A 167,219-nucleotide genomic window follows, 5' to 3' on the forward strand; every position below is an offset into this window, starting at 1 on the left:
GTTTTGAAGCTGGCTTTAAAGAACACCAGCACTAATCAAATTATTTATATCGAAGAAAGCTTGCCTAGTGAAGTGGATCTTAACAAGGTAAAAAATACAGCAATTACAACAGCGAAATTGGATTCGAAAGTGATTGACAAGCTTATTCATTTAGAAAGTTGGTTTTTTGATTACACGGATAAAATTCAATTAAATAATTCTTTAAATAAAAATGAAACGCAAAACGCGGTAATTGCGTCATTAACATCTCCAGTACCAGGAGTACCTATTACCGCTTTCACTCTTGTTGGCACTAATCGATATAGCGATGATTCATATGGTTATTATCGGGAGACCATTGAGCATCCTGTCGGAACAGGTAATCGGTGGACAAAATTAGTGAAATGGTCATTGGTTAGCACAGCACCGGATACGATTATCTCCACTTCTACAGTAAAAACAGGGACAATTGATTTGAGGATCGTGACAGAAGCACAATACATGTATGTAGCGTCTACAAATGTTATCCAATTGCACAGTACCGGAGACGGATGGGATTTAAGGAATGTATCTGTAGAAGTAGGCCTTGCTGCAGGTAATTCGAACATAATAAGTCGGGTTGATCGTGATGCAACAGTTAATAGCGGATCAATAGCGGTTAATTGGGCCGCATTGGTTGGGGTTTTGCCTATTGGAACAGCCTTTCAATCCGCTGCTGCTATTTTTGGAGCCTTCACTTACAAATCGACGAGTTCAAGTGGAAATGTCATTAATTATCATACAAAGGTTTCTGACAACAATCTTGTATTCGGCAATTCTCTACGTGGATATAAGCTATCATTGAAAAGCGGCGATAAGCTGAATTCAGAAAATGACGGCATTAATTTTGATTTTGATGTGAGAGTACCGACCGATATAGCTAGATCGACCGGAACTAAAAAAATATTTTATAAATTTAAGTTCCAGATCACAAATGGTGAAATAATTAACACGGTTCTTAACGATTTTGAAAGATCGAATGAAAGAAGTTACACGGTCAGTTAGAAACTTTTCATATCAGGTCTCTTTGTCATAAAAATAAATGTGCCACGCTTAACCACAGTTGTTAAGCGTGGTTTCTTTTGTTTATTTTGCGATATCAATCATTAATCTAATCATTGTCCTTCTTTTTATTGGAGAAGTTAGTAACCGATTTTGCATCTTCTACGTTGTCGTTCACAAACGCCATGTCTTGGTTTTTGGCTTTCATGTTGGTCGTGCCTTTGTAGTTTCCTTTATGGTTTTGATTTTCCATTGCTGAGTTCACCTCCTTGCTTCGAATAGTATAGCCAGAGCGGACGCCGGCATTCGGGGGAGGGAAACGGTTGGCACTTTCAATGTGGGGGCGGCTGGGGTATAATGACGGGAGTTGTTTACTTTTCGGATAATAGGGAGTGTCTCATACATGGCTTTGAAAGCAGGGATCGTCGGTCTTCCAAACGTCGGCAAATCGACTTTGTTCAACGCAATTACGCAGGCTGGTGCTGAATCGGCAAACTATCCATTTTGTACAATCGATCCAAACGTAGGTGTCGTTGAGGTGCCGGACCAGCGTCTGGACAAGCTGGTAGAGCTTGTTGTGCCCAAAAGCATCGTTCCTACCGCATTTGAATTTGTAGATATTGCCGGACTTGTAGCGGGAGCGAGCAAAGGCGAAGGGCTTGGCAACAAGTTTTTGGCTCATATTCGCGAAGTGGATGCCATTGTACACGTGGTTCGTTGCTTCCAGGACGAGAATATTACTCATGTCGCGGGCAAAGTAGATCCGATCAGCGACATTACCGTTATTAATTTGGAGCTGATTTTGGCCGATCTGGATTCCGTTGAGAAGAAGATCGAGCGTTCGCGCAAAAACTTAAAGGGCGGCGACAAGAAGGTAGCTCAAGAGGTGGAAGTGCTTGAGCGTCTGAAAGAAGCTCTATACAATGATAAACCTGCCCGCAGCCTGGAGCTGACGGAAGACGAGAAGCTGCTTGTGCGCGACTTGCATTTGCTGACGATGAAGCCGGTTCTTTACGCTACGAATGTAAGCGAAGAGGAAGCTGCCAATTCCGATGCTAACGAATATGTTCAAATCGTCCGCAAGTTTGCGGCAGAGGAAGGCGCGGAAGTGGTTCCAATTAGCGCAAAAGTGGAGTCGGAGATTGCCGAGCTGGAAGGCGAGGATAAGGAAATGTTCCTGCAAGAGCTGGGCATGGCGGAATCCGGTCTTAACCGTTTGATTCGCGCGGCTTATAAGCTGCTTGGCCTCTACACGTATTTTACGGCTGGCGTACAGGAAGTTCGCGCTTGGACGATTCGCCAGGGCACGAAAGCGCCGCAAGCGGCAGGCGTTATCCATACCGACTTTGAACGTGGCTTCATTCGGGCGGAAGTTGTATCCTTTGACGATCTGGCTGCTGCCGGCTCGATGGGGGCTGCTCGCGAGAAGGGTCAACTGAGACTTGAGGGAAAAGATTACGTTGTGCGCGACGGCGATGTTATGCATTTCCGTTTTAACGTATAGAACACAAATGGAGCCCAAGTACGGGCTGTGGAAGAACGTTTGGGACGCTTCGCATAAGGCGGCTTCCGGCGTTCTTTTTACTTGGAAAAGTTTAGTGTGGACAAGATGTGCACAGCCTGTGTATAAAGTTGTGGATATTTTTGTGGCGATTTGTGGATAAAATATGAAGAGAAGTCATTGTTAAAAACCGATTGTCGATACACTTTAAACGTTGTGATATAATATTGTATATCTTAAAGGAATAAACAGAGGTGACTAAACGTGTTTGACCGATTACAAGCACTCGCCGACCGATATGAGAAACTAAGCGAGCTCCTTTGCGATCCGGACGTGGCCAGCGATCCGAAGCGGCTTAGAGACCTATCCAAGGAGCAGTCCGATTTACAAGAGGCATTTGACGCCTATACGGAATATAAGCAGGTTTCCGAGCAGCTGGATGACGCCAAGCTGATGCAGGGCGAGAAGCTGGACGATGAAATGCGCGAGATGGTAAAAGAAGAAATTGAGGAACTGTCCACTCGCAAAACGGAGCTGGAGGAGAAGATTCGTATTCTTCTTCTGCCGAAGGACCCTAACGATGACAAAAACGTGATCGTGGAAATTCGCGGCGCTGCAGGCGGGGACGAAGCGGCTTTGTTCGCTTACGAGTTGTACCGCATGTATACGAAGTTTGCGGATGCCCAAGGCTGGCGCGTAGAGCTGATGGATTACAGCGAAAGCGATCTCGGAGGCTTCAAAGAGGTTACGTTCATGATCAACGGCAAAGGCGCGTATAGCAAGCTCAAGTACGAAAGCGGTGCGCATCGCGTACAGCGTATTCCGGTTACGGAATCCGGCGGGCGCATTCATACGTCGACATCGACGGTTGCGGTTATGCCGGAGATTGAAGATTTGGAAGTTGAAATCTTGGACAAAGATATTCGGATCGATACGTTCTGCTCCAGCGGCGCGGGCGGTCAGTCCGTCAACACGACCAAATCGGCCGTACGGGTCCTTCATGTGCCAACCGGCATTATGGCGACTTGTCAGGACGGAAAATCCCAGAACGACAACAAGGCGAAGGCGCTTCAAGTGCTTCGTGCCCGGATCTATGATATTAAACGCCAAGAGGAAGAAGCGAAGTATGCCGGAGAGCGCAAGAGCAAAGTGGGAACGGGCGACCGCAGCGAGCGGATTCGCACGTACAACTTCCCGCAAAGCCGCGTAACGGATCATCGTATCAACTTGACGCTTCATCGTTTGGATTCCGTCATGAACGGGGACATCGCCGATATCATTTCTTCGCTCTCGATTGCAGAGCAAGCGGATTTGATGGAACGCGAAGGAATGGGAAGCTAATTTGTGAATAGGCCGGACTGCCGCGCGCTGCTAATAACAGCGGGGGCTGTCTGGCTTTTTTTATTGCAGCGGGTTCTATTTATTAGCAACAAAGGTGAAGGAGGAATACCGGGAATGAATGAAAACGATGCGCGTGCAAGGCATAGCTGGTTTGTTTTGCCAATGACAATGCGGCAGGTGCGGGACCGCGCCGGAGACTGGCTTACGGAGCAAGGGGTTGAAGACGGCCGCCATCATGCTGAGCGCTTGCTTATGCATGTGCTGGGGTTCGATCGCGCGGCCTTGCTGCTGGCGTGGCATGACCCTTTCCCGGAGGATAAAGGCGAGCAATGGGTGGAGCTTGTCAGCCGTCGATCGACTGGCGAGCCTCTGCAATATGTGATCGGCGAGGAATGGTTTTACGGGCGTCCCTTTGCCGTGACGCCTGCCGTACTGATCCCGCGGCCCGAAACGGAGCTGCTCGTAGAGGCGGTAATGGAGGAGGCCGATCGGTTATGGCCTGCGGGAGCGGAGACTCATTTTCTCGAAACGGCCGAAGGTTTGAGTGGAGAGAGCAAAGGGACCGAAGCGGGAATGGCAACCGAAGCGGGGAGTGGATCTGTCGAAGCGGCAATGGCAACCGAAGACGGAGTTGCCATCGCCGGGGGCGCTGCCGTGCCGACGGTACTCGACGTCGGCACCGGCAGCGGCGCCATCGCCGTGACGCTTGCTGCGCAGCGTCCACGCTGGCGCGTGTGCGCGTCCGACCTGTCGCCGGACGCGCTTGAGGTCGCCCGCGCGAATGCGGCCCGCCATGGAGCGGCGGGCCGCCTCGCATTCGCGCAGGGCGACCTGCTCGCGCCCCTCATTGCATCGGGGCGCGGCGGAACTGCCGTCGACGGCGGAACGCGCGTCGACGTTCTAGTGTCCAATCCGCCGTACATTCCGTCGGCGGATATGGAGGGGCTGCAGCGCGAGGTGCGGGACTATGAGCCGCATCTCGCGCTGGAAGGCGGGGCGGACGGGCTGGACCCGTACCGCCGCATGCTGGAGCAGCTGCCGCTGCTAGCTTCCATGCCGCGCATCGTGGCGTTCGAGCTTGGCATTGGGCAGCCGCGCATCGTGGCGGAGCTGATGCGGCAAATGGGCGTTTGGGATCAAATTCGGATCATAACCGACTATAGCGGGATTGAGCGGCATATCATTGCCGTGCGCTCTGGCTCTTGATCAAAAAAGAGTTGCCCGAAGACATGAACTGCGACCCGCATGGGGGCCGCAGTTCAAACGATCTTCCAAGGCAACTCTTTTTTTATTACGTTTTTACCGTTCCGCTTAGTCCGGCATCCGGCCGGTTGCAATCGCAATGCGGTTCCAGCCGTTAATCGTTACGATGGCCAGAATCAAATCTCCGAGCTCTTGCTCGCTAAAGTGGCGGGCTGCCTCGTTATACACCTCGTCTGGAACATGGTTATGAGAGATAAGCGTTACGGCCTCCGTTAGGGCAAGCGCCGCTTGTTCGCGTTCTGTGAAGTAAGGAGTATCCCTCCACGCGCTTAGAGCGTAAATACGTTTTTCCGATTCGCCATCCTTACGTGCCTCCACCGTATGCATATTGATGCAGAAGGCACAGCCGTTTATTTGGGAAGCTCGTATTTTTACCAGCTCATATAAGCTTTTTTCCAGGCTGGACGATCTTACGTACTTTTCAAGGCCGAGCATAGCCTCATATCCTTTTGGCAATTCCTGAAATAAGTTGATCCGTGTTTGTTTAGTGTTTTGCATAGTAAATCCTCTCCCGTCTTCTTTGTAATGCCGTCCTTGTTGGCGGCTATACTTTTAAGACAAAATAGGATTATCGTTTGTGACATGATTCAGCTTTTCGGGGTTGACTACGAAATAAATTTTTTCAATTTGCTCGCCCTTCGCATCCCATTCGAACGTCATCACTTTGATTGGCAGGCCCTCGTTCATCAGCAGCAGTCCGGATTGCCCGCTTACAATCGCAGGGACATAATGACTTCCAAGCGTACCTTTGCGAAATAAGCCTTGGAAAAAAGCCGTAATCCGGTCGCGTCCCCAAATAGGGAAAATCGCTGCTCGCACTTTGCCGCCTCCGTCGGACACCATTACAGCATCCTCCTTCAGCATACCGATCAACGATTCGGTATCTCCTGTATTTGCCGCCTGGATAAAGGCTTCGGCGAGCGCATCCGCTTTTGCATGACGGAATGGCGGAGTATCGGGAGCTGTACCGAGTTTTTCTTTGGCTCTGCTCGCCAGTTTGCGGCAATTGGCCTCCGATTTGTCCACAATAGAGGCAATGTCGGAGTAGTCGAAATGGAATGTTTCCCTCAAAATAAAAACGGCCCTCTCTATGGCGCTTAGTTGCTCCAGCATAACGAGCATCGCATAGGTGACGGATTCGTTTCTTTCCAAATGGGCTGCCGGGTCGCCTGAAATGGCTGCTCCATAAGCGACTGTAGGCTCCGGCAGCCAATTGCCGACGTAGGTTTCCCTTCGTTTACGCGCGGAACCGAGCGTGTTAAGACTACGATTGGTTACCATCCGGGCGAGATAAGCTTTTTCATGGGCGACGGACCCGTCCTCCAATTGAAAATAATCGGCGAACACATCCTGCACAATATCTTCGGCGTCGCTGAATGAGCCTAGCAGGCGGTAGGCCAGACTCAATAGAAAAGGTTTATAAGTTTCATAGATTGGCGTGGAAAACATAACAAGCCTCCTCTCGCAAAATGATTTTTTAAAATTAATAGCCTAATAGGTTTATAGAAAGCGCAAGGCGGACATAATGACGGATAGAGACGTTCCGGAACGCAAGCAGACGCATCGGCAGATGCGCGAGAGGAGCTTGTGTCATGTCCCGTACTTATTCCCAATTATATCCTATTCGTTCATCTTCGTTAACCTTTAAGCCCTATAGAATTCCATACCGCAAATCTTACGGTTTAATTATAATGGTTTTGTTTGTTTTGATTATGAGCTGGGAAGCGGGCAAAATGGACGCTGCCGTAGTGGAAGGCGGCATTCCTGAGGAGGCGATCCGCCTGCGCATTTTGGCCAATTCCGACAGTCCTTCCGATCAGTTGGTTAAACGTATTGTTCGCGATGAAATTGTCAAAGCGATGAATAGCTGGGCTACAGGGCCGCAGACGATTGAAGAAGCGCGGGCAACGATCCAGTCGAAGCTACCTGAAGTGGAGTCCATTGTTCAGGCTGTATTGTCCAGCAGGGGATTCGCCTATGATTCGTCCGCCAAGCTCGGCATGGTAGAGTTTCCGACCAAAATGTACGGAAGCAAAGTGTATCCGGCAGGCGAATATGAAGCTCTGCTCGTTACGATCGGCGAAGGAAAAGGGCAAAACTGGTGGTGTGTGCTGTTCCCTCCGCTGTGCTTCATCGATGCGACTACAGGAGAAGCGTCCGCTGCTTCCGCAGAGAAGGAAACGGCAGCCGCATCAGCGCAAGCCGACCAAGTGAACAATGCAGCCAAAGCCGAACCCGTTAAATCGGAAGCTAAAGCCGATTCGGCAGCGGGTCAACAAGGTGAAGCTCCAGAGGCGAAATTCTTTCTTGTGGAACTCATAGATTCTTTGATCAAATGGTTCAAATCTTTGTTCTAAAGAGTAGAGGCGCTAAGTTCCAACCGTTCATCGGGAGGGCGGCGCCTTTTTGACTAGTCAGGAACAAGGTCCTCCCCCGCTAGCAGCTTGGCTATAGCCCGGTTGGATTAGGCCCGTTATATGCTATAATAGCGAAGTATATGAGTAGGATACGAATAAATGCGATCTTAAACAAGGATTGAATAGACATGGCAAATACAACTTCAATATGGGAAGCAAAAGAATGGAATCATAACGAACATAACAAGCAGTCGGAGCCGTCCTTGCAAGCGGCGGCGGATGTGTTAAGAGAGGGCGGGCTTGTCGCTTTCCCTACGGAGACGGTATACGGACTTGGAGCGGATGCTAGAAACAGCGAAGCTGTTGCCGGCATTTTTGCGGCGAAGGGCAGGCCGTCCGACAATCCTCTGATCGTTCATATTGCAAACGTCCAGCAGTTGAACGAGCTGTTGCTGCCTTATCCGGATTTGGCGAAGCGGCTGATGGACCGCTTTTGGCCGGGCCCGCTGACGATCGTGCTGCCGGTTCGCTCAGGCGTGCTCTCCCCTTTAGTAACGGCAAATTTGTCTACTGTTGGGGTTCGAATGCCGGATCATCCCCTCGCCCTAGAGCTGATTAAGCTTGCAGGCTGTCCGGTAGCCGCTCCCAGCGCCAACCGTTCAGGCAGGCCGAGCCCTACGTTAGCAAGCCATGTGATCGAAGACCTGGATGGACGAATTGCGGGCATTATTGATGGCGGAGCAACCGGGGTCGGCTTGGAATCAACGGTGCTTGAACTGGAGGACGGAGCTGTTCGTATTTTGAGACCGGGCGGAGTGACGGAAGAGGATATCCGGCAAGCCTTCCCGGAGGTGGAGCTCATCGGTGCGGTCGATGCGGAAGAAGAGGCAGAGAAGCCCCGTTCGCCAGGAATGAAATATACCCACTATGCTCCAAAGGGCGAGCTTGCCATTGTCGATGGAGCGCCTGATGCCGTCGCCGCTTATATAGCGGGGCAAACCGAGGCCGCCCAAAGAAACGGCCAAACTTGCGGAGTTCTCGCTTTTAGTGAAAACCTCTCCCATTATAAAGCGGATTTAGTGCTCGACTTCGGGAGCTCCGTCAAGCTGGAGGAGGCGGCTCACCGGCTGTACGCCATGCTTCGGGCTTTTGACGAGGCCGGGATCGAACGAATTTGGGCGGAATCGGCCCCTTCGGGCGGAATCGGCGGAGCATTGATGAACCGATTGAAAAAGGCGGCCGGAGGCCGTTTCGTCAAAGTTTAAAAAACGAATGAAGCAGCCCCCTGCGTCCCGCTGCTCCTCTGACAAGTAGTCTGTTTGTCCTCCTGTCCGCATATGTTGGTTAAAGAGTGCGGGCGGACATGGGGGAGAGATTGGGTATGGATGCTAGTGCGTATGCTGGACAGTTTATAACGCTGCTCATTATTGCGATGGCGCTTGGCTTCGATGCCTTTTCGCTTGGGCTTGGGATTGGCCTAAAAGGAATAAGGCTGAAGGATATATTGAAGCTGGGATTGACCATCGGCGCATTCCACATCGTTATGCCGGTGGGAGGCATGCTGACGGGTCAACTGGTGAGCGGCTTATTGGGAAATGTAGCGACTACGGCCGCAGGCGTGCTGCTCGTTCTTCTCGGCGGGCATATGATCTACAGCTCGTTTAAAGGGGAAGACGCGGGAGCCTTCGATTACCGGTCTTCGATAGGCTTGTTTGTACTCGCTCTCAGCGTCAGCATAGACGCTTTTTCCGTTGGCGTGACGATGGGGATGTTTTCAGCCGATTTATGGCTTACAATATTGCTGTTCGGCTTTTTTGGCGGGGTGATGTCCATGCTTGGCCTACTGCTCGGCAGAAAGGTAAGCGGTAAGCTCGGGGAATACGGCGAGGCTTGCGGCGGAGCGATTTTGCTCGTCTTTGGCGTTGTGTTTATTTTTTGAATATCCTGCAAAAGAAAGGGCGTGCGCTATGAAGCGTATCTTATTCATTTGTACAGGCAACACTTGCCGATCACCGATGGCGGAAGCTCATCTTAAAAATATGGCCTCGCAAAGAGGCGTTACCGTAGCCGTCCGCTCGGCGGGCGTATCGACTATCGACGGACTGCCGGTATCCGCGAATTCGATTGCGGCGCTTCGGCAACGGGATATTCAACATTCGGGCGTTTCCAGAGCGCTTACGTCCGAAGCTGTTGACTGGGCCGATCTCATTCTTACGATGACATCGGGCCACAAGCGGGATTTGCTTCATTGGCATCCCGAAGCGGTAGAGAAAACATTTACCCTGAAAGAGTATGCCTATCAGGACCAAAAAGTTTTGGCAGACATACTGGAACTCGAGGGTCTATATACGGAGCTTCAAATGAAAGGAGCGCTTGGCCAGCAGCTGAGTGATCAGCAGAGGCAGCGCCTGCTGGAATTGGAGCGCCGAATTCCAAGTTTCGACATTGCCGATCCGTTCGGCGGTACCCAATCGGTCTATGACAGCTGCTCGCGCGAGATTGAGGAGTCGATCCGCAAGCTGCTGGACAAGCTGTCCAAAAGATAGCTTGGCGCGGCGTTTAATCATTGCTTTCTCGGTATAATTGAGCTATTATGAAGAAGACATATGAGGTTTCCGATGTAACTGGCGACGGAAGTGGGATAACCACGGTGGAGCATCGGAACATACGGCCGGTCGCCTGGGCAAAGAGCAACATGCTTAAAGAAGCATGTCTTGCTCTTTTTTTCGTCTTTTTTCGAGGAAAAAGGTATACTAGCACCATAGGGTTGTTTGCCGCTGGCGAAGGACTTTTTACTACAAGCTATGGAAGCGGGTGTTCATGTTGAAGATTGCCATTGGCGCCGATCACGGCGGCTATCGTTTGAAGGATGAACTTGTACCTATTATGAAATCGTTGGGTCATGAAATTGTTGATGTGGGTTGTAGCTGCGAGCAGTCCGTCGATTATCCCGACTATGCTCTGCCAGTATGCGAGAAAGTAGCAAGCGGCGAGGTGGATCGGGGCATTCTGATTTGCGGTACGGGCATCGGCATGTCCATCGCTGCAAACAAGTATCCGGGCATCCGCTGTGCTTTGGTTCAGGATATGTTTTCGGCCAAAGCGACAAGAGAGCATAACGATACAAACGTGCTGGCTATGGGCGAGAGAGTCATCGGACCTGGAGTTGCCGCAGAAATCGTTAAAATTTGGCTGGAGACTCCGTTTTCGGAGGCAGAACGCCATGTCGGGCGCGTCAATAAAGTGATGCAGCTCGAAAAACAATTTTCCTCCCGTCCCTAACTCTCCGGTTTATTTAAGAGAAGGAGGAGCAGAAATGAGTTTAGAGCATTTTGAGGCGCTCAAGCATGTTGCCGTTCAGGTTGAGACGGTTTTGCATGAGTTAGTTTTGGCGGGCAAGCTTGGCGGGGACCAGCTTCTGGTCGTTGGCGCCAGCACTAGCGAGGTGCTTGGGCAACGTATCGGCACGGCTGGCGCGCTTGAAGCAGCAGCCGCTATCTATGCGGGAATTGAGGCGGTGCAGAGGCAAATTCCGTTTGTTCCGGTGTTCCAATGCTGCGAGCATTTGAACCGGGCGCTTGTGATGGACGAGGCGACAGCCCTCCGATATAACCTGGAATTCGTTCAAGCAGTCCCCGTACCGAAAGCCGGAGGCTCTATGGCGGCTTATGCCTATGCCAAGCTGGAGCGGCCCTGTCTGGTGGAGAAAATAGAGGCGCATGCCGGAATCGATATCGGAGATACGTTTATCGGAATGCATTTGAAGCGGGTAGCCGTACCGGTTCGGCCTTCGATCAAGACGATTGGCAGCGCGCATGTGACGATGGCCGTCACAAGACCTAAGCTGATTGGCGGAGAAAGAGCCGTTTACCGCGAAGAGTTTCGTCTCGATTTGAATCAGTCCGCACACCTTTGCGAATAAAGTGATTGCGCGTTTACGAGCTTGCCGAAATTGGAAAATGAGGCGGTTCAGACGCTAATATACAAAGCCATTATTCTAAGGAGGAATTTAAAGTGGAAAACCTACGCAAGCAAGATCCGGATGTACTAAAAGCTTTAGGCCTTGAGCTTCAGCGCCAACGCGACAATATTGAATTGATCGCATCGGAAAATATCGTAAGCGAAGCTGTATTGGAAGCAATGGGTTCGGTATTGACGAACAAATATGCCGAAGGATATCCAAGCAAACGCTACTATGGCGGCTGCGAGCATGTCGACATCGTGGAAGACATCGCGCGCGACCGTGCGAAAGAGCTGTTTGGCGCGGAGCATGCGAACGTTCAGCCGCATTCCGGCGCACAGGCGAACATGGCCGTTTATTTGGCGGCTCTTAAGCCGGGAGATACCGTCCTTGGCATGAACCTCGCGCATGGCGGCCACTTGACGCACGGCAGCCCGGTCAACGCATCCGGCTTGCTGTACAACTTTGTGGCGTATGGCGTGCAAGAGGATTCTTTTACAATCGACTATGAAGAAGTTCGCAAGCTTGCGTTCAAGCATCGTCCACGCATGATCGTTGCGGGAGCGAGCGCTTATCCGCGCATTATCGATTTTGAAAAGCTGGGCCAAATCGCAAATGAAGTGGGAGCTTTGTTCTTCGTCGATATGGCGCATATCGCCGGTCTTGTTGCTGCCGGTTTGCATCCAAACCCAGTGCCGCATGCTCATTTTGTCACGACGACTACACATAAAACGCTTCGCGGACCTCGCGGCGGCATGATTCTTTGCAGAAAAGCATGGGCGCAGGCGATCGACAAAGCCGTATTCCCTGGAACTCAAGGCGGTCCGCTTATGCACATTATTGCGGCCAAAGCGGTTGCATTTGGCGAGGCGCTTGATCCTTCCTTTAAAGTGTACGCGCAAAAAGTGGTCAGCAACGCTAAAGTATTGTCCGAAGAATTGCTGGCCAAAGGAATCAATATCGTTTCCGGCGGTACGGACAATCATTTGATGCTGATCGATACGCGCAACCTGAACATTACAGGCAAAACGGCGGAGCATGTGCTTGACAGCGTAGGCATTACCGTCAACAAAAACGCAATCCCGTTTGACCCGACCAGTCCGTTTGTAACGAGCGGCATCCGTTTGGGTACGCCTGCGGCAACAGCTCGCGGCATGAACGAAGAAGCGATGAAAGTGATTGCTGAAGTGATCGCGCTTGTGCTCAAAAATCCGGAGGATTCTTCCGTTCTGGAGCAAGCCAAAGGTATGGTAAGCGATCTGACAGCTAAATTCCCTCTGTATCCTACAATGACTTACTAATTTATTTATTGTTAAACAGCACGGTAACAGCACCGTTTTGGCCGAATTGGCCGAAGCGGTGTTTTTTTATTTCATAAATATATTATTATATAATTGTGGAATAATATTACTTTTATGTAACCGAAATTAGGACAATAAACGACAAGAAAAGTGCAGATTCGCGTAAAAAATCGGTTTTCGGATAGTCGCTTAGGAGCGGAGGGAAGCCATTATTTTAAGCAAACCTGTCGAATTAATGCGAGTATGCATTAATGCTAAATTGTGATAATGCAACTAAGCATTAATACAAAAGCGCATTAATGCTTAATAGTGTTACCACAACTATGTGTTAATGCATATATGTATTAATGCAGTAAAGAGTACAGACTGCCACTGGAATAGGAAAATGACTCATAAAATTTGTGGAATAGGAGATAGTAAAATCGTCGGATGGAAACATTTGAGGTCATCCTCCTGTTGACAATTTGTCAAATGAAGATGTATATTGTTTATCGTCGAATAAATATATATTTCATGTTAATTTTAGTTACATCCCGATTTTTTATTAGTTTTACCTCTTGACTGTAGGTTTTAACAAAATTATATAGAAAGTGGGAGTTGATGTTGGTGAAAGGAAATTTCAAAAAGCCAGTGCACTTTATGCTTGTCCTTGTAATTGCTTTCAGCATGCTGCTGGCTGCCTGCACAGGCAACAGCAACAAACCGGCGGAAAACGGCGGCGCAAACAGTGGTGGAGAGACAAAAGCACCTCAAGAGTTCCGTTTTACGCTAGCAAGTGAACCGCCAAGCTTGGACCCTGCATTGATGACGGACGCTCAGTCCAGCATCGTAGCTGCAGGCTTGTATGAAGGTCTTACTCGTCTGAACACTAAAGGCGAGCCAGAAAACGCAATTGCAAAAGAAATTACAGCTTCCGAAGACGGCAAAACTTACACAATCAAACTTCGCGACGACGTGAAGTGGAGCAACGGAGATCCCGTTACTGCAAATGATTTCGAGTTTGCTTGGAAACGCAGCTTGAACCCTGAAACAGCTTCCGAATATGCATACATGTTGTTCTACATTGAGAACGGCGAGAAGTACAACGCCGGCGAAGCTACAGCTGACCAAGTAGGCGTTAAAGCTGTTGACGCTACGACGCTTGAAGTTAAGCTGTACACTGCGGCTCCTTACTTCCCAGCTCTTCTTTCCCACTACACGTACTTGCCTGTTCACCAGGCTACTGTAGAAAAAGCGGCTGACTGGGCAGCAGAAGCAGCTACGATTGTATCCAACGGTCCTTTCCTTCTGAAAGAGTGGGCACATTCCGACAAGCTGATTCTTGAAAAGAACCCAGACTACTACAACAAAGATTCCATCAACTTCGACAAAGTAACGATTTCCCTTGTTGAAGACGAAAATACGGTTTACCAAATGTTCGAAACAGGCAAGATCGACTGGATCGGTGCTCAAGCCGGTTCCGTACCGACTGACCAAACTAAAAAGTTGATCGAAGAGAAGAAAGCTGAAGTAACATCCGTTGCTTCGACTTACTACTACCTGTTCAACACAACAAAAGCACCTTTCAACAACGTAAAAGTGCGTAAAGCGTTCGCAATGGCAATGGACCGTCAATCCCTGATTGACAACGTTGCACAAGCAAACCAACAACCGGCATACGGTCTTGTACCGCCAAGCATCACCGGTCCTGAAGGCAAAACGTTCCGTGAAGTTTACCCAGACAACTTCTTCCAAGAAAACGCTGAAGAGGCGAAAAAACTTCTTGCTGAAGGTTTGGCTGAAAGCGGCTTGAAAGCATTCCCTGAAGTAACGCTTCTTTACAACACTTCCGAAGGCCACAAAAAATTGGCTGAAGCTGTAGTTGACATGTGGCGTAAAACGCTTGGCGTAGAAGTAAAACTGGCTAACCAAGAGTGGGGTACATTCCTGGAATCCAGAAAAGCGGGTCAATTTGATATCGCACGTTCCGGCTGGGGCGCTGATATCAACCACCCAATCAACTTCACGTACGACTTGATCCACCCGAAATCCGGCAACAACGACGGCAAGTACAACAACCCTAAAGTTGCAGAAATTCTTGACAACTCTCTGGTAGCTTCTTCTTCCGAAGAAACAATGAAACAACTTGCTGAAGCAGAAAAAATCGCTATCTCCGAAGATATGGCTGTATTGCCAACTTACTACTACACGACGGTAACGATGATTAAACCTGGCTTCGAAGGCGTATTCTCCGATTACGCTGGTCACCTTGACTGGGTAAACGGCAGCAAGAAATAGGTCACCTAACCTTGTTAAATGACTAACTTAGAGTAACTTTTCCAAAAGGGTATATATAGTCACTCTATATATACCCTTTTGAAATGCAAATAAAGATTGTGAGAGAGTGGGTGATCGTGTGCTCCGTTATATTACAGGCAAGTTTGTTTTTATGGTTATTTCTTTGTTTTTGCTTGTTACGGCAACGTTCTTGCTAATGAACGCTATCCCGGGCAGCCCGCTGCAATCGGAGAAAGCGACAAGCGAGGCCGTTCAGAAAAATTTGGAAGCGTATTACGGACTGGACAAGCCGTTGTACGTGCAGTACGGAAAGTACCTGCAAAACCTGCTTAAGGGCGACATGGGCATTTCCATGAAGAAAAAGTTTCAATCCGTTGACAAGATGATCAAACAATCTTTCGGACCGTCGCTTAGACTGGGTATTTCCGCGATTGTGACATCGGTTGTCGTAGGCTGCGTTTTAGGTATTTTGGCAGCGATGTATCATCGTAAGTTTATTGACAATTTGGCCATGATTATAGCGGTCATAGGTCTTGCTGTACCGAGTATCGTGTTAGCTCCTGTTATGCAATATTTTTTGGCAACAAAGTTAGGTTGGTTTGAAGTGGCCGGCTTGAACGGTCCGATGGATTACGTATTGCCTACAATTGCTTTGGCTGCTGGGCCGATTGCCTTTATTGCAAGACTTTTGAGATCGACCATGATTGAAGTTTTGAACGCTGATTTTATTAAAACTGCCAAATCCAAAGGTCTTTCCGGATACGTTATCGTTGCAAAGCACGCTCTGCGGAATTCAATGCTTCCTGTTGTAACATTCCTGGGTTACCTGACTGCCGGTATTATTACAGGTTCCGTTGTCGTTGAGAAAATCTTTGCTATCCCTGGTATCGGAAAGCACTTTGTTACGAGTGTCATAGATCGTGATTACCCGTTAATCATGGGCATTACCATTTTCTACGCCATCATTCTTATGGTGTGCCGTTTCTTTGCGGATATTGCTTATGTTCTGGTTGATCCGCGTATGCGCGCTGGCGGAAAGGTGGGGAAATAACAGATGTCTAACCTGAATGAAAAAGAACGTTCCGATTCCCTTACGCCGGATATGTTTGAAAAGCTGAAAAGAGAAGATGTTCGCGTCGATGCGGTTAGCCGCGCGAGCTTGACAGCTTGGCAGGATATCAAGATAAGGCTTCTTGACAATAAGCTTGCTATGACTGGCTTCTGGATGATCGTTGCGATGATTATTGCAGCTATCTTTATACCATTGATTTGGCCGTATGATCATTTCACGAACAATCTGGCCAATACGAACCAGCCTCCTAACGGTACGCATTGGTTCGGCACGGACGATCTTGGCCGAGACATTTTCGAAAGAATTTGGAAGGGTGCTCAAGTATCCTTGTTTGTCGGCGTCGTTGCCGCATTGATCGACCTTATTATCGGTATCATTTACGGCGGAATCATGGGTTACTTCGGCGGCAAAGTCGATGAGGTCATGAACCGTTTTTCCGAAATTTTGTACTCCATTCCGCATTTGCTAGTCGTTATTTTGCTGCTTGTCGTGATGGAGCCTAGTTTGACCACTATTATCGTGGCGATGTCCATTACGGGCTGGATCAATATGGCGTGGATTGTCCGCGGCCAAATTATGCAGCTCAAAAACCAAGAATACGCCTTGGCGTCGAAATCTTTGGGCGCAGGCGCAATGCGCATCATTTTCCGTCACTTGGTTCCTAACGCAATGGGACCGATCCTGGTTACGCTCACGCTGACGATTCCGAGCGCGATCTTTACAGAGGCGTTCCTGAGCTTCCTGGGCCTTGGCGTTCAGTCGCCTGTCGCTTCATGGGGCACGATGATTGACGACGGCGTAGGCGGCATTTTCAGCTACCCATGGCGTTTGTTCTTCCCGGCTCTATTCCTGAGCTTGACGATTTTTGCCTTTAACGTATTCGGAGACGGTCTGCGCGATGCATTCGATCCGAAGCTGAAAAAATAACAACATTGCTTAACCGAGAGGAGGTCATGGCCAATGAAGACTTTGTTGGAAGTCAAAAACCTAAGTGTTTCGTTCGACATATACGCCGGCGAAGTGCAAGCGATTCGCGATATTAGCTTCGATGTGAAGAAGGGTGAGGCTGTCGCGATCGTAGGCGAATCCGGTTCCGGTAAATCGGTAACGGCGCAATCCATTATGAGGCTGAACCCGTCGCCGCCAAGCCGTATCAAGAACGGGTCCGTGAAGTTTGAGGGCCAAGAGCTGCTGACATTGTCCGAGAAGGAAATGCAGACGGTTCGCGGCAACAAAATCGGCATGATATTCCAAGATCCAATGACATCGCTCAATCCGACGCTTACTGTAGGCTCCCAAATTATGGAGGGTCTGATCAAGCATCAAAACGTAAGCAAATCGCAAGCGACCGCCAGAGCGATTGAAATGCTTAACCTAGTTGGCATTCCTAATCCAGAGGCTCGGATCAAACAATACCCGCATCAGTTCTCCGGCGGTATGCGCCAGCGCGTCATGATCGCGATTGCACTGGCCTGCAATCCGTCCTTGCTGATCGCGGACGAGCCGACGACGGCTCTTGACGTTACGATTCAGGCGCAAATTATGCGCGTAATGAAAGATTTGCAGCAGAAGATGGGCACGTCCATCATTCTGATCACTCACGATCTTGGCGTCGTTGCCGACGTGTGCGACCGGGTCATCGTTATGTACGCTGGCCGTATCGTTGAAACAGGTACGAAGTGGGAAATTTTCTCCAATCCGCAGCATCCTTACACACGCGGATTGCTTCGTTCCTTGCCGCGCCTTGATCAGAAGAAAGAAGAGCCGCTTATTCCAATCCCGGGCACTCCGCCGGATTTGATCAAGCCGCCGACGGGCTGCAGCTTCTGCGCGCGTTGCGACGAGGCTATGAAAGTATGTGTGGACAACGATCCAAACTTGCATGCCATCAAGGGAAGCGAATCCCATGCGGCAGCTTGCTGGATGCTGCATCCTCATGCTAACCGGGAGGTGCCGGTATGAGTTCCCCATTAGTTCAGGTGAATGATTTGCGCAAGTTTTTCAACTTGGGCCAAGGAAATATTTTAAAAGCGGTGCATGATATCTCGTTTGATATCAAGCGCGGCGAAACAGTCGGCGTCGTAGGCGAGTCCGGCTGCGGTAAATCGACTGCAGGACGCACGATTTTGCGTCTGTACGAGCCGACAAAGGGCAGCGTGACATTTGACGGGAAAGACATTTACAAGCTTCGTGGCGGCGAACTGAAGGCTTTGCGCCGCAATATGCAAATGATCTTCCAAGATCCTTACGCTTCTTTGAACCCGCGGATGACGGTTTCCGACATCATCGGCGAGGCGCTTGACATCCACAAGCTGGTAAGCAGCAGAGCCGAGCGCAAGAAAAAGATCGAAAACCTGTTGGACCTGGTTAACCTGAATGCGGATCATGCGACTCGTTATCCGCATGAGTTTTCCGGCGGTCAGCGCCAGCGTATCGGTATTGCTCGTGCGCTTGCGGTAGATCCTCAGTTCATCATCGCCGATGAGCCGATCTCTGCGCTGGACGTATCCATCCAAGCTCAGGTCGTCAACCTGATGCAGGATTTGCAGCGTAAGATGGGTCTGACTTATCTGTTTATCGCTCATGACCTGTCCATGGTTAAGCATATCAGTGACCGCGTTGCGGTTATGTACTTGGGCAAAATTGTCGAGATGGCTGAAAGCAGCGAGTTGTATGCCAACCCGCGTCATCCGTATACGCGCGCATTGCTGTCTGCGATTCCGATTCCGGATCCAAAGGTAGAGGCGGAGCGCGAGCGTATCGTCTTGAAAGGCGATTTGCCAAGTCCGATCAACCCGCCGAAAGGCTGCCAGTTCCACACTCGCTGTCCAATTGCGACAGAGAAGTGCAAAACGGACGAGCCTAAGCTGGTGGACATCAGCCAAGGTCACTTCGCAGCTTGCCACTACGCTTAAATTCAAACCATAGAACGAAGCTGGACGATTTATCGTCCGCTTCGTTTTTTTTGACCCATAAAGGGTGAATATGAGGCTCCGAGTCAAAAAAATCCCGCGTATCAAACGGTTTTAATAGCCGTTTGATACACGGGATTTTTATTTTTCAACAAGCGTGTCTAAGCGATTATTTTACAGTTACCCGAATCGTAACGCTTTTGCCGCCAAACGTAGCTTTGATCGATGCAGAGCCTTTGCCAACGGCAGTAATTTTACCGTCTTCCACTTTGGCTACGCTCGTTTTGGAGGAAGTCCAGACGGCGCTGGCGGTCACATTAACGGGGCTGCCCGTATAATAATCCGCTTGAATGGAAAGGGTGGTAGTCGTTCCAACGGCCAGCTGTACCGACTTGGTCGAAGCGATCAGCGATTTCAGCTTAGGCGTGACAATAACAGGGATATCTACAGTATGGCCTTGATAGACGCCGGACACTTTTGTCGCGCCAACATTGATCGCTTTGACGGACGCCGTTCCGCTAACAGCCGCTACAGCTGTGTTGCTTGTTTCCCAGTTCATTTTGGAGCCTACAGAAACCTTTTTCCCGCTTTTGTAGTAGCCGGTTACTTTGATCGATTTGGATCGGCCCGGATTGAGCTCGATTTTGGTCGGTTCGGCTACGAGCTTGACGATTTCTTCTTCTACTTTGATTTTAACGGTAACCGTTTTGGTTAAATAAGTTCCGGTTAGGGTGAGGCTTGCTTCCTCCAGCCCTTTCATCGTCGTTTCCAAAAGAATGATGCTGTCCGAAGTCGTTTTCCATTCTATCGATTCGGAAATATCCGCTTCTTCTCCGTCCTCGTAGATGACGCTCACTTTAGGCAAAGAAGTCGGCTTGCCGATGACGATGCTTATATCCTTGTTGTCCGCTATCAGTTTGACCGGCTTCGTGTGCACGATCAGCTTGGCTTCGGCTTTCAAATCTTGTACAGCCACTGATAGGACGGTTTGTCCCAGTTTGTTCGCCGTCCATTTTCCATCCGCGATTTCCGCCACTGTGCTATCCGCAACGGTCCACTTCGCAAGCTTGGACACGTCAATGGTCGAGCCGTCGAATAGGGTAGCGGTCACCTTCGGCAAATCTCCGCTTATTCCTTTGAATCCGTCGATGACGGTTTTGTCGATTTTAAGTTTGAAAACGCTAGGATACACCGTTACATCTATGCTGCGGCTGATTCCTTTGTGCGTGACTGAAATTTTGGTTGTGCCTACCGCTTTAGGCGTAACTTTGCCTTTGTCTACCGTAGCGACGGACACATCGGAGGAGAACCATTCTCCTACTGCCGTAATGTCGTTCGTTTCGTTTGTATTTGTTTGCACTTCCGCTTTTATTTGCAGAGGCGCGTCTTGGATTTGCATATGGTATTCTTTTTCCGGCGAAAGCTTAATCGATTGATATGGCGTTCGAACGACAACGGTTATGGAATCCGTTACGCCGAGATGGGATACGGTTATCGTCGTTTTTCCAATGCCTACCGCCGTCAATACGCCTTTATCGACTGTAACGACTTTGGTGTTGCCGCTTGTCCATTTGGCCGTTTCGGTTACGATCTGAGTGCCGCCTGTTTTGGGCTCGACAGTCGCTTTAAGCGTTGTTGGATCGGTTCCCATTTCCAGCTCAAGCAAGTCGCCCGTCCCGTTGTGGCCGATAGAGATGGATTTGTACGGCGACGTTACGGTTAGCTTGATGGAGTCTGATTTGCCTTTGTACTTGGCCGTAATGGTGACGCTGCCTGCTCCTATGAGCGTCAATTTGCCTTCCGATACCGTTGCGACAGAAGTATTGGAGCTGGTCCATACCGCTCCTGCCGTAATGGTTTCGGTTGTGGAGCTGCCTTTCTTGCCTTCCAAGGAGAAAGTAAGACTATCGCCGAGCTTAACGTCGGTGATTTCCGCTGGAGCTGTTGCCCCATTTTGCAAAAGGGTCACTTCGTCATACTCAAATTCGGAGGTTGCTTTGATAGATGCGCTATATCCTTTATAAGTCGCGCTAATGGTTGCCGAACCGCCGCCGACTCCGCTAAGCACGCCTTTTTCGACTTTGACAATTGCACTGTTGGACGATTTCCACACAGCCTCCGATGTGACGTCTTTTTTGTTGGCTTGACCTGAAATCGTGGCATAAACGGTAAGGTTGACCTTGTCGTCCTCTACAACCATTTCAAGTGAAGACGTACCGGGGTTGTAGTCCGATGGCTGATAATAGAACTCGATGCCGGTAACCGTTTCTGTCGATGTTGCATGTGCGACTCCCGTCAGACTGGACATGACTAGAGCGATGGCGAGCGACGCGGCGAGCCACCTGCGGGCTGCCTTAAACGATATACTCCAACTTGATCTTAAATTCACTACATCCCTTTCCTTTCCTCTGTGGGTTTTTCTTCCTCTAGTAATTAACGGCAGATGGGCTGTAAAAATGAACAGCGGAGGACGGCAGTTGCTTCAAAAGGCGGAGAAAACGGCCCTTTGAGCACCCGCTTGGCTTGGAGGAATGGGGCCTTGGGACTACACGTTAATCTTCTTGAAAATAGCTGTAATTTAATATTTGTAATGAGCCTGAACGAGTTTCTTATGTAAATGATTAGGACATCCTCACACATTGTTAAGTGAAAATTATGGTTTGCTTACAAGCCTATTAACGAATGGCGGCTATTCTTAGAGGCAGGTAATGAGATTGGCCACAGTCGGGAGGCTTTTGATATGAAAACAAAATTGTATGTATTGTACGGAGGCAAGTCGGTCGAGCATGAGGTTTCGTTAAGAACGGCTTTTACGGTGCTTGGCTCGATTGACCGCGATAAGTTTGACGTTTATCCCATCTATATCACTCCAAACGGAATATGGAGCTGCGAGGGCATTCAAAACCATGCTCCGCAATCGAAAGAAGAGCTGCTTCAGCAGCCCGATGCCGCCGGAGAAGCCGAGTCGATAGGCTCCATTATGCTCCGCTATTTCAGCTTGCAGGGCAAGCGGGTCGCTTTGCCCTTGCTACATGGCTCAAACGGGGAGGACGGCACCGTACAGGGCTTTATGGAGCTTCTGGACGTGCCTTATGTCGGCAACGGGGTTCTTTCTTCCGCGCTGACGCTGGACAAGGCTGTGTCGAAGCAGCTTCTGGCGCAGGCGGATATCGCTCAGACCCCTTATTTAAGTCTTATGTTGGGAGAATGGCTGGAGGAGCGTGAAGTATGGCTGGGACGGGCTGAGGCAGAGCTGCGGTTCCCTTGTTATGTCAAGCCTGCGTCGCTTGGCTCCAGCATTGGAATAAGCAGATGCGAGAACCGGGATCAGCTTGCAGCGGGAATAGAAGAAGCTTTCCGCTTCGACCGCAAAATTGTGGTGGAACGGGAAGTGGCAGGCCGAGAAATACAAGTGGCGGTCATGGGTAACGAACGGTCTGTCGTATCGCTTCCGGGCGAGTTTATTCACGACAATCGCTTTTTTGATTTTGAATCCAAATATATGGACACCAATCTTAGAATGTCTATTCCGGCCGTGCTGCCGGAGGAGGTTACGGAGCGAATAAGGGAGCTCGCGGCTCGGGCTTATGAGGTTCTGTGCTGCTCGGGTCTTGCGCGCGTCGACTTTTTTTGGGATGGAGAAGGCGGGTTGTATTTGAACGAAGTGAATTCTTTCCCCGGTTTTACCGCGACGAGCATGTACCCCGTCATGTGGGAACGGACCGACGGCACGACTTATGCAGAGCTGGTAGAGAAGCTAATCGATTACGCATGGATGCGCCATGCCGACAGGGCTGCACTCGTGTATGCAAGGTGAGGCTTTGATACAACGAGCTACGTATCGGGCGACAAGGGCTGAGGTGAGTCTTGGGACGATACGGGACAATGTGGGGAAGATCAGGAAAGCTTTGCCGCAAGGCGTCAAGCTGATGGCTGTGGTCAAGGCGGATGGATACGGCCACGGGGGTGCGGAGACGGCCGCTGCTGCCGAAGGGGCGGGGGCGGATTTTTTGGCGGTCGCCTATTTGGATGAAGCGCTTGAGTTAAGGGAAAGGGGGATTACGCTCCCCATTCTAATATTGACGCCGATTCACCCGGCGGAAGTTCCGCTGGCGGTCGACGCCGATTTGAGGGTAACCGTCATAAGCGCCGACTGGTTCCGTGAAGCGGAGCGCTATATGGGCTCGTCTCTCGGTGCCCGGCTTAGGGTGCATGTGAAAGCGGACACGGGCCTTGGGCGCATTGGTCTCCGCACGAAGGAGGAGTGGGACCAGCTTGCGCCTTGGCTCCACAGAACGGATGTGGAGGTTGATGGCTTTTATACGCATTTTGCTACGGCGGGGAGAGAAGATACAGCCTTTTTGCAGCGGCAGTTGAATCTGTTTCTTGAAATGAAACAGTGGGCCGAAGCAGCGGGTATAGAAGCAGTCCATTATCATTGCGCCGGCAGCGCGGCAGCGCTCCGCTTTCCCGAACTTGCGATGGATATGGTTCGTATTGGCGCGGCCATGTTCGGCTTTTATCCGGAGAGGCTGGTAGAAAGCGGTGCAGCTCTGCTCCCGGCCTTAAGCCTAAGGAGCTCGCTCATTCAGGTCAAGCGGCTTCGGAAGGGCGAATGTATCGGCTACGACAACTCCTATGTGGCGCAAGGGGAGGAGTGGATCGGCACGGTTCCAATCGGTTATGCGGACGGATGGTCGCAGAGCATGCGCCATACCGAGATGCTCGTAGGCGGACGCAGAGTTCCTGTAGTGGGCAAAATTTGCATGGACCAGCTGATGATCCGCCTGCCCGAACCGTATAAGCCCGGTACCGAGGTGGTGCTGGTCGGCGACCAAGGCGGGGAGCGGATTACGTTTTCGGAGCTTGCCGGACTGCTCGGAACGGTGCCTCAAGAAATTTCGACCGCTCTGTCCGGCAGGGTGGAGCGGGTTTATATCGCATAGGAGGTGGCAGGAGATATGGGAGAGGCATTTTACAAGCAGTCATTTTACGGAGTACAAAACGTTGGGCTAACAGATAGCACACCGCAAGACGGCAAGCAAAGGAGCGGGCCTGCGTTTTTACTGTCGTTGAAGAGAGAAGATGTTCACAGGGGACATTTGCTGCTCGTCAATGCGAGCTATCCGGTAGTGCAAGAGTTGGACGAGCTGAGATCCGTCCTCTTGATTGAAGGGGCACGCACGCTAGGGAACGCTGATATTGAGCTCGAAGAGACTTGTATGGAGCGCCTGACCGCGCTGCTTCAAGCATCAGAGTCCTTGCAGAAAGTCGTTCTCGTAAGCGGGTATCGGACGGAGGAGGAGCAGTCCGCTATTTATGAACAGTCTATGAGGGAAAACGGGCCGGAGTATACGGCCAAATACGTCGCTCTGCCGGGGAGGAGCGAGCATCAGACCGGACTTGCCATCGACGTGGGCGAGCTGGCGTCCAGGGAGCTCGATTTTATTGCGCCTTCCTTCCCGGACGAGGGTGAGTGCGGCGTTATTAAGAAGCTGGCCGCCGCCTACGGATTTATCCAACGGTACAAAGAGGGCAAAGAAGCGATTACCGGAATTGCTTGCGAGCCTTGGCATTTTCGCTATGTTGGCTTCCCCCATTCCGAATGGATGGAGAGAGAAGGCATGTGCCTTGAGGAGTATATCCGCCATGTAAAACGGTATTCCTTTGAAGGGGAGAGGCTGCGGTTTGAGGCTGAACATGTCGTTTATGAAACTTACTATGCGAAAGCTGAGGCACAAGGAGCTGTAACGATCCCCATTCCTTCATGCCATGGCTATACTGTCTCAGGCAACAATGTGGACGGATTTATCGTAACCGCTTATAGGAGTAAGGGGCATGCGGCATTACGAGAGTCTTGATCTCGTTAAGCTGGCAGCCGCTTTTTTGGTCGTTGCGATTCATACCGGGCCGCTGCTGTCTTTAAGTCCTTATGCGGATTTCTTGCTTACCGGGATTTTTGCGAGGCTGGCGGTCCCGTTTTTTTTCATGGCGTCGGGTTATTTGCTGTTCCGCAAACTGACGGGAGACGCTAGGATGGACGGCTTGAAGGTGCAGCGGTATATGTACAAAGTGACGGCTCTATATGCGGTTGCGATCATTATTTATTTGCCGCTTAATCTCTATAAGGGAGATTTCGGATTGGACTGGTCGCTCCCTTCTGCCGCCGCCGATCTCGTCTGGAACGGAACCTTCTATCATTTATGGTACCTTCCAGCTTTGATGATGGGAGCAGGGATCGTCTATTTTATGCAAAAATATTTCTCTCTCGCCGCAACGCTTGTTGCAACGATTTTATTCTATGTTGTAGGACTGCTGGGAGACAGTTATTACGGATTTGCTATCCGTTCAGACGGGCTGAAGGCTCTATACGAAGCTATGTTTGGATGGTTTGACTATACTCGCAACGGATTGTTTTTTGCGCCGGTTTTTGTGGCGCTTGGCATGCTGGCGGCGCGGCAAACGGCACAGCAAAATTATGAAGCGAGCGGTCGACCGCTTCTCTGGACTATTTTATTTTCGCTCAGTCTGACGGGGCTGTTCGCGGAAGGAATGTTTGTAAGAGCGGCAGAGTTTCCGCGGCACGACAGTATGTACTTGATGCTGCTGCCAGCGGTCTACTGCTTGTTTAGGCTGGCGCTTGGACTAAACGCACGTTCCTTTTATTGGGCAAGGCCGCTGAGCCTGTGGATTTATATTTTTCACCCCGCGGCAATCGTTTTGGTTCATGGAATTGCGGATGTGGTTCGTATGGATGGATTGTTTATCGAAAACAAATTGATGCATTATGTGGCGGTTTGTCTCGTCTCGGCTGGCATGTCCTTTATTATCGTAGCGGCAAGAAAAAAGTGGTTCAAGAGAAGCCCTCGCACAAAGGTGCGGCCTCATACCCCATCGCCTGCTCGGTCTCGTATTCGCTCCAAGCTTTTGCCATAGCCCCTTCTATACTCACCCCTTTACATGGATGTAAAAAGAATAGTCGGTGCAAAAAACCATCAAAAAAGCGCATTTCTCGAAGTTGCACCAACCTTGATAAATGCGCTTTTTGTAAGGAGCAGGGGGGCGCTCCTTCAGATACTTAGGGTTCTGGGCACAGCTTGCAAACGGGCTCAGTAGCAATTAGTTGTGTCAAAAACCACTAAACCGCCAAATGAGCGCCAATCGGAGTATTTAGTTGTGTCAAAAACCACTAAACCGCCAAATGAGAACCGATCGGAGTATTTAGTTGTGCCAAAAACCACTAAACCGCCAAATGAGCGCTGATCGGAGTATTTAGTTGTGTCAAAAACCACTAAACCGCCAAATGAGCACCGATCGGAGTATTTAGTTGTGTCAAAAACCACTAAACCGCCAAATGAGCGCCGATCAGAGTATTTAGTTGTGTCAAAAACCACTAAACCGCCCAATGAGCGCTGATCGGAGTATTTAGTTGCGGCGGCTGAGGGGAATGTTATTTCCGATGACTTCTTCCCGGCATTTATCCCGCCGGACTAAACGCAATTTGCTAGAATACATAAAAAGCCGTCTCTCCGCAGCAACCCACTGCATTTGAGACAGCTTATTCTTTAAGCAAATATGATTCGACATAGGCGGCTCTACAACAGCCGCTACCTCGCTTCTCTGATTTCTTCCTCTATTTTGCCCCGCAGGATGACTGTTCCGTGCTTGGCTTTCGTAAGCGCCGGCTTCTTCGAATGCTTCACCTTGCGAATTACTTTCACGGGCATTTTTTTGAAGGTGCCTCCGAAGAGCCGTTCGACCAAGTTCAACATCTCTAGTAGCCTCCTTTAGTTATAGTTTACGACAAATCTTACCAGCTTGTCTATGTGGCCGAGCATGGTGAAAGGCTTGACGATTTCTTCCCATTCGCGAAGATGCGGCTCAACCTGAACCGGCCCCGCGATGGCGATTAAGCAGCCCAGCTCCAGCTTGCCGCTGTTGCGGAAAAAGAGGAGCGTGTCGGAATCGGTATGGTCAAAATGCTTTTTAACTTCTTGCCAAATCGGGTATGTAACTTCTGTCTCCAAAAATTTGTCGATAGCTTTCGAGTCCATCCGCTCCTGATCGGGCGAGCAAGAGCGTCCCCACCGCCAACCGGTCAGCCTGTGCCTGCCGCGGCTTGTATTGACGACCAGAACTGCCCGGACATCCGTCCGCTGCACCTGAAACAAATTGCACACATCGTCGATCAGGGCGTCGAACAGGCGGTCGATCTTGTCCGCTTTCAGTTCTTTGGGCACTTGTCTGTTTTTGACCGTTTCTTTCACTTCGGCAATCAGTTTTTCGTAGTTGTTTCGGGAATGATAGAGTTCGGCTCCTTGGGGGGCGGGGGATCTGCGGGAAATGAAGAAGGAACCTGCTAGGGCGACGGGAGATACGTACAGTAGAAATAAGACGGCGAATTTGATTCTGCCTTGTAAAGCGCCGTCTGCCTGCCAGTCTGACAACAGTTTAAAAGGGGCAGAAAGCAAATCGTTTAAGCCATAAAGCTCTTCGACGATGGCCGGCAGCATGACTAAGGCGATCGCCCAAAAAACCAGTTTCCCGATCAAGGTGCCGAAAACGGCCTGTCCGAGTTTTTTCATGCGCATCCGATTCCTCCTCCTTGCAACTTTACAATAAAATGTAAAATCTAAGCAAGAAATGAAATCAATCCACACCTGTAAATGTTCTCTGAAAAAAACCTTACTGCTTTCCGCGCAATCGAATCGTGCCATGCGAGGCTGGCGGAATCGGCTTATCCCGCTCAATCGCAAAACGGACGAGCTCGCGGCCCGATGCAGCGCGCACCGTAACCCTGCGTGGAAAATCAACAAACAAGAGCTTGCTTTGCAACCATTTTCCGAACATGGGTATCCCTCCATCTTTTCAGCATGGTCAAACGGCCTCTTTCCTATAACAGTTTACTCTTATTTACACCAAAAGGCTGTGAGCAAACTATCAGGTGCGGTGCGGCGGGCAAATAACCGTAGCCGGAGGGCGCGCCCTTGCCAAGCGGGAGGTCATTGCAGGTATACGATGACTATTGTATGCAGGGTGGCCGCCATAGTTTCATGTTATTTTACCGGGCTTAGCCAGAGGCGGGGTCAAGCGGAAAGCTAGGCCATGAGCTGGGCAGAAGCTATGTGAAAGTTAAGCAAGAGCCGCTTAAGAGTAAGCAAAGTTAAGCAAGAACCAAGCAAGGGTTAAGTAAAAGCCAAGCAAGAACTGCTCAAGAGCTAATCAAAATCCATGCAAAATCCAAACTAAAAAGCTAAACAGCAGTTAAGCAAAATCCATAAAAAACCATAAAAAGCAAAGCAACAGCCAGAGAAAGCCGCGAAAAAGCAGGGGAAAAATCGCCGGGCGAGGCGGCTTTTTACAATTGCCATTATTTTTTTCCGGCCGCAGATGCAACGCTCAATTGACAGTGCTATAATATATGGGATTGTGACCATGCTATAGGCATGGCATTCGAAAAGGAAATTTGGGAGGAATTACGCTCCATGAGCAAACTGGTTATTTGCGACCATCCCTTGATTCAGCACAAACTGACGTACATTCGGAACAAAGAAACGAATACGAAAGATTTCCGCGAGCTGGTGGATGAAGTTGCGACGTTGATGGCTTACGAGATTACGCGGGAAATTCCGCTGGACACGATTAAGGTAGAAACTCCCGTCGCTGTGACGGATGCGAAAATAGTTTCGGGAAGGATGCTTGGGCTCGTGCCGATTCTCAGGGCGGGACTTGGCATGGTGGACGGCATCCTGAAGCTGATCCCTTCCGCGAAGGTTGGACATATCGGCCTCATGCGCGATCATGAGACGCTCCAGCCGAAAGAATATTATATTAACTTGCCGACCGACGCTCCGAACCGGCTGCTGATCGTAATCGATCCGATGCTGGCGACCGGAGGATCGGCCATTGCCGCGATTTCTTCCTTGAAGGCGCGCAATTGCGATCAAATCAAGCTGATGTGCCTGATTGCCGCTCCCGAGGGGGTAGCCGCCGTTCAGGAAGCGCATCCGGATATCGAGATTTATATCGCTGCGCTGGATGAGAAGCTGAATGAAAAAGGATATATCGTACCGGGTCTTGGAGATGCGGGAGACCGCATGTTCGGCACCAACTAACATTTCAGCGAACTATTGAGGTAGGAGTGGAATCTTTTGTCTAAACTTAAGGTAATGACGATATTCGGCACGCGGCCCGAGGCGGTCAAGATGGCGCCGCTCGTTCTGGAATTGCAGAAGCGCGAAGACGAAATACAGTCTATTGTATGCGTAACTGCTCAGCATCGCCAAATTTTGGATCAGGTGCTGGACTTTTTCGAGATTAAGCCTAATTACGATTTGAACGTAATGAAGGACCGCCAGACGCTTACGGAGACGACGGTCCGCGTACTGGAAGGACTTGAGCCGGTGCTTGCGGAAGCAAAGCCGGATATCGTGCTTGTGCATGGCGACACGCAGACGACTTTTCTTGCGAGCTATGCCGCATTTTTGAAACAAATCAAAATTGGACATGTAGAAGCCGGTCTTCGCACTTGGAACAAAATGTCCCCGTACCCGGAAGAAATGAACCGTCAGCTGGCGGGGGTGCTTTCCGACGTGCACTTTGCCCCGACGAATTGGTCGGCTAACAATTTGCGCAAGGAGAACAAATCGGAGGAGTCCATTTATATTACGGGCAATACGGCTACGGACGTGTTCCAGTATACGGTGGACGAGTCGTTCGCTCATCCCGTTCTGGAGTGGGCTAAGGGCAAACGGATGATTTTGATGACTGCGCACCGCAGAGAGTCGCTTGGCGAGCCGCATCGCAATATTTTCCGCGCGGTGAAACGAATTGCGGATGAGCACGAAGACGTCGTCATCGTCTATGCGGTACATCCTAATCCGGCCGTGCGGGAGCCTGCCAACGAAATTTTGGGCGACCATCCGCGCATCCGGTTGATCGAGCCGCTAGACGTATTTGAAATTCATAACTTCTTCCCTCATGCCTATATGATTATGACGGATTCTGGCGGCTTGCAAGAAGAGGCGCCATCGTTCGGCCTCCCTACGCTTGTGCTTCGCGATACGACGGAGCGTCCGGAGGGTATCGAAGCCGGCACGCTTGAACTCGTCGGCACCGACGAGGAAAAGGTATACGCCAGAGCGAAGGCGCTGCTGAACGACACCGCGCTCTATTGCAGGATGAGCCAAGCGGCTAACCCATATGGCGACGGCAGAGCGTCCGAGCGGATTGTTGACGCAATCCTTCATCATTTTGGAAGATTAAAGCATCGTCCTGACTCGTTCACACAACGTTCATAGTTTAATCCGCTCGATCGGCGTAAGGGCCGAATGTACAGCATACAGTAGCACTGTACGGTTTTGAAAGCTCCAAATTCCTTGTATGGCAAGGGTTTTCCCTCTTTCTTTCATGGAAAATTTGCTGTGATTTCAATTGACAAACCTTGCGCCGCTTCGATAAAATAAATGAGGATTGACAGGGGTTGAGAGCAATATGAATGGGAAAAGCAGAGAAGACAATCCTTGGAAGGCGGCGGCTCTTGTCGGCGCGCTGGGGATTGATGTCGGGATTTGTGTTTTCTTAGGCTATTGGCTCGGCTCGAAGGCTGGGGAAAGCTTCGGCGATCCGAAGGCTTGGACGGTCGGCGGACTGTTTGTCGGTCTGGCCGTCGGCATACTTTCAGCCATTCTGATTGTCAGAAAGGTGTTGAAGGATTCCGATGGATAACATTTTTAAATTGGCGATGCGCGGGGCGCTTTTTTTTGCGGCTGTCTGCCTGCTGCTTTGGGGCTTGTTCCCGGGGTGGAAGAGCGTATTCGCTGGCCTTTTGCTGGGCGCTTCAGCAAGTTTTTTGAATGCGCTTATGCTAAGGCGCAGAGTGGAAATTGTAGGACAAGCACTCGCAAATCGCGGCATGCGCAGAATGGGTCTCGGAATGGGGAGCCGGCTGGCGATGGTGCTGCTGGTAGCGATGGTGGCCTACAAATATCCCGAAACGTTCAATCTGCCGGCTACGCTGGCGGCAAGTATGGTGATGCCGTTTATTATGTTGGTAACCGCTTTTATTCACCATAATCGAGACAGCAGCGGAAAGGGGTGAGAAATTAACATGCATGAATTTCCGGTATGGCATGTAGGTGGCTTTAGAATTGATTTTTCAACCTGGGGTACGATTATCGTCACGATGCTGATTACGTTCCTGCTCGCGCGTCTTGCGGTCCGCAATCTGTCGGTTGAGAATCCTACCAAAATGCAAAACTTTATGGAGTGGATCATTGAGTTTGTCCACAGCACAATTGCAAGTACGCTTCCGCTTGAGAAAGTAAAGCGCTATCTGTCGCTTGGACTTACGCTCATTTTGTTCATTTTCGTCTCCAACTTGCTAGGTTTGCCGCTTGGTGTCGTCTTCCAATTTTCCGAAGTCAACCCTTGGCTGGGCATTACCCCTGAATTATTGGAAAAGTACCACGGACACGTTCATATTGCTTTCTGGAAGTCGCCGACCGCTGACCTTTCAGTTACAGCCGGCCTTGCGATTATCGTAATCGTATTGGTTCACTTCCTTGGTTTGAAAGAAAACCGCAAACACTACCTGAAGCACTATTTTGAACCATATCCAGTCTTCTTCCCGCTTAATGTCATCAAGGAAATCTCGAAGCCAGTCACGCTTGCTCTTCGTCTATACGCGAACATCTTTGCGGGCGAGGTTCTGATTTCAACGATTTTGATGCTTGGCGTATATGGACTTCCATTCCTCGCGGTATGGCAAGGGTTCAGTATTTTCGTAGGCGCGATTCAGGCTTTCTTGTTCACGATTCTGACGATGGTATACATCTCGCAAGCGACGATCCACCATCACGAGGAAGAACATCATTAATCCGGTTTAAACCCCTAACGGCAGCGGCATGACGCCCCTGTCCCGGGATTAGTTATAAACAAGCTATCACCTTAACAAAACCTATATTCGAGGAGGATTTTTAAATGGATTACGGAGTTTTGGCAGCAGCAATCGCAGTTGGTTTGGGCGCACTTGGCGCAGGTATCGGTAACGGTCTTATCGTAAGCAAAACAATCGAAGGTATCGCGCGTCAGCCTGAGCTTCAAAGCAAGCTGCAAACAACTATGTTTATCGGCGTCGGCGTAGTAGAAGTTGTGCCTATCATCGGCGTAGTTATCGGCTTCTTGGCATTCTTCGGCTAGTAATAAGTACAAGCATTTGGCGGGGAAGGCCTAGCCCTCTTCGCCTTCGTTTTGATTACAAGCATGTAAGGAAGGAGTTGCAGCTATGGATAAGTTTATTTGGGAATCGACGGTATTTGCGATTGTAGCCTTTCTGGCTCTCTTATGGCTGTTGAATAAATATGCTTTTGGCCCGTTGTTCACAGTAATGGAGAAGCGCAGACAGCTGATCCAAGAACAGATGAGCACGGCAGAAACAAGCCGCAAAGCGGCAGAAGCATCGATGGATGAGCAAAAAGCTGCGCTCGAGCAAGCGCGCAAGGAAGCTTACGCTATTATCGATCAAGCTAGAACAACAAGCACCAAGCAGGCGGACGAAATCGTTCAATCCGCAAAAAACGAGGCTGGCCGTCTGAAAGACGAAGCTCTCAAAGATATCGTAAGCGAAAAAAACAAAGCGATCGCGGCTCTTCGTTCGGAAGTGGGCGGTATTTCCGTGAAGATCGCATCCAAGATTATCGAGAAACAAGTGGACGAAAAGTCGCAAGAACAGCTTGTTGATCAATATCTGAAAGAAGTAGGAAGCAAATGAGCCGGGACACGGTCGTAGCGAAGCGCTACGCTAAAGCGTTGTTCGAGCTTGCTTCCGCCGCAAGCCAGGTTTCGGAAGTGGAAGCTCAGCTAAAGCTGGTCGCTGAAGCTTTGAAACAGGACGCGGAAATCGAAAAATTCCTTTCTTTGCCGAGCGTGGCTCCGGAGAACAAGATCGCTGCACTCAAAGCGGCTTTCGGAGGAAATGTATCCGAGCTTGTGCTGAACACGCTGCAAGTCATTGTGGCTCGCGGTCGTCAAGGAATCATCGGGGACGTATACGAAGCGTATACAAAAATTGCCGGAGAAGCATTGGGCCAAGCCCACGCGACGATTTATTCGGCAAAACTGCTTAACGATGAAGAGTTGGCGAACGTTGTGACACAGTTCGGCAGCATCACAGGCAAAAAAATTATTGCACAGCAAATGGTCGAACCAGCGCTGCTCGGGGGCATTCAAGTCCGCATCGGCGACCGTCTCTATGACGGCAGCTTGTCCGGCAAGCTGGATCGTTTACAAAAAACGTTAAATTCTAAAGCACTGTAGATAGGGGTGAACGAATTGAGTATCAGACCTGATGAAATCAGCACGCTGATTAAACAACAGATCGAACAATATAAATCCGAGATTCAAGTCGTAGACGTCGGCACGGTTATCAATGTCGGTGACGGTATCGCTCGCGTACACGGCCTTGAAAACGCGATGCAAGGCGAGTTGCTTGAATTTGCGAACGGTGTTATTGGCATGGCGCTCAACCTTGAGGAAAGCAACGTAGGTGTCGTTATCCTCGGTCCTTACACGGATATCCGCGAAGGCGACCAAGTAAAACGCACAGGCCGTATCATGGAAGTTCCGGTTGGCGACGAGCTGCTTGGACGCGTTGTAAACCCGCTGGGCTTGCCGCTTGACGGCAAAGGCCCGACGAACACGACTCAAACTCGTCCGATCGAATCCCCGGCTCCGGGCGTAATCGATCGTAAATCCGTTCATGAGCCAATGCAAACAGGCATCAAGGCGATTGACGCGATGGTTCCAGTCGGCCGCGGACAACGCGAGCTGATCATCGGTGACCGTCAAACAGGTAAAACGGCGATCGCGATCGACGCGATCATCAACCAAAAAGGCAACGGCGTTAAATGTATTTACGTCGCTATCGGCCAAAAACAATCCACAGTTGCAAACGTAGTGGAAACGCTTCGCCGTCACGGCGCGATGGACTACACCATCGTTGTAACAGCGAGCGCATCCGAGCCGGCTCCTCTCTTGTTCTTGGCTCCATACGCAGGCGTATCGATGGCTGAGTACTTCATGTACAAAGGCGAGCACGTCCTGATCGTATACGACGATTTGTCGAAGCAAGCTGCGGCATACCGCGAGCTTTCGTTGCTTCTTCGCCGTCCTCCGGGCCGCGAGGCTTATCCGGGCGACGTTTTCTACCTTCACTCCCGCTTGCTGGAGCGTGCGGCTAAGCTGAGCGACAAGCTCGGCGGCGGCTCCATCACAGCTTTGCCGTTCATCGAGACGCAAGCGTCCGACGTATCGGCTTATATCCCTACGAACGTAATTTCCATTACGGACGGCCAAATCTTCCTTGAATCCGATTTGTTTAACTCCGGACAACGTCCTGCGGTTAACGTCGGTATCTCCGTATCCCGCGTAGGCGGCTCTGCTCAGATCAAGGCGATGAAAAAGGTTGCCGGTACGCTCCGTCTTGACCTTGCGGCATACCGCGAGCTTCAAGCGTTCGCACAGTTCGGGTCCGACCTTGACAAGTCTACGCTTGCTCGTCTGAACCGTGGTGCACGTACAATGGAAATCCTTAAGCAAGGTGTAAACGTACCGATGCCGGTTGAGAAGCAAGTTATCTCGATCTACACAGCGGTTAAAGGTCACCTGGACGATGTTGCGATCGATAAGATTTCCCGTTTCGAGCAAGAATTCCTTGCGTTCCTGGAATCCAACCATCCGGGCATCGCCGTTTCGATCCGCGAAACGAAGGATCTTGTAGCCGACAACGAGAAGGCCCTTGTAGACGCAATCAACCAATTTAAGAAAAGCTTCGCCTAATAAGGCCGTGCCTGATAGGTCGGCTTAGATAGATTCCCCTACGCCCGTCCAATCTTGTCCGGGCGTAGGCCCTTACCAAGCCCCGGGAGTTTCCGGGGCACACGAAGGCGGGTGAAACCAAATGGCTAAAGGCATGCGCGATATTAAACGCGAGATTAAAAGCAAACAAAACACGAAGCAAATCACGAAAGCGATGGAGATGGTTGCCGCATCCAAGCTCAGAAGAGCACAGGAGTCTGCAACGTCTGCCCGTCCTTACGCAGATAAGCTGAAGGAGGTTGTGGCAAGCATCGCAGCCGGCACAAAGGATGTTAAACATCCTATGCTGGAGACGCGTCCGGTTAAGAAGACGGGATATCTCGTCATCACGTCGGACCGCGGTCTTGCGGGCGGCTACAATGCGAACATCTTGCGCAAAGTAACGCAAACGATTAGTGAAAACCATAAATCGTCGGACGAATACGTATTGTTCGTAATTGGACGGAAGGGTCGCGACTTCTTCCGCCGCCGCAACATGCCGATCGTGGAAGAAGTGATCGGCTTGCCGGATGCTCCGACTTTTGCGGATATTAAGTCCGTCGCTAACGCAGCCGTGAAAAACTTCGCGGACGGCGCTTACGATGAGCTGTATCTGTTCTACAACCAATTCGTCAATGCGATCACTCAGATCCCGACGGCGACCCGCTTGCTTCCTCTTGAGGAGATTGGCGGCGGAGCTTCGGTTTCCGCTTACGAATACGAGCCGTCGCCGGAAGGCGTATTGGAAGTTTTGCTGCCTAAGTATGCAGAGACGCTTATTTACAGCGCTGTGCTTGACGGCAAAGCGTCCGAGTTTGGCGCTCGTATGACGGCAATGGGAAGCGCAACGAAAAACGCAACGAAGATGATCAGCCAGTTGACGCTTACGTACAACCGGGCGCGTCAGGCTGCGATTACGCAAGAAATTTCCGAGATCGTTGCGGGAGCAAACGCACAATCTTAAGTTCATATAAGAAAGAAGCAGGAGGGAAAGCAATGAGAAAAGGACGCGTTGTATCCGTCATGGGTCCGGTCGTCGATCTTGAGTTCGAACGCGGCAACCTGCCGGAAATTTTGAACGCTGTCAAAATCGAGCACAAGGCTGGCCAAGGCGGAGTAGATATCAACCTTACCCTTGAAGTAGCCGTTCACCTCGGTGACAACATGGTTCGCGCAATTGCGATGAGCACAACGGACGGTTTGGTTCGTGGCTATGAAGCAGTAGACACAGGCGCACCAATCACAATTCCAGTTGGAGCTCCGACACTAGGCCGCGTATTTAACGTCCTTGGAGAGCCAATTGACGAAGCTGGCGACGTAACGTCGAAAGATAATCTTCCGATTCACCGTGCCGCACCTGCATTCGACGAATTGTCCACGCAAGCGGAAATTCTCGAAACGGGAATTAAAGTTATCGACTTGCTCGCACCTTACACTAAAGGCGGTAAAATCGGCCTGTTCGGCGGCGCCGGTGTAGGTAAGACGGTAACGATTCAAGAGCTGATCAACAACATCGCTCAAGAGCACGGCGGTATTTCCGTATTCGCCGGCGTAGGCGAGCGTACTCGTGAAGGCAACGACTTGTACCACGAGATGAAAGACTCCGGCGTTCTTTCGAAAACGGCGATGGTATTCGGTCAAATGAACGAGCCGCCAGGAGCGCGTGCGCGCGTAGCCTTGACGGGTCTGACAATGGCAGAATTTTTCCGTGACGAAGAAGGCAAGGACGTTCTTCTGTTTGTCGACAACATCTTCCGCTTCACACAAGCAGGTTCCGAGGTTTCGGCCCTTCTGGGACGTATGCCTTCCGCGGTAGGTTACCAGCCAACGCTGGCAACTGAGATGGGTCAACTTCAAGAGCGTATTACTTCCACGAAAAAAGGTTCCGTTACATCGATCCAGGCTATCTACGTTCCTGCCGATGACTATACGGATCCGGCTCCTGCTACGGCGTTTGCTCACCTTGACGCAACGACGAACCTTGAGCGTAAAATTTCCGAGATGGGTATTTTCCCAGCGGTTGATCCGCTTGCATCCTCTTCTCGTATCCTGTCGCCAGAAGTACTCGGCGCAGAGCACTACAACGTTGCTCAAAGCGTGAAGAAAATTCTTCAACGTTACAAAGAGCTTCAAGATATTATCGCGATTCTTGGTATGGACGAGCTGAGTGAGGAAGACAAGCTTACAGTTAGCCGCGCACGCCGCATTCAACTGTTCCTGTCCCAACCGTTCCACGTTGCAGAGCCGTTTACTGGCAACAAAGGCATCTATGTTCCAGTTAAAGAATCCGTTCGCAGCTTTAAAGAAATTCTCGAGGGCAAATATGACCACCTGCCGGAAGAAGCATTCCGTTATGTAGGTGTCATTGAAGACGCCGTGGAGAAAGCCAAAACGCTTTAATAGCGAAAGGCGGGAGGAATCCACATGAGTAGCTTTCTGGTAGAAATCGTAACGCCGGAGCGCAAGGTGTACGAAGAGACTGCGAATATGGTAAGTGTAACAGGCGTGGAAGGCGAGCTAGGCATTTTGCCTAACCATATTCCGCTAGTTACACCGCTTCGCATCGCTCCTGTAGTGATCAAGCGCGATGGCAAAGTCGATGTTGCAGCTGTGAACGGCGGTTTCATCGAAGTCCGCAAGGACAAAATCGTTATTCTTGCGGAAAGCGCCGAGCTTGCGCAGGATATTAGCATTGAGCGTGCCGAAGCTGCAAAGCAGCGTGCTCAGCAGCGTCTTGCCTCCAAGCAGGACGAAGTTGATTTCCGCAGAGCCGAGCTTGCGCTTCAACGCGCGATGAATCGTCTGAACGTAAAACAGCGTTAATGCAATCCATAAGAGCCGCATCCCAAGGTTGAAAAACCGGGGGATGCGGCTTTTTTTTACCCTAACGGCTTATCTCCATACATACTTTTTCCATGGGTATGACAACCTATAAAGTGATTTCACGCCAAAGAAGGGAGCATGCCGCTTGAACAAAATAAAGGGCAACGGTCTATTCCGCAAAAAGAATAACGAGCACCGCCGCTCCCCCCAAGCGGAAAATCACGAAAAGGAACAACTGAATACCTATGAGCAAATTCCAATCGCTCCTGAGCTTTCCGTTATGCTGGAGAGAATCAAAACGGAGATGGGGAACAGCGCCGATCTGGCCGTTCGTTCGATCCAGCCGAGCGGGGCTGACGACGAACGAATTGCCATTTTATATATGCAGGCCATGGTTGACGATATTCGACTCGATCAATTCGTCATTGGTCCGATTCAAAGCGGGGCGGGTGAATCGGAATTGTCCGAAGACAAGGAGAGCTTCGCCTTTCAACGGGTGCAGGAAGTGCTTCTCGCTGTTGGGATCGTGGAAGAGCTGAAGACGCTGAAGGATCTGTTTGAAAAGCTGCTCCTTGGTTATGCGGTTATTCTTATGGATGGGGAGTCCAAAGGGCTGTGTGCCCATGTGGTCGGCGGGATGAAGCGGGGTATCGAGGAACCTAAGACGGAGATGGCTATTCGCGGCCCGCGCGAAGGATTCACCGAATCGATTCGAATTAATTCCATGCTTGTCCGCCGAAAAATTAGAAGCCCCAAGCTATGGCTGGAGCAGCAAACTATTGGCGAATATACTCAAACCCCAGTAGCCATTATGTACATCAAAGGATTGGCGAATGAAAGCGTACTGACCGATTTGCGCGAACGGATGAAAGCTATCCAAATTGACGGCATTTTGGAGTCCAATTACATTGAGGAAATGATCGAGGATCAAAAGTGGTCGCCGTTTCCGACCATTATGAACAGCGAAAGGCCGGATGTAGTAGCGGCCTGTTTGCTGGAGGGCCGTATCGCCGTCATGGTGGACGGATCGCCATTTATGATCATTTTCCCCATTACGCTAAACACTTTTTTTCAAGCGGCGGAAGATTATTACTCCAGTTTTCATATGGCGACTTTTTTAAGAATGCTGCGGTTCGTTTCATTTGTGATTGCCCTGCTTATGCCCTCGGTTTACGTGGCGATCATCGGCTATCACCAAGAAATGATTCCGACACAGCTTTTGCTTACGCTGGCGGCGCAAAGGGAAGGGGTTCCTTTCCCCGCTTATTTGGAAGCGTTCATTATGGAGTTTGTGTTTGAAATTTTACGGGAAGCGGTGCTTCGAATGCCGAGTGCCGCAGGCAGCGCCATCTCGATTGTTGGCGGTCTCGTAATCGGGCAATCGGTGGTGGAGGCGGGGATCGTTTCTTCGGCCGTCGTCATTGTGGTTGCTTTTACCGCGATTGCAAGTTTTGTATCTCCTGTATACAGCTTGGGCATGGCGGCCCGCCTGCTCCGGTTTTTGCTGCTCATTGCGGCCTCAACCCTTGGTTTCTACGGCATCGCGCTTGTTGTTCTAATGCTGCTGCTCCATTTGAGCAATATCCGGTCGTTTGGCATACCGTATTTGAAACCTTTTGCGCCGTTCTATTGGAGAGATATGAAAGATTCCATGATGCGCGTTCCGATATGGATGATGAGGCGCAGACCGACCCGGGCGGCTAAAGGCAACAATGTTCGCCAAAGCACAAACATGTCCTCAAGGGAGGAGCCGTCCCAATGACGAGCACATGGCCTATTCGCTTGTTGCTTGCGGTTTGCGCGGTTAGCATGCTATTGCCGCTGGCGGGCTGTTGGGACATCCGCTATTTGGACAAGCTTGCCGTTGTGCTTGCCATTGGCGTAGATGATGATCCGAGCGGGAAATACCGCTATCGGTTGACCGTCCAGATCGTTTTGCCGCAGAACGCGACTTCCACGCAGAAAGGCCGAGAAGGCAGCCCTGTGATGACGATTTCGGATACGGGAGACACGATGTTTGAGGCGATTCGAAAAATGTCCTCGAAGACGTCGCGAAGGCTGTTTTTTTCCCATACGCAATTGCTCGTCATTAGTGAAAAAACGGCAAGAGAGGGCATTTACCCGTTAATGGATTTGATCGACCGGAATGCGGACATTCGAACGGATATCGCTGTCATGATTGCTAGAGACATGGAAGCGCAAGAACTGCTGGAAATCCGTACGCAAATGGAGTCGGTGCCAGCCAGTCAAATGAAAGAAATGGTGTCCACTAACGAAGTGGCTCAAGGCCAAGCCTATTCCGTGCTTGTACGCGATATAGCCCGCATGGCCGATTCCGGGCTTAAGCAGGTAGCACTGCCGGCCGTTGTCGCCGAGGGTCCGATAAAGGCCGGCAACAAAAACGAAAATGTCACCAACATTAAACCGGAGGTTATTCCGGAGGTGAGGAATATGGCCGTATTTAAGGATGGAAAACTGGTCCACTATTTGAACGCAAGGCAGTCGAGGGGGTTGGCTTGGTTGCAGGAGAAGCTGACCAGCACCGTCGTTAAGCTGGGATGCCCGGGGTCCGACGGTTTTTTGATGGCGGAGGTTATCTCCTCCACGACCGAAACAAAAGTGAAGAGGTCCGCCAGCGATTCTGAAACGCCCGTTATTGAATCTCAGATTCGGATAGAGGCAGCCATTCATGAAATGACTTGCGACTTCAAGCTGAACGGGGAGAGCGCTCTCCATGAGATCGAAAAGCTGCTGAACAAAACGGTGGAAGATGAAATGAGATCAACCGTTCAAATTTTGCAAAAGCTGAAGATTGACACAGTCGGCTGGGCGGAGGCGGTATATCGGGATCAGCCGGGGTTGTGGGAGCGGATTTCGCCCAGATGGAGCGTCATGTTCCCTGAGACGGAGGCCAAGCTGGAATGCATAAGCCATGTTCAATCGACGGGGACGCGGTCGAATTCCATTGTAAAGTGAGAGGGTTCCTATGATGAAAGTAGCAATGGTAGCCGTATGCGCGGCTCTGTTTTCATTTTTGATTTGGAAAAGAAACCGGCATGAGCATGGAGTCATGGAAGCGGTGTGGCCAATCGTTTTATTATGGGGAGCGGCCGCTTTAATGGTTCTCTTGTTGCTTCATGTGCCCATCTCCCCTCCAACGGATTGGATTACGGCTTTAATGTCTCCTTTGTATAAACCAGTGGTTGCATGGGTGAAGGGGGGTGCATCCTCATGAACAGGCTTAGCAGTTTCTCTAACAGTGAAATTACGTCGGGGCAACTCGCCAAGCTGCTCTATTTGTTTTGCATGGGGAGCGCGGCCCTCATTGTGCCTCCCGCCGTGGCTGCGATTGCGAATCAGGATTCCTGGTTTTCGATGCTGCTCATTATACCGGTCCATTGTTTGATCGTTTATTTGTACCTCGTTTTGCACAGCCGATTTCCAAGACTCACAATCGCTCAGTATACGGAGAAGATTGTTGGCATATGGATAGGAAAAGCCATTACGTTAACCTTTGTGTTTTTTTTCATGGTGCTCTCCTCTTTGGTGCTTAAAAATGTAGCCGACTTTCTGGGCAAAGCGGTACTGCCGCAGACGCCGGAATGGTTTATCAGCGCTACCTTTATGCTGGTCGTCGCTTATGGACTTTGCTTGGGCCTTGAGACTATTGCACGGACGGGTGAAATTCTGTTCGGCTGGACTTTGTTTGTAATCGTGATTATTACGTTTACACTCATTAACCAGATGGATTTGAAAAACCTTGAGCCCGTGTTTGCACATGGTTTGATCGTTCCGATTAAAGGTTTTTATCCCATTCTCGGATTTCCTTTGTCGGAATGCATTTTCCTGACGGCTGTGCTGCCTATGATCAGAGAGCAGGACCGGACCACTTTGAAAAAGAAGATGGGAAAATCCGTTATCGTGACCGGCATAGTGTCGGTTCTTATTATGATTCTTCTTGTATCGGTGCTTGGCGTTTCGGAAACAAAAAGGAGTCCTTTCGCGGTCTATGAAATGGCAAAAAGCATCAATATCGAAGAAGTGCTGGTGAGGGTCGAAATTTTGTTCGCGATGATTTGGATTGGCACGATTTTTATCAAGCTTGCTTTGTCTATGTATTCGCTCGTGGTTCTGCTGGCGCAGATGCTGGGGCTAAGAGCTTATCGGCCTCTCGTTTTCCCCTTGTGCGTGCTGATGGTTCCGCTGTCTCTCACTATGTACCGCAACAGCATTCACGCGACTATTTTTGCCATGGATGTGTGGACGGTGTACAGCGCTCTTCAAGGGTTAGCGATCCCGGCTGTATTGCTGGTTCTTGCGATGGCGATGGGCAAACGGAGCGATGCCGACGGACGTTTCCCCGAAAATCCGCCTCCGCCGTCAGAGAGAACTCCATCATAGACGGTTGTGGAAGCATTTGTTATAATTGTGAGGAAAAAATGACCATGAGAAGACAGCCTGCATCCCATCCTATCAAGGAGGCGATTGTGTGGAAAACGATGTCAACCACTACGTTGTTGTTGCCATTTTTGTTGTGCTCGGCATTTTGCTTCCGGTCGTCGCATTAACGGCGGGCAGACTGCTCCGGCCTCATAAGCCGACCGACCTGAAGCAGAGCACTTATGAAAGCGGCAACGAACCTGTAGGGGAAGGTCAAGTCCGTTTCAACATTCGGTATTATTTGTTTGCCCTTATGTTTGTTATCTTTGATGTCGAAACCGTTTTCTTATATCCGTGGGCCGTTGCGTACAATAAGCTCGGCCTTTTTGTGCTGGTCGAAATGGTGATTTTTGCGGGAATGCTGCTCATTGGACTTCTATATGCATGGAAGAAGAGGGTGCTGAAATGGAATTGAATTTAGAGTCGATTACATTGGAAGAGCGCAGAGAGCTGGAACGCAACGTATTTATGGGGACGCTGGAGCAGCTGAAAGCATGGGCGCGAAGCAACTCCTTATGGCCGCTTACTTTCGGCCTGGCCTGCTGTGCCATCGAGATGATGGGTACGGGCGCTTCCCATTATGATCTGGACCGGTTCGGCGTCATGTTCCGGACTTCGCCGCGCCAGTCGGATGTCATGATCGTATCGGGAACGGTAACGAAAAAGATGGGACCGCTGCTGCGCCGGCTGTACGACCAAATGCCGGAACCCAAATGGGTTATTGCGATGGGTTCCTGTGCGACGGCAGGCGGGCCCTACATAAAATCTTATTCCGTCATCAAAGGCGTGGATCAAATCGTCCCGGTAGACGTGTACATTCCGGGATGTCCGCCTAATCCGGCGGCGCTTATTTACGGAATCAACAAGCTTCAGGAGAAAATCCGCTATGAGGCCAAAACCGGGAAGCGGGTGACCGGGCGATGAGCGAGGAGGACAATAAGCCGGAGGGCGCGGAACCTAAAGCCGGTGTCGAGGGAGGCGAGGCGTCAGATGGAGCGGAGCTTTCGACGGTCGCGTCTGCCGAGGGCAAGCGAGAGGCTCCTGCGGCCGACCCGGAACGGGAAGCGAAGCTGAAGGCGGCGGCGGAGGCTAGAGCCGCTAGAGCGGCGGCAAAAGCGGCAGTGGAAACGTCGCCGGAGCCTGCCGAGGGCAAGCGAGAGGCTCCTGCGGCCGACCCGGAACGGGAAGCGAAGCTGAAGGCGGCGGCGGAGGCTAGAGCTGCCAGAGCGGCGGCAAAAGCGGCAGCGGAAGCGTCTGCCGAATCCCCCGAAGGCGGGGCCGAGCCGCCGCCTAAGGAGCCTTCACCCCGTCAGCCAGATTTGGATTTGACGGTCAGGTTGCTTACGGAAGCTTTGGGAGCCGAAGCGGTGCTGGAAGCAAGCTTGAATGAGCTGAACAGCGATATGCCGACGATTGTGCTGGAGAGCCGGTTTTGGCCGGAGGCGGCACGTTTGTTGAAGGAGCACAACGATTTAAACTTTCATTATTTGAGAAATGTTTCGGGTGTCGATTACGAAACACATCTGGAAGTCGTTTATTATTTGCTTAACTTGCAGAGCAAGAGGGACGCGGCTATTAAATTAAGGACGGATCGAGATACCCCTTCTATTCCGTCCGCTGCGCCAGTATGGTCGACCGCCAACTGGAATGAGAGGGAAATCTACGATTTGCTAGGCGTTGAATTCCCCGGACATCCCGATCTGCGCCGTATTATGATGCCGGACGACTGGGTGGGCCATCCGCTCCGCAAAGATTACGAACCGCTTGACTCGGAGGTGTAAGCAGCCGGTGATAAGAACGAAAGAACTGCTACTCAACGTAGGCCCTCAGCATCCCAGCACACACGGCGTATTTCGGATTATCGTCAAGCTGGATGGAGAAGTCATCACCGAAGCAACGCCTGTTATGGGCTATTTGCATCGAGGCACGGAAAAAATCGCGGAAAACTTAAATTTTACGCAAATTATTCCTTATACCGACCGGATGGATTATGTGTCGGCCATGACGAACAATTATGTACTCGTTCATGCGGTCGAAAAGATGATGGGGCTAGAAATTCCGCTGCGGGCGGAGTTTTTAAGACTTATCGTAATGGAGCTTCAACGGGTTGCGAGCCATTTGGTTTGGTGGGGCACTTATTTATTGGATATTGGGGCAATGAGCCCGTTTCTATATGCATTCCGCGATCGGGAAACGATTATTAATTTATTCAACGAGCTGTGCGGAGCGAGGCTTACTTATAACTACATGCGGGTAGGAGGCGTCAAGTGGGATGCACCGCCCGGTTGGATGGATAAAGTAAGAGATTTCATCCCGTATATGGAGAAGAAACTGCAAGAATATGACAAGCTCGTCACGGGCAACGAAATCTTTTTGGCGCGGATTAGAGGGGTAGGGCAATACGATGCGGCTACGGCAATTGACTACGGCTTGTCTGGCGCCAACCTCAGATGTACGGGAGTCAAATGGGATTTGCGCAAGGATGAGCCGTACAGCTTGTATGATCGGTTCGAATTTGACGTTCCCGTCGGTGTAAAAGGCGATTGCTACGATCGCTATCGAGTACGGCTGGAAGAGATTCGCCAAAGCCTGCGTATTTTAAAACAAGCCGTTGAACAGTTTCCAAACGAAGGAGAAACGATGGGCAAAGTGCCGCGCGCCATTCGTCCTCCAGCAGGTGAAGCTTATGTGCGGATTGAATCGCCTAGAGGCGAGATCGGCTGCCATATCGTCTCCAAAGGAAAAGCTGAGCCTTACCGGCTTAAGTTTCGCAGACCTTCTTTTGTGAACCTGCAAATATTGCCTAAGCTGCTGGTAGGAGAAACGATGACCAATCTCATTACCATTTTGGGCGGCATTGATATTGTGGTCGGAGAGGTGGATGCCTGATGGGAGCCTGGCTGGGCGAACCTTTGACATGGGGAAGCGCACTTGTTTTATTTTTGTGGGCGGTTGTTTTTCTGTTGATTGTGCTTGGCTTCGTTACGTATGCCATCTATTACGAACGCAAGGTCATTGGCTGGATGCAGCTTCGAATCGGACCGAACCGGGTAGGACCGTTCGGGCTTCTCCAGACGGTGGCGGATATTTTTAAGCTGCTGATTAAAGAAGATACCATTCCCCGCAAGGCGGACCGGCTTCTTTTTATAATCGCGCCTCCTCTTGCTTTTATTCCTGCATTCGCGGCACTCGCCGTCATTCCTTATACAGATAAGCTTTATTTTGCCGATTTAAACGTCGGCTTGCTCTATTACGTGGCGCTCTCCGGCATAACGACGGTGGCGATTGTACTTGGGGGCTGGGCCTCCAACAATAAATACGCGCTGCTTGGCGGGATGCGTTCTGCGGCACAAATGATCAGCTACGAGGTGCCGCTCGTTATCTCAATTGTCGGGGTCATTTTGCTCAGCGGCAGCTTGAATCTGAGAGAGATTGTCGCCGCGCAAGACGGCGGCTGGTTTTGGAATTGGAACCTGTTTCCGCAAATCATCGGCTTTATCGTCTTTTTTATCGCGGCCGTGTCGGAGCTGAATCGTACGCCTTTCGATTTGCCGGAAGCGGAGTCGGAGCTGGTGGCGGGATACCATGTAGAATACAGCGGCTTCCGGTTCGCCTTCTTTATGCTGGCGGAGTATGTTTACGTTTATGCGATTGCCGGACTGACGACGGTGCTGTTTCTAGGCGGATGGCATGCTCCCGCGCCGTTCCTCGACTTTGTGCCCGGTCTTGTCTGGTTTGTGCTTAAGTTTGTATGTATTGTCTTCTCATTGTTCTGGATTCGTGCCACCTTCCCTCGCGTTCGCGTAGATCAACTGATGAGCCTAGGCTGGAAGGTTTTGCTACCCGCTGCCCTGCTGAATGTATTTTTAACGGCGCTCTACCTGGAATTGTTCGTTAAATAAAGGATGAAAGGGAGAGAAGCGAATGAACGGACTGCTGCAAGGACTTGGCGTCACTTTAAAGTCGTTGACCGCTCCTAAAGTGACCACAAATTACCCCGACGAACCCATCCATATGCCCGACCGCTTTCGCGGCATCCAGCATTTTATACCGGAGCTGTGCATCGTATGCAATCAGTGCGCCCGGATTTGTCCGACCGATTGTATTACGCTTACGGGCAAGCCCAATCCCGATCCCGAGAAGCGGGGAAAAGTGATCGACACGTTCGATATCAATTTTGAAATTTGCATCTTGTGCGACCTCTGTACGGAGGTTTGTCCAACGGAAGCGATCGTCATGACTAACCAATTCGAACTGGCTTCCTACAGCCGAGATGAGCTTTACAAAGACGCACAGTGGCTTACCGACAACAACACGCTTGTCCGTCAGGACAACAACAATATCGGTGCGCCAAAAGGGGGCGCCAAATAATTGCCTAATTTCGATCTAACAGGACATTCTGTCGCTTTTTTCGTATTTGCGGCGATTATGATCGGCGGGGCGGTTTTGATGATCAGCCTGACGAAAGTGGTGCATATGGTCGTCTCCATGGCTGCCGTTTTTCTAGGATTTGCTGGCCTTTACGTACTTCTGGATGCGGAATTCGTTGCGTTCGTCCAAGTGCTTATTTACGCTGGTGCCGTCTCTATATTAATGATTTTCGGAATTATGATGACGAGCCATAACGATCAGGGAGCGGAAAAGCCAAGGAAGCTGCATGAGGCGCTTGTAGCGGTTGGCGCGTTAAGTTTGTTCGGCCTGTTGTATTATGCGATTAGGTCTACCGATTTTGTATCGGAGCGATCCCAATTTGCAGCCTCCATCCATTCCAGTGCCAGTACCGTTAAGCTGCCTGAACAAAATACGCTGGAAATCGGCAAGCTGTTGTTTACCGAATATTTGATCCCGTTTGAACTGCTTTCCATCTTGTTGACGGTGGCATTTATCGGTGCAATCGCTCTAGCCAAGAAGGAGGGAGATTAAATGCTGGCCTCCTATTTGACTTTAGCCGCCATATTGTTTTGTATCGGGCTTTATGGGGCGCTTGCCAAACGCAATGCGATTATCGTACTTCTTTCCTTGGAACTGATGCTCAATGCCGTGAACCTTAACCTGATTGCCTTCTCCAAATACGGAATGGTCCCTTCCTTGGCCGGTCAGGTTTTCTCTATCTTTACAATTGCGGTAGCCGCAGCGGAAGTGGCGGTAGCCGTTGCGATCATTATTGCGTTGTTCCGCGCCCGGGGCACGGTTCTAGTGGACGCGTTCAACAAAATGAGGAGGTGAGCGTACCCATGGACCCCTTTGCCAAAACCGCTTGGATCATTCCGTTGTTTCCGCTGCTCTCCTTTCTGATTATTACGGCGTTTGGGAAAAGCTTTCGCAAAACCGGCGTTTGGATCGGTTCTCTCGGCTCGCTGGCTGCCCTAGTTTCTTCTATTCTAATACTGATAGAGAGGCTAAAGCCGAATGCGGTCGACTACAGCTATGGCATCGACTGGATTTCGACGGGCCGCTTCACGCTCAGCGTCGGGTTCGAGGTGACTAACCTAACGGCGCTTATGCTGGTGGTGGTCACGCTGGTCGGCTTTCTCGTCAACGTGTATTCTGCCGGCTATATGAGCCGCGATGAAAGAATTACCGTCTTCTACGGCTATGTTTCGCTGTTCACCTTCTCCATGCTTGGCCTCGTTTTATCCGACAATTTATTGTCGCTCTATATTTTCTGGGAACTGGTGGGCGTATGCTCCTTTCTGCTGGTTGGCTTCTGGTATGCAAAACCTGCGGCAAAAGCAGCTGCAAAAAAAGCGTTTATCGTCACGCGTATTGGCGATGCCGGGCTATTAATCGGCATTCTGCTTCTATTCTGGTATATGCCGGATCACGCGCTTGGCTTTACGATGATCGAAAGCGTGTTTGAAGGACAGGGCGGCACGATTACCGACGGAGTGACAACGCTCATTGCGCTGCTCATTTTCCTCGGCGCGGTCGGCAAATCGGGGCAGTTCCCGCTCCATGTCTGGCTCCCTGACGCGATGGAGGGGCCTACGCCGATCAGTGCGCTCATCCACGCAGCAACAATGGTAGCCGCAGGCGTCTTTTTGATCGCCCGGACTTATCCGATCTTCATCGCCTCGGAAGCCGCTATGAATACGGTCGCTTATGTCGGAGCGTTTACCGCTATTTTTGCCGCTTCCATCGCTATTGTACAGACCGATATTAAACGAATATTAGCTTATTCTACCGTCAGTCAATTAGGGTATATGATGCTTGCGCTTGGTCTCGGTTCGCTCACGGGAGGCATCTTTCACTTATTTACTCATGCCTTCTTCAAAGCGCTATTATTTTTGGGAGCGGGAAGCGTCATCCATGCCGTACATACTCAAAACATAAGAGAAATGGGCGGTCTAGGCTCTCAAATGCGGATTACGTCATGGACGTTTGGCATCGGCACTCTTGCACTTGCAGGCATCCCTCCGCTGTCCGGATTTTGGTCCAAGGATGCCATTTTGGCGGTGGCGCTGGAGGAAAATCCGCTGTTGTTTGCGGTTGCGGTCGCAGGGGCGTTTTTGACGGCGCTCTATATGGCTAGATTGTTTATTCTAGTATTTTTGGGCCAGACCCGCAGCGGCGGAGACAACCGGCATAAGACGAATGAGGCGAAGACAGCAAAGGAGTCTCCGACCGTTATGACCATCCCTCTTATCGTACTGGCAGTATTCGCGATTGCGGCGGGTTTTGTGGAAACGCCTTGGAACGGCTGGCTCACTTCATGGTTGACGGGCGGAGAGGAAGCCCATCATGCCAGCGCGGCAGCCATTGCGGCTTCCGTTGCGGCAGGACTGCTTGGTATTTTGGCGGGGTGGCTGCTATATGGGAAAAGCAAAGCGGGTGATGCCAGCGTTTCCTTTGGGACCGAGAGGGCTCCTGCTCTCCTACGATTGCTAGAGAGGAAATATTTTATCGACGAGCTGTATGCCGTTATTTTTGTAAAACCTCTCAAAAGAATCGGGGATGCGCTCTCCGCCTTTGATCAATGGATTGTGGGCGGTGCGGTCAAAAGCATCGGGTGTGCGGCGAGCGGGGCGGGCAAGCTGTTCGTTAAGCTCCAGAACGGGCAGGTTCAAACTTACGGCGTCGTGTCGGTGCTTGGATTTGTCGTTATCGTGCTCGTTATTATCGGAAGGAGGATGCTGTCATGAGTTTGCTTCAGGACATTCCGATTCTTTCGATCATTTTGCTGTCGCCACTGTTAGGCCTTGCCCTTGTTTTATTGCTTCCTAAGCATAGAGCGGGCTCCCTTAAAACGTCGGCTATAGTGGCGTCGCTCGTTCCGCTCGCCTTGTCGTTTTGGCTGTTTGCAGACTATAACAAGTATGGCGGCGGAGAAGGCTATAAAGAATACACAGTTTGGATGGAATGGTTCATCCGGTTTCGAGAAAGCACTATTTTCCAATATTATCTGGATATAGACGGACTATCTTTGCCGCTGCTGTTGTTGACCGTGCTGGTAACCGCACTTGCCGCATTTGCGTCGGTTCATATAAAAAAGCGTTGGAAATCGTTTTATATTTGGTTTTTTGTATTGGAGTTTGGAATGATCGGCGTATTTATGGCGAGAGATTTGATCCTGTTTTTTGTCTTTTTCGAGATTACTCTAGTAGCTATGTATTACCTTATTGGTGTCTGGGGCTATTACAACAGGGAACGAGCAGCCAACCAGTTTCTGATTTATAACGGCATCGGTTCGGCCATTATGCTCATCGTTTTTGTCATTTTAATTTATACTGCCGGCTTAACTGTTGATTTGGAAGCTGAAAAAGCATTTTTTAGCGCCAGTTATGATGTTATAGCGGCCAATCTGGCCGACCCTGCGGCGTATGTCAATTTCTCTCCTTCTCAAGCTTCAATTGTTGATACATTCCATTTAGATAAAGGTGAGAAGTGGGCGCTATTTACGATGCTTCTCGTCGCCTTTGGAATCAAGCTCCCCATTATTCCTTTCCATACGTGGATGCTTAAAGTACATAAGGAGGCTCCTCCCGCTGTCGTCATGATTCACTCTGCGGTTCTGCTTAAAATGGGGGCATACGGATTAATCCGATTTGGCCTGTTTCTATTCCCGGAGCAGGCAAGAGAGTTTTCTGCTGCAATGGCGGGGTTAGGTGTTGCCAGCTTGCTGTACGGAGCGATATTGGCTTTTCGGCAGCAGGAGTTTAAGCTCGTTCTGGCTTACTCTTCCATCAGCCATATGGGTATCGTTTTAATCGGGCTAGCTTCGTTTAACGAACTGGGGTTTCAAGGAGCGGTGTTCCAACTCGTCTCTCATGGCCTTATATCGGCGCTTCTATTTTTAATTGTGGGCAGCCTTTACGAGAGAACGGGCACTACAGAGCTGCCGCAACTGGGGGGCCTTGCTAGGTCCATGCCTTTTTTGAGCGGCGTGCTGCTGACGGCGGGACTTGCTTCGCTCGGCCTGCCTGGACTGTCCGGTTTTGTTGGAGAGCTGTTGTCTTTGCTCGGCTTGTTTGAAACGGAGAAGTGGCTGGCGGCTGCAGCCGTGATCGGCATTATTCTAACAGCGGTTTATATGCTTAGAAGCGTAATGAAGATCACCTTTGGCCCTCAGAAGGAGAGCTTCGCAGCTTTGAGGGATACAAGATTTATCGAGGCTTTTCCGATGATTGTACTGCTGGCATTTATCGTGCTGCTTGGTTGTTATCCTTCCGTGCTGACGGATACAATCGAAATCAGTATGGCTGGAATAATGGAGCAATTACACGCCATAAGGCCGGAGGTTAAGCCATGACTGATGACAAGGTTTTAAATTTAACGGCATCCGATCTGCTGGTTATGGCTCCCGAGCTGGCGCTTGGCATATGGTTCGTGCTGCTTATTTTGCTCGATCTGTTCCTTCCCAAATCGGTTAGCCGGACATGGGTCGGCGGATTGACTCTAACCGCCTTAATTGGCGCATTTATTCTAGTCCTGCTGCGATTAATGAATATGAACGGCAGCGATCCGGTCGACACGATCTCCATTCTGAACGACAGTTATATGGTGGATGATTTTGCAAGCTTGCTTAAATTGCTATTTTTGGCGGCCACAGCGTTAATTGTTCTTGTAAGTATGGGATCGGTCGGACAGGATAAAGCCATTACGGACAAAGGCGAATATTTTTATTTACTTCTGCCTGCTGTAATAGGGGCGATGACGATGGCCTCTTCAGCTCATTTGATGACCTTGTATATCGGGCTGGAGCTGCTTAGTATCTCGACATACATACTGACGGGGCTGCGCAAAAAATCTTATTTATCTGCCGAAGCTGCTTTTAAATATGTTGTTGTCGGAAGCATTGCATCAGCCTTTATTTTGTTCGGGATGTCCTATCTTTACGGGGCAACGGGTACTTTGCAGTTATCCGCAGTTGATTTTGCGACCGCCATATCGAATCGGCATTTTCTCGCTGCGGTAGGTTTGGGATTTATTATTGTTGGCCTTGCCATAAAAATAGCGGCTGCTCCTTTCCATGTTTGGGCGCCGGATGTGTACCAAGGGGCGCCTACGCCAATCGTTTCTTTTTTGACGGTTGTGTCTAAAGGAGCGGCTGTGGCGACTATCTTTCGATTACTCTTTTATACTAGCTTTCCAGAGTTCTCTCAAGCATTGATGAGAATGGACTATCCTTTCTCTTATTTTGCTGATGATTTTTTATTTGGTTTGCAACTGATTGCAGCTTCATCTATGTTAATCGGTACGTTATCGGCACTGAGGCAAAAAAACACGAAGCGGCTTCTCGCGCTTTCCGGAGTGGCTAATGCCGGTTTTCTAGTGGTGTCGCTGACCGTCAATTTCGGTATCGGGGCCATGTCCAACATTTCGTTTTATTTACTCGTTTACTTGCTGATGACCATTGGAGCGTTTGCAGTTCATACCGCGGTAAGCAGAGCTTCCGGGCATGACGAGCTGAAATCTTATGGGGGCCTATATTATCGAGCGCCCTGGACTGCTGTGGCAATGACGATCTTCATTTTGTCGCTTGCAGGGTTGCCGATTTCGGCTGGATTTTTTGGCAAGGCGTATATTTTGCTTAACGTTGTAAGGTCAGAAGAGTATTGGCTGGCTATTGTGATGGTACTGAGCAGCGTCATTTCGTATTATTTCTACTTTGGCATTATTCGTCAAATGTATATGAGAATCGGCGCTGGAGGGACTGCCGAAATCTATAAGCGTGAGGCCGCAGGCGCTTCCGAGTTTGAATCGTATAAGCCCTTTGGCGAGGGTTTCTCAGAGCGATCGGCTGAAGATATCGGAGGCTATACGGAGGAAGCGGATTTGGAGGGCGGGATCGGCGATCCGGAAGGAAAAGTGGAGATGCCTTTGCCGATCGGGATTGTCGTATGGAGCTGTGCGCTCGCGACTCTGCTGCTCGGTTTGTTCCCGAATCTTTTTATAGACTTTGTTTATTTTGTATTTGAAACGGTCGAGCCAATAGGATAATGGCAAGTGATTTAGATGGCCATAATATTGGCTAGAAAGAAGCTCAAATATGCAAAGCCTGTATCGCTGGAGCACGATCAGGCTGCGCTAAGGGCTTCTTTTTTTGCGGTGTGTTTCATATAGGTGGAAAGGGGGTATTGAGAGAGGGAAGCGCAGCGGCTAATGCCCGGTCTGCGAGAGGGGATAAAGTTTTTATAGGAGAAGAGATACACAGGCAAAATGGTCTATCTATTTTATTTCCTACGGTCAGAAACGGCGTTTTGCCCCCGAATTCTATGATTGTGTGAAATTCGTCTGGGCGATGTCCTCTTTTCTGAAAATGAAAGAAGGGGAAACGTGTTCGTTAACCGAATAATTAATGAAATACGTTTTGAAGGCAGAAGACGATGAATATGATTCGAATGTTTCTCTTAAATAACAATCGCGAAAGCCGATGTCCGGCGAATCGCGATGGGAATACCGGCCGCGCCGCCAAGCCGCGCGGCCGACATGGCTACAGGCTCCCCGCCCGTGGCGGGGGAGCCCGCAGTTTCGCGCAATCAGCGCGCGGGCTAACGCTCCGCGCGCTGATTGCGCTGCTGCTCGGGAGCGCAGCGCTCGGGGGCATTGCCCCCGGAGCTCCCGCTCCCGCATATGCGCCTACGGCGCAAGCCGCCCCGCAAGGCTTGGCGGCGGCCGGCGCCGAAGGCGCCTTGGAGCAGCCGCAAAGCTGGCTGCTCAAATGGGCTTCCCCCGCGGACGCGCATAAGCTGCGCGGGGTCGAAGTGCTCCACCGCCAAAGTGAAGCGGCGGTGGAAGTGGTGCGTCCCGCCCAGGGTACGGGCGAGGACCTCGAAGCTTGGCTCGCCCGGCTGCGCGGCGAGCCTGGCGTCTCTTATGTGCATCCCAACGGAAAAATAAAAGTTCTTGGGATAACGGAAGCTTCTGGGGCGGCAAAGGCTCTTTCTTTGCAACCAGGGGAGCAGACGGAGGGGAAGGCCGAAGAGGAAGTTCAAGACGGCGAAGCCGGCCAAGCGGGCAAGGCAGCGGGTCAGCCCGCCAGCGCGCTTCAAGCTGTGCAGGAGGAGCATGTCGCGAACGATCCTGAATTAGCGAAGCAGCCTCATCTGGTTCAAACTGGCGCGATTAAGGCTTGGGAGACGGTAAGAGATCAGAAGGAGCTTATCATTGCCTTAGTGGATACGGGAGTCGATACCAATCATCCCGATTTAAAAGATAACTTGGTGCCGGGAACCAATCTGATCAGTCCCAAAAAGCCGCCCGAGGATGACAACGGCCACGGGACCAGCGTTGCTGGCGTCTTGGCGGCAAAGGGCAATAATGGCATCGGAGGCTCCGGCATTCTTTGGAATGCCAAGCTGATGCCGATTAAAGCGCTGGATCAGTGGGGGGATGGCACCGAGCAGCATTTGGGCGAAGGCATTCTTTACGCGGTGCGCAGCGGAGCCAAAATTGTAGTTATGTCTGTTGGCCTGTATCGATATTCACCTTACATGCAAGATATTGTGCAATACGCAGAAAATAAAGGAGTGCTTCTAGTAGCGGCAGCAGGCAATGACGGGGCGTCGCTAGGCAACAAAGCCGCCGTCAAATATCCGGCTGCTTATCCGACCGTACTTGCGGTAGGAGGCCTGCAAGCGGGCGGCAGCCCGCACCGCAGCTCCAATCCCGGTCCCGAGCTGGACCTGATGGCGCCTTGGAATGTGTATACGACCGCGCTCGGCGGCGGCTACAAGCAGGAGGAAGGCACGTCGATGTCCGCTCCTCAAGTCGCTGCGGCCGCCGCACTGGTTTTGGCTAGACATCCGGACTATAAACCTTACCAAGTGAGAGAATTGCTCAAGGGGACTGCCAAAGATGTTGGAGCGAAAGGTGCGGATAAGGCATCGGGATATGGCGCTCTCCGAATTGATCAAGCCGTATCCGCAGAGCCGGTTGCCGACATTCATGAACCTAACGAGACGATGGGCGAAGCGTCCGCTTTCCCTGTCCCGGGAGAGGTAATCGGGCAGCTAGAGGGCGTCAAAGACCGTGATTGGTTTGTCCTCGATGCACCGGATAACGGCAAGCTGAAGCTTCAATTTAAAGCGCTGATTGCACCTGGCAAAGCCGTTCCCGTCGTGCGGGTTACTCATGTTGCGGGAGGCAAAACGCAAAAAAGCGAAGATATAAAGCTTTCCACCAAAGAGATGGAGCTTAGCGTCCAAAAAGGCAAACAGCATATATACGTGCAGTTCGCCAGTCCTAACGCCAAAGAGCCGCTTTCCTTTTCTCTAACGTCGGCTTTTACAGTGCTGCCGGATAAATATGAACCGAATGACCAAACTTCGCATGCGTTTAAGCTGGAGCCAAAAACGGGATCTGTCAAAGGGAACTTTCATCAAACGGCCGATCGCGACTGGTTCTCCGTAACCTTTGCGCAGGACGGGAAGCTTCGGCTGACGCTCGATGCCGATACGGTGCGGATCGATTCCGGCTTATCGCTGCAGCGCGAAGGTGAGCAATTAACGCTCTACGACGAAAACGGAGAAGGAAAAAGCGAAGCGACGCCTCTTTTATCCGTAAAGCGGGGCCAATATTTGATACGGGTTCATAATGCGATTTCGCTTGAGGCGAGTCCCGTTGCCGGCTCCTATACGCTAAAGCTCGAGTATACGCCGGAGCTGATGGACCCGAATGAGCCGAACGACAAATCATACGAAGCGCTGCTGATTAAGCCTGGAACGGAATACCGCGGCGTCATTCACAAAGCCGACGATGCGGATTGGTTCCAGTTCCGGATTGTTAAAGAGAGCATCGTAAGCATTGGCGTCTCGGGAATCCCGGCTGCTGCGCCGCTTCAGCTTCAGGGGTATGACAAACGGCTCGTTTCGGTTACAACCGGAAGCTCCGGCTCCAAGGGCAGCCTGAAAACGGCAGAGCAAGTGCTGAAGCCGGGTCTTTATTACTTAAAGCTGACTTCAAGCAAACCTTTCAGCAGCCAATATTACCGGCTCAAGATGACGGCTGAGGAACTGGTCTCCGGCTTCAGAGACATTAAGAATCACTGGGCCAAAGAGGACATCGCCGAGCTTTCCACGCTGAATGTCGTCAAAGGCGGGGGAAGCTACCGTTTTTATCCCGACCGAAATATTACGCGGGCCGAAGCCGTCGCCATGATTGTGAATGCTTATAAGCCAATCGGAGGCTCTTTTTCAAAACCTCGGTTTAAGGATGTAAGCGGGTCCCATTGGGCAAAAGAATCGATTGATAAAGCGGTGGAAAAGGGCTGGGCGAGGGGTTACCCAGACGGCAGCTTTAAGCCGGACGATCCCATTACGCGGGCGGAGATGGCCGTTATGATCGGTTATGCCGATGGAGTAAAGGCCCGAATGCCGATTGCAAAGCCTTTTCGGGATGTGGCACTTGGCGAGTGGTATACGCCGATGGTCTTCGCCATGAAAGCCGAAGGAGGGCTGCAAGGCGTAAAGGACAATTCGTTTTTGCCGGAAGGGATGGCCAGCCGGGGTGAGTTTGCCTCGCTGCTTCTCCGTTATTATCAAGGCTAATGGAACTCGTTAAAGACTAAGTGGCAAGCAGAAGGAGCCGTACATATGAGCGACGATCTCATGAACAATATGGTTGCGATGACAGGCTGGACGGGATTGTTCTCAATCGTTATCGAACTTGTGAGCATTTTTTTGGTTTGGACTTTGCTTAGAGAAGTGAAGTGGGACGCTGTATTCCATTTTCCCCGCAGCTCCAAGGCGCGCTTGCTGCAATTGCTGATTGCCGTTGGCTTAGGTCATTTGTTTGCCCAGTTTATATTGCAATATTGGAACTACACGGCTATGCTCAAGGGATTTGTCGAATAACAACGGCGAAACATGTTAACAATGGGTAATAGAACGCTTCAATTTTTGTCCGATTCCGTCGATAAGATGGAGGATGGACTGTTGCCAGCAGAAAGGCCGATTAGGCCATAAGCTCTCAGAAGGCGGCTCCACAGCGCCGCAAGGGTACTTTTTTAGCTTTTCCCTTATCAAAAGAAAAAAATGGTAATAAAATTTCCCTTGTCGATTAATGTAGCCTGATGGTAAGATGAAGGTTAGTTATGCGCTCGAAATTTGTCAGTTTATATCCATTTTCCACCCTATTGCGATGCGGCAGTGGAGTCGTAAAGACGAAGCGGCGATCCGCATGCGCAAATGTATTTTGCAACCGAAATTGCTATTCGCGGAGGGAACACAAAGATGACTAAAATTATCGTCCGCGGAGGTCAGCGTCTAACGGGCACGGTCCGCGTAAGCGGGGCAAAAAATGCAGTGCTCCCCATTCTTGCTGCCTCATTATTAGCGACGGAAGGAGATAGCGTCATCTGTGACGTTCCCCTCCTCGACGACGTTATGACGATTCAAAGCGTGCTTGCTTCTTTAGGGGCGCAAATCACTTATAATAATGAAACGATGCGGGTATCCGCACCACTAATTACTTCTTATGAAGCTCCTTACGAGCTGATCCGCAAGATGAGGGCGTCTTTCCTCGTTATGGGTCCGCTGCTTGCCCGAATCGGCAAAGTGCGTATCTCCCTTCCAGGAGGCTGTGCGATTGGAACTCGTCCGATCGATCAGCATTTGAAGGGCTTTGAGGCGATGGGCGCTGAAATTACGCTCGGTCAAGGATTTATTGAGGCTTCAGTCAAATCGAGGTTAAAAGGCGCAAAAATTTATCTCGACGTTGCAAGTGTAGGCGCCACCGAAAACATTATGATGGCCGCCGCGCTTGCCGATGGAACGACTGTCATTGAAAATGCCGCCAAAGAGCCGGAAATCGTCGATTTGGCCAACTATATCAATGCAATGGGCGGAAAAGTGCGCGGAGCTGGCACCGGCCTCATTCGGATTGAGGGCGTTGAGCGGATGAAGGGCGCTAAGCACAATGTCATTCCCGACCGCGTGGAAGCGGGCACTTATATGATCGCATCCGCGATTACAGGCGGCGACGTATTTGTGGAAGGCGCGATCGCGGATCATCTGACGCCGGTTATTTCCAAGCTGCAGGAGATGGGCGTTGAAATTACGGAAAGCGACAACGGAATTCGTGTACGTTCCACCACGACGCTAAAAGCGGTAGACGTCAAGACGCTTCCGCATCCGGGCTTTCCTACCGACATGCAATCCCAGATGATGGCGTTGCTGCTCGTGTCTGAAGGAACTAGCGTGGTTACGGAAACCGTGTTTGAAAACCGGTTTATGCATGTGGAAGAGTTCCACAAGATGAACGCCAGCATTAAAGTCGACGGACGGACGGCTATCGTGACGGGCGGCGTGCCGCTGAGCGGAGCTAAAGTTTGCGCCACCGATCTTCGGGCCGGAGCCGCACTGATCTGCGCGGCGCTTCGTGCCGAAGGCGAAACGGAATTGACCGGTCTTCATCATGTGGACCGCGGATACGTGGACATTACGGGCAAGCTGGCGTCGCTTGGAGCTTTGATTCATCGCGTAGAATCGGATCCGGAACCGGCGATGGCCCAAGCAGCGGCAGCCAAAAGCGCCGGAGAATCCTCCTACAAAAGGGAGAAGGAAGTGGCCGTACTTAAAGTGCAGCCGACCTGGGCATAAAACAAAAACGAAGCGGGATATCGCTTGATTCCATAAAGCCGAAGAGGCTGTTGCGGAATCAAGCGAATATCCCGTTTTTTTGTTGTGCAATGGGGATTAGAGAATATTCATTTTGATTCTATCCTAGTAGACGGCCTCATAGAATGAACTATCCGGACAAGAGTTGAGAGATTGCGGGCACACATTGGAAGGGGGGCGGTTCATTCGAAATGAGAATGAAATTAGCTGCAAAAAGCGGAAGCGGAGCCGCTTGGTTAAGAGGCGGCATGACCGTATTTGGAGCCGGAATTCTACTTGGAGCTTTTCTGTTTGGCATGGAAGTCTTTTTAAAAGAGTCGTATCGTTCTAGCATCGTTCAGCCACAAGCGGTTTCAAACGAGCGATTGCAGCAATTGTGGGCGAGCGCCACAGAAGTTTCATTTGAGCCGGTCAAAGCGGAATTAAAAAAGGCGGAAAGCGTGGTGCGGGCAAGCGGAACTGTGGATGTGGACGGAGCTTCGGTATCGTCTAAGCCAGCCGTGAAGCCTATCCCTTCTCCCGCCGCTGAGAAGGCTCAGAAAGAAAGGAAGCCCGTTGCCGTGAGCGTCCCGCTGAAGACGGCGCTGGATGGCGAGAGGGTACGAGTTTATTTGACAGGACAAAAAATAGTGGAGTCGATTCCGCTTGAAACCTATGTGATGGGCGTCGTTGCCGCAGAAATGCCTATCGATTTTGAATTGGAAGCGTTGAAAGCGCAAGCTGTCGCCGCACGAACCTATATTGTGCGCAGATTGTCCGCTGGCGAGCGGGAGGGCAAGGCTGATGTGCTGGATACGGTACAGCATCAGGTTTATATGCCGAAGAATGAGCTGAAAAACAGATGGACGGAGGAGGCCAGAGGAGCGAATTTGTCCAAGCTGGAGCAAGCGATAGAAGAAACAAAGGGACTTATTTTGACTTACAACGGAAAGCCGATTGAAGCCGCCTTTTTTTCCACGAGCAATGGATATACCGAAAACTCGGAAGATTATTGGGAACAATCGCTGCCTTATTTGCGCAGTGTAGCGAGTCCTTGGGACAAAGGGCTGTCTCCTAAATATGAGGGAGAGGTAGAGGTGACCAAAGCGGGCTTCCTTCGTGCTATGGGTCTCCCGGCGAAGTCCAAGCTCTCTATTGGAGTGAAAGAGAGAACGGACGGTAAACGTATCAAGGAGATTGAGATTAATGGGAAAACGTTCACTGGACGAGAGGTGCGAGAACGAATGGGACTTGCTTCCTCTCATTTCGAATGGGAGATAGAAGGTGACACCGTTAAGCTCAAAACATACGGCCTTGGGCATGGTGTCGGCATGAGTCAATGGGGGGCAAACGGCATGGCGATAGAAGGGAAATCGGCGGCGGACATCCTCCTTCACTATTATACCGGAGCAAGCCTTGAACAAGCTTCGAAGCTTCCAGAGAGGACAGCCTCTTAAAAAATGATATTGCCTCACGTATAAACCTAGCACTTCTGGCAACAATGGCTAGTGAGGTGATAGAAAATGAATGATCAAAACAAACAAAAGCAAAGACCAGAGGAAACTCCCAAAAACTCACTGGGAGGAGCGTCTGCCGCGAATTCTAGCAGCGGACTGAAGAAACTATTCGCAAAGCGATGGGTTTCTCCAGCAATCTTCATGGCTGCGGCGGCAATTATCGTAACCTTAATGTGGATCTATCAGGGATCGGATCCGGCCAAGCCGACAACGGCGACGGAAGAATCTACTGAAGTTTCGCAAGGCGGCGAGCAAGTAGAAGGCGGCAACAAAGAAGAGACGTCAGAGGAAGTAACGGCAATCGCGGAAGACATGAAGTGGCCAGTAGCCAGCGCCAAAGAACTTCAAATCGAAACCAACTTCTATGACTCTAAAGCGAGCGCAACGGAAAGAGAAGCGGCTCTCGTTCAAGTAGGCAACACGTTTACGCCGCATACGGGAATTGACTTTGCTGACCCTAACAATGAAGCATTCGATGTTTTGGCTGCTCTGGACGGCAAGATTACTCTTATTGAAACGCATCCAACGAACGGCAACATTGTGGAGATCAGCCATGGGAACGGCCTCGTGACGGTATACCAAAGCTTGACTAACGTTCAAGTGGGCGAAGGCGACGAAGTAAAGCAAGGTACAATTATCGCGCAAGCGGGACGAAGCGATACCGAACGCGATCTGGGCGTACACTTGCACTTCGAAACGCGTCTCAACGGACAATCGATCAACCCGGGAACATACATAGCGGAATAATAACATCTAGAAAAACCGGTGCAAAAGAAAAGCGGGCGAAGGATATTTCCTTCGCCCGCTTTTCCTTTTTTTGAAAAATTATTCGCTTTCGGGCTTGTCACGCTTGGACATAACGAATATCTACCCACTCCACTCATATAATGTACCAAACTATCTCGAGTAGGGAGGCGGGAACGTGCACGATTACATCAAAGAGCGAACCATTAAAATAGGCCGTTGCATCGTGGAGACGAAGCATACGGTGCGAACGATCGCCAAAGAGTTCGGCGTGTCCAAAAGCACGGTGCACAAGGATTTGACCGAGCGGCTGCCGGAAATTAACCCCGATCTAGCCGATCAGGTCAAGCACATTCTCGAATACCATAAGTCGATCAGACATCTTAGAGGCGGTGAAGCGACCAAGATTAAGTACAAAAAAACGAGCGCAAAACGGCGCGAGGTGCTCGCTGCGGGCAAGGTGTAAAGAGGCTGCGGCAAATCCCGATTTATTTTTACAAGTTGTAGAGGATTTTTGTCCTTTTTGGCGAATAATGTTCGTTAGGGGTTTTTCCAGCTGTGGAAGAACTATTTTGAACGCTGACGTTAACATTACGTGTTGGGGGACTTAAGCCTTATGCTAAGCAAGGACATCGGGATTGATCTTGGGACGGCCAATGTATCCATTCATGTGAAAGGAAAAGGCGTCGTGCTTGACGAGCCTTCTGTAGTCGCCATTGAAAGCGACACAAAAAAGGTGCTGGCGGTCGGTGAAGACGCGCACCGGATGGTAGGAAGAACGCCGGGCAACATTATAGCGATTCGGCCCTTGCGGGACGGCGTTATTGCCGATTTCGAAATTACGGAAATTATGTTGAAATCGTTTATTGACCGTATAGACGGACGCAAATGGTTCAGCCGTCCGCGCATTCTCATCTGCGCGCCGACGAACATTACTTCCGTGGAGCAAAAAGCGATCCGCGAAGCGGCTGAACGCAGCGGCGCAAAAGAGGTTTATTTGGAAGAAGAGCCGAAGGCTGCCGCAATAGGGGCTGGAATGGACATATTCCAGCCCAGCGGCAATATGGTCGTGGATATTGGCGGCGGCACAACGGATGTGGCCGTTCTTTCCATGGGCGATATCGTAACGGCGTCCTCCATTAAAGTGGCGGGGGACAAGTTCGACGATGCCATTATGAAGTACATTAAAACGAAGTACAAGCTGCTCATCGGCGAGCGGACAAGCGAAGACATCAAAATCAAAATCGGTACGGTCTATGACGACGGACGCAAGGAAGAGATTGATATTCGCGGCCGCGACATGGTTTCGGGCTTGCCGCTCACCGTTACGATCCGCTCTGGGGAAGTAAGGGAAGCGCTGCGCGATCCGATCATGTCGATTGTAGCTGCGGCCAAATATGTGCTGGAACAGACGCCTCCGGAATTGTCTGCGGACATAATCGACCGCGGCGTTATTCTGACGGGCGGCGGAGCGCTGCTTGGCGGACTCGATTCGCTGCTGGCGGACGAGCTTAAAGTTCCGGTATTGATCGCGGAAGATCCTATGCACTGCGTCGTCAAAGGAACCGGCATCCTGCTGGACAATCTGGACAAATTGCGGAAATAAAAACAGCGCTGCGGAGGAGCTCTGCGGGTAGGGCGCCTTAGGGGGGCGCGCCGAGGCGGAAATGGTTCTAAGGTCGCAGCGTACCGCTATTCAGACGGCAATGGTGCAAGCCGATATAAAATATAGAATGTACTATCGGAAGCGGCGGCGAGCGCTCTTCACCTCATGATGCCTTGGCAAGCATGAGGTGAGCAGCGTTTGCGGCCGCATTTGCCAAGCAAACGTTTGAGGAGGATTGTCATGCTCAGAGGCCTTTACACTGCTGCATCAGGAATGATTGCCCAGCAGCGCCGCCATGATACGGTAACCAATAACATTTCCAATATCAATACGCCAGGCTATAAGCAAACCAATGCGGTAACGCGGTCTTTCCCGGAAATGCTTCTCGCTATGACGGGGGTGGACGGGGCGGACAGAGCGCCTATCGGACAGTGGACAAGCGGCGTGTTTGCGGAAGAAAGCCTGTCGATTCATTTACAAGGGGATCTGACGCAGACAAATCAATCCTCCGACTTTGCTCTCGTATCGAACCTGGAAGTAGAAGGACTTGCCTTCGACCAATCGGGCAAAACGATCGGACCTGACGGGGAGGCGGTGTTCCAGCCTCAAGCTTTCTTTACCGTGCAGGATGCGGCAGGGGAAATCAGATATACTAGAGGCGGCAAATTTACAGTGAACGGCGAAGGCTTCCTCATGACGAGCGACGGCTCAAATGTGCTTGGCACAGGCGGCACTCCAATTCAGCTACCTCCCGGAGTCGGGCTGGACAGCCTTATTTTGACGGAGGATCAGCGTTTTGTGGATAGCGACGGAGTGGAAATAGGGGCGCAACTGCTCATTACACGCATCGAAAATCCGAACGACCTCGTTCGCGAAGGAAACGGCAATTTCCGCTTTGTAGCGGATGAAGGAGTGGCCAGACCGATCGAAGCGGGTGAACGAATAGAAGTAAGGCAAGGATACGTAGAGCGTTCCAATGTGGATTCCGCCCAATCTGCGGTTGATTTGATGGCGGCGCTGCGCGCGTATGAAGCGAACCAGAAAGTGATTCAATTCTATGACCAAAGCTTGCAAAAGGCCGCTAACGAAATTGGCCGAGTGTAGGGCAGGCGCCATCACCGAGCAAATGAGCCTAAGGAGGAGTCCCGCCAAATGAACGCATCTATGATTAATGCAATGGTGTCGATGAACGCGCTGCAGCAAAAGCTGGATCTCATTTCGGACAACATTGCCAATTTGAATACGGTAGGTTACAAAAGAAAAGAAGCGACTTTTGAGGATCTGCTGAACAATGTAAAAGCACAGCCCGAATCTTTCAACCAGCCTGGCAGGAGAACGCCGCTTGACTTTAATCAAGGCTGGGGTACCCGGATGTCTATGATTCAGCCCAACTTGTCGCAGGGACCGCTTACGGGAACTGGGCTTGGGACGGATCTTGCTATTGAAGGAAATGCGCTTTTTGAAGTGGAAGTGGACGGTGCAGGCAACCGCGCCTATACACGAAACGGGGCGTTCCAGTTGACGATGGCTGCAAACGGTGATACGATTTTGGCAACGGAAGAAGGCTATCCTGTTGTCGCTGTCATCACGGATGCGAACGGCAATAGGACGGAGGGCAACATCGTTGTGCCGGAAGGCTACAGCTTGAAGGTGAATGCGGACGGAAGCGTTCTTGGCGTGTCTTCGGAGGGCACGATCAATTTGGGCAGCATCAAGCTGCTTCAAGCATCCCGCCCTGCGGCTCTGACCGCTGTTGCGGACAATTTGTTTACTATCGCGGACGGCATTAATGTCGATGATGTGGTACAGGAAATCACTCCCGATTTGGATAATCGGATCGCTTTGCGACAAGGCTATCTAGAACAGTCCAACGTTCAGATGACGGACGAGATGACGGAGCTTATTAATGTTCAGCGAGCTTATCAATTGGCGGCAAGGGCGTTGTCATCCAGTGAAACGATGATGGGCCTCGCCAATACGATGCGCGCGTAGGATGGAATGAAGGTGAGAGGCATGTCTGACGATCGAATCCATTCCGGTCGAAGAGACTTCGAAAGTCGGCCCCAGGATAATAGCAAAAGCGAAGGCTCTGCGGATAGGGGTTCTATAAACGGCGGGCTGGCCCGTTCACAAAGGCATAGAAGTTATTTGCAGTCGTCGCAATCGGAGTCTCCCGTTGCAAAACCGGCCAAACGACCGGCTGAACGCGACAAAGAAGAAGACGACTATGAACGTCCGGCATGGGCGAGGATCAGCTTGTGGATTGTCCGAAAAAGCATCGTGCCGATTATTATGATCATCATGCTGCTGGCGGGTCTTTATTTCGGCTTTGTTTTCTTGGGCAAGGGTCCTGAGGGAGACGTATTTGAGTGGGCGACTTGGCGCCATTTGTACGACTTGGTTTTTGCGGAATCATAAGGAAAACCCGTTTATAGATAAAGGGGCTGGTCAAGAGCCCTTGTGTAATAAAAAGCCTTCGAACCCACTGGGTTTGAAGGCTTTTTGGCTTTACATGTGTTACTGCGGGGCTGACTTGCTCGTCGATGTCCTTTTGGGACATGCTTGTTGGACATTGTTTTTTGGGGAAAAGCACAGCGATGACTGCAAAGCGAACGAAGTTGTGTGAGGAACCAATAGAGCGCTCGTGACGCTCCTGCGGACATTAGTTGTGCCGGAAACCACTAGAGTACTCGGGGGCTGCCTTGTGAACATCTAGTTGTGCCAGAAACCACTGGAGTGCTCGTGGAACCTCCATATGGATATTTAATTGTGTGAGAAACCACTAGAGGTCTCGCGAGGCCCCTTTTTGGATATTTAGTTGTTTGAGAAACCACTAGAGGCCTCGTTGAACCCTCTTTTAGACATTTAGTTGTGCCAGAAACCGCTAGAGGTCTCGCGAGGCCCCTTTTTGGATATTTAGTTGTTTGAGAAACCACTAGAGGTCTCGTTGAACCCTCTTTTGGACATTTAGTTGTGCCAGAAACCACTAAAGGTCTCGCGAGGCCCCTTTTTGGATATTTAGTTGTTTGAGAAACCACTAGAGGTCTCGTTGAACCCTCTTTTGGATATTTAGTTGTGCCAGAAACCACTAGGTCCCTCTAGAGGCTTTCAAGTGTACATTTTGCTGTAGAAGTAAGTCTTGAGGTCAGGTTAGATGGGGCTCCCACTCCCAAACATTCTGCTCCAGAAGAAAGCTCTAGACCAAAAACAGAAAACAGAAAGAGAAAACAGAAAAGAGAAATGGCGATGCGGGGATTCCTTGAACTGTAACCCGCAAGATGGTCAATCTTCAAAGTGTCCATCTTGCAGGTCATAGTTCTGAATTCCCTCAACATCGCCATTCCAATATTTTTGCGTTTTCTAATCATACGAGCGATTTCATCACGCAAGCATGCTTTTTTAATAAGACAGCCCCTTCTTGTTACGTGTTCGAATAGTCAGGGGCTAGATGTGCCATTGTTTATTCGGTTGGAGCTTTTGACCGCTTAATGAAGAAAGACATTAGAAGAGCAATGACCGCAAAGATCAGTCCAAGCTGGAATGCGCTTGTAACGCCTTCTCCAAGCGCCATTGCTCTTTCGGATACTGCTGTCGGATCGCTTGAAGATTTTAAATAACGTTCTGTCCCGGACGACATGACGCCAACGAAAAAGGCGATGCCGAGTGCGCCCGATACTTGCTGCAGCGTGTTCATAATCGCCGAACCGTGCGGATAGTAATGACGAGGCAATTGGTTAAGGCCGTTGGTTTGAGCCGGCATCATAATCATCGACATCGCTACGCTCATGGCGCAGTGCAGCAGGATGATCATGCTTTGGCTTGTATCCAACGTGATTTTGGTAAAGAAATACATGACAACTACCAGAATAGCTGCACCTGGAATAACAAGCGCACGCGGTCCAAACTTATCGAACAGTTTGCCGGTCACGGGGGACAGGAACCCGTTCAGGATGCCGCCCGGCAGCAGGACAAGTCCCGCAGCGAACGCTGTGAGTCCCATTCCTTGCTGCATAAGAATCGGCAGAAGCATCAAGGTTGAGAACAGAGACATCATTACAATGATGATCAGTACGGTGCCGTAGGAGAACATCGGTGATTTAAACGCTCTTAAGTCAAGAATCGGCTGCTTGGAAACGAGCTGTCTCCAAATAAAGAGCAGCAAAGCGATGGAACCTGCGATAACGGACAAGTAAACGCGCGGGCTGGACCAGCCCCCATGTCCTTCGCCAAGGCTGCTGAAGCCAAATACAATGCCGCCAAAAGCGACAGTTGAGAGCAGTATCGATAAAATATCCACTTTAGGTTTGGTGATGGTGGATACATTTTTCAAAAAGATGTAGGCGAATATGATGGAAAACACCGCAAAGGGAAGGACTAGATAAAACAGCCAGCGCCAGTGAAGCGTTTGAAGAATAAGTCCCGACAGAGTTGGGCCGATGGCTGGTGCAAACATAATGACTAGTCCCATCGTTCCCATAGCGGCGCCGCGCTTTTCAGGCGGGTAAAGCACGAGAATAGTATTCATCATGACTGGCAGCATAAGTCCTGTGCCGAGAGCTTGAATAACACGGCCGATTAGCAGCACGTAAAATTCGGGCGCAATCGCACAGACGAGCGTACCGGTTGCAAACAGGATCATAGCGCCAAGAAACATTTGTCTTGTTGTAAACCATTGCACGAGCAAAGCGGAAGCGGGAATGAGAATGCCGACTACAAGCATGTAGCTGGTGGACAGCCATTGAATGGTCGTATAAGGTACGCCGAAGTCTTTCTGAAGATCAACAAATGCAATGTTGAGCAGCGTTTCGTTTAAAATGGAAAAAAACGCTCCGATAATGAGCGAAATAAGAATAGGCATTCTTTTGATGTTGCTTAAATCCATTGGAGCCGCACCTGGAGCGGCCGCAGCGGTATTCATAAATGGTTCCTCCATATCCTGGTCCGATTTGATTTCGGTCTGTATTTTAGTTTTTTCTTAATGCCTCTCCGCAATACCCATCAAAATGGAATCGAGAGCCGTGCGGTACAATTTTTTGGCTTCATCCAGCTCCATGTTCTGCACAACTTCATTAATTCCGCAGAACAGACATTCCATCACGAGACTAAGCTGGTCGACGTTGCCTTGCTTGAATTCTCCGGCCGTTATTCCCTGTTCCAAAATGGTGCGGTAAATTTGCCGGCCCTCCTCATGCCTGAGCGCGATTTGTTCTTTAATATCAGGACTTTTTCCCTGAGCATCTTTAACAAATTCCCTTGCAGCCCTAGTTAAAGGATGCCGGAGTCCTCGCTCAACGCTTGTTTCCACCATGCCGTACAGCAATTCGGTCACAGTCGAAAACTTTGTTTTTTCCACTTCCCACATTTCGTTCCATTCCAGCCTAAATTGATCCATTAAATAGAGGAAAAGCCCCTCTTTGCTGTTAAAATGGTAATAAATATTGGCTTTGCTCACGCCCGTTGCGGCTGCGATGTCCTCAATAGATGCCGCATGAAAGCCTTTTTGACTGAAAAGGGCTGTCGCCGCTTCCGAAATGCGGGCTTTAGTTTCTTCTGTCTGCTTTTGCTTTTTGCTCAATGCGCTCCTCCTTCCCCTGAACACATACTGAACGTTCAGTCAGTATTCTAGCATAGAGTATAAAAAGCTGCAATACATTGCTTTCAAGGCTGGACCTGAGTTTGTTTCCATTTTCGGAGAGGTAGTTTATAATAGTTGGGAACCATGGTGGAACATTCCGGCTGAGTTTAAGGAGTGTGAGCGATTGAATTTGCCCAATCTATTGACGGCATTGAGATTTTTACTGATCCCCGTTTATATCGGAATATTCGCCAGCGGTCATATGATCCCGGCTTTTTTAGTCGTGGTTGCGGCCGGAGTGACCGATGTGCTGGACGGTTACATAGCCAGAAGATATGGGCAAGTGACGTCAGTCGGCGAGATGCTGGATCCCCTCGCGGATAAGCTGATGCTGATTACCGTCATCTTGTCGCTTGTTATAGCAGGCTATATTTCTTGGTGGGCGGCTGGAGCCATGTTTTTCCGCGATTTGAGTATGATAGCTGGAGGACTGCTGACCCATTTCCGCGGCAAAAAAAATGTGCCTGCCAACTGGATGGGAAAATTGACGACCGTTTTGTTCTACGCCGCCATTATGTTTATTTTTTTTGAGGCGCCTTTTGCCAGTACATACTTATGGGGGGTTATCGCGTTTTCTTTTGCAACTTCCTTCGTATATCTGGCCTCTTACCAATCGTTGAACAACGGATCGAAGACGCCGCCGGGACATGTTTAGAAGGCAGAAAGAGACTTGGCCGATGGACATTTCAAGACCGCCAGCCAAGCCCCCTTATCTTAACCCTCACTAACTGCAGTATCATGAAGGATAAGTATAGTTTTGCTAAGAGAGCGCCGTTTTATACTACTGAACATTTGGAAGGAGTTTTTAGTTATGCTCGATATTAATCAAATTCAGGAAATTATTCCTCACCGCCCTCCATTTTTGCTCGTGGACCGAATTTTGGAGGTTGAACCTGGCGTTCGCGCCGTCGGTCTCAAAAACGTAACGATGAATGAGCCGCATTTCGTCGGACATTTCCCAGGTTATCCCGTCATGCCGGGTGTTCTGATCGTAGAAGCGCTTGCTCAAGTCGGCAGCGTGGCTATGCTGATGGTGGAAGCCAATAAAGGCAAACTGGGCTTTTTCGCCGGGATCGACGGATTCCGCTTCCGCGACCAAGTGAAGCCGGGGGACACTTTAATTTTGGAAGTTCAAATTACGCGCTTGAAAGGGCCTATCGGCAAAGGACAAGCAACGGCGAAAGTAGGCGACAAAGTCGTAGCGGAAGGCGAATTGATGTTTGCACTTTCTGATCGTTCTTAATTCTTTTATATAGAAAGACTTGGGCTAATGCCGGGGTGGAGGAGAGTTTTCGAATGAGCCAGTTCACAAATGTTGACGTTCAGGCGCGATACGACGCCTGGCTGAATGATCCGCTTATTGACGAAGCGACGAAAGAGGAGCTTCGCGCCATAGGCGGTCAAGAGAAGGAAGTGACGGACCGTTTCTACCGCGATTTGGAATTCGGCACGGGCGGCTTGCGGGGCGTTATGGGAGCGGGAACGAACAGATTGAATGTCTACACGGTTGGGAAAGCGACCCAAGGACTTGCAAACTGGCTGCTGTTGCAAAACAACGCGGTGAGCCCGTCTGTTGTCATCGCTCACGATTCCCGCAATTACTCGCCCGAGTTCGCTTTGGACTCCGCTCTGGTGTTTGCCGGGAACGGCATTAAAACTTATTTGTTCAAAGGCTTGCGGCCTACGCCGCAACTATCGTTCGCCGTTCGCGCATTAGGCGCTTCCGGCGGCGTTGTTATTACGGCAAGCCATAATCCTCCGGAATACAACGGGTACAAGGCATATGGAGCGGACGGTTGTCAGCTTATACCTGAAGATGCGGAGCAAGTCATTCAAGCGATTGGCAGCATTTCTGACTTTGGCGACATCCGCCGTTTGTCGCGGGCGGAAGCGGAGGGGCAAGGACTGCTCGTTTGGCTTGGCGATGAGGCCGATTCGGATTATAACGAAGCCGTCATCGGCGAAAGCTTAAATCGAACATTGTTGGAGAGCGAAATCGGCAAACAGTTTGGCATTGTGTTCACTCCGCTGCACGGATCGGGCAATGAACCGGTACGTAAGGCGCTTGCCGGCGCCGGATTTCGCAACGTTCATGTCGTGGCCGAGCAGGAGAAGCCTGACGGCTATTTCAGTACCGTTAAATCTCCCAATCCCGAAGAGCGTGAGGCGTTCGAGCTGGCTGTGGAGCTGGCAACAAAGACGGATGCAGATATCATTATCGGTACAGATCCCGATGCGGACCGTATGGGCGCCGTTGTCAAAAACAACGACGGCCAATACGTTGTGCTTACAGGCAATCAATCCGGTGCGCTTATGGTGCATTACAAGCTGAGTTTGCTGCAAGAGCGCGGCGAGCTTCCAAGCAACGGGACGGTCATTAAAACGATCGTAACAAGCGAAATGGGCGCAGATATCGCTCATTTTTACGGGGTTTCCGTTGAAAATACGTTAACGGGCTTTAAGTATATCGGGGAAAAAATGTCACGCTATGAAGCGACGGGCGAGCGTTCTTTCCTTTTTGGCTATGAGGAGAGCTATGGCTACTTGTCGGGCACATATGCCAGAGACAAAGATGCTATCGCGGCTTCTTTGCTCATTTGCGAGGCGGCGGCTTATTACAGCAGCAAAGGCAAAACGTTGTATGATGTGCTTCAAGAGCTGTACGACAAGTTCGGCTTTTATTTGGAAGGGCTGGAGTCCCGCACGCTTAAGGGATTGGACGGCGTTCAGAAAATCGGAGCAATTATGAGCGAATGGCGGAATCATCCGCCAACCGAGATTGGCGGAGTATCCGTTGCGGAAGTGCTGGATTACAGCGCGGGGCTTGACGGCTTGCGTCCCGAAAATGTTCTGAAATACAAGCTGCAGGACGGATCGTGGTTCTGCCTGCGGCCTTCCGGTACGGAACCGAAAATCAAAATTTATTTCGCCGTAAAAAGCGATTCGCCAGAAGCGGCATCAGCTTCGCTTATGAAGATGCGTACGGCGGTTATGTCCCGTGTGGATCATGCGGTATAGTAGAATAGACAGACAGAAGAGCGAAACGGGGGATTACGGGTGCTAATGCGTTGGCAGCGTTGGAATCGGCAAGCAAAAATTTGGTTATGGGTCATCACCCTGATCGGCGTTGTGGCGGCATTGCCGCTAGGCGCTCAGCGCATGGCGATGGAGCGGTCTTCGAAAGCCGTTGAATACGTATTTGATTATAGGGATCTAATTGAAGTGTCGGAGCTGCAGGCTCGCCCGGAGCAGTTTTTGGACGAAAAGCTTCAGCTTCTGAAAGAAGCCGGCATTACCACTATGGCCGTTTACGAAAGCTCTCTGAGGGAGCTTGTTCAAGCGGGAAGATTAACCTATTTCAATGAGAAGGAAGTTGCGCTTCTTCAAGGGAAACTCCCGAATGAGCGCGTGAACCATACGTACGTTTTGTTTAAAGGTGAGGAAGAAGAGGAGAAAATCGGTCCTGTTCTCCGCGCTGCATACGACAGAATAGGCATCGGGTATCGCGAATGGACGTTTGAAGGACGCAATGGCCTTATTTTGGAAGAAGCATCGTCGGCCGCCTTGCTGAAAACGCTCGATTTCGATCCAATGAGCTTAGAGCAGCTGAAGGACGCAGGATTTAGAATCTTGCCGCGAATGTCCGACCGTGTTACTCCTTATGATTCCGTTGCCGTTTCCGCTCAACTGGAGCGCCTCAAAGCATTTGGCGTAAACCGTCTTCTGTTTGACGGAGACAAAACAAAAGGCGCTTCGAATCAATCGGAGACGCATAGCCTTGACAGCTTTGCCGAGCTTTTGAATCAGCATGAATTCGGTCTTGTTGCCATCGAAAATTTAAAAAAGCCGCAACAAGGTTTTCATAAACTTGCTTATTTGACAGATTATAATGTGGTAAGGCTCTACTCTCAGTCGCCGAGCGACAGTGTTGGTATGGATCCGAATGCTATTGCCGACCGATTTTTGCTCGCGGCGAAAGACCGCAATATCCGGATGTTTTTCTTGAACACAGAAGTTCAGGGGGACTCCGATAAAGGCATGATTACCGATACGATTGACAAGCTGGCTGAAGCGATGAGAGGCGAAACCGGCATTGTTCACAAGTTAAATGAAGAAGGCTTCCCTGTGGGAGTAGCCAAGCCGTTTACGGTGGAGAAAGCCTCATGGGAAAAGCCGCTTCGCGCTGTAGTAGCGCTTGGAGCGATTGCCCTGATTACTCTGCTTGTTAGCGCGTTTATTTCTTTTATGGCGATCCCTGTCTTTGTCATTGGACTGATCGGCAGTGCAGGTTTGTTTGTTCTGAACAGCGCGCTTTTGGAACAAGCTCTTGCGCTTGGAGCGGCAGTGAGCGGTCCAACGCTGGCCATGATTTGGGTTATGAACCGCATTTATGCCAGAACGATCGGTGAGCGCCGCATGGTCGGCGGAGGAGACTGGAACGTCGGAGGCGCTTCTTCTTCGGAATCGGAAGGCCGGACGCAGTGGGTATTCCCAAGCTTGCCAATCGGCCGGCGCATCGGTATGGCGCTGAACTGGTTTCTTGTAGCGACTTTAATTACGTTGACGGCCGTTCCTCTTGTTTTCGGTCTGCTGAACAACATTACGTACAGCCTTGTTCTGCAGCAGTTCCGGGGAGTTAGCGTTCTTCACCTTGCGCCGATTGCGCTTGTAGCGGTTTACGTGTTCCTTTACCAAGGCAATGGCAACAGCCGCAGCGTCATCAATCGCGCTGTGGGGCTGCTCCGCGAACCGATTCGGGTGGCGTGGGTGGTCGTTGCGGTCGTGCTTGGAGCGGTTGGCTTTTATTATTTGTCGCGTACAGGCAACTCCGGCCAAGTCACTTGGGTGGAAATGATCGTTCGCAACTGGCTGGAATCGACGTTTGGCGTACGTCCAAGATTCAAAGAGTTTATGCTCGGCCATCCGCCGCTTCTTCTCGGGCTGTTCCTTGCGATTCGATATCGCGCGGCATGGGTACTGATTATTGTGGGAACGCTTGGCCAGCTAACGATGGTCAGCACGTTTACCCATATTCATACACCGTTGTACATTTCGATTATCCGCACTCTGCTCGGTTTGGGCGCGGGACTAGTCATTGGCGCTATTTTCATCGGCGCGTGGATTGTTTTGGAAGGGGTTTGGCGTAAATGGGCAGCACCAATCGTTCGCAAGTATACCGCGTAGCAATATCCGGATATTACGGTTTCCGCAACAGCGGCGACGAGGCCGTTCTGCGTTCTATCCTTCTAGCGCTTGAAGAAGAAGGAAAGGCGCAGGGAGTGACCGTGCAGCCAGTTGTGCTTAGCGTCGATCCCGAATGGACGACTTCGATGTACGGTGTGGAATCGGCACATCGGATGAGGCCGGGCGATCTGCTGCGGGTGCTGCGGAGCTGCGACGGCTTGATTAGCGGAGGGGGAAGCCTGCTTCAGGATGTCACCAGCGCAAAAACGATTCCGTATTACGTTGGAGTTATGAAACTGGCCCAGTGGCTCGGCAAACCGACCTTCGCATACGCGCAAGGGATTGGTCCGGTCAATCGCCGCTCCATGGATCCTTTGATTCGCAGCGCGATGAACGGGAGCAAGTATGTGTCCGTGAGGGATGCCGAATCCGCCGCTTTGCTTGGGCGGATCGGCGTGCCGCTTAACCGGATCGAGGTTGTCCCCGATCCGGTAATGGGGCTGCCGCTGCCGGAGGGCACGTCGGCAGCGGCGCTGCGCACGGCAGAGACGCCGCCGATTGTCGGCGTCTCGCTGCGCAGCTGGCGCGAGGACGGCGCCGATATGGCGCGCGCCGCCGAGGCGCTTGCTGCGCTGTCGAAGCGCAGGCCGGTTCGGCTGCGCTTCCTGCCGTTCCACACGCCTTCCGACCGGGTAACGTCGGAAGCAGTGATGGAACGGCTTAGCGGCCGGCTGGGCGAAGGAAGCTCCGCCGAGCTGGCCGCCCCCGGCGATGACCCCCAAGCTATGCTGTTGGAGGTCAGCCGCTGCGATGCGCTGCTGGGCATGCGCCTTCATGCGCTCATTTATGCGGCCAACCAGCAGGTTCCGCTTCTGGGGCTGTCGTACGATCCCAAAATCGATCAGTTCCTGAACCGGCTCGGCCTGACGGCTATCGGCTCTACGGAGTCGCTGGACGCAGAAGCGTTTGCGGACGCGGCTACCGCTCTCCTGGACGCTCCTGAAGAGTGGCGCTCCCGCTACGGTCCCGCTATCGCGGAGCTTAAACAGCAGGCTCAAAACCCCGCGCAACAAATCGTAAGATTGCTGCGTCAATATAAACCGAGGTGATTTCCTCATGACGAAACAACTAGCAACCGTGCCGATTTTCGGCATACCGTTCTCCAAACTAAGCATGGACGAGACGGTGGGATATTTAACAGATGAGATTGAGGAAGGCCGTCTGACACATGTCATTACAGCTAACCCCATTATGGTAATGGAAGCTTTGAACAATCCGAAGTTTGCGAATGTGATGAGCAAAGCCGATATGATTGTTCCAGACGGATCGGGTGTCGTATGGGCAGCCAAGGTCGGCGGAAGCCCCTTGAAGGAGCGCGTGACCGGCTTTGACCTGATGCACCGTCTTATGGAGCAAGGCGAGAAGCATAGATGGTCGGTTTATTTGCTTGGGACATCTCAGGAAATTATCGAAGCGGCTGCGGAGAAGCTTCAGCTCCAATATCCTCAAGCCAAAATTGTGGGATGCCGAAACGGATTTTTTGGCCCCGGCGATGATGAGGCCATTATAGAAGAAATCCGAAACAAGAAGCCCCATTTGCTGTTTGTGGCGAGAGGAATGGAGAAGGAAGACTGGAACGCGGAGTACAAAGAGCGTCTCGGTGTACCTTTTATTATGGGCGTCGGGGGCAGTTTTGACGTTATTTCAGGCAAGCTTAAGCGTGCTCCAATCGCTTTTCAAAAGCTGAAGCTGGAGTGGCTTTACAGGCTTCTTCAAGAGCCGTCCAGGTACAAAAGAATGCTTGCGCTGCCGAAATTCGTAGTGAAAGTGCTTCGCAACAAAGAAAACGTGACAAAACCTCGTCCAGAGGCGCAATAATGTCGTTTTTTTCATGAAAATTGGGTAAAAACGGAGTTGGTATTTCTTTTTCGATCGGAGTATAATTCACTTCGGAGCAAACGGAACGGCGAAGTGCGGGAGTTAGCCGCATAAGCGAACGTTTCCCGGTGAAATATAAGCAGAGTATGGCTCATGGGCTAAAGCTGCTTATGTTTTCAGAAAAGGAGAGTTGTACGTATGCCAGTTGGCTTTTTGTATACTTTGGGATTTATTATCGCTCTTGCACTTGCTCTTGTGATGACTCCGCTCGTAAAGAAATTTGCGTTTAAAATCGGAGCTATCGACAAGCCGAACCACCGGAAAGTACATACGCGCATCATGCCTCGTCTTGGCGGACTCGCTATTTACATTGCTTTTGTCGGTGCGTTTCTTGCCGTCTCGCCGTTCATTCCGGAAGGGCTGCTTCGCCCAAGGGATGTGAATATGATCAACGCGCTGCTTGTCGGCGGTACGATCATCATTATTCTTGGCGCTTTGGACGATCGCTTTGAACTATCGGCTAAAGTGAAGCTGCTTGGCCAGCTTGCTGCGGCGTGTGTCGTTGTTTTCGGATTTGATGTACGCATCGATCTTCTGAACATTCCGTTTGGCGATTCCATGCAGCCGATCGCGCAATGGATCGGCATCCCGCTGACAATCTTGTGGATTGTCGGTGTGACGAATGCGATCAATTTGATCGACGGGCTAGATGGACTTGCGGCCGGCGTATCCGGCATTGCGATCGCTACGATTGTCGTGATGGCTTCGCTGATGGGCTTCCAGCCGGTTATTTTGCTAAGTACGCTGCTGCTGGGCGGCATTGTCGGGTTTCTGGTGTTCAACTTCCATCCGGCCAAAATTTTTATGGGCGATTCAGGCTCGCTGTTTCTGGGCTTTAGCTTAGCAACGTTGTCGATGCTTGGATTCAAGCAAGTCACAATCGTATCGTTCGTAACTCCACTGTTAATTATCGGCGTTCCGCTTTCTGATACTTTCTTTGCTATCGTTCGCCGCTGGGTGAACAAAAAGCCGATTTTTGCACCGGATAGAGGCCATCTGCATCATCGCCTGCGCGACCTCGGCTTCAGCCATCGCCGCACCGTACTCATCATTTGGGGCGTTGCCGCTGTGTTCGGCATCTTGGCCATTGTTCAATCGGCCGTCGTACAATCGACCGCAGCCAACTGGATTACATTTGCGGTTATCTGTTTGCTGATGTTTTTACTCCAGATTGGAGCAGAGCTTACCGGCATTGTCGACAAGACACGCCGTCCACTCATTAACTTCCTAGCTCGGATTGGGCTGGTACGAGTGGCTAAGGTTGACACTCAGCAGACTCGCGGCAAATAACGGACTTATCTCAAATAACCCCGTATCCTTCATGGATGCGGGTTTTTTTATGCCGTTTCTAAACGAGTTCTCCCTGCTGCCGGGCAGCAGTCATTTTCGTCTAAATACGGGGGTAAATTGGCAGCTTGTCTAAACATCCGGCACTGCCCCGCCGATATTAGAAATACAGTACTATTCTTCGGTCAGTGCGTCCAATTAAGGAGTAAAAACCTGACTAAAGGGATAAGGGAGGAACGTTTATAAGCCACTTCATTTTCATCAACTGCTTTCGCGGCGAAAAAGCCCTTTCTCGAGAAGTCATTGCCAGTTTACCGAATTAAATGACGTACGCAGCTTAAGAACCTGATCTACATAAAGGAGGAACACTGTTTTGAAAAGAGCGTTAGCTTTATTACTGACCTTTGCGCTAATCATTGGCATACTGCCGAGCTACATGGCACCCCAAAAGGCGGATGCCGCAGGATCTTATTTTTTGTTCCCTAACGAACATGACACCATCGCTAGCGCAAGAATCGTTTCTACACCGACTATCGGTCTTCAAGGAACGATCAATGGGGTGAACGGTGCTTCAATCAGCTACAATGTCAAGCAAGTGACATCGTCTGGCGCGGTTCTCAACACTACGCAAGAGATTAGTACGGGAATCAGCACGACTAACGACAACAAAATTAACGTTAGCGGAATTATTTTATTCCCAGGCATCAATAAGATCACATTTAAGGGGATTGCGGGCACTTCTGAAGTGAGCGAGTCCATTTACGTGGAATACCGAAACAGCCCGATGCTTTACGATCTAAAAGTCAATTTTGAAAATAGGGAATATGACATGCAGGAGTCGGGTCCGACTATGCTCTATTCCACAAATACACAAGTACAAAACCAAGGCACTATTGTCATTACGGGTAAAGCTCCTAATGCAACGAAGGTAACGGTGCTCATTAACGGACGCAGTTATGACTTTAATGTATCTTCTTCCTCAAGCGACAGCAGATTCAGCACATCGCAGCTTACGATCGACAAAGGGATGAACAACATTACATTTAAGGTCTACAACAATGGACAAATCATCGAAACGACGCGCGAAGTGGCGTATTATAACGGTGAAGTAACGTTTTATAATCTAAACATTACGGATTCGGCTGCTTCGCCTAAATCGGCCAAGTTGGAAAACAACGTCGACTTTTTGACTGGAAGCAATGCAGCTGGCTACGTCAAACTAAAAGGATCGGCTATTGTGCCTCTCCCGATTCGGACATTGAATGATTCTAATACTAACAATCAGCAAACGATCGTACAGCCTAGCGACCCCGCTTTCCCTGGCACGCTTGCTGGACTGCTCTCTTTGGAAGCTCAAATAAACGGCGGTGCAGCTGTAACGATTCCTGTGAACAGCGGCAGCGTCACTTATTCCATTGACTCTTCCAACAAATTTGTTACGGTCAATTTTACTTATGATCTGCCGGCGTTTACGTTTGATGCCAGCAATCGTGTCCGTTTCAAAGCGCCAAACGATAAAGTGTTTGGCTTCTCGAACTGGTATTCTTTTACGATCCGCAACAGTAGTTTATCTTATATTTACGATATCAATTATCTTTCGGGATTTGACAATTCCATGGTTACCCCGAGCACAAACAGCTCTCAAGTTTTGGGTTTGCAAGGAATGGACATTCCAGCAGATGGGGTAAACGTCTACTCGATGCCGATGGCCGTTGAGGTTCTGATAGGGAACTATACGGCAATTACAGGCGGCAACAACGACTTGTTTAAGGTGAATGGCAAGGCTCAGGCTGATACGGGATCGAATTTCAGACAAGTTCAGGGACCGGGAACAGGAACTCAGCCTTCATTAACGGAAGTGGTCTACCTGACCATTAATAACGAGTCTGTGCCTTTCCTAAGAACGTTCATAGTATTAGACCAGCTTCCGCGTACAGGGACAAACGAAATTACGTTCCAATTAAACCGTGGAGGATCGGTTGCGTCGCAAGAGACGAAAAAAGCAATTGCGAAGCTTTTATACGGGCCGCATGCCAAGTTTGATTCTCTCGTAGACGGAATGAAGGTGGAGTTTGATACCGTAAGAGGGAACTCGGACAATTTGCTTTCCTCGCTTGGCAATTTGGCAGGCCAATTGCTAAACGTGACGAATACAAACGATATTCGCTACGAAAATACTACAGTCAGCGGATCTACGCTTAATCAATCAGTATTTTTATACTTAAATAATGTCGAGATTCCTTTGGAGCAGAATGGGACAATTACGAAGTTCAAGCCTAAAGATATCGACAGCACGAATGCTACGGATAAGGCGGCAGCAAGAAACCGCATCGTTAATGTATTGAACAAAGCTGGAGACAACACGATCAAAATCGTATTCCGTTCCGGTAACAACGTTTATGAGAACACAATGAAGTTCAGTATCGTTCCGACAAACCTCCCGGTTATTCCGGCACCGAATACGGATGGGGTATATCCTTATTCCAGCGGAGCAAACAAGCCGTTGCCGAACGATCCGAACTTTGTAAAACAAGGAACGATCTTTACGACTAAAGAAGCGTCCTACAATGTGTACGGCACTTTCGACTTTGTGGATTTAGGTACGGATACGAGTTTTACAGCAGGACATGGCTCTCTGCAAGATAAAAACAATTATATCGTTTCGATTTCTTCACCGAACTGGAAGACCTCTGTTAAGTGGGATCTGAGCAAGGAGTTTTGGCCGATGAAGGATGGAGCGCCGCTTGCGGGGTATGAGACAACTCCGTTTAACCGGCAATCCACTGGAAGCAATCCATCGACCCAGGACGCTACAGTTGTATTTCAATATGATGTAACGAATCAAAATTTCTCTTTCATTATCAAAAACCAATCCATGCCGATTGACGGAAGCTCGCAAGTATATGTCATTACTGTATTTAATGCAGGCGAGGCTGGACCGAGAGCAACTTACCGACTTGAAATCAATCCGGTTTCCATTCCTTATACGATCAAATCGCCGCTTGCGGAAGAGCGCATAATGAACCAAAACTTTGTTGAGGTCATCATTACTTCCCCAGGCGCTGACACAATCATTATTGGGAAGACACAAGCGGAGCCTGTCAAGTTCATTGAATATGTAGGCGGCATAGCTACGTATATCGACGCGTTTAAAGCGGTGGTCAAAGACTTGCGTGAAAATAGGGAAACCAAAATCCCATTCACGATAACGCGTGGCGAAGATACGATTAAGCAAGAGTTGACGGTTAAATATGTGCCTGCCACTATTCCGGGCGCGCAGAAGCTTGAGACGATGAAGTCTTCGCACAAAATGTACGACAACGTGCTGCAGCTCGATTTTGCAAGAGGCACGCAGCTTGTTCGTCCGAATTATAATTCGTCGAACAACCAGTCTACGCAAGTCTATAATGGAAATGATATTTTATTTGCTGTAGCCAATCCAAACGATGGCATTATCAACCGTCATATGTTTGAGAGCCAACCGCCGAACTATTCCGCAAACAGCCAGGCGGAAGGCAATCTGCATATAGGCTACCGATTCCAAGACCTAGCTAGACAATATATTAAAGCAAGTCCATTGTTCTGGATCGATGCGGGTCTCGCGGATAATCCGGATCCTTCATCGCCACAGTTTGATCCAATTAAATCAGGACTTGATCCATTCCCGTTCCCTAACGTGGCGGGCAAGTATTTGGATAGCTTTGCAAAACGCTGGAATCAGTTCGACCGTCAGCTCGTTCCGTCGAAACCGGGCGAATTGACACTGACTTATGATGCTAATGTAGCGGAAGCAGCAGGAACTACGATTACGGTGTTCCGCTTTGATCCGTACAACAGCACATGGGAAAACATCGGCGGCGTAGTTGACCAGAAGAAACGGACCATTACGGTTCCGTTTACTAAGTTCGGTTATTACGTAGCAGCCAAAATGACAAGAGGTTTCAACGATATTACCGATCATCCATATGCTCGCGAAGCGATGGAAGCTATCTATGCCAAAGGCGTTATGAATGCTGTAGATCCGGTAGGCGTATTTGGAGCAGACCGTTTCGTGACGCGCGGCGAATTTTCTCGCATGATCGTAAGGGCGTTGGATTTGCCATTAAACTATGGTGGAGACCTTCACTTTACGTATTACCCTGAGACGATTACAAATGCGAACAACGCAAACGCGATTTACGACTACCGTTATATTGAAACTGCGGCAAGAGCGGGTATAGTGCGAGGCACAAGACCGGGCTTCTTTGACGAAGACGTAGAGTTATCCCGTCAGGATGCATCGGTAATGCTGGCAAGAGCACTCGATCTCAAAATGGAAACAGACGGAGTAAAAGCGAAAAAGGCGCTGGACAAAATCTTTAAAGATTCCGGCAGCTTCGACCACTATTCCATCCCGGCTATATTAGCCATAGAGAAGAAAAAGTTTATTCAAGGTCAATTGATTAATCCAACCAATCCTAAAGAGGGCTCTGTCTTCCTGCCGAAGGCCAGACTGCTTCGCAGCGACGCCGCTATCATTATGGGAAGAGTTATGAATGACATGAAGAAGCTTCCGCCGATTTATAACTAAATTACGGGACAAGATAGGGGCCGCAAATTGCGGCCTCTTTTCTGTGCGAGATCGTTCTTTATATGACCCCGACAAAGGGGCTTAGAGAAGTGCAAGACTTACCAGTGTAACATTATCCATGGAAAAACTTTTGCATCGACGATTAGATGATAGACAAGCTATACTAACAGTGTACCTAGCCCGTAAAATAAATGAGAGAACCCTCAGAATTTTTTTCATACATAATCGCAACTTTTCTGCACGACCGGCGTTTATATACATGACGCTTTCGCAAGGAAGGCTGCAAATGGAATGAATTCTCAAGTTCCTCTTTACGGTAGCATTAGCCCATTGTATAATGTTATAGTGATGCAGCTAGTCTAGCATCTATTCTTTCATGGTTTACAAGTTTCTACGACATGAGATTACATAGGGTTGATCATGAACGTAGACATTATTTATACCAATTACTGCTCTACTCTGGGAAGGGGGTGAATCGGCTATGAGGGAAACGAGCAATTTATTATCCAAACAAAACTCTCAACAACCGAAGCAATTTAGAGGAGGAGAAAAAAAGGTTATGAAGAAAAGTTTATCCTTGTTGGTTGCGATCGCAATGGTATTCTCCATGTTCGCAACTGTTGTATCTGCCGCAGAACAAAAAACTGCTGGCCAAATTTTGAACGAGTTGGGTGTTATTAAAGGAAACGCTGACGGCGACCTTAAAGAAGACCAAACTTGGAAACGTCAAGACATCATCGTTCTTTTGTCCCGTCTTCTTGGTGAAGAGGCAGCTGCTAAAGCTACTGCTAAATCCCACAAGTTCACAGACGTAAAAGACAAAAACTACGATGGTTACATCTCTTGGGCTGTTGCTAAAGGCCTTACTACTGGCAAAAGCGCAACTAAATTCGGTTTCGGCGACGAGCTGAAAAACCAAGATTTCTACACTTTCGTTATCCGCGTATTCGACAAAGAAGTTAAGTACGAAGACGTTCCTGCAAAAGCTAAAGCTTTGAAGCTTGCAGACGACAAAACTGACTTCAACGCTATTCCTAAACGTGGCGACACGTACACTGCACTTGTAACTGCTCTTAACACTGAAGTTCCAGGTACTGGCAAAACTCTTGCTCAAGTTCTTGGTCTGATCAAAGTTGCTGACGGAGTTTCCTCTGCAGCTGCTGTTGGCGCTAAAAAAGTTGAAGTTAAATTCAACGGTCCAGTTGACACAGCTAAAGCTGTTTTCGCTCTGAAAAGAGGCAACGCTGTAGTTAACGTTAAAGCATCTTTCGACGCAGCTAAAACAGTTGCAACTCTTGAATCCACAATTGCTCTTCCAGCTGGCGATTACACTGTAACTGTTAGCGGCCTTGGCCTTGCGGCTGGCAAAGACGCAGCTAAATTCACTGTTGCTGCTGAGCGCATCGAGACTGTATCCATTGAAGACAATGGCTACCGTACAGGTGTTCTTGCAGCAACTAACACTGTAGAAGTGGCTTACAAGCTTCTTAACCAATATGGCGAAGAAGTTAGCAATGGCGTAGCTGGCAACATTAAAGCTACTACTTCTGTTGGTACTGTTGTTGAGCCTACAACAGGCGGTAAAGTAGTAATTAATCTTGTTCCTAACACTACTACTGCTTTGAACCTGACTGTAGTTGACCTTAAGTTTGCTAAATCTGCTTCGAAAGCTGTTACTGTTCAACTTGCTAAGCATGTTGGCGAAGTAACTTTGAGCGCTCCAGAAGTTGAAGCTGGCAAAACTCTTGAGGCTGGCAAAACAGCAATCAAACTTCCTTACGTAGCTAAAGACCAATACGGCAACGTTGTTGACCTTGCTGCTGCTGATCTTACTGGTTTGACTTTCATCAAGAGCGACGAAGTAACAAACATTGCTTTGACTTCTGACAAGAAGAAATTGCAATTCGACATCGCTGCATTCAGCGGCCCTAAAAAGCTTGCTATCCAAGTTATCGTGAACGCTACTGGTAAATCCAGCAAAGTTGAGTTCGACGTTAACGGTGGAAAAAGCATCAACGCTGTAACTTTGGTTGCTCCTGCTGACCAATTTGGTCTTGGCCAAGCAAACTTCAAAGTTGAGATCCAAGCTAACGATCAATACGGCAACGCTTTGACTGCTCAAGAAATCGTTGACAGACAAACTGAGCTAGTTATCACTTCCGGTAACACAGGCGTATTCAATGTTGGTACTATCGTTAGAGACGGCGACAAAGCTTACGTTCAAGTAACTAGCCCTGCTAACGGATCTAAGAGCACTGCACTTCTTCTTGTAACAATCAAAACAAACTCCAACAACTCCAGCATTTCGCTGACTGTTGTTGACGCGAAATACGCAGCTACTGTTAACGTTACTTCTGACGTAACTAAAGCTGTTAAAGACGCATCGATCACGCTGAAAGGTACTTTCACTGATCAATACGGCAATGCTTACAACGCTGGAGCTGACGCTGTTGTAGTTCTTGAAGTAGACAATGCTAACTTTGGTGCTGTAGTTGATTCCACTTACTCCATCACTGCAGTTAAAGACACAGGCATCGTATTGACTGCTGCTGATCATGACAAAGCAACTAAAGTTTCCTTCAAGTTGTTTGACACAGCTGCAAACGCTACTGCTTATGTAAACAACAACGCTGTAACTGCAGGTCTTCTTGACACTGCAACAATCGACTTGGCATCCGTTAAGTCTGACGCTGCTTTGACTTACGAGATCGAAGCTTTGGGTACTATCGCTGCTAAAGCTGCTGGTTTGACTTCTAGCGCTTATGCTAAAGAAATTAAAGTAGTAGGTAAAGATTCCAGCGGTGCAAAAGTAGCTCTTAAATCCAATGTGATTCAACAAGCTACTGCTGCTGACCCATCTATCCTAACTGTTAACAACTCCACTGGCGGTACGTGGAAAGTAGCAGCTGTAGCTGACAAAGAAGGCGCTACTAAAGTTAACGTATTCCTCGCTAAACAAAATGGCGATGTAATCGTACAAACTGCTGACCTTACAATTTCCAAAGCAGCTCCAGTTGTTGCATCTATCACTGCTAAGAAAACTGATGACGCGGTAACTAAAGTAACAGTTGCTCAAGGATCTGTAAATGTATTGACTAAAAACGGTACACTTTGGTTTGAAGTGAAAGACCAATATGGTGTTGTTGCTAACGCAACTGGCACACAAGGTCCTACAGTTGCAATCTTTGTAACTAACAAAGATGGCGTAGTATCTGTTGTTCCTCAAGGTACTGATGCAGTTAACTTCAACGCTGCTGGTACTTGGAAAGTGAACGTATCTTCCGGTTCGCAATCTACTGTAGTAGAAGTTACAGTTCAATAATAACTATTGAACTAACGAAAAACCCTTTGGCATAATGCCAAAGGGTTTTTTTTATTAGTGAAACTTTATAAGGGCAACTAGCGTCTTAATTATATCAATCTCTAAAAGGAGCGAAAAAAATGTTAAGACGTATTGCGGCTAGTGTAGTGATCGGTTCTTTTATTTTTACTTCAGTCGCCATTCCCGTTCAGAACGTGCATGCGGCACCAGCTGTACAATCTGCTCATTTTGTACCAACGAAGTTTAAAGCCTTATACCTAACAAGCCATACATATTTGAAATTAAAGAATGTCGATATTGTGGAAGGCGATAAGGGCAAAGCTTTTGTATTTACAGTAACCGTGTACAACGGTGACAATAAATCAATTAGTTTATTGGATTACTGGTACAAAGTGAAGAATAAAAATGGATCGACGTACAAAATGAAGGCTATGGACGCTAATGTCAAAGAACTAGTCCCGGCGAAAGCCAATCGTGACTTTACATATTACGCAGAAGTAGATAACGCAACAAAATTATCGGATATTTTAGTTGAAGTGGTGAAATGGGATTTTAGCAAACCTAACTATGAAAGAAAAATAGGGTCGGTTGCTATACCGGCAAACTATGCAAATATTACGCCCTACGGAAAAACACAGCAGTTTAGCTGGAATAACCAGCTGCTGACTACGAAGCTTACAAAGGCGCTGCTAGCAACGGAAAGTGATGCCCAGCATCTGACCATTACATGGGAAGTTGTCAACAATGGCAATATGTCCATCAAGATGAATGGTACGAAATTTCAAATTAGAACGAAAAACGGACTAGTTTACCCGGTTGAATTTGACGGCAGCACGGAAACGGTTGCGGCAAAAGGGAAAAAACAGGTGACTCTTGCAGTATCTGTACCGGCTAATGTATCGCTAAATGGCGCTGCTTTGGTATGGAGCAACCAGCCAGAGGGTTATGTATATGGAGTTCCGATCGTAAGCCATGAGATCAAGACGCAAACAGAAACGGTTCAAGTAGGGCAGACTTTGAAATTAAACTTTAATTCACAAGTCATTGAAACTAGCCCTAAAGAGATTACAGCAGCGTCCGTTACAAACACGCTTAATCGTCTGGACATTGCTTATCAATTGACTAACAAAGGGAAAAAGAGCATTCCATTGCCTTCTTTAGCCTTTGAGTATAAATCGGCAAGCGGTGCTGTATATCCAATGGATATTAAGGAAGCTACGTTTAAATCGATTAATCCAGGCATTAGCAAAGAACTCGATTTGTCTGTCGAAGTTCCTGCCGCGGAAACGCAAGGAAAAGGCACTTTATTTATTTATGAACTTATAAAGGTAAAAGAAAAAGATGTGAAAAGACTTCTAGGTAAACATAATGTGAGCGTATCTACACAAGTGAAGTCAGATACACCATTTGCAACAAAAGTGGACTATAAGAACACTCAAGGGGCTTACAAGGTGACTGTTGATAAAATTTACAGAAACCCTTGGAATAACGAAGACATTATACAAGCCGAAATTGAAGTGGCGAACGCTTCCAGCAGTTCTCAAAATATTCCGGTGCCTGAATTAATTGCAGGGGTGTACTTGGATGGCGTTAAGCTAAAAGGAAACGTTCAAGTCATCAAAACAAGCAATGCGGTCAGCATTGGAAAAGGACAGTCGACTAAATATTTGGTCACGACAAAAGTTCCTTACACCCAGCAGTTCTCCACCATTAAGGTTGAAGTGGGAGAAAAGATTGGAGAAAATACAATTGCTATCGGTTCTTTCTCGGGAATGAATGCCGTTAAGCAACCGGCAAAGTATCGTTTTGACCAAGTTATCAGCTCACAGCGCGTCGATAAAAAGTCGGATCTGACGGCTAAAAAGGTTAAAGTATACGAGGGTCGCAGCTCAAGCATGTTCCTTGTAGACCTGGAGTTGACGAACAAAGGAAATCGAGTAGATCAGCTCAGCAATTGGGTTGGCTATTTCCGCAATAAATCCGGCATGGTATTCCCGGCTATCATTAGCAATACGGAAGATTTAATTAACCCGTATGGCAAAGTAAGCACATCGGCATATGCGATTATCCCTAAAAATGTGGGCTATACCGACTTTGAGCTTATTATCGGAGAAGGGTTAGTTGAGGGCAACTTTGCAAAGCCGACAGAAACGCCGACTTCTTTTATCTATCCTTCTATTATTGAACTAGAGTACAAAGAAAGCCCAGCATCCAATGTGCTTGAAAATCTTGAATTGTATCCTTATACATTTGGCATGAAAAAGGTATTAGCTAGCATTTTGGATGAAGGAAGAATTAAATTCAGCTTCGATTACAGCTTGGAGCAGCTTGCGACAGCCGAGAAGCAATTAACGAAAAGAGATGTCATTGTTGAAATAGTTGACGATGGCGGCAAGCAATATGAAACTCTGTTTAAATTAGGCGAGGATTTAAAAGAAACAAGAAACACGAGAAAAGATATTATTATTGAAGATTCGAATCTATTTGTAAATATTCCACAGTTTAAAAACTATACTGTCAATGTTTATGATGTAGTAAGCAATCATAAGCGTCTAATTGCAACTAAAAAGATGGAATGGTTCACTACTTCCTCTTAGTACCTCTTAGTAGAAATAGGTAGCTAAATCTAGTATTCTAGTAGAAGGCTATGAGATGGAGAGGAGTTAACTGAAGTGAAGCAGAAGTTTGTGAAACTAATCGGCGCCGTTTTGTTAGTGTCGGCTGGAATTTGTGTAGGATTGGCGACTGCCAAACCGTCGGAGGCAAACTCGGCTATAACGCCAGGTTCCATCGAAGATCCCGTCGTAACGAAAAGTTATGTCGACGAACAATTGGCTAAATTGGGCGCTGGAGGATCGACAGGTGGCGGCAACGGCAATGGAAACAACAATGGGTCAGGAACCTCTGCCGCTCTTGAAGTTGTTGAAGTGCCGGTCGGCAAAACATTAATTGCTCTTGCTGGCGCTGAAGCCGTTGTACGGGTAGGAAAAGCAGTTGCTTACAGTTCCGATAGCAATGGTATTTCGGATTTGACGGACGGTACTGACATCAAAAGCGGTAAAGATGTACCCGCTAACCATTTAATATGGTTCCCTCGGGACGGTCGAGGCATTCAGGGTCACCCTGACGAGAAAAAGCCTTTAACTGTTCTTGTAAAAGGCGACTACACAATTAAATAAGGCGTTCTTCTTTAAAACAGGCTGCACGAATTCATTTCGTGACAGCTTGTTTTTATGTCGGTGACCTCTTATTAAGCTGCGGCCAAGTCGAAATAGTGATAAAACGGATTGAATGCTATATTTTTCACGTGTTCCCAACAGAATATACGCTTGCGATAATGACTTGCGAAGCACAATAAACATGTATTCTTAATTCTTTCGGAGGTGTTGCAGCTATGAGTCGTTCCAACAAAGTAATCGTTCCGCAAAGCAAAGCAGCGATAAACCAATTGAAATACGAAATTGCAGCCGAGTTTGGATTATTTACAGGCGGATATTCCGGGGCTGGGGAAGATACGGAATTTGCAGGCGAGTTGGGAGCTTCTTCAGGTGGTGGCGGAGGAGGACATGTGCATTGGTCCGCTCTATCTACACGTCAGGCTGGTTCCGTTGGCGGGGAAATTACACGTCGTCTTGTATCGCAGGCGGAGCAAGCGCTGGGGCCGGAATTTTCTCTATAATTGGAAGCAATCACGTCCATTGACACTAAGCGACATTTTATGTATCATGCTTTTTAGAAGAAGAGTTGTCTAACAGCCTTTTCCTTCGCGGAAAAGGTTCATTTTTTTGTGTAGAACAATCGATCTTATTCTATATTAAGGTAGTAGGAGGTTGATACGGATGTCGGTTAAAGGACGCCACTTATTCACATCTGAGTCAGTTACGGAAGGACACCCGGATAAGATTTGTGACCAAATCTCGGATGCCGTACTGGATGCATTTTTGGAAGCAGACCCAAATGCGCGCGTAGCGTGCGAAGTTTCGGTAGCAACAGGCCTAGTGCTTGTTATCGGCGAAATTAGCAGCCGTGCGGATTTTATCGATATCTCTTCGATCGCACGCCGCACGATTAAAGAAATCGGCTACACTCGTGCAAAATACGGTTTTGACTCCAGCACATGCGCAGTTCTTACATCGCTAAACGAGCAATCCGCGGATATCGCCCAAGGCGTAAACGCTGCTCTGGAAACACGCGAAGGCAAAGACATGAAGCAAGAAAACGAAGACATCGGCGCGGGCGACCAAGGCTTGATGTTCGGTTTCGCTACAAATGAAACGCCTGAGCTTATGCCGTTGCCAATCGCATTGTCCCACAGAATTGCTCGCCGCTTGTCGGAAGTACGTAAGGATGAAACTTTACCTTACCTCCGTCCAGACGGTAAAACGCAAGTAACGATTGAGTATGTGGATGGCAAGCCGGTCCGTGTTGACACGATCGTTGTTTCGACTCAGCATGCTGAAGAAGCTACTCTTGAGCAAATCCAGCAAGATATTATGGAACATGTCATTAAACCGGTTGTTCCAGTGGAGTGGCTGGATGAGCAAACCAAATACTTTATCAACCCTACAGGCCGTTTCGTTATCGGCGGACCTCAAGGCGATGCTGGTCTTACCGGCCGCAAAATTATCGTTGACACCTACGGCGGCTACGCGCGTCATGGCGGCGGCGCATTCTCCGGCAAGGATCCAACAAAAGTCGACCGTTCCGCAGCTTACGCGGCGCGTTACGTGGCTAAAAACATCGTAGCGGCTGGTCTTGCCGACAAATGTGAAATTCAGCTTGCTTATGCAATCGGCGTTGCACAGCCAGTATCCATCAATGTGGATACTTACGGCACAGGCAAAGTTTCGGAAGAGAAGCTGGTTGAGCTTATTACGAACAACTTTGATCTTCGTCCTGCCGGCATTATCAAAATGCTCGATCTTCGTCGTCCAATCTATGGTAAGACTGCTGCTTACGGTCACTTCGGCCGTACAGACATCGATCTTCCTTGGGAGAACGTTGACAAAGCCGAGCTTCTGAAAGCCGGAGCGGGTCTGTAATTCTAAATATTGGGGCGCAGCTAGCGTCATTTAAACACCGTTGTATTCGTTCTTTTAGAATGAATTCAACGGTGTTTTTTCATGCATAGGAGTGGATCAAAGCACAAAAAGGTCTATTACCCTAAAATTTTCATGCTCACTGACCGAAAAATAGGGTACGAGTGTATTTTTGAGGAGTGAACTACATGTATCGTATCCGAAAACTGTCTTTGATTTTGGCTATATTGATGATTGTTCAGGTCGGGTTTCCCTTTGGATCAAATACATTACCGGTGACGGCAGCCCCAGCGGGACCTGTTGCGCTTGGTTTTTATCCTGCCGACAATTTAACGAATGTGCCGCTTGGGGCGAATTTGAAAATAACGTTTGATGAAAACGTAAGATTAGGACATTCCAGTGCCAATATTGTCATCTATCGTTCGTCGGACAATCAGCCTATTGAAACCTTAAATATCGGCTCGGGCAGAGTCAGTGTTTCCTCAGATCAACGGGAAGTGATTATCGATCCAATTTTAAGCTCTACCGGATATAAGTTCGAGTTAAATACAGATTATTACGTGCTTGTTGATTCCGGGGCGATTTTGAACGTTTCCAATAATGCCCCTTATGGGGGTATTCAAAACGCTACATTCTGGAACTTTAGGACAGTTGCAACAGAAGATTCGACCAAACCAACCCATACAGGAAGGTCTCCTGAGGGCGGCACGCATCCTGTTACAAGCCAACTTTCCATTTCGTTCAGTGAGCCTGTTTATGCGGCGGGCGGACAAATCGTTTTAGCTTCTAATGACGATACTCGTTACATACCCGTAACATCAAGCGGCGTAAGAGGCAGCGGCACGCCGCAAATTACCGTCATTCCTGACGGTGCTTTATTGCCAAATACGACTTATACCGTTTCCATTGGATATGACAATTTTCAAGATGCTTCGGGGAATGCTTTCGACCCTATATCCTGGAGTTTTATTACAGCGTCGGCACCAGTCAATCTTTCAGGAAGCAATCCGTTTTATCCTGCGGACAACTCCACGTTAGTTCCGGTCGGGGATAATTTAGTGATTACATTTGATCAGCCGGTTCAAGCCAATTCCGGAAAAATGATTGAAATCCGACGTGTGTCGGATAATGTCATCGTGCAAACGATTGATGCAGCTTCCTCAGCGGTTCAACTATCGGGCCAGTCGGCGACGATAAACCCGCCTTCTGATTTGGCAGCCAATACGGCCTATTATGTTTTAATTCAAGCCGGTGCATTTTCAAAGCCAAATCCAAATTCAAGCCAATGGTTTTATGGAATTTCAGCTGCAACGATTTGGAATTTTACTACAGGTTACGGATACGATACGACGCCTCCTTCCGTATTGGAGTATGCTCCGGCACGTTATGGCGTAGCCCCAGGTACAAATACGAATCTTGTGCTGAAATTTAACGAAGAAGTTTTCCCTAGCAGTGGAAATATAGAAATTCGCCAATCGATTGGCGGCGCCTTGTTCCGATCTATTCCCATTACGTCTTCCAGAGTAGCGGGAGGCGGCACCAAGCAGTTGATCATTGATGCGACCAGCTATATTAATTCCGTGGATACCTCAAAGCCTTTTTTGAATAATACGAAGTATTATGTCACCATTGGCAATCGAGCGCTGCGCGACGGAGCCGGCAACTTCTTTGCAGGAATATCCGGCACTGGCGGTTGGGAATTTACCATCACTTCCGACGGGGCTCGTCCTACTCTTAGCGGACTGACTCCGCCAAACGGTTCTAACGCTGTCGATGTCAACGGAACGTTTACGGCAACCTTTAACAAGCCGATTGTAAAAGGAACAGATCCGTCCAAAGGCATTACTTTTTATCCGACCACCTCTGGTTCGGCGGCTATTCCCGCTCAATATTACGTGGATACAGCCAATAACAGCCGTATTCTCATTCAACCGGCTTCACCGCTTGCGGCAAATACGAACTACTATATCAACATTGCCGAAGGCGCAGTGACTGATCTAATCGGAAATGCCTTTATCGGGATTCTCAATCAATACCAATGGACTTTCTTGACGAAAGGCGGAGATACGGCAGCTCCTACAGTGTCCAAGTCCGAAGTGAGCGGTTCGATCATCAAGCTGATTTACAATGAGCCGCTTAATCCAGATCTTAAGCCTTCGCCGGCAAGCTACTATGTAACTGTAGCGGGAGCTCCTCGCAACGTTACGGATGTAAAAATCGAAGGAAATATGGTTCTTCTTACGTTGGCGAATTTTGTTAGCTACAATCAAAAGGTAGAGCTATCCTATACAAAGCCGGCTGTCGGATTAGTGCAAGACGTTTCGGGCAATCAAGCCGCCAGTTTATCAAAAGTAGACATTGCCAACGGGCTCTCCACTAAGGCTCCGGTCGTGACAAGCGGGACGGTGTATGGCAATACGGTTGTGCTTAATTTCAGCGAAGCATTAATGTCGCCTAGCCCTTACAGCTACACGCAATTTAATGTAAATGTCAGTGGAAGCAACTATAGCACTAGCGCCATTTGGCACAGCGGCAATGTTATTCAGCTCACGCTGAGCGGGTCGGTACCGAGCGGTGGGGTCGTTCTTGTTTCGTATTCATCTGGAACCTACCCTATTTACGGTGTGTCTGGAAATGCAGTGGCTTCATTCAGCAATTACAATCCGGCTACCGGGAGCGGCGGCGGCACAGGCGGACCGGATGTAACGGCTCCTTCTCTTCAATCCATTACCGCTGTCGGAACTTTAGTTACACTTAAATATAACGAGCTGTTGAACGCGTCCAGCGTTCCCGGATCGTTCCAATACAGCGTATTGGCAGACGGCCAAGTTCGGCCGGTAACAAATGTTGTGATCGCGGGAGATTCCATATTTTTGTCGGTTAGCGGCAGCTTTGCTGCGGGACAAACGATAACGGTATCCTATATCGGAGGCAATACGGTAAGAGACAATAGCGGAAACGCCGCTCTATCGTTTACCAATGTGACTGCTAATACCGGAGGAAACGGGGGCGGAACGGGAGGTACGGCCACTATGCAGGGCGCGATTTTGAAAGGGTCCAAGCTGACTATTAATTTCAGCGGGGCGCTGGATATGTCGTCCGTACCAGCTCCGAGTCTATTTTTGGTTCGAGTCAAAGAAACAGTAAGAGTGGTTTCCAGCGTACAAATTTCGGGATCGACGGTAGTGTTAACGCTGTCTGCACCGGCCAATACGGGGGAAAAGGCGGAAATCTCCTATTTTACAAACGCAAATGGCTTAAAGTCGGCTAACGGTCAAGCGGTGGCCACTTTCTCCAATATGAACGTAGCTAATCAGACGACGCTTCTGGATTCTTTGACGGGCGATTACGAAGCGGCGGACGGCGGCAATGGAGTCGCTATTAAAAGCTCGGGAGCGACCATGTCGTCCGATACGTCGCCCGCAGGAGTAAGCGCCAACCGCTATACGGTCATGAACGACCGCTTTATGACGGCGGTGACGACTTCACGGAACGCCGGTCTGACGAGCCCGAGGATCGTATTTAAAGTGCCGGATCATGAGCGCGCGGCTATTGTGGCGATTTCCGTCATTACGCTGGAGATGGCATCCAAGCAAGGCGGCGACGTTGTGTTTGCGGTTCAGCATGGCAATGCGACGTACGAGCTTCCGTTAAAAGCGCTCAATTTTGCCGAGCTGGCAAGCGCGGTTGGCGGCAACGGCATTTCCAATCAAGTGTTGATCGCGATCGACCAGGGAGCTTCGTCCAAAACATCTGCGCTTTCGGCAGCTTTAAACAACTCTAAAGCGGCGGTTATCGCAGGTCCAATTCATTACGAGGTTCAGGTTGTGAACGGTTCGGCTAAGCAGGAGCTGAACAACTTCGCGGGATACATTTCCCGTACGATAAAAACAGCAACGGCTTTGAATACAAGCCAAACCTCTGTTGTATGGCTCGATCCGGTGACCGGACTGCTCACTTACGTGCCTACGACTTTCAAGAACGAGGGCGGGTCTACTGTCGCCACTTTTAAACGCAAAGGCAACAGCGCGTATGCACTGGTTCGAAATACGTCTAGCTTTAATGATCTTGGAAAACATTGGGCTTCTGATACGGTTCACATGATGGCGCGTAAATTTATCGTAGAAGGACATACGGTGTCGAAGTTTGAGCCGAACAAGCCAATTACGAGAGGCGAATTTGCAACCTATATTGCAAAAGGGCTCGGCCTAACCGGAAACCGCGCTGCTGCAGCCAAGTTTAAAGATGTCAATTCGAACACGGCAATGGGCGCTTATATCGGGGCTGCGGCTTCGGCCGGTATCGTTAATGGCGTGGATGCCAGCAACTTTAAGCCAAACAGCTATATTACGCGCCAAGATATGGCGTCGATGATGATGCGTGCGGCGAAAACGGCTGGTATGACCGTAAACCTGCCTAATTCGGCCGATTCCTATTTGCAAAGCTTTTCCGACCGCAAAAAAGTAAGCTCCTATGCCAAAACGAGCGTAGCGCAAGCCATTCATTTGGGTATCATTACGGGCAAAACGACTACGACGCTTAGCCCGACAACAAACGCTACCCGGGCGGAAGGTACCGTCATGCTTATGCGTTTGCTGCAAAAAGCAAACTTTTTGACACCGTAGGCCGCATTCTCGTCCTAGGCGCTGCAAAATAACCTTTCTCCAGTCAAGAGCACTGGAGAAGGGTTATTTTTTTGTAAATAGCAATAATCTTTCACTCGGCAAATAGTGATAGCAGTCTTTTATGATCGGAACTTTTACCTCTCTCTTGTAGTCTATACTTAGTAGTTACATAGAGATGGGAGAGTTGCTAGAGGCATGCGCAGGATTACGGACAACATGGTGAAGCAGAAGAGAGGTATGGGGAGACGAGTCATTATTATTGCGATTAGCGGGGCTTTGTTTGTACAGCCTGCAGCGGCTTTGCTGCCGCAAAGCTGGCAGTCTTACGCTGTAACACAGGCATCAGCGGCGACTGCGCCGGTATTAAAGCTGCAAAAATCATCGATCATCACTGCCGGAGCAAAACGGCTTGATTATGTATGGCAAACGACACGCAATAATAAAGCCGTGCAAACAAACGTTCACGTCATTGAAGTGGATCTTAGAAATCCTTATGTGTCCTTAAACGCAATGAGCGGCAAAAACAACAGTGTTGGACAACGAAACAACATTTTGAATATGACCAAAGAAACCGGAGCGGTTGGCGGCATTAACGGAGATGTATTCGTTATGACGAATGAGGGCGCTCCGCTTGGCGCGCAAATTACGAGCAGTACGCTTGTATCGAGCCCCTCTCAACTGAAAGGAATGTACGCGTTTGCATTAACGGCCGACCGCAAGCCTGTCATCGACGCATATACTTTTACCGGCACGGTAACGGCAGAAAACGGACAAACCTTCGCTTTGGAAGGAGTAAACCAGTCCGCCTATTCGCCTGAAGTGGCGGGTGTCACTTACAGCCATGTAGACAAGATGTTTATTTATACGAGCGCATGGGGCGGTGCAGAGCGTCCTAAAAATTCGGCCACGAAACCGACGGAAGTGCTCGTTGCCGATGGTGTCGTTCAACAAATCTCGATTGACGCGCCAATTGCGGGCCCGATTCCCGGCAATGGCTACATTTTACGGGCACATGGGAAAGCTGCGGCATTTTTAAAAGAAAACGTGCAGGTCGGAGGGACGATTGCGTCGAATTATTCATTGGTATCCCAAACGACCAAACAATCCGTTGACCCGGCTTCGTTTCAAATGCTCGTTGGAGGACATACTTTGCTTGTCGATAATGGCGCAGCGTCAGCTTTTTCCAGAGACGTAACCGGCGTCAGCGGCTCTTCTTATACGTCCCGCTCGGCAATCGGATATTCCAAAGACGGAACAAAAGTGTATATGATCACAAGCGAGAAATCGGGTAGCAATACCGGTGTAAGCTTGAAGGAGCTGCAGCAAATTATGGTGCAGCTTGGCGTTCACAAAGGCGTAAATTTGGATGGCGGAGGCTCCACAACGATGACGGAGCGCCCGCTTGGCAGCACCAATGTGCAGCTAGCTCACCCTACCCAGGAGAGCTCGCAGCGCAGCGTCTCCAACGGAATCGGCGTCTACACGCTGGCCCCGCAAGGCACGCTTAAGGGAATGGTTGTCTCGGGAGCCAATGTTATGTTGCTCGGTCAAAGCGCCAGCTATACGGTGAATGGATACGATACATACTACAATCCGCTCGCGGTGGATCAGTCGACGATGAAGTGGAGCGCTTCTTCGAATGTCGGCAAATTTGAAGGCAATGTATTTACGGCCAACAAAATCGGAAAAACGAAAGTAGCCGCCGTATCGGGCGGTGTCAAAACGGAATACGATGTCGAGGTCATCGGTCAGGACCAAATCGCCTCTATGAAAATTAACGCTTCGCCAGGCATGTTGTCCAAGGGCTCTATGCTGCAGGTTCCCGTTACAGTGAAGCTGAAAAACGGAAAAACCTACAATTTAACCGGCGACTCGTTAACCTGGGAGTTTGTTGGTTTTGAAGGCTCCTATCAAAACGGCTCCTTGAAGGTGAATGGAGTTCAAGGCGACCGGACAACCGGCTATGCTATTGGGCGTTACGATGGCTACGGTGCCATGATTCCTTTTGCAAAGGGCGAGCAGGCCGTTACGGTTGAAGATTTCGAAGTGTCCCGCTATGCCATTACAACGCAGGTGACTCCTGCAGGCGTCACGAAGGGCGGAGTGAAGCTGGTTAGCGATTTGCCAGATCAAAAGAGCAGAGGATTGCAAATATCCTATGACTTCTCTGCGGGATCGGGAACAAGAGCGGTCTATGCTGTATTAGGTCCAGATGGACGGACATTGTCCGGCTCCCCTACGTCCTTAACGATGGATGTATACGGCGACTACAGCAACAACTGGGTACGTGCCGAAATTGTGGACGCAAAAGGAAAGGCTCATTTGCTCGATGTGGCTAAAGAGGTGAATTGGAACGGCTGGAAAAACGTGAAGATTGATTTGGCTTCCGCAGGAGTAGCTTTTCCGGCGAAGCTGAAGCGGGTATACGTGGTGACGATCGATGCAGGCAGCGACAAGAAAGTCGCTTCGGGAGCGATCGCCATCGATAATCTGGTTTTACGAACGGCTGCCGCAGTTCAAGTTCCGCCAAGAGCAAAAATTGCGATGCAAGTCGGAAACGCTAATGCCACAGTGAACGGAAAATCGATGAAGCTGGAGGCCGTTCCGCTCGTGCAGCAAGGGTCGACCTACGTTCCACTTCGGTTCGTTTCGGAAGCGATGGGCGCAGAGGTGCTGTACGACGACAAGACAAGAAGAGTGACGGTGCTCAGAGGCGGGCAAATGATTGAGATGACGATCGGCAAAAAAGAGTATACGCTAAACGGCGTCAGATACAGCACGGAGGTTGCTCCGTTTACCCGTAACGGCAGAACGCTTATACCTGTCCGTCTATTCTCCGAGAAGCTTGGCTTCAAGGTCGGATACGAGGAGAAATTCAAAAAGATTACCATAGAATAGCTAGACGGGATATGGATATGATGTGGTATGATAGACGGGAATATCCTTTGTTGAAGAGGAGTGCCAATCTGTAGTGGATCACCTTACAGTCGATATAAATAGAGTCATCGCCAACGCCATTCAGGTCATGGAAGACAGCAAATATCAGATTTATGAAATTTGCGAATCGGCGCGCACGGAGCTAGAGGCTCTGGAACTGGAACTGGAGCAGGTGCTTCAGGAAACCATCCGAACGATCGACAAAGTGGATCAGTTGGAGCAAGAATATCGGCATGCCCGTATGCGTTTGACCGAGGTCAGCCGTGATTTCGTCCGCTACAAAGAAGAGGATATCAAAACAGCATACGAAAAAGCGACGCAAATCCAGTTGGACCTTATGGTCTACCGGGAAAAAGAAAATTATCTTAAGTCTCGCCGCGACGATCTTCAGAAGCGGGTTAGAAACGTCGAAAAATCTATTGAACGCGCGGAGATGATCGGTTCTCAAATCAATGTCGTACTGGAATATTTATCCGGGGATTTGAACCAGGTAACTCGAATTATTGAGTCAGCAAAGACCAGACAACTACTGGGATTAAAAATTATATTGGCGCAAGAGGAAGAACGGAAGCGGATTGCGAGGGAGATTCACGACGGTCCCGCGCAATCGCTTGCAAATATCGTGTTGCGCACGGAAATTGCGGAACGGATGCTCATTAAAGGTCAGTTCGAGCTCGTTCAGGACGAGCTGGTCGATCTGAAGAGTCAGGTGCGTTCCGGGCTTGAAGAAATCCGGAAAATTATTTTTAACCTTCGTCCAATGGCGCTTGACGATTTGGGGCTGGTTCCGACTTTGCGGAAATTCGCTCAAGACTTTGAAGAAAAGGCCAAAGTCCATACGGTATTCGAGCTGACGGGCAAGGAAGTTCGCCTTCCTTCTGCTATGGAGGCCGCGATTTATCGGATGGTGCAGGAGGCATTTTCAAATGTATTGAAGCATGCGAACGCCTCTCACGTCTCGCTTGAAATCTGTTATACTCCACAAATTTTAACGCTTACAATTCAGGACAACGGCAACGGATTTTTGGTAAATTCGATCAATAAGCCGACCAGCCGAAATTCGCATTTTGGCCTGATAGGCATGAGGGAACGCGTGGAGTTAATTGAGGGAAGGATGGTTATAGACTCAAAACCCGGACAAGGAACGAAGATTGTGATAGATATTCCAACGACTTCCGAACAAAGAAAGGAGAATGAGAATAATGAACCAGATAGCGGCAAGCAGCTCGACTAAGATTAAAATTCTTTTGGCTGACGACCATCAGCTTTTCCGCGAAGGATTAAAGCGCATTCTAAATATGGAAAGCGACATAGAAGTCATTGGCGAATGCGGAGACGGCATTCAAGTACTGGAGTTTTGCAATCATACTATTCCAGAAATTGTATTGATGGATATCAATATGCCGATCGAGACGGGGGTAGTGACTACTGAACGTCTTAAAGGCATGTTTCCGGATGTAAAAGTCATTATTTTATCCATTCACGATGACGAGAGCTATGTATTTGAGACGCTTCGCAAAGGGGCGACAGGCTACCTGCTCAAAGATATGGAAGCGGAGTCACTAATCAACGCTATCCGTTCCGTTCATCAAGGTCATTCCTACATTCATCCTAAGGTGACGGGCAAGCTGATCAACCAGCTGCGCCGCATGACTTATTTGGATGAAATGGGTGTCGCTTCGGGCGCCGCTGCTGCCAAGGAGCCGGGCGTTAAATATATCGCGACGGAAGAGAGCCCGCTTACGCGGCGCGAAGCGGAAGTGCTTCGCCTCATGGCTGAAGGCAAGAGCAATAAGATGATTGGCGAATACTTGTTTATTAGCGAAAAAACGGTCAAAAACCATGTCAGCAGCATTTTGCAGAAGATGGAAGTGGACGATCGTACTCAAGCCGTTATTAACTCTATCAAGTTCGGTTGGGTTACTCTGTAGCCCTGAAAATGCAACCATCATTGTAAATGGTAACAAAGCCCTTGAAGCAAGCTATGCTTGCTCAAGGGCTTTGTTTATTTGGCCGCTCCTATTCTTTGCGGCGCTGTTTCTTCAGTGCAAGGAGGCCCGAAACGATAATAAACGATCCCAGTAAATAGTAGGGGACAGCGCTGCTCTGGCCTGTTTTCGGAAGCTTATCGACAGGAGGGGTGTTTTCTTCTGTGGAGCGATCGATAATTTCTTCACCATCGTCTTTGCCGTCGTCAATCGGCACCTCTTCCTCATCTATGATAATAATATTTTCGGATGGGGAAGGCTCAGGCGTCACAGATGGTATGGGCGGCGTAGGCGTTGGAGTAGAAGGTGTCTCCGTAGGAACGGTTGGAGTAGGTGTCGGAGGAGTCTCCGCTGGCAATGTCGGCGTAGGCGTCACAGGTGTTGGTGTTGGTGTCACAGGTGTTGGTGTAGGCGTCACAGGTGTTGGTGTTGGTGTCACAGGTGTTGGTGTAGGCGTCACAGGTGTTGGCGTAGGTGTCACTGGTGTAGGCGTCGGTGTAGGTGTAGGCTCAGTTGGTGTTGGGGTAGGAGTAGGTGTCACTGGTGTTGGTGTAGGCGTCGGCGTAGGTGTAGGCTCAGTTGGTGTTGGAGTAGGAGTAGGTGTCACAGGTGTTGGTGTAGGCGTCGGCGTAGGTGTAGGTGTAGGCTCAGTTGGTGTTGGTGTTGGTGTTGGTGTTGGTGTTGGTGTAGGCGTAGGCGTCACAGGAGTAGGTGTCGGTGTGGGAGTAGGAGTCGGACATGCCGCGCCTTTGAAGAGCAGGTAATTGACCAACGTTAAGTGATCATGTCCGTAGCCGGGATTAAGCTCATATTGGATGGGGCCTGCATATAGGTCGAGCTGAGCTAAGCCGCAAGCAGGCAAATCGATCTTGAGCTGGTGGCTGCCCGCTGTATCGTATTTGTTTGTGGCGCTTGCGAAGTGAAGTTGGTTTTCGTAAGGGGTCGGGTTTCCGACATAAGTATAAACGGAGAAGCTGACCTCGACACAATCTATGTTTGTTTTGAATTTGGCGGTTGCCGTGCCGTCGCCGTTAATATTTATTAATGGAGTTGCCTCATCTTGCTTCTCTACCTTGCCAAAATGTTTCGAATAAGTGGTACATGCGGCGGAAGTTGCTTGGTCGTTGGCCCTACTAAACGCCTGCTTCGCCTCGGTGGGCGGATTTTGGTTGTTATCTTCCCGGCCTTCTGCAAAAACGATAGAGCTTATCGTTAACGATAGAAACAGCAGAAACGCTAAAGCGATGGAAAGATGTTTTTTGGCTTTTTTCATCAATTCACACTCCTTGGCTATTAATGTAGGAATGCCCGCTTAGGGCGCTTTAGCGCTTCACCCTCTCGAAATGGAATGTTGGCCACCTTAATGACTATATGCAAGCCGATGTACAAAAATGATAACATATATTGTCAATTCGGCAAGGGTGTATTTTTGGTGAGAAGCTCGCTTTTTTGTCGATTAATATATGTAAAAGCACATTGTTCATTCTTGTCCCGATTGTCCGTAACCGATGGGCGGGAGGCGGCATATAGTGTGACAAAGAGGAGGTGCCGACATGTTGGAGCTTCTGCTTCTTATTATTGGATTTTATGTGATGGCGGCGGTGCTGGTGCATGTGGCCTTTTGGGTTCAGCGGGGACGACGGCGCGCCGGCAAACATTATGTACTTATAGCGGATCAGGGTCAAAAAAATATGGAATGGCATTTAAGGCGGCTATTTTCGTTTTCAAAATGGATGGGCAAGGATGTAAAGCTGACCGTGCTTAACCGCGGAGCAACGGAAGAAACGCTAGCTATTGTAGAAAGATGGCGGCGCAGCGGCAAAGAAGTCCACGTTCACGCTCATCCCGCAGGTTCTGCCCAGCATACCGGAACATCCCGCGGCAAACTATCTTTTCTGCAAGGGGACGCCACAGGGATGATGTGGCTGCTTCAAGCGGAGGGCATCGTCTCGGAAGCTGAGCACGCTGTGCTGGTGGATTTGCAAAATCCGGCAGACTTGTCTAAAATGCCTTTTTGACCTATACTTGGATCAGATCGGAATTTAATCGAACAAACGTTAAGTGAAGCACACTGGATGGCTTATGATAAGCCGCCCCGGTGTGCTTTTTTGCGTTTGGCGGACTAAGTAGAAGGGGAGTGAAGCTGCATTTGAAAGCAGACTTATATGTCGTGAAACGGTCGGGGAGATGGGCGGTTCATATGACGATCGCTCCGGAAATCGATTATTGGCATTGGTTTGTTCATAACGGCTCTGCAGAGGAGGGCTGGCTGTGGAAGGAAAGCTTGCCGCTGGGATGGGCGTGCAGAGCAGTCGAGCTTTGGAAGGCCCGGCATGGAGCAGAAGAAGATGGGGAAGCTGCGCTTGCGGGCCTTGCCATACTAGTGGAGGAGCTGAAGGCCGAGGATGAGGAGCATGGCGGCAGGGCGAGACGGAGTGAAACCGTGTCGTTTAACGGATGGCTAGGCAAAAAGAAAAGCGGCCTCGCGCGGGGACGGGAAGAGCTATGGCAATTGGCGAAGCGGTGGACGTATGGGCAGGAGGCGCAGAGCCTTGCTCAGCCAGAGGGAGCAAGGTTCGAGGTGGCGGCGGCGATGGCGAAGCTCGCCGCCGGCCTGTTGCAGGGACGCGCGCTGTTAGGCGGGGAAGCGCGCGCCCTGCTGGAGGGCGCCGTGCCCGGGGCCGCAGCAAGCTGGAGCGAAGCGATCCAGCTTGCCGCGCTGCTCGGGCATGTGCGCCTAGGCGGATCGGTCGCCGTCCCGTATGGGCGGGCGGACGCCGTTAGGCGAAGCCGCTGCCTGCGATGCGGCAGCGGCGAAACGCGGCTCTGCCGCACGGGCTGCGCGTCGTGCGGGCGGGTCTGTGCCTATTGCGAAGCCTGCCTGTCTATGGGGCGGAGCAGGGAATGCGAGCTGCTGGTGCTTGGCAGCGGCGGTGGTTTTGCTCCAGTGGTCGGCGCAGGAGGCGGGCGGCCGAGCGCTGGAGAAGCATCTCAGCCCATGGATGGGAATGGGCTGGCCAAATGGGGGCTTAGCCCCGCGCAGCGCGCGGCGACTTTGGATGCGCTTCGTTTTGTGGACGAGGGCTATTGGAAGGATGGGCTGGGCAAGGGGCGCTCCAATGGCAATGAAGTTTCGCCACTCCGTAAAAAAGGGCGATGGACCTCCCGTTTAGGCTTCACTTTCATTACAAGAGGAACGGCGAACAAACCAAGCCTATTAAAAAATAAAATACGCACAAGTGCAACGTCGCCACTTGTTGACGAATGGAGTCAGGTGGGCAAGGAACGCGTGGACATCCGGCATTTTCTATTTTGGGCGGTGACGGGCGCCGGGAAGACGGAGATGATTTTTCCGTTAGTAGATTTGGTGCTTTCTAGAGGGGGACGGGTGCTGATAGCTTCTCCTAGGAGGGATGTAGTGTTGGAGCTCGACCCGCGCATACGCCGGGCATTTCCAGACGCAAGCGTCGTTACCCTCTACGGAGGAAGCGAGCAGCGCTGGGAAAGAGGCCATATTACATTGTCGACCACGCATCAGCTGTTCCGGTTTCACGAGGCGTTTGAACTCGTTATTCTCGATGAGATCGATGCATACCCTTATCATGGCGATCCCATGCTTCGTTTTGCCGCCGACAAATGCTGCCGCATTGGCGCCCCCTGCATTTTGCTGTCGGCCACTCCTCCGCGCGAATTGCAGCAAGCTGCGACAAAGGGGAAGCTGGCGCATGCGCGAGTGCCGGTCCGTTATCACCGTCAGCCGCTTCCAGTTCCAAAGCTGCTCGTTTCAAGCACCATCAGAGCGATGCTGGAAAAAGGCAGGCTCCCCGCTACGCTGCGGAAGCATCTCAAAGACTCTTATAATAGGGGAGCGCAGCTGTTTGTGTTTGTGCAGAAGATTGCTCATACGGAGCCTTTGGCCGATCTCATAAGCACAAGTCTTGGCTGCGGCGGGGTAGCTGCCACCTCTTCGCAGGATACGGAAAGGGCGCGTAAGGTATCCCAGTTTCGAGCGGGCAACATTCGTATTTTGGTGACGACGACCATTTTGGAAAGGGGCGTTACCATTCCTCGCAGCGACGTCTTTGTGCTTGATGCTGACGGCGGGTTGTTTGACGAGGCCTCCCTTGTGCAGATGGCGGGCAGAGCGGGGAGGTCAGCGAGCGATCCTCACGGCAAGGTTTATTTTATAGGACGTGAGAGAAATCGTTCCCAGCTTCGCGCCGTTCGCCATATTCGACTGATGAACCGTGCCGCCCGCAAAAAGGGGTACCTGCTTTCAACTCCACATTCCATAGGAGAGAAGCTATGAGCCTTTATCAGCGGCTGAAAAATTTGCTGTCCGGAGCAAAAACATTAGGGGAGAGATCAGTAGAGCTGATGGCGCCCCAACTAGCCGGATGCATCATATGCGGAAAGGCTGTATCACAAGCGGTAAACATCAATTCAACGCGCGCACAAGGGTCTTTTTCTATTCTAAATCGTTCCCTCTGTGCAAAATGCCTCTACTCCATACCATGGCTCGATTCCATCGTTTGCCCCATTTGCGGGAGAGGAACGGAATGTCCGGATTGCAGCCGCATGTCCCGCAGATCGTTCCTGTACAATCGCAGCGCAGTCGCCTACGATTCCGTCATGCGCGAATGGCTGGCGCAGTATAAGTATCGGGGGAACGAGAGGCTTGCTCCTCTGCTCGCGGAAATGCTTTTGCCGGCTTTGGTGAAACTGGCTGGGGAGGCGAAGCGACGCCTAGAGGGGCCCTGTCATCCACTGCCGGGAAAATCGACTGTATCCGGTCAAACATTTTCCAAGCTGAGTCTGCTAAGAAACCATGAGAACGACAACCTGTGGCAAAGTTGGGATGCCATAACATATGTCCCTATCAGCGCCGAGAGGGCCGAGGAACGCGGATTCAATCAAGCCGAACAAATGGCGGTGCATCTTTCGTCCACACTCCGCATTCCGCTTTATGAACTGCTTATTCGTCCCAAGCACTCCGGAAAGATGAGTTTTAAATCACGAGCTGAACGAATAAGAGGATCACAATCGTTGTTTGAGGCAAATGCCATCGCCGTATGCAGCCTGCTAGGGACAAGCTCTATTGGCTCTCATGTCCATCAACCATCTCTGAAACAAGCCCCTCTAAACATAGTATTAGTGGATGACATTTATACAACGGGAAGCACGGCCCAAAGCTGCGCGTCAGCACTCAAGAATTCCATCGTTAGACCCATAAACGTTTACGTGTTGACTTGGGCCAGGTCTTAGCTTGGTGTCGAAGCAATTGCAAGGGCGGAGGTCATGAAAGGGATTGTTTTAGCGGGAGGTAGCGGTACACGTTTATACCCTTTGACTTTGGTCACGAGCAAGCAGTTATTTCCAAATACATGACAAGCTGATGATTTATTATCCATTATCAATAATAATCATAGAGCTAGATATCAGTTGTTTGCTAAAGAAAAGGTTGAGAGGGCCATTCATGTGGCCGCTGAAAGCCATGTCGATATAGATAACCTTAGCTGGCCGAAATAATCACAGTTCATTCAAATTAATTCTAATGAAAATATTCCAGTTTTCCGTTACACTAGATAACAATGAAACGTGTAGAAAAGGGGAACTGAAGTTATGAACTTGGACAACTGCCCTCGTTGCGGCAAGCTGTTTGCGAAAAATTTCAGAGACGTATGCCCAGTATGCATACGTGACATCGATAAAGAATACCAACTTTGCGCCGATTATTTGCGAGAGCATAAAGGGGCCATTATTAGCGAGCTGACTGACCAGACGGGAGTTACCATCAAGCAAATTACAAAATTTATTCGGGAAGGCCGCATTTCGATGACGAATGCCCCGAATATGTCGTACCCGTGCGAGTCGTGCGGAACGTTGATTCGCGAGAGTCATCTTTGTGAAAATTGCCGGACCCGTTTTGTTAAAGACGCCAGAAAGATGGCGCAATACGAAACGAAGAAATCGGAGCCCGAGAAGCAGCAAAACCTGAACGGGTCATATAGAGGCCTTAACCAGTATAAAGACAGATAAATATACAATACTATTAATTAATACTTGACTAGAGCCGATAATACTTGTAATAAGTGAATCGGCTTTTTTAGTTCCTGTAAACAATGAGGTGAAAATTTTGAAGATAAATGAAACCAATCGAATAGGCGGAGCGAACCCGTACCAAAAACAAGGGGAGTTCCGGGCGGAAACGGCCAAAAAGGCCCGCCAAAAGGATGAAGTGCAAATATCTGCTGAAGCTAAGGAATTGCTTACGACTAGCAAGCTGAACAATGCTGAACGTACCCAGCGAATCGACGAATTGAAAAATTCGGTCGCTTCTGGCACTTACCATGTGGAAGCGGGCAAAATTGCGGAAAAGCTGTTGCCTTATTTGAGAAATAATCGACCAGAGTAGGCGGGGATTCACGAAATGTCGATAGCGAAAATTACGGAGCTGTTGGAGAAACAGCTAGCCCTGTACGGTAAGCTTCTGGAATGTGAAGAAAGCAAAAAGGATTTAATTATTAAAAATGAGATTGTGCAGTTAAATGTCGTTACGCAAAAGGAAAAGCTGCTGACGGCGCAAGCCGAGGAACTGGAAACGAACCGCTTGCTCGCAACAGCAAGATATTTTAAAGATATCGGGTTTCGCACCCGTTCTGGCGTGCTGTCGGATTTGATCAAGTCCGTCAATAATCCCGAGGAGAAACAGCAGCTTACCCGGTTATACGATGAGTTGACGTCCTTGCTGAAGAAGCTGAAGCATATTAACGAAGCGAATCAGCAGTTGATTCAACAGTCTTTGGATTTTATTAACTTCTCCATTGATTTGATGATGGAGGACCCAAATGAAGACGTTGTGTACCAGCATCCGATGAATCAGTCTTATGGAAACAAGAGAAAGACTTGGTACGACTCAAGGGCCTGATAGGGAGATGAACATATGAGATCGACATTCCATTCGCTCGAGACAGCGAAGCGCAGTATTTTTACGCAACAAGCGGCCATCAACACGGTCGGCCACAACATATCCAATGCAAATACAGAAGGCTACTCCAGACAAAAAGTGAATATGGTTGCGGCGCGTCCGATCGAAGCTTATGGCATGAATCGATCCAACGCACCGGGACAACTAGGCACGGGTGTTGAATTTACATCCATTACCCGCATTAGAAACGCTTTTCTGGACAGTCAATACCGCGAGCAAAGCCATGGTGTAGGAAGTCTCTCCATTCAGACGGATACTTTAAACAAATTGGAAGGTTATATTAACGAACCTTCCGACACGGGTATTCGAGCCGTAATGGAAAAGTTTTGGAGCTCATGGTCGGATTTAACCAAAGATCCGGAAAATGTGACGGGCCGTGAAATTTTACAAGAAAATGCAGTGGCATTGGTCGAGACATTTAATGAACTTAATAGGCAATTAACCGATTTAGAAAATGATCTTACCTCAAATATCGAAGTTAAGGTAACCGAAGCTAATTCGCTCCTGTCTACGATATCTTCCCTTAATACGGAAATCAGAAGGATTGAGTCGCTTGGCGACGATGCCAATGATCTAAGAGATCAACGAGACTTAATGACGGACAAGCTGTCAAAAATCGCAAATATTCAAGTGTCCGAAACGGAATTGGGATACAATATTTCGATGGGGACGACAAACTTGCTCGATGGTCCGAATGTTACACCTCTTACATCGACTCAAGTTGAAGCAGCTTTTGCTAACGGAACGTTAATAGGCGGAGAAATGCACGGCATGATTGCTTCCAGAAACAATTATGTGGCAGGTTTCAAAGGGCAGTTGGATACACTGGCAAACACGCTTGCAAACGGCGAATTCCAAGTTACGATGCCGACAGGCTGGGTGAAGCCGGGGACGACAGTGCCTACTACCGCTCCTGAGGTTATTACGGTGAACGGTATTAATGGCCTTCATAAGCTAGGATATACATTAGCTGATCCCGCGACAGCAGGAGAAGATTTCTTTACGTTTAAAGCGGGAGCAACAGGCATTACAGCAGGAAGCATCCAGCTTAACCCTAACATTGCGTCGGATTCGAACAAAATCGCGACATCCCTTCGCACAACGACCGACGGTGCAGGCGTAACGACCGTTATCAAAGGAAACAACGGCCTCGCATTATTGATGTCCGAATTGAAAGACATCAAATTTGCGTTCGATGAAACGGCGAGCGGCGGCGGAGTAACATCGGCTACTGTAGGCGATTTCTACGGCGCAGTTGTCGGGGCAATTGGCGTACAAAGCCAGGAAGCCGACCGTCTGCACAAAAACTCGCAAACCCAACTTGATCAAGTTCAAGGAAGCCGTCTTTCCGTAAGCGGCGTGTCGCTGGATGAAGAGATGGCCGATCTGATCAAGTATCAGTATGGATATAGCGCATCGGCAAGGTTCATGACTACATTTGATCAGATGTTGGACAAGCTCATTAACGGTACTGGCATGGTGGGCAGATAAATTTAAGGAATGGGGAGGTAATCGGTTATGTCATTGCGTGTAACACAAAGTATGATGCATTTGCAATTATCCCGAAACTTGAACCGCAACTTGTCGCAAATGGAACAATTACAGCAACAAACGACAACAGGACGAAAAATAAACAAAGCTTCGGACGACCCGGTTGGCATCACTTATTCCTTGCGTTATCGCTCAGAGCTGTCCGCCACGGAACAGTATAAGGAAAATGTGGATGCTGCATTGTCGTGGTTAGATTTTAACGACACTGTTTTTTCACAAGCTGGCGATATTTTACAACGGGTTAAGGTACTAACGACGCAAGGGGCAAATGGGACAAATCCCGATTTGGCGCTTGATAATATTAAAAACGAAGTTGAGCAATTAAAACAGCAACTTATTGATATAGCCAATAGCAAGATTAATGGGAAGTATGTCTTTAATGGCGAGAAATTTAATGACATGCCATACGATACGACTAATCCGGCTATGGTGGCAAGAGGAGTCACAACGGATGCAGGCGTAGTAAAATACGCAGTAGGTGTTAATGCGCAATTGGATATTAGCTTTACGGGTAATCAAGTGTTTGGCCCGGCTGATCCGACAGGAACGGGCAATAATGTTTTTTCAGTTTTGGACCGTATAATCTCGGCGTTAGGGTCTGGCAATAGCGCAGCTGCAGCTACCGAAATACCGGGCATTGATGCTAGCATGGATCGGCTTCTAAATGTCCGTTCCGAAGTCGGTGCTCGTGTTAATCGCGTAGAGCTGATGGAAAATCGTCTGACTGATCTTGGTCTGAATCTAACCGACATGAAGTCAAAGGTAGAAGATGCAGACTTCGAAAAGCTGCTAATTAATACTCAGATTAATGAAAATATATATCAGGCTTCACTGTCTGTCGGTGCAAAGGTCATCAGCAAATCGTTAGTTGACTTTTTGAGATAACTTATGAGATTGCCGCAAATTCAAATTCATTCAACTCCTGCCCGGATAGGGATTGAAAGCAAGCTCGGTCATTATAAAATAGACCAGAAACAAGCCGACGTTCGAATGAAAAGCGTTGATGCGGTTGTGAATATAAATTCGGAGCCGGCAGTCGTTCTCATCGATCAGTCTAAAACATGGGAAGCTTTGACAGGCGGAAAGCCGCTCCCTTTTTGGAATCGAATTTACAATCAGTCGGGAAAATATGTGTTGGATGCGATTAATAAAACGGTTCAGGAGTATAACCAAATTGGCGACATATTGGCAGAAGGAACTATTGCAGCATTAGCAAAGCAAAGCTTAAGCGAAGAGAGGCCAAAACTTCAGGTTTTTGGACCTGCTTCTCCCAATAATGTAAGCTTTAAAGCGGTTTTATCTGATCCGGAAATTAACGTTACACGTGGATATGTAGATATAGAAGTGCGACCAAATCCTCCGCAAATTGAATATATGCGAGGACATGTCAAAACGTATATGGCACAGCGACCATCTGTTGAAGTTACAGCCCCTAAGTTTGATAAGCACTGGTAAACATGAGATAATTGCGAAGAGCTGTAGAATCGAACAACGATCTATAGCTCTTTATTTTGAAATGGAGTGTGAAGCGGATGGACTTTGTAGTAGATACTCTTAGTGGAAAGCATGAATATAAACCAGAGGACATCATTTCGTTTCAAAGCGGTATACCCGGCTTTAAAGATCAAAAGTCGTTTATTGTTGTTGAGATTGAGGAAAGCCCATTTAAATACTTGCAGTCTACGGATTTGGCCGAGCTTTCATTCGTGATTGTCTCCCCATTTGACTTTTTTCCGGAATATGAATTTGATTTATCCGATGACATGCGTGCTAATCTTCATATAGAAGACGAAGCCGATTTGCTTGTATTTAATATAGTAAGCATCCGAGATGAGCTTTCCAGTGCTACGGTAAACTTATCGGCACCCCTAATTATAAACACGAAAAACCGTTTGGGCGTACAATATATATTGGATAACGGAACCTATTCCATTCGGCAGCCGCTGTTTTCTTCGTTGCTAGAAGCAAGGAGGGGTTAAAATGTTGGTACTCAGCAGAAAAAAAGGGGAGTCCATTTTACTAGGGGATTCCATTGAACTTTCTATTCTTGAAGTATCGGGCGATACGATAAAAATTGGTATTTCTGCTCCTGCGGACATAAGGATATTGCGCCAAGAGCTTTATGCTTCGGTGGAGAATGTGAATATCGACGCTAAGAACGTCAAATGGAGTGCAGCTGACTTAAAAAATCAGTTTAATAAAATAAGAAAAAAGTAGAAATGGCTATAAAGTAATCAGACAATCTTCCGATATAAATAGTATAGCTGGTCTAGGGCGGCCGACCCAGGTTCAGCATTCCACACGGATGTGGAAATTATACTTTATTTCAGGGAGGAAATATCAATGCGTATTAATCACAACATCACTGCTTTGAACACTCACCGTAACATGGGTCTTAACAATGTTGCTGCTGGCAAGTCCATGGAGAAATTGTCTTCCGGTCTTCGTATCAACCGTGCGGCTGACGACGCTGCTGGCTTGGCAGTTTCCGAAAAAATGCGCGGTCAAATCCGCGGTCTTGAGCAAGCTCAAAAGAACGTTCAAGACGGTATCTCCTACGTACAAACAGCTGAGGGCGCAATGAACGAAGTTAGCGCAATGTTGACTCGTATGAAAGAGCTAAACGTTCAAAAAGCGACTGGAACTTACAGCTCGTCCGATAAAGACAACATCGACCTGGAGCTTACAGAACTGGGTACTCAAATCGATAAAATCATGACGGACACTAAATTTAACGGCATCGCAATTACATCCGGTGCTACAATCCAAGCGGATGACAGCGCTCAACAAATCACAATTTCCGGTATCAGCAGAACTGGCTTCAGCGGCTTGACTTCTTCTACAAGCCTTGGTGCTATTGAGACTGCGATTACAAATGTATCGACACAACGTGCTACTTTGGGTGCTAAACAAAACCGTTTGGAGTACACTTCCAACAACCTTGGTACTACAGTTGAGAACTTGACTGCTTCTGAGTCCCGTATCCGCGATACGGATATGGCTAGTGAAATGGTGAAATTGACGAAGAACAACATTCTTCTTCAAGCTTCCCAATCGATGCTGGCTCAAGCCAACTCGCAGCCGCAAGGCGTATTGTCCTTGCTGCAATAATACCTTTATTAAGAAAAGAGGTCTTGGATTTTCCAAGGCCTCTTTTTCTATAGAATATAACTTACCTGCTAATAAAGATCGAGAGAATATCCGATATAAATGGTAATATACAATAATTTTCGAGGTGGGGTTTTAAGATGAACATTTCATCGGTTGGAACCACGGCGGGATATACACCGGAAAGAAGTATGAACAGTGGACAGGAAAAAAGAAATGTAACAGAAGCGAAAGAAGTAAATGTGGCAAGCGCCAGCTCCCAAAATCTACAGCAAATTGGAGAAGAGCGTCAAAAGCATTTAAACAACAGTATTAAACGGGTCATTGAAGCGATTGAGAGTCATAATACGACGGTGGAGCGCTCTGTTCATGACGAAACAAATCAATTCGTATATAAGGTGAAAAATAAAGAGACCGGGGAAGTCATTAAACAGTTTCCAGAGGAAAAATTGTTGGAGTTGGCGACTAAGCTAATGGAATTATCCGGAATAGTCATAGACGAAAGAGTTTAAGGAGGAGGAACTATGAGGTTATCGGGATTTGCATCTGGTTTAGATATTGATGCTATGGTCAAAGAGCTAATGACTGCTCGAAGAACGACATATGACAATATGGTCAAGGATCGTACAAAGTTGGAATGGAAGCGTGAAGACTACCGTACTATCAGTTCTAAAATCATTGATTTCCGTAATAACAAATTGGCTTCTTTCAATTTATCCAACTCCATTAGTGCAAAAAAAACAGACGTAAGCGGAGCTGCCGATGCCATTGTTGTGAATACAACGACCGCTGCGGCGGCGGGCTCGCTAAATGTGAAAGTTGATCAAATTGCTACTTCTGAGAATCATGTTTACACATTTGGATCTGGTGATTTAGGAAGCTTAAATTTTACCGAGGATGCGGACAATACAAATAATGTAAAGGTAACGATTAACGGTCAATCCATTTCCTTGGCCAAAACGTCCTCCATATCCGATTTGGCAAATGTTATTAATGCTAAGTCGAGCACATTAAAGACTTCTGCACTTTACGATTCGAATACAGGAAGGCTATCTTTAACTGCTACTCAAACAGGCGAAAATAAACTCGTTTTAGCCGATGCTGTATTTGCGACAACCCCGTCTACAAAAACGTTAGGGAAAAATGCAGAGGTAACGATTAACGGTATCGCTTATGAGCAGGAGAGTAATAGGTTCGCGGTTAATGGCTTCGATTTTACTGTGAAGGCTACAACCGGGGCAGCAGTTTCGACTTTGACAGCGGTGCAGGATACGAATAAAATAATTGAGACTATAAAATCTTTTGTTATGGAATATAACACTCTAATTGGCTCCGTAAATACCGAACTTTCCGAAGCGAGTAACCGCAGCTACAAACCTTTGAGCAGTGCGGAGAAAAAGGAAATGACGGAGGATGAAGTTAAAAAGTGGGAGGAAAAAGCCCGAAGCGGTACATTGCGGAACGAAGCTAGCTTATCGCAAATGATGTCCGATTTCCGCATAGCGGCAACCTCGTTGATTGCGGGTATAACCGATTCAAACGGAAATAAAATGTCGATTGGGATAACGACAGGTTCGTATACTGAGAAGGGTAAATTAGTTTTGGACGAAGCGAAGCTTCGCAAGGCACTCGAGGAAAATGCAAGTGCCGTTACCGATCTTTTTACTAATTCCAGTACAGGCGCTTTTCAGCAAATGACGAAATCGTCAATGACTGCTCTCAAAGAATTAGCTGAAAAAGCGGGTACTTCATTAGCTAATACCGATTTGAATTATACGCTCAGTGAAGATTCAGTTCTCGGGCGCAGTCTTCGTGAGATGAACAACAGGGAAAGAGCCATGCTGGATCGTTTGAATCGGATAGAAACGCAATACTACAAGCGGTTTACAGCTATGGAATCTGCGATTAATAGATACAATAGCCAATCAAGCTCATTATCCAGTTTTATGAGTAAGTAAAAGGGGTGCTTCATTTGCTAAACTCGCCATACCAGATTTATCAACAATCATCCGTAAATACTGCAACAGGCGGCAAACTTCTAATTATGTTATATGAAGGAGCGATACGGTTTACAAAAGCCGGAATTGAGGGCATTCAACATAAAAAGTATGATGTTGCCAATACCAATTTTAAAAAAGCTCAGGCTATTATTCATGAGCTGATCGCTTCATTAAATTTTGATTATGAAATATCGAATGAATTAGTACGAATCTATGAGTATTTGCTGCATACATTGATTCAAGCTAATGTTAAAAAAGATATACAATCGGCGTTAGAGGTTCAGAAACACCTTCAAGATATGCTGGAGACATGGAAAGAAGCTTATAAAACGCCTGGGCGTACAACTTCCATGGAATCGGTGTAGTATGAATGATGAATTGCAAAAGCTTCATGAAATGACGCTTTCAATAGCTGGAAATATTCAAAAAGCTGATGTGGATGAATTGTTGGAGTTGGTCGAGTTTAGGGAAGTCGTTATTCATAAACTGAACTTGGAAGAGATTGTGCTATCTGATCGTGAAAAACAACTGATTGCTGAGATTTCAATTTATGATCATTTGCTAGTGAGTAAAATGACCTCTATTAAAGAAGAGGCATCAGCTTCCTTGAATAAATTAAATCAAGCAAACCTTCAGAAAAAAAGGTATGAACAGCAGTATTCTGCGAATAGTTATTTTGTTGATATAAAAGAATGATTGGGCCGCTAGGTATTATTTCCTAGCGGTCTTTTCTTATGTTTGTGTTGAAAAATACCGATAAATAAGAAAAGACTTGGTATAAAGGCGGATGTCAGTTTATGAATAAAGATACGCAGGCAATAAAAGAAATGGTAGACGAGGTAATACTTTTTTTACCAAGGCTAATTGACGCCGCTGAAACGGTTGCAAATCAATTTTATGGCACTTTAGACGACCAAGCATGGGTATTGTTCGGAGATGTAGTTACAGCTATAGATGATCTATATAAAACGTTTAGTTCCATTCACTCTCTTGCTGTAAACGGCACTAATAAACAATTTATTTTAAATGAAACAATTAAAAGATATAGTGAAGAAATTCAGGCGAAATTTAGTGATCTTAATCAGTGTATGGATAAGGATGACTTTATCTCCGCAGGAGATGTTTTAAGATATGAGTTTCTTGCTCTTTTTCATCAAATGCTGTCGGAGCTGCAGGCGTATGGCGGTTACGAGGAGCTGTTCGCAAGAAATATGAATTTTTTTGAAAGTCATTATCCTCATTTGAAAGAGCTAATAGAAAGATCGAATCGAAATGTGGCCGACTCCTTGACTGGGCCTCAGCTCGTCATATCTCTTGACGGAAAAGCCAACTTATTTATTAGGGAAGACGACAATGCGGTCTATTTGTATAGTCGTTACAATATAGAGAATGAACTGGCACAGTGGATCGCAAACATTGCAGAAGAAGAAAATAACTCAAGAATTGTCTTGCTGTTTGGTGTCGGGTTAGGTCATCATCTTTCAGCTTTTGCAGAAAATTATCCTCATGCCCGGGTATTTCTGTTTGAACCCGATGAACAACTATTTCTGGCTTCATTGTATGTAGTGGATTGGAGCAAACAGCTGAAGAACATGGTTGTCGATTCGTTTGCAGTTGGGTTTGATGACAACCGAATGGACTTGTTAATGGGGCGGTTTTGCCATCAATCTGGTGGAAGGCTGAACATACAAGACCTTCCTTACTACTCAAGGAACTATAAAGAGCAGAAGTTGAAGCTATTGACTGGGCTTAAATTACACGCAAATAAATATAGGATGACGGATAATACTTTAAAATATCGCTACATGACTCATGCAGAAAACATTTTTAAAAACATAGCAGCAAACTTGTCGACACCTTCTTTGAGAAATGTAAAGGGACTATTCTCTGGCATGACTGCAATTATAGTTGGTGCGGGACCTTCGCTTGAGGAAGACATCGAGCAATTGAAAAAAATAAAAGATTCAACCGTTATTATTGCAGCGGGAACAGCCATACAATCGTTGCTGCATTTCGGAATAAAGCCGCACCTTGTTGTTTCAATGGATGGTATGGAGGCGAATTACAATGCATTCAAACACCTTGATAGAACGGATATACCATTGCTTTATTTCCCGCAAATCGATGCGCGAATTGTAGACGGGGGATATAATGAGGCATGGCATGGCTTCTACGATATGGACCATATTTCAGAATACATAATGGGATATTCAGATTCTGACCCTGTTTTTTTACCGACTAATTCTGTTACCGGCTCTGCGGTTCAAGCGGCTATATTTATGGGGATGACAGAAATTATTTTTACAGGTCAAGATTTTTCGTATCCAAACGCTGGTTTTTATGCTCCAGGCGCGTTGCATGTCGATGAGGAGAGTCAGAAGAAAGCTGTTGCGCAGGCTGACGAATGGGTGATGAATAATGATGGAGGTTCAAACCCAACCTCAACAACGTTATTGCTCACTTTAAGAAATTTGGAAGACTTGATAGCCCAATTCCCTGAGATTACATTTATTAACTCGTCCCAAATGGGAGCCATTATCAAAAATGCACCATTTGTCCCTATGGAAGAATTGTTGCCTAAATTTGAATCTCAAGCAGGAGCTGACTTCAAGGTGAAAACCCTTCTAAGGGGTCACAGACACAGTTACAGCGGACAACGCAGACAACAAATCGAAGAAAGATTGTATCAATTGCCTGACTTGTTGAGAGAAGTGGAAGGCGAAGCCGCAATTATCTCTAAAAAGTTGAAGGGGCTGTCGGATCTCAGTCGCCTCAAACCAAATAAAGCTCTAAACACAATGGCCAAGATAGAGGATCATTGGGGAAATATTGTGAACAGTATTCCGTTTAAATATATATTTGAATATACGTCAAAAAGCGAAATTCATGATTTTGATCGGTATGTAAAACAACTTAGTGAAGAGCGAAACATCCAAAAGAAGGCGCAAATGTTTGAAGAGGTGCTTGGCAATATGATTAAAATCATTTTATCGCAATCACCACAAATCATAGGGTTTATAGACCATTCCATAGAGCGCGTAGATGGTTTAGAAGCAATTGAACAACAGTAAGGGGGATAGATGAGATGAGTTCTTCTACTGTAATAGAAGATTTAAGACATGATTTGAAAGCTTTCATTCCGGCATTAGTGAATAGCTGTACAGTACTATCCAATGTTATTGCAGCAGGGGAGACCGATTCATCCGTACTAAACCAACTGGAGGAGACCCTAAACGGGTGCAACCAGTTGTATATGGCAATGGATACTGTTATTGCGGATGCAGGACACGAAAACGACCCAGACTTGCGTTTGCTGGGGACATCGCTAAAAAAAGAAAAGGCCTTATTTGAAAAAGCATTCTATATATTCAATAAGAGTATGGACGACGAAGATTATTTACATGCCAGTGATATTTTAAGATATGAATTCATTCCTCTTTTCTATTCGATCTCTCTTGTTTTTGAAGAGGGGCCTTTTTCGCTTAAAGATAGATTCGCTGCAAACTTGGAATACTTAAAACAAAACTTCAAGGGAGTTTATGACGAGGTAATTGAAGTCGATCCAAACAACCCGCAATATTGTATCGAATATTCACGTAACAAGATGCCCAATTTAAAGGTGGATAACGACGGTTTTCCTGTCTTGTTTTACAGCACATATGACCCTAAATACGAGGCTGACCAATGGGTTCATTCCTTACAAATTGAAGGGGTAGAAAACTCCAGTATATTCATGTTTGGCTTTGGTTTTGGTTACCATGCGTTAAGCGTTTCGCAAAAACACAAAGATAAAAAATTGTATTTGTACGAGCCTGATCTCCATGTTTTTATAGAAGCTATGAAGGTCATTAATATACCTGATTTGTTCAATCGAATGAATGTGGCCGACTTAGTTGTAGGGACTCGAAAAGAGAGCAGAGACCAGCTATTTTATCGGATGTGCAGATATGCAGTTGGAGAGTCCGATTTTGTATCGCTCCCTGTATATAATCGTTTTCTCCATATCAATGCCAAAGAGATAATCGATGATGCCGGGATTTCCATTCTGAATTATAAAAGCGCAATATTGATGAACGAAGCTTACGGAATAGATTGGGCGCAAAATTGTTTGTTCAATCTGCCTACAACACTTACAACTCCTTCCGTTAAAGAGTTGAAAAATAAGTTAAGCGGAATGACGGCGATTATTGCGGGCGCCGGGCCGTCTCTCGAGGCGGACATGGAATGGATCGGCAAAATGCGGGAGCATGCTGTAATCATTGCGGCGGGAACCGCTTTTCAATCCTTGCTTCATTTTGGTGTGAAGCCGCACTTAATCGTTTCAATCGATGGAAGCGAAGCGAATCATGAAGCTTTTAAGCTACGCAATATTAACGATATTCCTTTACTATTTGCGCCTATGGTTCACCACACAGTAGTGGATGGTGGATACTCAACTAACCTTATCCATATGCATTTAAATAATGATTATATAACAAAATATTTTGCAGAGTTAAACGGCGATGAGCCCATTTTTAAGTCCAGTCTCTCTGTAACGGGAGCAGCTATTCAAGCTGCCATATATATGGGATGCTCTGATGTAGTTTTAGCCGGTCAGGATCTGTCCTATCCGACAAATAACGTGTATTCGGCTGGAGCAGCGCATATTACGGATGACTTTAGTCAGACAACAATTACGAATGCCGACTTAGTTGTTGAAAATGTAAATGGAACCATGAATCGGACAAATTTGATGATGAAACTGACGTTGCAGGATATCGAAGAATTGTTGGAGGCATTTCCAGAAACCACATTTTTAAACACTTCATCATTAGGAGCTAAAATTAAGCACACTGAATTTATTCAATTAAAGGAGCTTTATATTAAGTATAAACAAGCCACTGTCGACGGCGAGCTGTTCATCAATTTTTTGAATTCCTTTAAAACGGACCGCCTGCGCTTAAATCTAGCTATAAAGAAAATATCCGCTTTGCCTCAGGAAGTTCAGCTAGTTGAGCATAACCTACTTGAAATAAAAACGTTAATAGATGAACTGTCCGAAAGAGGGATATCCCATTCCAGAACCGCGAAAGGTTTTGAAAGCCTTCAATTGAATTGGAAGCATATTTTCCGAACAAGTCTCTTTAAAGGGCTGTTTTTGAAAATAAGCAGGAATGAAATCTATAATTTTGAGCGTGATTTGCCTCGGTTTATTCAAGAACATGATCGGGAAGAGAAAGTGCGTTTAATGAACGAGATTATGAGGCCGATATTAAATGATATGCTGCATAAAATTCCAAAAATTGAACAACTCATAACTGAGGCAATAGAAAGATTGAAAAAGGTATCGTATTCATAATCCACTTAGAAAGAGGCAGTGTCCATGACGTCCAAAAAAGTGTTAATAACTGGCGCTGACGGCTTTATCGGCTCTCATTTGACAGAAACGTTAGTTAAAGAGGGTTATGATGTAAAGGCTTTTGTTTACTATAATTCTTTTGGCTCCTGGGGATGGCTTGACGAATGCTCCCCGGAGGTACAAGGGCAGTTTGAGGTTTTTGCCGGTGATGTGAGAGACCCTAACGGCGTCAGGCAGGCGTTAAAAGGATGCGAGTCTGTCCTCCATCTTGCCGCACTAATTGCTATCCCGTATTCCTACCATTCTCCGGACATGTACATCGATACCAATATAAAAGGCACGTTGAATGTGCTTCAAGCTAGCAGAGAGCTGGAGCTGAAAAAGGTAGTTCACACCTCAACGAGCGAAGTTTATGGCACAGCCCGGTATGTACCGATTGACGAGCAGCACCCGCTGCAAGGGCAATCCCCTTATTCGGCTTCAAAAATTGGGGCTGATCAGTTGGCCTTATCCTTCTATCGTTCATTTAATACGCCTGTGTCCGTCATAAGGCCATTCAACACATATGGTCCACGTCAATCGGCAAGAGCGGTTATTCCAACCGTTATTTCACAGATTGCCTCGGGTATGAAGCAGATTAAACTGGGGGCACTACACCCTACAAGGGATTTTAATTATGTCCAGGATACGGTCAGCGGGTTTCAGGCTGTGCTTGAATCCGAAAACGGCATCGGCGAAGAGATTAACATTGGAAGCAATTATGAAGTTTCGATTGCCGATACAACTAGGTTGATTAGCGAAGTTATGGGCAAGGAAATAGAGATCGTTTCCGATGAAGACAGGCTCCGTCCCGCTTTGAGCGAAGTGGAGAGATTATGGGCCGACAACAGCAAAGCCAAAGACTTGCTCGGTTGGGAGCCTAAATTTGCCGGAGTGGACGGATTGCGACAAGGGCTTCAATTAACTGCTGATTGGTTTGTCGATCCTGCAAATTTGGCCAAATATAAAACGAATATCTACAATATATAATCGGGGGGAGCAGACAATGGACCATATGCAGCTTCCTGAAACCATTACAAATTTATTGAAAAAGGCGTTAATTGGGTCAAAAGAAACCATTCCGCTTCACGCGCCCAGTTTTCGCGGGAACGAGTGGAACTACGTTAAAGAATGTCTAGATACTGGATGGGTATCTTCTGTTGGGAAGTATGTAGACCAGTTCGAGCGGCAGTTGGCCGACTATACAGAATCGCAGTATGCGATAGCGGTTGTAAATGGCACTGCGGCACTTCATATTTCCTTGATTTTAGGGGGAGTCCAGCCTGATGATGAGGTGCTCATTCCATCCCTAACGTTTGTGGCAACGGCCAACGCGGTTTCGTATTGCGGTGCTGTTCCGCATTTTGTTGACGTTTCAATGGATACGCTAGGAATGGACCCATATAAGCTTGAGCAGTATTTAAAATCCGTGACCATCGTCCAATCAGACGGCTCTGTTATCAACAAGTATTCCAATAGAAAAATATCGGCGATTGTTCCGATGCATACTTTTGGTCATCCGGTAGACATGGATCCGCTTCTGGACATAAGCGAACGTTATGGGATAGCAGTTATAGAAGATGCTGCAGAATCGCTGGGCTCTTATTACAAGGGGAGACATACGGGCAATTTCGGGAAATTGGCCGCCTTAAGCTTCAATGGCAATAAGGTGATGACGACTGGCGGCGGAGGGGCGATATTGACCTCGGACAAGGGGTTGGCAGCTGCGGCGAAACATTTGACGACAACGGCCAAACAACAGCATCGCTGGGCTTTTCATCATGATACAGTCGGATATAACTATCGTATGCCCAACATAAATGCCGCTTTGGGCTGTGCGCAATTGGAAAGCCTACCAGACGCAATTAAGAGAAAAAGAGATTTGGCTGAACGATATTCACAGATTTTTAGCGGAGTGGAGGGAGTCAAGCTTTTCAAAGAAATGCCCTTCGCCAAAAGCAACTATTGGTTAAATGCGCTATTGCTGGATACTCCGGATGCGGCTTTAACCGAGCGAATCTTGGAGATGACTAATGAACAAGGAATTATGACCCGGCCCATTTGGACTCCAATGCACAAGCTTAGCATGTTCGCGAGTTGTCCTCGCATGGATTTGTCGGTTACGGAAGCTTTGGAGGCCTCTATTATTAATATCCCAAGCAGCCCCTCATTGCTTGATAGCATAGTTTAGAAGGCTGCTAAAAGCATGGACTACTGCCCCCAAGGAGGTCATACCATGACCAAACTATCTAACGTGTATATCATAGCTGAAGCAGGCGTCAATCATAACGGTTCACTAGCTATTGCCAAAAGGCTCGTTCAAGAAGCCGCAAAGGCTGGAGCGGATGCCGTCAAGTTTCAAACGTTTCGCGCAGCAGAATTGGTGAGTAAACACGCGCCAAAAGCCGAATATCAGAGGGATGCGACGAAGGGCGGCGACACTCAATTAGAAATGCTGCAAAAGCTGGAGCTAAGCGATAAAGACCATATCGAGCTAATGGAAGAATGCAAAAAGGCGGGAATTGCGTTTTTGTCTACTCCATTTGATTTTATTAGTTTGGAACTGCTGACGAACGAGTTTGGAATGGACGAATTAAAAATTTCTTCCGGTGATTTAACGAACCTCCCATTGCTGTATTTTGCAGCTCGATCGGGAGCGAAACTTATTATATCAAGCGGACTGTCCACTTTGGGAGATATAGAAGAAGCGCTGGGAGCAATAGCTTTTGGATATATCGGCGGGGAGGAGGCTCCGTCGTTAGAGCATTTCAGACTGGCGTACTTTTCGGAAGAAGGTCAATCCACATTGCGCAAGCGGGTATCCTTGCTGCATTGTACAACGGAATATCCTACTCCTATGGAGGATGTTCATTTAAATAAAATGGTTACGTTAAAGCAAGCTTTTGGACTTTGTACGGGCTATTCGGATCATACGATTGGTTCTGAGGCTGCTATCGCGGCAGTGACGCTCGGAGCGCGGATAATAGAGAAGCATTTTACGCTGGACAAGCTCATGGAAGGGCCGGATCATAAGGCATCGATGGAGCCGCAGGAGCTGACTGATATGATCAGGCAAATCCGAAATGTAGAAAAAGCGTTAGGCAGTGCAATTAAAATACCAGCGCAGTCTGAATGGAGAAACGCAGTGCCAGCAAGAAAAAGTATTGTAGCCGCTGAGCCTATTGCGGAAGGGGATCTACTTACGGAACAGATGCTGACGGTAAAAAGGCCAGGCAACGGCATTCCGCCTTCGCAGTTTTGGGAGTTGCTAGGTCAAAGGGCCAAACGAAGCTACAAAACAGATGAGTTAATTTAAACATTTTAATGGGCGCGATACGATTTTGTTGACAGATAGGAAAGGGGTATGGCTTTGAAAAACATAGAGCAATTACTGATTTCGCCTCATTCTACTATCTTGGAAGCCCTGAAGTTAATCGATATTGGCTCTGTTCAAATTGTTTTGATAGTCGATGAACAAAAACGTCTTATTGGAACCGTCACAGACGGAGATGTTAGGCGCGGAATACTCAAAGGCATATCTTTAGATAGTCCAGTATCTTCGGTTATGAATGAAAAGCCGTTTACTTGCCGCATAACCGAGAGCAGGCAAATGATTTTTGCCAAAATGAAGCGAAGTCATTTTCGTCAGGTGCCGGTGCTTGATGAGCTCGGTCGTGTGGTCAGGCTAGATTTATTAAATGAAATGATCGTGCAGGAGCGTTGCGACAACTGGGTCGTGTTAATGGCGGGCGGGCTCGGGACACGCTTAAGTCCTTTAACCAATAATTGTCCAAAGCCATTGCTCAAAATAGGCTCAAAGCCCATTCTGGAAGTTATATTGGAAAACTTTATAGCTAATGGATTCCATCGGTTTCTTATATCCGTAAATTATAGAGCCGATATGATTATGGGCTACTTTGGCGATGGGTCCAAATGGGGCATAGAGATTCAATATATTCATGAAACGAAACGTCTTGGAACGGCGGGAGCACTTAGCTTGTTGCCTTTTGTTCCGGAAGAGCCCCTGCTGGTCATGAACGGGGATCTGTTAACAAAAGTGAATTTCCGCCAGCTATTGGACTTTCATGTGGAAACCAAGGCTAAAGCAACGATGTGCGTGAGAGAATACGAATATCAGGTGCCTTACGGAGTCGTAAAAGTAAACAATCATCAGCTTGTAAGTATAGAAGAAAAGCCGCTGCAGCGTTATTTTATAAGCGGGGGCATTTATGTCATTCAACCCGAAGCTCTGTCGATTATTCCGGACGACACGTTTTATGATATGCCGACTTTGTTCAGCCAGCTAATTGAAAAAGAACAAAATACGGCGGTATTTCCTATCAGGGAATATTGGATTGATATCGGACGGATAGATGATTTTGAGCGGGCAAACGCCGAGTTTAAAGAAGGGGTATTATAATGATTAACGGCAAAAGGGTATTGGCTGTTATTCCCGCAAGAGGGGGCTCAAAGGGCGTTCCCGGAAAAAACATTCGTGAGCTGGCGGGAAAGCCGTTAATCGCATGGACAATAGAAGAAGCCCATAAATCGAAATACATTGACTACGTAGCGGTATCGTCCGATGATCAAGCCATAATGGATATATCTCGAAAGTGGGGCGCAGAGGTGCCGTTTACGCGTCCGTCTCATTTAGCTCAGGACGATACACCGGGGATTTCGCCTATTTTGCATGCCATTCATGAATTGCCAGGATATGATTATGTAGTGTGCTTGCAGCCAACATCACCAATGAGAATTACTGAAGACATAGACCGTTGTGTAGAGATGATGTTATCCTGTTCGGCGCCTTCGGCGGTTTCCGTAACGGAGCCGGATAAAAGCCCTTATTGGATGTTTACTATAGATAACGGCTTTAGGATGCAGCCTATAATGGGGACTACGGGTGCGACTAGAAGACAGGATTTACCCAATGTTTATGCCTTGAATGGAGCTGTATACGTGGCTGAGGTGAACGGATTGCTGCAGTCAGCAACTTTTTTAACGGAGGAAACGGCGGGATACATCATGCCGAAAGAAAGATCCCTAGATATTGATACGATGTTGGATTTTCAGATTTGCGAGTATTTGCTTGGTTTAAAGGCAAAAGTATCAGCTCCCAGAAAGGTGCAAATAGATGAATGAGAAACAACAGAAGGTATTAGCTTTAACAGGAATACGCTCTGAATATGATCTGCTGTTTCCGCTGTTGGAGGCATTGGACAACCATCCCGAATATGACCTTGGAGTTATAGTATCCGGAGCGCATCTCACTCCCCTTCATCATTATTCCGTGAAGCAGATTGAAAGAGACGGCTTTCGGATCGTGGAAAAAATAGAAAGCTTGCTATACTCGAATTCATTTTTGGGAAAAGCAAAATCCTCCGCTATTCTAATGAGTTCGCTGGCGCAAGTGCTGGCCCGGGAAAACCCGGACTTTCTTCTATTGCTGGGGGACAGGGAAGAGGCCATCGTAGGTTCATTAACAGCCTCCTTTATGAATATTCCTGTTATTCATCTAGCAGGAGGGGATAATACGGCTTCGGAAGGCGGAAATGTGGATGAACAGGTGCGGCATGCGTCTACTAAATTGAGCCATATTCATCTTACTATGATGGAGGAGCATTCTGAGCGTATACGCAAACTCGGCGAAGAAGAATGGCGTATTCATACGGTCGGAAGCGCTGGCGTTGATCGATTAAGAAAAGTTCCCCACCTTTCGAAACAGGAACTGGCGGCTATTTTGAAACAAGAGAGCATGGAAGATTATATAATATTAATTTATCATCCGCTGAGTTCAAATATAGAAGCGGCCGCGGCGGAAATGAGATTATGTATTGAAGAAAGCATCCTTACGGGTAAAAAGCTGTTTATCGGAATGCCGAACAGCGATCCCGGCTGGCAGACGGTTGCCGATGTCATAAACGAGTATACAAGCCATCCCTTAGTGCAGATCTACAGAAACTTAGAACGCAACAGCTTTGTCAATCTTTTGCGTCATGCAAAATGCTTAATTGGAAACTCTTCGTTAGCAATTCACGAAGGCGCTTATCTTAGTCTTCCAGCCATAAATGTTGGGGAGAGGCAAAGAGCCCGGATTGCGGGTTCCAATGTTCAGTTTGTGTCGGGCACTAGCGACGAGATCAGGAATGCTTTGCACAAAGCATTAAACGACCATGAATATCAAGCTTCTATAGAAAGAGATAAGTTTATTTACGGCGATGGATTTATGGTAGAAAAATCGTTGGACATTTTCAAATCATTACCTGGCAAGGAGCAACTGCTAGCCAAAAAAATAACGTACTAAACCTTGTTGTTTAGCCAATGTATTCGCTTACAACAAATTGTTTGACAATTCCATGATTTCGGTGTTATAGTCAGATTGTGGGCCAGAACCAAACGACGCCTCACAGTATTTGAAGATGAAGGGAATGTTTGCACATGCAAGGTAAAGTAAAATGGTTTAACGCAGAAAAAGGTTACGGATTCATCGAAACTGAGCAAGGCGGCGACGTATTTGTTCACTTTTCCGCAATCCAATCCGAAGGCTTCAAAACTCTCGAAGAAGGCCAAGCGGTTGAATTCGACATCGTAGAAGGCGCACGCGGTCCACAAGCTGCAAACGTAGTCAAACTGTAATCATCCGGCTATCATTAGCCACCGTATAGATGGTTCTATTGACAGTGCCAAACACACATTAAGCTCCGGGAAACCGGAGCTTTTTTCTGTATAGCGGCAGGCACGAAGACAGTCTTTTACCGTCAGGAGAGTTTCCCCTGCCGTTTATAGTATTTGGAAGGTTCACGAGTTCGACAATAATATTCTGAAAATTCTAAAAAGATAAAAAACTATTTTGATCTAGGCACTCGCATATGATATAATAAGAGCATGTAAAGGAGGAGTTCCCCATGATGTACAACATTCGAGGTCAACGCTTTCAGGTGACAGAAGCTTTGAGAGAATACGTCGAAAAGAAACTCAGCCGATTGGAAAGATACTTTGAAACGCCAATCGCCTCCGAAATTACAGTGACCCTGTCCGTAACGAAAGGGCAGCACATCGTAGAGGTCACGATTCCGCTAGTCGGCGTAATGCTCAGAGCCGAAGAGAAAAGCGAAGATATGTATGCTTCCATCGACCTTGTCGTTGATAAGCTGGAGCGTCAAATCCGCAAACACAAAACAAAAGTAAACCGTAAATTCAGACAAGGCAGCGGAGTGAGAGCCTTGTTCCGTGAAGAAGGCTCCGCAGTAAGCGTACTAGATGAGGAAGACGATTTGGAGCTGGTCCGGACGAAGCGGTTTACGCTGAAGCCAATGGACGTAGAAGAAGCGATTCTTCAAATGAACTTAATCGGACATAACTTTTTCGTATTCGCAAACGCCGACAGCAAAGAAGTCAACGTGGTGTACAAGCGAAGCGACGGAAAATACGGCCTAATTGAACAGAGCTGATACTTGCTGCAAGCCCACATAAAGAGAACCGGCCCCGTTCCTCTGGAGCGGGGTTTTTCTTTTGCCTGAACAGCTCACACATTGCGGCAGGGTCTACAAACTGTTACAATTTAAAACAAATAGACCTTACTACCGAAAGAGGGGAAAACCATGCTCGGACTGGTGAAGAAAATATTCGGAGACGCTAACGAACGCGAAGTCAAGCGTCTGCAACGTACAGTTGATGAGATTAACAGCATGGAGCCGAAATTTACGGCATTGTCAGATGAGCAACTCCGCGCGAAGACGGATGAATTTAAAGCACGCCTGGAAAAGGGCGAAGAATTGGATGCTATTTTGCCAGAGGCGTTCGCAACGGTTCGTGAAGCGTCGAAGCGTACTCTTGGGATGCGTCATTTTGACGTGCAGCTGATGGGCGGCATAGTGCTGCATGAAGGTAAAATTTCCGAAATGAAAACGGGCGAGGGCAAGACGCTTGTCGCCACGCTTCCTGTATATTTGAACGCATTGCTTGGCAAAGGCGTACATGTCGTTACCGTCAATAACTATTTGGCACAGCGCGACAGCGAAATTATGGGACAGCTTTATAATTTCCTTGGAATGACGGTGGGATGCAACCTGCATGGTCTGTCCCACGACGAGAAGCAAGAGGCGTATGCTTGCGATATCACTTACGGAACCAACAACGAATTTGGTTTCGACTATTTGCGCGACAACATGGTTCTTTACAAAGAACAAATGGTCCAGCGTCCGCTTTATTTCGCTATAATTGACGAAGTTGACTCCATCCTTGTGGATGAGGCGCGGACTCCGCTTATTATTTCCGGACAAGCTGCTAAATCGACGGAGCTGTACCATGCAGCGGATCGTTTTGTAGGTCGTTTGAAGTCGGAAGAAGACTTCACGATTGACGTTAAGCTTCGCAACGTTATGCTGACGGAGTCTGGCGTAGAGAAGGGCGAACGCGCCTTCGGAATCGAAAACCTGTTTGATCACGCCAATGTGCTGATCAACCATCATATTCAGCAAGCGCTGAAAGCCAACTTTATTATGCGCCGCGATGTCGACTACGTTGTCCAAGAGGATGAGGTCGTTATTGTCGACGAGTTTACGGGCCGTCTTATGTCTGGTCGCCGTTACAGTGATGGATTGCATCAGGCTATTGAGGCGAAGGAACAGCTTAAAGTTCAGAACGAAAGTATGACTTTGGCGACGATCACGTTCCAGAACTATTTCCGGATGTACCGCAAGCTGGCCGGCATGACCGGTACGGCGAAGACGGAGGAGGAAGAGTTCCGCCGCATTTACGGACTGGACGTTATCCAAGTTCCGACTAACCGTTCTATGATCCGTAAAGATTTGCCGGATGTCGTTTATAAATCCGAAAATGGCAAATTTAAAGCGGTCGTTGAAGAAATCGTAAAACGCCATGCGAACAAGCAGCCGGTCCTCGTCGGTACCATCTCCATTGAAAATTCGGAGAGACTGTCGGACATGCTAAAGCGCAGAGGCGTCCAACATAAAGTGCTTAATGCGAAATTCCATGCCGAAGAAGCGGAAATCATTTCGCGTGCGGGACAATCCAACTCGGTTACAATAGCTACAAACATGGCCGGCCGTGGTACGGACATTCTTCTTGAAGATACGGTACCTGAACTTGGGGGCCTGCATATTATTGGTACGGAACGGCATGAAAGCCGCCGGATCGACAACCAGCTGCGCGGACGTGCGGGACGTCAAGGCGATCCGGGCTCGTCGCAATTTTATTTATCTCTAGAAGACGAGCTGATGCGCCGTTTCGGAGCGGAAAACATTATGGCGATGATGGACCGTCTCGGACTCGACGAAGATCAGCCAATTGAAAGCCGCATGATTACGAGAGCGGTTGAATCTGCCCAGAAACGGGTAGAGGGCAGCAACTTCGACACCCGGAAAGTGGTTTTGCAATACGATGACGTTATGAACCAGCAGCGCGAAGTCATTTACAAGCAGCGCCGCGACATTTTGGAATCGGCGGACATCCGTGGCGAAGTTATGGAAATGATCAAGCCGGTTGTAGATCGTATTGTAGATGCTCATTGCTCCGAGGACATTCCGGAGGATTGGGATTTGCAAGCCGTCGTGGATTATGTCCACGCTAATCTGCTTGATGATGAAAGCCTCAAAAAAGAAGATATTTGGGGCAAAGAAAAGGAAGAAATTCAGTCCTTTATTTTGGACAAAGTGGTTGCGTACTACGACGAGCGTGAAGCGGCTCTTGGCCCGGAAACGATGCGTGAATTCGAGAAGGTTGTCGTGCTGCGTGCAGTAGACAGCAAGTGGATGGATCATATCGATGCGATGGATCAATTGCGTCAAGGCATTCATTTGCGCGCATATGGCGGTACCGACCCGCTCCGCGAATACCAGTTTGAAGGCTTTGAAATGTTTAAGGAAATGATCGAGACGATCCAAGAGGAAGTTTCGAAATATATTATGAAGGCACGCGTTGAGAGCAACCTGGAGCGTCAAGAGGTTGTAAAAGGTCAAACGACGTCGACAAGCGGCGGAGGCGAAGCGCAGGAGAAACGCCCGGCTAAACGCGAGGAGCGCGTTGGACGGAATGATCCTTGTCCTTGCGGAAGCGGCAAAAAGTATAAGCAGTGCCACGGTCAATAATTGATTTTGAGGTGAAGCGACAGCCATGTTGGATATTACGGTAAAGCAAGATTTGCGTGAAATGGCGAAGCGACTCCAAGAGCTTAGGGGGTCTCTTTGACTTAGACCTTAAGCAAGAGATGATCGCCAACTATGAAGAAAAAATGTCGATGCCCGATTTTTGGGATGACAATGAGCGCGCTCAAAGTGTCATTTCCGAGCTGAACGCGGTCAAGTCGGTCGTAGAGCAATATGAGCGGCTGAACAATGACCATGAAGAGCTCGCGATGATGCTTGAGCTTGCGGAAGAAGAAAATGATGAGTCGATGGAGCAGGAAGTGGCGGACGGCGTGGCCTCGCTGATGAGCCGAGTAAGCGACTTCGAACTTCAGCTTCTGTTGAACCAGCCTTACGACAAGCTGAACGCCATCGTGGAGCTTCATCCGGGAGCGGGGGGCACGGAGTCGCAAGACTGGGGCATGATGCTGTACCGGATGTATACGCGCTGGGCTGAGAAGCGAGGCTTCAAAGTGGAAGTGCTCGATTATCACGATGGCGACGAAGCGGGCATCAAAAGCGTCACGATGCTGGTGAAGGGCTATAACGCGTACGGCTACTTGAAGGCGGAGAAGGGCGTGCATCGTCTGGTCCGTATTTCACCTTTTGATTCGGCGGGTCGCCGTCATACGTCCTTCGCTTCATGCGACGTCATGCCGGAAATTGACGACAACATTGAAATTGAAGTCCGTACGGAAGATTTGAAAGTGGATACGTACCGGGCCAGCGGCGCGGGCGGCCAGCACGTCAACAAGACGGAATCCGCGATTCGGATTACGCATATTCCGACAGGCATCGTCGTAGCGTGCCAGCAGGAGCGTTCTCAAATTGCGAACCGCGATCGCGCGATGAAGATGTTGCGGTCCAAACTTTACGAGCGGAAGATCGAGGAACAAATGAAACAGCTGGCGGAAATTCGCGGCGTGCAATCGGATATCGCGTGGGGCAGCCAAATTCGTTCCTATGTATTCCATCCGTACAGCATGGTGAAGGATCACCGTACTTCGGTGGAGACCGGCAACGTCGGAGCCGTCATGGATGGCGATCTGGATGCGTTTATCGACGGATATTTGCGTCATCAGATTCGCCACGACTAGAGCGGGCTCTAGTCAAACCAGCTTCTAAGAACACATAATGCATATGCATAGCTTATAGGAAGAGTTCCAACACTGTTACAGTGTGGGGCTCTTTCTTTGCGAATAAGGGGATGAGACGATTGGAAGTGGGAAAGGTGAAACGCGGTAATCGAGTAAAGCGGATGAACCCGCAAGCGCAAGCCGTTTGGAACGTGCTGCAATTGTTATTTGGCTCTTTTGTTGTGGCGCTTAGCTTCAATATGTTTTTGGTGCCAAACGGCATCGCGTCGGGCGGGGTGTCCGGCATTTCGATTTTGGTAAAAGAATTGACGGGGTTTATGCCCGCTTTAACCCAATGGGCGGTTAACATTCCGCTGTTCCTCGGGGGATTGTGGCTGCTCGGGAAAAAGTTCGGCGCCAAAACGCTGCTCGGAACGGTCGTCCTACCGTTGTTTGTCCTGCTCACTGCCCAAATCCCGACGCCGACGGACAATCCGATTTTGGCCGCTATTTACGGGGGGATCGGCGTAGGCGTGGGACTTGGAATCGTGTTTCGGGGCGGCGGTTCGACGGGCGGCCTCGATTTGGCGGCGCAAATCTTGCATCGGCTGACAGGACTGCCGTACAGCCTTGCCATTGTTTTGTTCGACGGCTGCGTTATTGTGGCGGCAGGTTTCGTATTTTCGCCTGAGGTGTCCCTGTATGCGCTGATCGGACTGTTTGTGACGAGCAAAACGATCGATTTTGTACAAAACGGCCTTCAACTTTCCAAAGTGGCTTTTATTATTAGTGAGCAGACGGAGGAAATCGCAGAGGCGATTCTTCACGATCTGGACCGGGGATTGACGAGGCTGGACGGACATGGGGGCTATACGGGCACGGGCAAAACCGTGTTGATGGTCGTGGTGGGACAAAATGAAGTGTCCAAGCTGAAGCAGCTCGTTCGTTCCATCGACACTGGAGCGTTTGTCATCATAAGTAACACAGCGGAAGTGCTCGGGCAGGGCTTTAAGCTGGAGGCTTAGGGAAAAGAACACCTTGAACATGAGAACAACGAGCAAGTAAGGAGCGCAAGCCCAAAGATCAATCGGGGCGGATACGAAATGTTTAAGCCGGTAGAGCAAACGAAATGGTCAACGGATTGATCAAACTATACGGATAGATAAGCGGAAGTACTGTAAGCCAGTGAGAGCGAATGCTCTGCGGCTGCGGTAACTTCCGTTTCTTTTTCCAAAAAAAGAAGGCAAAACGGCATTGTATTAATATAAATGCGACTGTATAATAATACACTAAGAACTTATATTTCCATGTACTGCTTAATGATGTACAATAGGAAGTTGTATACAAAATTCAAGCTTTTCCGCATTCTTTATGGTGAATGAATATTCATTGAACAAGAGACGGGGAACGAGATACATAGAGCTGAATTGCCGCATGATCGGGCCGAAAAGGGTAATCCAAGTAAGGATGCCGCATATCGAATCGAACGGAATAATTTTGTTAAGGCGGCGGCTCGCGATAGGAGAGATGGAAGATGGGAAATAAGATTGGTGTAGCGATTGTCGGCTCGACCGGCTATGGCGGAGTGGAATTGATACGGCTGCTGGCTTCGCATCCTTTGGCGGAAGTGACGTCGGTCATTTCGTCTTCCAGCGCGGGAACGTCGATTGCGGAAGGATATCCTCATTTGATCGGCATTCGCGAGGAATTGCTCGACGATGTAGATACGGCAACGATTAAGTCGAAGGCGGATGTTGTCTTTTTGGCGACACCTGCCGGGGTAGCGAGTAAGCTTGTGCCGGAACTGCTGGAAGCGGGGCTGAAGGTGGTTGACTTGTCGGGAGATTTCAGGCTGAAATCGCCGGAGCTTTATGAGCAGTGGTACAAAAAGCCGGCCGCGGAGCAAAGCTATTTGGATCAAGCGGTATTCGGCCTGACGGAAATTTACGGCGAGCAAGTGCCGGGAGCGAGCTTTATCTCCAATCCGGGCTGTTATCCGACAGCTACTTTGCTCGGACTTGTACCAGCGGTTAAGGCGGGCTTTATTGATCCGTCTACGATTATTATCGATGCCAAGTCCGGCGTGTCGGGCGCTGGAAGAGGCGCTTCCTTGGGCACTCATTATTCGGAATTAAACGAAAATTTTAAAGCCTATAAAATAAATAAGCATCAGCACATTCCTGAGATCGAAATGGTATTGTCGGACACTGCGGGAGCGCCCGTTGTGACCACGTTCACTACGCATTTGGTCCCTATGACGCGCGGTATTATGTCCACCATGTATGCCAAAGTAGAAGGTCAGCGTACAGTAGGCGAATTTATAGATTTATATAAACAATTTTACGAGGGACGCTCGTTTGTCCGCATTCGTCCTGAAGGCCAGTGGCCTTCGACGAAGGAAGTATGGGGCTCCAACTATTGCGATATCGGCTTTGCGCTGGATGAGCGGACGAATCGGATTACGATCGTATCGGTCATCGACAACTTGGTGAAAGGCGCTGCCGGCCAGGCGGTGCAAAATTTAAATCTGATGATGGGCTGGGACGAGACGCTTGGATTGCAATTCGTTCCTGTTTATCCATAACGGTCTTTTATCTATTTGGTTGAAGGAGAAACGATAGACAATGGGACAGGGAATAGCTTCCTCGCAATTCAAGATCGTAGCTGACGGTTCGATCACTACACCGCAAGGGTTCCGCGCAGGCGGTCTTCATTGCGGCCTTAAGAAAACAACGCGCCACGATTTGGGCGCCATCGTTTGCGACGTCCCGGCTGCGGCTGCGGGCGTATATACGACAAACATCTTTCAAGCGGCTCCGCTCAAAGTAACAAGGGAGAGCATTGGTTCTGACGGCTTTTTGCGCGCCGTGCTTGTAAACAGCGGCAACGCGAATGCATGTACCGGGGAGCAGGGAGAAGCCGACGCTTATGAAATGCGCGCGAAGTTTGCGGATGCCATCGGCGTAAAAGCGGAGCATGTAGCCGTTGCTTCTACGGGAGTCATTGGCGAAACGCTGAAGATGGTTAAGGTGCGCAGCGGCATTGCAGGGCTTCCGGCTGAGCTCGGCGGCGATTTAGCAGGCGCTGAGGGCTTTTGCCAAGCTATTTTGACTACGGATTTGGTGCAAAAGATGGTTTGTGTCGAGCTGGAGCTGGATGGCAAGCGGGTATCGGTAGCTGGAGCGGCCAAAGGCTCCGGGATGATTCATCCTAACATGGCAACGATGCTTGGTTTTGTGACGACGGATGCCAATATTGGCAGCGATGCGCTGCAAACGCTGCTGCGCGGAGCGACAGACTTGACGTTCAATATGATTACGGTAGATGGAGATACAAGCACCAACGATATGCTGGTCGCTATGGCAAGCGGGCTGGCCGAAAACGTTGAGCTTACGCCTTCGCATGAAGGTTGGGGGGCATTTGCTGCGGCGCTTCGCTATGTATGCGAGGTGCTTGCAAAAGCCATTGCAAGAGACGGCGAAGGAGCGACGAAACTGGTAGAGGTGCAGGTGCGCGGTGCGGTCAGCGATGAATCGGCGCAGGCGATTGCAAAGACGGTTATCGGTTCCTCGCTCGTGAAGTCGGCCGTATTTGGCGCAGATGCCAACTGGGGACGCATTATCGCAGCGGTAGGCCGGGCCGGACAGCCTGTTAACCCTGATACGGTCGATATTAGGCTTGGTGATATTGTAACGTTGAGGCAATCCAGTCCGGCAGCGTTTGACGAGGAGCTGGCTTTGGAATATTTGAAGGGCGACACCGTTGTCATCGGCGTTGACCTGCATATGGCGGAAGGCGCTGCAACCGCGTGGGGCTGCGACCTGACCTATGATTACGTCCGCATTAATGCGGCATATCGGACTTAGGCGGCTTTGGGCCCACGGGTGGAGGATGAGACGGCAATGGAACAACGGTTTGTAATGAAATGCGGCGGAAGCACGCTTGCGGCGCTTCCGGATGAATTTTTTGGGGAGCTTCGCGAGCTGCAGCGTTCGGGCGTTAAGCCGGTCATCGTACATGGCGGCGGTCCGGCCATATCGGAGACGCTAACGAAGCTTGGCATTGAAACGGAATTTGTAAACGGCCTTCGCAAAACAAACGACGATGTGCTCGATGTTGTCGAAATGGTGCTTGCAGGACGTATCAATAAAGAAATCGTGCGGAAAATCGGGCTGAACGGCGCCGAGGCGCTTGGCCTCTCCGGGGTAGATGGCGGTCTCATTCAAGCCCGCCCTGTGGCGAACGCTGCGGATATCGGTTTTGTAGGCGATGTAACGGAAGTCAAAGCAGACATTATTGAAGGCATTATGGATATGAACTATATTCCCGTCATTGCGCCGATCGGGATCGACGCGAGCGGGCAGCGCTACAATATCAACGCGGATACGGCGGCCGGTGCGGTTGCCTCTCATTTGGGAGTCGAGCGGATGATTGTCGTGACGGATGTTCCGGGCATTTTGAAAACGGTGGACGGGGAGAAGCAAGTGTTGCCTTCCGTCTCGGTTGCAGAAATCGAAGAGATGATTGCCAGCGGCGAAATATACGGCGGCATGATTCCGAAGGTGCGCGCGGCCGTTCAATGTATTCAAGGACGCGTCCGCGAAGTCGTGATCGTAAGCGGGCAAGAGCCGGGCGTGCTCACGCGGGCGGTTCGCGAAGGCGGAGTCGGAACCAAAATTGTACAAAGCGTTGAAGGGCGGGTGCAATAAAGAATGAGTGATCAAGCGATCGTGTCGGCCGGTTCATCGTTGTTTCCAACCTATGCTCGCTATCCCATCACCCTTGTAAAAGGGGAAGGCAGCTGGCTCTGGGATGATGCGGGCAACCGATATTTGGATTTTATGAGCGGCATTGCCGTAACTAACTTGGGCCACGCCCCGCAGCGAATTAAAGAAGCTCTTGTGCAGCAGCTGGACCAGCTTTGGCATGTATCGAACCTGTTCCATATTCCGAATCAAGCGGAGGCTGCCAAGCTGCTTACAGACAACAGCGTGGGCGATGCGGTATTCTTTTGCAACTCCGGTGCGGAGGCGAACGAAGCGGCTATTAAGCTGGCTCGGCGCTATCAGCAGCTTGTTCAAAATAATGGGCGCTACGAGATCATTACGTTTGAGCAGTCTTTCCACGGACGGACGCTGGCGACACTAACAGCGACGGGTCAGGCAAAGGTGAAGGAAGGTTTTGCTCCGCTGCCGGAAGGGTTCCGCTATATCGCTCTTAACGATTTCGCCGCGCTTGAGGCGGCTGCGAGCGACAAAACGGCGGCGATTATGCTGGAGATGGTTCAGGCGGAAGGCGGCATTCATCCTGTCGATCAAACTTATATTAAGCAAGTGGCGGAGCTGTGCGAGCGCGAGGGCATTCTGCTAATCGTCGACGAGATTCAAACGGGAATGGGCCGGACGGGCAAGCTGTTCGCGTATGAGCATTTCGGCATTGAGCCGGATATTTTTACACTGGCAAAAGGGCTCGGAAGCGGCTTCCCAGTCGGCGCCATGGTGGCGAAGGAGAAGCTGCGCGAAGGTTTTACGGCGGGCAGCCACGGCTCTACCTTTGGCGGAACGCCAATTGCGACCGCAGTCGTGAAAGCCACGCTTGAAACGATCGTCGGCGACGATCTGTCAGCGAGAGCGGCGGAGCAAGGACGCTACTTGCAGGAGCAGCTCCGGGAAAAGCTCGCTGGCGCAAGCCTTGTGCAGGAAGTGCGCGGACTCGGCTTGCTTGTGGGCATTGAGTGCGCGGGACCGGTGTCCGATATTGTAGTAGCAGCGCAAAAGCGCGGATTGCTGGTCATTACGGCGGGGCCAAATGTCATTCGTCTATTGCCTAATTTGCTGGTGACAAACGAAGAAATCGATGAAGCGGTATCTCTGCTAGCCGAACTGGTGGAGGCCGCAAGCCAATAAAGTGAAAGGTTTGCTCCGCAAACCTTAAGATATTGCTTACGAAGTAGGTTTGCTTCGCAAACCTTGGAGGAGGAAAAAACATGCAAATAGTTAACGAGGAGATCGCGCAGAGCCTGAAAGGGCGCGACTTTTTGATGCTGGTCGATTTTAAGAAGGAAGAGCTTCAATATTTAATCGATCTGGCCATCGATCTAAAAAGAAAACAGAAGGCAGGCGAACAACATCACATTTTGAAAGGCAAAACGCTGGGCATGGTTTTTGAAAAATCGTCCACCCGCACGCGCGTGTCGTTCGAAGTGGGGATGTACCAGCTCGGCGGCCAAGGGCTGTTTCTGAGCAGCAACGATTTGCAGCTTGGGCGCGGAGAGACGATTTGGGACACAGCGCAGACGCTTTCCCGCTATTTGGACGGCATTATGATTCGTACTTTCGCTCACCGCAAAGTGGTTGAGCTGGCAAGAGGAGCGATGATTCCTGTCATTAACGGGCTAACGGATCTTTCCCATCCTTGCCAAGCGCTTGCCGATTTCCAGACGATTTATGAGAAAAAGGGCAATTTGGAAGGGCTAAAAATCGCTTATGTCGGCGACGGCAACAATATGGTTCATTCCCTTATGATGGGAGCGGCCAAGCTCGGTATGCATATGTCGATCGCTACACCGGAAGGGTACGAGCCGGATTCCGATATTATTCGCCAGACGAAAGAAAACGCGGCGGCGACGGGCTCCAATGTCGTCATTACCCACGATCCGAAGGAAGCGGTAGCGGACGCGGACATCATCTATACGGACGTATGGGCGAGCATGGGCCAAGAAGCGGAGCAGAAGGAGCGCGAGGTCGCTTTTGCCAACTATCAGGTTAATGACGAGCTTGTCAAATATGCAAAAAAGGATTTCCAATTCATGCATTGCCTGCCGGCGCATCGCGGCGAAGAAGTGAGCGAAAGCGTCATCGACGGCGCTCAATCCATTATTTTCGACCAGGCGGAAAATCGTCTTCATGCGCAGAAAGCAATTATGGCGGCAATTATGGCGTAATATAGATCGGCGGATTCAAAATTTACATTCAAAGGGGAGTAAGAGGAGACTATGGCAAAAGAAAAAATTGTGCTTGCCTATTCCGGCGGCTTGGATACATCGGTCATTTTGAAATGGTTGAAAGAAACGTACGACGCGGAAATTATTGCTTTTACGGCGGATATCGGACAAAAGGACGAGCTCGACGGGCTGGAAGCGAAAGCTTTGGCAACGGGCGCATCTAAAGTGTACATCGACGACTTGCGCGAAGAGTTTGCGAAGGACTTTATTTACCCGATGTTCCAGGCAGGCACCCTTTATGAAGGTCAATATTTGCTAGGCACTTCTATTGCGCGTCCCCTAATTGCGAAACGCATGGTCGATATCGCCCGTGCGGAAGGCGCCACAGCTATCGCGCACGGCGCGACTGGAAAAGGCAACGACCAAGTGCGGTTCGAGCTAACGGCGGCGGCGCTTGCGCCTGAAATCGGCGTTATTGCGCCTTGGAGATTGGAAGCGTTCCGCGAGCAGTTCCCGGGCCGCGCAGAAATGATCGCTTATGCGGAGAAACACGGCATCCCGGTTACCGCATCCGCGGCCAAACCGTATTCGACCGACCGCAACCTGCTTCATATCAGCTTCGAGAGCGGCATGCTGGAAGACCCTTGGTTCGATCCTAGCTCGGAAGAAAACGAAGACATGTACGTGCTGAGCGTATCGCCGGAGCGTGCTCCGGATCAAGCGGAATATGTGGAGCTGACGTTTGAAAAAGGCGACTGCGTCGCGATCAACGGCAAATCGCTGTCTCCTTTGGAAGTAATGGAGAGCCTCAACGAACTTGGCGGCAAACATGGAATCGGCCGTGTCGACATGGTCGAAAACCGTTTTGTCGGGATGAAAAGCCGTGGCGTATACGAGACGCCGGGCGGCACGATCCTGTTTACGGCGCACCGCAAAATGGAGTCGCTCACTATGGATCGTGAAGTGATGCATTTGCGCGATTCCTTGATCGCCAAGTACAGCCTGCTCGTTTACAACGGCTTCTGGTTTGCACCTGAGAGACTCGCTCTTCAGGCGCTTGTGGCCGAATCTCAAAAGAACGTAACGGGCGTTGTCCGTTTGAAGCTATATAAAGGAAATGTCATCGGAGCGGGCGTGCAAAGCCCGGTCAGCTTGTACAACCCGGACATCGCCACAATGGAGGCCGATCCGTCCAAAGCTTATGATCAAGGCGACGCAACGGGCTTTATCCGCTTGAATGCATTGCGTTTGAAAGTGTCTTCCGGCGTGGAGCAAAGCAAAAACTAATAAACCGGAATCGGGCGGAAGCTTGCGGGCAGAATCGGAATTGTCGGTTCTGGCCCCAAGCTTCCGTTCCCTTGCATCCGGAAGGGAGTGCGGATTACTGTGAGCAAACTATGGGGCGGTCGTTTTACTAAACAGACGGATCAGTTGGTGGAAGAGTATACGGCTTCGATTATGTTCGACAAAGAGCTGGCCGAAGAGGATATTCAAGGCAGCTTGGCACATGTGACGATGCTGGGCAAACAGGGCATTTTGCCCGCCGACGATGTGGAAAAAATTAAGGATGGCCTTCATCGCGTGTTGCAGCGTATCAAGCGCAACGATATTGAATTTTCGATTGGCGATGAAGATATCCATATGAATATCGAAAAAACGCTAATCGACGATGTCGGAACGGTCGGCGGCAAGCTGCATACAGGCCGCAGCCGCAACGACCAAGTGGCGACAGATATGCACTTATGGCTTCGCAAGCGCGTCGTTGAGTTCGTGGACATGCTTTATAAGCTGCAATCGGCTCTTGTGGAGCAGGCAAAAGCAAATACAGATACGATCGTGCCGGGCTATACGCATCTTCAGCGGGCGCAGCCGATTTTGTTCGCGCATCATCTGATGGCGTATGTGTCCATGTTCGGCCGCGATATCGAGCGTTTGCAAGACAGCTACAAACGTATTAACGTGCTGCCGCTTGGCGCCGGCGCTCTTGCCGGTACGACGTTCCCGATTGACCGTCATTTTGTGGCGAGTGAGCTGAAGTTTGACCGCGTCTATGAAAACAGTTTGGATGCGGTAAGCGATCGCGACTTTATTTTGGAGTTTTTGTCGCACGCTTCGATTATTATGATGCATCTTTCCCGTTTGAGCGAAGAGCTCATTCTGTGGTCCAGCACGGAATTCCGCTTTGTGGAATTGGACGATGCGTTCTGCACGGGAAGCAGCATTATGCCGCAGAAAAAAAATCCGGACGTGCCGGAACTTGTCCGCGGCAAAACGGGCCGCGTTTATGGCAATCTCGTAGGCTTGCTGACGGTGCTTAAGTCGCTTCCGCTTGCATACAACAAGGATATGCAGGAAGACAAGGAAGGGATGTTCGACACGGTGAAGACGCTGCAAGGCGCGCTTCAACTGTTCGCTCCGATGATCGCGACGATGAAGGTCAACAAAGACCGGATGCGCCAAGCGGTCAACCAAGATTTCTCGAACGCGACGGATATCGCCGACTTCCTGGTGGGCAAAGGCTTGCCGTTCCGCCAGGCGCACGAAGTAATCGGCAAAACGGTTCTGTACTGCATTCAGCAAAACAAATATTTGCTTGATCTGACAATCGATGAGTTCAAGCAGTTCTCCTCTTTGTTCGACGAGCGCATTTACGATGTGCTTCAGCCGGAGCAAGTTGTCAACGCCCGCGATGTTTACGGCGGCACAGCGAAAGTTCAGGTCGAAGGAGCAATCAGCCGTGCAGACGCGTCTTTGGCGGAAACAGCGGCATGGGTTGCGGAGTATTTAGAGCGCAGCAAATAAAGCCAGCGTGTCTCACGTTTGCGGGGCAAGTACAGATTTAACTTTGGGGTTAATAAGGCCTTTATATATGGCGACATTAGGATATTAAAAAAAAGAACGGGCTTTCCCGTTCTTTTTTATGTGGACAGAACTTATACAAACCAAACCTACAATCCGTCCTCCACAATGATATCATCCGGAGCGGGAGTCGCCGAAGGGACGGGAGTAGCGTCCAGCGAGGCTGGTCCAATCTCAATAAGGGTGGGCTGTGCCCGGTAAGTATCTTTAGAGACGCGTTCGCGCGACACAACGGCCCCATCCCTTACAAGGGTACGGTACGTTTCTACGACGTAACCTTTTTTCCCCTGCTCCACTACTTTTCTGGCTCCGACGGAAAGGGAAGGGTTTACCGTTTGTTTAACGGCTTGCGGAATCGTCTTTAGCGTTACAGACTCGATCTCGTATCTTTCGTTTTGGGGCATGGTGCCGAACAACTTAACCGTCAACCTGCGATCCCTCACCTCGGTTCGGATCAACATAGCTTTGCCGGTAGAATTGCGAAATTTGAAATCGATGGAATCCGTTGCATAGGTTGCGTCAAAGCCAAGGGGCAAATAGGAAACGGGCAAGGAGTGATTGCGCCTTTCGACGATATCAAGGCCTGCACGGAGCACCGTTTGGTAGAGGGTGCTGGATACTTGGCAAATGCCGCCGCCAATGCCGGGTACAAATTTCCCGTTAATAATAACGGGGGCTTCTTTGTACTGATGCTCTTTTTCCGCTTTGGCAATCAGCTCGCTGTAGGAGAACACTTCCCCGGGTTTCAAAAACCAATCGTGCAGCGACTCCGCTGTGACCGTAACGTTATGGGCTCTTCCACTGGCGCTTGTTGCAAAGTCTGTTGTAAAAGAGACAATCTTCCGCTCTATTCCTTCGCTTTTCAGCTTCTCCAGCGTAATCTTTGGCTGCACGACCCGGACGGGAAGCTGCGCTTTCCACAACAAGTCCTCTTTACGGAGGGCTGCTCCTGCCCTTTCCGGCTTCAAAATGACCCATTCCACTACCTTCGGCAGCAATGCTCCCGTATCGAGGCGGAAAGCGTTCGTGTGCGGCATATAGACGACTTCGTCCTGCTCGGTAATGGTTCGAACAGCGTCCGAGGACTCATTCTTTTCGATCCAGCCCCATTGCTTGTGCAGTGCTGCTTCAAGAGCATCCCCATTCCAGCTTTGCGCCAAAGAGAAGCTTTTGGGAAAACGGACGCGATACAGAGCTCGCCGAAGGACGCTCCCTTCCTGGAGCCGTTCTAAGCTGCTTTTGGCCTCTGCAAAAGAGGACTTATAGCCAAGCTCTTCGACGGTCCAGCTTTTACTGCCCCCGGATAAGCCGCCTGCTTCAATCGTAATGCTCCTCTCCCCAAGAGCTTGCTCATAGCCTTCTAGCCACGCAACCGCGTCGTCCACGGACAGTCCGCCGATGTCGGCGATTCCCGCGGTGACGCCGTCCGGCACTTCGTTTTGCTCCGCATAAGTCCACAGGAGCACCCAGCCGATAGCCAGCAGTAAAATAATGACCGAAAGCACAATCAACATCGTTTTACGCAGCTTATTCATGTTCAAAACACCCTTCCCGCATACATAAACAGTCCTACATCTATATGCGGTTTTGGCCTCTGCCATGACGCCGCGGACTTTTAACCATAATGGTGTTTTTAAGCCGATTTACCCCGCTTTTTCCCGGTGGCCGGTAGATTTTTCGACAAACGCTTTGATCATTAGAATTGTGAAAATGGCGGAAATGACGCCTTTGTTGAAGGAATTAGCCGCACGCTGTCGAAATAATAAAACTGACTATAAACAGGATGTGATAACGTGATCGAAATGCACGACATTTGGAAAACTTACGCCGATGGAACACATGCACTGCGCGGCGTTTCGGTTCGAATAGATCGAAATGAATTCGTATATATCGTTGGCCCTTCCGGGGCGGGCAAATCCACTTTTATGAAGCTGATTTATCGGGAAGAGGTTCCGACCAAAGGCCAGCTTTCGGTAAACGGCTTTAATATCGGCAAGCTTAAGCCTCGCAAAATTCCGTATGTCAGAAGGAACATTGGAGTTGTTTTTCAAGATTTCAGGCTGCTTCCCAAACTGACCGTTTATGAAAATGTTGCTTTTGCGATGGAAGCGATTGAGGCGCCGAAGCGGATCATTCGAAAAAGAACGATGGAAGTGCTTGAGCTCGTCGGCTTGAAGCATAAGCACAGCTCCTTGCCTTCCCAGCTATCGGGCGGCGAGCAGCAAAGAGTGTCGATTGCCCGGGCAATAGTGAACAATCCGTCGGTTATTGTAGCGGACGAGCCTACAGGCAACTTGGATCCCGAAACGTCTATGGGCATTATGAACTTGCTAGAGGAAATTAACTTTAGAGGTTCGACCATTGTAATGGCTACTCACAACAAAGATATCGTTAATAACATGCGTAAGCGGGTTATTGCCATTGAGAACGGCTTGATCGTGCGCGACGAGGCAAGAGGGGAGTACGGCTATGAAGCTTAGCACTCTGCTCCGTCATATGCGTGAAGGCGCCAAAAATATTATCCGCAACGGCTGGATGTCCTTTGCGTCCATGAGCTCGATTTTTGTCTCTTTGTTTATTTTGGGAGTTTTTGTTCTGCTGGCTATGAACGTCAATTCCATGGCGGATCAAATCGAAAGCAAAGTTCAAATCCGAGTCTACCTGCAAGATGAAATAGAAGATATAAAAGGCGAGAAAGTAACCGGTCTACAAAACAAAATCGGAAATATTCCGGAAGTAAGCAAAGTAACGATCGTCTCCAAAGCAGAAGGGCTTGAAATTTTGCGGAAGGCGATGGGCAAGGAAAACGGCGACTGGCTGGAAGGCTACGACAACGAAAACAATCCTTTGCCGATTTCTTATACGGTAGAGGTTTACGATCCGCAGAAGGTAGCGGACACCGCAGCTCAAATAGAAGCGATCAACAAGGCTGACGGCTCCAATCCAATTGAACGGATCAAGTATGGGCAGGGTACCGTCGAAACGTTGTTTAAAATAACAAACGCGGTACGCAATATCGGATTTGTGGTCATTATCGGGCTTGGAGTGACGGCGATGTTCCTCATCTCCAACACGATCAAAATGACCATTATTGCAAGGCGCCGCGAAATTGGCATTATGAAGCTGGTCGGGGCGACAAACGCTTTTATTAGATGGCCTTTCTTTGTGGAAGGAGCTTTAATCGGTTTAATTAGTTCCCTTCTGACGACAGCTGCTGTTCTAGCGGGCTACTCGCAAATTATTAAATTGACGCAAGTCGACTTATCGCTGATGCTGATTGTTTTGGTTCCAATGAAGGAAGCCGGAATGACGACAGGTTTGTTAATAGTAGGAATAGGCACGCTTATCGGGATTTGGGGCAGCACCATTTCGGTACGAAAGTATTTGAAAGTGTAGGTGACAATGAGAAGATGACAAAGGTTAAAAAAGTAGGTACGTTCATTGTGGCTACGGCAATGCTGGCAGTGTTTGCGCTCCAGCCGACAGGAGGGGGAGAAGCGGACGCCGCTTCCTTGTCCCAAATCGAAAAAGATATTAAAGCGGCCAATCAGCAAATGAGGGATGCGGAGCGCAAGCAAGCTAACGCAGCTCAACAAGCTCGTGCGGCAGAAACGAAAAAAACGGATCTATCGAACAAAAAAGAGGATCTCGAGAAAGAGATTACATCCTTAATAAAAGAAATTGAGACAGTAACGGCGCAGAAAAACAAGAAGCAAGAGGAAATGGAAAAAAAGCAGGCAGAATTGATCAAGACCGGGAAGGAACTTGAAAAAGCCGAAAAGCGTGTCATCGAAAGAACCGAGCTGCTGGAAAATCGGATGCGGACGATGTACACGAACGGTTTTGTTTCTTATATGGATGTTTTGCTTAGCGCGACAAGCTTTACCGACTTTTTGGACCGTTTCGACGCGCTGCAAACCATTTTGAGCTCCGACCGCGATATTTTGGAAACTCACAAAAAGGATAAAGAGCTGGTCGAGCAGAAAAAAGCCGACGTAGAGCTGCAATATGCCGGTCTGGAGACCATCTATCAAGAGCTGGAGCTTCAGCAAGCGGATTTGCGAAAAAAGGAATCGGATAAAGAAGTGCTTATCGCATCCTACAATGAGAATATCGGAGAGCTGAACGAAACGCTTGAATATTTGGGCTATGTAAGCGAAGAACAGCAGCAGTTGGTCGTGCAATTAGCGGCGAAGATTTCCAAGCTGCAAGCAGAAAAAAATCGGATTAAAAACCCTTATAGCGGTGGCAAGCTCGGCATGCCAATTAAAGATGGGTATCGCGTCTCCTCTAATTTTGGCTCCAGGGTTCATCCCATTACCGGAAAGAGGCATACGCATACGGGCATGGACTTTGCGGCCCCGCAAGGTACGGCGATTTATGCGGCTGAGGCCGGGGTAGTCATTACATCGCGTTCTACGAGCGGTTACGGAAATTGTATCATTATTGATCATGGCAATGGACTTTGGACTTTATACGCTCATATCCGTGTGGGCGGCTTGCTTGTAGAAGAAGGCGAGACAGTGAAAAAGGGACAAAAAATTGCCGAAGTTGGCAACACTGGCAACTCAACTGGACCGCATTTGCATTTTGAAGTGCGCAAAAACGAAGTTCCGGTCAACCCGAGCGGCTATCTGAAATAATAATCGAATATTGGCATAAACAAGAGGCAGCCCGTTAGCAGGGCTGCCCTTGCCCTTATTTACTGAGGAATTGGCTACTGGACGAGTAAATAATTTCCTGACGCTTGTCATATACTAGTACGGTGTTGAACGCTGGAAAATGATGAAGGTGGTGTACGAGGGTGTACTTCAAGGGACGTACTGTATTCGCATTTGTGCTGCTGTCGATTTTCGCCTCCGTACTTGTTACGCTTACGGTAGCGGATCGGATGATCGAACCAAGCGAAAAAAATCCATCCGCATCGGTAGCCGCAGCAGCGTCCTCTGACGACAAAGGGACAAAGCTGAAAGAGGATGAGCTTGCCAAGCTGAACGCGGTGCTGGAGCTGATAGAAACAAAATATTATGAGGACGTTGAGCGCAAAGAAGTGCTTGATGGCGCGGTGAGCGGAATGATGAGCGCGCTTGACGATCCTTATTCCGTTTATATGGAAGAGGAGACGGCCCATCATTTTGCGGAATCGATTGAAGGCTCGTTTACGGGAATCGGGGCGGAAGTGACGACTGAAAACGGCAATGTTGTTGTCGTTTCTCCGATTAAAGGCTCGCCTGCTGAACGTTCCGGCTTGCTGGCGAAGGACGTGCTGATTTCCGTCAACGGTGAAAGTCTGGACGGTCTAAGCCTTCGACAAGCGGTCGCCAAAATTCGCGGTCCAAAAGGAACAAAAGCGAAGCTCGTTGTCAGAAGAAGCGGATTTTCGGAGCCGGTACAGCTTGTGCTTATCCGGGACGATATCGATGTCGAAACGGTCTATAGCACGCTTCGCTCCGACGGGGTAGGCGTAATTGAAATCAGACAATTTTCGCTTAATACGGCGAAGAGGTTCAAGGAAGAGCTTGCCAAGCTGGAGGAGCAAGGAGTCAAAGGGCTTGTGCTGGATGTGCGCAACAACCCTGGCGGCGTATTGCCTGTGGTCATCGAAATCTCCCAGTTGATGATGAAAGAAGGCAGCGTCGTCGTCCAAGTCGAGGATCGAAATGGCAAGAGGGAAAAGACGCTCGCCAAAGGCGGCAAGCAAAAGGATTACCCGATTGCCGTATTGACCAACAAAGGCAGCGCAAGCGCCTCCGAAATTTTGGCCGGAGCGTTGCAGGAAGCGGCAGGCGCCAAGGTGATCGGAGAGCAGTCATTTGGCAAAGGAACAGTGCAAGTGAGCTACAACAAAGCGCTGGGCGACGGAAGCCTAGTCAAAATGACGATTGCGAAATGGCTGACGCCAAACGGGAACTGGATTCATAAAAAAGGAGTGGCGCCGAATTTGGCAGTAGCGCCTCCAGACCTGTATACCGTGGCGAGAATGAATTTGCAAGAGACATTAAAGCCGGACAGCTTGAGCGAGCAAGTTCGAAGCGCTCAAATTATGCTCCATGGCCTTGGCTATGAGCCGAAGCGGGAGGACGGTTATTATGGGCCGGAGACCACGGGGGCTGTAAAAGCTTTTCAAGGGGATCATGGGCTTGCTGTAACCGGAGAAATCGATAGTAAAACGGCCCAAAAGTTGGAGCAAGCTGTTGTAAAATGGATTCAAAATAAAGAAAATGACGCTCAGCTGCTGGAGGCGATCAAAGCGGTCGGCAGGAGATAAAGCGAGCGTGTCGAATATTAAATAGGGTTGGCTTCTGTTCAATGAAGCCGGCCCTTTTTATTTGACCAGGAACGAATAAGGGAGTGTTCGCATTGGAAACGGCGCAGGCCACACTGCAGCTGCTTGGTGAAGCGGCTTTGCAACTAATCGTACAGCCTTTTTATTATATAGCGATATTGTTTATTATTCTTCAGTACAGTAGACAGATCCGTATGGAACGCCAATTATTCGCCGTAAAGCTGCATAGCTGGATCAGATTGACGGTAAAAGCGGTGCTCGTCGGTTTTTTGATGGGACTTGCGGTCTCCGTTTGCGGCGCATTTATAGGAGCAGGCATTACCCCTGCTTCGGTGCTATGGTTATGGTCGATTGCTGCTATTCTTTTACTTTTCCGCGTACGCTACTTATGTTTCGCTTATAGCGCGGGCATTGTGGCATTGCTTCAATGGGTGATCGGGTTTACCCCTCTGGAGGAGCGGGGAGATTGGCTTGGGTCTCTGGCGTCTTCGCTTCAGTCGCTTGATGCGGCGGGTTTGCTCTTTCTTGTTGCGCTGCTTCATTTGGCGGAAGCGCTTCTTGTATCGGCTCAAGGCGATAAGCTGGCTACTCCGTTATTTTTGGAAGGAAAACGGGGCAAGCTGGTTGGCGGTTATTTACTTCAAGGCTTTTGGCCCGTACCGCTTTTGCTGCTCGTTCCAGCCGGAGACGGGGTCATGTCGTTTACGTTGCCCTGGACTCCTTTGTTTGCAGGAGGGGAGGCGCAGAACTGGAGCATTGCGGCGCTTCCGATGGTCATCGGGTTTACAGAGATGACGAGGTCTATGCTCCCACGTGACAAAGCGAAGCATGCGGCAAAAGGACTCTTGCTCTATAGCGTCATTTTAGGAGTGGTGGCGGTTGCTGCATGGTTTGTACCGGCTTTGCTTCCGCTGGCGGCTATTGCTTCGATTTTATTGCATGAAGCTATCATTTGGAGAAGCAAGCTGGCTGAGTCCAGACGAACCCCATTGTTTGTCCATGACGGTCGCGGCCTTCGCATATTGGGTATTGTCCCCGAAACTCCCGCCGAGGCGATGGGGCTGCATGCGGGCGAGATTATTTATAAAGCAAACGGCATTCGCGTAGCGTCAAAAGAAGAGCTGTATGATGCGCTCGCGGTCAATTCCGCATTTTGCAAGCTAGAGGTTTATAACAAAGAGGGCGAGCTGAAATTTGTCCAGCGCGCCAGATATGCCGGAGAGCATCATCAGTTGGGCGTTATTTTGGCTCCCGACGAACAAGCCAACTATTACGCCGCAAGCGGCCCGGCTTCGCTTATTGAGCTGCTGAGGGGCATGAGAGCCGAGAGCCGCAGAGGACGGGCGGAAGCGGCAAAGGAACGGATACAAGGTTAAATGTTTGGCCAAACAGAAAAGGTCTGATCTTCCCGGCATTTCGCCGAGTCGATCAGACCTTTTTGTATTAATGATTTTGGCAGGTTGGATTAGGACCGTTTTCTGCCCCGCGTCAGACGAAGCGCAATGCCGCCGACAATGAAAACAGCGCCTAGCAAGTACATTAGCGTATAGCTGCTTTGTCCCGTTTTTGGCAGTTTGTCAACGTCTGGCGACGTTTCGACGCCGCCCTCAGGAACAGGCTCTACTTCGATGTCGATCCAAATTTCCTCTTCATTGCCATCCTCGTCAGTTACTACAACGGAGAACTTATCTTTCCCTACAAAGTTCGGCTTAGGCTTATAAGTCCATTTACCGTTAGGGGTTACCGTAATCGATCCGTTTTTCGGAGGGGTGCCGATATCGGTTGTGCCGCCTTTAGGCACATCCACGTCTCCGACAACCGGCGTTTCTTCCTTCGTCGTTTCCGTCTTAGGAGTAGGTGTCGGCTTTGGCTTCTCCGACGGCACCGGCTTTTCGGAAGGTTTCGGTGTCGGTTTCGGAGTAGGCGTCGGCTTGCCGGACTCTATCGGTTCCTCGGTCGTTCCCGGATCCGGTGTTGGAACCGGAGTCGGAGTAGGCGTCGGTTTAGGTGTCGGCGTAATAACAGGGAACATCTGCTGAATGTTTTCCACTACTAATGTTTTGGTTTCACTTGGCTTAATTTCAATAGCCCATTCAGCTGTGCCAATCGTGAGATACCCCGTAGGAGGCTTCACTTCTTTTAATACGTAGTTGCCAAAAGGCAGATTGTTAATAGCAGCTTTACCGTAAGTGGCAGCATCGTTTTCATCCGTGCCGGTCGTCATTCTGCCGATTTCAACGGTTTTATTCTCGTTGTATAGGATGAATTCCGCACCTGGAAGCAGGATGGAATGATTCAACTGGTCCACTTTCGTAATAGCCAAGTTGCCTGTTTTCCGAATGTTTTTGACAGTGACCTCATGCTCGTCCGAGTTAATCGTAATCGCAATCGGTGCGGTCAACGGCTCATAACCTGGCGGAGGTGTAACTTCGTGAAGCAAGTATTTACCATAAGTTAAGTTCGTTACGACAATAGATCCGTTTGCATCCGTCACGAGATTGGATCGGCTAACATTGCCGTTCGGTCTGCGAAGCTCAAATACGGCTCCTGCCAGAGAGAGTCCCGGATACGCGTCATCGATCTTCTTAATGCTCAAATCGCCTTTAGGTCTGACGGCACTGCCGCCCGCTCCTTGAAGATAAATATTTCGTTGAGACCCCGAGTTCGTTTCTCCGGATAATGTTTCGCCCGTTTTTCCGTTTCCTTTAAATTCAATCTGATTGGAAACGTTGGCGTTGCCAGCTTGATCCTGATCGTCGATTAGAGTAGAGTACTCCAAAATATGAGCACGGTTGATTTCAGCGATTTTGACCTCGAATGAGCCATCCGCGTTGTAAACAACCGTGTAGTCGGTTGGGGCGACTAACGTTTTGCTCGCAGGATCGATTTGACCGTTTGCCAAAACCGACACTTTGTAAAGCTTAATGCTGTTTTTCAATAAGATTTGGTTCGCGCTTGGCTTGTCCACGATTGATACATCGAGCACGTTGGACTGACTAAGGTTCAGCGTTACGGTCCAATCCGCTTGATAATTATTGTTGACGAAATTGCCGGCTTTGCTGATGAATTTCCCTGCATTCGGTATTGTCACGGAACTATTCGTTTCTTTTGGCGCAAAGCCGTCCGCTGAAAAAATAGCTTTATTGGCGATCGTTGCTTCTCCGTCACCGATTAATTTGTTTTCCAAAGTCGTTTGGAATTGAATGAAGTAAGGTTTAGTAATGACATTTGTAAATTGAATTGTCAATTTCTTGTTTGCATAAGCAACGGTATAATCCGTATTTAGCGTCAGAGGCGTAGCCGCGAGCGGTCCTCTTGTTCCGTTGGCCAAAATGCTTGTCTCATAAATTTTGATTGAGGAGGCATCCAGTTCTTGAATCGACTGAAGGGTATCCTCCAGCTTGGCATTCGTCATCCGTTTGCTGTCGTAATTGACAAGTACGTTCCATGAAATCTTCTTGGTGGAAGCGTCATAAGATCCGTTCTTATATCCGTTGTTAAGGGTTTGCGTGTTAACTCCGATGCTGTTGTTGTTGTCCGTTTTATTGCCGTTGTCGTTATTCGGATCGGTCCATTTCAAGTTTCCGCTATTGTTGTATGTCGTTTTCAATGTGTCGTAAGAATCGACATCGTAATCGTAGCTAGTTTTGTATTTTACTTCGTAGTAGGTCGTTCCGGCCGGAAGCGCTAGCGTAAAGCCTGTCACAGTGCCGGGAACAGCTTCCTCATAAGTGACGATCGCAGCGTTTACCGGAGCTCCGTTCACGAGCAGCGAACCCGGAACAAGCCTTAATCCTGCGGCGAAATCATCCTTGTAGACGGTGTTGTGAATATTGTAGCCGACTTTGTTGATTTCCACTGTCCAGTCGATTGTACGAGCCGCATAGTTTAAGTTGCCGCTGTTTTTGTGGAAAAAGCGCTGCGGCACTCCTTGTGAAGAGGAGTCGTTTATGCCGCCGGAACTGACTTCGTTCACAATCGTTTTATAATCATAGATGTATACATTGCTTTTTAGCTTTGTTTGATATTCCACGACATAGGCCTTATCCGTTGACCCGTTGTTATAACTTAACAAAAACCCGTTTTTGCTGTTCGCAGGAACCAGGTTCGACGCTGTCCAATTTGCGGTGTCATCGATCAAGCCCGTATAGGAGGTGTTGTTCGTGACCGTACCTACTTCGTAGACTCTCAAACTCCCTGGCACCAGTTCATGAATATCGTTAAACTGGTCCGTTATTTCAGGACTGTTAACCGTCTCTAAGCCAAAGTTGTATTTAATTCTCCAAGAGATCGTTTCCGTAGTCTCGTTATAGCTCACGGTTTCTTTGTCGAGAAATTGTCCGCGAGTTACCGGTACAGTATCGGAAGCGGTTTTTGGCAAGTCGGGATGGCCTCCCGTAAATTCAGCCGAGTTTGTAAACGACGTTTTACTGTTGTCTACAACGGATGTCTGGTATCTAATGACAAAAGCGCTGCTGATGTCACCTAAAGAAACGGTAAGCGTGCTTCCGTTTACAGTTACTGTGTATGCGCCTGTCGGATTTGTCTCTTGGCCTTGCGCGTTTATTTCTTTTACGACGACGTCGCTTGAACTCAACGATAATCCAGTTGGAATTTCATCTGTCACAACCGCATTTGTAACGGCTGCTTTTTGGGAGTTGACGTTGATAGTCCAGTTGACGGCTGTTGGGTTGAAAGACTGTGCCGGCGTTCCATCCTTTGTAATGCCTGGCTTCGGGGCCGGTGTAGCCGTCGGAGTAGGCGTAGGCGTTGGTGTCGGAGTAGGAGTTGGCGTCGGTGCCGTCCCGCCCACTTTCACCTTGATCGGCGTTGTGCCCGGAATCAGAATAATTTCGGATTCGCCGTTGTTTACCTTCGCTTGGTCTATGTAAACCCAAAAAAACAGCTTGCCGATTGTCGGCACGCCAGTCCCGAGTTCCATTACATCATCGTTAAAATTCATGGTGACCGTGTTGGTTGTATGATTAACCTGGAATGTTCCATATTGGTTTAGATTACCGTTAGCAGGAGCATTCATTTTGAAACCGTCAGGGAATTGGAAGGTGAAGGGATGCCCTGTCTTAAAGGGATGCTCATCCAATAGTTCCCAATCATATTCCAGTACGAGTGCTTTGGTAGGATCGATGACGAAGTTTTGGTCCACTTGGGATTGACCGGACGCATTTACTTCTGCGACGATGGTCGGATTGTTCGTATCGGTTTTTAGTGTCACTTTTGTAAAATGGACTTGGTTTGGATCCGTTCCACCCGCGGCTTCCGCTTCTTTCAGCACATCCGTGTAATTGAAGTACTGGAAGATCAGCATTAGCGAGAGGGCTAGTGCTAGTATTCTTCTTTTCATGTTTCATGTTCCTCCGTTCGAATTGTTGCGTAAAAGCTTGTAATTCTATTGTGCATGAATGCTCATAGATGTAGTGTAGTCAAACCTTTCCGCTAGAATAGGTATTTTGGCCCCCACTTATTATAGAGTATAAAGGAGGTCCCTGTACATTTTCTGAACAAATTGTCGTAAAATGAAGAGAAAACATAGCAACTTTTAATAGATGAGGGTCGTTCTATTTAAAATTGAGAGATTCTTTTGATGCAGCATAGTAGAAACAAACGAGGTGCATCCCTATGAAAGTGATGATCGTAGATGACGAAAGGCTTGCGCTTGCTCATCTGGAGAGAGTGCTGCAATCGGTCATGGAGACGGAGTTGGCCCCGGGTGGGCTGGATATCACCGCTTTTCAGTCGGCGGAAGAAGCGCTGGACCAACTGGATAGAGTAAAGCCGGAAGCTGTTTTTTTAGACATTCATATGCCGGAAATATCGGGCTTGCAAGCGGCGAATCTGATTCAGGAGAAATATCCCGACACCGAAATTGTTTTTGTTACCGCATATGACGAATATGCTGTAAACGCGTTTGAGCTTAATGCGATGGACTATTTACTGAAGCCTTATACGGCGGAGCGTGTCGCCAAAACCGTCCGGCGCATAGGTGAGCGGAGGCGGCATTTGGCAGCGGTTGACAAGTCGGATTTGTCGCAGGATGAACAGCGCATATGCGGCTTTGGGACTATTCGTTTTCAGCGGGGGGGAGGGTCTTTGGACATCCCGAAATGGAGAACGGCGAAAGCGCAGGAACTGTTCGCTTATTTGCTTCATCGCAGGGGAGAGGTCGTCCTGAAATCGACCATTATGGAGATGCTTGCTCCGGGGCTTGAGTCAAAGCGCGCCATGACGCAGCTGTACACCGTCATTTATCAAGTCAGACAATGCATTCGGCAGTCGGGAATGGAGATCACGATACATAATGCGGGCATTCAAGAGGGCTACATCCTCCAGCTCGGCAACGTCAAATTTGACGCGGAGCAATGGGAAAGCGATCTTTTGACTTGGGGAAGACGTTATCCCGAAGGGGCGGCGGAGCTGGAGCGAGTGCTTGAATTATATGAAGGAGACTATTTTCAGGACTGCGATTATATTTGGGCGGAGCAGGAAAGAGAGCGGCTGCGTCAGCTATGGCTGCAGCATGGAAGGAAGTTGGCGGCGCGCTACTTGGAGCAGAACCGTCTCGGTCAAGCGCTAAGGATGTACGAGCGGATTCATCGGATGGATCCCTATCATGAAGAAGAGGGAGTCATTCTGCTTCAGCTGTACGATCAACTCGGCCATTCCGACAAAGTGGCTTCTCACTACGGCCAGCTGAGACATATTTTCGAAAAGGAGCTAGGGCTTTCCATTCCCGCAGAGACGGAAAAGTGGTATTGGAGCTGGCGCGGAACGGATGTCGGGCGCAAGTAAACACAGGCAGTCTAATAATTGGCGTAAAAAAGCGTTCCTAAATGGGGGCGCTTATTCCTTTTGGTAAATGGTGAAACGATTGCAACAAGATGGGGTTATCGGTATAATAGAAGGAATGGGAACACATATTCTTATTAAATGATTTGGATATCGCTTTATGAGCCTTGTTTTTGGCTTGAAAGCTAGAATAAGTCATTTTTGACCATACTGATTGATAGGGAACAGGGTAATTAAGAGGAGGAAAGACGGTGAGCGAAGTGCGGGCAGAGGGCAAGTCGGAAGGCGAAGGGTTGTTCAAGTTAACATCGGATTACAAGCCGCAAGGCGATCAGCCTGGGGCTATTAGGCAAATTGTCGAAGGCGTGCTACAGGGCAAGCGTCATCAGACGCTGCTGGGCGCGACGGGAACGGGCAAAACCTATACGATTGCGAATGCCATAGCCGAATTGAACCGGCCCACGCTCGTAATCGCGCACAATAAGACGCTGGCGGCTCAGCTGTGCAGCGAGTTCAAATCTTTTTTTCCAGATAATGCGGTTGAATACTTTGTCAGCTACTATGACTACTATCAGCCCGAAGCGTATATTCCGTCGACGGACACCTTTATCGAAAAGGACTCCAGCATCAACGACGAGATCGACAAGCTGCGCCATTCCGCGACCAGCGCGTTGTTCGACCGCCGCGACGTTATTATCGTAGCCAGCGTATCCTGCATTTACGGCCTGGGCTCGCCTATGGAATACGGCAGCCTCGTTTTGTCGCTGCGGGTAGGGATGGAGAAGCCGCGCGATGCCATCCTTCATAAGCTGGTCGATATTCAATATGCGAGAAACGACATTAGCTTTACCCGCGGAACGTTCCGCGTTCGCGGCGACATCGTGGAAATATTCCCGGTAGCCAATAATGAACGGGCGATTCGAGTAGAGCTGTTTGGCGACGAAATCGAGAGAATTTCGGAAATTGACGTACTCACCGGTGAAATTGTGGCGGAGAGAGACCATATTGCGATTTTCCCGGCATCCCACTTTGTCACGCAAGAAGAAACGATGAAGGTCGCTTTGGTAAACATAGAGCGAGAGCTGGAGGAGCGTCTTGCGGAGCTGCGCGAGGCGGGCAAGCTGCTGGAAGCCCAGCGGCTGGAGCAGCGGACGCGCTACGACCTTGAGATGATGGCGGAGATGGGGTTCTGCTCCGGCATTGAAAACTACTCCGGACCGCTTACGTTCCGCGAGCGCGGCGCAACGCCGTATACGCTTTTGGATTATTTCCCGGAAGACATGCTGGTCGTCATCGACGAGTCGCATGTTTCGCTTCCGCAGATCAGAGCGATGTTCAACGGTGACCGGGCCCGTAAGGAGATGCTGGTCAATCACGGCTTCCGCCTGCCTTCGGCTATGGACAACAGGCCGCTTCGATTCGAGGAATTCGAGGAAAAGACGAAGCAGCTCGTCTATGTATCCGCTACTCCGGGTCCGTATGAATTGGAGCATTGCCCGACAATGATCGAGCAGATCATTCGACCGACGGCATTGGTGGATCCCATCATTGATATTCGTCCGTCAAAAGGGCAGATCGACGATTTGCTGGATGAAATTAGAGATCGTATAGCTAAGGACGAGCGTGTGCTCGTTACTACGCTAACGAAAAAAATGGCCGAAGATTTAACCGATTATTTCAAAGAGGTCGGCATCAAAGTGAGGTACTTGCATTCCGACATTAAGACGCTGGAGCGGCTTGCTATTTTGCGGGACCTAAGGCTTGGCGTATTTCATGTGCTTGTAGGCATTAACTTGCTTAGAGAGGGACTCGACTTGCCGGAAGTATCGTTGGTAGCCATTTTGGACGCGGACAAAGAAGGATTCCTACGTTCCGACCGCTCCTTGATCCAGACGATTGGCCGCGCGGCCCGCAATAGCGAAGGAAGAGTTATTATGTATGCCGACAAGATTACGGATTCTATGGACCGGGCCATGAAGGAGACGGAGCGCCGCCGTGCTATTCAGCTTGCATATAATGAAGAGCATGGAGTTCAGCCGCAGACGATTCGCAAAAAGATTCACGATGTCATCGAAGCAACAAAGGTGGCGGAGCAGAAAGCGGATTATTTGACAGGCGCAGATACGGGGAAATTGTCCAAGAAGGAGCGCCAGTCTTTGATCGGGCGTCTGGAAAGCGAAATGAAAGATGCGGCGAAAAACTTGCAGTTTGAGCGCGCCGCCGAATTGCGTGATGCGTTGCTTGAACTGCGCGCAGAGTCGGGAATGTAGGGGGATCTTACGATGGCTAGTGATAAAATAGTAGTAAAGGGCGCCCGCGCCCATAACTTAAAAAATATCGACGTGACGATACCGCGCGACAAGTTTGTTGTGCTGACGGGGCTGAGTGGCTCCGGCAAATCGTCTTTGGCATTTGATACGATTTACGCGGAAGGCCAGCGGCGCTATGTCGAGTCTCTAAGCGCCTATGCCCGCCAATTTCTTGGGCAGATGGAGAAGCCGGATGTAGACTCTATCGATGGCCTGTCGCCTGCCATTTCCATCGACCAGAAAACAACAAGCCGAAATCCGCGCTCGACGGTTGGGACCGTTACGGAAATTTACGATTATTTGCGTCTTTTGTTTGCCCGCGTAGGCAAGCCGCATTGCCCTGAACACGGCATCGAAATTACATCTCAAACGGTTGAGCAGATGGTGGACCGGATTATGGAGTTGCCAGAGCGGACAAAGCTGCAAATTTTGGCCCCGCTTGTTTCGGGACGGAAAGGCGAGCATACCAAGCTGCTTGCCGATATTCAGAAACAAGGTTACGTACGGGTTCGCGTCAATGGCGAGCTTCGCGAGCTGAGCGAAGGAATCACCTTGGAAAAAAACAAAAAACATAACATTGAAGTGGTCATCGACCGAATTGTTATAAAAGAAGATATTCATGCCCGTCTTGCCGATTCTTTGGAGACGGCGCTTAAGCTGGCGGACGGACGAGTCATCGTAGACGTTATTGGCCAGGAAGAGCTGCTTTTCAGCTCCAATTTGGCTTGCCCGGAATGCGGCTTCAGCATCGAAGAGCTGGCTCCGAGAATGTTTTCGTTTAACAGCCCGTATGGAGCTTGCCCGGAATGCGACGGACTCGGCGCCAAAATGATCGTCGACCCGGAATTGCTAGTTCCGGACAATAGCAAAACAATTGAAGAAGGCGCGTTTTTGGCTTGGGCGGGCAGCACCTCTAATTATTACCCGCAATTTTTGAGCGCAGTCTGCGTTCATTACGGCATCCCGCAAAACGTTCCGCTATCGGAATTGAACGGGGAGCAAATGAAGAAGCTGCTTTACGGCACAGGCGGAGAGAAGGTGCGCTTCCTCTACGAAAACGATTTTGGCCATCGGAAAGAAGCTTTTGTACCGTTTGAAGGCATCGTCAACAATTTGGAGCGCAGATACCGGGATACTGCTTCCGACATGATGCGCGAGCACATTGAAAATTATATGAGCGCCAAGCCTTGCGGCAGCTGCAAAGGGCAGAGACTGCGCAAAGAAACGCTTGCCGTGACGATCGCCTCCCAAAACATTGCTCATGTGACGGGTTTGTCGATCGGCGATGCGCAGCAATATTTTGACGGGCTTGTTCTCACGGAGAAAGAGCGGACGATTGCGAACCTCATCTTGAAAGAAATCAACAGCCGTCTCGGTTTCCTCGTTAACGTCGGCTTGCAATATTTGAGTCTGAGCCGCGCGGCGGGTACCTTATCTGGCGGAGAAGCGCAGCGGATCCGGCTTGCTACGCAGATTGGCTCCAGCCTCATGGGCGTGCTTTATATTTTGGACGAGCCGAGCATTGGCTTGCATCAGCGGGACAACGACCGTCTGATCAGCACGCTGGAGCATATGCGCGATTTGGGCAATACGCTTATTGTCGTCGAGCATGACGAAGATACGATGATGGCGGCCGATTTTATTATCGATATCGGACCCGGCGCAGGTATACACGGCGGCAATATTATTGCTCAAGGCACGCCTGAAGAAGTGATGAAGGACGAAAACTCGCTTACAGGACAATATTTGAGCGGCCGCAAATTTATTGAAGTGCCGCTGGAGCGCCGCTCCACGGGAGACAAATGGATAGAGGTGCGCGGAGCGAAGGAAAACAACCTGCGCAACGTCAACGTCAAAATTCCGCTAGGCGTCTTCTCTGCCGTAACTGGCGTTTCGGGCTCGGGGAAATCGACTTTCGTCAACGAAATTTTATACAAGACGCTTGCCCGGGATTTGAACAAAGCAAAGGTACGCCCGGGTCAATATAAAGAAATGCGCGGACTGGAGCATTTAGAGAAGGTCATCGACATTGACCAGTCTCCTATCGGCCGGACACCGCGTTCCAATCCGGCGACCTATACGGGTGTTTTTGACGATATTCGCGATTTGTACTCGAACACCAATGAAGCGAAGGTACGCGGCTACAAAAAGGGCAGGTTCAGCTTCAACGTCAAAGGCGGCCGCTGCGAAGCTTGCCGAGGCGACGGCATCATTAAAATCGAGATGCATTTCCTGCCGGACGTGTATGTCCCTTGCGAAATTTGCAAAGGCAAACGCTACAACAGGGAAACGCTCGAAGTGAAATACAAAGGCAAAAACATTGCAGAAGTATTGGAAATGACGATTGAGGACGGCTGTCAATTTTTCGAAAACATCCCGCGCATACACCGCAAAGTTCAGACGCTGCTGGACGTGGGACTAGGCTATATGAAGCTTGGCCAGCCTGCAACGACACTTTCCGGGGGCGAGGCGCAGCGCGTTAAGCTGGCGGCCGAGCTATACCGCCGCAGTACGGGCAAGACGCTATATATTTTGGACGAGCCTACGACGGGCCTGCATGTGCATGACATCGACCGTTTGCTTACGGTCCTGCATCGTCTGGTAGATTCTGGTGAATCCGTTCTGGTTATCGAACATAATTTGGACGTAATCAAAACGGCCGATTATTTGATCGATTTGGGACCGGAGGGCGGCAACGGAGGCGGCATGATCGTCGCTACCGGAACGCCGGAGCAAGTGATCAAAGTGGAGCAATCGTATACCGGCCGTTATTTGAAACCAATTTTGGAGCGGGATCGCGTACGTACGGAAGAGCGCTACAAAAACAAGGAAAGTGTAGGCGCAGGCGCCTCGGAATAAACGGTGATAAGCCGTAAGTCCGCTTGGAGAAGGAACGGGAGGTTCGCTCCAAGCGGATTTTTTGCCGGGAAAAATGTGGAGCAGTAATAGAGATGGGAACAGTTGGACAATTTAAAGTTACGGAAAGTTTAGTTGTTCAATTCGATTGCAAGAGAGGCAAGTCAACACTAAAACGTGACAAACTTGTTACGATTGCGGATTGAGACTTGCATCGGCGGCATCTAGAAGCTAACATAGATAAATAATAGGTTACGTGTGTGATTAAAAGGAGGTCCCTTCATGTTTTTGGCGGAAGAAGCAACAGAAGTGGTTAAAGGGTACGAGCCGTTTGACTTTTTTATGCTGGTCATTACGATTATTATCGCGATCGGTTTTATTCGGCTTATTATGGCCCGCCCAAAAAAGAATCTTTTTGCTATCGCCTTTACAGCCGTTTCGCTCGGATTGTTCCTGTTTATCGATTACGTCATGATTTTTGAAATCGGTTTATTCCGCGTCAAGTAACAATTGGCCGGTTAAAACCGATGCAAAAAGCACCACCGGACTCATCCGGCGGTGCTTTTTGCTGTTTTGCATAAGGTCCTGGGTCAATTTAAACCCACCACATATCGCCTAGCGGCTCGCGAATGAGCACTTGCTGAAGGTTTTGAACCGCTTTTGTAAATCCTTCATCAACCGACATTAGTCCATCCTCATGCTCAATGCTGACGACATAGTCGTAGCCGACAAGGCGAAGCGCGCTAATAATGTCGGCCCATACCTTGAGATCGTGGCCAAAGCCGACGGTACGGAATTGCCAAGCGCGGTCAAGCATAAGCGAATAGGATTGCATGTCGGTTACGCCGTGACGATGAACGTTGACCGGATCTATCGTTGTATCTTTGGCATGGAAATGGTGAATGGCGCCGGCACGGCCCAAAATATGAACGGCCTGCACAGGATCGATGCCCTGCCACCACATATGGCTCGGATCCAGATTGGCTCCGATCGCATTGCCTGCCGCTTCGCGAAGACGAAGCAGTGTAGCCGGAGAGTGTACGGAAAATCCTCCATGCAGCTCAAGTCCGATTTTGACGCCGGATTGTTCTGCAAGTGAGCCGATTTCAGACCAATAGGGAATCACTTTTTGTTCCCATTGCCATTTCAAAATTTCTTGATATTCGTTCGGCCAAGGGGCGACCGGCCAGTTTGGATATTTCGCATCCTCATGATCGCCGGGACAACCGGAAAACGTATTGACGACCTCAACCTCCAAACGGTTTGCAAGTTCTATCGTTTTGCGAATAATGGAGTCATGCTCCGCTGCAAGCGGCTTTTGTGGATGTAGCGGGTTGGCATGGCAGCTGAGGGCGCTGATCATGAGCCCGCGCGATTCCACCGCTTGTTTGAAAGCTTTAAGTTTGCCCGCATCGGCAAGCAGCACGTCCGGATCGCAATGGGCGTTGCCCGGGTATCCGCCGGTGCCGATTTCAACGGCATCCAATCCTTTGGCCGCAATATAGTCCAATGCTTCCTCTAACGGCTTTTGTGCAAACAGTACACTGAACACGCCTAATTTCATAATGAATGACCTCCCGGTATTTAAAGTGGATGAACAATCAAAGTCAGCATTAGTATAGCATCTCCTATTGTGCAACAGATGTGTGCAACTTCATTTTGGCAAAATCGCATAATTATTCGACAAAAGTGGCTGAGGCCGGAAAACTGGCAGCAATGTGTGGTGGTGTGAAGCTCTTTCGTTTGATAAACTAATAGAAGCAAAATATTCAGCAAGTGAACGAAACATGACGCAAGGCGTACCTTAATCTTGCGATGAGAGGAATCGAATAGATGAAAACAACGGCTTTAACAAGATCGGATATAGAACTGCTGGCTCCGGCCGGCGATTGGGATTGCATGAGAGCGGCAGTAGCGAACGGTGCGGATGCGATTTTTTTTGGTGTGGAGAAATTTAATGCCCGGGCACGCGCAAACAACTTCCGCAGCGAGGAGCTGCCGGAAATTATGGCTTTTCTTCATTCGTATGGCGTAAAAGGGTTTTTAACTTTCAATATTCTAGTATTTGAGGACGAGCTGAGAGACGCGCAGAAACTGATCGAAATGTGTATCGATGCGGGAGTGGACGCGGTTATCGTGCAGGACCTCGGGCTGGTCAAGCTCATTCGGGAGCTGTCTCCAGATTTCCCGATTCACGGCTCGACGCAAATGACCATTACGTCGCCGGAAGCGGTGGAATTTACGAAACCGTTTGATATGGAAAGAGTCGTGCTCGGCCGCGAAAACAATTTGAAGCAAATTCGCAAAATCGGCGAGCAGGCCAAACTTCCAATGGAAGTGTTTGTTCACGGAGCGTTATGCGTCTCCTATTCGGGACAATGTTTGACATCGGAAATGTGGGGCGGCCGTTCGGCAAACCGCGGCGAATGCGCGCAAGCTTGCAGGCTTCCATACGAACTGATGGTGGACGGCGAGCATAAGCCGATGGGCGATGTCGCTTATCTGTTGTCGCCTAAAGATTTGGCGGCCATTGACCTGGTGCCTGAACTAATTGAAGCAGGCGTTACATCTTTTAAAATTGAGGGCAGGCTGAAGAGCCCTGAATATGTCGCGAACGTCGTGAGCAAATATCGGCGTGAAATCGATAAATATTTTGACGGAGACCGCTCCAAGCCTTCGAAAGAAGACGTACGGGAATTGCAGCAAAGCTTCTCGCGCGGATTTACGCACGGCTTTTTGGACGGAACAAACAATAAACAGCTTGTGGAAGGCACCTTTCCGAAAAGCCGCGGCGTGTATCTCGGCAAAGTCGAGCGTGTCATGCGCGATGCGGTGACGGTAAGGTTGGATGCTCCTGTCAAACGCGGTGACGGAATTGTATTTGACGCGGGCGATCCAACGAAAAAAGAAGAGGGCGGACGCATTTACGATTTGAGGCGCCAAGGGGTCAAGCTGGAGGGAGAAGCTCCTGAGGGCGCTTTGATTGAACTCGTAGCGGGACGAAATGACGTCGATCTCAGAAAAGTGCATGTGGGTGACCGCATTTGGAAAACGAGCGACCCTGCGCTGGACAGGCGGCTTCGGGCTACTTTCGAAACGGAAAAGCCCTATCGTGTCTTCCCTTTGCATGTACGGGTGACGGGAACGGTGGGAGAACCGCTTCGTACTTGGTGGACCGATGTGCAAAAAGGAACGACGGTTGAAGTGGTTTCCGAACTCCCGCTGGAATTGGCGCAAAAGCGTCCGATGGATGCGGCTCTATTGGAAGATCAGCTCGGCCGGCTTGGCGGTACCGTCTATCAGCTGGACAAGCTGGAGGTAGGACTGCAAGGCGATGTTATTTTGCCGATCCGCGAATTGAACAGGCTGCGTCGCGAAGCGGTGGAACAACTCGCTGGCGAGCGTCCTAAGCCGCCGAAGTATGTGAAGCGTGAAGTGGACACTTTTGCCAGTGCGCATAAGAACACGAGCGAGGAGCTAGTATCCCGCCGCAACGGCAAACAAGCGCAGCTAACGGCGCTGTGCCGCAGCTTGGAGCAGGTAGAAGCGGCCATTCAAGCTAATGTGTCGTATATTTACGCTGACTTTGAATTTATTAAGCAGTTTCCGGCAGCGGTGGAAGCGGCTCGCAAGGCGGGCACTCCTATCGCCCTTGCTACTCCGCGCATTCATATGCCAGGCGAAAACGGCTACCATGCCAACATTTTGAAGCTGGCGCCGGATGCTGTTCTGATCCGCAACACGGGTGCGCTGTATTACTATTTGCGCGAGCGTGCGGCGAATCCGGACAAGCCGTTTCCAAAGCTGATTGGCGACTTCTCGCTTAACGTGGCCAACCATAAGGCGGTTCAGCTGTTTGCCGAAGCGGGACTCGATACCATCACTCCATCTTATGATCTGAACATTCAGCAGATGGTGGATTTGCTGGAGCATGCGGATACGTCTCTGCTTGAAGTCGTAATTCATCAACATCTTCCAATGTTCCATACGGAGCATTGCGTTTATTGTACATTTATGAGCGAGGGCACAGACTTTACGAACTGCGGCCGTCCTTGCGAGGAACAACGCGCATCGCTTCAGGACCGAATCGGCATGTCGCATCCCGTGCGCGTCGATGAAGGCTGCCGCAATACGGTGTACAACGCCATCGAGCAATCAGGCGCGGAGTATATCCGCAATTTTGTCGAGCTAGGCGTAACGAACTTCCGCGTTGAGTTTTTGGAGGAGAGCGGCGATAAAGTCGTCGAAGTGCTGGCTCTGTACCGCGACGCTTTGGATGGACGCATTAGCGGAACGCAAGTGTGGAGAAGCCTGAAGGCAACGAACCAACTCGGCGTCACTCGCGGGCAATTGGTTAAGAAATAAGCTTATTCGTCAGGCAAGGATTGTCCCAAAAGCCGTCTGGTTTTAGGACAATCCTTTTGTTTATTAGCGGGGTTTGACACGCTGCCCCACCTCCCTTAGCATAGAGGAGGAGTAGGGATGCGGCATATGAAAGCTGCCGTACATGAACGGCTATTATTTGATCGTACAGTACAGAAGCGAGGCGTTGGCATAAATGAAGCAATATTGGTTTTCGCAATGGCGGCATGTGTTTAAGCTGGACCCCGACAAAGAAATTTCGGACGAGGCGCTGGATGCGCTTTGCATGTCCGGGACAGATGCGATATTAATTGGCGGGTCGAGCGGAGTAACTTTTGACAATACGGTAGACTTGATGTCGCGCGTTCGCAGGTATGAGCTGGATTGTGCGCTTGAAGTATCGACGCTTGATGGGGCCGTGCCGGGCTTTGACGGTTATTTTGTGCCGCTTGTCCTGAATACGGATAGGCCGGAATGGATTATCGGCAAGCAAATCGAAGGGCTGCGGGAATACGGCACATTCGTACCATGGGAAGAAACGGCTGCCCAAGGATATATCATTTTGAATGAAGAGGCGACGGCTGCCAAGCTGACCGGTGCAAGATGCGGCCTAGGCGAGGAAGAACTGATCGCCCATATCCGAATGGCGGACAGGCTGATGCGTCTTCCCGTCATCTATATCGAATACAGCGGAACATTTGGCGATATGGATCTTCTGAAAAGCGCAAGAGGAGCTGTAACCGAAGCGAGACTCTTTTACGGCGGAGGCATCGATTCGGCTGAAAAAGCGGCTCAGGCGGCTGCATCTGCACATACTATTGTAGTAGGCAATATTATTTATACCGATTTGGCGGCGGCGCTCTCCACGGTAGAAGCCGTGCAAAGCCGCAACTGAACTGAAGCGGGCAGTCCCATTTGGAAGCGGGGCATGTCCGCTTTTTCATTTTATATGCGATTGTTTCACTTTCCCAAATTGACACGCGGGCGGCTCGTTGACTAAACTGGGAATAGGCGAACAAATGCGAACAAAGGGGTTAAATTATGTTTAATCATATTGGAATCGACGAGGCGGTGCAGAAGCTCAATCCACCGCAGCGGGAAGCCGTTCAAGCAACGGATGGGCCTTTGCTTATTATGGCCGGGGCAGGCAGCGGCAAGACGCGCGTGCTTACCCACCGTATTGCCTATTTAATTGAGAAAAAGCGGGTGGCGCCTTGGAGCATCCTCGCGATTACTTTTACCAATAAAGCGTCAAGGGAGATGCAGGACCGCGTAAGCGCTCTGATCGGCCCTACCGGACGAGATATTTGGGTATCCACTTTCCATTCCATGTGTGTCAGAATTTTGCGCAGAGATATCGACCGGATCGGATACACTTCGAACTTTTCCATTCTTGATTCTTCAGACCAGCTTTCTGTCGTTCGAAACTGCATGAAGGATTTGAATATCGATACGAAAAAAATCGAGCCAAAGGCTGTTCAAGCCTCCATTAGCAGCGCCAAAAACGAGTTGATCACTCCTCAGCGTTACGAGGAGAAGGCTGGCAGCGATTATTACGAAGGCTTAGTCTCAAAAGTATTCACTATGTACCAGAAGCGGCTCAAAAGCAATAATTCGCTTGATTTTGACGATCTGATTATGAAGACGATCCAATTGTTCAAGGAAGTGCCGGAAGTTTTGGAGTTTTACCAAAACAAGTTCCGCTACATTCATGTGGACGAGTATCAGGATACAAACCGGGCGCAATATATGCTCTGCCGGATGCTTGCCGACAAGCATCATAATATTTGTGTAGTCGGCGACAGCGATCAGTCGATTTACCGGTGGCGCGGTGCGGATATCACCAACATTTTAAATTTTGAAAGCGACTATCCGGAAGCCAGCGCGATTATGCTGGAGCAAAACTATCGTTCGACGTCGAACATCCTGGACGCGGCTAATGCGGTCATCAAGCGCAACACCAGCCGCAAGCCGAAGAAGCTATGGACGGAGCAAGGAGCGGGCGACCTTATTCAGCTATATCAAGCGGATTCCGAGCATGACGAGGGTTATTTTGTAACGGGTGAAATCCGCAAAAACGTGAATAAGGGCCGTCGTTTCACCGATCATGCAATTCTTTACCGGACGAATGCACAGTCCCGCGTCATCGAGGAAATTTTGATCAAATCGGACATCCCTTATCAAATTGTAGGGGGCATTAAGTTCTACGACCGCAAAGAGATTAAAGATTTACTCGCTTATTTGCGGCTCATTTCCAATCCGGACGACGATATTAGCCTAACCCGAATTATTAACGTTCCAAAACGCGGAATTGGCGACACGACGGTTGGCAAGTTGGAAGAGGAAGCCGCACGCAGAGGGACGTCCATATTCCGTGTGCTGTCCGATCTTGGAGATGTAGAGGTCAACGGGAGAACTAGAGCTCTGCTTGGGGAGTTCTATGGCCTCATTTATAATTTGACGGCAATGGTTGATTATTTAACGGTTACGGAGCTGACCGAAAAGGTGCTTGAGCTGTCGCAATACCGAATGGAGCTGCAACGTGAAAATACGCTCGAATCGAAAGCCCGCATCGAAAATATAGACGAGTTTCTATCCGTCACGATGGATTTTGAGCAGCGCAACGAGGACAGATCGCTTGTGGCGTTTTTGACTGATTTAGCTCTTATTGCGGATATTGACTCGATGAACAAAGAGGAAGAAGCAACGGAGAAGGCAAACGACGCTGTTGTTCTCATGACGATGCACAGTGCGAAAGGCTTGGAGTTTCCTGTCGTGTTTATTATTGGCATGGAAGAATCGATTTTCCCTCACAGCAGAGCTTTGACTGACAACGAGGAGCTGGAGGAAGAGCGACGATTGGCTTACGTCGGCATTACCCGCGCGGAAGAGAAGCTTTATTTGACTTGCGCCCGTATGCGCACGTTGTTTGGCCGGACAGGCATGAATATGCCATCCCGTTTCCTTGAGGAAATTCCGGAAAATGTACGGGAAGGCGCCTCGTCTGGAGGCGGGGGCTATTCCAGGCCGGTCGGCCGCGGCTATAGCGGAGGAGGCGGTGCTGCAAGCTCGGCAACAAGGCCGGGCTTCGGTGCGGGCAGCGGGCGTGCGGCGGCTGCAAGCGGCGGCGGCGTCCGCGTGAGCAGTCCGCTTGATGCGGCACGCTCAACAAGCGCTGGCAAAGCGACAAGCACGGGGGGAGCTCAAGGCTCAGGTACGGGCTCTTATGCTCCCGGCGATCGTGTGGCCCATGGCAAGTGGGGAGAAGGCACCATCGTATCTGTCAAAGGTACAGGCAACGATATGGAACTGCAAATCGCATTCCCTGCTCCTGTTGGCATTAAGCGTCTGCTGGCAGGTTTTGCCCCAATTACAAAGCTGTAGAGGGTTGGCCCTAGAGGAATGAAGACCGATTGCGTTGAACATAATCGTTAAGAAGTTGAACTATAGTGAGGGAGGCGCCGTAACGTGAACGCAGGAATGGAACGGATGAGGGAGCTGGTAGCTCTTCTTACGGAGCATAATTACTACTATTACACCTTGGATGCGCCCAAAATAAATGATGCGGACTATGACAAGCTTTATGACGAGCTGGTCGCGCTGGAAGCCTCTGAAGCGATAACGCTTCCCGATTCTCCGACTTTGCGCGTTGGGGGAGAATTGTTGAAGGGTTTTGAGCCTCACCGGCACCGGGCTAGATTATGGAGTCTGGACAAGGCCCAGGATCAAGAAGATTTGCTGGCGTGGAATGGCCGTGTTCTTCGCGCCATTGCCGATTATAACGCCAAAAACCCCGATCAAGAGCCGCTGCCGGCTCCAAGTTATGTCATCGAGCTTAAATTCGACGGGCTCACGTTGAATTTGACTTATGAAAACGGCGAGCTTAAGCAAGCCTCTACCCGGGGCAACGGCACGGTCGGTGAGGGCATTTTGGCACAGGTTCGGACCATCCGTTCCGTTCCGCTTGCCATCCCATTTAAAAATGGCATTATTGAAGTGCAGGGAGAAGGCATTATGGGGCTCTCGACTTTGGCAAAATATAATGAGACAGCGGCCGAGCCGCTCAAAAATGCCCGCAATGCGGCTGCCGGAGCGCTGCGCAACTTGAACCCTCAGACGACGGCTGAACGGAAGCTCGATGCGTTTTTTTACAACATCGGCTTTTCGGAGGGCGTTTCGTTTCAGAAACACGAGGAAATGCAGCAGTTTTTAAAAGACAATCTATTTAAAGTTAATCCTTACGTGAAATACATGGATACCATTGAAGAGGTGCAAACCGAGCTTGCGGCGGTTGAGGCTCTGCGCCATGCCTTTGATTTTCTAATTGACGGTGCCGTAGTGAAGCTGACGGATATGAGAACTAGGGAAGCGTTAGGCTACACGGACAAGTTTCCTAGATGGGCTGTTGCGTTTAAGTTTGAGGCGGAGGAAGCGGCTACAGTGCTGGAGTCTGTTTCATGGGAAGTGGGCCGTACCGGCAAAATAACCCCTGTTGCGCGAGTCGAAGCGATCGATCTGGCAGGGGTAACCGTTCAAAACTGTACGCTCAACAATATTGGCGATATTGAAAGAAAAAATTTGAAGCATGCTTTAGGCACGCTTGTGTCCATTCGCCGCTCGAATGACGTTATCCCGGAAATTTTGGGCAAGGTGGACGAAGAGCCGGGCGGGGAAATCGTTTTTCCAACCGTTTGTCCGTCATGCGAGACGGAGCTGGAGCAGCGCGGAGCTCACTTGTTCTGCAACAATAAGCTGGGATGCCGTCCTCAAATCATCGGGCGTATTACTCATTTTGCGTCCCGCGATGCTATGGATATCGAATCTTTTAGCATTATGACTGCGGAGCAGCTTTATTCGGAATGCGAGGTGCGTGATCCAGCCGACCTATATGCGCTCCAATATGATGATTTAATCAAGCTTGACCGATTTGGCGACAAAAAAGCTCGTAAGCTGCTGGATGCATTGGAAAAATCCAAAGAGCGCGATCTCGCCGCATTTTTATTTGCGCTGGGCATTCCAAATACGGGCAAGGCGACTACCAAAATGCTTGCCGATCATTATAGAGGATTGGACGCCGTAATGAATGCAGGCGCAGAAGAGTTGGTCGGTCTTTCGGACATCGGCGGTATTGTGGCGGATAGCATTGTCGGGTATTTTGCCGATCCCATTATGGCGGCAAGCATTTCGCGAATGAGAGCATACGGGGTCAAAGCGGAAGCCGAACTCCCGGCTGTAGTTCGGGCAGATAGCGTATTTAGCGGGAAAACAGTTGTGCTTACCGGAACGCTGCCGACTATGACGCGTGACGACGCAGCCAAAAAGCTTGAAGCGCAAGGCGCCAAAATATCGGGAAGCGTCTCGAAAAAAACCGATTTCGTTATTGCGGGAGAAAGCGCCGGCAGCAAGCTGACCAAAGCTCGTGAGCTGGGCATTACCGTCATTGACAATGAAGCGGAATTGCTCCGGCTTCTTGGAGAATAAACTCACAATTTAAAAGCAGTGCTGGGAAGCTGTATAAATAGGATTGTTCGAAGCCCACATCAGGCATTAGAGCAGTCCTTTTATATTGGTGCTTTGTAATAAGAGAGTGTTTATTCTAAATGTAAAAAACTACAAGTTGTATTTTGGTTTTCAATGTGGTACATTATTTCTTGTCGCTTCTGAGACATTGTGGCTAAGCAAAATGCTTCACAAACAAATGTGAAATAAACGCTTGACACTTGAAACGGAAGCTGGTAACATAACATCTTGTCACGACAACATGTGACAAACTGCTACAATGAAAGTTGTAGCGGCAAGTTCTTTGAAAACTGAACAAATGGATCACGTCAAATCCAAACAAAAATTTGATGAACTGAACGGCGTTAAGCTGTGAAGAACATCATGCTAGTTAAGTAATGAGCTAACAAACACTTTTATGGAGAGTTTGATCCTGGCTCAGGACGAACGCTGGCGGCGTGCCTAATACATGCAAGTCGAGCGGACTTGAAGAGATGCTTGCAT

Annotated in this window: 136 protein-coding genes, 1 rRNA gene, 1 pseudogene and 1 riboswitch (1 of these 139 only partly in view); of the genes and pseudogenes, 125 read left to right on the plus strand and 13 right to left on the minus strand. The window is 49.1% G+C overall.

Annotated elements, in window-relative coordinates; translation table 11 throughout:
* Positions 1–1,023, plus strand: partial view of a hypothetical protein gene (locus ACFQZE_RS21385; protein ID WP_379360881.1) — the 3' portion only. 414 nt of this gene lie to the left of the window's left edge; the window shows 1,023 of its 1,437 coding nt (coding positions 415–1,437); its start codon lies off the left edge, out of view; its stop codon occupies positions 1,021–1,023.
* 106 nt (positions 1,024–1,129) lie between these two features.
* On the opposite strand, the gene ACFQZE_RS21390 is transcribed toward ACFQZE_RS21385, so the two are convergent.
* Positions 1,130–1,273, minus strand: coding sequence for a hypothetical protein (locus ACFQZE_RS21390; RefSeq protein WP_379360883.1), 144 nt, complete (start codon positions 1,271–1,273; stop codon positions 1,130–1,132).
* A gap of 150 nt (positions 1,274–1,423) precedes the next feature.
* Here ACFQZE_RS21390 and ychF point away from each other — a divergent pair, with 150 nt between their 5' ends.
* The 3 genes from ychF (at position 1,424) to ACFQZE_RS21405 (ending at position 5,068) form a co-directional block, all read left to right on the plus strand.
* Positions 1,424–2,524: a redox-regulated ATPase YchF gene (ychF, locus tag ACFQZE_RS21395; protein WP_379360885.1), complete on the plus strand. Its 1,101-nt coding sequence runs from the start codon at positions 1,424–1,426 to the stop codon at positions 2,522–2,524.
* 261 nt (positions 2,525–2,785) lie between these two features.
* The gene (prfA, locus tag ACFQZE_RS21400; RefSeq protein ID WP_379360887.1) at positions 2,786–3,862 is read left to right on the plus strand and encodes a peptide chain release factor 1; all 1,077 of its coding nucleotides are present in this window, start codon (positions 2,786–2,788) and stop codon (positions 3,860–3,862) included.
* 114 nt (positions 3,863–3,976) lie between these two features.
* Positions 3,977–5,068 (plus strand): N5-glutamine methyltransferase family protein, encoded by a 1,092-nt coding sequence (locus ACFQZE_RS21405; protein ID WP_379360889.1) that lies wholly within the window; start codon positions 3,977–3,979, stop codon positions 5,066–5,068.
* 105 nt (positions 5,069–5,173) lie between these two features.
* Here the strand turns inward: ACFQZE_RS21405 and ACFQZE_RS21410 are convergent, their stop codons facing one another.
* Both ACFQZE_RS21410 and ACFQZE_RS21415 read right to left on the minus strand, forming a co-directional pair.
* Positions 5,174–5,623, minus strand: a complete 450-nt coding sequence (locus ACFQZE_RS21410; RefSeq protein WP_379360891.1) for a carboxymuconolactone decarboxylase family protein — start codon at positions 5,621–5,623, stop codon at positions 5,174–5,176.
* Between the two features lie 54 nt (positions 5,624–5,677).
* Positions 5,678–6,574, minus strand: coding sequence for an RNA polymerase sigma-70 factor (locus ACFQZE_RS21415; RefSeq protein WP_379360893.1), 897 nt, complete (start codon positions 6,572–6,574; stop codon positions 5,678–5,680).
* A gap of 143 nt (positions 6,575–6,717) precedes the next feature.
* Here ACFQZE_RS21415 and spoIIR point away from each other — a divergent pair, with 143 nt between their 5' ends.
* From spoIIR to ACFQZE_RS21475, 12 genes are all read left to right on the plus strand, one after another.
* Positions 6,718–7,482 (plus strand): stage II sporulation protein R, encoded by a 765-nt coding sequence (gene spoIIR, locus ACFQZE_RS21420; protein ID WP_379360895.1) that lies wholly within the window; start codon positions 6,718–6,720, stop codon positions 7,480–7,482.
* A 188-nt stretch (positions 7,483–7,670) separates the two neighbouring features.
* On the plus strand, positions 7,671–8,747 hold the full coding sequence (locus tag ACFQZE_RS21425; protein WP_379360897.1) for an L-threonylcarbamoyladenylate synthase: 1,077 nt from the start codon (positions 7,671–7,673) through the stop codon (positions 8,745–8,747).
* A gap of 116 nt (positions 8,748–8,863) precedes the next feature.
* Positions 8,864–9,421 (plus strand): manganese efflux pump MntP, encoded by a 558-nt coding sequence (locus ACFQZE_RS21430; RefSeq protein ID WP_379360899.1) that lies wholly within the window; start codon positions 8,864–8,866, stop codon positions 9,419–9,421.
* A 28-nt stretch (positions 9,422–9,449) separates the two neighbouring features.
* Positions 9,450–10,028 carry a low molecular weight protein arginine phosphatase gene (locus ACFQZE_RS21435; protein ID WP_379360901.1) on the plus strand — a complete coding sequence of 193 codons (579 nt, stop codon included), beginning with the start codon at positions 9,450–9,452 and terminating at the stop codon, positions 10,026–10,028.
* 64 nt (positions 10,029–10,092) lie between these two features.
* A riboswitch (ZMP/ZTP riboswitch) is annotated at positions 10,093–10,174 on the plus strand.
* A 131-nt stretch (positions 10,175–10,305) separates the two neighbouring features.
* Positions 10,306–10,764: a ribose 5-phosphate isomerase B gene (rpiB, locus tag ACFQZE_RS21440; protein ID WP_379361148.1), complete on the plus strand. Its 459-nt coding sequence runs from the start codon at positions 10,306–10,308 to the stop codon at positions 10,762–10,764.
* 34 nt (positions 10,765–10,798) lie between these two features.
* A complete protein-coding gene (locus ACFQZE_RS21445) occupies positions 10,799–11,404 on the plus strand; it encodes a TIGR01440 family protein (RefSeq protein ID WP_379360903.1) in 606 nt (201 codons plus the stop codon).
* A gap of 92 nt (positions 11,405–11,496) precedes the next feature.
* Positions 11,497–12,744 carry a serine hydroxymethyltransferase gene (locus tag ACFQZE_RS21450; protein WP_379360905.1) on the plus strand — a complete coding sequence of 416 codons (1,248 nt, stop codon included), beginning with the start codon at positions 11,497–11,499 and terminating at the stop codon, positions 12,742–12,744.
* A gap of 606 nt (positions 12,745–13,350) precedes the next feature.
* Entirely contained in the window at positions 13,351–15,021 is a 1,671-nt protein-coding gene (locus ACFQZE_RS21455; protein ID WP_379360907.1) for a peptide ABC transporter substrate-binding protein, read from the plus strand.
* A gap of 118 nt (positions 15,022–15,139) precedes the next feature.
* On the plus strand, positions 15,140–16,072 hold the full coding sequence (locus ACFQZE_RS21460) for an ABC transporter permease (protein WP_379360909.1): 933 nt from the start codon (positions 15,140–15,142) through the stop codon (positions 16,070–16,072).
* A 3-nt stretch (positions 16,073–16,075) separates the two neighbouring features.
* Positions 16,076–17,020: an ABC transporter permease gene (locus ACFQZE_RS21465; protein ID WP_379360911.1), complete on the plus strand. Its 945-nt coding sequence runs from the start codon at positions 16,076–16,078 to the stop codon at positions 17,018–17,020.
* Between the two features lie 33 nt (positions 17,021–17,053).
* Positions 17,054–18,055, plus strand: a complete 1,002-nt coding sequence (locus tag ACFQZE_RS21470; protein WP_379360913.1) for an ABC transporter ATP-binding protein — start codon at positions 17,054–17,056, stop codon at positions 18,053–18,055.
* Complete coding sequence (locus ACFQZE_RS21475; RefSeq protein ID WP_379360915.1) at positions 18,052–19,008, plus strand: ABC transporter ATP-binding protein; 957 nt, start codon at positions 18,052–18,054, stop codon at positions 19,006–19,008. Before ACFQZE_RS21470 ends, ACFQZE_RS21475 begins: the two co-directional genes overlap by 4 nt.
* A gap of 166 nt (positions 19,009–19,174) precedes the next feature.
* On the opposite strand, the gene ACFQZE_RS21480 is transcribed toward ACFQZE_RS21475, so the two are convergent.
* On the minus strand, positions 19,175–21,394 hold the full coding sequence (locus tag ACFQZE_RS21480) for an Ig-like domain-containing protein (protein ID WP_379360917.1): 2,220 nt from the start codon (positions 21,392–21,394) through the stop codon (positions 19,175–19,177).
* A 351-nt stretch (positions 21,395–21,745) separates the two neighbouring features.
* Here ACFQZE_RS21480 and ACFQZE_RS21485 point away from each other — a divergent pair, with 351 nt between their 5' ends.
* From ACFQZE_RS21485 to ACFQZE_RS21500, 4 genes are read left to right on the plus strand one after another with little or no spacing between them, the layout of a single operon-like run.
* Complete coding sequence (locus ACFQZE_RS21485) at positions 21,746–22,822, plus strand: D-alanine--D-alanine ligase family protein (RefSeq protein WP_379360919.1); 1,077 nt, start codon at positions 21,746–21,748, stop codon at positions 22,820–22,822.
* 4 nt (positions 22,823–22,826) lie between these two features.
* Positions 22,827–23,951 carry an alanine racemase gene (alr, locus tag ACFQZE_RS21490; protein ID WP_379360921.1) on the plus strand — a complete coding sequence of 375 codons (1,125 nt, stop codon included), beginning with the start codon at positions 22,827–22,829 and terminating at the stop codon, positions 23,949–23,951.
* Positions 23,952–23,966: 15 nt separating this feature from the next.
* Entirely contained in the window at positions 23,967–24,866 is a 900-nt protein-coding gene (locus tag ACFQZE_RS21495; protein WP_379360923.1) for a D-alanyl-D-alanine carboxypeptidase family protein, read from the plus strand.
* Complete coding sequence (locus ACFQZE_RS21500) at positions 24,844–25,941, plus strand: acyltransferase family protein (RefSeq protein WP_379360925.1); 1,098 nt, start codon at positions 24,844–24,846, stop codon at positions 25,939–25,941. Before ACFQZE_RS21495 ends, ACFQZE_RS21500 begins: the two co-directional genes overlap by 23 nt.
* Positions 25,942–26,612: 671 nt before the next feature.
* Here ACFQZE_RS21500 and ACFQZE_RS21505 read toward each other — a convergent pair.
* The 3 genes from ACFQZE_RS21505 to ACFQZE_RS21515 all read right to left on the minus strand — a co-directional run bounded on the left by ACFQZE_RS21505 (position 26,613) and on the right by ACFQZE_RS21515 (position 27,855).
* Positions 26,613–26,777: a hypothetical protein gene (locus ACFQZE_RS21505; RefSeq protein WP_379360927.1), complete on the minus strand. Its 165-nt coding sequence runs from the start codon at positions 26,775–26,777 to the stop codon at positions 26,613–26,615.
* Positions 26,778–26,792: 15 nt separating this feature from the next.
* Positions 26,793–27,596: a hypothetical protein gene (locus ACFQZE_RS21510; RefSeq protein ID WP_379360929.1), complete on the minus strand. Its 804-nt coding sequence runs from the start codon at positions 27,594–27,596 to the stop codon at positions 26,793–26,795.
* A gap of 94 nt (positions 27,597–27,690) precedes the next feature.
* Positions 27,691–27,855 (minus strand): hypothetical protein, encoded by a 165-nt coding sequence (locus tag ACFQZE_RS21515; protein WP_379360931.1) that lies wholly within the window; start codon positions 27,853–27,855, stop codon positions 27,691–27,693.
* 635 nt (positions 27,856–28,490) lie between these two features.
* Between ACFQZE_RS21515 and upp the strand changes: the two genes are divergently transcribed.
* From upp to ACFQZE_RS21700, 37 genes are all read left to right on the plus strand, one after another.
* Entirely contained in the window at positions 28,491–29,120 is a 630-nt protein-coding gene (upp, locus tag ACFQZE_RS21520) for a uracil phosphoribosyltransferase (protein ID WP_379360933.1), read from the plus strand.
* 36 nt (positions 29,121–29,156) lie between these two features.
* Entirely contained in the window at positions 29,157–30,305 is a 1,149-nt protein-coding gene (gene wecB / locus ACFQZE_RS21525) for a non-hydrolyzing UDP-N-acetylglucosamine 2-epimerase (protein WP_379360935.1), read from the plus strand.
* Between the two features lie 193 nt (positions 30,306–30,498).
* Complete coding sequence (locus ACFQZE_RS21530; protein WP_379360937.1) at positions 30,499–30,732, plus strand: AtpZ/AtpI family protein; 234 nt, start codon at positions 30,499–30,501, stop codon at positions 30,730–30,732.
* A complete protein-coding gene (locus tag ACFQZE_RS21535) occupies positions 30,725–31,105 on the plus strand; it encodes an ATP synthase subunit I (protein ID WP_379360939.1) in 381 nt (126 codons plus the stop codon). Before ACFQZE_RS21530 ends, ACFQZE_RS21535 begins: the two co-directional genes overlap by 8 nt.
* A 9-nt stretch (positions 31,106–31,114) precedes the next feature.
* Positions 31,115–31,882: a F0F1 ATP synthase subunit A gene (gene atpB / locus ACFQZE_RS21540; protein WP_379360941.1), complete on the plus strand. Its 768-nt coding sequence runs from the start codon at positions 31,115–31,117 to the stop codon at positions 31,880–31,882.
* Positions 31,883–31,986: 104 nt separating this feature from the next.
* Complete coding sequence (gene atpE, locus ACFQZE_RS21545; RefSeq protein WP_379360943.1) at positions 31,987–32,205, plus strand: F0F1 ATP synthase subunit C; 219 nt, start codon at positions 31,987–31,989, stop codon at positions 32,203–32,205.
* A gap of 85 nt (positions 32,206–32,290) precedes the next feature.
* Positions 32,291–32,776: a F0F1 ATP synthase subunit B gene (gene atpF / locus ACFQZE_RS21550; protein ID WP_379360945.1), complete on the plus strand. Its 486-nt coding sequence runs from the start codon at positions 32,291–32,293 to the stop codon at positions 32,774–32,776.
* Positions 32,773–33,321: a F0F1 ATP synthase subunit delta gene (locus tag ACFQZE_RS21555; protein WP_379360947.1), complete on the plus strand. Its 549-nt coding sequence runs from the start codon at positions 32,773–32,775 to the stop codon at positions 33,319–33,321. Before atpF ends, ACFQZE_RS21555 begins: the two co-directional genes overlap by 4 nt.
* A gap of 15 nt (positions 33,322–33,336) precedes the next feature.
* Positions 33,337–34,842 carry a F0F1 ATP synthase subunit alpha gene (gene atpA / locus ACFQZE_RS21560; RefSeq protein WP_379360949.1) on the plus strand — a complete coding sequence of 502 codons (1,506 nt, stop codon included), beginning with the start codon at positions 33,337–33,339 and terminating at the stop codon, positions 34,840–34,842.
* 121 nt (positions 34,843–34,963) lie between these two features.
* Positions 34,964–35,824 carry an ATP synthase F1 subunit gamma gene (gene atpG / locus ACFQZE_RS21565; RefSeq protein WP_379360951.1) on the plus strand — a complete coding sequence of 287 codons (861 nt, stop codon included), beginning with the start codon at positions 34,964–34,966 and terminating at the stop codon, positions 35,822–35,824.
* 32 nt (positions 35,825–35,856) lie between these two features.
* Positions 35,857–37,260, plus strand: a complete 1,404-nt coding sequence (atpD, locus tag ACFQZE_RS21570) for a F0F1 ATP synthase subunit beta (protein WP_379360953.1) — start codon at positions 35,857–35,859, stop codon at positions 37,258–37,260.
* 24 nt (positions 37,261–37,284) lie between these two features.
* Positions 37,285–37,683, plus strand: a complete 399-nt coding sequence (locus tag ACFQZE_RS21575) for a F0F1 ATP synthase subunit epsilon (protein ID WP_379360955.1) — start codon at positions 37,285–37,287, stop codon at positions 37,681–37,683.
* A gap of 145 nt (positions 37,684–37,828) precedes the next feature.
* The gene (locus ACFQZE_RS21580; RefSeq protein ID WP_379360957.1) at positions 37,829–39,445 is read left to right on the plus strand and encodes a spore germination protein; all 1,617 of its coding nucleotides are present in this window, start codon (positions 37,829–37,831) and stop codon (positions 39,443–39,445) included.
* Positions 39,442–40,659, plus strand: a complete 1,218-nt coding sequence (locus tag ACFQZE_RS21585) for a Ger(x)C family spore germination protein (RefSeq protein ID WP_379360959.1) — start codon at positions 39,442–39,444, stop codon at positions 40,657–40,659. Before ACFQZE_RS21580 ends, ACFQZE_RS21585 begins: the two co-directional genes overlap by 4 nt.
* Positions 40,660–40,669: 10 nt before the next feature.
* The gene (locus ACFQZE_RS21590) at positions 40,670–40,918 is read left to right on the plus strand and encodes a hypothetical protein (protein WP_379360961.1); all 249 of its coding nucleotides are present in this window, start codon (positions 40,670–40,672) and stop codon (positions 40,916–40,918) included.
* Positions 40,915–42,084 (plus strand): GerAB/ArcD/ProY family transporter, encoded by a 1,170-nt coding sequence (locus ACFQZE_RS21595; RefSeq protein ID WP_379360963.1) that lies wholly within the window; start codon positions 40,915–40,917, stop codon positions 42,082–42,084. The genes ACFQZE_RS21590 and ACFQZE_RS21595 overlap by 4 nt, the downstream gene beginning before the upstream one ends.
* An 88-nt stretch (positions 42,085–42,172) precedes the next feature.
* Positions 42,173–42,538 (plus strand): NADH-quinone oxidoreductase subunit A, encoded by a 366-nt coding sequence (locus tag ACFQZE_RS21600; RefSeq protein ID WP_379360965.1) that lies wholly within the window; start codon positions 42,173–42,175, stop codon positions 42,536–42,538.
* Complete coding sequence (locus ACFQZE_RS21605; protein WP_379360967.1) at positions 42,529–43,047, plus strand: NuoB/complex I 20 kDa subunit family protein; 519 nt, start codon at positions 42,529–42,531, stop codon at positions 43,045–43,047. The genes ACFQZE_RS21600 and ACFQZE_RS21605 overlap by 10 nt, the downstream gene beginning before the upstream one ends.
* On the plus strand, positions 43,044–43,904 hold the full coding sequence (locus ACFQZE_RS21610; protein WP_379360969.1) for an NADH-quinone oxidoreductase subunit C: 861 nt from the start codon (positions 43,044–43,046) through the stop codon (positions 43,902–43,904). The genes ACFQZE_RS21605 and ACFQZE_RS21610 overlap by 4 nt, the downstream gene beginning before the upstream one ends.
* Before the next feature lie 7 nt (positions 43,905–43,911).
* Complete coding sequence (locus tag ACFQZE_RS21615; RefSeq protein WP_379360971.1) at positions 43,912–45,012, plus strand: NADH-quinone oxidoreductase subunit D; 1,101 nt, start codon at positions 43,912–43,914, stop codon at positions 45,010–45,012.
* Positions 45,012–46,025 carry an NADH-quinone oxidoreductase subunit NuoH gene (gene nuoH, locus ACFQZE_RS21620; protein ID WP_379360973.1) on the plus strand — a complete coding sequence of 338 codons (1,014 nt, stop codon included), beginning with the start codon at positions 45,012–45,014 and terminating at the stop codon, positions 46,023–46,025. Before ACFQZE_RS21615 ends, nuoH begins: the two co-directional genes overlap by 1 nt.
* A gap of 22 nt (positions 46,026–46,047) precedes the next feature.
* Positions 46,048–46,494 (plus strand): NADH-quinone oxidoreductase subunit NuoI, encoded by a 447-nt coding sequence (gene nuoI, locus ACFQZE_RS21625; protein WP_379360975.1) that lies wholly within the window; start codon positions 46,048–46,050, stop codon positions 46,492–46,494.
* Positions 46,495–47,046 (plus strand): NADH-quinone oxidoreductase subunit J, encoded by a 552-nt coding sequence (locus ACFQZE_RS21630; protein ID WP_379360977.1) that lies wholly within the window; start codon positions 46,495–46,497, stop codon positions 47,044–47,046.
* Entirely contained in the window at positions 47,047–47,349 is a 303-nt protein-coding gene (gene nuoK, locus ACFQZE_RS21635) for an NADH-quinone oxidoreductase subunit NuoK (RefSeq protein ID WP_379360979.1), read from the plus strand. It abuts the gene before it with no gap.
* Between the two features lie 8 nt (positions 47,350–47,357).
* Positions 47,358–49,265, plus strand: a complete 1,908-nt coding sequence (nuoL, locus tag ACFQZE_RS21640) for an NADH-quinone oxidoreductase subunit L (protein ID WP_379360981.1) — start codon at positions 47,358–47,360, stop codon at positions 49,263–49,265.
* Positions 49,262–50,872, plus strand: coding sequence for a complex I subunit 4 family protein (locus ACFQZE_RS21645; RefSeq protein ID WP_379360983.1), 1,611 nt, complete (start codon positions 49,262–49,264; stop codon positions 50,870–50,872). Before nuoL ends, ACFQZE_RS21645 begins: the two co-directional genes overlap by 4 nt.
* Entirely contained in the window at positions 50,869–52,563 is a 1,695-nt protein-coding gene (locus ACFQZE_RS21650; protein ID WP_379360985.1) for an NADH-quinone oxidoreductase subunit N, read from the plus strand. Before ACFQZE_RS21645 ends, ACFQZE_RS21650 begins: the two co-directional genes overlap by 4 nt.
* Positions 52,564–52,949: 386 nt before the next feature.
* Entirely contained in the window at positions 52,950–56,111 is a 3,162-nt protein-coding gene (locus ACFQZE_RS21655) for a S8 family peptidase (protein ID WP_379360987.1), read from the plus strand.
* Between the two features lie 45 nt (positions 56,112–56,156).
* The gene (locus ACFQZE_RS21660; protein ID WP_379360989.1) at positions 56,157–56,417 is read left to right on the plus strand and encodes a DUF1146 domain-containing protein; all 261 of its coding nucleotides are present in this window, start codon (positions 56,157–56,159) and stop codon (positions 56,415–56,417) included.
* Positions 56,418–56,795: 378 nt separating this feature from the next.
* Positions 56,796–58,163, plus strand: a complete 1,368-nt coding sequence (gene murA / locus ACFQZE_RS21665; protein ID WP_379360991.1) for a UDP-N-acetylglucosamine 1-carboxyvinyltransferase — start codon at positions 56,796–56,798, stop codon at positions 58,161–58,163.
* A 209-nt stretch (positions 58,164–58,372) separates the two neighbouring features.
* The gene (spoIID, locus tag ACFQZE_RS21670; RefSeq protein WP_379360993.1) at positions 58,373–59,617 is read left to right on the plus strand and encodes a stage II sporulation protein D; all 1,245 of its coding nucleotides are present in this window, start codon (positions 58,373–58,375) and stop codon (positions 59,615–59,617) included.
* A 66-nt stretch (positions 59,618–59,683) separates the two neighbouring features.
* Positions 59,684–60,424, plus strand: a complete 741-nt coding sequence (locus ACFQZE_RS21675; protein ID WP_379360995.1) for a peptidoglycan DD-metalloendopeptidase family protein — start codon at positions 59,684–59,686, stop codon at positions 60,422–60,424.
* 175 nt (positions 60,425–60,599) lie between these two features.
* On the plus strand, positions 60,600–60,887 hold the full coding sequence (gene spoIIID, locus ACFQZE_RS21680) for a sporulation transcriptional regulator SpoIIID (RefSeq protein WP_379360997.1): 288 nt from the start codon (positions 60,600–60,602) through the stop codon (positions 60,885–60,887).
* 150 nt (positions 60,888–61,037) lie between these two features.
* Complete coding sequence (gene mreB, locus ACFQZE_RS21685) at positions 61,038–62,027, plus strand: rod shape-determining protein MreB (RefSeq protein WP_379360999.1); 990 nt, start codon at positions 61,038–61,040, stop codon at positions 62,025–62,027.
* A gap of 240 nt (positions 62,028–62,267) precedes the next feature.
* The gene (locus ACFQZE_RS21690; RefSeq protein WP_379361001.1) at positions 62,268–63,131 is read left to right on the plus strand and encodes a flagellar hook-basal body protein; all 864 of its coding nucleotides are present in this window, start codon (positions 62,268–62,270) and stop codon (positions 63,129–63,131) included.
* A 48-nt stretch (positions 63,132–63,179) separates the two neighbouring features.
* Positions 63,180–64,019 (plus strand): flagellar hook-basal body protein, encoded by an 840-nt coding sequence (locus ACFQZE_RS21695; protein WP_379361003.1) that lies wholly within the window; start codon positions 63,180–63,182, stop codon positions 64,017–64,019.
* Positions 64,020–64,040: 21 nt separating this feature from the next.
* The gene (locus ACFQZE_RS21700) at positions 64,041–64,445 is read left to right on the plus strand and encodes a DNA-directed RNA polymerase subunit beta (RefSeq protein WP_379361005.1); all 405 of its coding nucleotides are present in this window, start codon (positions 64,041–64,043) and stop codon (positions 64,443–64,445) included.
* 1,042 nt (positions 64,446–65,487) lie between these two features.
* On the opposite strand, the gene ACFQZE_RS21705 is transcribed toward ACFQZE_RS21700, so the two are convergent.
* Together ACFQZE_RS21705 and ACFQZE_RS21710 are read right to left on the minus strand one after the other, a co-directional pair.
* Positions 65,488–66,909, minus strand: a complete 1,422-nt coding sequence (locus ACFQZE_RS21705) for an MDR family MFS transporter (protein ID WP_379361150.1) — start codon at positions 66,907–66,909, stop codon at positions 65,488–65,490.
* Between the two features lie 93 nt (positions 66,910–67,002).
* Positions 67,003–67,602, minus strand: a complete 600-nt coding sequence (locus ACFQZE_RS21710) for a TetR/AcrR family transcriptional regulator (protein ID WP_379361007.1) — start codon at positions 67,600–67,602, stop codon at positions 67,003–67,005.
* A 184-nt stretch (positions 67,603–67,786) separates the two neighbouring features.
* Between ACFQZE_RS21710 and ACFQZE_RS21715 the strand changes: the two genes are divergently transcribed.
* The 17 genes from ACFQZE_RS21715 (at position 67,787) to ACFQZE_RS21795 (ending at position 98,495) form a co-directional block, all read left to right on the plus strand.
* Positions 67,787–68,317, plus strand: a complete 531-nt coding sequence (locus ACFQZE_RS21715; RefSeq protein ID WP_379361009.1) for a CDP-alcohol phosphatidyltransferase family protein — start codon at positions 67,787–67,789, stop codon at positions 68,315–68,317.
* A 156-nt stretch (positions 68,318–68,473) separates the two neighbouring features.
* Positions 68,474–68,905 (plus strand): 3-hydroxyacyl-ACP dehydratase FabZ, encoded by a 432-nt coding sequence (gene fabZ, locus ACFQZE_RS21720; RefSeq protein WP_379361011.1) that lies wholly within the window; start codon positions 68,474–68,476, stop codon positions 68,903–68,905.
* A 53-nt stretch (positions 68,906–68,958) separates the two neighbouring features.
* The gene (locus ACFQZE_RS21725; protein WP_379361013.1) at positions 68,959–70,680 is read left to right on the plus strand and encodes a phospho-sugar mutase; all 1,722 of its coding nucleotides are present in this window, start codon (positions 68,959–68,961) and stop codon (positions 70,678–70,680) included.
* Positions 70,681–70,725: 45 nt separating this feature from the next.
* Positions 70,726–72,846, plus strand: a complete 2,121-nt coding sequence (locus tag ACFQZE_RS21730; protein WP_379361152.1) for a DUF5693 family protein — start codon at positions 70,726–70,728, stop codon at positions 72,844–72,846.
* A complete protein-coding gene (csaB, locus tag ACFQZE_RS21735) occupies positions 72,810–73,955 on the plus strand; it encodes a polysaccharide pyruvyl transferase CsaB (protein WP_379361015.1) in 1,146 nt (381 codons plus the stop codon). Before ACFQZE_RS21730 ends, csaB begins: the two co-directional genes overlap by 37 nt.
* 7 nt (positions 73,956–73,962) lie before the next feature.
* Positions 73,963–74,724, plus strand: coding sequence for a WecB/TagA/CpsF family glycosyltransferase (locus ACFQZE_RS21740; RefSeq protein ID WP_379361017.1), 762 nt, complete (start codon positions 73,963–73,965; stop codon positions 74,722–74,724).
* 198 nt (positions 74,725–74,922) lie between these two features.
* Positions 74,923–76,074: a glycosyltransferase family 4 protein gene (locus ACFQZE_RS21745; RefSeq protein WP_379361019.1), complete on the plus strand. Its 1,152-nt coding sequence runs from the start codon at positions 74,923–74,925 to the stop codon at positions 76,072–76,074.
* 370 nt (positions 76,075–76,444) lie between these two features.
* Positions 76,445–80,641 (plus strand): S-layer homology domain-containing protein, encoded by a 4,197-nt coding sequence (locus ACFQZE_RS21750; protein WP_379361021.1) that lies wholly within the window; start codon positions 76,445–76,447, stop codon positions 80,639–80,641.
* Positions 80,642–81,122: 481 nt separating this feature from the next.
* Positions 81,123–83,963: a hypothetical protein gene (locus ACFQZE_RS21755; RefSeq protein WP_379361023.1), complete on the plus strand. Its 2,841-nt coding sequence runs from the start codon at positions 81,123–81,125 to the stop codon at positions 83,961–83,963.
* Between the two features lie 119 nt (positions 83,964–84,082).
* Positions 84,083–86,560, plus strand: a complete 2,478-nt coding sequence (locus tag ACFQZE_RS21760; protein ID WP_379361025.1) for a hypothetical protein — start codon at positions 84,083–84,085, stop codon at positions 86,558–86,560.
* A gap of 75 nt (positions 86,561–86,635) precedes the next feature.
* Positions 86,636–87,142 (plus strand): hypothetical protein, encoded by a 507-nt coding sequence (locus tag ACFQZE_RS21765; RefSeq protein WP_379361027.1) that lies wholly within the window; start codon positions 86,636–86,638, stop codon positions 87,140–87,142.
* Positions 87,143–87,357: 215 nt separating this feature from the next.
* Positions 87,358–87,642, plus strand: a complete 285-nt coding sequence (locus ACFQZE_RS21770; protein ID WP_379361029.1) for an alpha/beta-type small acid-soluble spore protein — start codon at positions 87,358–87,360, stop codon at positions 87,640–87,642.
* A 160-nt stretch (positions 87,643–87,802) separates the two neighbouring features.
* Positions 87,803–89,005: a methionine adenosyltransferase gene (gene metK, locus ACFQZE_RS21775; protein ID WP_379361031.1), complete on the plus strand. Its 1,203-nt coding sequence runs from the start codon at positions 87,803–87,805 to the stop codon at positions 89,003–89,005.
* 185 nt (positions 89,006–89,190) lie between these two features.
* A complete protein-coding gene (locus tag ACFQZE_RS21780) occupies positions 89,191–93,627 on the plus strand; it encodes an Ig-like domain-containing protein (protein ID WP_379361033.1) in 4,437 nt (1,478 codons plus the stop codon).
* A gap of 195 nt (positions 93,628–93,822) precedes the next feature.
* The gene (locus tag ACFQZE_RS21785) at positions 93,823–96,525 is read left to right on the plus strand and encodes a stalk domain-containing protein (RefSeq protein WP_379361035.1); all 2,703 of its coding nucleotides are present in this window, start codon (positions 93,823–93,825) and stop codon (positions 96,523–96,525) included.
* Between the two features lie 73 nt (positions 96,526–96,598).
* Positions 96,599–97,798: a sensor histidine kinase gene (locus tag ACFQZE_RS21790; RefSeq protein ID WP_379361037.1), complete on the plus strand. Its 1,200-nt coding sequence runs from the start codon at positions 96,599–96,601 to the stop codon at positions 97,796–97,798.
* Entirely contained in the window at positions 97,767–98,495 is a 729-nt protein-coding gene (locus ACFQZE_RS21795) for a response regulator (RefSeq protein ID WP_379361039.1), read from the plus strand. Before ACFQZE_RS21790 ends, ACFQZE_RS21795 begins: the two co-directional genes overlap by 32 nt.
* Before the next feature lie 88 nt (positions 98,496–98,583).
* On the opposite strand, the gene ACFQZE_RS21800 is transcribed toward ACFQZE_RS21795, so the two are convergent.
* Complete coding sequence (locus tag ACFQZE_RS21800) at positions 98,584–99,825, minus strand: LPXTG cell wall anchor domain-containing protein (protein ID WP_379361041.1); 1,242 nt, start codon at positions 99,823–99,825, stop codon at positions 98,584–98,586.
* 280 nt (positions 99,826–100,105) lie between these two features.
* Here ACFQZE_RS21800 and ACFQZE_RS21805 point away from each other — a divergent pair, with 280 nt between their 5' ends.
* The 37 genes and pseudogenes from ACFQZE_RS21805 to argH all read left to right on the plus strand — a co-directional run bounded on the left by ACFQZE_RS21805 (position 100,106) and on the right by argH (position 138,542).
* Positions 100,106–100,570, plus strand: a complete 465-nt coding sequence (locus ACFQZE_RS21805) for a hypothetical protein (protein WP_379361043.1) — start codon at positions 100,106–100,108, stop codon at positions 100,568–100,570.
* A 131-nt stretch (positions 100,571–100,701) separates the two neighbouring features.
* Positions 100,702–102,861, plus strand: coding sequence for an ATP-dependent helicase ComFA (locus ACFQZE_RS21810; RefSeq protein ID WP_379361045.1), 2,160 nt, complete (start codon positions 100,702–100,704; stop codon positions 102,859–102,861).
* Positions 102,858–103,817, plus strand: coding sequence for a ComFC family protein (locus ACFQZE_RS21815; protein ID WP_379361047.1), 960 nt, complete (start codon positions 102,858–102,860; stop codon positions 103,815–103,817). Before ACFQZE_RS21810 ends, ACFQZE_RS21815 begins: the two co-directional genes overlap by 4 nt.
* A 33-nt stretch (positions 103,818–103,850) precedes the next feature.
* Positions 103,851–103,980, plus strand: a pseudogene (locus ACFQZE_RS21820) (sugar phosphate nucleotidyltransferase); the annotation flags it as partial.
* Positions 103,981–104,174: 194 nt separating this feature from the next.
* On the plus strand, positions 104,175–104,591 hold the full coding sequence (locus ACFQZE_RS21825; RefSeq protein WP_379361049.1) for a TIGR03826 family flagellar region protein: 417 nt from the start codon (positions 104,175–104,177) through the stop codon (positions 104,589–104,591).
* A gap of 97 nt (positions 104,592–104,688) precedes the next feature.
* Entirely contained in the window at positions 104,689–104,967 is a 279-nt protein-coding gene (gene flgM / locus ACFQZE_RS21830) for a flagellar biosynthesis anti-sigma factor FlgM (RefSeq protein ID WP_379361051.1), read from the plus strand.
* 15 nt (positions 104,968–104,982) lie between these two features.
* The gene (locus ACFQZE_RS21835) at positions 104,983–105,480 is read left to right on the plus strand and encodes a flagellar protein FlgN (RefSeq protein WP_379361053.1); all 498 of its coding nucleotides are present in this window, start codon (positions 104,983–104,985) and stop codon (positions 105,478–105,480) included.
* A 15-nt stretch (positions 105,481–105,495) separates the two neighbouring features.
* Positions 105,496–107,031, plus strand: coding sequence for a flagellar hook-associated protein FlgK (gene flgK / locus ACFQZE_RS21840; RefSeq protein WP_379361055.1), 1,536 nt, complete (start codon positions 105,496–105,498; stop codon positions 107,029–107,031).
* Positions 107,032–107,058: 27 nt separating this feature from the next.
* Entirely contained in the window at positions 107,059–107,976 is a 918-nt protein-coding gene (gene flgL, locus ACFQZE_RS21845; RefSeq protein ID WP_379361057.1) for a flagellar hook-associated protein FlgL, read from the plus strand.
* A 3-nt stretch (positions 107,977–107,979) separates the two neighbouring features.
* Entirely contained in the window at positions 107,980–108,546 is a 567-nt protein-coding gene (locus ACFQZE_RS21850; RefSeq protein WP_379361059.1) for a DUF6470 family protein, read from the plus strand.
* A 77-nt stretch (positions 108,547–108,623) separates the two neighbouring features.
* Positions 108,624–109,070 carry a flagellar assembly protein FliW gene (gene fliW, locus ACFQZE_RS21855; protein WP_379361061.1) on the plus strand — a complete coding sequence of 149 codons (447 nt, stop codon included), beginning with the start codon at positions 108,624–108,626 and terminating at the stop codon, positions 109,068–109,070.
* A gap of 1 nt (position 109,071) precedes the next feature.
* Positions 109,072–109,308: a carbon storage regulator gene (locus ACFQZE_RS21860; protein ID WP_379361063.1), complete on the plus strand. Its 237-nt coding sequence runs from the start codon at positions 109,072–109,074 to the stop codon at positions 109,306–109,308.
* 126 nt (positions 109,309–109,434) lie between these two features.
* A complete protein-coding gene (locus ACFQZE_RS21865) occupies positions 109,435–110,202 on the plus strand; it encodes a flagellin N-terminal helical domain-containing protein (protein ID WP_379361066.1) in 768 nt (255 codons plus the stop codon).
* A gap of 137 nt (positions 110,203–110,339) precedes the next feature.
* Positions 110,340–110,711: a flagellar protein FlaG gene (locus ACFQZE_RS21870; protein ID WP_379361068.1), complete on the plus strand. Its 372-nt coding sequence runs from the start codon at positions 110,340–110,342 to the stop codon at positions 110,709–110,711.
* Positions 110,712–110,723: 12 nt separating this feature from the next.
* A complete protein-coding gene (fliD, locus tag ACFQZE_RS21875; protein ID WP_379361070.1) occupies positions 110,724–112,157 on the plus strand; it encodes a flagellar filament capping protein FliD in 1,434 nt (477 codons plus the stop codon).
* Positions 112,158–112,171: 14 nt separating this feature from the next.
* Positions 112,172–112,564: a flagellar export chaperone FliS gene (gene fliS, locus ACFQZE_RS21880; RefSeq protein WP_379361072.1), complete on the plus strand. Its 393-nt coding sequence runs from the start codon at positions 112,172–112,174 to the stop codon at positions 112,562–112,564.
* Position 112,565: 1 nt separating this feature from the next.
* Entirely contained in the window at positions 112,566–112,895 is a 330-nt protein-coding gene (gene fliT / locus ACFQZE_RS21885; protein ID WP_379361074.1) for a flagellar protein FliT, read from the plus strand.
* Between the two features lie 101 nt (positions 112,896–112,996).
* Complete coding sequence (locus ACFQZE_RS21890; protein WP_379361076.1) at positions 112,997–115,270, plus strand: motility associated factor glycosyltransferase family protein; 2,274 nt, start codon at positions 112,997–112,999, stop codon at positions 115,268–115,270.
* Between the two features lie 14 nt (positions 115,271–115,284).
* Positions 115,285–117,537, plus strand: a complete 2,253-nt coding sequence (locus ACFQZE_RS21895) for a motility associated factor glycosyltransferase family protein (RefSeq protein ID WP_379361078.1) — start codon at positions 115,285–115,287, stop codon at positions 117,535–117,537.
* A 24-nt stretch (positions 117,538–117,561) separates the two neighbouring features.
* On the plus strand, positions 117,562–118,566 hold the full coding sequence (locus ACFQZE_RS21900; RefSeq protein WP_379361080.1) for an NAD-dependent 4,6-dehydratase LegB: 1,005 nt from the start codon (positions 117,562–117,564) through the stop codon (positions 118,564–118,566).
* A gap of 16 nt (positions 118,567–118,582) precedes the next feature.
* The gene (locus ACFQZE_RS21905; RefSeq protein WP_379361082.1) at positions 118,583–119,767 is read left to right on the plus strand and encodes a LegC family aminotransferase; all 1,185 of its coding nucleotides are present in this window, start codon (positions 118,583–118,585) and stop codon (positions 119,765–119,767) included.
* Between the two features lie 45 nt (positions 119,768–119,812).
* Positions 119,813–120,892 (plus strand): N-acetylneuraminate synthase, encoded by a 1,080-nt coding sequence (gene neuB / locus ACFQZE_RS21910; RefSeq protein ID WP_379361084.1) that lies wholly within the window; start codon positions 119,813–119,815, stop codon positions 120,890–120,892.
* A 48-nt stretch (positions 120,893–120,940) separates the two neighbouring features.
* Positions 120,941–121,996: a nucleotidyltransferase family protein gene (locus ACFQZE_RS21915; RefSeq protein WP_379361086.1), complete on the plus strand. Its 1,056-nt coding sequence runs from the start codon at positions 120,941–120,943 to the stop codon at positions 121,994–121,996.
* Positions 121,996–122,718 carry an acylneuraminate cytidylyltransferase family protein gene (locus ACFQZE_RS21920; protein WP_379361088.1) on the plus strand — a complete coding sequence of 241 codons (723 nt, stop codon included), beginning with the start codon at positions 121,996–121,998 and terminating at the stop codon, positions 122,716–122,718. The genes ACFQZE_RS21915 and ACFQZE_RS21920 overlap by 1 nt, the downstream gene beginning before the upstream one ends.
* Complete coding sequence (gene neuC, locus ACFQZE_RS21925; RefSeq protein WP_379361091.1) at positions 122,711–123,880, plus strand: UDP-N-acetylglucosamine 2-epimerase; 1,170 nt, start codon at positions 122,711–122,713, stop codon at positions 123,878–123,880. Before ACFQZE_RS21920 ends, neuC begins: the two co-directional genes overlap by 8 nt.
* 134 nt (positions 123,881–124,014) lie before the next feature.
* Positions 124,015–124,212, plus strand: a complete 198-nt coding sequence (locus ACFQZE_RS21930) for a cold shock domain-containing protein (RefSeq protein WP_087569424.1) — start codon at positions 124,015–124,017, stop codon at positions 124,210–124,212.
* Between the two features lie 269 nt (positions 124,213–124,481).
* The gene (hpf, locus tag ACFQZE_RS21935) at positions 124,482–125,027 is read left to right on the plus strand and encodes a ribosome hibernation-promoting factor, HPF/YfiA family (protein WP_379361093.1); all 546 of its coding nucleotides are present in this window, start codon (positions 124,482–124,484) and stop codon (positions 125,025–125,027) included.
* Positions 125,028–125,177: 150 nt separating this feature from the next.
* Positions 125,178–127,685 (plus strand): preprotein translocase subunit SecA, encoded by a 2,508-nt coding sequence (gene secA, locus ACFQZE_RS21940; RefSeq protein ID WP_379361095.1) that lies wholly within the window; start codon positions 125,178–125,180, stop codon positions 127,683–127,685.
* Positions 127,686–127,710: 25 nt separating this feature from the next.
* Positions 127,711–128,818, plus strand: a protein-coding gene (gene prfB / locus ACFQZE_RS21945; protein ID WP_379361097.1) for a peptide chain release factor 2 whose coding sequence is annotated in 2 segments (ribosomal slippage) — positions 127,711–127,782 and positions 127,784–128,818 — 1,107 coding nt in all. Because the reading frame shifts where the segments join, the coding sequence is not laid out codon by codon here.
* Positions 128,819–128,979: 161 nt separating this feature from the next.
* Positions 128,980–129,822 (plus strand): YitT family protein, encoded by an 843-nt coding sequence (locus ACFQZE_RS21950; RefSeq protein ID WP_379361154.1) that lies wholly within the window; start codon positions 128,980–128,982, stop codon positions 129,820–129,822.
* 509 nt (positions 129,823–130,331) lie between these two features.
* A complete protein-coding gene (gene argC, locus ACFQZE_RS21955) occupies positions 130,332–131,381 on the plus strand; it encodes an N-acetyl-gamma-glutamyl-phosphate reductase (RefSeq protein WP_379361099.1) in 1,050 nt (349 codons plus the stop codon).
* A gap of 40 nt (positions 131,382–131,421) precedes the next feature.
* The gene (gene argJ / locus ACFQZE_RS21960; protein WP_379361101.1) at positions 131,422–132,663 is read left to right on the plus strand and encodes a bifunctional ornithine acetyltransferase/N-acetylglutamate synthase; all 1,242 of its coding nucleotides are present in this window, start codon (positions 131,422–131,424) and stop codon (positions 132,661–132,663) included.
* A gap of 36 nt (positions 132,664–132,699) precedes the next feature.
* A complete protein-coding gene (gene argB / locus ACFQZE_RS21965) occupies positions 132,700–133,506 on the plus strand; it encodes an acetylglutamate kinase (protein ID WP_379361103.1) in 807 nt (268 codons plus the stop codon).
* Between the two features lie 3 nt (positions 133,507–133,509).
* Positions 133,510–134,703, plus strand: a complete 1,194-nt coding sequence (locus tag ACFQZE_RS21970; protein WP_379361105.1) for an acetylornithine transaminase — start codon at positions 133,510–133,512, stop codon at positions 134,701–134,703.
* 80 nt (positions 134,704–134,783) lie between these two features.
* Positions 134,784–135,740 (plus strand): ornithine carbamoyltransferase, encoded by a 957-nt coding sequence (argF, locus tag ACFQZE_RS21975; RefSeq protein ID WP_379361107.1) that lies wholly within the window; start codon positions 134,784–134,786, stop codon positions 135,738–135,740.
* 51 nt (positions 135,741–135,791) lie between these two features.
* Entirely contained in the window at positions 135,792–137,027 is a 1,236-nt protein-coding gene (locus ACFQZE_RS21980) for an argininosuccinate synthase (protein WP_379361109.1), read from the plus strand.
* A gap of 99 nt (positions 137,028–137,126) precedes the next feature.
* Complete coding sequence (gene argH, locus ACFQZE_RS21985; protein WP_379361111.1) at positions 137,127–138,542, plus strand: argininosuccinate lyase; 1,416 nt, start codon at positions 137,127–137,129, stop codon at positions 138,540–138,542.
* Between the two features lie 146 nt (positions 138,543–138,688).
* Here argH and ACFQZE_RS21990 read toward each other — a convergent pair whose 3' ends face one another.
* Complete coding sequence (locus tag ACFQZE_RS21990) at positions 138,689–140,134, minus strand: VanW family protein (RefSeq protein ID WP_379361113.1); 1,446 nt, start codon at positions 140,132–140,134, stop codon at positions 138,689–138,691.
* Between the two features lie 258 nt (positions 140,135–140,392).
* On the opposite strand from ACFQZE_RS21990, the gene ftsE reads away from it, so the two are divergent.
* The 5 genes from ftsE (at position 140,393) to ACFQZE_RS22015 (ending at position 146,261) form a co-directional block, all read left to right on the plus strand.
* Positions 140,393–141,079: a cell division ATP-binding protein FtsE gene (gene ftsE, locus ACFQZE_RS21995; RefSeq protein ID WP_379361115.1), complete on the plus strand. Its 687-nt coding sequence runs from the start codon at positions 140,393–140,395 to the stop codon at positions 141,077–141,079.
* Positions 141,069–141,995: a permease-like cell division protein FtsX gene (gene ftsX, locus ACFQZE_RS22000; RefSeq protein ID WP_379361117.1), complete on the plus strand. Its 927-nt coding sequence runs from the start codon at positions 141,069–141,071 to the stop codon at positions 141,993–141,995. Before ftsE ends, ftsX begins: the two co-directional genes overlap by 11 nt.
* A 14-nt stretch (positions 141,996–142,009) precedes the next feature.
* A complete protein-coding gene (locus ACFQZE_RS22005; protein WP_379361119.1) occupies positions 142,010–143,242 on the plus strand; it encodes a murein hydrolase activator EnvC family protein in 1,233 nt (410 codons plus the stop codon).
* A gap of 161 nt (positions 143,243–143,403) precedes the next feature.
* Complete coding sequence (locus tag ACFQZE_RS22010) at positions 143,404–144,867, plus strand: S41 family peptidase (protein ID WP_379361121.1); 1,464 nt, start codon at positions 143,404–143,406, stop codon at positions 144,865–144,867.
* A gap of 92 nt (positions 144,868–144,959) precedes the next feature.
* Entirely contained in the window at positions 144,960–146,261 is a 1,302-nt protein-coding gene (locus tag ACFQZE_RS22015) for a serine protease (protein ID WP_379361123.1), read from the plus strand.
* A gap of 89 nt (positions 146,262–146,350) precedes the next feature.
* On the opposite strand, the gene ACFQZE_RS22020 is transcribed toward ACFQZE_RS22015, so the two are convergent.
* On the minus strand, positions 146,351–150,247 hold the full coding sequence (locus tag ACFQZE_RS22020) for a collagen binding domain-containing protein (protein ID WP_379361125.1): 3,897 nt from the start codon (positions 150,245–150,247) through the stop codon (positions 146,351–146,353).
* Between the two features lie 275 nt (positions 150,248–150,522).
* Here ACFQZE_RS22020 and ACFQZE_RS22025 point away from each other — a divergent pair, with 275 nt between their 5' ends.
* The 4 genes from ACFQZE_RS22025 (at position 150,523) to ACFQZE_RS22040 (ending at position 157,361) form a co-directional block, all read left to right on the plus strand.
* Positions 150,523–151,692 (plus strand): response regulator, encoded by a 1,170-nt coding sequence (locus ACFQZE_RS22025; RefSeq protein WP_379361127.1) that lies wholly within the window; start codon positions 150,523–150,525, stop codon positions 151,690–151,692.
* A gap of 257 nt (positions 151,693–151,949) precedes the next feature.
* Positions 151,950–153,959, plus strand: coding sequence for an excinuclease ABC subunit UvrB (uvrB, locus tag ACFQZE_RS22030; protein ID WP_379361156.1), 2,010 nt, complete (start codon positions 151,950–151,952; stop codon positions 153,957–153,959).
* A gap of 12 nt (positions 153,960–153,971) precedes the next feature.
* Positions 153,972–156,857, plus strand: a complete 2,886-nt coding sequence (gene uvrA, locus ACFQZE_RS22035; RefSeq protein WP_379361129.1) for an excinuclease ABC subunit UvrA — start codon at positions 153,972–153,974, stop codon at positions 156,855–156,857.
* 279 nt (positions 156,858–157,136) lie between these two features.
* Positions 157,137–157,361: a hypothetical protein gene (locus ACFQZE_RS22040; RefSeq protein ID WP_379361131.1), complete on the plus strand. Its 225-nt coding sequence runs from the start codon at positions 157,137–157,139 to the stop codon at positions 157,359–157,361.
* A gap of 88 nt (positions 157,362–157,449) precedes the next feature.
* Here ACFQZE_RS22040 and ACFQZE_RS22045 read toward each other — a convergent pair whose 3' ends face one another.
* The gene (locus ACFQZE_RS22045) at positions 157,450–158,418 is read right to left on the minus strand and encodes a sugar phosphate isomerase/epimerase family protein (protein WP_379361133.1); all 969 of its coding nucleotides are present in this window, start codon (positions 158,416–158,418) and stop codon (positions 157,450–157,452) included.
* Positions 158,419–158,687: 269 nt separating this feature from the next.
* On the opposite strand from ACFQZE_RS22045, the gene ACFQZE_RS22050 reads away from it, so the two are divergent.
* The 5 genes from ACFQZE_RS22050 to ACFQZE_RS22070 all read left to right on the plus strand — a co-directional run.
* Positions 158,688–161,219, plus strand: coding sequence for a U32 family peptidase (locus tag ACFQZE_RS22050; protein ID WP_379361135.1), 2,532 nt, complete (start codon positions 158,688–158,690; stop codon positions 161,217–161,219).
* A gap of 193 nt (positions 161,220–161,412) precedes the next feature.
* The gene (pcrB, locus tag ACFQZE_RS22055; protein WP_379361137.1) at positions 161,413–162,111 is read left to right on the plus strand and encodes a heptaprenylglyceryl phosphate synthase; all 699 of its coding nucleotides are present in this window, start codon (positions 161,413–161,415) and stop codon (positions 162,109–162,111) included.
* Positions 162,112–162,257: 146 nt separating this feature from the next.
* Entirely contained in the window at positions 162,258–164,600 is a 2,343-nt protein-coding gene (gene pcrA / locus ACFQZE_RS22060) for a DNA helicase PcrA (protein ID WP_379361139.1), read from the plus strand.
* Between the two features lie 96 nt (positions 164,601–164,696).
* Complete coding sequence (ligA, locus tag ACFQZE_RS22065; RefSeq protein ID WP_379361158.1) at positions 164,697–166,697, plus strand: NAD-dependent DNA ligase LigA; 2,001 nt, start codon at positions 164,697–164,699, stop codon at positions 166,695–166,697.
* A 433-nt stretch (positions 166,698–167,130) separates the two neighbouring features.
* Positions 167,131–167,219 (plus strand): 16S ribosomal RNA (locus ACFQZE_RS22070); the annotation flags it as partial.

The sequence above is a fragment of the Paenibacillus sp. GCM10027627 genome (assembly GCF_042675505.1).
GTDB lineage: Bacteria > Bacillota > Bacilli > Paenibacillales > Paenibacillaceae > Pristimantibacillus.

Excerpts from the sequence above, each read along its gene's own strand:
- ACFQZE_RS21390 (WP_379360883.1), bottom strand. The coding sequence starts at position 1,273 with ATGGAAAATCAAAACCATAAAGGAAACTACAAAGGCACGACCAACATG.
- ychF (WP_379360885.1), top strand. The coding sequence starts at position 1,424 with ATGGCTTTGAAAGCAGGGATCGTCGGTCTTCCAAACGTCGGCAAATCG.
- ACFQZE_RS21405 (WP_379360889.1), top strand. The coding sequence starts at position 3,977 with ATGAATGAAAACGATGCGCGTGCAAGGCATAGCTGGTTTGTTTTGCCA.
- ACFQZE_RS21410 (WP_379360891.1), bottom strand. The coding sequence starts at position 5,623 with ATGCAAAACACTAAACAAACACGGATCAACTTATTTCAGGAATTGCCA.
- ACFQZE_RS21415 (WP_379360893.1), bottom strand. The coding sequence starts at position 6,574 with ATGTTTTCCACGCCAATCTATGAAACTTATAAACCTTTTCTATTGAGT.
- spoIIR (WP_379360895.1), top strand. The coding sequence starts at position 6,718 with ATGTCCCGTACTTATTCCCAATTATATCCTATTCGTTCATCTTCGTTA.
- ACFQZE_RS21425 (WP_379360897.1), top strand. The coding sequence starts at position 7,671 with ATGGCAAATACAACTTCAATATGGGAAGCAAAAGAATGGAATCATAAC.
- ACFQZE_RS21430 (WP_379360899.1), top strand. The coding sequence starts at position 8,864 with ATGGATGCTAGTGCGTATGCTGGACAGTTTATAACGCTGCTCATTATT.
- ACFQZE_RS21435 (WP_379360901.1), top strand. The coding sequence starts at position 9,450 with ATGAAGCGTATCTTATTCATTTGTACAGGCAACACTTGCCGATCACCG.
- ACFQZE_RS21445 (WP_379360903.1), top strand. The coding sequence starts at position 10,799 with ATGAGTTTAGAGCATTTTGAGGCGCTCAAGCATGTTGCCGTTCAGGTT.
- ACFQZE_RS21465 (WP_379360911.1), top strand. The coding sequence starts at position 16,076 with ATGTCTAACCTGAATGAAAAAGAACGTTCCGATTCCCTTACGCCGGAT.
- ACFQZE_RS21470 (WP_379360913.1), top strand. The coding sequence starts at position 17,054 with ATGAAGACTTTGTTGGAAGTCAAAAACCTAAGTGTTTCGTTCGACATA.
- ACFQZE_RS21475 (WP_379360915.1), top strand. The coding sequence starts at position 18,052 with ATGAGTTCCCCATTAGTTCAGGTGAATGATTTGCGCAAGTTTTTCAAC.
- ACFQZE_RS21485 (WP_379360919.1), top strand. The coding sequence starts at position 21,746 with ATGAAAACAAAATTGTATGTATTGTACGGAGGCAAGTCGGTCGAGCAT.
- ACFQZE_RS21495 (WP_379360923.1), top strand. The coding sequence starts at position 23,967 with ATGGGAGAGGCATTTTACAAGCAGTCATTTTACGGAGTACAAAACGTT.
- ACFQZE_RS21500 (WP_379360925.1), top strand. The coding sequence starts at position 24,844 with ATGCGGCATTACGAGAGTCTTGATCTCGTTAAGCTGGCAGCCGCTTTT.
- ACFQZE_RS21505 (WP_379360927.1), bottom strand. The coding sequence starts at position 26,777 with ATGTTGAACTTGGTCGAACGGCTCTTCGGAGGCACCTTCAAAAAAATG.
- ACFQZE_RS21510 (WP_379360929.1), bottom strand. The coding sequence starts at position 27,596 with ATGCGCATGAAAAAACTCGGACAGGCCGTTTTCGGCACCTTGATCGGG.
- ACFQZE_RS21515 (WP_379360931.1), bottom strand. The coding sequence starts at position 27,855 with ATGTTCGGAAAATGGTTGCAAAGCAAGCTCTTGTTTGTTGATTTTCCA.
- upp (WP_379360933.1), top strand. The coding sequence starts at position 28,491 with ATGAGCAAACTGGTTATTTGCGACCATCCCTTGATTCAGCACAAACTG.
- ACFQZE_RS21530 (WP_379360937.1), top strand. The coding sequence starts at position 30,499 with ATGAATGGGAAAAGCAGAGAAGACAATCCTTGGAAGGCGGCGGCTCTT.
- ACFQZE_RS21535 (WP_379360939.1), top strand. The coding sequence starts at position 30,725 with ATGGATAACATTTTTAAATTGGCGATGCGCGGGGCGCTTTTTTTTGCG.
- atpB (WP_379360941.1), top strand. The coding sequence starts at position 31,115 with ATGCATGAATTTCCGGTATGGCATGTAGGTGGCTTTAGAATTGATTTT.
- atpE (WP_379360943.1), top strand. The coding sequence starts at position 31,987 with ATGGATTACGGAGTTTTGGCAGCAGCAATCGCAGTTGGTTTGGGCGCA.
- atpF (WP_379360945.1), top strand. The coding sequence starts at position 32,291 with ATGGATAAGTTTATTTGGGAATCGACGGTATTTGCGATTGTAGCCTTT.
- ACFQZE_RS21555 (WP_379360947.1), top strand. The coding sequence starts at position 32,773 with ATGAGCCGGGACACGGTCGTAGCGAAGCGCTACGCTAAAGCGTTGTTC.
- atpG (WP_379360951.1), top strand. The coding sequence starts at position 34,964 with ATGGCTAAAGGCATGCGCGATATTAAACGCGAGATTAAAAGCAAACAA.
- atpD (WP_379360953.1), top strand. The coding sequence starts at position 35,857 with ATGAGAAAAGGACGCGTTGTATCCGTCATGGGTCCGGTCGTCGATCTT.
- ACFQZE_RS21575 (WP_379360955.1), top strand. The coding sequence starts at position 37,285 with ATGAGTAGCTTTCTGGTAGAAATCGTAACGCCGGAGCGCAAGGTGTAC.
- ACFQZE_RS21585 (WP_379360959.1), top strand. The coding sequence starts at position 39,442 with ATGACGAGCACATGGCCTATTCGCTTGTTGCTTGCGGTTTGCGCGGTT.
- ACFQZE_RS21590 (WP_379360961.1), top strand. The coding sequence starts at position 40,670 with ATGATGAAAGTAGCAATGGTAGCCGTATGCGCGGCTCTGTTTTCATTT.
- ACFQZE_RS21595 (WP_379360963.1), top strand. The coding sequence starts at position 40,915 with ATGAACAGGCTTAGCAGTTTCTCTAACAGTGAAATTACGTCGGGGCAA.
- ACFQZE_RS21605 (WP_379360967.1), top strand. The coding sequence starts at position 42,529 with ATGGAATTGAATTTAGAGTCGATTACATTGGAAGAGCGCAGAGAGCTG.
- ACFQZE_RS21610 (WP_379360969.1), top strand. The coding sequence starts at position 43,044 with ATGAGCGAGGAGGACAATAAGCCGGAGGGCGCGGAACCTAAAGCCGGT.
- nuoH (WP_379360973.1), top strand. The coding sequence starts at position 45,012 with ATGGGAGCCTGGCTGGGCGAACCTTTGACATGGGGAAGCGCACTTGTT.
- nuoI (WP_379360975.1), top strand. The coding sequence starts at position 46,048 with ATGAACGGACTGCTGCAAGGACTTGGCGTCACTTTAAAGTCGTTGACC.
- nuoK (WP_379360979.1), top strand. The coding sequence starts at position 47,047 with ATGCTGGCCTCCTATTTGACTTTAGCCGCCATATTGTTTTGTATCGGG.
- nuoL (WP_379360981.1), top strand. The coding sequence starts at position 47,358 with ATGGACCCCTTTGCCAAAACCGCTTGGATCATTCCGTTGTTTCCGCTG.
- ACFQZE_RS21645 (WP_379360983.1), top strand. The coding sequence starts at position 49,262 with ATGAGTTTGCTTCAGGACATTCCGATTCTTTCGATCATTTTGCTGTCG.
- ACFQZE_RS21650 (WP_379360985.1), top strand. The coding sequence starts at position 50,869 with ATGACTGATGACAAGGTTTTAAATTTAACGGCATCCGATCTGCTGGTT.
- ACFQZE_RS21655 (WP_379360987.1), top strand. The coding sequence starts at position 52,950 with ATGAATATGATTCGAATGTTTCTCTTAAATAACAATCGCGAAAGCCGA.
- ACFQZE_RS21660 (WP_379360989.1), top strand. The coding sequence starts at position 56,157 with ATGAGCGACGATCTCATGAACAATATGGTTGCGATGACAGGCTGGACG.
- murA (WP_379360991.1), top strand. The coding sequence starts at position 56,796 with ATGACTAAAATTATCGTCCGCGGAGGTCAGCGTCTAACGGGCACGGTC.
- spoIID (WP_379360993.1), top strand. The coding sequence starts at position 58,373 with ATGAGAATGAAATTAGCTGCAAAAAGCGGAAGCGGAGCCGCTTGGTTA.
- ACFQZE_RS21675 (WP_379360995.1), top strand. The coding sequence starts at position 59,684 with ATGAATGATCAAAACAAACAAAAGCAAAGACCAGAGGAAACTCCCAAA.
- mreB (WP_379360999.1), top strand. The coding sequence starts at position 61,038 with ATGCTAAGCAAGGACATCGGGATTGATCTTGGGACGGCCAATGTATCC.
- ACFQZE_RS21690 (WP_379361001.1), top strand. The coding sequence starts at position 62,268 with ATGCTCAGAGGCCTTTACACTGCTGCATCAGGAATGATTGCCCAGCAG.
- ACFQZE_RS21695 (WP_379361003.1), top strand. The coding sequence starts at position 63,180 with ATGAACGCATCTATGATTAATGCAATGGTGTCGATGAACGCGCTGCAG.
- ACFQZE_RS21700 (WP_379361005.1), top strand. The coding sequence starts at position 64,041 with ATGTCTGACGATCGAATCCATTCCGGTCGAAGAGACTTCGAAAGTCGG.
- ACFQZE_RS21705 (WP_379361150.1), bottom strand. The coding sequence starts at position 66,909 with ATGGATTTAAGCAACATCAAAAGAATGCCTATTCTTATTTCGCTCATT.
- fabZ (WP_379361011.1), top strand. The coding sequence starts at position 68,474 with ATGCTCGATATTAATCAAATTCAGGAAATTATTCCTCACCGCCCTCCA.
- ACFQZE_RS21725 (WP_379361013.1), top strand. The coding sequence starts at position 68,959 with ATGAGCCAGTTCACAAATGTTGACGTTCAGGCGCGATACGACGCCTGG.
- ACFQZE_RS21730 (WP_379361152.1), top strand. The coding sequence starts at position 70,726 with ATGCGTTGGCAGCGTTGGAATCGGCAAGCAAAAATTTGGTTATGGGTC.
- csaB (WP_379361015.1), top strand. The coding sequence starts at position 72,810 with ATGGGCAGCACCAATCGTTCGCAAGTATACCGCGTAGCAATATCCGGA.
- ACFQZE_RS21740 (WP_379361017.1), top strand. The coding sequence starts at position 73,963 with ATGACGAAACAACTAGCAACCGTGCCGATTTTCGGCATACCGTTCTCC.
- ACFQZE_RS21745 (WP_379361019.1), top strand. The coding sequence starts at position 74,923 with ATGCCAGTTGGCTTTTTGTATACTTTGGGATTTATTATCGCTCTTGCA.
- ACFQZE_RS21755 (WP_379361023.1), top strand. The coding sequence starts at position 81,123 with ATGAGGGAAACGAGCAATTTATTATCCAAACAAAACTCTCAACAACCG.
- ACFQZE_RS21760 (WP_379361025.1), top strand. The coding sequence starts at position 84,083 with ATGTTAAGACGTATTGCGGCTAGTGTAGTGATCGGTTCTTTTATTTTT.
- ACFQZE_RS21770 (WP_379361029.1), top strand. The coding sequence starts at position 87,358 with ATGAGTCGTTCCAACAAAGTAATCGTTCCGCAAAGCAAAGCAGCGATA.
- metK (WP_379361031.1), top strand. The coding sequence starts at position 87,803 with ATGTCGGTTAAAGGACGCCACTTATTCACATCTGAGTCAGTTACGGAA.
- ACFQZE_RS21780 (WP_379361033.1), top strand. The coding sequence starts at position 89,191 with ATGTATCGTATCCGAAAACTGTCTTTGATTTTGGCTATATTGATGATT.
- ACFQZE_RS21785 (WP_379361035.1), top strand. The coding sequence starts at position 93,823 with ATGCGCAGGATTACGGACAACATGGTGAAGCAGAAGAGAGGTATGGGG.
- ACFQZE_RS21795 (WP_379361039.1), top strand. The coding sequence starts at position 97,767 with ATGAACCAGATAGCGGCAAGCAGCTCGACTAAGATTAAAATTCTTTTG.
- ACFQZE_RS21800 (WP_379361041.1), bottom strand. The coding sequence starts at position 99,825 with ATGAAAAAAGCCAAAAAACATCTTTCCATCGCTTTAGCGTTTCTGCTG.
- ACFQZE_RS21805 (WP_379361043.1), top strand. The coding sequence starts at position 100,106 with ATGTTGGAGCTTCTGCTTCTTATTATTGGATTTTATGTGATGGCGGCG.
- ACFQZE_RS21815 (WP_379361047.1), top strand. The coding sequence starts at position 102,858 with ATGAGCCTTTATCAGCGGCTGAAAAATTTGCTGTCCGGAGCAAAAACA.
- ACFQZE_RS21825 (WP_379361049.1), top strand. The coding sequence starts at position 104,175 with ATGAACTTGGACAACTGCCCTCGTTGCGGCAAGCTGTTTGCGAAAAAT.
- ACFQZE_RS21835 (WP_379361053.1), top strand. The coding sequence starts at position 104,983 with ATGTCGATAGCGAAAATTACGGAGCTGTTGGAGAAACAGCTAGCCCTG.
- flgK (WP_379361055.1), top strand. The coding sequence starts at position 105,496 with ATGAGATCGACATTCCATTCGCTCGAGACAGCGAAGCGCAGTATTTTT.
- flgL (WP_379361057.1), top strand. The coding sequence starts at position 107,059 with ATGTCATTGCGTGTAACACAAAGTATGATGCATTTGCAATTATCCCGA.
- ACFQZE_RS21850 (WP_379361059.1), top strand. The coding sequence starts at position 107,980 with ATGAGATTGCCGCAAATTCAAATTCATTCAACTCCTGCCCGGATAGGG.
- fliW (WP_379361061.1), top strand. The coding sequence starts at position 108,624 with ATGGACTTTGTAGTAGATACTCTTAGTGGAAAGCATGAATATAAACCA.
- ACFQZE_RS21860 (WP_379361063.1), top strand. The coding sequence starts at position 109,072 with ATGTTGGTACTCAGCAGAAAAAAAGGGGAGTCCATTTTACTAGGGGAT.
- ACFQZE_RS21865 (WP_379361066.1), top strand. The coding sequence starts at position 109,435 with ATGCGTATTAATCACAACATCACTGCTTTGAACACTCACCGTAACATG.
- ACFQZE_RS21870 (WP_379361068.1), top strand. The coding sequence starts at position 110,340 with ATGAACATTTCATCGGTTGGAACCACGGCGGGATATACACCGGAAAGA.
- fliD (WP_379361070.1), top strand. The coding sequence starts at position 110,724 with ATGAGGTTATCGGGATTTGCATCTGGTTTAGATATTGATGCTATGGTC.
- fliT (WP_379361074.1), top strand. The coding sequence starts at position 112,566 with ATGAATGATGAATTGCAAAAGCTTCATGAAATGACGCTTTCAATAGCT.
- ACFQZE_RS21890 (WP_379361076.1), top strand. The coding sequence starts at position 112,997 with ATGAATAAAGATACGCAGGCAATAAAAGAAATGGTAGACGAGGTAATA.
- ACFQZE_RS21895 (WP_379361078.1), top strand. The coding sequence starts at position 115,285 with ATGAGTTCTTCTACTGTAATAGAAGATTTAAGACATGATTTGAAAGCT.
- ACFQZE_RS21900 (WP_379361080.1), top strand. The coding sequence starts at position 117,562 with ATGACGTCCAAAAAAGTGTTAATAACTGGCGCTGACGGCTTTATCGGC.
- ACFQZE_RS21905 (WP_379361082.1), top strand. The coding sequence starts at position 118,583 with ATGGACCATATGCAGCTTCCTGAAACCATTACAAATTTATTGAAAAAG.
- neuB (WP_379361084.1), top strand. The coding sequence starts at position 119,813 with ATGACCAAACTATCTAACGTGTATATCATAGCTGAAGCAGGCGTCAAT.
- ACFQZE_RS21915 (WP_379361086.1), top strand. The coding sequence starts at position 120,941 with ATGGCTTTGAAAAACATAGAGCAATTACTGATTTCGCCTCATTCTACT.
- ACFQZE_RS21920 (WP_379361088.1), top strand. The coding sequence starts at position 121,996 with ATGATTAACGGCAAAAGGGTATTGGCTGTTATTCCCGCAAGAGGGGGC.
- neuC (WP_379361091.1), top strand. The coding sequence starts at position 122,711 with ATGAATGAGAAACAACAGAAGGTATTAGCTTTAACAGGAATACGCTCT.
- ACFQZE_RS21930 (WP_087569424.1), top strand. The coding sequence starts at position 124,015 with ATGCAAGGTAAAGTAAAATGGTTTAACGCAGAAAAAGGTTACGGATTC.
- hpf (WP_379361093.1), top strand. The coding sequence starts at position 124,482 with ATGATGTACAACATTCGAGGTCAACGCTTTCAGGTGACAGAAGCTTTG.
- secA (WP_379361095.1), top strand. The coding sequence starts at position 125,178 with ATGCTCGGACTGGTGAAGAAAATATTCGGAGACGCTAACGAACGCGAA.
- ACFQZE_RS21950 (WP_379361154.1), top strand. The coding sequence starts at position 128,980 with ATGAACCCGCAAGCGCAAGCCGTTTGGAACGTGCTGCAATTGTTATTT.
- argC (WP_379361099.1), top strand. The coding sequence starts at position 130,332 with ATGGGAAATAAGATTGGTGTAGCGATTGTCGGCTCGACCGGCTATGGC.
- argJ (WP_379361101.1), top strand. The coding sequence starts at position 131,422 with ATGGGACAGGGAATAGCTTCCTCGCAATTCAAGATCGTAGCTGACGGT.
- argB (WP_379361103.1), top strand. The coding sequence starts at position 132,700 with ATGGAACAACGGTTTGTAATGAAATGCGGCGGAAGCACGCTTGCGGCG.
- ACFQZE_RS21970 (WP_379361105.1), top strand. The coding sequence starts at position 133,510 with ATGAGTGATCAAGCGATCGTGTCGGCCGGTTCATCGTTGTTTCCAACC.
- argF (WP_379361107.1), top strand. The coding sequence starts at position 134,784 with ATGCAAATAGTTAACGAGGAGATCGCGCAGAGCCTGAAAGGGCGCGAC.
- ACFQZE_RS21980 (WP_379361109.1), top strand. The coding sequence starts at position 135,792 with ATGGCAAAAGAAAAAATTGTGCTTGCCTATTCCGGCGGCTTGGATACA.
- ACFQZE_RS21990 (WP_379361113.1), bottom strand. The coding sequence starts at position 140,134 with ATGAATAAGCTGCGTAAAACGATGTTGATTGTGCTTTCGGTCATTATT.
- ftsX (WP_379361117.1), top strand. The coding sequence starts at position 141,069 with ATGAAGCTTAGCACTCTGCTCCGTCATATGCGTGAAGGCGCCAAAAAT.
- ACFQZE_RS22005 (WP_379361119.1), top strand. The coding sequence starts at position 142,010 with ATGACAAAGGTTAAAAAAGTAGGTACGTTCATTGTGGCTACGGCAATG.
- ACFQZE_RS22020 (WP_379361125.1), bottom strand. The coding sequence starts at position 150,247 with ATGAAAAGAAGAATACTAGCACTAGCCCTCTCGCTAATGCTGATCTTC.
- ACFQZE_RS22025 (WP_379361127.1), top strand. The coding sequence starts at position 150,523 with ATGAAAGTGATGATCGTAGATGACGAAAGGCTTGCGCTTGCTCATCTG.
- uvrA (WP_379361129.1), top strand. The coding sequence starts at position 153,972 with ATGGCTAGTGATAAAATAGTAGTAAAGGGCGCCCGCGCCCATAACTTA.
- ACFQZE_RS22040 (WP_379361131.1), top strand. The coding sequence starts at position 157,137 with ATGTTTTTGGCGGAAGAAGCAACAGAAGTGGTTAAAGGGTACGAGCCG.
- ACFQZE_RS22045 (WP_379361133.1), bottom strand. The coding sequence starts at position 158,418 with ATGAAATTAGGCGTGTTCAGTGTACTGTTTGCACAAAAGCCGTTAGAG.
- ACFQZE_RS22050 (WP_379361135.1), top strand. The coding sequence starts at position 158,688 with ATGAAAACAACGGCTTTAACAAGATCGGATATAGAACTGCTGGCTCCG.
- pcrB (WP_379361137.1), top strand. The coding sequence starts at position 161,413 with ATGAAGCAATATTGGTTTTCGCAATGGCGGCATGTGTTTAAGCTGGAC.
- pcrA (WP_379361139.1), top strand. The coding sequence starts at position 162,258 with ATGTTTAATCATATTGGAATCGACGAGGCGGTGCAGAAGCTCAATCCA.
- ligA (WP_379361158.1), top strand. The coding sequence starts at position 164,697 with ATGGAACGGATGAGGGAGCTGGTAGCTCTTCTTACGGAGCATAATTAC.